Below are 215,589 nucleotides of genomic sequence, written 5' to 3'. Positions count from 1 at the left end.
TCAAGCCGTTCGACTTGGGCACTGCGCCTATCACTGTCCATAAGGACAGTTCTCAACAACACGCCTTATTCGGCAAGGCGGCCTTCACCGGACGGATACCCTGATTCCATCAATACGGCCTTTGGTAGCCGCGACGGCTAGCGATCACCACCCCGTGGTGAAAGCGTGCGCCAAGCGCGTCACTTTGGAATTCAGCCCGGCCCAGCCTTGCAAACCCGCTCAGAAAAGATGATCGGCAGTCGCCGCCGGCGCGCTCATGCGACCGACGCAATACTTGAGCCCAATCGTCTAATCGCGAACGATTGCAGGTCGCTAGCTGCGCGTTGACCATTGCTCGCGGAAGAGCCAGTCAGCCTTACCCTTTTTTGGCTTGATCGAAGACCGGGAGTTGCCCGACTGTTGTGGCAGTCAACGTCATCAGCGTGCTCTTGCCGGAAGGGAGTTTGCTCCCCAAAGCTCGAACGTGCGGTTTGCTGGACACCTCAGGATTCCAAGTGCACTCCTCAGCCTCTAATTTTAGTGGCGGAGCCGCGCAGCAGCGAACGTTAATGGTCGATATACTCCCGCACTACCTGCCGAACCTCCGCCATTCCCACCGATCGGTCCTCGCGCCGGGCCCTTGTCTCAGCTCGCGCGCCAGCGCTGTCCAGTATTGACCGGCGCAGCTCGTAGACCGCCATCGCAGCTTCGTCTGAAAGCGCCCGCGCCTGCTCTCGCGCGGCACGGGCCTCGTGGACAAGCCGTTGACGGTCAGCATCAGCGTCTTCCGTTTTCTGCTGTGTCATTTTGAGCCCCGAATCAATCGACGCCCCATCATGCAATCGACGTCGATGGCGCGTCGCTAACTTAGATTATTGCGCGCGCTCGAACACGGGTCACAAGCTGCTCTGCCCACCATGTCGCGATTGGGCCCGCTATGCTCCATGAGCGGACATGCTCTACCCAGCTGGGTCTATTCGCCACGTCCGCCAAGGGAATGCAATCGAGGCGAGGCCCTGCCGACAACGGATCATTTGCTCGCCGCCTGCGCAGACGTAGCGGAGCCCGCCTTGGCGCTGTTCGACGGGATCAAGCCCGAGTTTTTCCGAATAGAACGCCCGCGCCCGATTCAGGTCCCTGGCTGGAAGCCGGCTTGCCACTTTGGCGTTCCTCAGCATGCCCTCTCTCCTCCTAAGTCTTGGGCTCGTTCGGCTCCCAACTCATGGGCACGAGAGACAGAGAGCCCCTAAATGTTTCGCTACAGTAGAAGCATCCACGAATCCGCTCAAAGCAATTACTGGATGGCTCAACAGCTTCGGCGTGGCGCTCAGCAGTAAACGTCCGGTCCGCCCCTAGGAATCGAGATTTGGCTACACCGCCCGAAGAAAGCGATGGCCGAAATGGCGACATTCGCGCCGTGGCAGGGGCGCCATCATCAAGTACGATGAGCGCCCCTATGCATATCCTACTTGGGGGGCGGGGTCGTAGAGCGGTTTGCCCTTATCGACGATGTGCACCGTCAGCAGCTTCACCGCCTTATCACCAACGACCTTGAAAGACCCGTGCGGAGTATCCCGAATATTTACAGCAGCAATGCCGGTTGGGAAGGGCACTTGTTTGCCATCCGGAAGTTCAATGGTGCCTCCTTCTAAAACGTAAAATGACTCTTCTCCATGATGGATATGGAGCGTTGAGGTATCGCCGGGCTTGATCTCCGAGATGCTGGTGATGACCTCCATATTTGTGCCGGTCAAATCTGCTCGCTTTAATTCCTTCCGAAATGGCGAGTCTTGGGCGTTTGCTGCGAATGTGAAAAGTGACGCATAGAATTCCGAGCAAGAACTTCAACATCATCCTCCCCAATTAACGAAATCTGCAAATCGAGCAGCCACCGGATTAGGCCCGAGGAGTGGCACGCAGCTCAAGGTTTATCGTTTTTGCAATGCAGTACGGACCAGTAGTGGTTCTCCCATTCCGCTAAGGCTCAAAAGCTGCCTTGCCAGCTCAAGTCGAGCGCTTTCAGCTTGCCTGCGAAGAGCAGACCTCGCGGCACGCTGAGCTAAGGGCCAAAAGCTGCCTTGGCAGCTCGCATTGCGCGCTTCAGCTTGCCTCCCAAAACCAGACGTCGCGGCACGCTGAGCTAAGGTCAGCTAGGGGCAAGCGGAAGCGGCCGCGCTCATTCGATCACCTCGTCGGCACGAGAAATCAGCGTTGGTGGCAGTCTGAGGTCGAGCGCCTTGGCGTTTTCAGGTTGATGACCAGCGCGATTTTCGTCGGTTGCTTTGGGGTCATTTGGATTTATCCGCAGCATCATATGCGGCTTCCCAGTCCTTTGATTTGGTCGAAATCCAGTGCTTGGCCTCTTCTTCGGTCGCGAAATCGCCAACATGGGAATCCGGGCCGCGCCCCGTGAAAATCCGCACGGTCCAGCGGCCGCCTTTGGTCTTGGGATAGAATTTAGATTTATCAGGCATCCTGAGAGTATGCGCCGCACCGGCCTCAAGTTCCAGCCCGGACCCACTACCCATCCGGGCACAATGAACCTTGACACGCTTTGTGCTGACACAGTGCTATCGAGTTTTACATTTCCCGCCGGGGCTGGCTATCCGCCGCCTGCGCTTCATTTAAGCCGGAGGCGTTTTTTGCTTGTGGCGGCTGAAAGCGGCCGACGTTCGTGTGCGATTCTACGGCTCGGCGCGGGACGGCACGTCAGCGATCTGGACTTCGCTGGCGCGCCAGAAGCGATTATCCGGCGGCTCTCGAAGCGCCGGTAACGACGCCGCGTTCATCGGGGCCGACTTGCCTTGAAGCCAATAGGCCCGCCAGCGTGAACCGGCGGGCATATTATCGCTAGCCAACCCTCAAGTTTTCGGCCGACGTTTTGCCGCGGTTGCTCATTTCCTCGTAGCTCACCTTAGCACCCTCGTTGAAAGTGCTCAGTCCCGCTTTTTCGACAGCGGAAATGTGCACGAAAACATCCTTGCCGCCGTTGTCTGGCTGAATAAACCCAAAGCCTTTGGTCGAGTTGAACCACTTCACAGTACCTGTCGCCACGTCCGTCGCCTCGCTTGAGCAATAGCACCAGCCTAGACCGAGCACCCACGCTGGGCAACCATCGGTGGGAGTGTACTGAACCGCCTCCACAAGCGGACCTCAGCGACCTCGGCCATCACGTCACTTAGTCATTGACCGTTCCAACTGGCTGCAAGGACCTAGATGCAAAGCTAGCCACGACCGGTCGTGGCTTGCGGGTCGATGCCGGTTACACTACCTACACACCTCGCGAAAATGCGGCCGTGAGCAAATGTGAAGCCAAGCAAAACGCTCGTGGCGCGGCCGCTTGTCCGATACTGATGAAAAGTGAGTGCCAATGACTGTTTTCTCGGGGTCGGTGTTCGCGATGGACGTTGACGGCAAAGCTACATTCGCGTTCGAGGCGAAGAATTTCCGGGAAGCCTTCGAGTTGTGCAAAGAGGACTGGGTTCGTGATGACTTGACCACGATTACATCGAACGGCCTCCCTCTTTGCTCCTCGACCGCCAAGATGACAGTTCGCAGAGCTGACGAAGCCGAGATTGTCATCTATCGAAACGCAGCTGACAAAGCTCAAGCAGAAGACTTGGTGCTAGCATATCTTGTCGATTTAGACTGAGCGTGGCGACCTTCCCCCGCGGGCCACATCGCCAGGCCCGCCCGGCTGATCCGGTTTGGGCCAGCAGGGAAATGACGCGGTTTTCTGGTACCCCGATCGGGGCGGAGCGGCGCTTGTCGTTGCACCGACCACGCGCGCTGATCAGAGCACCCGCCGCGTACTAGGCGAGCAAAGCTAAGTAGATGGTCCTTTTCGGGAACGCCAAAATGAGATTGCCTAATGGAAATATTGGAGCGAGGATAATGAGACCGGGGCTGGCAATCCCTTTTCATTTCGTAATTTTGAAGAGACCCGGGGGGCCGCTGATGAAAGTCAGTGGCCCCGGTCCTTTTTAGGAACGCCAGATCGCGACTTAGGCTTTCTGTTCAGTCACCGCGTCCAGACAGCGCGAGGACCCGTCCCGAGGTCTTAGCCCTTCCCCTGGGGCTGGGGCCTTTTGCTGGCTGCTGACCGAATAGTTTAAGGTCCAACGCGAAAGCGCCGGCCCAGGCCGCGTCGCTTCATCCTCGCCGAGGTCCTTCCCCCAGCGCGCTTTCGCGGCCGCTTGCATATCGGTTTTTGGCGTTGCCTTTGCCGATGGCGTGCAGCTTCAGTTTGCTGAAATAGACCGCCGACCAAGGGAGCCCCGCCAGCTCGCAGGCGAGTACGGCAGCTCCGAGCATCGGGAAGAGCGCTTCGACACTGGAGAACTGTCCAGAGAATGGCTCTTCGATGGAGACGCCGAGGCAGTCCGGTCCAGCGAAGCGCCGGACCGCCCCGTGAACGCCAACCGTGCGACTTCCAATGTTGCCTTCAAACCGAAGTGCCTGGGCATCGAGACCTCCATCAAGAGACACCCTGCTGACGCCGAGTGTCGTTCCCAAGTCCAAGCCGAGCACGTAATTGCGGCTCAATCAAAGCGCTTTGATTAATTTACCCACAACGTATAGAGGAAGCTTGCGCGAGGCCTTGCGGACCATCGCTTTAACTTCACCCAGGAGTTTCGCTGGCACACGAACAGGAACGGTATGCTCACCCTACATCGGCGGGCGGCGAGGCCGGCGCCGCTTCGTGGCATGAATTGTCTGCATAGAGGAATCCTGGGCCGAATTCGCCGGCCCGTCAATGACGCTTCTTTCCGATCGGATCGGAAATAATCTGGCTTGCGTCAGGCTCTTCGATTCCCGCGTCAATATCCGGCGAGCTGTTGCAGGCGCACGGATCACCGGCACCACACTGACAGCCAAGCTCTTCGCTCCAGGCCCGGTCCGGATGGTTCTCGCAGACAAAGCCGATGCCGAAGCAGATGGGACAGTTGGGATTGGTCATGGCATGAAAAAGCGCGCGGGCCTTGCTCCAAAGATCGCAAGCATACCGCGCGCCTCGGTTACGCCGCCAATTCTTTGCGAACCGCGGCGGCCGAATTGCCTACCTTGTCGACGGCCTTCTGCAGCTCGTCCCTCGATACACCAAGCTGCTTGGTCCAATACTTGACCTCGAAATCTTCATGCATGTTGATTTTGCTACGGTCGCGCTGGTCCCGTTTGGTGAGATTGTCGCTCATCTTCCTCCTCCACCCCGTGTACAAGCCGTTCATCGTCAAGAACGGTCAGCAGGTCATTGATTGTATTCTGGCAGTCCCGCGGCCCGAGCTCGACATAGCGAGCTAAGATGGCTTGGGCTTCTTTTACGGCTTCCCTTACGCGATCCGGCATGCCGGTACTCCAATCACTGGGGCTGAAACGCAGCTAAGAACGCCCCGTTCCTTTGCTCAGCCCTTTAAACGAGCTGGCGCGCAGCAGGCCTTCGATGTTGGCGTAGCACGTCGGCTCGACCCAGGTGGCCTTCGGTTTCTTGACAGGCTTGGTGAGCTTCTGCTTCGGGCTGACGACGGTATCGAGAGCCTTGCGGATCTCCGCCGATTTCGTCCGGCTCCAGCCCGTGCCGACCTTGCCGATGTGCCGCAGCTCTTTTCCTTCCTGCTTGCCGAGGTAGAGCGCGGCGACGCCACCGGGGTCCTTGATGAAGCCGATGACGGGGAATTTCTCTCGCTGGACGGCATTGATCTTTTGCCAAGCCTCGACCCGGTCCGACCGGTACGGCGCATCGACGCGCTTGGAGACGATGCCCTCATAGTTCAGCTTTCTGGCAGCCTGGAACAGCGCCTCCCCGTCACCTTCGTGGTGTTCACTGTAGAAGATGGGAGCTTCCAGCCCGTTCTCATCTACCAGCTGCTTCAGCAATTCCTTGCGGGCAAGCTGAGCCATCTTGCGAAGGTCCTTGCCGTCCAGCCATAGGAGATCGAAGGCGAAGTAAACCAGCCGGTCCTGGTCCCCTCTACCGAGGTCCGCACTGAAGTTCGGAGAAGTTGGTGCGCTCTTCATGGATGACGACTACCTCCCCGTCGACGATCGCCTGACCCGGGATGTTGAAGGCGCCGGCAATGACCAAGAAACGGTTGACCCAGTTGTGGCCGTTCCGGGTAAAGGCGTTCCGGTCGTCGTGGTCGATGTGGAGCTGGATGCGGTAGCCGTCGTATTTCACTTCATGAATCCACTGAGCCCCTGAAGGCGCTTTCATCTTCAGGGTCGCCACTGGGGGCTGATAAAGCCCGGCATGGCAGCTTGCGGCTTCTTAGCCGGTGCCGGGGTACGCTTTGCCACTAACACAACTCACAAAAAGCCCGCCGCCGGAGTTGGGAGCCGAAGGCGGGGCAGTTTACCTACCTTACTTAGGACTCTCCAACCGCCAGACTGATGCGGCGTTCCCACGCGTTCTCTCATACAACCGCGATCGAGATTCCAGGTTCGGGCTCCGCGTCACCGTCGTTGCAGACGGCGGCCAGGTGCCGTCATTCCTGGACGGCGACCGCGCCGATCTCATCGTCCTGGACATCGTGATGCCGGGCGACGACGGTGTGTCGGGACCTCCGCGCCGAAAAGCACAAGGCCGTACCGGTCCTGATGCTGGCCGCCCGCACCGATGAGACGGATCGGATCGTCGGCCTCGAGATAGGATCCCGCGACTATCTCGGAAACCCTTGCCGCGCGCGAGCTGCTCGCCCGGATCAAGGCGGTGCTGCGCCGGACCAGGATTGGTGCCCAGCAACGCGTGCTCTCCCGTGATCAGCTTCTGAACTTGACCCAAGGGCGCGAGGCCGAGTTGTTCGATCGCTCGATCGACCTTTCGGTCAGCCGCGTACGCCAGCGCCTGAGAGACGACGCACGGAACCTGCATACATAAAGACCGTGCGGAACGAGGGATACGAGCAGACCGTTGGCGACTGCACGCGTGGCCTGCTGATCTACTCGGCGGCAGAAGCGGCATGTTGTTACCCACTCGCCCATCATCCTGAATGAAACGATGGGCAGGCTGTACGGTCCCTGATGAGTGCCGTCCGTGAGGTTCACCTGAAACTGCGAACCGATGACCGTGAAGCCTTGAAAGGACACGATGTCCACGTGGTTGGTAAAGCCCGCGTCCCGGTAGCTCATCAGAGAGCGCAAGAGCGTTGGCCGGGGGCGAGGCGTGGTGATCGCGGTGCTCGCGCCAGCGGGATGCCGCGATCGTCGTTCTCCCACCATCAGGAAAAGCCGCCAGCGAATTGGCAATACGGTTGTCCGGCGTGCCGGGGCCGCTTCCTTCGGATCGTGCTTCCCTACCTTCCTTCCGGCCGCAGATTTGGCAGTGTCGGAAAAGATCGCTGGCTCCGCAGACTGAAGAGGTCGCGGCGCAAACCGATGTGGCCGACCCTGACGGCCTTTCTCAACAGAGGAGTATCCTCGGAATGGGCAATGACGGCCCAGACGTCGCCGACGATGTATGTGGAGACGTCCCGCTACAAAGCTTTCAAAAGCGGATGGCCGACGAGCCGTTGCATGGCTATGAACTAGTCGAGCGGTGGGTCGCACCCCGCGCTCCGCTCGGCGCCCTCCTCGCCTCCAGTTGCCGGCGAGCGTGTCTGCCAAACCGCTTTGTTCGGCAACCCTGCACCGCGACAACGCAAATAGAGTTGTGGAAAAGCCGAAACGGAGCAGCTAACTCGCCTTAGCTTCCCCACCGCGTTTGAGGCGGTTCCGTGAGACCAGTACTCTTCGTCACAGAAGCTAGGTCGCCTGGACCTTGCGGGGCGGCGGACCTTACCCGCTTGCCAGCCTAGAGGAAAGAACATGCAGAAGCAAATGTTGAGGGGCTCTGACGTCGAAACGATGCTCCGGCGACTGTCCGGTGCCATCGAACGGGATCAGATCTACGTCGATGGCCTTCCCCGGGAGTGCTTTCCAAGCGTTTACGATGATACCCTCTGGCGCGACTGGCGCCAGGGCCATCGGGTTTTCATCGGTAAGCTGCTCGCGAGCGCACATGCCATGGATTCCGCTCAACTGGAGCGGCTGACCGAAGTCGCTTCCAGATTCGTCCCGGAAGTCGTCGGACGCATCATGCTGGAGACCCTCGCAGAGATCGTCAGCGGGTCGTCCGCCGCAGGCTGCGAGACGGCGGCTCACTTCTTCGACTGGGTGGCCGGCGAGGTCGTGCGGCAGGGCCGCGGCAAGGGACGCAGTCGGTCGGCCCGCAAGTCGATCGAACGGTGGTTTTCGAGCACCGACCCGTTGACGATCTCGCAAGATCCGGAATGCGGATATCCGTCGCTCATCGACGCAATCCGCGCGGGTCGGGCCGCATTGCAACAGACGCCCTGAGCGTCCGTCGGGCGCAAGGCTGGACGCGGGCCATCGCGGCGGAACGCTCCTCCGCCTCGATGCCTTGCGAGTCGATGTGTGCTGCACTTGAAGCAGTCGGCCGCTGAGAGATGCTGGCGGACCCACAGATCGTCCGCTGGAGGCTAATGTACGTCCGCGCTCGGAAGCATAGTACGTCACGGGATTCGGGGTTCCAATTGTGCAATAGGTCGTCGCACAATTGGTCGGCCTGCGTCGGCGCGTTCGAGGACCTCAATTGCGCTTGCCGGCGGCGGCGCGATCGCCCGCGCTTGACCGCCATGCTCATGGGATCCGAGAGTATGAGGCGCTGGAGGCCTGGCGGGCGGGAAAGATCAGCTTCCGCCGCTGTATGCGCATAGCTAGATTTTAGCGCAGCAGGCAAGTAACCATTCCATGGGACGCATTTTCACGACCGAGGATGCCCCGCGAAATACTCCCAGCCTTTGGGCACGATTACTCGTTCCTCACCTCGCTTGCGGAGATGAACCCCCTGCCCCTCCTCGACAGTGCCGATCGGTAAAATGCGAAGATGCAGACCGGCCGCGCGTATCTGACTCCCATTCTCCCGCGAGAGTGCCGACGAGTCCGAAATCGGCGCCGGGTCCCAGCGCGAAATCTACTGGGTCTTCACCGAGCTTCAGCGCCGACTTCGCCACGAGATCATCGAGAGGGAACTGATCGCCATCTAGGATAAACTTACATTTCGACTCGGCTGCGAGCTCCGAAAGGCTTTGGCCAAGTCCGTCGGTGTTGTCCATACAGGAAGTGCAGCTCTCGGACGTTACCAGGGCGCGCCCCAGAGCGACTTCGGGATCCAGAGCAAACTGCTTCTTCGACCGGTCTGTTTGCTCAAGCGACAGCCAATCGAATCGAGACGCGGCGGTGCAATACTTCAGCGCGGCGGTGGTCAATCCTGGATAGCGTGTGAGGAATATCGTGTCTCCACGTCGAGCCCCCGTCCTTCGGAGCATGCGCTCCCGCTCGACGTAGCCCATCACGGTGGCGGAAAGGCTCATCTCCAAGCTAGAGCTTATGTCGCCGCCGCCTATGACCACCCCGACCGAAGCAGCGAGATCTTTCATGCCGACTGCGATCTCGACCAACTTCGGAACACGAAAGTTGCTCGGCATCGCGCAGTTGAATAGCAGGGCAACTGGAACGCCGCCGCAAGCCGCAACGTCGCTGATATTCAGTGCGGCCAAGTAGCGTCCCAATCCGGTCGCATCGAGCAGACTGGCTTTGAATGCAGTCAAATCGGCCGGAAACCGATCCGTCGAGAGCAAGGTCAGGAATTTCGGCGTAAGACGCTTTGGTCTCGGATTGATTCCGTGGATCGGTGCAATCCTGCTCTGGTACGCGGTCCGATGGATTCGTCAACGTCTCGCTGATCCCCGCCCCGCACCAGGTCGCCGCCAAGTTCTTCGAGCTTCTCACGAAGGAAGGCCTCCTCGTCGACATCTTCGCCTCGACCAGACGCGTCTTCTTCGGCGTCGCGCTCGGGATTCTTGCAGCGGTGCCCGTTGGCTTCCTGCTCGGCTGGTATCGCCCGGCCCGCACCTTCGCCGACCCGATGATCAACTTTTTCCGCGCGCTGCCACCAATCGCGCTGATCCCGCTGGTGATTGTCTATTTCGGCGTGGACGAGGTCGCAAAACTGGTCATCCTGTTCTACGCCTCATTCTTCTCCGGCGTGATCGTGATGTATGAAGGCGTCTCGCAGATCACGCCCCTCTACATCCGCGTAGCGCAGACGCTCGGTGCCACTCAGGCGGAAATCTTCCGCAAGGTCATCATTCCCCTCACCGTCCCGCATACTCTCACCGCACTGCGGGTCGCATTGGGCGTGGCCTGGGCAACTCTCGTCGCGTCCGAGCTGATCGCGGCCCAGCGCGGACTTGGTGCGATGATCCAGAATGCCTCCACCTATTTCCTGCTCGATGTCATTTATGTCGGCATCATCTGTATCGGCCTGATCGCTCTGCTCATGGACATGATCCTGCGCAAGATCACGGTGCGGTTGCTGGTGTGGCAGGATCGGGTCATCGCATGAAGAAGCGTGCGCAGTTCGAAAATGTTTCGTTGTCATTCGAAACTTCGAGGGGCCGCCTCAACGTCGTCGAGGACGTAAGCTACGACATCAACGATGGGGATTTCATCGCGGTGATCGGCCCCTCCGGCTGTGGCAAGACCACGATGATGAGCATGCTCGCGGGTTTCCAGAGGCCGACGACCGGCAATGTGCTGTTCGACGGACGTCCCGTCGCGGGCCCCGGGCCCGAGCGCGGCGTCATCTTTCAGGAATATGGCGTCTTCCCGTGGCTGACCGTGAAGCAGAACATAGCTTTCGGCCTGAAGCTCAGCGCCAACCGCGTCCCGGCCGGTGAGCGCGATGCCATCTGCGATCACTATCTCGGCCTGATGGGATTGTCCGACTTCGCCAGCTCCTATCCGAAGCATTTATCCGGCGGCATGCGTCAGCGGCTCGCGATCGCGCGTGCCTATGCCGTCAAGCCGCAGTTCCTGCTGATGGATGAGCCGTTCGGCGCGCTCGATGCCCAGACCCGATCCAACATGCAGAACCTACTGCTGAAAGTGCTCGAGACCGAAGGCAAGACTGTCATGCTAATCACCCACTCCGTGGAAGAGGCTATCTACCTCGCCTCCGCATCGTGGTGGTGACCGCGCGGCCGGCAAGGATCAGGCAGATCATCGACGTGCCGTTCGCCTATCCTCGCGATGAATCAATTCGGGAGCGGGCCGAATTCGGCGAGCTGCGAAGCTACATCAGGCGACAGGTGATGGACGAGTATCGCGCCCAGCAGGCGCAAATGCGTCCGGCATCGTTCGCGGAATAACAAACAAAACGGAGGATACCATGGACCGCAGACAATTCCTGACCACGACGGCGGGCCTCGCGCTCGGCACCTTCACGGCCTCAGCACCGGCGATCGCGCAAGCGAAAACGAAAGTCCGCGTCGGCTATCTTCACACCGTCGCGGTCGACGGCCAGATCTGGACTGGCATGGATCGCGGTTCCTTTGAAAGGCAGGGCCTCGATCTCGAGCTGCGACAGTTCAACACCGGCCTCGAGATCTTCCAGGCGCTGACGGCGGCAGCCTCGACGTACTGGCCACCGGCGCCGTGCTCTCGAACTTCCCTGCCCGGGGGCAGGGCAAGGTGTTCCTGATCAACGACATTGAGGTCGCGACCGCACAGCTCTGGGTTCGCGGCGACCAGGGCATCAAGTCGTTTGAGGACCTGAAGGGCAAGCGGATCGCGACCGCGACCGGTACCACCGCGCATGCGTTCCTGGATACCGCGCTTCGCGCCAACAAGGTCGATCCGAAGGAGGTCGAACTCGTCAACCAGACCATGCCAGCGGCCGTGACCGCCTTTATCTCCGGCGCGGTACCGGCCGTCGCTCTTTGGGTACCCTTCAACGTCACGGTTCGGGACAAGGTGCCAGGGGCGGTCAAGCTCGCCGATGCGTCAGCCTACTATCCAAAGGCCGCTATCATCGGCGGGTGGGCGGCGGCCAACGATTATTACGAGCCAAACAAGGAAACGCTGGCGAAGCTGATCCGTGGCTGGGCGGATGCGAATGACTACATTGTCGCGAACAGCACCGAAGCGATGGAGAAGCTGCAGAAGGGTCACTATAGCCAAACCCCGCTGGCCCACATCAACGAATCGTTCAAGGCCCAGAAGATGTTCACGTCCAGGGAGTGGAAGCGAATGTACTCAGACGGGACGGTCACCAACTGGCTGCAGCAGTCGACAGATTTCTTCATGGCCAACGCAGGCATCAAGGACTCCACGCCAGCAACCAAATATTTCGATCCCAGTCTGTATCTAAAAACAATCGTGTAATCTGATCGCGGAAGCTGGCGGCTCCCTTGCAAGGAGCCGTAGCACCCGCGCTCTCTTCATGTTGAAGAGGCTTTCGTTTCGAAAGCTGATCAGTCGATGATATGGGTCCCGTTTAGTTGAAGCGTAACTGGCGGCGAACCGCCTCCGTTTGCATGACACTGAGCGATCCTGCGGCTTCATTGGCCCTGCTCATCACTGTAGGACCGCTGTTGCCCTGTTTCGGCTGTCTCGTTCGAGGCCAAGCAACGCTGCGCCCGCTCGATCTGGAAGTACAAGAACTAGTCATTCGACGGCTACATAGTCGCCATCTAGCTTCTGCGGCCGTTCTGCTTAACTCAGGCGAAGTTGATCCGAAACACAGCCGGGGCGCTTCTCGCCGAGCATGCGCCACCCGGATTTTATCGAATATCAACTGCCGCTGACTGATAAGGTTTGCCGACAATCTTTATCAGTCTAGAACCGTCTCCAATTCGGATCGTTACAAGCAAGCCGACTGATGCCGCGTCCTTAAATTGTCATCAGATGAGGCGCCACCTTCCGCCGCTGCGCTCGTCTTTAGGAGCGGATGGCGTCAATCGCGTGAGCTATTAGAACCGCAACGCTTGCCGCGATTATGATCACTAACAACCAACTGATCACGTCCGTCTCCATCAACATTACGGAGTGAACGCGCTCAAACGCGCACAGTCAAAAACAAGTCGCCGAAAAGCTTAATTTCAGCGATGGGCTGAGGACTCGAGGCAACTCTTGCGTCCGCAGTCGGTCCTATCGGCGAGATGGCAGTAGCCGGGTCTCACCGACCCACCATGATGGGTCTCGGTGCAGCTCCCCTTTCGCTTGGCAGCAATAGAGAGCAGGATTGTTCCGTCCTCGGAACAGAATGCCCGCTAGGTTGATTTCGGTTCCGCCGAAATTGTGTTTGCAAAAGAGACAAAGTTGGGGCAGAATTTTTGCTACCGGGGCTGGCTGCATATTTCACTTGGTATTTTCGACCCGGCTTCATTTGACGACGCGTGGGCCGCAGCGATTTAACCTCCCGCTGCGGCCTTCGCCGCACGGCAGGCCAGCGTGAACCGGCGAGCGCCCCTCAAGGTACGCCCTGTCGTTGGCGCCTCAGAGTCGGAGGACTGTGAGAACGGCTCAAGCGTCTCCAGCCGCAGCTTTCCGGTCTGCTCCGCTGATTGAGCTTCGCAGGAGCGGCTCGCCCTGGGCATTAGCCATTGGGACAGTGGCCCCGAATCGATGCCGGTTGCACGAAAGGGGCGGAATCCGCATTATGGTTTTGCTGGGCGAAGCGGATCTACCGTGGCTCTGAAGAACCCCGACGCTATTGCGGCAGTCGTGACTGCGCTGCGGCTTACTTACGGCGACGAAACGGCACGAGCCATGCTGGTCGGCGGCATGAGCCTGGCCGCGCTGATAGAGGCGATGTTCTCCGCCTCGGTTGAGCGACGCGATGCCGTTCGATACGTTGCGTCTGCCTTGGACGACTTCGCCATCTCGCCGGAACCCGGCCCCGTCTGGCACCTTCGCTACGTTTACGAAAGTCATGGCTCGTTTCGCGTCGTCGATATGGAGATTGCGACGCCAACAGGCACGCTGTCCAGTAAAGACGTCTGGCTACGTCTGCCCGTCTAGCTACCTTGCCACTTCTGCGATGTGGCCGGTGCTGTCGACGATTAGCGAGCGCGCGGTGCCTTCCTTGACGGCCTTGTAGGTCTTTATCTTTCCGGCTGGTAGTTCCTGGATGTGCGAATAGCCGGCGGCGCGAAGCTTGGCGATGATCTCCTCCGACGTCAGGCTGAGCGCGGACGAGGATCCCCAGACCAGTACGAGGGCAGCCATTACGAACGATCGCAGCACTTACCCTCCTTGCGCGCACGCCGTCATGGGGTTGACTCCTTATCTAGCCGCCGACCGGCCCCGACAACGTCTCCAGTCCCGCCTCTATTGCCGCGATGTCCTGCTCGATTTGCGCAATCGACAACCTGCAGTCAAAGCCCACCCAGGCCTTCAGGTCTCCGGCAAGTCGCCGGCGATGGATCCTCAGCTCTTCAAGCGACTGGCGGTCTTTCACTCTTGCGTAGCCATCCACAATCAACTCAATCGCACTCGACATGACGCTACTCCACAAAACATTCTGATTTTAATCGAATTTGCTTAGTGCAAGCCGCCCGTTCGGCGCAACTTCTGCGCTGGCTTATACAAAATGGCCCTCCGCCGGCTTACGCTTCAGCCAATGGAGCGGCTGGGGAACAACAAGAGCCAGAGAGCCCCTCGAATGCCCAACCAGGCCGTCGTCAAAATCGGTCAAGATCATTGACGCGTTGGCATTGCACTCAGCGTCCAACGGCAAATTCTTCGAAAACGGTTGAGCACAGGGTTTTAGTTTTTTCTAGCTTTTCCCGAACGGGGGCGTCAAACTTGCGTCCATTGAGAACGTAATTTTTTCAGGGACATTGCGATGGGAAAACCTGCCGTTTCCCGTGATGCCTTCCGGGGACTATTCGCTTTCTATGCGGCGAAGGCTCATCACGACCATAAGGCCGAGGCCGAACATTCCCTTTTGCGGATGTTCGGATCGGCGGACGATATACCCGATACGTTGCCGCAGCAGTGGTCGGACAGAGCTGAGATGCTCGGCTCCGAAACCGTTGGTCGCTTATTGGATCCACGCGTCCGTCAAATCACGAACGGCAACGCGCGATACGACCATGCCAGCGACTTTCTTCACACGCTGCTGAGAGACCTCGGGCAGAAAATGCAGTGATCAAACCGCCATGCCATTGGCGCCGCAGTCGTCAGACGCATAGACTTGGCAGCTCTTTTCCTGTGCTTTTGATCGACTTGGACTTCATAAGAAACCATCCGGCCTTCAGCCAAGCTCAATGAGCCGGCGCGCCCCACTGTGCTAGGCATCCATACCGCCATTATCGGGCTGGATGAAGCCGACCCACGCCCGCTAAACCACTCGACTGTGTCTGCGGCCACCTAGGCGACGATCGCAAGGCGGTGTGAAATAGTTCACAGATTGGGAAAGAAAAGCTCGCTACCATGGAGAGAGCGGTGGAGATGCTCCCGCCTGCTGTTGCTCGGTCGCCTGCCCATCCCGCTTGATGATGAGTTGTTTGTCGATTCACTCCCGGAAAGCCGACAACGATGATTGACGACGATTTGGTCCGGGCACATCGCAACAACATTCAACGGTATCACCTCTTATTGCAAACCACTCTGACGGAGTTCGAACGGCAGTATGTCGAAAGACGTCTAAGCGAGGAGCAATCGCAGCTGGATAAGCTAACGACTCGTGCTCAAGCAAAGCGAAACGGCCAATCGGCTACAGACCACGCAGGTTAGGACACCCGATGGGGCACACGGGTTTGCTGTTAAGGGCTGCGGCAGAAAGGCTTGTGCGAGCAGCTGCGCAGCTTCAGCATTCCGAGCGGAGACAACTAGCCGAAGCACGGCAGCACCACCTAAACACTTGCACTCGCCCTCCGGTTGCGGTTGGATCGTCTTTTTAGGATTTGATCCAATGGCAATTCAATTGCTTGTGGCGAAGGTTCTCAGAGACGAGCTATCTTTAAGGGGCATGCAATCATTAAGCGTTGAAGATTCCGAGGCGATTGCTGCTCGCATCTTCGAGCGGATCACTGAGCTCGAGCTGGAACTTGCGGCCCGGGGCTTCAACATTCCCGCGAGCGGCGATGATAGATCAACGTGACGAGCCGAGCGTCATGTCCGTTTATGATCCGCTATTGAGGGAGCTGGTGCGCACAAGGGCGCAAACTATTCGGCTCACGTTCTCGGAAATCGAGGGAATTCTTGGGAGGCCGTTACCGCCGTCAGCTTACAAGTTCAGTGCCTGGTGGGGAAATGAGAGTTCGCGCAAAGCTGGGCACACGCAGGCGATGGCGTGGCTGCAGGCAGGCTTCACGGCCAGAGTTTCTCTGAAACAGCGGGCAGTGGAATTCCATCGAGCCTAAAGGCTTGTACGTCGCGCCACCTTAGTGTTGCGAGCTTTCCCGCGCGTCCCGGCAGCGTCAGTCCACGGAGAATCAATCCGAACGCGGCGGCCTGTTCTACCCTCTCCTCGCGGTCCTCGGCTCTTCGGCCCTTCTCCTCCAAGGCTGCGTCGATGAAAAGGAGGTCCAGAATTGCATTCTTTGAGACAAAATAGCTCCCATTCGAACGCCCCAGTGCTTGGGTTATCGCTCAGGCCGAATAGCGGCCTACTGGGCGGACGACGAAGAGGTTCACCGTACTGCCGATTTCAAGTGCCAAATCGATCAGGGCAGCACTCCGAAATCAATAAGCCAATACACCTAGGTGGCACCGGACAGATCACGCAACACTCTTCAACCACCAAGGTTGTGGTTGCAATGGACGAGACCGCTGTGGCGTCGCCGCATGAGCGTGGCTCGAATTTTAGCCCGGGGAACGGCGTACGTCCGAGCTCCTCGCCTCTGCGGGGCGACGCCTCGGGCGCGTCCGCGGTGAATGGCGCTCGCCGAGGTCCTATAGTCGCACCGTCATCAGTTCAGCTTGAAAAACGTCTGCCCTAGCCGCTCCTTGAGCGTTTCCAGTAACGACAGTCTTGTATCAGGCGCCGCAGCTTGCGCTCCCGTTGCGGGTGCGGGAATGATATTCAACGGTTTCGCTGTTCGGCGCTTAGAGGCTTTTTTCCCAGATTCGCCTTTTGCCGCATGCTCCGGCTTCAAGTCCTCGCCGCCTGATTTCGGAGTGACCGGCTTCCCGGCGACGTCAAGTTCGGAGAATGCGCTCTGCAGAGGCCGAGCAGATTGCACCAACGTCGTCGATGTAGAAGGACTGATGTTCGACGGAGCCACAAGCGTCGGCAAGCTGGTATCGATTATTACCCGTTCAGGTGCCCGCTCAACTGAGCTGATCCTTATGGACGGTCGCTCTACGTCACTGTTCCCTGGGCCCAGCGCCTGCTGCGGCAGGCACCAGCCGATTCCGATCATCAACAGGACGAGAGCGCTGCCGACGAATCCGAAGTATTTCATCAAAGGCACAGGCCGCCTCCGTTTGGAGACGACCTTGCGGCCTCGTTTGTTATCAAAAAGCTAAAGGTAGATTAAAACGGAAGACATGGTTACTACGCACGTTGCGATGCAAAGTGGCTATCTCGCGGGCGTCCGTGACTTCGATGCTGCATCGTAGATCTCGATCTTCAGCATCGGATACTTAGCCAACAATTCAAGGGCCGCTTTAGTCGCGGCGTCCTGATCAAGAAATTCAGTCTTGAAGCGACCATCGACGAGCATCGCAAAGCCGGTGGCCGGCGCGAGGTCAGCACGCCGAACTTGGCTTGGTTGCGGACGTTCCAGGTGAAGGGTTGTTTTGTTCATTCCTTACTTATCCGGCTGGAGAACGCCCTTGCTGCTGAGGCTCTCGCAAATCGCCGAATTGAATGCTTGGGGCTTCCCAACCGGCGTAAGCACAGAACAAGAGAACAGAGATTCGAAATGCAATCGACATGCCGCCCGCCTTTTCTTGTTGGTGAGGACGGTACAAGCAACGTCTTACGGCCAGCTTAGGAGAAAGGGTTTGCGCAAGGTATACGCCTGATCAAAAGTGCGAGGCTGGTTTGCCGAAGCCGCCGTCACATTTCTGTCGGTGACCGCACCGATTCAGCATTCATGAATGAATTCGCTATCGTGACCAGGTGTACTGCGGCGGTGCCCAGCTGCTCCATTTCCTTGTCAGCAGTGTAGGCTGAAGCCGCTCGTAGCTGAATGGTCGTGCGCATCCTTGGCTTTCCGATCACGTGCTTGGACGACTTTTGTTGCCGCCTGAGCGGTTAATTCAGCAAGCTTCTTGTTACTTAAGCTCGGATCATCAATACCAGGCTGACATGCAGAAGCCGCGCCGGCGATGGCCTGATAGTATTGGCGCTTTTGCCACTCATTGGCCATCAGGTAACTCTGCAGCAGGCGGCGTGCCCTCACTTCAAGCTGCTTTCGATCGCTTCGGATCTTTTGATGATCTGAGCTAAGCCAGCGGAGCATCGTCTGCCTATTCACTTCGGCGCCCAAGGCAAAGATCAAGGGGATATTAAGTTCCATCAGCACACTTGAGCTCGTTCGCCCAGCGCCCTCGGGAAATGTTGAAGTCGATTACAGCCTGCAGGTCTAGCGAATGAGAACGAATTCTACGATGAATCAAGTGAGAGGAAAGAGGGAGTTGAGCGCAGGTCGAAAATAATTTGCCTCCATGTTGCTTTGTCCGCCCTGCGAAGGATGCGTGCCGTCAGGGTATAAAGCTTGGTTTGCGGCAGCGGAGTCAGGGCCCCAGGTCGGATCGGCAGCCCAATCGACAACAAAGTCGCACTTTCCTTCACTCGGAAAACGTCGCAGACCCCTATCGGCGGTGGCCCGATTAACATTGAAGAGACCTTCGTTACGAGGATTGTGAGTGCTGATTCCGAGCTGCACGATTTTGCGTGAGGATTTAATTGCATCCTGGAAAGTGGCCAAATACCCGGCAAATGCAGCAAGCCACGCTGAAGCGTCAGTCGAACGAAGATCGTTTTGTCCGGCCTGAACGAACAGGATGTTCGGGACATCTTTGAATGCGGCGATCACTGACGGTTGTCGGCCGAGCATATCTGCAAGAAGAGCACCATCCGTCGCAAAGCATTGCTGACTAGTCTCATGGACAGCGTTTGGTAGATAGAGGGTGTGGTACGATATCGTCCTAGCCCCGCCATTATCGACACTGGAGCTTGAACCTTCGACGATAAGGTGACGCATCAGAGGCATTCGGCTTCTCCCAGTTGCAGATCATCAGTGCAGCTGTACCAAGAGCATTTCGTCCCTACCTAGCTGCTCGGCGGAAGTGCATGGCGCCCTGCGCTGGTTGCAGAATCCGGTCATGCTCCCCCCAAGTAATCTGATTCAGCGCCTTGTTGTTCTGGTGCAACTTCCATTTGGAACGGGATCGAGCTGGGATGTTTGTTCCTTGCAGCATAGGAGTTCAGAATGAGATCTTCCAGATTTCACTTGGTAGCGGCGCTCGTTTTGACCAGCACCTCGGCTTTGGCGCAGGCTGGCGGAGGCGGTTCGGGTGGAGCTTCGGGAGGAGGAACAGGCTCAGGCAGCACAGCGGCCGGCTCGATGTCGAGCAGTGGCACCGTGAACGGTACAGGTGGTTCGCCCGGACCTAACACGAGCAACGCTCTCAACCATCAAACCACGGGAAATCGGCTGCGCGATCCGGCTAGGAATGAGAACAATGGCTCTTCAACCCCTGCCAGCGGCTACGTCAACGATCCTACGATGAACAAGGCTGTGCAGGATTTGGGTAATACGAATACTGGTATTGTAGCGCCTACGCGCTAGGCCTCCGCCACCGGCGGGCGCCCCACAGTGAGCGCCCTGGGTGGAATTAGAACGGCTACCGCACGCCACGACGTGAAGACTATGCAGCGCGGCCCGAACGGGTTTAGCCAGACGCTTGGACTGATAAACTTTTGCATAGAACCTTATCGGTTGGAGAACTGAGTCCCATTTGCGACCAAAGTTTATAAGTCGAGGCAAAAACGATGTAAGGCGCAGCACCTGAGCCGTAAAGCGCTGAAGGTTCGGTGGGTTCGGATCGAGGGTGGTCTTGTCAACCCGGCTGATATAGCTACCCTTCTTCGAACGGGGCGCAGGCAATCTACCGCCTTGGGCACGGTCTTTCTCGCGGCCTCATGACGGCACCGAACGCGAGGCCGTCCGCGCAAGGTTGAGGCTAATCGCTGCCCAAAGCGCAGCATTGTGCCAGAGGAGATCAGGCCTGCAATTTCACTCCGGGAACGGGCTGTTGAACGCGTTCGTTCGGCAGTGCCGACTTGCCTTTGAGGCTGCTCGGCGATCTGAAGGGCTTAGAGAGGATGACCTCGGAAACGCGTCTGATCCGCCTCTATAGTGGTCCTTACGCTTCGCATCTCTTCTGACGCTCGGTATTACGCTTCTCTGCCCAGAAATCCCGCAGCTATTGCCTAGCGGGGGTGCTGGTCAAGCCGAATGAATTCAGCTAACGTGCATGCCAGATCTTGTTCTCTGCATACATCGAGCTTCGCCCATGACCGCGCTGGACCTGTCGTTCCAGTATCTCTATGCGGCGCCCGGCCGGGACGCCCCGCTAGCCGGCGGAGCAATAAGTCTTTCCGGGGACCGGATCGCTGAGGTGAAACCCGCTGTCAGCAGCCGCGGCGGGCTCCTCGCGATGCCCGCGCTGGCGGATGCCCACGACCATGCGCGAGGGTTTCATCACATCGGCTTCGGCGCGAAGGACCAAAAGTTCGAATTGTGGCGCGCTGCGCTGTATGCCCAGCCGCCGATCGATCCTTATCTCAACGCTGCCCTTGCTTTCGGACGTCTGGCCCAGTCTGGCGTCGGATCTGTGATGCACGTCTATTCTTCCATCCGGGTCGACCGGCTGATCGATGATGCACGGGCGATCGCCCGCGCCGCACGCGACGTGGGGATTCGCCTCGGTTTCGTCGTGCCGCTGCGGGACGTTCAAACTCTCGGCTATGGCCCGGACCAGGAGCTGCTCGCGCTGCATGATCCGCGCGACCAGGCGTTCGTAAAGGAGACCTGGCTATATCCCTTTCCCTCACCCGAACGCTACATGGAGCTCGTGCGCGAGGTGGCCCGCGCCATCGAGGGGCCAACCGTAACAGTCCAGCTCGGGCCCAACAGCCCCCAGGCCTGCAGCGATGGGCTACTCGAGGCGATCGGCGACGCGTCCGCGCGCGAGAACCGTCGCGTGACCACGCATCTGCTCGAGACATCCATTCAGCGCAAATGGGCCGATGCGAGCTATCCCGGAAAGTTCATCCGACGCCTGTGCGACATGGATGTGATCAGCGAACGCTTCACCGGTGCCCACGGCGTTTGGCTCAGGCCGGATGAAGTCGCGCTGATGGCCGAGCGGCGCGCCCAGATCGCCGTCAACCTGAGCTCGAATTACCGTTTACGCTCCGGTGTTGCGCCGGTTGACAGCTATATCAAAGCCGGCATGCCTTTCAGTTTCGGCGTGGATTCCTTTGGTTTCGACGATGACGACGATGCCTTGCGCGAGCTGCGTATCGGCCACTGGGTCTTCTCACCCCTTGACACCGACGCGCCTCTAACCCAGGAGCTGTTGTTTCGCGGGTGGCATCAGAACGGCTTCCTCGCAGTGAATGGCCGCAACGATTACGGCAGGCTCACGCCCGGGGCGCCCGCCGACATTCTCGTGCTCGATTACGAGGCGCTCAGCTACGATCTGATCGAGAACATGATCGACCCGCTCGAAGTCGTTCTCACGCGAGCCAGCTCCCGCCACGTCAAATCGCTTTATGTCGCCGGGCGCGAGATCGTGCGCGATGGCAAGGTTACGGGCGTGGATCTTCCCGCTATCGAGCGGGAAGTGATCGCGCAGACTAGACGGGGTGCGGAGCGGGCCCGCGCGCTAAAACCGGTTTTGGAGCGCTCCCAGGCGACTCTCGAAGAATTCTACAGGGCCGGCGGCCACACCCGCGCCGCCAGATGACACCGATCATGCTTCCCGATACATCTCAACCTGTGGCACGATCGCTGGCACACGTCTTGCCAGACCTGGCATGCAGGTCCTGCTTCTTCCTCGCGTTCCATCGTCGACACATCTTTTGTCTTGAACGGTTTGTGTGACGACCACCTTGATCCCTTAGCTGCTGGAGGCACTCTCATGTCGAAATTCGTTCTGCGGGCGCAAGCCCTCGCCGTCACGACGACGCTGCTACTCGCGGGCGGTGCCTGCCTTGCGGACACCATCAAGGTCGGCGCGGTCTATCCGCTGACGGGTCCCGTCGCCGAAGACGGCGCCACCGTGCTCAAGGGCGCCAAGCTCGCGGTCAAGCTGTTCAACGATGCCGGCGAATTTAAAGGCGACAAGATCGAACTGCTGGTCGAGGATGGCGCTTGCATTCCGGCACAGTCCGTTGCGGCCGCCGAAAAGCTGGTATCCTCGAGCAAGGTCGTGGCCCTCGCTGGTGCCTTCTGCAGTTCCTCCACCGGAGCGACGATGGACGTTGCCCTCCGCTACAAAGTGCCGATGGTTTCGGGTGTGTCTACCGCGCCAAACCTGACCGAGCGCGGCAATCCATACCTTTTCCGCATCCAGGCTACTTCACAGATGCTCGCTGATGCCTTCGCGCCGAAGATGATGGAACTCGCCGGCGGCAAGAAAATCGCGTTCCTGGTCGTCAACGACGATTGGGGACGCTCGATTGCACAATACTACAAGACATCGCTGGAGCGCAGTGGCGCGCAGCCGGTCTCCACGCAGATCTTCGATGCTAACGAAACGGACCTGTTCTCCTACATCACCAACATCAAACGCGCCGAACCCGATGCGATTATGATGGCCGCCAATACGCAGAACGCGGTAACCGTGACCGAGCAACTGCGGCAGATGAACATAAAGTCCCGGCTGTTCGCCGAAGGCTCCTTCACCGCCAAGTCCTATTATGACGTGGTCGGCAAGAAGGGCGACGGCATCAACGGCCTGATGCCCTATGTCTCGACCTATGACAGCCCCATGAGCAAGAAGTTCGTTGAGATGTACAAGGCGGCCTATGGCGAATTGCCGAACAACAATGCGGCGGCCGGTTTTGAGGAACTCACTATAATCACGAACGCGATCAAGACCTCGGGCAAGATCGACCCTCAGTCGATCCGCAACGCAATCGCAACCAGCACAACGCCCGGGCCCGCCGGCGACATCAAGTTCAATGAAAAGGGACAGGGCTACGGGTTTACAGTGTTTTTAACACGCAACGAGAACGCCGCTCCAATGATCGAGGGCACGGCACAGATCGCAAAACCCTGAGCCGGATGACGTCGACGGGCCATGGATCTCATTCCTCAATACATCTTCAACGGCCTGGTCGTCGGATCCAGCTATGCTTTGATCGCGGTCGGTCTGACCGCAATCTTCGGGCTGATGGAGATAGCTAACTTCGCTCACGGTCAGTTCTACATGCTGGGGGCGTTCTTCGCCTACACGCTGACGCGCCTGCTTGGCCTCGATTTCTGGACCGGTCTCGTCGGCAGCGTGATGGGCGTCATGATCGTCGGTGTCGTGCTGGAGCGAACCCTGTTCCGCATCTTGCGGGGGGCCTCTCTGTCCAGCAGCGTACTAGCGACTATTGCGCTCTCGATATTTCTCGAGAACCTCGCGCTTAACGTCTGGGGTCCCCGGCCCCAGAAGATCCCGACGCCGTTCGAAACCGGCAGCATCGAATTCGCCGGGGTCTTCACCACGCCGGAGCGACTCTTAATGCTCACGGTAACGGTCGTGATCGTGATCCTCTTGCATGTTGGGCTGCGGCACACCCAGACCGGCAAGGCGATCCGCGCCACTTTCCAGCAGCGCGAGGCCGCGGCGCTGGTCGGAATCGACATCGACCGCCTCTATACGCTGACCTTCGCCATTGGCGCCGGCGTCGCGGGGCTCGCCGGTGTCCTGCTCGGCACGATCTTCGTGGTTCAGCCGGCGATGGGTGGTATAGCCACTCTGAAGGCCTTCATCGTCGTCACGCTAGGCGGCATCTCCAGCTTTGCCGGTGGTATTGCCGGGGGTCTCTTGCTGGGTCTGGCGGAGAGCTTCGGCGCGATCATCTCGCCCGCCTACAAGGACGCGGTCGGCTTCATTCTGGTAATGCTCGTCCTGCTCTACAAGCCGGACGGCCTGTTCGGGAAACGCTCATGAAGTCGCGTGTCAGCCTGCCGTCCTGGCTTGCACTCTCCGTGACTGCTCTCATCCTTCTTGTACTGCCACGGCTGATCGGCACGGACTATTACCTGCACATCGCCATCATTTCGCTAGTGTTCGTGATTCTTGCGACCAGCTTGGACATCCTCGTTGGCTACAGCGGACTCTTATCGCTCTGCCACACCGCATTCTTCGCGTTCGGCGCCTATGCGGCGGCGCTCCTGTTTCTGCACTTCCAAATGTCGCTCTGGTTGACGATGTTCGCGGGCGGCGTCTTTGCGGCGTCGATCGCCTGGCTGCTCGGCCTGCTCGTGCTCAGCGTTCGCGGCCATCGCTTTATTATCACCACCGTAATCTTCGCCGAGATCGGTCGGCTGATAGCCTACAACTGGACTGACCTCACGCAGGGCCAGATCGGCCTGTCTGGAATTCGCCCCCCTGTTTTCGATCTACCTGGGTTGCCGCGCATCGATTTCAGCTCGCGCGAGGCCTACTACTATTTAGCCCTCGTGGTCACGACGACCTGCGTGACGATCATTTGGAGAATTACCCATTCCCCCATCGGCTGGCGCATGCTGGCCCTGCGCGAGAATGAAGCCCTCGCTGAGGCGAGCGGCGTGGACACGCGGCGCATCGCAACCACGGCCTTCGTCTCCAGCGCCTTTTTCGCCGGGCTAGCCGGGGCCGTCTATGCGCACTACACTGGTTTCGTCAGTCCCGACCTCTTCTACTTCACCTACACCACCACCATGCTGATAATGGTTTTCCTGGGTGGCAAGGGCACCATCATCGGGCCTGTCATTGGCGCTGTGCTCTTTACCATCCTGCCCGAGGCCTTGCGCGTCACTGCGAACTACCGCCTCATGACCTTCAGTGCCATCCTCCTCGTTCTCGTCGTGTTCGCGCCCGAAGGACTGATCGGCCTCTTTGCACGAATTCGGCGACGTTTCGCTGGGCAAGGGAGCGTCCAGGATGCTTGAGGCGATGGATGTCAGCGTCTCGTTCGGTGGCGTCCATGCGGTGCGTGCGGTCAGCTTTCGTGCGGAGGGACGGGACATTACAAGCGTCGTTGGCCCGAACGGCGCAGGCAAGACCACCTTGTTCAACGTCCTCACGGGATTCCAGAAGCCGAACATTGGCAATGTCGTCTTCGCCGATCGGAGCATCGTTGGGCTGAAGCCGAGCGGGATCGCCGCCCTCGGTCTCGTGCGTACGTTCCAGAAGACGGAGGTATTCAAGGGCCTCACTGTGGAGCGGGCGGTCGAGATCGGCACAACTTGTGGAAGGGACTTCCCGATGTGGCAGACGGTATGGCCTGGCGCCATCGGTCGCGCGCGCGAAACGGCCCGAAACGAAGCGAGGCGCATTCTGCAGAGGTGCGTCCTCGAAGATGTCGCCGGTGAGCCATGCGCCGCGCTGTCTTATGGCGAACAGCGCATTCTCGAAATCGCACTCGCCCTTGCGGCGCGACCGCGCCTGTTGATGCTCGACGAGCCGGCCTCCGGACTCAATCCGACCGAGGCCCGCCGGCTCGGAGATCTAATCACCAGTATCCGGGCGGACGGCGTCGGCGTAATCCTGATCGAGCACAACATGCAGCTGGTAATGCGGATCTCGGACAGCATTATCGTCCTGCATCATGGTGAGAAGATCGCCGAGGGCACGCCTTCTGTCATTGCCCGTGACCAGCGCGTTGTTGATGCATATCTTGGTGGAAGTGGCTTTGCTGCAGCTTGAGAAAGTCGAAAGCGGCTATGGCCGCGCCCGCGCCCTCCATGGTGTCGATCTCACGGTCGCTGCCGGGGAGGCCGTGGCTCTGATCGGGGCCAATGGTGCCGGCAAGTCCACAATCCTGCGCGCAATTTCGGGCCTTAACAGGGTGCTCGCCGGCTCTATCCGCTTCGATGGCAAGGAAATCGGCAATGCGACGCCGCGGCAGATCGTGCGGCTCGGCGTAGCCCACTGCCCGGAGGAGCGAAAGATCTGGCCGAACCTCACGGTTCTGGAACATCTAGAGCTCGGTGCAACCATTCGCGGCGGTGCCGGCACCCAGGACATCGGCGAGATGTACAAACTGTTCCCGATTCTGAACGAGCGGCGGCATCAGCTCGCCGGCACGCTTTCTGGCGGCCAGCAGCAGATGGTCGCTATCGCGCGGGCGCTGATGTCCCGCCCACGACTGCTCATGCTCGATGAGCCCTCTCTCGGTCTTGCGCCGAAGGTGACGGAGGAAGTGCTCACCACTATCCGGCGCGTCAACGGCACCGGCACCGCCATCCTTCTAGTCGAGCAGAACGCCAGCCTCGCACTTGCAGCCACAAGTCGGGCCTACGTTATTGAGAACGGGCTGATGTCCCGCGAAGGATCGACCGCCGAACTCGCGAACGACCCGGCAATCCGCAGCGCTTATCTGGGGTTTTGATTCTCATGCGCCGCCTCATCGAGAACATCGACACACTACACACCTGCGACGATGAAGGCCGCGTGCTGCGCCGCGCGTGGATCGTCGTCGCGGGCAGCAGAATTGCAGCGCTGGGCGACGGCCCGCCCCCCGCCGGCGACTTCGATGAGCGAATCGATCTGTCCAGCTCGGTGGCAATGCCTGGACTGGTGAATGCCCACCATCATTTCTTCCAGACTCTGACGCGCGCCCTGCCGCGGGCTCAGCGCGGTCACCTGCTCGACTGGCTATCGGTACTATACCCCGTCTGGGGCCTGATGCAGCCGGAGGATCTCGCTGCAGTGGCTTCAGCCAGCGCAGCTGAGCTGCTGCTCACCGGTGCGACCACCACCGTCGATCACTTCTATCTCGTTCCGCGCTGCGAGGACGCGTATCTAGAGACCGAAGTCGAGGCGCTGGGCCGCATGGGCATCCGACTCCATCTCGTGCGCGGCAGCATGACGACGATCGAAAGCGATCTGGAGGCACGCCTCAGCATTACGCTCGGCCCACGCGCCGGCGGTATTATCGATGACCCAGCACCGGTACTCGCCTCGATGCGCCGGGCAGTGGAACGCTGGCACGACGCATCGGCGGGTTCGATGCTGACCGTCGCGCTCGGCCCAACGACACCGACCTGGGGCGATCCGGATTTCATGCGAGCAGTAGCGCAGCTGAGCGACGAGCTCGCCGTCGGGATCCATATGCACGTGCATCCGCAGAGTACCGACCGGATGCTGTGCCGGGATCAGTTTGAAAAAGGTCCGGTCGATTGGCTTGATAGCCTCGGCATGCTGGGACCGCGAACCTGGTTCGCCCATGCCACGCGGATGAACGATAGCGAGATCGCCCTGCTGGGCGAGCGCGGCGTCGGTGTCGCCCATTGCCCGCGCATGATCATGCGCCTGGGCGCCCGTATTCCTTATATTCACCGCATGCGTGCGGCCGGCATGCCGGTCGGCATCGGTGTCGATGGCGCCGCCAGCAACGATAGCGGCTCAATGCTCAATGAACTGCGATTGGCCTTGCTGTTGCACCGTCTCGCCGATGGTGGCGGCGAGGTCGCGCCGGAGTTTTGGATGACGCCACAGGACGTGCTCGGAATGGCCACGCGCACCGGGGCCGCATTGATCGGCCGCAGCGACATCGGTGCGATCGCGCCCGGCATGCAGGCCGATATCACCGCCTTTGACATGCGCGGCGTCGGTTTCGCCGGCGCGCGCGCCGACCTTCTGTCCGGACTGCTTCTTGCCGGAGACAATACCATGAGTTCGCTCACCATGGTCGGAGGGACGCCGCTGGTGGTGGACGGCAAACTGCTTCGGCAGGACGAAGAGGCACTGCGAGCTGCTGCGGATCGCGCAGCCGAGCGGGTTATCGAACGCGCGGCCCGCCTCACCGGCATCGACTATCTCGCATTCACGGACGGCCGCACCTGATTGGGCCGCCCTTTCCTGGGTCATCAACACATGCGTGCACTCGTAGTCACGGCTCATCCTCTTGAAGAGAGCTTCAATTGCGCTCTACGCAGGACGATCGTCCAGACTCTCAATGACGCTGGACACGAAGTCGATGTGTGCGATCTCTACGCGGAGAACTTCCAGCCCGTTCTCGATGCGGGCATGCGCAGCCGCTATTTCGATCCTGCGGTCAATCGTACCGGCGTCGAGCACTATGTCGAGCGCCTGTTCGCGGCCGAGGCGCTGATCCTTTGCTTTCCGGTGTGGTGCTTCGGGCCACCGGCCATCCTAAAAGGATTCATGGATCGGGTCCTGATCCCGGGCGTCTCCTTCGCGCTCGGGGATGACGGTCGCATGCATCCCAATCTACGTCACATCCGCCATCTCGTCGGCGTGACGACGTATGGCCGTTCGCGTCTCGACGCATGGTATATCGGCGATCCGCCGCGACGCATCATCACGCGCTATCTGCGCTGGTTCATGGCGAAGGATGTTCGCGTTCGTTACCTGCCGCTGTACAACCTGCATCGTAGCGACGCATTGCATGAGGCGCGGGATCACGCTTCGTTTCTACAGCGGGTGAGCTCCGAGATGCGGAAACTCGGTTGAGGACATAACGTGAGCAGATCGACCGCGATAGATCGTCTCGGCAGACGCGTAAGCGTTCGCGGTGCCCCGTGCGACCGATACTTTCTCGGTGCCGAGCCAGCCCGGCTTTCCTGCCGATCGGCACAAACTCTGTTGATCGCCGGACTCTCGCTTGCGTGCGGGTGGCGGCCGCCCCCTTCCGTTCCGCCCCCTGCAAGCCATCGGTTCTGGTTGAAGCTCGGAGATCAGGCGTGATCCGTATCGGCAACCGAAAAGGTCGAAGCCACGACTCGCCCGCCGAACAGTACGGTGCGCTCGCGTGCCCCACCGGCGACGAGGCTTTCGACGTCATCCGAGCGCGCAACGAGAAGATCAGCCCGCGCACCCACGCGCAAGCCAGCATCGAGCTCCATCAACCCGGCCGGGATGCGGCTTACCATGTCGAAAGCTTGTCCGAGATCGTTGATGCCGAGCTGACCGGCCAAAAGGGTCCAGCGCGCAATCTCGAGAAGATCGCCGGAGCCTGTCGGCACGAAAGCATCCTGGATATTGTCGGAAGCGGCTGCCACCGGCACGCCGCGCGCGATCAGTTCGCCAACACGCGTGAGCCCCCGCGGCACCAATCGATCGGCGCTGCGCCCCTGCAGGAAGAGATTGGCCGCGGGCAACGTCACGACGGCAACCCCGGCCTCGTGCAGGAGGTCGATCGTCCGCAGCGCAGCATCGCGCGGCATCGCGCCGAGAGCGGAAGAATGCCCCGCAACGACACGCCCGGCGAGGCCGCGCTCACGTGTCATGCGGGCAAGTGCGTCGAACAGCACCCTGCCAGCATCAATATGCTCGTCGATATGCATGTCGAGCGGCCGGCCGGTACGCTCTGCCGTGTCGAAAAGCAGTTCCATGAAGGCCAGCGGCTCGCGAGAATAGGCTGGCACGCCGCCGATCACGTCGGCGCCGAGCGCCAGCGCAGCGGACAGCCACTCTTCGCTTTCAGCGAGCATCGAGGGCGCCTCGCCGGTCAGATGCGCCACCACCTGGATGTGCATCCGATCGCGGCATCGCTCGCGCATGGCGACCATCGCCTCGATCCCGCGCAGTCCAGTCTGCGGATCGATATTGGTATGCGTGCGGATTGCAACCGTGCCGAGGGCGCTGCAGTTCTCGACGGTCCGCAGCGCGCGCGCGATCATGTCCCCCGCCGTGATCGTCGGCGCGATGCCCCTGTACGCCGCGATGGCGCCCTCCAGCGTTCCTGCCGGATTATTGATCAGCGCGCGGGTGCGAGACTTGTCGAGATGCTGGTGGATGTCGACGAGACCCGGCACCACGAGGCGGCCCTCAAGGGCCATCACCTCCGCGCCGTCCGCGGGCAGCGCTCGCTCTATTGCGGAGATGCGACCGTTCTTTCCGATCCGGATGTCGAGGAGCTCCGGCGCGCTTGCGCCTTCTCGGCAGATCCGTCCACCCCTGAGAAGGAGTTCGAGGCGCATCGGACGAGCTCCCAGCGCTAAGGGTTTTCAAGAAAGAGGCCAGAATGTTCCGACCGCCGCACAAAGTGCAGGAAATCGGCGATGCCGTCGCTGAGCATGGCCAAGTGATTTCGCATCAGGGTACCGGCAGTGGCGGCGTCATTGTCGATGATTGCCCGCAGCACCTGCTCGTGCTCAAGCTGGGAGGAGATCATCCGTCCGGGCTGGAAAGTAATCGTACGGCGGTACGGCGCGGTCTTGAGCGACAGCCTGCGCAGTTCATCCTGCAGCACGCGATTATGGCACGCCTCAGCGATGGCATTGTGGAAATCGATATTGGCGTCATAGAAGGCATCGGCATCGCCGCTGATCGCCGCCTTACCGCAGGCTTCGTGCGCCTTGCGCAGCACATCACGCTGCTCATGCGTGATCCGACGCGCCGCCTGCACGCAAGCCAGCGCCTCAAGTTCGGCAACCACGCTGAGCGCATCGAGCAGGTCCGCAACCGACATCTGCGCGACCTGAAGTCCCTGACGCCCACGCGCGACGGCAAGACCGCTCGCCGAGAGCCGCTGCAGTGCCTCGCGTACCGGCGTCCGGGAAACCTGGTAGCGATCGGACAGCTCGCGCTCGTCGAGCCGCGAGCCAGGACGGACACGCCCCCGCAGGATCTCCTCTTCCATCCGCTCGGCGATGTCGCTCGCCAGGGAGGAATCCTCGCCGCGCGACGGCTTCGACGATTGTTTCGCAGGCGGATTGGTCTCGGGGACTGGCCGCGCGCGACGGGGACGGCTGGATTGGGCAGTGGTGCGTGCAGTCATGAGGCGCAGCAAGCCTTGCGATGAGGGATTCGAAGTAGAGCATGTTTGTACATCGCCGCAGCCAGAAAAGCCACCTCGCACGCGATTGCATGCCAAAAACTCTTGTTGGCATGCACGTTTTAGCTTAAACAGAGCGAAAGTCGAGGACCCGTCCCATGAAGCGCTTTGAGACCCGCAACGCCCATTTCGACCGGCTGGTGAACACCCCTGGCCTGAAATGGTTGGGCCAGAACACCAACCACATTCCCGCCCATCCGGCCGTCATCGACGCCATGGTCGCCTGCGCGCGGGACGAGCAGTTTCACGTCTATGCCCCGCCTGCCGGCCTCGAGGCGCTGCGCGCTGGCATCGTGGCCGATGTGGGGCTACCCGCGCAGGCCGCCCTCGTCTCGGATGGGGCCGTCGCCTCGCTCTATCACGTCTGCCACACCCTGCTGCGCGCCGGTGACGAATTCATCACAACCGACCCGACGTGGAACTGGCCGATGGCGTTTGCTCGTTCGGTCGGCGCCACGGTGACCCAGATCCCGATTTATGGCGCGGAGTACAATTACCGGCTCGATCCGGCTCGTCTCGCCGCGGCGATCACACCGCGCACGAAGATGATCTACATTGTCGATCCGAACAATCCGCTCGGCGTAGCCTGCACGAAGGCTGAGATCGAGGAGATCGCTAAGATCGCGCGCACGGCCGGAGCATGGCTGGTGCATGACTGCACGTATCGCGACTTCGCGCACGAGCATCACCTCGCCGCTTCGATCTATCCGGAGCGTACGATCACAATCTACAGCTTTTCGAAATGGCTCGGTCTTGCCGGGCTCCGTGTCGGCGCAATCATTGCGGATCCCGAGGTCCTCGAGCAACTTGCAGCCGCCCCGCCCAACAATCTCGGCTCAAGCATCTTGTCGCAGCGGGCTGCCCTCGCCGGTCTTGCGATCAAGGCCGAGTGGTTTCCGCAGGTACTGGATATCACCCGCCGCAACCAGGCGATGATCTACGATGCCCTGCCCCGCGTGGAAGGCCTCTCGATGCCCGTATATCCCTCAAACGGCAATTTTATCGTGGTCGAATGCAGCGCAAGCGGGGTGCAGCCGGAGGCGCTGGCCGCCGCTTATGGCGAGAGCGGGATCATGATCCGCCAGGGCGCCTACCACACCCCGAATTTCGGCGACCGCTTTGTCAAGGTATCGACATCGGTGCCGCAGGTCTGGGTGGAGGAATTCCTTGAACTGCTGCCCGCGATGATGGAGCGGGCGCGCGGCATCAACCTGGACACGCCGCTGTTCTGACAACTGTAGCTGAGGGTCGGCGCGATGGATTTGCAATTAGGTGGCAAAAAGGTTGTGATCACGGGCGCCTCGCAGGGCATCGGCGAAGGTCTCGCCCATGCCTTCGCGGGCGAGGGATGCCATCTTCACCTCACGGCGCGGTCGGCCGAGAAGCTTGCCACGCTGACGCGCGAGATCCGCGAGCGTAACGACGTGACGATCACGTCGACCGCCGTCGACATGACCGAATCCGGGGCCCCCGAGCGCATCGTCGACGAAGCAGGGAACGTCGACATCCTGATCAACAATGCCGGCGTCATTCCTAGCGGCACGATCTTCGACATCGGGCCGGAGAAGTGGCGCGAAGGCTGGGCTCTCAAAGGCTTCGGGTATGCCGACATGATCCGCCTCGTCTATCCGCGCTTGAAGGAGCGCGGCGGCGGCGTCATTCTCAATAATATTGGCAATGGCGGCGAGATCTGCGATCCGCAATATATTGAGGGTGCCGCGGGTAACGCCTCAATTATGGCGATGACGCGGGCTCTCGGCGGTCGCAGCCTCGACGACAATATCCGCGTCGTCGGCGTCAATCCAGGTCCGGTCGACACGACCCGGATCTACAACATGCTGCGGAAGTTTGCGGAGAATACGCTGGGCGATCCGGCACGGTATGGCGAATTGCTGGCAAAATATCCGCTTAAGCGCCCGGCGAAGATCCACGAAATCACCGATTTATTCCTCTTTCTCGCCTCCTTCCGCTCCGGCTACACCTCCGGCACCATCGTCACAGTCGACGGCGGGATCGCCTCACGGCGCTCCGTCGTTTGATTAAACTGAACAGCAGGATCCTGCCATGGCAATTGCGACAACATCCGATGGCGTGAAGCTGCATTATGAGACGGCCGGATCCGGCACGCCAATCGTCTTCGTGCATGAGTTCGGCGGCAACCACTGGAGCTGGGAGCCGCAGATGAGCTTCTTCACGCGGCGTCACCAGTGTCTGACCTTCGCTGCGCGCGGATTTCCGCCGTCTGAAATCCCGCAAGACGTAACGTCCTACTCGCAGGCGCGCGCGGCGGATGATATTTTCGACATCATGGACTGCGCCGGCCTGGCCAGGGCTCATCTGGTCGGCTTGTCCATGGGCGGCTTCGCCGTTCTGCATGCTGGCCTGCGCCGGCCCGAGCGCGTCCTGTCGGTCTGCGCAGCGGGCGCCGGGTATGGCGCCGAAAAAGCCCATGAAGAGTACTTCAAGGGTATCTCCGAGCAGGTCGCCAGGAACTTCGAAAAGCAGGGCTCGGAGCTTTTCGCGAAGACCTATGCCGAGGGCGCCTCACGCGTGCAGTTTCAGGAGAAGGACCCGCGCGGTTGGGGGTTGTTTGCCGAACGGCTGGGTAAGCATTCATCGAAGGGCGCCGCCAACACCATGCGCGGCGTCCAGATGCAGCGACCTTCGCTTTATGACCTGGAGACCGAGTTCAGAAAAATGAAGCCGCCCTTGCTCGTGATGGTCGGCGATGAGGACGACCACTGCCTCCAACCTGGCGTTTTCCTGAAGAAGACCGTGCCGGCCTGTGGCCTTGCCGTGTTTCCGAAGAGCGGCCACACGCTGAATCTTGAGGAGCCGGCGCTGTTCAACCATTTGCTGTCGGAATTCCTAGGTCAGGTCGAAAGTGGTCGCTGGAAAGAGCGCGACCCACGCGCCAATCCGGCGCAGATCATGCGGACGGACTGAGGCGATGCGCCCGTCCGATCGCGTAGATGGCGCGCGGCTGTTGGCACGGCTGATGGATCTCGCCCGCTTTGGTGCGCGCGAGGATGGCGGCGTCGATCGCCAGGCACTCACAGCCGCTGAAATTCTCGCTCGCGCCGAGCTGGTGCGCTGGGGACGAGAACTCGGCCTTCGTCCCTACACTGACGCCGCCGCCAATCTCTTTCTGCGTCTCGACGGCGCGGAGCCGTCACTGCCGCCGATCCTCACGGGCTCCCACATCGATAGCCAGCCGACCGGTGGCAAGTTCGACGGCGCCTACGGCGTGATCGCCGCGCTGGAGACAGTGCAAGCCATTCGTGACGCCGGCTTGCAGCCCCGACGCTCCATCGAGGTGGTGGCTTGGACCAACGAGGAAGGCTCTCGTTTCTCGCCCGGCATGACCGGCTCGGATCTCTTTACCGGCACGCGTCAGCTCACCATCATCGAAAGCGACGCGGACGCCGCGGGGGTCCGGCTCGGCGACGCACTCGCCGACGTTCTTGGTGCCGATGTCGATATCCCGCACAGGCCGTTCCGATTTGAGATCGCAGCTTTCGTCGAGGCCCATATCGAACAGGGCCCCCTCCTCGAACGCGCCGGCATTCCGGTCGGCGTCGTCACCGGCATCCAAGGCACCCGGCGCTACCGCGTGCGCGTCCACGGCGAGCCGGCGCACGCAGGCACCGCCGACCGCGCCGAGCGCAAGGACGCGTTAATGGCTGCAGTGCGCATGATCGCCGCGATCGATACGGCCGCATCGAGCCCTGCCGACACCAAGCTCACTGTCGGCCTGTTCGAAATCAAGCCCAATGCCCCCTCGGTAGTACCGGCGGACGTTTTGTTTTCAATCGACCTGCGCCATCCCGACAATGCAGTGGTCGACCGGCTCGATACAGAGATTCGCAAGATCGTCGAGCGTGAGCGCGGCCCCTGTACCGTCGAGCTGAAACAAATCCAGCACTCGCCGTCGCTGACCTTCGATCCCGGGGTCCGTGCGACCATCGCGCACTGCGCGCAGGTGCTCGGGATTCCGCATCAGGATATTCATTCGGCAGCCGGTCACGACGCGCGACAGCTGCATTATGTCTGCCCGACAGGCATGATCTTTGTGCCATGCCGCGACGGCATCAGCCACAACCCGGCCGAATGGAGCGAGCCAGACGACCTCACTGCGGGCACGCGCGTCCTTGCCGATACCGTGTGGACGCTCGCGAGCGAAGCATGACCAGCCCGCCGACCGGGTCATTGATCGGTACCTCTGTGCGGCGCCGGGAGGACCTTCGCTTCGTGACTGGGAGGGGCTGCTATACTGACGATCTGTGGCCCAAAGGGATGCTGCATGGCCTGGTCGTCCGCTCTCTCCGCGCACACGGTCGCGGTCTGTCAGTCGATGCCTCTGCGGCGCGGACAATGTTCGGTGTGCATCTTGTTCTCACCGGGAGGGATCTCGAGGCCGCTGGCCTGGCACATGTTCCGGTTGACCTGCCGCCGCCGGGCGCGACTTTCGAGACGTGGCAGGCTCGCCCGCAACCGGTTCTTGCCATCGAGGAGGTACGCTACGTCGGCGACCCGCTCGCTTTCATTGTTGCCGAGAGCATGGGGGCCGCAAAAGACGCAGCCGAGGCGCTCATCATCGACATGGACGCATGCGAGCCCTTGCCGAACCTATCGGCCGGCGCCCCGGACTTTTCGTACGAGGAAGGCGATGCCACAGCGGTGAAGGCGCTTATGGCGGCTGCCCGCCGCATTGTGGAGCTCGACATTCCTGTGCACCGGGTCGACGCGCTACCGCTGGAGCCGCGCGGCTGCCTCGGCCATTTTCAGGATAACACCTTCACGCTGCACGTCTCGACACAACGCGTTCAAATCCTGCAGCGCTCATTGGCGGACCGGATCTTCCGTGTGCCCCGCGAACGCATGCGCGTGGTCGCGCCTGACACTGGCGGCGGCTTCGGCCAGAAAAACGGTGTCTACCCCGAATACGTCCTGTGCCTTGAGGCTGCACGCCGCCTCTCCCGTCCTGTGAAATGGATACCCGAGCGCAGCGAGGCGATCAGCTCCGGGTGTCACGCGCGCGACAATCACTTTCATCTTGCCGCTGCCCTCGACGATGAAGGCCGCATCCTGGCAATTGAGGCGACTCGACGAATGAATGTCGGCGCCTACGCATCGTCGCGATCGATGGTGCCGGTGCAGAACGGCCTGACGCACCTGACGGGCGTCTACCCTGTTTCTCAAGCTCACGTGCGTGTCGATGGTGTCTTCACCAGCACTGCGCCGACCTGCTCGTATCGCGGCGCTGGCCGCCCCGAGAATGTCTATGCTTGCGAGCGTCTTGTCGACGTCGTCGCAAGAACCTGCGGCAAGGATCCGATCGCATGGCGGCGTGCAAATTGCCTAAGCAGCAAGCAGCAGCCATTGACATCGCCGCTTGGTACCACTTTCGACGGTCACGACTTCCATGGCCTGCTCGAAGCGGCGCTGGCGCGGCTGGATTACGATCACTTCCGCGCACGGCGGCGAACGAGCGCTAGCTCAGGGTGGTTGCGCGGGTTCGGTGTCGCGCTGTTCGCGGAGGATCTCCACGGCTCCAACGAGCCGATCCCCGCACGCCTTGAGTGGAGCGGCGAGCGACTGGAGCTAGTCGTCGGGACGGGCTCGGCCGGTCATGGACACGAAACGACGTTTCTCCAGATGACCGCGGAGCGTCTGGGACTGCCAATGGAGCGTCTCGGCTTCGTGCAGTCCGATACGGCACGCATGAGCGAAGGCGTCGGAACGGCCGCGTCCTGGTCCACTACCCTCGCCGGTTCATCCGTGCATTTGGCAGCGGCCGCAGCTATCGAGAATGCCTGCGAGATCGCCGGCGAACTCCTCGAGGTCTCGCCTAACGACATCGAATTTGCCGAGGGTCGATTTCTTGTGGCCGGCACGGATCGCTATGTCCGCTGGGACGATATTTTTGCCCACGCGCCGGACTTCGCGGTAGGTGCGGCGTTCGCCGGGACGGGCCATAATGTCACCGCCTCGTGCCATGCTTGCGAGATCGAGATCGAGGAGGAGACCGGGACGGCTCGCCTCCTCAGCTATGCCATCGCGCAAGATTCGGGAGTTGTGATCAATCCTATGATCTTCATCGGCCAGCTTCATGGTGGCATGGCCCAAGGCGTAGGCCAGGTCCTGATGGAGCAGATCGTCTATGACGAGGACGACGGTCAACTCCTCTCCGGCTCGCTCAGCGATTATGCCTTGCCGCGGGCCACTGACCTGCCATTCATCGCAACGGACATCCAGCCCTCGCGGGCGCCTGACAATCCGCTCGGCGTCAAGGGCGTCGGCGAGGCCGCCGCGACCGGATCACCTGCCGCAGTCGCCAATGCCATCATCGATGCGCTCGCGCCGCTCGGAATCCTGCATCTCGATGCACCATTCACCAGCGAAAAAGCTTTGGCGAGCCATTCGCGACCATCGCAGACGCTAGCGTGAAAAGCTTCAGGTCTCACTTTCGGCGTATGCACGCCGCTGATGCCGCTGTGCTTTTCTGACAAGGACCAGACGCCGATCTATCGTAGGATAGCGTACCACGGACGCGCCCGCACGTTGTTCGCTTCTGGCCCTTCTGCCAAGCGCCTGACGGCGCCCCAGTACGCCCCTTCCACGCCAGCCCGGACTGATAAGCTTTCGTATGAAACCTTATCAGTCTGCGATCTGGATGTCTGCTTTGCCTTAAATAGCAGTTCGCACTGCACCCCGGCGGAAGGTCAGTTAAAGGTCAGAAGCGGACGTCATTCCGCGCAAACGGCTTGACTAAGGGGATAGCGACGCCACGTAGGCAGCGAGTGCGATCATGTCGTTCTGCGACAGCTTTTCGACAGCCTGTTTCATCAGGGAGCTTGCGCTTGCCACGCGCCCGCCGCTTTGGAACTCATGAAGCTGGCGCACGATGTAGGTCGGCGAGCGCCCGGCAATAGGCGGAATCTCACCGACGCCTTTCAACTCCGGACCGTGACAGCTACCGCAGGCAACGGTTATTCCCGATCCGCCCGTCTTCGCGAGTGTTTCCCCCCTCGCCAGGCTTCCAACCGGCACATAGGCTGTGAAGGTCGCCCGGGAGTCTCGGAGCTCGAACTGATCGACGTCGTCCGGCATCTCGACGATGCGCGGCCCCAGGGTTTCGGAGCCGCCCTCCGGGCTTTTGACGTAGAACAAGCGGGACGGCCCTGTCTTTGGAATGCTCTCGCTTTCGACGACCTTGACGATGTGCTTGGGCTTCTGCGCAGAGAAATACCCTGCCGCAGCGCGCGCCTCGGCGTCGGTCATGGCTTTGACTGACGCCATCATCAATTGTGTGGAGGGCCTCTCCGGCCCCGACATCTTTCGCGCGCCGTTTTTGAAGTCGGCTAGCTGCTGAACGAGATAGCTCGCCGGCAAGCCCGCGAGACTCGCATTTTCAGGACCGCCGGTGCCCTCGACGCGATGGCACGATCCGCAAGCGCGGACATCCGGCTTTCGTCCGTTGGCAACGATTTCCGGCATGGCCGGGTGGTCGTCCGGATGCCAATCAGGCGCAAAGAAAAGATCGCGCGCCTGCTTCCAGCTGAACGCGGCGTTGCTGCCGGCGAGTTGATTGGGCTTGTCGTCAGCGTGGGGCACCTTGACGGTCGGGTCCCACAAGAACGCCCAGGCCGGAAGCCCATCAGGTGGAGATCCAATACTGGCATTCTGTGCCAGCGCATCAGGTCCCGCGAGCATCACAGCTGCCAACAAACATACCGCAAGCGATCTCATCAAAAGCCCCTCTGCAACCCGACTAAATCACCAACAAAAGCAAAATGAGAGACGCGATAAAGACTTGGCACAACCGAGCAGCAAGTCACGGTGAGCAAACCAGCAGCTACGAAGCATACGGGCGCCGGGTCGCTTCCGAGTTGCCTCTTTGATTATCCATTTCAGTGTCTTCGGTCATCAACATTTTCTCCGCGAGCATCTTGCGCCTTCACGACGCCAAGGGCGGTGAGCAGAGCGGCGAGCTCAGCCTGGCCTCTCGTGCCTGTCTTGGCGAATACCCTCCTCAGATGAGTTTTGACGGTGTTGGCCGATAGGCCAAGGGCAGATGCTGATGCTGATGCTGACGTCGAAGGCAGGCCGCCAGAAGACATCGATGCAGCGACGCGCGCCTCGGCTCTGGTGAGACCGTAGGCATCGATGAGATGTTGCGTGCCGATCGTTCTCCTCTGAAGAGGATCAATGATGAAGAGGGCGCATGCCGCACCACGAATGTGCGCTTCTCGGAGCACGCCTGACTCACGACTTCTGAGGCCAGCCACCACTATACTGACCAGGCGCGACCTGTCATGAGACGGAACGCTCATAGTGCCGCCTGCCTTGCCGGCCAAGGCCGACCTAACCAGACTGGCCAGGCGCCTGGAATGCGGAGCGGACCAGGTAGAAATTGGCTTGAACTTTAATGTCCCTTGAGCCTCCAAAGAACAGGCCATCTCGTTAGCGTATACGACGTCACCGCCATACCCCACGAGGACAACGCCGTCCGCCATTTGCTCGACAAGCTCGAACGCTGCGTCCCGTAGTGCGCGATAGGCAGTCAGGCGAAAGCCGAGAGTGACCGATCGGCGCAGATGGGGCGCAAGGGCCTCAAAGATCTTCCGCTCGATCGCTTCAAACTCGCCCTGGCGCTCGCTTCGACAAATGTTGAACGCAACTCGGAAATCGTCTCTCGCCGCGAGCGCAATCATGGCATTGTGCCCAATGCCCTGCGGACGGAGTACATCATCGTAGAACCCTGAATTGCGCAGCTTGCCCAGCTCAAACACCTCGTCGGACAACACAAGCTGTCCAAGCGGCTTGCCTTCCATCGCCACAGACCAGGGATTCTGCATGTGGCGCTCCTGATAGGCGCGGTTGCATTCCTGGTTCAATCGGCCGTTGAAATCAAAATAGACCTGTTCGGCTGTGACTGATTGACCGAACAGTATTCCGCCTTCACTTCGGGCGAGGTCGGCGATCGCTGACAGTGCGACCGGCCACAATTGATGATCTCCGGCCGAATCGTAAATCAGGTCCAGGATCTCCTCCATAGCTGCCATTGGGTCAGCCTACTTCTGTTGCAGCTGCGGGGGAGGGTCGACACGCGCAACCACGACCCCTCGATCTGACACGGCGGCCGACAGCGCGATAATTGCCAGTAGCGATCCATAGAAACCGAACACTGCCAGCCGCCACTTGCGTACGACTCGACGCTCCGCGGCACTCAATCCATAGATTGGCTTCTGCATGTTGATGCTCCATCAGCGTTAGAACGACTTAATGAAACTGAACCCCGCAAGGATAAGAAACAGACCGACAAGACGATTGAACGTCGAGGTATCGACACGATTGAAGATCATCAATCCGAGGTAAGCGCCCAGCACGGCCGGTGCTGCATATTGGAGAGTGTCGAGTGGCATGAGGTGCGCCGGCTTCAAGACAAACAAGGCCGCGAGCGACAATATCTGGTTGACCAGAATGAACGGCTGGATGATGGACCGCGCCCGGTGCTTGTCGAACCCCTGAATGTGGCACCACATTGTGACGAAGGCCGCCGGAAATGCAGCGATCCCGCCGGTGATCCCCCCAAGAGCGCCAACAGTGACGCGCCCCCAAAGCGGGTTGCTGCCTGCTGGCAATGAGGGCTTCAGTGCAGAAAAGGCCCCGTAGAAGATCAACAGCAGTCCTAGCAGCGGAAGAAACGCGGACGCCGGCGTCCTTAAGAGTAGAAACAGGCCAACCGGCAACGTAGTGACGCTTCCGATCAGGTATGGAAAACACTCCTGAAGGTGGACGCTCTCGCGCAGGCGCCACACGCAGTAGAGCTGCTGTGAGATCGAGGCGACCAGCAAGATCTGAATCACCGACAAAGGTTCTTTCATCGCATGGAATAGAAATCCGCCTGCAATGGGCGAGAATGCAAATCCTGCAATGCTCGAGAGCAAGGCCGACAGCAACACGATCGACGGGGCAATCAGCGAGGCACCGCCGGCATGGGAATTGGCAATGTTCGTGGCGAAGAGAAACAGACAGGCCGCTGGAATAATGGCGACCGCCCCCCTGCCGCCAAAACCGATAGCTGTCCTCTCGTCAACGGGCTGCATGTAATGTCTCCCTGCAATGCAGCCGCGCGGCGCATGTCAGTCGACGCCAATTTAGGATTCCTGCCGCGATATACGTGTGAAGTAATTCACGTCGATCGATTCAATTCGCTCCGCGCCGATTTCTTCAACATAGCTGAAGTACAACAACAGGACGTCACCCGCGCGGGTGACGAAATGCGGAACCTGCGCGTTTCACCGACCCAAGCCCCGGGAGAAAAATGATTCTTGCTCACGGCGGAGGCGAGTTGCCGACGAATTAGGCGGACAGTCTGCTTAGTAGCATATCGATTCGGATGCAGCCTGGCGAATACGCGTCGCTTTTGAACCGATGTGTCTATAACGATGACGTAGAGAGGCGCATCACAAGCCAATTGGGTGCGCAATTTGCAATGATCTCTTCGTCTCCAAAGGCCCGTCATGAATCGCCCTTCTCTGTTAAGGCTCCTGATGACGGTGATAGGGTTGGCAAAAGGAATCGCGACCGTTGCCGGAAGGCCCCCACCCGACGGCCATCATCACAAGGGCGTTCGTCCCGTGAGTTTTGTTGCGAACTACTAGATTTGCGTTGGGTGCGAACGACCTCCCCACTGGATCGCGACGTATCATTCCGACTTTCCTTCCGGCCCGACACTCTCAGCGACCCAAATTGCGGTGCAGCCTGAGCCGAAAGGACAGGCTCCACAGGAGCGCCTGCCGGAAGTATAGCTTGGCTCTGCTCGCAACCTCTTGCCGCAAGCGAAGTCTGCCTGATCGCCTGCTAAGCGCTTTCCGCGATCATTGCACCTCGAGGCCATTCAACCACGGAGGGCCCCGCATAATCCGGAAAATAGAGCTCAGCAATCCGGAAGGTCCGCACGAAGGTTCTCATCACCTGCTACATGCAGCTCTGGTCGTGGTCTAAGGCAGGTCTTCCTAACTGGAGCCGACAGGACGTGAGTGCGCAAAAAAGTCCCAACAGGATTGTGATCAGATCTTGTGAAGGAGACCACAACGTGCGCGGTCGGACCCTCATATCAAAGAGCTTCGACTGCAGAGACAATTTCCGCTCTCACACCGCGCTCCACTTCGGAAGGAATGCTACTCGATTTGGCAACCTTCATTTAACCATTGGGCACAAGCGATGAAGACTTCAAATGCCGTTCAGTTTCTTACGCCGGCTGCAGGCTCCCTTTCGTTTCGGTCGTTGTCCGCCGACGAGATTGAGGGACTGCTTCGTCTCTTTTATCTCGGCTTTCCCTTTGATGAGAGGCGTGCGCGGTTCGGAGGCGCGGTGTCGGACGGATCGATAGCCCGCTACTGCCGTGAGCTACCCCGTAGGGAAGTTGTCGTGATCGGCTGCCTGGCGCCGGATGGCCTGGTCGCTGTCGCTGAGCTCCACCCACACGGCGATTGCATGGAGCTAGCACTCGCTGGTCGGGACACAATCGACGCGATCACGATCTATGGCCACGTCCTCCAGCTCGCGGCCTTTGAAGCGGGAAGGCGCGGTTGCCGCAACCTTGTCATGAACGTGGAGCTCGCTCGACCGGAGGGATTAGATCTGCTCCGTGGCATGGGGCACATGTGCGTCCAGGATGAGACTGCGACTGTCCAGCTCGGCGATTACGCACGTCTCCACGCACTCTCGCTCGCGCAGCACTAACCATGCAAGCAGAAGAGCAGGTCGTGGGCTTCCTCGGAGCTCTGCCTGGGCGTGTGTCTTGTATGGATGCTATACGAGATAGAGGAGCGGCGGGGAAGGCGCCGCCAGCAGGCTGAGTGGATCCGCAGCGCCACGAGAATTGTAGTGCCGCGCTAAGCCGGTGGACCTTGAGCCCCGCATAGATATGCGTAGAGGGACAATGCTCCACACCAGTATCAATGTTCCCTGCCAAATTATGACAGGTGCACGCATGCGCTGCCCGGCTTGGGCCTAAGCTCCGCGCCGGACGCGCGACATACTTCCTGCGGGCGCAGCGCCGTTGACGTCCATCTCGTCCAAGAGCGCCTTGGCCTCCCTGAGATCCGGGGTGTCGAGACCCTCCGTGAACTGACAATAGGTTTGCCGGAGAAGCTCGCGTCCTTCGCGGCGGCGTTCCCGTGTCTGCCACAGACGGGCATAATTAGTGGCGGCGCGGAGCTTGAATGCGAGCGCGCCTTGTCGATCGGCTGTTTCTATCGCCTGCAACAGCCGCCGCGCGGCCTCCGGTACCGCTTCGCCGCCGCGAGTTGCGAGACACGCACCCAGCAGACGATGCGCCTCCGCCTCAAAGAGGCGGTTGCGACTTGTCGTGATGACCTCGATGGCCTCCTGAACAACTTGCTCGGCACGATCCACCTCGCCAGCCTTGAGAAGGGCCTCCGCGAACACCAGGAGTTCATAATCGTAGTAAAAGCGTCGGACCGACTGCCGCGTGGCTTCGACGGCATCCTCCATGCGCTCTAGGCCTTCCGTTATCTGGCCAGATTGAAACGTCGTCCAGCCAAGCAGTAGGGGGCACACAACGAAGATGTTGCTTCCTTGCTCGCGGCCAATGCGTATTGTCAGTTCGGCGTATTCGCGGCAGGGCTCTGCGGCGCGAAGCATTTGGCGAAGTGCTGCAGACCACCAAGCCGCATGAGCTAGGCTAGGAGGATGGCCTAGCCGATTGCCGAGTTCGAGCGCGGCAGCGGACATTTGTATCGCCTGGTTCGCAAAGCCGGTGACCCAGAGGGTGATAGCGCTGTGCGCGTAGGCGCAAACGCCGGTATCGTGACCGCCATAGTCGTAAGCGTGCGCGTGATGACGCTCGGGATCGTAGAGCGCAATGCCCCGCTCGGTGTCGGCGAGCGTGATTGCATTGAGGCCCAACACGTGGGAGTTTGCCCAACGCGAGTGATATGCCTCCAGCATCAGATCCCGATCAACGAGCCGCTCGGCCACCTCGACGAGCTCGTTAGCCATCCCAAGCGCTTGCTCAGTGTGCCCTGTAATCAGACTTGTGTACCAATTTCCCCACATCGCCCGGAAAAGCTTTTTGTCGTCGCCCAGTCCCCGACCAAGCGTGACCGCTCGGGCGTAATGATCAACGATTTCGTGCCCCGCAGAACGAAAACCCCGTGCACTGACCAGTGCAGTGCCGAGCCCGAGCCGGATGTCGAGCTCTTGCTGCCAGCGCTCCGCCGAGTCAGGCATCTCCTCCAGAAGCCGCAAAGCGTTGGAAAAATGCTTCAGTGCCTCGCTGCCGGCTGAACGGCGCAAAGCCAGCTCACCGGCGCGCTGCCAATAAACCGCCGCCTCCTGACCCAAACCTGCTTCGGTTCGGTGGCGCGCGACCACCTCGGGCTGCTTCTCGACGATCTCGGGAAACATCTCCTCGATCGCCTGCGCAATTCGTGCGTGTAGGCTCCGGCGCCGGTCCCGAAGCAGAGTGCTGTAAGCTGCGTCCTGCAACAGGCCGTGCTTGAACATAAAGCTCGACTGCGGCAGCTCGCCTCGCTGAAAGATGAGGCCAGCCTCGACCAACCGGCCGAGCGTCTCCGTGATCTCCACCTCGGAGCGCTCAGCTACCTTGGCAGCGAGCTCGTAGGAAAACTCCCGGCCGATCGTCGCGCCGATCTGCGCGATCTCCTTGGCCGCGGGTCCGATCCGATCAAGCCTGGCCATTAGTGAAGCGTGTAGCGTAGATGGCACGGAAAGTGACGGCCGCGTCGTCGACGATCCCCGTCGAGGTGGACTCGCATCCACAACCGTCTTGGTCACTTCCTCCAGGAACAGCGGCACGCCGTCACCGCGTTCGACGATTTCGCCGATCAGGTCGTTCGGCAACGATTTCGTCTTCAAGGCGAGCAGTCGAACCAGAGCCTCGCTGTCAAATCGGTTCAGACGGTTGAGCGTCAGCACGGTAACGTGCGGCTGGTCTGCCCATAGTGGCGCGAAGTCTGGGCGAAAGGTTGCAATCAGCAAGACCGGCATGCGCTCGATTCGACGGATGAAGATGTCGAGCAGATCGCGTGTGGTCGGATCAATCCAATGCAGGTCTTCAAAGATCATCAACACTGGCTTTTTTCGTGCTAACGCGGTGAGCTGCCGGTTCAGCACTTCGAAAGTTTCTTCCCTTCTGCGTCGCGGATTCGGCTCGACTGCCTCATAGCGTGCGGTAGGCAGCAAGAGGAGATCAGCGACAAGCGCGACGTCCTGCTCGGGCGCGGAGGTTTCAGCCATTAATGCTTCTAGTTTGTCCAATCTGATCGCGGGCGTGTCTTCCCGTCCAAATCCAGCCGCACGCTCGAGCATATTGATGATGGGGAATAGAGCGCTGTCTTGATGATGAGGTGAGCAGAAATAATGCAGCTCGGTGTATTGTTCCGCACCAATCAGATCCCTAATTGCGACCGTCAGGCGTGACTTGCCGATGCCAGCCTCTCCTGAGAATAGGATCACGCGTCCTTCGCCAGCTCTGGTCTGCGCCCAACGTCGCAGCAATAGCTCCGTTTCCTCTTGGCGGCCGACGAGTGGAGTTTCGGCGGAGCGCAGCGCCTCGAAACGGCTTTTGAAGCGGTTTTCGCCTAGCACACGCCAAGCGCGCTGAGGCTCGGTGAACCCTTTTAGGTTCTTGAACCCTAAGTCCTCGAGCGCGAACACCGATCCAATCTGCTTCCTGGTGCTGTCCGCTATCACGCCCGTGTTGGGTTCGGCCAATGCAAGCAAGCGGGCCGCCAGATTGGGCACCTCGCCCAAAACCTCTGTCTCATTTCCTGATCCGATCAGGTCACCCACAACCACCAAGCCGGTGGCAATGCCAACCCTGATCTGAAGCGGCTCGGGGCGGCCGAGACGCCCAATGCCTTCGATCAAGGCCAAGCTTGCCCGCACGGCCTGCTCAGGATCGTCTTCATGAGCGTTCGGGTAACCAAAATAGATCAGAACACCATCGCCAACTCTGCGGGACACGAAGCCGCCGAACCCGGGTACAATTTCTGCAACGCGCTTGTGGTAAGTGCTGATGACTTCGCCAAAATCTTCAACATCGAGATTCACGGACAGAGCCGTTGAGCCGACAAGGTCGCAGAACATCACTGTGATGTGGCTGCGCTCCGCAGGGGCCGCGCGGGGGTGGATCGGCGCAAGTTCTGGACTTCGAAATACGTCGCCAACGAGTGTTGCACCGCACTTTCCACAAAAGTTCGAGCCCAGCGCTTCACTGTTGCCGCAAGAGCCGCAACTGAGCATCAACGCCGATCCACACTGGCTGCAGAACTTGGCAAGTTCTGAGACGTCTGCGCGACAGCTAGGGCACTCCATACCGCACCTTACCGGTTGGATCGATCATGGTAGCACGGTCCTCATTCGACGCCCATCCGGCTGCCGGATGGGCGCGCCGACGATCCGACGTCCAAGTTGGCAGATGAATTCGAGGCATTATTGTCATCATAAAATCATGACATAGACAATCAGGGCCGGATCGACCCGGCTGCCGACGCCACGGTTGCGAGGACGAGCGCCGGGTGTCCGTGGAAATTGCACTTGTATTTCCAGCAGTGGTGCCTGTTGAATGGGTGTCCCGAGCAACGCGATTTGGCCACCGTGGTCATGACAGTCGCTCGAACAAATTCGAAGGCGGACCGGCCATTTCGGCGGGTCTACTTGGGGATTGGAGGCGTAAGCGATGAAGTCGAGCGCGTTGTTTCCGTTTATTCTCCTGATCGCGGCTGGTTGTACGGTGCAGGCCGCAGAGGTGTCCTACCAGAATGACCCAACCCAACCGCCGGTCAGTCATTTCCGGGGCACATGCGAGATCGATTCCGATGGGACCAAGTTCGCAGCGAGAGCCTGCTACACGACGTATTATCCCGGCGATCAAGGCTTTGGGAACGAGTACAGCCCCCCGGTTTGCATGAAAAAGCCGCTCAGGAAACGCGAAAAGGAAGTCCTGGCGAAGATATACAGCCGGGCCCCGGATTACTGCAGGCAAAGCTGTGTCGGCTGACGCAGTTGTTTGTAACTCAATCCAAATGGTGGGGCCCCGTTGGGTGGGGCTTTTGGGAGGGGCCGGATCGGCCGCCGGGGACTGGCGTCTACCTCGCGATCGCCTCTCGCGAGTTGAGAAGCAAAAAATCGATTGCGGAGCTTGAGAACGAAACCGTCAACCAGCTTCTTGGAATTCGGGATGCTGGCGGGGGCCGCAGAGCGCCTGTGACGCGGTTGCAAGGTGTGGTTGCCGATCCGGTTCTAACCATCCTGTCGGAGGTTGCGCACGAAATGGGGCACGTTTTGCTAGCCGATGCCAATGCGGATGGTGAAGACGCTGCTCATCCGCGACGAAGGGTCAGCGGTCCTCCCCGGAGCGCGTGCTTCGAGGATGCGTTCCTGGGGACTTCGTGGAATGCGGACATATTCCACAAGAATATGCGACGATGGGCCGACTTTGGCTTCCAGAACAACAACGTACAAAAAAATCCGGACAGTGCATTCAACGTCGAGGGCGTCAGAGCCGCCGTTCGGACACGCAACTTCGGCGTTGCAAGCGATGCGATCAGAAATGTCTATCGGAACAATGAGTTCGTAAGCTTACAGGCGAAAGTTGCCCCTGAGGAAGACCTCGCGGAGATGTACAGGTACAAGGTGTTGGTGGATGCAAGTCCAAGGGGGCCGGTCCTTCGTTTGGACGGTAAATCCATCGATGTGCAAAGCTGGCTCAAATCCGACATTCTCGCCAAGAAGGTGCAGTGCTTGCGCGATCTCGGATTCCTGACGGCCCAGCCTTGACCGGATACGGGGGCCCCAACCAACTCAGGAGGTGGAGTCCTGAGTGCGACCGCTTGTACGCTCGATCAGACGGCGGGCTTCTTCCCAAGCGAACGTCTTGGCAAGCTGGTAGGACACCTTGAGCGGAACCACGCCGCCGTCGAGATGACCGATCATAGCGCGAAGCATCGCTTGCGCGTCCATGCGCTTCTGATCGACTTGACCGCATGGAAGCCAAGCCGCGAAGCGATCGAGCGCACAGGGCGCGAGGCCGCGGCCAGCCGCGGTCTTCAGGATGACGTCGTACGTCCTGTCCTTGTAGAACAGTGCCTTGGCGATCCCAATCAGCGCGGATGCGACGTCCAGTTGCACGATCCCCGACCTCAGCGCACTGTTCACTGTGGCGCGAACGTTCACCATGGCCTCAGTGAGCATAAGGTATTCGACCTCCGCGGGCCCGTGAAGAACCGCGATTTCTTCGTCATCGGTTAATTCCCCCGTGCGAAATTGTCGATACACGTCTCCGACTCCAATCATCCCGAACTCGGCCAGTTCGGCGGCCCGCAGCGCACCGATGCTACCGGCGCCGTAAACGTGGATTCCCTGCGACATCGCCCAGAGAATCTCCTTGTGCCAGACGGTCGGCACCGTTTCGAAATAGCCATCTACCACGCCGATCAGCTCTGGTCGCCGCAGAGCGCTCAGATACAGATCGCCGCGCAGCACTGGTGGCCGCCATTCGATTCCAGGGATGGTGGGGCGCTCACCTGGCGGCAGTGACGGACCCGCGAAGATGATGGCACTCATGCACTGCCGCCGCGGACGCGACGCGCCCGAACACCTGGAACATAGCGGGGGTGGGTGCAATCCCACTCGAGGCCAGGGATTACCAACCTGACGACGGGGATTCCAAGATCCGGACGCGTGAGATCGACGACGATCGCCCGTTCAATGCCAATTGCACGTAATCGCGTCAGTTCCCATCGCAGATCGGCCGCCACATCGTCGGAGTAGAAGTCGGGGGTGTCAGCAAAAGATCGGGCCTCCGCCGCCTGCGAGGCAGCATCGAGCAGGGCTGCGCCAAGCTTGTCCTTGGCCGATTCGGTGTAGTCTAGGAGATCGTCCCTGATTCCGGCGATATACGTCAGCCGGGTTTGCGCGGCCTCGGTCATGGCCCGAGCCAACGCGATGGCGCGATTGGGATGGCAGCCCGTTCCGCGAAATCGTCTCAATCCACCCGAGGGATCGCCGATCGTTGCCGGAATGTCGCAAATGAATGTGGCAATGCCAATGTCGGATGTGACATCCCAAAGCCGCGGCGCCATTCGCGCTTGTTCGTACAGGTCGAGCAGGCTGCGGCAGTCCTCGTCAGTGATTGAGGCGATGTCGACGCGGCAGTTGGAGCGGACGCGCATGTCCTGCGCATGCCACAGGGCAACGGCGTCTCGTTCGACCAACTCGCAAATGGCCGCGCTGATCGCTTCGGAAAGATGGTTGCCGGACGCCAATCCATTGGTGCCGGACAGAAAGTGCTCGCCGCTGTGGGAGCTCGGGAGTGTGTAGTCGGTATGCACGACCTCCCAAGGCACCCAACAGGGCTCACGGCAAAGCAAATCATATCCCTCGATCCAGGCGATCTCGGTTCGATCAGAAAGCGCAATGCCGGTTCCAGCAAGCGAGAGGGGAGACGTTACGCGATTCTCAGTTGAGAGCCGCTGAAAAGTCGAGAGCCGCGTGCGTTCCGTAAGTTCTTCGCCATGAAACAGCTCGATGGCTTCCATCATGGCAGAGGCGAATGCCTGAGCGAGTACAAGACCCTTGCCCTGCGATACCGACACTGAGCGCGAGTTCGGACGAACGGCGACCGTGACCGGAATTCCGATTCGATCCAATCCCGTCACATTGCCGAGACGAGTCACCCCGATCTGCCGCGCCATCGCCTTGGCACGCGCCAAGGTTGCTTCTGGCGCGACTGTCCGATGGGTGCCACGTATGAAAGACTTGAGAACCGGGCCATGGAGACTGTTGGCAAGGCTGGCAACGTCCGGCCGGTGCACGGGCAATGACGATCTCTAGTGAAGAGAAGCGTGAAGCGGCAACAACTGCATCATTTGCCGGTTCCCTTGTTCGCTGCTCGCGAGTCCCTGGGCTTCTCGCCTTTGGCGCCCCCACCCCCGCTCGCGACGATCATCGCGTCGACCGGGATGGACACGGAGCGCCGGTCAGCGCCCTCATCCCGCAAAAGCATCTTTAAATACGCCGCCTCGGGCGTATCGCTCAACTCCAATTGCTCAAACGGCCGGCCATCCTGTGAGATGTATAATTTTTCCCCCTGGATCACGACCCGAACTTCGCCGGGCTGTGAGGCCGATTGGCTCGAAGGCCTGGGAGCAGAGCCGGGCGGGCCAAGCTGCGGCCTGTCTGCCCGGGCGTCGCCAGCAAGCGCTCCAAAGCCCAGCAGGAGCGCTCCCCAGCCGGGTAAGTGAGACCAGAACTTTCTTAGCTTTGCGCGCGACATGTGACCTCCTCACACAGGCAGGACATGAATGTTCAATAAAACACAGCACGGCATCACGGTGTCAAGCGTCTGTGCGGACCGTCGATATGCAGAGGGTCACTAAATCGGCGCTCGCCGAAAGGATAATACCCCACTTCGAACTTCGGCCGCCTGGATCGCTCAGCGCCGCAATCTGCACCCAGCCAAAGGATCCTGGGTTGCTTCTGATGCCGCGCTGGTCTTTCCTTCAGAACTGCTTTTCGGAATTGGGAGGCAAGAAAATGAGATTAGGTCTTTGGCTTCGCAACGCGATATTCGTGGCTTGCTTTGCACTCGCGACGGTGACCCCATCGTTTGCACAAAAGTCGGCTGACACGCTGCGCATCACTTGGCGCGACGCGATTCCTGACGTCGATCCCTACTACAATTCCCAGCGCACCGGCATGGTCGTCGCATTCCAGGCATTCGACTGCCTCGTGTATCGCGATCCGATAAGCATGGAGATCAAGCCGGCGCTGGCGATTTCTTGGCAGCAGGTGGATCTGACCACCATCGACTTCTCTTTGCGCCAAGGCGTCACGTTCCAGAACGGAGATCCATTTTCTGCCGATGATGTGGTGTACACGTTTAACACAATCATTCGCGACAAACGGGTGGCGATTCCCGCCTACTACTCATCGTTCGCTGCGGCCGAGAAGCTCGATCACTTTCGAGTACGCATCAAGCTGACCGGCGTGTCGCCGGCCGTGATGGAATACCTCGCGATGGTGACGCCGATCTGGCCAAAGGCCTATCGCGAGAAGCTCGGTCCCGATGGCTTCTCTCGCGCCCCCATCGGCACTGGCCCTTATAAGATCACCAGAGTGGACGGCACCACCCAGATCGAGATGGAGCGATATGAGGGTCACTACGCTGGCAGCCCTAAAGGACGACCCGCGATCCGCTACATCAAAATTCACCAGGTGCCTGACGCCACGACCGAGATGACGGAGCTGCTAGGTGGCAAGGCCGATTGGATCTGGGGCTATAATGCCGATCAATTCGCCAACCTCGCGAAAGTGCCCAATCTTGAGGCGATGCGGTTCGGCACCATGCGGGTCCATTTCATGACTATCGACGCGGCTGGCCGAACGGGTGCAGACAATCCGCTGACCAAGCTGAAAGTGCGACAGGCGATACTCACCGCAATCGACCGCCAGACCATGGCCAAACAACTGATCCAGGGCGACTCGCAGGTGATCGATACACCATGTTATCCTAGCCAGTTTGGTTGCGACGTATCGGCAGCCGTCAAATATCCTTATGATCCGGAAAAGGCGAAGCAGCTTCTTGCTGAAGCCGGCTACCCCAATGGCTTCGAAACCGAGATCATTTCCTACAATACGCCGCAGATAAACGCCGCTCTGCAGAACTACCTCAAAGCTGTCGGCATCAACCTGCGCATCCAGCAACTACAGATCGGCGCCGTGATTAGAAAGGCGGAGGCCGGCGAGGCGCCGCTGTATTGTGGCAGTTGGGGCAGCAACTCCATCAATGACGTCTCCGCATTCATACCTTACTTCCTTGGCGGAGGCTTGGACGACTACGCGCGCGACCCCGATGTGCTGGAGCTCGTCAAAGCGGCAGGAAACACTCTGGATCCCGACGTGCGCCGTCAAGCCTATAGTCAGGCTATCCGGCTCGCTACGGAACGGGCTGAGTTCGTACCGCTGTTCAGCGCCGTCCGCTACGTCGCTTTTTCAAAGCAGTTGACCTTCCAGGGTTTCCCGGACGATCTACCACGCTTCTATCTCTCAAGCTGGAAGTAAGCCTACAGAGCGTCTCTCGATTGCGATCGACTAGCTGCTAGCCGCCAAAAGACATTCGATGAGACGACCATCCTTGCGGATGTTGTCCGGGACAACGGTGCGGCATTCCGAAAGCGCCTTCGGGCAGCGGGGGTGGAAGCGGCAGCCCAAAGGGATGTCGGTGGGATCAGGGTAGGCGTCGCCAAGACCCACGTCGAGGATGCCTAGCGCCGGCTCCGGAGTCAGTACAGAAGCAAGCAGGGCTTGCGTATATGGGTGCATAGGTCGCCGGAACAAATCCTGCGTCGGCGCGTGCTCGACAAACCGCCCGAGGTACATCACTGCCACTTCGGTCGCAATATGTTCGACCACCGCCAAATTATGACTGATAAACAGATAGGTCAGCCCGAGCTCGCGCCGCAAGTCCGAGAGCAGGTTTAGGATTTGCGCCTGCACTGACACGTCCAGCGCGCTGGTCGGCTCATCGCAAACCACGATGCGCGGATGCAGCACCAGCGCACGGGCGATAGCAACGCGCTGCCGCTGGCCACCGGAGAGTTGGCCAGGGAGTCTGTCGGCCATCTCGGTGGAGATTCCAACCCGCGCCAACATCTCCATAATCCTATCGGTTTGCTGCGGCTTCGTGAGGTCGCCTTGCGATGCCAGTGGCAGGCCGACGATATCCCGCACGCGCTGGCGCGGGTTGAGCGATGCAAATGGGTCCTGAAAAACCGGCTGGATCAAGCGGGCGCGTTCGCGTCGGTCCATGTGCGCAAGGCTGCGGCCATCCACCAGAGCCTCGCCCGAGCTAGGCGGCAACAGCCCCAAAATCAGTCGGGCGAGCGTTGACTTGCCGCAGCCGGATTCACCTACGATGCCGAGGACATTCCCTGCGGCCAGAGAGAAAGTCACTCCATCCACGGCGTGCACCGCGCTACGCACGCGCCCAGCAGCGCTACGTTGCTGGAACTCGCGGTACACATTCCGCACCTCGATGGCGTGCGTCATGGTGAAGCGTCCATCTTCCAGTCAGGCGGCAGCCGGCAGCGATAGAAGTGGTTCTCGCCTGCATCATGCAAGTGCACGGGCTCAGCGCATTCGCGCGCGGCCATCGGGCAGCGCTCCCGGAAGCCGCAACCAAGGAAACCGCGCCCGATGTGAGGGACGCCCCCCGGAATGCTGCCCAAGGGCTCCCCTGGCTTGGTCATGCCGGGCACCGGAATGCAATTCAGCAGACCCCGCGTGTAGGGATGCGTTGGCGCTTTGATGATCTGTTCCACTGGCCCGCTCTCGACCACTTCGCCTGCATACATTACGGAGACATGCTCCGCCATTCGTGCCACGATGCCGAAATCATGTGTGATCAGCAGCAGGGCTAAGCCCATTTCCTGCTGCAGCTTCCTGAGGAGGCGCAGGACTTGTGATTGGACTGTCACATCCAGAGCCGTAGTAGGCTCGTCGGCGATCAGAACTTCCGGATCGCACATCAGCGCCGTAGCGATCATCGTGCGTTGGCGCAGACCACCGGAGAGCTGGTGCGGATATTGGGCGAGGCGCATGCCCGGCGCGGTGATCCCGACGCGGGCCAGCAACTCGGCTGCTCTGTCCAGAGCCTGCCGCCGGGAGGCCCGTCGATGGCGTTCCAACACCTCTGCCATTTGCGAACCGATCGTGTAGGCCGGGTTCAGGCTTGTCATCGGCTCTTGGAAGATCATCGCGATCTTGTCCCCGCGCAGCCAAGCCATCTGTCGCTCCGACATAGCCAGCAGATCATGCTCGTGAAAGCGGATGTGGTCGGCGCTGCGGACGGCGCTCCGCGGCAACAGGTTCATCACCGACAGCGCCGAAATGGACTTGCCGCAGCCAGATTCGCCAACCAGGCAATGCGTTTCGCCCCGGCGGAGCGTGAGTGAGACGCCACGAACTGCTTCCATTCGGGGGAACGACACCCGCAGATTGGCGATGCTGAGTACGGGCGCCATCACCAGCCCCTATGCCGTAAGTCGGTGCGCAGCATGTCGCGCAGCCCGTCACCCAGTAGATTGATCCCGAGCACCAGTATGAAAAGCGCAACGCCCGGTGTTACAATCACCCACGGACTGAAGAACATGTACTCCTTCGCCTCAGCAATCATTAGTCCCCAACTCGGCAGAGGTTGCGGAACACCGAGTCCGAGGAACGACAACGCTGCTTCGAGCAGGATCGCGAGGGCCATCTCCAGCGTTGCCACCACCACCAGATGGCTGGCGATATTGGGTAGCACCTCCCGGACGAGAACATGCGCGCGCGAGGCGCCGGCCGCCTGAGCGGCGGCGATGTAGTCGAGATTTCGCACCTGCATCGTCGTGGTGCGCGCCACGACCGCGAACCGTTCCCACAGCAGCAACCCGAGTGTGAGGATCACCACAGTCAGGGAGCTGCCGACCAAAGCCACCACGGTGAGCGCCACCAGGATCAGGGGGATCGAAAGGCGGCAGGTGATCAGGAACATCACGAGGGCATCGACCCGACCGCCATAGAACCCACCGACGATACCAATCGTGACGCCAATGAGGCCCGACGTGATCACGGTCAGCACGCCGATCAGAAGGGAGATGCGCGTGCCGTAGATTAGGCGCGACAGGTAATCGCGTCCAATCTGGTCGGTGCCCAGCAGATGCGCAGCATGGCTGCCCTCCATCCACACCGGAGGAACGAGACGCAAGTTCAAATCTTGTGCGAACGGATCGTATGGGGTCAAATAGGGCGCGAATATCGCCACCACGAATGCAGTGATCACGATCGAGGCACCGAGCAGCGTCGCGAGCCGGCCGAATGCAGGCAGTCGGCGGCGCCTCCACAGGGGCTGCGTGTCGTCAGCCGTTTTCATATTCGTAGCCTTGGGTCGAGCAGCGCGTTCATCATGTCCGCCAGCAGTGCCAGCGCGATGTAGATGACGGCCAGGAACAGCACCACGGCCTGAACCACGGGAAAGTCGTTCTTGGTGATTGATTCCCAAGCAAGATAGCCAACGCCTGGGACCGCAAAGACGGATTCCGTCACAACGGAGCCTCCAAGCATGAAGCCGAGTTGCACGGCCGTAATCGAAACAACGGGCATGGCGGCGTTGCGCAAAGCATGCTTGAGAACGATCGTCGGCCTGCTCAGACCCTTGGCACGCGCGGTGCGAATGTAATCCGCGCAGAGTGCCTCGATCATACCCGATCGAGTTAGACGCATCAGCGCTGGGATGGCCGAGAAGGCCAGCACGAATCCCGGCATGATGTAGCCCTTCCAAGTGTCGATACCCGATATTGGCAGCCACTGCAGATTCAAACCGAACAGGACGATGAGGAGCAGACCGAGCCAGAAGCCCGGCACTGCCTGCCCTAGGAGCGCAATTAGCATGATACCCCGGTCGACCGCCGACCCCTCGCGCATCGCAGCGATAATGCCGAGTGGCAGGGCTATGAGCATGGCGATGATCAGGCCGGTCAAGCCAAGAGCCAGGGTCACCGGAAGCCGCTCGCGTATCAGCCCCGAGACTGGGACGTGGAATAGGTAAGAGCGGCCGAGATCGCCTTCGGCGACATGGCCGGCCCAATCGAAAAACTGCACCACGAGCGGCCGGTCGAGTCCGTAATTTTTCGTGATGATCGCAATATCCGCAGCGGTGGCGTTTGGACCTGCGATCGAGGCCGCGAGATCGCCGGAGAGATGCGTCAGCATGAAGCTGATGACCAGTACGGTCAGGCAAACCAGCGCGGACAACCACAATCTGCGGAAGATGAACGACAGCATGGTCGACAAGTAGAACACCAGATGCACAAGGGCAAGTTTGAGGTGTAGGCAGACCTCCAGTCCTTTTGAGCCAACCGGCAGCCGCGGCAGAGCAGAGACTGCGTTGAGGTACGAACTGGCTGGAGCTCTGCCGCAGCGCCCGTTCGCTCGGAGATTCGACTTTCATCGTGCGATCGAAGTCGACGTTCATACGTCCCGGGAGACATTCTTCCGCAAGCACTAACTGCATGACTTTGCTGAGAGCCGCTCGTCGTACGTCCCCGCAGCGTGGCGCTTGGCTTCGGCGGGGTCGAGGTGAAGTATCTGGTTGCTGTACCCAATATCCACTCAGCTTCGCCCGGTGAGCACATTTCAGTCGCGCGGCTGCACCAGCACTTACGATGCCGCTTTGATGGCGGCGTGCGCACTCGCCGATACGCGAAATAGTCCGTCATTATCCGCCCGGCAGCCCCGCGGAATCGTTGGCTGACGGGCACGTGATCTACAGCATCCAGTGCTTGAATGGTCCCTGACATAGCAGGGTCGGCGTGCGACTCGACGCACTCCCCCAGGATCAGCCGTGGTCGCGCGTCGGTTTGCGCCTGGTCTGCTCAAGATGCGGCGCGGCAGGATCTGTGCATATCGTCCCGAAGGGGCATGACAGTAGCGGGCAAGTCAGGCCAAGCATAGGCGCTTGAGGTTTTGATTCCAGCGATGAAGCACGTCACGGAACGCCCTTTTGCCAATCCAGAGGCTGCAGCCTGCCAGCTCGTTCAGCTGGCTTCGGGCATTGGGGCAGTACAGGACGGCAGAATCCTTATCGAGAAGATCAACTACCCCTTCCTCTACACGCTCAAGGGAAGCGGCGCGGAGTTCGGCGCCGGCATCAAGTCTGCAGTCGAGCGCGGCTGGTTCGATCTGCACGAAAGCGGCACCTATGTGCGGCTGCTGACGCCGGGCAAGGATTTGCTGGCGAAGGCATGACGTGGTCCGCTTTCGACGAGTCGATCGTGCTGCCAAACCGCGGCAAGTTAGTGACGCTGCTTGACGCCGACGAGTACATCAGTGCTTTGCCGAAGAGGAGCATCAGGCGCCGGAGTGGCAAGCCGCGATGGACCGTTGATTTTGGTCGCGGAAGGTGGAACCCGACCATGTTTGCCCGCATCGGTCTCATGCGGGCGTTGAACGGGCACTAGAACCACAGAGGCCGACGCAAGCTGAACAGGATCAATGATCACGGCTGCCCCTGAGGGTCACCAACCTATCGCATGCTGCACATCGCGAAGCACCGTAGCTGTGCTTCGTGTATAGCGGCCATCGTTCCAGCGATAATCCACTGCATATGCCGCAATCGCAGCGAAGATGATTGCAAATCCGATCTTGCCCATATCCAACTGCGCGCCCGCGCTCCAGATAAACTTCGGGATCAAATTGCTACGCAAGAATGTCGTCTGACGAAAAATTTCGATGCGCGCGGAAGTCTATTTCTCACGGAAAAGCCGCAGCGTGGTTCCAGCCCCACTGCGGCATTCCCGGGCAACTTGAAATTTGTTGGTATTTAAATCGCGCCGGTGTTCTCACAGTAGAACACCCCGTTCCGAAAATGGACTCCGGACAACTACCGGATTCCGGTTTTGTACGCATTGTCGATATAGGGGTAACGTGGCATCGCATGGCTTCCAGCCCCCAATGCTCCCGGCAGCCGATCCAATTGCGGATTAGAGCGCCGGGAGTGCTAGGCCGGCCCGCATGACCGGCAGCCCTTAACCCCGCAGTTGGAGGCCGAAGTTTTCCGCCACACGCTTCACTGATGAAATGTATCTATCCAACGCACTCGCAATCTGTACCGCGCCGGCGCCTTCGCGCGACAGCGCGAGCAGAAGTTGCACCTCTGCATCGGTCCATTCTTTGGGTTTGTCGTTTCTCTTCATCCACGCGATGCTTGATGGATCATCGGATTGGTTTCAGATAGGAAGAAAGCCCGCCAGGTGCGTTATCTAGCGGGCTTCCGGCCGAAGGTCGCAGCGAGTTCACCATTGCGACCGACGAATATGAACGCAACTAGGTTTACAGTTTGTTAGCGGCGACTGCGTAGCTTGTTGCTTGGGATGGGGCCGTGGGGGACATACGCGGCCTTGTGCTCGGGGTGAGAGCCCGCCAGCTAGCCAGCCTCGGCGGCGCTCTCCCTCCGCATGGATGGTTCAGGTTGATCACTAATGCGGTTTGTGATTTAGATCATATTTCCCTTGCCCGACGGCCCGGTATGATCGGTTCACCGGGGCTGGCTCCATATTTCACTTAGATCTTTCCACCCGGATTTTTGACCGCGCGGGGCCGCAGCAGGATCTCTCTGCTGCGGCCTTTGCCGGGGCGACCATGGAATTCCCAAAGATCGATCGCGACACGCTTCGCCTGATCAAAGCGTTCAAAGAGATCAAGAGTCGCGGCACGCGCCGCGCAATTCTCCTGCTTCTTGAGCAGCTAGCCCACAAGGACGGCGGAGCCTCAAACGCCAACCGGAAGGGCCATTAGGCCGTTAGAGGCAGCCTGTGACTCGAAGCCGTCCATCTTCAAATGTGAACTCCGTAAGACTACAGTCTACGAACTGTCATTGCTGCGGTGCACCAACTATGCTTGCTTTTTAGGCATCCTCACCTTCATAAGACACCGTGATCAATTGGATCGGAGATCTCCTCCGGGACTGATCGACCAAGGACCATTTAACATGACCGATTTTTCCAACATTCAGCAGCATCTTACCGCTATTACAACCGCCCAGACCGATTTCGCGAAATCGTCGTTCGAGGCCAGCAAGGCCTATTTCGAGAAGCTTGCAGCCGTGAAGTCCCCCGACAAGTTCACCGAATTGACAACCGAATACGCCAAGTCTGCACAAGAGACGTTCTTCGCTGAAGCGACCAAGATCGGCGAGCTTTACAGGACTTTTGCGCAGGAAGCCTTCAAGCCGATCACCTCAAGCTTTCTGCCCAAGTGACCGCATCGCTCGGCCACTCCGACGCATTGAAGAAGCAGCGATAAGCTGCATCAGGCCCCGGCGGCCAACGACGGTGCTTGGATTACTAACGCAAGTAAGGATTTCGCGCCGTAGCACTTCGATTGTGACACGCTTTGTCCGCGAAATCTGTGCGCTGCAAGATGCGCGAAGGCCGTCAGCTCGAAACCATATGGCAGGTCCCACGAAGCGATCCTGAAACAGAACGGCACTAGCCTTCATCAGGTGGATAGGGGACCTCACGTCATGTGGACGATCATCAACGCACTCTATGAAGAGTACTGCCAGGCTCGCCTCGACGAGATGCTGCGGATCGATGCTGTAAAATAGGCGCTGACTCCGCGCCGTGATGGGCTGAGCGCGAGTTTTGGCTCAGCCGCGATAGAACAAATTGGAGGGCAACATGGCGGCATTGACTACCCGTATTTTTCCCAAGGCGTCGGTCGAGACGATTGCTGACTTCGAGGCGTTCTTATCGGTATCTCTATTCTGTTTTGGCGGCTTGCTCGTGTCTGTGAGCATTATTGTTGCCGACAAGTACATGCCGGGCGAGTGGTTCTGACCGAATCGTCCTGACGAAGGCGAACCCCGATGGTGCGTACGATCGTACTTGCCGCATTCTTATTGATGTCGGCTTGCTATGTTGCCGCCGCTCAGCAGACTACGGCCGACCAGTATGCCGACCTGCAGAAGGATTTCGCCGAGGCATACAATCGCAAAGACGTCGATGCCATGGCTGCAGCTTTTACCAACGACGCTATTCGGGTGACGCCAAGCGGTATCTTCGTAGGCCGAGAAGCGATTCGCCGTAACCTGCAGGATGTCGTCAACTTGGACCTGCACGACTACTCGGTCGAGCGCAACGTGTCGCGGTCTTTCGGCAACTTCGTGTTCAATGCTGGCGAGTGGCAGGCCAAGCTCGGCGACCAACCTCTACACGGCTACTATACCGCAATCGTGGTCCGAGACGGTAGCGTGGCGAAGATCATGGAAGAGACCGTGACCATTGCTGCTCCTGGGCAGTGATGAAGCCTTATCATGAGGCGGAGATCGGCGTGCTGCGCTGGTTGGCATTGTTCTTCTAGCTGTGCAAACTTGCGGCTCAGTTCACGCCGAACGCCGGATCGCGCTCCTGATAGGCAACTCCGCCTATAAGAGCGTTCCTCCGCTCGCGAACCCGGTGAACGACGGCACTCTTGTCGGATGCCGCAGTCATCCCACCGCGGCGGCGGGGGTCTCATAATTGCGCCTGGTGGGGTTGGCATGAGCACGCAGATGATGCTCGGGCGCCAATGATCCTGGTCCCTAGCAGCGCTTTGCGTCATCGTCACGATGAACACTGGTCCCGTCTCACTGACGACGCGAAGTCTTCAACTTTCACCGGTCGTAGCCCATGCTCAACGTCACGGGCAAGCCGAAGGGCCGCTCCCAGGCAGCCTCGTCGTCTTGAGGAGTTCGCCCGTATGGTTAGTATGGGGGCGACTTCCTTCAAAGTGAAACTAGTACCTGCGCATTCCATGCAATGCCGAAAGGTTATCGGAATGTTCTGGGACCGGCTGCTAGCAGCCCAATCGTCTCTGCGCCGCTGACATGCTCTCACGCCGCCCCCTGGTCGCGGCGCCCAATACGTACGCAAGATAGTCATCGGCGGCGAGACCGCGTCCGACGGCCGGCAGGTAATCTGGGATGGCATTTCGATCGGCAACGCGATACAGACGAGTGCTTCGATATTGTCTGCGTTCATCGATGTGATATTTTTAGGAGCTCGATCCTTTTGGGGATCGTATGCTGCGTCGCGTTCGCCAGTTTTGTGGGTCCGCTATGGGCGAAATTCGCAACTTCCGATCCGGGAACAACGGTGACCCCCCTTCACACGGCGTCGGGCCTCGCCGTCTGGCAGCGATCATTGTCGGTGACATCGCTTCCTACAGCCGCCTGATGCAGGCCGACGAAGAGGGCACGCACGTCCGCGTCAAGCGGATCGAGCGGGATCTGATCCAGCCCAGCATCGTTGAGCACCATGGGAGCCTGGTGAAGACGACGGGCGATGGCTTCATCGCGATTTTCGACAGTCCGGTCGAGGCCGTGCGATGCAGCATCGTCATCCAGCAGAACCTGATCGGGCGCAACGCCTCGCTTCCGAAGGATACGCGGATCGAGTACCGGATTGGCGTCAATCTGGGCGACGTCATCGTTGAGTCGGACGATATCTACGGCGACGGCGTCAACATCGCCTCACGTATCGAGGGCATCGCCGAGCCTGGTCAGGTCTACATCTCGGGCGCGATCTACGAGCAGATCAAGCACAAGGTGGTGTGCGGCTACGAGTCACTCGGGGACCGGAAGGTCAAGAACATCACCGATCCCGTGCGCGTCTATCGCGTGCTGCCGGATGCAGATGCAGTCGGCAAGACCAAGGGCCGGCGCGAGAATATCTTGATCTTCCTCCTGAGCCTCACGCTGCTGGTCATTGCCACCGGCGTGCTGTGGTACCTGCTGACGCAGGCGCCGGGCAAGGTGAGCGAGCATGCCGCCCTGCCCGCCGCTTCTCCTAACGCTTCTCCTAACACTTCCCCTGCCGCATCGCCAAGCCCGCAGCCGCCGCCGCGCGAGGGCGTCGCGCAAAGGCCGCAGCCTTCTCCCTCCTCGGCTTCGTCGCCTCCCTCGCCCGCTCCGCTGCCAAGTCCATCGACAGTTCCCGTCCGCGAACCCGAGATGGTCGCCGTTCGCGGCGGCAGCTTTACGATGGGAAGCAACGACGACCCGACCGAGCGTCCTGTCCATCAGGTGACTGTCAAGCCGTTCTCGATCGGCAAATATCCGGTGACCGTGCAGGAATGGAACGATTGCGCCGCTGCAAAGGCGTGCGGCTTCACGGCCATCGGCAAGGACGATGCGCCGGTCAGCAATGTGAGCTGGACCGACGCGCAGCAATATGCGGCCTATCTCGCCCAGGCGACGAAGAAGACTTATCGGCTTCCGAGCGAAGCCGAATGGGAATATGCCGCGCGGGGCGGAACGCAGACCAAATATTGGTGGGGCGACAAGCTCCAGCCGGGCATGGCCGGTTGCAAGGATTGCGGTGATCTCGCGGTCGAGCAGCCGGCGAAGGTCGGCAGCTTCAGGCCGAATCCGTTCGGGCTCCACGACATGGGCGGCGGTGTCGATCAGTGGGTCGAGGACTGCTGGCACAAGACCTATCAGGGCGCGCCCGGCGACGGCTCGGCATGGAGCAGCGGGGACTGCAGCGCTCATGTCCTGCGCTCGGGCTCCTGGAAGAACGATTCGAGATATGTGCGGCCGCCCAACCGCGATGGCTACGACACCAATGTTCGTTATCCGACGCACGGATTCCGCGTGGCGCTCAGTCCTTGAGTGTAGGAGTTGGTTTGATGCAGGTCCTTCGTTGCGTCGCGCTGGCGGCGGCGCTCGCATTGCTCCCGGCGGCAGCCTTCTCGCAAGGCAAGGCAGCTCCCAAGGACGCAAAGCTGTATTTCATCACCCCGCACGACGGGCAGAAGGTCCGCGGCGGATTCTGGATCCGGTTCGGCTTGCGCAACATGGGAGTGACCCATGCCGGCGACGAGTATCAGAACGCCGGACATCATCATTTGCTGATTGACGTCAACGACCCCATCGATCCAAAGGAGCCGATCCTCCAGGACAAGTCGCATCTGCATTTCGGGGCGGGACAAACCGAAACGCTGCTCGAACTTCCGCCCGGGACGCACACGCTTCAGCTCGTGCTAGGCGATGCCAAGCATTATCCGTTCGAGCCGCCCATTGTTTCGGAGAAGATCACGATACGGGTCAGGCAGCCCGTGACGGCGAAGTAAATCGCAAGCAGGGTCAGGTGTCATTCCACCATTGCCGCCACTGGCCGCCGCTGCTGCGATGCGTATACTTTTAAGGAGATCAGCTTCGAGCGACAGGACTGGCAATGAACCGCACCCTTGGTGCTTTTCGGCCTGGCAGTCACCCCGATCATGGCGATATTGGCGTGGTTCGCTTTAAGAGCTTTGAACCTTTTTCGCGATGCCAGCGTCTTATAATTGAAGCTTCCCTAAGCTTCACCCCCACCAGAAAGCCCCGCTTCCCCCCGCGGGGTTTTCGCTTTTGCGCGCTGCATCAACGCACCAAGCTTTCCAAGCGGCACCGCGAGCAAGCTTGGTTCGTTCTACGGCTTACTAGCCGCACCAACACCACTCCTGTTCTTGAAACGTCTTACCCAAATAACGGTCTGTCGCATACGTCATTGTCATCGGCGGTGTACGCATCGTGAAAAGAGCGCTCTTGGCCAAGCGTCGCAGAAGCTGATCGACCTGGAGCTTCCACGCTTTCCAGCGGACCTATCGATTTAGATCCGAGACGCTCGCTGAAACCAGGCTTGGGCCGCCACTAATGACAATCGGCCAAGCGCCAATCTCTAGGTGCAAACCAACTCGTATATTCATTTGCCGATGTGAGCGAGTTCACACGCGCTCCGCGCGTCCGGGCGTATTCAACTTTAGGGGACAAAGGATAGATGAAACCACCACATCGACAACACCGTCGGAGGTATCATGCTTCACTATTCATCCCAGACAGCAGAGCTTCTCAGAGAACACTATCACCCGCACTCGACCACAAAACCGGAGCACGTCAGGGTCACTCCGTCACCGGTTTTGGACAAACATGCCTATGCTAGGGCGTTGGCCGAAGGCTTGCGAGCCTCTACGAAGTTTGGACGCGTGGATGTGCTTGGACCGCGAGCGCTCCGGGAGCCCGTCAGCGGCGTCTATTCGTTGGCGCAATGGCAATCGGGATTCAAGCTCCAGAATGACCGCGGTACATGCTGGGCTTTTGCGGGTGCCGCGGCTTTGGAGGCGGCATATCGACGCAAGTATGGTCTGCTCATCGATGTATCCGAAGAATACATCTTTCATATGGGCAAAGCGTTTGCTTTGAACCGAGACAGCGCGGGGGCGGCAGCGCGGCCGGTAGAGAACAACTCCAGTCTGACTGGATTCCAGGGCAGCGGCGATATCGCGGAGAAGATCTCAGAGAACGCCGCGCCTCCAGAGGATGCGGCTCCATACTTACAAAATCAGCAGACGTTGTTGAACATCTTACCCGTGTTGGGATTTGCCGGCATGGAAGCACTGGCGAGCCAAGAGGACTACGACGCCGTTGAATTCTGTGAACAACACATTCCGCTCCTGGCGCGGGTGAACGCTCGCTACAGAGCGGCGGGTTGGGGGTCTCTTGGCAACAACCCGAGCATCATCGCGCTGGAGAATACCATCCTCGCGGACCGCGAAGTAATCTGCGATGTCTTCCACAAGACCCCGAACATCGGAGGTCACGTGCTTTTGCTGATCGGCTTCGATCGCAATCGACAGGTGTTCTTCGCTAAGAACCACTGGGGCGAAGGCAAATTCATCGAGATCGCCTACAACAACGATCCGAACTGGCAGATTAATTCGGGCTGGTACATCACGGACGTCGTCGATCCAACGTTTGTGCAGAGCGAGGCTTGTTGGCTTGGCAACTGGCATGCAAACGTGGGGAACTCCTCGTTTCGGCTTATCCTGCGGAGGTCTGAGGATTTTGCCAATCCGGGGACGCCGACGAAGCTTGGGACGGCGTACTTGAGCGATGGGCCTCACGACGTGAACGGACTATTTCTAAACGGGGGCGCTCATCTGCGTATGTTTATTGCGCCGACAACCGCCCCAGTTTCCATTGGAACACTGAGCGGCTGGCAGATCGACGCCGACCTAAACTTTTCCGACATCTACAACGCGGCTGGGCAGGCCGGACAAGAGTCTGCCGCACTCTCCCGCTTCAACACACGCTTCGCAGCTCTGTTCGACAAGGGTGACGGATCGGCATGGCAAGCACGGCACGGGATCACCCCAGAGGCCTATCAATCGATTTTTGATTTGCTGGTCAGAGAAGGATACCGGCTGACCAATGTATGCGGATACAGCGAGGGGACGGGCTCCCGGCTCAATGCTGTCTGGCAACTGCGCGATGGCCCCGCATGGCAGGCGCGCCACGGCCTGACTAACGACCAGTACCAATCGACATTCGATGATCTCGTGGCAAAAGGCTACCAACTCGTTTGCGTCAGCGGTTACGCCGAGAACGGACAGGCCCGGTACGCCGCGATCTGGGAACAGCGGACATCTTCTGATTGGGAAGCGCGGCACGGGATGTCGCGGAGCCAATACCAGCAGACCTTCGACCAGATGGCCGCCGACGGCTTCGCGCCCGTGCAAGTTTGCGGTTTCCGGGTCAATGTTGATGTACGTTTCGCAGCGATCTGGGAACGGCGCCCTGGCCTGGAATGGGTTGGTCGGCACGGGTTGACGGCGAGTGAATACCAAAAGGCTTTTGATGACCAGAACGCCGCAGGTTTCCGTCTGGTTTCTGTGAGCGGGTATAGTGACACAGGGATCGCTCGCTACGCTGCAATTTGGCACAAGGACCAGCCGGGCGAATGGCAAGCACGGCACGGTCTCGATGGCGTGGCATATCAACAAGCCTTCGACGATCTGTCCCGGCGAGGATTCCGTCCCGTCCAGGTGTGTGGATACGGTGATGGATTTTATCCGGCCTAGACCCGGAGCTGCCGCCGCTCAGCAGCCGACAAGCTCTCGAACTGCGCGGCTAATTGTACCGATCACGCGGGCGAGGCGTAACGCCTCGCCCGCGTGATGATCATGTTACCTTTGCGGCCTGTAACTGCTCCGGTCTTGACGGCTTGGCAGAAGTCTCGGCTCGGGATGGGTGAAGCAAGCTTTTCCGTATCCGTCTTTGACGTCGATAATTCTGTTCTGACTGAGTAAGTGTCCTCAGCGCGCGGGTTGCAGCGAGACTCGCGGTGGTTGCAGAGTTTCAGAAATGGGTGCCGACTTACTGCAGCTTCGCCGCGCAAGGGCCACCAGACTAAAAACAAGCGGCCCGGCTCCGGAACGGTGATGAGCTCCGTGGAGCCGGAATCTCAGCCAAACTTCATCATAATTTCAGGACAGTGACGCCCGGCCATGGTCTACTGGGAGCGGTTTAGTCGCGAACGCGGTGCCATCCAAGTCCTGGCAACATCGTGTTTGAAGACACTTTTCGAAATTCTCCTTCAAGGCCGACCGGGAGAAGCTAGTGGGGTTGCGAGACCTTCGAAATGTCGTCTGCGTCGCGACGTTTCTTGCCGGGGCCACCTGGGCGACTGTATCCACCTGCCATGGAGACGACGCCTGGCCAGTGCGCAATGTGAAGATCATTGTCCCGTTTGCCGCAGGCTCCGCCAACGATGCAAGCGCGCGTCTCTATGCCGACGGTTTGACCAGGCGTTGGGGCAAGCCGGTCATCGTCGAGAACCGGCCCGGCGCCGATGCCGTAGTCGGAGGCGGCGCGTTTGCAAACGCCAGGGACGATCACACCCTTCTCTATGGGACCGCCTCGATGGTCACCGTGAGCCCGCTATTGCAGGACTCGCTTCCCTACGATCCGTCCCGGGACATGGTACCGATCGCCTCGACAGCTAGTTCGATCCTGGTCATCGCGGTTCACGACCGCCTCCCAGTGCGCTCGCTACGGGAGCTGGCGGAACTGGCCCGAGCGAAGCCCGGTGAATTGTCGTGGAGTTCGGGTCCGAGCCTGCCACACTTCGTGTTCGCGACAATGCTGGCGCGGCACGGGCTCAAGCAGATCTACATCCCCTATCGGGATGCCTCGGCCCAGCAGGCGGATTTTGGCGAGGGACGCGTGCAAATTCTTTCCCACGCCCTGCTGTCGGTGAGAGCTCCTGTCCTTGCGGGCAAGGCGCGGATACTGGCCGTCACAAGTCCCGAACGCCAACCAAGCTTGCCCGACGTACCGACCGTCGCTGAATCCGGGTTTCCTGAAATGGAAATCGAGGGTCTTGCAGGCCTGTTCGGCTGGCGCGACATGCCGCCGGCGTTGCGCGACCGGATTTCCGCGGACGTGAAGGCGGTGGCCGCCGATCCCTTGGTCCGCTCTCGAATTGAGGCAAGTGGCGCGCAAGTCCTCGGCGGCACGCCCACTGAATTTTCGGCGGCCATTGAACGGCAGCGAACGCGCATCGAGCAGATCAGCCGCATCGTCGATTTGAAAAATGTCGCAAGATAGTGCGGCGTCACGAAAAGGGAGGTTCAAATGAAGCTTCGGGCCGCCATCGTCGGCGGAGGAATAGGCGGTCTTTCCGCGGCATGCGCCCTGCGTCGAAGGGGCATCGACGTCATGGTTTTCGAGCAATCCGATGTGCTGGCCGAGATCGGTGCCGGCCTGTCGATCTTTCCCAACGCGCTGCGGCAACTCGAGCGAATGGGGCTGGGACCGGCTCTGGCCAAGGTCGGTGCCAAGATCGGCGATGCATCACAATACTGCCGCTCCGACGGTACTAGGGTTGGCTCTGTCGTCACGACTGACTCCAGCGGCTGGAATGGCATGTATGGCATGCACAGAGCCGATTTGCTGAATGTGCTCGCGGCAAGCATTCCCGGAGAAGCCATCCAAGTCGGCTATCGCTGCGTCGGCTTCGAGCAGGGCGCGACCGCAGCGCGATTGAAATTCGCGAATGGGGAAACCGTCGAAGCCGACGTCGTGATCGCTGCCGACGGCATACATTCTGCCTTACAGAAGTATGTGGTCGAGCCGACGCCACCCGAATATTCCGGGGTCCGCTCCTATCGCGGCTTGATTGCCAGCGACAAACTTCCGGGATGGCGAGAGGCAGCTCATCAGGTTTGGATGGGGGACGGGAAGCACTTCATTGTATTTCCGGTGCGCGCCGGCCGGCTGCTGAACTATGTCGGGTTCGTCCCAACCTCCGACGCCAAGGCCGAATCTTGGTCCGCCATCGGAGACCGCGACGAGCTTGCGTCGTCCTTCATCGGATGGGATGCACCTGTCGTGAGACTGCTCGCAGCGGTGGAGAGCCGCTTTTTGTGGGGCTTGTATGACCGCAAGCCCCTGCAATCGTGGACGAACGGGCGGCTCGCGCTGTTGGGTGACGCTGCCCACGCCATGCTTCCGCATCTGGGGCAGGGCGGCAACCAGGCAATCGAAGACGGCATCGCTCTCGCTGTCCTTCTCGAGGGACGAGATCCGGCCGAGGTGCCGGCCATCTTACCGCAGTACGAAACAATGCGTCGCGTCCGGACTGACGTCATTCAGGCGGAGGCACGGAAAAACGGACTGCGTTTTGATTCGAAATATGAAGACCTCGGGCAACGCGATCGCGAAGTCGCAAACTCCGCCGCATTCCGCAGATGGCTGTTCGGTTATGATGTTGAGAACGCCGCCATTGGCCAGCGCGCGCATAGTAAAGATTCGCCAGCTCATCGCTGATTGCTGCGATGCGACCAGTCGCTTGGCGACTTTGAGCGTCGTTTCCGCGCCATGCCGCTGCCCGACCAGCGCCAAACCCAAATCTGTTCCCGCAGTCACACCCGCCGCGGTGATCAGCCACCCATCGCGCACATAAATCAAATCAGCTCGACTTTTGCTCTTCAGAACCTGGCGCCAGCGCCTGCCAAGCGAATGGCAATCACGGGCGCCCGGGATATCGTCAAAGTGCGATTATTTCCTCAATTACATGTTTCAGCGGCGTTCCCTCAGCGGACAAGGTCATTCGTAGTTTGAGCTCGCCAGCTTCCACTGCCCCGCTACGCACGAGGTTCTCAATTTCACGCTGCGACGTAACTCCGACATGCTTCAGAAATTTACGGATAGCCATATTGAAGCGGTCTTCATCGAACTCGGCGGTCATGGCTGTTCTCCTGGTCTGACGGGCCAAGTCTACCACGACGCGCGCCAAGACCAAAGATTAGAGACCCAACTCGCGTCACCGCCGACTTCCCCTCGATTTGATTGCCTGAATGCGAGAAGGTTGCAAACAAGAAGCCGGTCACGACGCGGTACAGCACAACGAAGCGCGAGATCGAACGCTGGCACGACACCAAAAGGGCGTTACGCGATAGGCTTGCACGTGTTAAGTGTAAGGCGAACCACCCGGGTTTTCATAGTTGGTTAGTTTCGGACATTGGAATGTTCACAGGTTAGCCGCCCGTCACGAACTGAACTGACGATACTATCTTCACTACCGGAAAACTTCGTTGCACGGAGGAAGACGATGAAACGTCGAGAATTCTTGGAAGCAGCCGTCGCGAGCATCGCCCTTGTTGCAACGGCATCGCCGTCCATTGCGCAGACTTCTGGAACAACATTTTTAGTCTGTACAGGTGCGTGGTCTGCGGGATGGTCGTGGAAGAAGATGCATCCGCTAATGGCCGCCGGCGGCCATCGTTTGGTCACTCCGACCTACACAGGTCTTGGCGAGCGGGAGCACCTAGCAGCCCATCAAACGATCTCGAAACCCATATTCAGGACATTCTGGCGGTCATCAAATACGAAGACTTGCGCGACATTGTGCTAGTCGGCCACAGCTACGGTGGCATAGTCGCGACGGGGGTCGCGGACCGGGCGCGAGACCGTATCACCCGATTGGTTTATCTGGACGCATTTGTGCCAACGGATGGACAGTCTCTGATGGATGCCGGGCCCCCGATGGCACGGCAGCGCATGAAGGAGCTCGCAAAGGCGGGCGATGGCTGGCGGGTGCCATCGAATCCCATTCCGCCTGACACATCGGATGCCGACGTGAAACGCCGGTTGCCCCAATCCATCAAATGCTTCGAGCAGCCGCTGAAGATGCACGGTGGGGAGCTGTCCTTGCCGCGTAGCTACATCTATCTCACGCGCGTAGCTCCTTCGGACCCTTTCCGACCATTTGCCGAGCGCGCGAAAAGCGATCGTAATTGGCGTTACTACGAACTCGACGCCAGCCATTCGGCGCACATAACCGCTCCCGCAGCTCTCACACAGGTACTTCAAACGATCGCGTCGCAGCCCACGTAAGGTCCGTGTTGCACGGGTCGTCGGCAATCGCAAACCCAGCCTTAGGCAGCTGTAGAGCGGCAACTTAAAAGAACGCGAATGAGTCATAGGCCCTGACCCAACCTGAAGTCGTGCAATTCTGCTACGGTTAAAAATCCGGACATATGGCCAGTGTGGGAGGCAGCTGTGACAAACTGGGAGGTCTCCAACGATCCATCTGGCAAGCCGCCATCCGACAATAGGCAGCCGGAAGAAACAGAACCCGATGAGGAGCGACCGGGGAAGCCGCCATCTGATCGGAGCTTAAGGATCCGCTTGCGGGCACGATTGCAGTTGATCGGCGGCGCGCTCGCCTCAATTGCGGCCGTGGGTGCTATCGCGGGTGGCCTCGTCGGCTACTGGACTGTTTGGAAGACGTTACGCACAGACGTCTTTCCGGAAAGCCAGAAAACGCAGAAAGAGGCTACGGCCCGGCCCGACATTGCTCCCCGTTTGTCGCTCGTTGTCCTGCCATTCGCAAACCTCAACAACGATGCAGAGCAGGACTATTTCGCCGACGGCATTACGACCGATCTGACGACTGACCTCGCGCAAATGCCCGATACATTCGTGATCGGACGCGGGACGGCTTTCACCTATAGGAATAAGCAGGTCGATCTCAAGACGCTCGGCAAGGACCTTGGTATCCGATGGGCGGTGCAGGGCGCCGTGCAACGGGCTGGAGATCGGGTCCGGATGAACGTGTCGCTTGCAGACCTTTCGACCGGTCGTGACGTCTGGTCGGATCGTTTTGACGGCGATCGGATGAATCTTGCCGCCCTGCAGGACCAGGTGACGGCGCGGCTTGCCCGCTCTCTCAACGTTGAACTCATCCAGGCCGAAAGTCGTCGCAGTTTGATGGACCAACCCGCGAATCCAGATGCCGTGGATTTCACGATGCGCGGGTGGGCAAAAGTCTATGGACCTCAGGGCAACGTAACGATCACCGAGGCAAAGGACTTGTTTGAGGCCGCGCTGCATCTCGATCCGGACCACGTTGATGCGATGCTCGGTAAAGCGTGGTGCATAGCGAGCGGCATACTCAGCGGCTGGTCAACGTCCGTGATTGAAGACAAAAAGATCGCCACCAGCTTAATTGATAAAGTTCTTTCAAAGCGGCCGACGAGCGCGAATGCGCACATAACCAAAGGAAACATTTTACTCTATGGAGATCCCGAGGGAGCGTTATCTGAATTCGACGCCGCTTTGGAAGCCGACCCAAATTCGCCGCTTGCATACGCAACAAAAGGAATTGCACTGGTCACAGCGGGGCGCGCACACGAATCATTCGACCCCGTTCAGATTGCTTTACGCCTAAGCCCCAAAGATCCGGCGCGTAGCACCTGGCATTTCTTCCTGTGCCATGCTCATGTCCATGTTCAGCAATACAAACAAGCCATTGAGGAATGCAGCCGCTCGATCAATTTGAACAAATTATACTGGATGCCGTATGTGGATCTGATCTCAGCTTATGGAGCCACAGGCCAACTTGAAATGACCGCCCAAGTGAAGACCGAATTGGATGCAATCCTGCCGGACTTCACGATCCAATGGTTCCGTGAAATAGGCTATGCACGTTCGAGCAATGCACAGTTTCGTCGTGAGTACGACAGCATCCTTGATGGACTTAGAAAGGCTGGCGTACGCGAACAATGAGGTCGCCAGGATCTTCGTAACTTGCTACGAGCATATCTTCCGCGGCCAGCCTCTTCTGGCCCTAAGCTGAAAACCGCTTGAGCCTAGGTACGTCCGCTGTCGCTGACGGCCCAGACGCCTCAACAAGCACCTGTCCCCGAAACCGACACAGTGCCGCGCTCGACAGTATTCGCTAATTTCCGTTACCCACTCGCGCCAGGGCTATGTGCAAGCTGGCGGGGGGCTGTCCGAGTGTGCTGTTTGCTCGCCGGTAGCGTTCCCACATTGCCTTTCCGTCTAGATTTTCAACCAGCTCAAGTCCAACGCGGGAGAGATCGTCGACGATTTCATCGGGATGAAACCCGGACATCCAAGGTTCGCCGATCTGCGCTACCACGTCGGCATTCTCGTTGTGTGGTGATCGCGATGTATTCGGGGCGAACTCGGCTTCGTCGACATACGTGAATACAAGTTCGCTTCCCGGAGCACCGCAAGTTGCAACTGCACGCAAGGTTGCCAGATTGGCTTGGCGCGTCAGGTACACCGAAACGCCGAGCCACGAGAAGAATGCTTTCTTGTCTTTCCGGAAGCTCGAGCAAGCCAAAGCAGACACCAAATCCTCGTTTGCCAGGTCTGCGGCGATGAAATGCACCGACGGCGGAAGCGATATGCCGCATTCTTTGATACGCTGGACCTTCATCGTTTGCGTCGCCGGATGGTCTATTTCGAAGATCGTCAGGGCCTCGGAAAAAACGGGGCGGCGAAGCGCGAAGTTATCCAAGCCGGCGCCGACAATGACATACTGACTTATGCCCTTGATTGTCGCCTCGCGCAGCGCGTCCTCCGCATAGCGAGAGCGGATTACCACTCCTGGCAGTGCGGTATTGGTCAGCAGGAAGTCGTCCAATACTGTATTGGGTCTCTGCAGGGCACGGGCACGCGCGTCTTTATCCATGCGGACCAATACCCGCTCAGTCATCCTTTCACGTTCTGCTTCGAGAACGAGTCGATCACCCCAGGGATCGTCAAAGATGGGAGACGGGTCGAACCGCGAATGCAGCGCTCTCATCAGCGACGTCGCCGGTGCGGTGCGGCTGGGCAATGACTCCATCATCCCGATCCTTGTTGGGACGGCTTGTCTCGCTGAATACTAGGGCGATCTGTCGCGTACGGACGATAGCTTAGAATTCGCGATGATTAAAGCTGCCCATCGACTGAACAGAGCGGCAATAACTTGCGCACCAGCCGCACTGAAGGCTTCAGAAGGAAATGCGATTTAGAGCACTGCACAAGTCCGGAAATGGGCAGACCACGAGGTCGGTCACGAGTACGTCTGGTCATCGAGATTGACCGGAAGTTTTGGCCAAAGGGTCATGGCGACGCTTTTTTTGGCCCAGAGCGGACGTCACTTGGCGCATCCACGAAGCAGGTCTCCGCTCTGAGCGAGCGGGGTCACTTGTTTGGTACTCCAGCTAAGCGCATTCCCTCGCTGAAACGCTGCCGAATGGCAAGCCATGTCCGGCTGTCCGACAGAAAAACGGAACTGACATCGTACCGATGAATGGTAAAGTTGGGATCAAGGGCCAATCCAGCCGCTGCGCTCGATCGTGCCTCCTTAAGGTCTCCCTGCATCGCCAACGTACCAGCCAAATGGAATTGGGCGAGTGCAAAGTTGGGATTGGCCTTGATACTTTGGCGAAGCCATTCAAGTGCCTCAGTGTCGGCGTGAATCGTCAGCTTGGCCATTCCCGCAATCATGAACCAAAGGAAGGCACGCGTATCGCGGGGGGACAGTCGCAACGCTTCCTTGATATGCCCCTCGACTTCCGCGCCATGTCCAAGCGCATGCATTCCAAGCCCAATGAATCCGTGGGCGTCAGCCAAATTCCGATCCAGCGCCAGCGCTTGCCGACATTCAGCGATCCCCGCGGTCGCACGATTAGTACGGATCTGAACGGCGCCAAGAAGCATATGGGCCCTGGGATGGTTTGGCGCCCGCAGCAGCACGTCATTCAGGATTTGCTCCGCAGTTGCAAAATATGAGGCGTTCCTCTGCCATCGAGGATGATCCAATCGCCAGATCGACGTGAGCGGCGGCAACCGCTGCCTCGATATTCTCTGGATCAAGCGCCAAGGCGCGCATAAAGAAATCGCGCGCCCGCGCCATGACTGCAGGTGTGATCCCTTTGCTCTGGAACGCTCTTCCTTGAAAGTAGAGATCCATGGAGTCCGGCCGAAGCGACCGCGCTGCGCGGCGCGCCTCGGCCTCGATAAGCTCGGCGTTCAGTGTATTGGCGAGTCGGGATACAATTTCGTCCTGCACGTCAAGCACGTCGGCGGCGAGCTTGTCGAAGCGGTCGGACCACACCTGCGCGCCTGTTTCAGTATCGGTCAATTGAACGTTCACGCGAAGCCGATTGCCGCCGCGTTGGATCGATCCTTCCAAGGCGTAACGGACATTAAGCTCACGGCCGATTTCTCTCACATCTACCGCTCTGCCCTTGAAGGTGAAAGCGGTGCTGCGGCCGATAACGAATGCTCCGGCTATTCGCGACAGGTCGGTAGTCAAACTGTCGGTGACGCCATCAACGAAATAGTCCTGATCGAGGTCGCCCCCGATATTTGAAAATGGCAGAACGACGATAGAAAGGTGTGGAATTGCCGAGACTGCACCGATGTCGTCCAGCCTCGACGACGCCGCAACGCCGGACGGAACTTCGTTGCAGGCCGGCTCACCATTCGCCACCAGCATATAGCCGCGGCGAGGCAAGGTCCTGACGGCGGATCGCCCTGCGTCTCCCAAGGCTTGCCGGATATCTCCGATTGCCTGGACCAGCGAATCCTCAGTAACCTCGGTGTCCGACCAGACCTCGTCCAATATCTCGTTTTTGGGCACGAGAGAACCAACACGCTGTGCAAGCAGCCGCAGTACCGCCCAGGCCTGAGGGCGCAGCGGCACCATTTCTCCGCGGTCATCGAGCAGCAATCCGCGAGCCAGGTCCATGATCCTGTCGCCGATGACGATCGAAGGCTGCAGTTGCTTGTGCAAAATGCCTCGCAACACGGTTTTGGAAAATATCGGCTGACGATCGGCCTAATTTCGGGACGCGAAGGCGATTGTACAACAACATCCTGCTGCGCGGGATAGCAATCCGCCCCGACCATGATCGCAACACGTAAAGGCAGGCAGCATGATCCGCCCAGCCATTTTTGTCGGTTTAAGTATCTCAATCTTCAGCCTTTCTCCGGCTGCAGGAGTGGACAAGCGATACGGCCCCGGCGTCACCGAGACCGAGATCAAGATCGGCCAGACCTTGCCGTATAGTGGACCGCTTTCCAATTTGAGCAGTTTCGGCCGTGTGGAAGCGGCGTACCTGAAGAAGATCAATGCATCCGGCGGAATCAACGGCCGAAAAGTGACGCTGATATCGCTCGATGACGCCTACACACCGCCGAAGACTGTGGAGCAAGTACGCAGGCTGGTGGAAAGCGACGGCGTCTTAGCGATCGTCGGATCCATGGGTACGCCGACCAACCTTGCCGTCGCCAAATACCTCAACAACGGAAAGGTGCCGCAAATCCTCCTTCTCGCGAGCAGCTCAAAGCTGGACGATCCGGAAAACCTGCCATGGACGACCACGTTCATGATGCCGCAGGCCGTCGAAGCCAAAATCTACGCCGAATACATCCTGCGCGCTCGTCCCCATGCAAAAGTCGCCGTCATTTATGAAAACGACGACCTCGGAAAGGGACAGCTTGCTAGCTTCAAGGCTGCGCTCGGACCAAAGGCGTCGTCCATGATTGTCGCAGTGGCCGCCTACGACGTCACCGAGCCGACTATCGATTCACAGATCTCGACCCTCAAGGCTTCGGGAGCGGACACGTTGTTTCATGCGTCGAATGCAAGGTTTGCCGCCCAGGCGCTCCGCAAGTCCCATGAACTCGGCTGGAAGGTGCAGCACGTCCTGCTGTCAGGCGTCAGCAGCATATCCACGGTCCTGCGTCCCGCGGGGTTTGATGCTTCGACCGGTGCCGTCACGGCGCTCTGGCTGAAATCGCCGGAAGATTCGATATGGGACGGCGATGACGGCATGAATGAATATCGAGCGTTCATGAAGGAGTGGGCGCCGAATGAAGCCATCGAGAGTTCGGTCTTCGAGTACTCAACCGCCCAGATGATCGTCGAGATATTAAAGAACTGCGGCGACGACCTCTCGCGCGAAAATCTCATCAATCAGGCAACCAACGTTCGCGGCCTGCAACTGTCGATGTTCCTACCCGGCGTAACCATCAACATTTCCCCCTCGGCCCGGGTCGGATGGAAGAAAGCCAGGATGGCACGCTTCGACGGTTCGCGATGGCTGTTGCTCGACGAGATCGATGGGAACTGACAGCTCAGCGTCGCGGCTCGGTGGCAAGAGAAGAAGTCCACGTCGCGCATCGTCCGCATTCGGACAGCCAAGGGAGAACAGATGAGTAAGATCGTCATTTGCGGCGGCGGCCCCATTGGATTGTGCGCGGCAATGATGCTCGGACGCGACGGTCACCGCGTCACAGTCCTGGAGGCCGACCCGGCAGATCATCCAGAGACTCCTATCGGTGGTTGGAATTCTTGGAACCGCCCCGGCGTTGCCCAATTCAGGCAGCCCCATAGTCTCCATTCGCGTTTCCGGATGATCAGTGACGTTGAAATGCCCGGGCTCACGGATGGCTTGCTTCGCGCTGGTTGCGTCTGGGTGGACAATCTCGATTGTGAGTCTCTCCCCCCGACCATAACGGACAGGGCACCGCGTCCCGGCGATGAAGCCATGCGCTGCGTTGCAGGACGCAGGCCGGTCATTGAATGGGTGGTCGCTGCGCTGGCACAAAACGCACCAAACGTGACCATCCGCCGGGCTGCTAAGGTTCAAAGCTTGATTACCGGCGCATCGGCCATCTCCGGTGTGCCGCACGTCGCCGGGGTGAGCACAACGTCCGGGGAGCGCATTGTCGCCGATCTGGTCGTCGACGCCATGGGACGGCGGAGCCCGGCCCGGCGAATGGATCATCGACGCGGGTGGCCAGAGCCCAACCGAGGAGGCGCAGGACTGCAACTTCGTCTACTTTACGCGATATTTCTCAAGCTCCCAGCGACCTCGCAGGACGGAACGTACCCTTACGCCGATGGGGCAGTTCTCCATTTTGACGCTGCATGGTGACAACGATACGTGGTCAATCACCTTGTTCACCTCAGCGAAGAACAAGGGGATGCGAGCCCTGCGCGATGCGACCACTTTTCATCGTGTCGTGTCGGCGTGCCCGCAGCAGGCTCACTGACTTGATGGAGAGCCGATCTCACCTGTTCACGTGTTGGCAGGCGTCCTTGATCGATACCGCCGATTTGCCATCGACAGTCGCCCCGTCATCACGGGGTTTGCGACCGTTGGCGACGCATGGGCGTGTACCAATCCATCCGCAGGACGGGGTCTGAGCGTCGGTCTTCTGCACGCACAGGTGCTGCGCGATTTGGTGCGCCGAAACCTCTTCGAACCCGCGGCGCTCGCCGGAGATTATGACGCTAAGACTGAGCTTGAAGTCGCCCCGTTCTATCGGAGTCAGATCGTTGCCGACCGCGCGCGGATCGCAGAGATGAACGCACTGGAGGACGGCACAGTGGTACCGCCATCAAATCCAATCATGGCAAAACTCCTTGTTGCCGCGACGTACGACGCAGAGGTGTTCCGCGGCGTGCTTGAGATCGCAATGTGCGTCGCCCTGCCCCAAGATGTCATCGCCCGGCCTTATATAGCCGCGAAAATAGCCGAATGGGACGGTTGCTCTCTGCCGCCTGACTGCTCCGTCATCGATCGGGATCGCATGAGGAGCCTGTTGAGCGGCTGATCGTTTAGATTCTGGGCGGCCCACATGCAAGCGATCGGTAGAGCATCGGATCGCCCGCTGCGGTTGGACTAGGCGTACTGAAGAAGCGCAGCGCGGCCCGACGCACCTCCAGTACGCAGGGCTTCTACCCGTGGTTCTAGCCTCATCAACGAGGATTTGGGGCTGTAGACGGCTGCGGTATCGCATTACGTCTTGAAGGCGGTCCTGGCTGCCCGGTAGGGGTCGGCGAAGCGCAGCGCCTTGCACCGAAGAACTGCTGCGCAGGCCAGGCCCAGGCACGGTGCCTCAGCAGCGAGAAGCGTGGTCGGCCTCTGAAAGTGCGCGCCGACAGGCCATGAGTGTTCACCAACCTGGCAATGCGCCTGCTGCCAGAGGGCGGCTTGGCGTTAGCGTCTATTATCCAGACAGAGTTGAGTGAACATCGATCGAGGAAGGCCTGATCCGCGTTCTGGAGGATCGTTGCGCTCTTTCTCGGGCTATCGTCCCTACAACCCAAGTCGAGAGGAACCTACGCCGGCGTTTCGGTGGCCTCGTCGAAGCACGTCATATCGGATGAGATGACCCGCACGTACATGAGCGCGCCTGACGGGCCGTCTTTGCGGCATGGTCCGAATCCAGAGCGGGACTTTCGAGCCTCGGTTAGCAAGTTTATTTCAGGTCACCAACTGAGAGAATCCGACATTCTGGTCGACTTTTGTGGCCGCACCGAACATTGGCCGTCGAAGCCCGGTTCTCCTCATTTCTGGCCGATCACCATCGATTGCCCGGCTACAAGCGGTTCGATGCGCGTTTCACTGAATCCCGCCTCGCGCATCCAATCGGCGCACTCCGACCCACCGTAACCGAACCCAGCGTTGATCCACAGCAACATGTTCAGGCTTGATAACAATCCACCCGCGGCGGTGCGTCGCTCATCGTCAATCAGCATGTCGTAAACAACCACCGCACCGCCTTTTGGGATCACCTGATAGGCCTTTTGTAAGAGCATTTTTTTTGTAGCCAGGTCCCAATTGTGCAGGACACGGCCGAACACCAGCACATCCGCGGCTGGAAGATCGTCACGGAAGAAGCTCCCCGGGTAGAAACGCAGGCGTTCAGAAAGCTCGTTATCGCAGACATAATCTGCGAAAGCCTTCGAAAGCTCGGGTAAATCGAAGCCGCCACCTGTGATGTGGGGATGAAAATGAGCGACCTGCACTGGAAGACACCCTTGTGCTGTACCGATATCCATCAGCGTCCGGTGGTTCGACCAGGGAAACTTTTCCGCGATGACTTTCGCCGCCGTCAGACTGCCTGCTGTCATCGCGTCTACAAACGTCCGAAAGCGTGCCGGCTCACCATAAATCGTCGCGAAATGCTCCGCGGACGTGCTGCCAATCTGAGGCTCACCGGTTCGCAATGCATCACCTAGCTTCGACCACATCTGGTATTCACGGGCATTGAACTGGTTGAACATACCGCCAAGATATGAGGGCTTATTCCGATCGAGATAGAGGCTGGCTTCCATGGTATTGGCGTATCGTCCAGCGGTATCCCGCTCCAGCAACCCGAGTGCGACCAGCGCGTCGAAGAAATCGCATGCTGAGCGGCTATGGACACCGACCATCCGCGCGAGATCTGCAGCCGCTCGCGGCTGCCCACCAAGCGCTGTGAACACGTCCAGTTCAACCGCGCAAAGCAAAACTTTGGCACATCGATAGCCGGTACCCAGTGAAAACAACCGATCGGGGGTGATGTCGCTATGCAGCATGACGTTCTGCCTCCGGCCAGATCAGGGCTTTGCCTTGACATCGCCGGCACGCGCGATGGCCGCGACCTTGGCGCGTTCATTTTCAATGATCTCCCCGAATTCCGCGGCCGTGTTGGTGCGAGCGATCAGCCCGCCGCTGGCTAGGCGAGCACCAATCGCCGGATCAGCACCAACCGCGCGAATGTCAGCGCCGATCCGCTCGGCCAGATCCTTCGGCATCCCCTGTGGGCTAAAGAATCCGAGGAAACCCTCCAACGATAGATCGGGGAAGCCAGCTTCAGCCGTGGTCTGAGCTTCGGCAAGCAATGGGCTTCTCTCTCGGTTGGTGACCGCGATGACTTTGATGTTTCCGCTGCCGACCATACCAAGTTGGCTTGCCAGGGCGGAAACGTAGAAGTGAATTCTGCCCTCAGCCAAGTCCTGCAGCGCTGGTGCGATCTCCCGATAAGAGACGTGGGTTAGATCGAGATTGGTGCGTTTGAAAAAACTTGGCACGACGTAGTCGAGGGCACCGGGAGTAGCGCCCCAGTTGAGCTTACCCGGTTGCGCCCGAGCGAGCGCTATGAAGCCCGCAAGTGTATCGATCTTCAATGATGCCGGAATCGACACTGCGATCGAGACATCGGCGCCCGAGGATATCGGAATGAGATCGCGCACGGGATCATAGGGCAAATGAGCATGATTGAACGCGTTGGTCGTGACTGGACCACCATTGGTATAGAGAAGGGTGTGATTGTCACGCATCCCGATGACGGACGTGACCGCCAGGATTCCGTCCGCTCCCGGCTTGTTCTCGACAATGACCGGTTTGCCCCAACGCAGCGCCAGTCGCTCAGCGTAAAGACGCGCCGAAAGGTCGCCGCCTGTACCCGCGGGGAACGAAGTGATGATCTTCACGCCGCGCTCGGGCCAGACCTCTGCCACCGATGGTGCCGGCGCAATGTCGACGCTTCCAAAACAGACCAAAACGCTCAATGTCCTTGCCAGTGTCGAGTGCATAATCAACCCCTCCTCGGCACGTTTTGATGCGCACCCTTCTTTGAGGAAGTTGCGCGGTAACTGCTGGACTGTACCCCGCGTAGCCCTTAAGCTCCTTGGTTCAGAAACTTAATTGTCCTGAATCCGCTGGCAGAATGGCGGCCTCGATGGATCAAGATCAGGTCAGCTTCGGACCCTTCCATTTCGATCTGAGCGACAGCAAACTGAGCTTTCAGGGCGCGCCGATTGCCCTAAGTAGCCGCGCGTTGAATATTCTGCGTGTCCTCGCGTTGGCGAAGGGCAACGTTGTGTCCAAGGATCGACTCCTTGACGCGGTATGGCCTGGCCTGGCCGTGGAGGAGAACAATATCCAGGTCCACATTTCCGCATTGAGAAAAGAACTGGACAGGCGAACCGATGGCGAGAGTTTTATCATTACTATGCCGGGCCGGGGTTATCGCCTCGTCGGACTAGAGCGCCCACCAGAAACCGACCAATCCGAAATGGGCGGCCCTGCAGGGCTCGTCATACCGGGCGCGTCTATCGCGGTCTTACCGTTTCAGAACATGAGTGGCGATCCCGAACAAGAATATTTTGCGGATGGCATCGTTGAAGACATCATCACGGGCCTGTCACGCATCAAGTGGCTGTTCGTGATCGCCCGCAATTCCAGTTTTGTTCATAAGGGAAAAGCTGTTGACCTAAAGCAGATCGGGCACGATCTGGGCGTCCGTTACCTTGTTGAAGGAAGCGTGCGAAAGGCCGGGGATCGGGTACGGATTACGGTTCAACTGATAGATGCGAAGACGGGCAATGCGCGCGGCGACCGGCTGACACGTGACTGAGGCAGGAGGTCGGTTTTCGGGAACAACCTGTCGGAGGCGTCATGTCTGCTCTGCAGGGTCTACATCGCGAGATAGCGCCTTCGAATATCATCATTTCCTGAAAGGCCTGCCGTGCTTTCACGATGTACGACTTTGCCCTTATCGATGACGAGGGCCTCCTGTGCAATCCGCAGGCAGAAATGCATGTTCTGTTCAGCCAGCAAAATCGTGGCGCCACCCGCGCCCAATTCTCGCAAGACCCTGCTGATGTCGGCGACAATGATCGGCGCCAGCCCTTCGCTAGGCTCGTCAAGCAGCAGGACCAGCGGGTTTCCCATCAGCGCACGAGCGATCACCAGCAGCTGTTGCTCGCCACCGGAAAGGCGGCCTGCCTGGCGGGATCGAAGCCTTGTAAGAAGCGGGAACGTTTCCCAGATCCGCGGCAGCGTCCAGTCACGCCGGCCGCCAGGGCCGCTCTTGGCCGCGATCTGGAGGTTGTCCTCCACACTGTGCTCGGGGAATACTTGCCGGTCTTCCGGCACATAAGCCATACCCAGCTGCGCGCGCGCGTGAGGCGGTGCGTGCGTGATGTCGCGGCCAGCGAAGAAGATGCGGCCGCTGCGCACCGGGACAATGCCAGCGAGCGCCTTCATTGTCGTGCTCTTGCCCGCGCCATTTCGGCCGAGCAGCGCTAGTGTACACTTTTCCTGGAGCGCAGCATCGACACCGAATAGGATCTGGCTCGCGTCGTAGAACACGCTTACGCCCTCCGCACGCAAGAGCTCGGTCAAGTCGCGTTCTCCTCTGCCCCAAGATAGGCGTCGATGACAGCCTGGTTGTTGCGGATCTGGTCTGGGGTGCCCTCGGCCAGCACCTTGCCGTAGCAGAGCACGCGAATGCTGCTGGCAACCTTGAAGACGATATCCATGTCGTGCTCGATGAAAATAAGTGTGAGCTTTCGGCGTTCCCAAAGAGCGCGAACGCGCTCAATCATGCGCCAGCGTTCGTCCGGGCCCATGCCAGCCGTAGGTTCATCGAGCAACAGCACTTTGGGCTCCAACGCGAGCGCAATAGCGATATCAAGCAGCTTCTGATCGCCATGCGAGAGGATGTTCGCCTCGACATCGGCAACATCGGTCAACCCGACGAACTCCATCACATCGTCCGCACGCTCGCGCATGCCAGGGGACGGAAAGCGATGAGACAGGCTGGCCCAGCGGCCGGCGTGGGCCGTGACCGCAGCCATCAAGTTCGCGCGCACAGTCATGGTCGGAAAACAACTCGCGACTTGGAAGGCACGCCCAATGCCCCGCCGCATGCGTTCCGTTTTGGAGAGCTGGAGAATGTCCTCACGGTCAAGCAGCACCTCGCCAGAATCGGCGATGAACGCGCCACTGATCAGGTTGAAGAAGGTGGTCTTGCCGGCCCCGTTTGGTCCGATAATTGCTGATAAGCTGCCGGAGGGAAAGGCAAGCGACACGTCGTCGATCGCGCGTACGCCGCCGAATGACTTGGTGAGATGATTGATCTCAACGTTCATCGCGCGCGCTTGCTCCAGACGAGGTGGATGAAATCGAGTACGCCTCGGCGCAGGCCAAGCGCGAATGCGAGGATCACGACGCCCAGGACAAGTCCGTGATACTCCGTGAAACGCTGCACCAAGTCATTCAGCGCGAGCAGGATCATCGCGCCCAGCACGGGCCCGAGAAAGCTGTTGATGCCTCCCAGCATGACCGCAAAAATGGCCTGGCCCGAGTTGGGCCAATCGGCCAGCTCGGGATAGGCGCCTGACACGAACAGGGCTGCCAGCACGCCTCCCATCCCGGCGAAGCCGCCCGCGATCGTGAACGCCAGCAGCCGGGCGCGCCACAGGACGATGCCGACAAAGCTAGCGCGTTCCGCATTGTCGCGGATCATGCGCAACGTATTCCCAAACGGACTCATCGAGACATGGCGGAGCGCCAACAATCCGAGTACGGCTACGATGGCGCAGAACTGGTATAGATGAAGCTGCGAACCCAGGTCGAAACCAAAGATGTGACGGCGAGGAATACCACCGCGCAACCCCTGATCACCTCCGGTCAGGCTCTGCCATGAGACAATAACGCTGAAGAAGAGCATCTGCACCGCGAGGGTGATGAAAGCGAAATAGTCCGTGCTTAGTCGGACGCAGATTGCGCCAACCACGAGAGCGGCGATGGTCGTCAGAGCCACCGCGAATAGCGCCGCGACGGGCAGAGACAATTCCGTCAACTGCATCGTGAGGCCAAATGCATAGGCGCCGAAGCCATAGAACATCCCGTGGCCGAATGAGACCATTCCTGTGGTGCCGACCAGCAGATTGAGCGACGTCGCGAACAGCGCCATCGCGCTGAGACGGATAATGAAGTCCTCGAAGGCCGGGCTACGGTGCAAGATTGGGATCGCGAGCAGCAAGATAAGCACGATCGCGGCGAACAGGGCATCGCGCGAGGCAGGATTGCGCTTCATAGGGGGCGGCCGAACAGTCCCTGCGGGCGCAGGACCAAGATACCAATCATGACGATGTAGATAAGCCCATCTGTGAAGCCGGGGAAGCCGATCGTGCCGAAGCCTCGAACGAGCCCGATGACGAGCGCCGCTACCATCGCGCCTGCGATCGAGCCCATACCGCCGATCACAGTGACGATGAATCCCTCGATCAGGATCGAAAAGCCCATGCCGGGCGAAAGCGAGCGAACGGGACCCGCGAGCGCGCCTGCGAGGCCAGCGAGCCCGCCGCCGATCGCAAAGACGATCGCGAACAGCACCGTCGTATTGACCCCCAGCGCCGAGACCATCTGCGGATTGACCGCCGCGGCCCGAACTGTCTTGCCGAGGCGCGTTCTGGACAGCCCGAGGCTGAGCACGATGGCGATCAGCGCAGCTATTCCGATCAGCACGGCGTAAAACGGAGGCACGACGCCGCCTGCAATGAACAGCGGCGGGACCTGAAAGGCAGCCGGCATTCCCATGGCGCGGAACTCGGGCCCCCAGACAATCTTGACGATGTCGTCGAAGATCAGCACCACCGCGTAGCACACCAGAAGCTGCATAAGCACGTTGCTGCCGTAGACCCTGCTCATCAGCACGCGTTCGAAGAGCACGCCGAACAAGGCCATGGCCACCGCGCCCGCCAACACGGCGAGCGCGTAACTATCCGTCGCGGCATATGCGCTGTAAGCTACATAGCCGCCCAGCATGTAGAAGGTGCCGTGGGCGAAGTTGACGATCTTGAGAACGCCGAAGATCAGCGTCAAGCCGGCAGCCACCAGGAACAACAGCATGCCCACGATCAGGCCGCTGGTGGCCTGCGTCACCACACAGGCGGGGGTCGTAAAACATGCGCCGAGCGCGTTGAAGTCCATCGATCGTCAGCTGTAATTCTGCTGCTTCTTCCACTCCGTCTCAAGTTCGATGATCTTGCCCCAATCGGCGGGTTTGATGTCGGTGATGAACGGATCCTTCGGAATGGTCTGTCCCCACCCGATCGCATAGCCGATTGTCGTGTGATCGTCCCGCATGGTAATGGTGCCGTCCGCGCCAAAAGGCGAATTGATCTTCAGTCCCGTCAGGGCAGCCGCTATCACCTTGCCGTCCAAAGAATTGGCCTTCTTGATGGCTGCCTCATAGAAGTGCATGGCGACCGAATTCTGCCAGGACCAATTAGTCGGCCGTTCGTTCCACCTTTTGAAGTACGCCTGACCCCATTCCTTGTTCGCCGGCGTATCCGGGAATGTCTCAAGATAACGCGTGGCCGACTGGATGCCCGCGGGCAGATTCTTGATCGCGGCCAGCACTGGATAGTCGACGTTCGGAGTTGCGACGGTCATCTGCCCGAACAGAGCATAGACATTCCCCTGGTTCACGAACGCCGAGAGATCGCCGGCATAAAGCAGCGTGAACAGCGCCTGCGGCTTGGCCTGGATAAGTTTGGTAATCACTTCGGTGAAGTCCGGCTGGCCGAGCTTGGGCCAGGCCTCGGTTACGACCTCGACATCCGGTTTGAACTTCTTGAAGAACTGCAGATACTGCGCCGTCGTGTCGCGCCCATAGGCGTAGTCCGGTGAGCAAGTCGCCCATTTGTTGATTTTCTTGGCATTGGCGAAGTCGGCGAGGTAGAGGCTGCCGGCGACAGCATCGTGCACGCCCTGACGCGCCACGCGAAATGCGGTGGGCACCCGGATCTTCGGATCAGCGGTGAGCGATGACGTCTCGCTGTTGGTGTGAATGCAGGCCACATTGAGGTCCCGCATAACCTCCTGCACCGCGAATGAGGCGGACGACGCTTCCGCATCGACCAGCAGCTCGCAGCCTGCAGTGTTCACCAGTTCACGTGCGACGCGCGCGGCTTCCTGCGGCTGGCCTTTGGAATCCCGGAATACGAACTCGATTTGCCGGCCCAGGAAGCCGCCAGCGGCATTGATGCGATCTTGCTCGATGAGGAGCGAGTTGCGCGAAGAGGTGCCGAGCAGCGCGATGGGTCCCGATAGGATGCTTTGCATGCCTATGCGGAGAGTATTTGCCTGTGCCCTGGCTACCCATGGGGCGGCCACCAAAGTAGCCGTGCCACCGGCCAAAAGCGTGCGACGCGTGACGGGTCCGCTCATCGAACTGCACCTCCCTGTGATCCGGCTGTTGAATCAACCAGTCGTGTTGTGCCCGACTGTAGATCAGCGAGGCCATGCTGATCAAGCGACATAAAGATGGAGCGAGGCCGGAGCCTCGGTAATGGGCATTGTACCTTCCGGTAGAGTTGGGCGCCGCCTTGCTGCTCAATATACGTCACGGGATCTTACCGCGATGCGCTGGTGCCGCGCTATCCACCTTGCCCATTCCGCTCATCGCATGGACTTTCGCGAAGCGGATCCGCTTCGGGAATGAACACTCACAACATAGCGATCGCAAGATGAGCGCTCGGCGCCTGTCGCTCGAGGTGTTTAGCGCGAAGGAAGGACGTCTACTCGCGGTCCCTCACGTCGAGCTCATCCAGCGCCGGTCATTTCCCTTCCAACCTTAACTACGGACAGATGGCGACCCGGGAGAACTCAGACGCAAATGATATGTGACGCAGCTCCGCTCACCAGGAGCGATCTACGGCAGTACGCGGGTCATTTCGAGCCGACGAGCGAGATGTACGGACGGCTCGCTCGCACAAGACGGACGCCCCTTGCCAGCCTTCGGGAACGAGCGCATCCTGCTATGTTACTTCATAATAACAAAAGGAGGAAACATGACATACGACCTTTCGCGGCGCTCCTTGCTCGCCCTCGGCGCAGGATTAGGCGCATCGACCGTGCTGGGCAGTAACGCTTTTGCGCGAGCACCCAAGCTTGGGACGCAGCCAGCTTATTTCTATCGCTTCGGTCTCGGAGACGCCGAAGTGACGGTCGTTTCTGACGGTCCGCTGCCACTCGGTCCTCCGAAAGGGACCTTCATCGGCGTGCCTGATGAAGAAGTGAAGAAGATGCTGAGCGACAATTTCCTCTCACCGGAAAATGTGGTGCTGGAGCAGAATTCGCCGATCGTGAATATGGGTGACAGGCTAGTTCTATTCGACACTGGCATGGGAACGTCTAAGGCCTTCGGACCGACCACCGGCCGTCAGCAGAAGAGTATGGCAGAGGCTGGCATTAAACCAGCCGACATCGACGCCGTGGTCTTATCACATGCGCACATCGATCATATCGGCGGCATTGTGGACGCGGACGGTAAGCCATTATTCCCTAACGCACAGTACTACATAGCTCAGAGCGATTTCGATTTCTGGACCGATGAAGGCAAGCTTGGCAGTCCATTGAAGGACTTTGTCGTTCATGCACGCAAGAACTTACTTCCGATACGAGATCGCCTTGTGTTCTTCAAGGACGGTCAGGAATTCCTTCCCGGCGTGCAGGCCATGGCAGCTCCTGGCCACACCGTAGGTCACACAATCTTCATGGTCTCGTCGGCAGGGAAATCGTTCGCCTTCCTCGGTGATCTTACTCACCATCCGATACTGCTGCTTGAAAAACCGCGGATGCAGTTCTCGTACGACACCGATCCGCAGCAGGCAGCTGAAAGCCGGGTCAAACTGCTAGATATGATTGCTGCAAACAAGATTCCTGTGATGTCCTATCATTTTGCCTGGCCAGGTTACGGCCATATCGCCAAGACATCGGAGGGCTTCCACTATTACCCCGAAGCGATGAGCTTGAATCTCTGAACTCCGAGCGCAGACAAAAGAGACGACCTCCAAAGCAAACTCTAGCTCCGGACTTGACGGGGCATTTTTGCGCCTTGTCTCTGACGAGAACGGTGTCGGACTGCGATGTGGCCTTCGAGCCAGACTCGGACGTGTTAGTCAAACCCACGACGCACGATAATGGTCCTCGCAGATATGCTGGAGCTCAACCTGCGCAGGCTTGTGCTCCGCACATCCCGACTTAGGAGAACACCGGCTTAGGCGTCAATCTTGTAGGATTTTCCACCTGCAGCTGGCGGCTTTCTGGGGCGCGCTTCGGCCGTGAGGGGCGGTGGCCTCGGAAGGATAGGTGCTTGCAGCTCCGCTAGGCACGATTCAGGTTAACGACCGAACCATCGCCGAGGAAGACGAGCCGAACTCATTGCAAACGACTATAACAGAGCGAAACCTTCGTAGCCGCGGGTGACGACCTTCTGACAGATCTCGCGATAACGGACCAAGCCACCTGCATATGGCATGAATACCTGCGGCTTGCCTGGAATATTCGCCCCGAGGTACCAGGAATGCTTTGCCTGCGGCAGTAGTGTTCGTGCAGCCGCCTCGTTGACTTCGCTTACCCATTTCTCGACGGCGTCGGCCCGTGCCTCGATCCGCTCCAGCCCGTTAGTCCGCATATGAGCGATGCAATCGGTGATCCAATCGACATGTTGCTCTATGGCTACGGGCATGTTGCACAGAACCGATGGACTGCCGGGCCCCGTGATGGTGAAGAGGTTTGGAAAACCAGCGACCTGCAAACCTAGATAATTGCGTGGTCCTGCCTCCCAGACATGCTTGAGTGCGATCCCGCCCCGCCCGCGGATATCCATCTTGAGCAGCGGTCCCGTCAACGCATCGAACCCTGTCGCAAAAACTATGATGTCTAGGGGGTACTCGGCCTGATCCGTGCGAATTCCAATCTCGGAGATCTGCCGGATTGGCGCAGCTTTGACGTCCACCAGCGTGACATTCTGCCGATTGTAGGTCTCAAAATAGTCGGTATCGATCGGCGGGCGCTTGGCCGCATACGGATGATCAATGTCAGCGAGGACCGCCGCGGTCTTGGGATCCTTCACAATCGAGCGGATCTTCCTTTTTATGAAATCGGCAGCGGTGTCGTTTGCTTCCTTAGAAACGAGCATGTCCTCAAAGGATGCGCGGAACTGCAGCCCGCCACGCTCCCAGGCCTCGTCATAAATTCTCTCGCGCTCCTCTGGCGGCGTGTCGACCGCTTTGCGTTCCGCAACCTTGAAGCCCATGCCATTGTAGGTTTGATGCGTAGTCGCGCGTATTTCGCTGGCGCTGTTTTTGACATATTGCTTGAAGTCCGCCGTCAATGGGACGTTGCGTGCTGGTACTGAATAGTTCGCGGTACGCTGAAATACGGTCAGATGCTTGGCTTGATCGGCGATCACCGGCGCCGCCTGGATGGCGGTCGATCCGGTGCCGATCATCCCCACTCGCTTGCCCGCAAACTCGACGCCTTCGTGCGGCCACTGCCCTGTATGATACCACTCACCCTTGAAGGTCTTCAGTCCCAGAATGTCGGGCACGTTGGCAGTGGAGAGGCAGCCGACCGCGGTAATGAGAAACTTCGCGATGAAGGTCTCGCCCGTTTCTGCACGGATGTGCCAGCGATTCGTCGCTTCATCGTAATGCGCCGACGCAACCGGGTACCAAATTGAATGTCGCGTTTCAGGTCGAGCTTGTCGGCAACGAAATTCAGATAACGCAGAATTTCTGCTTGGCCCGGATAGCGTTCGGACCACTCCCATTGTCGCATCAAATCCAGGGAAAACGTATACCAATAGACATGGCTTTCAGAGTCGCACCGAGCTCCAGGGTAGCGATTCCAGAACCACGTGCCCCCAACACCCTGGGCCGCTTCTACGGCCTTGACTTTCAAGCCAAGGTTATCCCGAAGCCGAAACAGCTGGTAGAGACCCGCAAAGCCCGCACCAACAACCAGCGCGTCTAGCTCAACCGGTTCATTCGACATTTCCGCACTCGCTCATTACGCCGCCCCACAAACATAAGGGTAGGTATACGTCAGCGCCGTAAAGTGCGCTGCGTCAAAGTGAATTGGATTATTATAACCGTCCCGGTCGGTGCGCTCAACTCACCTTCTCTGCTCAATGCAGCTCACTGCCGGGCGTCGCCTTCAAATCTGGAATGCACTCCTTCAAAGACCGAGCCGGTCCAGAAGCAATCAAGGTCGATTTGCGGAGACCCCATTTCTCGGACCTGCCGTCTCGACGTACCATGAGAGGAGTTGCAGCGGCCGCTAGATTCAATTTTTCGGTCTGTATCGAATCGGAGCGACCGCGACCTTGGCCGCAGACATGCGTAATAGCCATGTCGCGCACGAGGTCCTCCATGTCGGCGAAGCCATCTGGATAGCTCACCAGAATCTTGAGGACCGCCCCTGGAAGTTCACACCCCCTCCCGGCGCTTGAGCGCAACGGGTTGAAGGAAGGGACGAAGCCGCTCAAACGACGCCGGCGCAAGACCGGCCAGCAGGCGGTTTCGAACCCGAACCGTACGCTCGCGGTTGGCACGGCTCAGCGCACTGTCCAGCGCTATTCGATGGAGCTGTTCCTCGAGACGTGTCCCGACCGATCCTTGTTCAGCCGGCATCAGGGCTTGTTCCCGGCCAATCTACTCCCTCTTCGATCGGGAGCCAGCGGCACCCGGCAATCGGGCGAAGACCGGAGAGGGCGTCTCCAACTCCTCGAACGAATGAACTCCAACAGCAGCCCCATCTGTTCGCTCGGGCGCCATGGCCTGTTGATTTCGGTCATCGAGACCAACACCGACGTTGCTTACGCGCCCTTAGCGAGCGCAGGACCGGCGACAGCCGATGTCAGCTTCTCGGCCCGAAGCTGGGCCTCAGATGGTGTCCCGCTCAAGGTCCGGTTTGGACCAAAGAGAGACGTGCCCATGCTGATAGAACGGGAAATTCCAAGTCGCGCCAAATGTGGTAATCCTCATCGCGCGGCGCCCCTCAAGGGTGCCAAACAAAATCAAATCGCCGGACCGAAAAATAAAACACAATCAACGCTCTCCAAGATTGTCGCCTCAGTTCAACCCTGTACGGCAGTTTGGCGATTTCGGTCTGCAGGGCTACCTCTGCAACCCATTCATTTTGCTGCCGCACGAGGGCCGCGTAGCTTTCGAGCGAGCACTCGACTACTTCGAATTTCGTCTTGCCGGTCTGACTGACGTGAAGTGCACGTGGCCAGGTCGAAGCTCTGCCGATTGCTAATCCCCGTCTCATGCTAACCGCTCGGGAGCAGCGAGGGCCGAACGGATTCGTCACTGCAGGAGCGCTACATGCTTGTGACCAAGTACAAGCGGCTGAAAACGGGACATTGCACCGCTCGGCGAACTCGGTGCTGCACGAAGCTGGCGCAATCCGCGAGTGCGACGATCACGGCTGGAAAGGACAGTACTGACCCTCACGCCCGCGAGCGCGCGTTCGAGATCGCTTATGAGGTACTGCCGGGTGGACTCGTGAGGCGGCTGCTGCCGCGCTTGCCGACGTGCTATGATGCGACCGGCCATAGATGTCCCGAGCGCCTGGAAGACTAACGCTCTCAGGCGGTCTTCCGGTGCGACCTGGCCGTCGGCTTCTTGGCTACCGCTTCCTTCGCCTGTCTCTTCTCAGCGATGGGCATCAGCATCTCCTTTTGCCCGGCGGCAGCGTTGCGAGCCTTCTTGGCGGCCGTTGTCGCCTTAGCCGACGTGCCCTCGTCCCGGACCTTCTGCAGCAGCGTGCCGGCCGAGCCGTGATCGATTTCGATCCGAGAGAAGGCCTGGAATGGGATGCTGTGGCCTGAACCGTGCTTGAGCTGCCCATCTATTGCGACACCGATGTCCGATCGAGGCGTCCTCCGACGCTCCCCAGCAGTTACATTCCACTTCAAACGGTAATGGCCTTTTCCAATGGAAGCGTGACGTAGAATGCTGCGCCGCGCAGGCGGTTCTCGGCCCAGATTTTCCCGCCATAGGTCTGTATGATCGTACGCGCGATCGGCAATCCCAGCCCAGTCCCCTGGGCCTTAGTCGTAAAGAACGCTTCGAAAATCGTGGTCAGTTTGTCCACCGGAATGCCCCGGCCTGAGTCTGTCACGGCCAATCTGGCGGTCCCCGAATCTGCATCCTTGAAGGTGCGGATCTTCAGCTTGCCTGGTTTTGGATCGCACCCGTCCATGGCATCAAGGGCATTCATCGCAGGGTTTCAGTATCACCTGCTGCATATGGATCGGATCAGCTCGTACTGGCAATCCATCGGTTGCACAGTCGGTGGTAAAAATGATCTCCCGCCGCACAGCCTCGGGCCCCACGATACCGGCGACATCGCGCACCGCTTCGTTGAGGTCGAACGCCTGCAGATCGGAAGCCCTTTTGTTGTCCTGTAGGTTTTTCAAGCCGAAGATGATCTCGCTGGCGCGCTGATCGTCTCGAACAATTTCGGCAAGAATTTCGCCAATCTGCCTGAGGTCGGGCGGGTCAGCCTTCAACAATGTCTGCGCCGCCTCCGTATTGCTCAGGATGGCTCCAAGGGGCTGGTTCAGCTCATGGGCAATGGATGATGATAGTGCGCCAGCAGTAGCAACCCGGTTTAGGCGAACGACCTCCCGGCGGCGACTGCCAGCCTCCAGCTCCGCAACATGTCGGCGCCGGCGCTCGAAGAGCAGCCACGAAATGATGCCCGCTTGTAGCAGCAGGAGTGACGACCCGGCGATCATATGGGGCCGATATTGCTCCAATAGGCCGGGAACACGAAAAAAACCTCGCTTCCGGCAAGCAGGTTGCTTTCACTGATGTCCCAACGCTGAAGCTCCTTCCAGTCATATCGCGGCATTCCCGGTCCGACCACTACCTTGCCGATCGCGGCGGGCGATTCGCCGTCCAAGATGCGAATGCCGGCACCAACCGCCTGCCGGCTGACGTCTGAGATGAGGGTAATCGGTCCGCCGACTATTGCTTGACCGAAGAACATGTCGATATGGCTGAACACCGGCGCGTTTGCCGCCGCGTGAAGACGGGCCATTGCCCTGCTCTCCTCATGCGCAACTCCCGCAGCGTCCACCGAAAGAATCCCGAAGAAGATGGCGCTGTGCGGAGGAAGATAGGCCGCACGTTTGAGCATCTCCTCGAACGACAGTTCGTTTGAGTTGCTTACCGGCCGGGCAGCGATAAACATCCTCATCTGGCAGATAAGCAACGTCCTGTTTGCCGAAGCGCCCCGAAGCCTTCGCACCCGATGTCATCGGCTTAGGCAACGTCACCGTGATGCCAGATTGCTCGCACGCCAGGATTTCTTCGCCCTTGAAGTAGCCGCGATCGGCGACAACATCGAGCGTGTCGGCCTCAAGGATGGCTTTGGCCTGCTGTGCTATGTTTGCAAGTTGTGACCGGTCTGAGCCACTTGTTGTCACCTCGTGCGCGACGATCAGATGGTTTTCTGTATCGACCGCCGTCTGCACGTTGTAGCCGACGATGCCGGAACCACGGCCGCTCGTGGCCATCGAACGGCTGTCAGGATCCGTGAACGATATCTGCTGATCGGGCGACGCCAGAACCTGTTTTTCAATAACTGCGAATTTCGCCATTTCAACGGTCAGATTTTCGAGCCGTTCTTTGATCCGCGTCTTTTTAATTCCAGCGTTTCCGACGACTCCTGCCGGTCGGCGGTATCGAGCTGAGCGAGATAGCGCGCAACACTCTCTTCCAATTGCGTGCGCCGCCGCTCGACTTTGCCGCGCGTGAAGTTCTTGTCGCGATTATTGACAGCTTTGAATTTGCTGCCGTCGATGGCGACGCTGGCTGCCGCGAGCAACCCCATCTTGCGGCACACCTCGACGAAGCGCGCGCAGACTTTTTTGATGCCGGGACCATTGTCCTTGCGGAAATCGGCAATCGTTTTGTGATCGGGCGCAAGCCTGGCGAGCAGCCACATCACTTCGACGTTGCGGCCAGCTTCATGCTCAAGCCGGCGGCTCGAATGGACACGGTTGAGATAACCGTAAATGTAGAGCCCTAAGAGCGCGGCCGGATGATACGACGGCCTACCTGTGCCGGCAGGCTCAACGCCACCGAACCCAAGTTCAGCCAGATCGAGGGCTGCAACGAAGGCGTCGATCACGCGAACCGGATTGTCATCTGCAACCCAGTGTCCAGGCATTCCGGCAACAAAGTAGATTGCCCGCGATCAGCTCCTTGAACGAAACGAGCCATGCCAGCCCCCGCCGATTCAGTGCGGGAATCATAACAGGCACGGCGTTTTCACACAGCCAGGGTCACAAGCGGTCCTCCACCGGCTGCGAGTGGCAGGTCATCAATGAGCCAAACACAGACATGGCCAGAGGCGGATCGCACTTGGACCGCGGCTCAAGCCTTGCGCGCAATCAGTTCGCACGGAGCAATGATGCCCTTTGAGATACATGCAGTCATACTGCGTATTTGATCTTGCCGTCTCTCACCCATCGTGTGCAGACCCAGAGATGCAGCAACGCCGGCGGCGAGCGAGCGGGCTTTTTGGTCGGCAAAATAAGCAAGCGCGAAGTCCTTTCGGCTGCGTTCCGACAGGATTGCGAAGCCCGCTCGCTCCAACGCACGCTTGTAGCGCTCGAGAGAGCCTACGGCGCTCGACTCGCTTGTGGTGGCCCATGGCACAGGAAACAGCAACTCGCCTTCGGCTTTTCGCATGACGTCATAGATTGCGAAAAGCGCCCCTGGTTGCAAAACACGCGCTATTTCAAGACAGAGATTTTCCTTGTCTTCGATGTTCATGCCGACATGAAGCATGTAGGCCTTGCTGAAGGTCGAATCGTGAAACGGCATCGCAACGCAGCGTATGTGCATTTTCGATGACGACGGCCGCAGGCCCGCCCTCGGTGATGAAAGCTTTCTCGGCAAACCAAACAGAACATAGGCAAAATAGGCGCCAGCGAACCCGCGCCAAATCGACCCGGAAGAAAATCAATCTCGAATGCCATCAGCACGAGACCACTGGCCGCGAGCACCTCAATTGCGAGATCGACAATTTGCACCGCATTGATAGTTCCGGCGTCGGCGATACCATACCACGCTAGCAAGATAGCGAAGAATGCAAAAAGCTTCCAACCACGTTGACCTCCGAGTTTTGCTGCGCGACCTAAGGTAGAGATCATCAGTAAAACTATCGCTTCTGAGCATAGTTTGGCTTAGGTTGCGACGGTGGCTCAAAGCTTAAGGATCGTCGGCGAGCTAGCTGTCCGCTTCAGCGGGCCAGTTCGCACGACCCGCGTTAACCCTGTCGTTGATCTTCTCCCGTAGCTGTTCTCCCTCGTTCACCTCTGCCGCTAAACGGCCCTATTGGACGGTTGCAATCGTTCTCCATTCTGGAGCTCACCTTCAAGAGGATTTGAGCCAAGTTTCTCGTTCGGAGAGCGTGAAATCAGATGAGAGTGGCACTCTTACTCGTTGGCCTCGGTACCCTCGCCGCGATGGAGCTCGAAGGAGCGCCACGCATGAAGGAGCCTGTGAAGGTGACGCCTGTTCAGGAAACGACCGGCATGCGCCCCTCTCGCGATACACTGATGAAGGCTGACCGGCTCGAAATTCCGCAATTCAAGGCGCGGCCGCAGCCGCTTTCCTCGAGCGAACTGGTGCATCCACCGGACCACATCGCGTTCATCGCGCAAGCACCTTCGAAGATCATCGAGCAGCAGAAGCTCAGCGCAAACACAAAATCAGCGATCATGCTCCCCAGACCTCGGCCCCGGTACGGAACTTCCAAGGCAATCATTGGCGCCAGTCGCGCAAAACCTGTCGCTGAGGCCAAGCCGTGCCCGTCAGTTGCCTTCGATGGCCTTTTCAAAGCATTGAACCTGCAGATGCGATGTCAGACCTAGCACAATGATTGCTTTGCGTCGGAGCCGACGGCAACCCGCGGCTCCCGCGCATGTGTCAGAGCAAACACGCCGGCCCGAGGCAGTCCGACCGCCGGCCTGTGAATACGCCGCGTTGGCTGCCTGTACGCATGTTCAAGTTGACCGATGTGCGGCAGATCACGCCTGACATCTGGGTGCATCCGACCAAGGAGCGCCAAATCGCTACCATGATAAGTGCGCCATTGAATTGAGGACTGCTACGCCGATGTTTTCGCGATCCGCGGCTCGCTTGAGCCGATCAGGCGGCTTGTCACTGGTGGCGCTTCTTCGCACCTGCCTCTTAGATGATATGGCTGGCATCCGGCTCTTCAATTCCCCGTTTATGTCCGGCGACTGTTGCAGGCGCACGGCTCACCGGCCCCACTCGCTCCAGGCCCGGTCCGGGTGGTTCTCGCAGACAAAATCTAAGCCGAAGCAGATGGGACAGTTGGGACCAATTATGACAAAAAAGCGCGCGGGCCTTGCTCCAAAGATCGCAAGCATACCGCGCGCCTCGGTTAGCGGCGCTCATTTCGCCGGCTTCTTGCCACCCGCCTTCATCTCGCGATAGCGGGCAGCGCCACTTTCGCGGATGGTCTGCGGGCTACTCCAACGCCATGGCGTCATCAGGCACGTCGCGGGTGATCACCGAGCCCAAGCCGATATAGGCGCCGCTGCCGATTGTTACAGGTGCGACCAGCGAGGAATTGGTGCCGAAGAAGGCGCCCTGCCCGATGATCGTCTTGTGCTTCTTGAAGGCGTCGTAGTTGCAGGTAATGGTGCCGGCGCCGATGTTGGATTCAGCGGCCGGCGCGTCCCTGAGCAGATAGGCCTCTCGAAGCTTGAAAGGGAGATGCCATCGGATCTGCAAACCGGTGCCGTCAGGGCCGAGGGCTCAAGCGAGCACTGGCACATAATCCAAGCCGGTATCGCCGCGCGTGGACCGGGTGAGAGATGGCCATCGCCGCAAGCCCGCTTCAGCAGCCAAAAGCATGACGCCCGCTGGATGACACCTCGTCATGAGACTAACGGCGCATGGGCGATCCACATCAGCTCCATCATCGAGGATCAGGAATACTCCTCGATCCGCCCGCTGATCGACTGGCTGAACTACAACGGCTACACCGTCGTCACCAAGGCGTCCAAGGCGTCCAAGGCGTCCAAGGCGTCCAAGGCGTCCATCGACGCCTCCGGCCGCCGCAAGGTCAAGGGCAACATGGACATCGAGCTTGCCGTGGATGCCATGGAACTCCCGAGCACATCGATCGGATGGTGCTGTTCTCGGGCGACGGCGACTTCCGTTCCCTGGTCGAGGCCGTCCAGCGCCGCGGCGTGCGGGTCACCGCGATCTCCACCATCGCCAGCCAGCCGTCGATGATCGCCGACGAGCTGCGCCGCCAGGCCGACGTCTTCACCGATCTCGTCGAGCTCCGGTCCAAGCTCGGCCGCGACCCTTCCGAACGCCCCACCCCGCGTGATCGCGGCGAGCGCGAGCGGGCGGTCATCTGCCAAGATTCTCACCGGAACCAAAGAGAAATGATCCTCGAGAGTAACCTGTAGCAACTGGATTGCATCCGAGATCGTCGCTGTATTTCTAAGCGCTACGCAAGGTCCGCCGCCATAGGATCAAAACGGTCGTTTACCACCTCAACCTCCCGGCATTGTACGTGATCCGTTGAGAGCCTGATCTGATTCTACCCCCGTCAGGATGCGATAGATTACGGATCTGTGCGCCTTGAGAGAGGCAACGATGGTGGGCAATTCCTCGCGGCCGCAGGACTCGCACATTGGAACGACGAAGAGCTGACTCAATCTCAGTTACCGCAACCTCAACGCGCAGTCTCCGCAACTCCTTCATTGCCGCGCTGATTTCTTCCTCCGACAAGCGCGGTGAAGTGAGGACGAACATAGCCGTACCCCAAGGTAGTCCTCTTCAAAGCTCGACGGAACGCGCTGCCTTGAGATGCGAGAGGGATAGCGCTGTTAACCTTGCCGAGTTAGGATAATCCAACGGCTATATTGCTTCCGCCGGTTCGTTCTTGCACAGTAGAGATAGGGGCCGGCACAGCCCTTCGATTGCGATCTATTTTTTTATTGCTGGGAGAATATCAATGAGCGCTTCAGCTCAGACGCCAAATGATTGCCAGTTGAACTCTATTGAGGCGATTGAAGAACGCTTGGCGATGATTGCCAATATGCAGCGACGTCTCAAAAGTGCACTCGCTCGGACTGAGCCTGGACGCGAGCAGTTGCAGTGAAGATATTCTAAAGCCGGTTTAGCTCAGTGGTAGAGCGCCGTCCCTGTATGGCGGAGGTCGGAGGTTCGATTCCTCTCAATCGGCACCACCATTTCCCCAACGCTCGCACGCGTTGATTGCGTTCGTCGTTTCTCGGCATTCTTGCTCCCATGAATCCAGGGAAGATGAGCGACGTTAGCGTTTTGCGCCTTCACCAAAACATCGGACAGCAATACTAAGAATCTACGGGACGTCGCCGCAATGCTGCGAGCTCTCGTCCGCTACCTTCGCAAATGCTTAAGCGAACGAAGTGGCTTTGCCGATTATGCACCGAGCCGTTCCACAGCTCGGTTGGATTCTGGTCAGCTTTCGTCTCCGCTGCTTCGGATGATGCGCCTTAGCGGTCTCCTAATTTCTATTGGTCTTGGAGCCGCTCCGTATCTCGCGTCTGCGCTGCATCATGTCCCTGCGAAGCTGCCCACGGTTATGTTCCGGAGGCGCTGCAGTGTTGCCGCGAGTGGTGCCGGAATTCGCGATTGCGCCGGCCAAGCTGCTTAGCGTTGGATACTGGAACACACGGACGACGGACATCTGCAGTCCCAGTTCCGCGCGGATCTTCTCCACCACGCGGACCATCATGAGCGAATTGGCGCCCAACTCGAAGAAATTATCGTCAATCCCGATCTCGTTCACGCCCAACAGCTCCTGGAAGATGGCTGCAAGCTTGCGCTCTACCTCGGTCGCTGGCGGATTAAATCGCGTCGTGGTCTCGCGACGTGCACCATCGGGTGCAGGTAACGCCTGGCGGTCCAGCTTGCCGTTGGGGGTCAGCGGCAGCGCTTCCAGCGGCACGAACGCCGTGGGAATCATGTACTCCGGCAATGCGCTGCGCAAATGCTGTCGAAGGTCGGGCAAGCGATTGCCTCCAGAAGCGCCCCGGAGCGCCGGCCGATTTGCGTACGCGGACACGTCAACGTCGGCAGGAGCTTTGTCCGTTACCGCAATGCCCGCCATCGCCCCGACTGCCTCCATCCCTTGCGAGGGCCTAAAAACGGCATCGAAACATCCCGGCCCCGCGGCGGACCATTCGATGGCCACCTCATAGCTTTTATCGAGCATGCGCACGTCCTCGGGATCGACTCCCGATGTTGGACCCACGGCGATCTCACCCAGGCGAATGGTGGGAGAGCGCAACTGCACAGCGCGCAGCGCCGCCAGGGGCGCCGCGACCCGCGCGTTGGGGATGCCGGTGATACGCAGTGAGGTCGTCCGGGACCGTACCATTGTCCTCAAGCTCTCCAGCGTGCAAGGCTCGGGAGCTTTCTCGATGTCCGCGACTATCGACCGCCGCGGGGATCCGCCGCGCTTGCTGATCACCACGTCATAGCGGAAGCGAGTCATCTCGCTCGGCTCGCGGCCGAGTTTGAGTTCGACCTGTACTTCCTCGATATCAGCAAGCCGCAGTGGAAGAGATAAGAACAGATGCGGATCCAGCACCAGTTCCGGCTCCTCTTCGAGCCGCTTCCGCAGCCGGGCCTGAAGTTCGCCTGCCGGAACGTCGGACGCGGCCTTCTGCAATTCGATCTCGCAGAGCATTACCTCCAGCAGCGCGCGATGACGCACATCGCCGACAAAGATTGCGCCGCCTGGAGCCAGCTTCTCGAGGGCGGCCGCCAGCACGTCCATGAGATACGCCACGCTCGGGAAATATTGGGCGACTGAATTGATGACGATCGTGTCGAAGGGACCGCCCTCGACGGCAGCCAGCGCGTCGGCGGCGCGTTGCTCCAAGACTACGCCGGCAAGACCTCGCCGCGTGGCCTCGGCCTTCACTCGCGCCAGGGCTGCCTCGGATAGGTCGATGCCATGATAGAGTTCGCAGTTCGGCGCGACGCGGAAGAGGATCATGCCGGTTCCACAGCCGACTTCCAGCACCCTGCGGGGCAGCAGTTGCTGGATCCGCTCTGTCGTACACGCGATCCACTCGCGCATCTGTGCTTCAGGGATGGAATCGCCGGTATAACTGCTCCTCCACCCGGCGGTCTCGGAGTCGCCGCCATGCTGATAGGTCTCGTCCCAAATTGCCCCCCAGTGATCAATCGTTGGAGCGCTGCCACGATTGGGCGAGACGATGTAAGCGACGAGCTGCTGCACACCTGTCGCGTCCGGTCTGGCCACGACCGCACTCTGCTGCACCGAGGGATGGCGGTTCAATGCAGCCTCGATCTCGCCCGGCTCGATCCGGTGACCCCGGATCTTGACCTGATGGTCGAGACGTCCGAGGTGTGCAAGCGTTCCGTCGGGCAGCCACATTCCGAGATCGCCGGTTCGGTAGAGACGAGCTCCGGAATCGCCAAAGGGATCAGGGACGAAGCGTTCTTCGGTCAGCTCCGGTTGTTCCAGATAGCCCCGCGCCAAGCCGGCGCCTCCAATCAGGATTTCACCGGGGACGCCAACTGGCAGCGGTCGCAGAGCTCGATCGACGACGTGAACCTTGGTATTCGCAATTGGGCTTCCGATCGTGATCGCGTCATCTGCGCCCCCTACGGCACTGGTGGTTGACCAGATGCATGTCTCCGTGGGGCCGTACATATTGCGGATTTCACCCTGATAGCGTCGCCGCAATCGCTCAACCAATGTCTGCGGCAGGGGCTCGCCGCCCAGAAGCAGCATGCGCAGCGAGCCTAACGCATCGAGCGAGGCATCGTCGGACACCAGCATGCCCAACAGCGACGGGGTGGCCTGGAGATGAGAAATACTGTGGCGGCGGATCTGCGAAGCGACATCCTGATCGGGCTCGGTGGAGACCGGAGCAAGGGATGGATTGGCCAAGCGGCGCAATTCGTCCAGATAGGGAAGACTGGCCAACACATCGTCGGCCGAAACGCCGAAATCGATCAGGCAGGCGATCTCGTCGACACCGGACTGCTTCAGCTTATCGATCGCCGCCAGGCACGAGCTCGGTGATCCAAACAGGCCCGCGGTCGTGAAGTATCGCTCGAACGCGTGCTCCATAATGACGTCGAGTTCCTCGGCGTCCAGATTCGTGAGGCTCATCTGCGGCGCGGCCGATGCTTGCCGTTCATCGCCCTTGGCGAATGCGGTCATCTCCCATCGCATCTTGGAGATGAGGTCGGTCGAAGTCTTGAGGTATTCCAGGAACGGTCCTCGCACCTTGCTGCGGACTTCTGCCGCGTCGGGGCCCACGAAGGTGTGCAGCATGAGGGTGACCGCCCCTGTCCCGTCGTGGCCGGCGTCGGTCCAGGCCTTGCGATAGACCGCGATATTCGCGACGAGCTCCTCGGGCTTCATCACCAGCAGGTTTGTTAGCACGTTGGCGCCTAGCCGTCCGGCCAGCGCGAAAGTGTCCGGATGCGAGCTTGCGGTCACCCACAATTTGGGCTCACGCTGCACCGGGGCTGGAAACGTCTTTATCTCTATTGGCTGGCCATCGCCGCCAATGGCCTTGATCGCCTCACCGCGCCAAAGCGCCTTCACGGTCTCGATGCCACTCGCCATCAGGTCGCGGCGGTTCTTGTAGTTCTCCGGCTGCAGTACGAAGTCGCGGGCGTGCCATCCGGAAGCGAAGCTCAGTCCGACGCGACCGTTGGAGAGGTTGTCGACGACCGACCATTCCTCCGCGACGCGTATAGGGTTGTGCAGCGGTAGCACCACGCTTCCGGCCCGGATCCCGATGCGCCGGGTAACGGCTGCGACTGCTGCGCCGGTCAGCGCCGCATTTGGATACAGGCCGCCGAAGGGATGGAAGTGCCGCTCGGGCGTCCACACGGCAGAAAAACCGTGATCATCGGCATATTTAGCGCCCTCCAGCAGCAGCCGGTATTTGCCGCCGGCCCCCTCGGCCGCATCAGCGGCGAAGTAGAACAGGCTGAAATCGATCGGCCTGTTGGTACGCGCGTCGGCGCGCGCGAGCCGTTCGGTTTCATGCTGGATGACCACCGTAAAGCCGCGCGCCAGCGTCCAGAACAGCTCCAATACCGAAATGTCGAACGAGATGCTGGTCGTCGCGAGCCACACGCCCGGCTCCGTCCCCAACGCCTGGTCCATGGCTTCGAAGAAGTTGGTGACGTTGCGGTGCTCGAGCATCACCCCCTTCGGACGTCCGGTGGAACCCGACGTGAAGATGACATAGGCGAGATTTTCGCCCGACATCGCCACGTATGGTCGACCCGCTTCGCTGGCCTCTCCGCCCGCATCAATGCACAGCGCGCGGGTTTGAGGCGGCAGCGCGCCCGCCAGGTCCGTGGTGGTTACCACCACGCCGGCTCGAGAGTCCTCGAGCATGAGCGCGATCCGCTCAGCAGGGTAAGAAGGATCCATCGGCACATAGGCTGCACCGGCCTTGAGAATGCCAAGCAAACCGATCATCATTTCGGCTGACCGCTCGACATGGATGCCGACCATCTGGTCCGGCATCGCACCGCCGGCGATCAGCGCCCGGGCGACGTGGTTGGCACGCCGATCGAGTTCGCGGTAAGTGAGCGAGCGAGACCCGTCAACCAGCGCCACCTTGTCAGGTGTGCGATCGACCTGCGCTTCGAAGGCCTCATGCACACAGTGCGGCCCCGGCAGCGGTCTGTCGGTATCGTTCCAGATCTGGAGTATCGAATCGGCGTCCTGCGATGGCAGGCTTGGTAGATCGCCGAGCTTGGCCTCCGGCTGGTCGGCAATCGCGACAAGGATCGCCTGCAACAGATCGGCGATGCGCTCGACGGAGGCCGGCGCAAAACAGCTCGTGTCGAATGACAATTTGAAGGTCAATCGAGGGCCGTCATAGGCCATCACGTTGAACGGAAAATTGGTCTGGTCGTGCAGTGTGAAGTCGCGCCGCTGCCATTCCTGACCGAATGACTTGAAGCGCGCATCGTCGGTTTGCGAATTGAAGACGATGATCGAATCAAAAAGCGATTGTCCGCGAGGCACCTCGCTGAAGCGAAGAATATTGACGAGCTGCGTGTGTTCGTAACCGCGCAACTCGAGACGCTGTTCGCGCAGTTGGCGGCATAATTCCAGCACCGGCAACTCGGAGGGTAGTTTGACCCTGACCGGAACGGTATTGATGAACAGCCCGATAACACGATTTGCGCCCTCGATCGACGACCGCCGGCCGGCCCTGGTCAGTCCATAGACGACATCATCTTGGGCCGAAAACGCCGAAAGCACGAGCGACCAGGCGACTTCGACGAGAGCAGACGTCTGCAATGAGGCCCGCGCGGAGAGATCATGCAGTTTCTCAGTGTCGGCCAGCGATAGCGCAAATTCCAGGGTGGCATGACCGGCGGCGGGGGGCGCGTCGGAAGCGGCAATCCGTAGCGTTTCGAGATTGGTCGGAGTGCGAAAGCCGGCCAGGAGGTTTCGCCAATACCCTTCAGCGGCCACTGCATTCGCTTCCAGGTGCCGCTGGAGCCAGGCGATGTGCTCGCGATAGGACGGACGTTCCTCAAACAACGGCTGCGCGCCGTGCACCAGCGCTGCGTAAACGTCGAACACCTCCTTCACGACGAAGGCGTAGCAGGAGTCCAAGATCGCGTGCGAGTAGGTGAAGACGAGTCGAAGGCGATCGGAGGCGAGATGCAGCACCGTCACACGCCAGAGCGGCTCAACTTCGAGGGCGAAGGCACGCAATCTATCCTCGGCCAGGAAAATGCGCAGCGCCTCCTCCTGCTGCTCGGCCACTATCCCCGACAAGTCGCGCGCCTCAAAAGGCACCGCAATTTCGCTTACGACTTCCTGCAGCGGAACTTCCAGGCCTTCCCACCGGAAACGAGTACGCAGGATCGGGTGTTGTTTCGCCACCATGGCCCAGGCATCGGCGAGGACATTGGTGTCGATCGGCTCGTTGAGCCATATCTCGAGCTGTTCGACATCCACGCCCGGGGTCCGTGCCTCGAGATGGTGAAACAGCATACCCTGCTGGAGTGGCGAGAGCGGATAACTGTCCTGCAGCATAGCACTCCCAAAAAGTCAGCGCTGGATCCGCGAATATGAGCGGGCTCCAATCCCAGCGAAGTATATTAATTTCAAAAATCGATTTTAAATCGGACGCAACACATCTGTTACAGTCAACACGGCCGGAAGCAATCAAAAAAAACTTGATCTGCATCTGGTTTTCACGCCGAGGCAGAATAGTTTGAGTTTACCTTATTGCCTTTACCTTATTGCCAATGTTTGCAAAAATAGCTAGGTATCTGATCGCGTCCCGTGGACGAAGAACGACAAATGCATAACAATTGCAGCCCAGCACATTAGTGGAACCCTGATCGAGCTATTTCTTATCCGGCTCGCCGGCGTCGCGGGGCACATCGCCCAATTAAACAGCATTCGTATTTCGACCTTCAAATCATTCAGCGCTCGGCCGCTGATCTAGGCCTCCTCGGAGCGAGCCCAGTGCATGACCAAGTGACGTCGATTGGCGCCACAAGCGGCAGCGAAACGCCTTCCATCGCAGTCATCGGCATGGCCGGACGTTTCCCCGGCGCATCGAGCGTGGCAAAGTTCTGGGAGAATATCCGCGAGAGCCGTGAAACCGTCCGCGTCTTCACCGAGCAAGAGTTGCTTGCTGTTGGCGAACGCCCAGAAGTGTTGCGCGACCCGTCCTATGTGAAGGCGTGTGGCTACCTAGACGGCATTGATCAATTCGATGCTGCATTTTTCGGCATCTCCCCCCGCGACGCCGCCGTGTTCGACCCGCAGCACCGCCTGTTTCTCGAATGCTCATCGGAGGCTTTCGAGGATGCAGGCTATGTCGGCGCGAAGGTCGACGGCCCGGTCGCCGTCTTTGCAGCGTCAGGCGCGAGCGAATACTTCACCTACAACCTCGCGACCAATGAAGAAGTCCTGCGCTCGATTGGCGCCTGGCTACTGCGTCATACCGGTAACGATCCGAACTTCCTCGCAACGCGCGTATCCTACGAGCTTGACCTCGTCGGCCCGAGCATGAATGTGCAGACGGCCTGCTCGTCTTCGCTCGTTGCGGTTCATCTCGCCTGCCAGAGTCTGCTCAATGGCGAGTGCGACATGGCGCTGGCCGGCGCCTCAACTATTTACCCCGAGCAGCGAGGCTATCTGTACCGGCCGGGAGAAATCCTGTCTCCCGACGGGCACTGTCGTCCATTCGATGCCCAGGCCGGCGGAACGGTGATGGCATCCGCCGTCGGTTGTGTTGTTCTCAAACGGCTCTCGGACGCCCTGCGCGACGGCGACTGCATCCGTGCAGTGATCCGCGGCTCGGCCATCAACAACGATGGCTCCGACAAGGTGGGGTACCTCGCCCCTAGTATCAGTGGGCAGGCTCGGGTCATTTCCGAGGCACTGGACCTGGCCGGCGTCGCGCCCGAAGAGGTGTCCTATATCGAAGCGCACGGCACCGGCACGCTGATCGGCGACCCCATCGAAATCGCGGCGCTAGTCGAGGCCTTCGGGCCCGACGTTCAACACCAGTCGTGCGCGATCGGTTCGGTAAAATCGAACATCGGCCACGCCGGCGAGGCCGCGGGCATGTGCAGCCTGATCAAGACCATTTGCGCGCTCGAGCACCGCGAGTTGCCGGCGACGCTGCACTATCAAACGCCAAATCCGCAGGCCGACTTTTCCGCCTCGCCATTCTTCGTCAACGCCAGCCTGCGGCCGTGGCCGGTGGCCTCTAGCAAGACGCGGATCGCGGGTGTCACGAGCCTCGGCGCCGGCGGCACCAACGCCCACCTGATCCTGGAAGAAGCCCCGCGCCGGGTTTTGCAGACGCGTCAGGAGACAGAACCGCAATTGCTTCTGCTGTCGTCACGAACCAGCGCTGCGCTAGAGGTGGCGACACGGAATCTGGCCGACCATCTACGGACGAATCCGAGACAGCCGCTCGATGAGGTTGCATTCACACTGATGGCCGGTCGCGAGGCCTTTGAGGTTCGCCGCTCCTTGGTGGCGAGCGATGCAGCATCGGCAGCGGCCCAATTGGAAACCCGCGATCCGCGGCGCATCCTCACGGGCACGGCCATGCGCGAGCGTACATCCACAGTATTCCTCTTCCCCGGCGGTGGAGCGCAATACGCCGGCATGAGCGCGGAGCTCTATGAGAAGGAGCCGGTTTTCCGCGAGGCATTGGACGCCTGCATCGCCGTCGTCCAGCCCCGAATCCCGGTCGATCTGCGCAGATTGATGTTCCCATCGCCCGATGCAGTGACCGAGGCGCACAGGCAGCTCGAGGCCCCCTCCTTGGCGCTTCCTGCACTGTTCGCAGTCGAGTACGCCTTGGCGATGCTGCTGCGATCGTGGGGGCTAGTCCCCGACGCGTTGATCGGGCACAGCGCCGGCGAGTACGCCGCCGCCTGCGTGTCGGGCGTTCTCTCGATGCCGGATGCGATGTCGCTGGTTGCGTTGCGCGGCAAGTTGTTCGAAACGCTCCCCCGCGGCGCCATGCTGTCGGTCGCGTTATCCGAGGAGCAGATGCAGCCGCGACTTGGAAGCGAGCTCTCGCTTGCCGCCGTGAACGGACCTTCGCTTTGCGTCGCATCAGGCCCTGTCGACGCAATCGAGCGGCTCGAAGCCGAGCTCGCTGCGGAGCAGATCGACCACACTCGCATTCACATCAATGTCGCCGCGCATTCGTCGATGCTTGAGCCCATCCTGCGGGAATTCGAGCGATTCTGCCGACCCATTCGGTTTCAGAAGCCAACGATCCCCTTCGTATCCAACCTGACCGGAACCTGGATCACCGACCCCGAAGCGATGGACCCGGCCTACTGGGTCCGTCATCTTCGAAATACCGTGCGGTTCGACCAAGGCGCCCGGACCGTACTGGAGAGTGGTCGCCGAGCGCTGCTGGAAGTCGGACCTGGCCGTACGCTCGCAAGCCTCTACAGGCAGCAACCCGGCAAAGCCGCCGTGGTGACCACCTCGCTGCGTCATCCCAGCGAAGCGGCGTCTGACGTCGTCTTCCTAAAGGAGGCGGTAGGCCGACTTTGGGTCGCTGGCATCGAGCTGGATCCCTCCAGCTTCTTCGCGCAGAACTCACAACGCCGCGTGCCGCTGCCAACCTATCCCTTCGAAAGGCAACGATACTGGATCGACAAGGGCGTGCAGGCCACGACCACCACCTCGCTGACACGGCAGCCTGATCTAGGTCGATGGTTCTCGGCTCCCGCGTTCGTGCGCGCGGCGCCCTCTGGACAGCTTTCTGAAGAAGAGCTTCGCAAGCCGTGGCTGGTTATCGCCGACGCTTCACCGCTGGCCGCCGCAATCGTCAAACGCCTACGCGCGACCGGCGCACGGATTGCCACGGTCACGGCTGCGCCCCAGTTTGCAGAGCGCGGTGCGCTGAACTTCACGATCGATCCGACCCGCGCCGCGGATTATTCCAGGCTAATGGAGGGGCTGCGAAGGCAGGACGCCCTGCCGGCACATATCATCCACCTCTGGGCGCTCGCTCCGAGGCCGAGGCGGTTCTTCGGCTCGTCCGATGACGCCGACCTTGCCGCCTGGGACGTCGGTGCGGTTCAGAATTTCTACAGTTTGCTGTTTCTGGCGCAGGCCTTGACATTCGAGGTCGATCAGGTTCGGCTGACCGCGATCGGCACCGCGATCGAGGCGCTTCCCGGCGAGAGCGAGCTACACCCCGAGAAGTCCGCCTTGATGGGCGTCTGCCGCGTGTTGCCGCGCGAGATGCCCGGCACGTCATGCTCGGTCCTCGACGTGGTCGTGCCGACAGCCAAATCCGCCGCGGAAGCGCTCCTGGCAGATCGCCTGCTCGGCGAGCTCTGCAGCAGCAAGCGCGATCCGCTTGTGGTCCTGCGCGAGGGCGGGCGATGGGTGCAGCGTTTCGATCCGCTGGCGCTGGATCCCGCGCCACAGATGCGCTCCTGGCTGCAGCCCGGCGGGGTTTACCTCGTCACTGGCGGACTGGGCGGCATCGGTCTCGAACTGATGCAGCATCTGGCACTGCACGCCAAGGCCCGTCTCGTGTGCGTTGGCAGGTCGGCGATGCCCCAGGAATCGACATGGGATCGCTGGCTCCAGGACCACGGCGCAGACGACAGCACGTCGCGGAAAATCGAGAAGGTTCGGGCGTTGCGGGCACTTGGTGCCGAAGTGATGCTGGCTGCTGCCGACGTCACCGACCGCGACGCCGTGGCTGATGTGGTAGCCGAGGCAACGCGACGCTTCGGCCGCATCAACGGTGTCTTCCATTGTGCCGGCGTGCTCAAAGATCAGTTGATCGCACTTCGCGCACCCGAGACTCAATCGGCGGTGCTCTCGGTCAAGGCCAAGGGTACCCTGGTTCTGCAATCGCTGTTCCGCGACGGCGAACTGGATATCCTGGTCAATTTCTCTTCGGTCAGCTCGATCCTCGGACTGGCCGGACAGGTCGACTATACTGCCGCCAATGCCGTTCTGGACGCAGTTGCCAAGGCCCGCACGGCGCGGGGCAGTCGGACCCGCACCGTCAGCATCAATTGGAATGCCTGGAAAGAGGTGGGCATGCTCGCGACCTTGGTCCGTGAGCATCAGCGCACGACCGCTGGCGAAATCCCCGGCGCGAGCTCCCTTCTTGGCGACTGCGTGCATGACGATATCAAGCAGACAGTGTTTCGTTCCGTGCTGCATCCCAGAACACATTGGCCGTTGGGCGAACATGTCGTCAGGAATGGCCAAGCGGTCATTCCTGGCACGGGCTTCCTGGAACTTGCTCGCGCAGCTCTTGCGTACCGGCCCGAAAATCGGGCGGTCGAAATTCGCGATCTCACCTTTCTCCAGCCTTTAGCCGTCGGTCACGACGAGGCGCGCGCGATCAACATCAAACTAAATCGCGAAAGTGACCATGGTCTCGCGATCTACGGTGAGTCCGACGATCAGCTCTATGCCACGGCGCGTATCGCCTATGTCGATTCGCCAGCAGTTCCAGGGCAATCCGTGTCAGCCATTCGCGGACGCTGCCGCGAACGTGGCGAGGTGGTCAACAACCGGCTGGTCCAGAACTTCATGGATTTTGGCCCGCGTTGGGCCAATCTCCGGGCGATCAATCTCGGCGAGGGCGAAGCGCTCATCGATCTCGCGTTGCCGGCTGCCCTCGCCTCCGATCTCGCGACCTATGCGCTGCATCCGGCGCTGCTCGACATGGCGACGGGTGCGGCCCAACAGCTAATCCCGGGGTTTGCAGGCCAAGACGATTTCTACGTTCCATTCTCTTATGGCCATGTGCTGGTGCGGCGACCGGTGCCAGCAACGTTCTCCAGCCATGTGCGTTTGCGCGCCGCGGACGACAAAAGCGCAATATTCGATGTCACCCTGCTCGACGAAGACGGCGACGAATTGGTCTCGATCGAACGGTTCATGATGCGCCGGGTCGACGCGTTTGCTGCCAACCCGGCTTCTCCCAGACTGCCGCGGCCGGATGGTCGCGAGACCGCCGAGGAAAGCTTTCTGCGCGAGGGCATGACCACTGCGGAAGGCCTCGAAGCGCTGGACCGTATTATGGCCTGCGATGTCTCGCCGCAAATTGTGGCTTCCACTCTCGACCTTAGCCTCTGGCTGGACCGTCTAAACCAAGGCAGCCGCGGCACACCTGCGGAGGAGGTCAATTGGTCGATTGGAACACCGGGCCTCGTGCGGCCTGGCGGCGATGCCGGCTTCAGAGCGCCCCGGGATGCAATCGAGCGCGACCTCGCGGCCATCTGGCAGGACATGCTCGGCATTCAGAAGGTCTCGATCGACGATGACTTCTTCGAACTGGGCGGGCAGTCGCTGATCGCGATGCGCCTCTTCAATCGGATTCGCAAGGAGCATGGAGTCGAACTGCCGCTCTCCGTGCTCTTCCAGGCGCCCACCATTGCTGCCACCGCGGCGCTGTTGCGAGAAGCCAAGGGCCTCACCGAGATCGATCTATCGACAGATCTCGTCGGGGAGCTCCCGCAATTGAAAGCCCAAGACTTGCCATCGTCTCAAGGCGTGTCGCGGGCTATTGATCATGTGGCTAGCGCGAAGCTTCCGGCGAAGCCTCGATCATTGGTTGAGATCGCGCGCGGCGGCGATCGGCCGCCATTGTTTTGCGTTCATGGCGCCGGGGGTAACGTCCTCAACTTTCGCGACCTCTCCTGGGGACTGCACCATGACCAGCCGTTCTTCGCACTGCAGGCCCGCGGTGTCGATGGCAAGAGCAGCCCGCATACCTCGATCGAGGAGATGGCTCGAGCCTATATTGCGGAGATCCGCGCGTTTCGTCCGCACGGTCCCTATTTGCTGGCCGGCTACTCGGGTGGCGGTGTCGTGGCTTTCGAGATGACGCAACAACTGGCTGCCTTGGGTGAAGAGGTCCCACTCCTCGTTTTGTTTGACACGTTTCACCCTCAGATGCCGATCCGCACGGTTTCTCTGGACCGGATGCTCCTCCGTTTGCGCGAGGAAGGCCTCGGCTACATCAAAGAGATTGTCGGCAAACGACGCGAGCGAGCCCATATGGCGCGCGAGCAATCGCAAATCAGGAGGCATGTCCGCGCAAACGAACCCGTGCCGCACGCGCTGCGGGATCGCCAGCTCACCGACAATTTCGGCCAGGCCGCCGCGCGCTACATGCCCCGGCCGTGGCACGGAAAGGCGATCCTCTTCCGGGCCGAGAGCGTCCCTTATATCTACGGCGGCGGAGGGCCCTACTACGGGTGGGAGAGCGTGATCACAGGCGGATTGAAGATGGTCATGATCCCCGGCAATCATGACACACTGTTGCTTGGAGCCAACGCGAAGGTCTTGCTGGGCCCCTTGAACGCGGCACTCGACGAGGCGAACTCGCGGAAACCTTATCAGGCTGTAGAGAGTGGGCACGCGGGGCTCTGATCCGCTGCCGGCCCGGGCCCAACCCTTCATTTTTTATCGGGCGAAGCGAACGGATTTTCACAATCAAGCGCATTGGCGTAGTCGCGCCGGCAGGAATGAGTTTTGACCAGGCGCTTGAGCGTGGCAAGAACCGGCGTACCTTTGCCGTGGCGAAAAGCTGCATAAGCCGGACAGACGTCCTTTTGCATCAGGGCCCGGCAAGCTGCCATATCTCGGCCCGCGACCGCACTCGCCAGCTGGCCGTAAGAGACGGCAAATTGCCATGCCAACGCTTGCAGGTGCCGCCCTGTCTCCGGCGACAATGTTGCCGGGATCACCGCGCCATCAGGACTGCCGCCGAACAGGATCGCATAGTTCACCAGGGCAATGAAGTAGCGCCCCAAATCGCTCATGTGCACATTGTCGGAGAACAGCAATTGAACACGCGCGGCCGGCGAAATGCCGCCAACACCTGGCACGTTGCCCTCCCACAGCGCGGCAACCAGCTCGGCGAGCGCGCTGCCGCCGGGCAGCACGCGAACGCGCGGCACATCGCCGCGCGGCGGCAGGTGGAGGTTCGCACGGCTGGCGATGCATTCCCACATCGGCGCGACCGCTCGCTCGTAGTCGATCCAGAGCCGCGGCGCCTCCGGATTTATGGGAAGCCAGGAATGATAAAGGAACACCTCGGCGTCGGGATGGCCTGCCAAAAGGTGTTTCGCCATGTGGGTCAAATAGAAAGCGGTGCGTTCCTTGCGCGCGATGGCCGGCAGGTCGTGACGCTCGGCGACGATGAGGACATCGTAGGTGTCGCCGGGTGCCAGGCGCCGGGGTTGGCGCAACTCCTCGGCGACATCCAAGCCGGTACCTTCGCGGTTTTGACCGGAACGATAACCCGGCCAGTCGGACGCCGAAGGCAGGTCGCCTCTTGTCCGCTGGCGCAGCAGCGAATAACCCAGGATCTGCGTTTCAAAATCCAGTTGGTGGCCCAATGAGCCCGCAATCTGCGCGACGACCTCTGGAACCCCCTCGACCAGACTGTGGCCTGAGTAGAAGGCGCGGACGTGATCCTTGCGTGGCCATGACGATACGCCGGCTAGGTCAGTTAGCTCGCACACTGCTCGTCCTCGACATTAGTCGCCCAGAAAGCGGAAAATGAGAGCCGTGGCTAAACAGGGACGGCGCCTGCTTTGCGGCGGCCGGATATCCAATCACGCATCGGCCGTTCAAATCCCCTGAACATTCCAACTGACAACACGCAGATCACCGCCAAGAGACCAACGACATAGACACCGCCAGGCGCCTCGTCGTGGCCCCGCCAGACGAAGGTGAAGAATGCCATCAACACGAACGCATGGAGCATATAGATCGAATACGACGCGTCTCCAAGCGTGCGGACAAATCTGCAATTGAGGACGTGCTCGGGTACTGCGGCCTCTCCGGAGGCCGTCAAATACACCGACGCGAAGAACGCCGCGATGATGAAATAGTCGTTGGCATGTAGCACCATCAAGACGCCCGCTGCTACTAGCGAAAGCGCGCCAAGCAAAACTCCATGCCTCAGCTTGCCGTAAACTCCCGCGATAACGATGCCGGCCGTAAACGTTGGCAGACCCCGGACTGGGCTGTAGTTCTCATCCCAGTAAGGGGCATTCATGAAGCCCCTGGCCCACAACACTTCCAGCGTCACGAACCCAGCCAAAGCAATAGCAACCAATGACAGCATTCCAAATCTGCGGCCGCACAACATCAGGAGCGGAAACAGCAGGTACATGGCAAACTCGACGCTAATTGACCATGCGGGGTAATTGAACTGAAGCGGCGCGTTCAGCGGCCAGGATTGCACGAGAAATATCTGCGCCGGAAGGAGCGACAAGCTGTATTTCTCGGGGTTCGGCGCCGTCTTGTGCGTGGCCGCGATCACCGCGACGGCTGCGAAAAAAAGCCCCAGTGTGACCAGATGCAGCGGGTAGATCCGCGCAAATCTGCGCCTCATGAAGGTAATGAGACCGGGCCACGTATTGACTGATCCGGCGTAGCCGTGAGCAATCACAAACCCGGACAGCACGAAGAAGAAGTCCACGAAGAGATTGAACTTCTCCACTACGGGGAAGAGTTCCCCGCGCTCATGGTCGTGAAGTGCGACATGATAGACCACGACCGCAACCGCGGCCACGAAACGATAGAAATCGAGTGCCACAAAATGTTGGCTCGTACGTGACAAATGAGTATTCCCTGCTCAAACAACTGATCCTAGACTGGATTTGGCGAGTAAATCAATTTGTGATAAGTCTCGTCCTTATTTCGGTATATTTAAGGTGCAATATGCAAATTCCCTGGCGACTGAAGAAGCCATTCAGAACTGCACAATCCTACTTTCCGATCCTCAAAGAAGCCAAAGACCAGTTCTATTATTCTTACCGGAAGGTAAGGAGCGTTCCCAGCGAACCGTTTTTCGCAGCTATTCGCTTGTTCAAGGACAGGCTTGATGGGTCCTACATCGACGTCGGAGGGAACCTCGGCCAGTCGATCGATAACATCCGGCTCTACGCACCAAACGCAAGGGTTGTCTCATTTGAGCCAAATCCGGCTCTCGCATCGAGACTTGCAAAGCGCTTTCGCAGCGATCCCGATGTGACTATTCGCCCGATCGGGTTGTCCGACAAGCCCGGCAATTTCCAACTGCACGTGCCATCCTATCGCGGCTTTGTCTATGACGGCCTGGGCTCTCTGGACTACCAAGAGGCCCATTCCTGGATTAATTCGGACACCGTCTATTTTTTTGATCCGGCAAAACTTGTCGTCGACTCCCACGCCTGCTCGGTCGAAACTCTCGATGCGCAGAAACTAGCCGATCCAATCTTCATCAAAATCGATGTGCAAGGCTTTGAGTTTCAAGTGGTAAAGGGCGGCGTCGAGACGCTCGGACAACACGAACCAATACTTCTTATTGAGGACTTTAGCGCCAAACCCGACCTGATCGAGTTGACGGCGTCTCTCGGCTACAAACCGTATACTTTTGAGTCCGGCCGCCTTTTGCCTGGCGCCTCGGAGACCGTCAGCTTCCTTTTCACCCCGAAGCGGATGTCCGCTGTCACGGGGGGACATGGGACCCGAACGTACAGTTGAAGCAACCCTCCGAGCATTGCGCAGTTCGACGGAAGACATTCCATCAGTATCATCGCCAATTTCGACCACCTGCGGGACGAAGGCTAGGGTGTCCTCTCTCAAGCTCCCGGAGGCGGTACAAGATGCGCCCTTCTCCGGCACGGATGGATGGACGGCGTGACACGCCGGCCGGCGCCGAGTATCACATCACGCTAGGCGGGCCTCGACGAGGTTTGCCTGCCGCCACGATTTTGGGGGCGGGCCGCGGCCCGGTACGGATCGAGTTTAACGGAGTGCGGACAATCGGCTATCTGTGAGACCAGTGGCCTGAGGAGGTTCGGCTTTGGTCACGGACACCGAGCAGCCCCGGCAGATGATCAACTTGGTCGCGAGCCGCTTGTCGCGATGGGCATCGATTTCCCTTTGAGCCGCTGACCACTCCGGAGACCTTGGCTCTAGACTAGCGAGCAACGCGTCCTCTTCCGCGGTCGGATCCTTCTTCGGCGAGGCGGCTGCAACATGAGGTCCACGCTGGCGGACCTCCGGCAGGTTCGGATCTCGACCAGTTCCGTCCCATGCGATCCGACCGGCCGGCTGTGGACCGCTCGCACACCCAGATAGCGTCATGCCCAATAACGCCAAGCAGAAGGCTCCACAGATCAGACTGTTCGCCTGCACAAAGACCACCATGAAATCCATTCCTTGGAAAAGGCTCGGTATATCGAGCAACGACATTAGATCAGGAGGTCTTGGCGCGGCTTTGAGGCACCCGCGGGGCGCCGCAGTGACAGAGATTTGTCCCGACGGTATCCAAGGGCCGCTTGATGAGGCGAATTGAAGCAATAGACTGCTTTCGCAACGTCAAAGCTGCAAACCGAACTGGGTGGCGAAACTTTTGCGGCTCAGATCAGCAATCCCAAGTGCCACCGGGCGGAGCCTAGGCCATCGTCAGTCGGAAGGGGAGCGGATACGCTCCGGCGCACCGATGTAGCAGGGCGTGCCTGCAGAGTTCCAAGACAAGGCGGAGATCTGTACGACCAAGAACGCACTTGATTAGTAGCTCGAGGATCTGCGGCGACCGATATCGAAGCACGGTGGGCCTCCTACTCTTAAATCAGCACGCCGTGAACATGGAGTCTTACATTCAGGCGTGCGAAATCCTTTTGCTGCTTGAGTCACTCCTCAACGGAGCTCAGCTTCGCCGTCTACTGCTTACAAAGGAGATTGATCTCTGCAGCGGCTGAGCAGACCGACGCATCGGATTGCTAATCGCAAGAGAGGCAAACATTGCGAGAAGAACTCGACCGAGAGAGCAACCAGTGACGACTAAACTGCAAAGCCCATGAGAAAGGCAGCAACCTTATTCTCCCGGAGCACATCGCACCTCTGCTATACCTCACCGTCTTCGGCTAGACTTTGTCCGTAAGACCCTTGCAGGAGCTCGCCACCCACGAAAACAAACCTGATCGAGCAGACGCAAAAAGGCACGCCTGGGCCGCTTTCCATCAAGAGAAGAATCGTTTTCGGATCTGCCAGTCAGCGCTCCAAGGAGGGCGAAGCCGCTCGGAGGTCCTGACCTACGGTCTATCACGGCCCAATTTGGGCTGCCCGCATTGAGCTCTGGCAGAAAGAGGCATTATTGCATCGCAGCATTTGATTTCATTTGGCGTAGCCAGGATTGCGCGATAACCTACCCGCACTAAGCAAGTTAGGATCTTCCCCTGCAGTCCATTCTTTTGGTGCTTGGCATTTGGGTCGGGATCAACATCCTCTTCCTGTTCATCATGATCCCGCCGCGAAAACCGCGAACAAAGGGCCCACAAGTTGGCGCCCAAGCGCGGCTGCGAATCCATAAGAGCGGCTACTCTTTCGAGGAAGAGGAGAAGTTGCTTCTCCGTCATGTCTTCTTGTCAGTGGCCATCGGCATTTTCTTTTCACTCGCTCCTCTGCTAATCGAACTTATTGAAGCCGTTAAGAGCGCCATCAAAAGACGACGGCCCTAAGTGCTTCGGCGTGGACGCGGCGGTGTGCCGACCGCGATGAAGACAGCATCGGCATCCACGACCGGCTCGGACAGATCGGTGGTGAACTCCAGCCCGCTTGGCCTTGACGTTGGTCGCGACCAGTTCGTCGAGCCCGGGCTCGTAGATCGGGATCTCGCCGCGATGAAGGGCCGCGATCTTCTTCTCGTCCTTATCTACGCAGATTACGTCGTGACCGAAATCCGCAAAGCAGGCTCCGGACACCAGTCCCAGATAGCCCGTTCCGATCATCGCGATTCGCATGAAAAACGGCCAGTTGAAAGCGGGATGGCCGCCGAGCGAGGCCGGCAATGTCTCCTTGCCGGTGTTCGCGATCGTGAGTGAAAGATCGAGACCGGATTCATCGAGCGCATAGGTTGCCGTCAGGCGGAACGCGAAGGAGTAGAGCGCGCGCGCGTCTCGCTGTCTTCAAGCACCAGGACACAGCGGCTTTCGCCACGTTCCGCCCACGCAAAGCGGCTGTCACGCGCGAAGCCGTGCTGGGTCATCCGGTAGGTCCTGCCCCGGTGCCGCAATTCGTCGTTGGCGAGACGCCCGACGATCGGAAACAGCAGCGGCGCATGGCGCGGCCAGGCCGGCTCCGCTCGCCAAACAAATCCGACGCCGGCATCGCTCGCCAGCGAAACATCTAGGCGCCCTGCGCCTTGATGGTCGCGGTGAGCCCGCCGGTGCGGATCGTGTGCGTGTCGTCGATCATGACGTTCTCCGGCTTGGGAAGGGCGCGTCCGGGGCCATTGCGCAGAACGAACCCAAATGTTGTACACGCGCGCTCCATGATACTGAATTTTCAGAGAAATCGCCCTCGCTATTAGGTCACTCGGCAGCTTTTGTCAGCATCGATAGAGCGCGCTGCAGATAGCGGTCCACGGCGGAAAGCCTCTCCAGCTTTTCAAGAACCAGCTGCGGAAGTTGAGCTGTCAGCAGTTCCTCAGTCGAGCTGGCCAATTTAAGGCGCTCATTCTCGATCTGAACGATCCGCGCGAAGATGTCCGCGGGTGTGGCCGAAGACCGCTGATCCCAGGTCTCGTCTGAGCCCGCCTGCTTGGCCGCTAGTCCGTGGCGAAGCGCATTCATTCGCGAACGCTCTTTGCCCTCTTGCGTTCGCGGCCCGGTGCTTTGGGCCGCATTGCGTCGGTTTGCTGCGATCTGCTTACGTGTCGCCATCCTGAGCCGCTTTCTTGGATTCCTCCAGCATGCGCTCCTGCCGCTCCAACTTCTTCTCCTCCCGCATCTCGTTGAAGAAATTACGCCTTGCAGCAAGACTGAGCGGCATACGCTGCTCGGGATCACGGGAGGAATAGGCTCGCTCGAGTTCTTTCAAGGCCTGATCGCGTTCCCGGATCGCTGCTTTCCGCATCGTCTCAATCTTCCCCAGCCCAGGAAGGGAGCGCTGGAGCGCCTCGGTGTCGACTGCGTCGGCGCCAAAGCCACCACGCTCCAGGCTCGAGCTGAACTTCTGGCGATGATCGGAACTGGCGAAGTAATCCATAGCAACTTCCTTCGCAATACGGTCATGCTCTTCCTTCTCCTTCTTCGAGGACGGCACAACCGCGTGCAGCTTGTGATACAAGGCTTCCACCGCCTCGCGGCGGTTGTTGTGGACGAGGCGATTGATGAGGTCGTCGAGCCACATCAGACGCGTGATCGCCTTGGTAGCATTGAAAACCGCGAGAAACTCCAGGTCCGACTTCGGACGGTGGGGCAGCATGCTCTCGGCGACGGAGGTATGGATGTCACGGAAGAAATCGATCGTCATGCCAGCCGGCAACGGCGGATTGTCCAGCATTCTTTTGATAAAGTCAGGTATGTAGTTGCGGGTCTCTTCGTCATCCTGAAGACCTGCGTAGATATCCTCGATGCTTTCCTCTTTCTCTTCTTCCTGGGCTTCCTCTTCCTCTTCCTCTTCCTCTTCCTCTTCCTCTTCCTCTTCCTCTTCCTCTTCCTCCGATCGTGATTCTTGCGCTGTATCCTCGGTTTCCTCGGCCTCATCACAGGAGGCTTCGGCAGCAGCGTCGTTCGCGAGGCTAGCCTCGTCGGTAACGCCCGGCCGAAGCGCCTCAGTGGTCTCTAGCGATTGCGTTGCGGTGCCGTCTCCCGTCACGTCCAAAGCGGCATCGCGTTCAGTCGCGCCGAGAGCCACGGCCTCGCGCGCGCTATTGTCCTTATCATCAAGCACTTCCGGCTCCTTTCATCTTAAGAGAAGCCGGAACGATAAGGGCTTAGTCGGAGCCCAGCGCTGAAACCTCGTGGGAACAATCGGGGGCGATCGGGTAAAGTCGAACGCGGTCGCTTGCGTGTGCCATCGCCAGACGAACAATTGAATCGACCGTCACTGGCGCGAGGCGGCGCTCTTGCAGAAAACGCTGAAACGGCGGCAGGACTAGGGTTAAAAAGTCGCAGAAAGGACCGCCCTCCATCGAGCGCAACACTTTCTCGCGACGCTCGCGGCGAACGATTTCTGATCGGCTCCGCGATATCGGCACCCCACTGGCGGTGAAGATTGGCCCAAAACGCTCTGCCAGTTCTCGGTGTGCCGGATGCGGCGGGCGCCCTGCCGAACGCCTTGCTTGGACTTGATGCAGCGCTAGCTCTGCTGCGCGACTCAGATTTTCCGCGGTTGGCGGACCAAATACATACGGCACCCCTGTTTGATCGGTGCCCCAAATATCCATGGCATATGTCCCGGGCGCTTCGTCCTTCCGTCGATTGTGGTTGGCCAGCTCCCATTGAACGGCCGCCGGCAATTCAAGCAGGTCAGAAAGGCCTGGTTCTCTTGCGACGCGTGCCAATGTGGCGGCAAGCACGTTGGTCCTCATCTGCTCGCTCTGAACGGCCGCGATCGTCAGCGCCGAGATGATCGGCGTCAGTTCCTCTTCCTCCTCCGGCGTCAATGGCATGTCTGCATTGGGGAGCTCATGGTCCTTCCGTACATAAAAATCCAACATGGCCAGGATTTGCCGCGCGACCGGCAAGATGCCCTCGCGCATGAGCGACCATACCGCGACCCATGGCATGGCCGTCTCGGTGAGTTGGGCTTTATGGTGCGTCGGCAAAGTGACCTCTCGTTCCGTCAAGCAGTCAGAATGCAACTTTTTAACGAGGATCAACAGATCTCGCGATCCATGCCTGGCATATTCACAGCTAAATTTCGCTCGGGGGCTGCGATAAGCCCAACTCGTGACAAGGAAGGTAGCCCTATCGCGCTGGCCAAGTCGCGACAGTTGAACTCGCGCATTAGTTACGTATCCGCTGATCATCCGCTTACTTCCGAAGCGTGACTATCCGTCCATCTAAAACGCCTCGGCCGTGAGGTTGTGGAGCAGCCGCTCTTTCAATCCGAGCATTTGGCGCGCAGTACAGTGGGCCGGGGGCTTCGCTCCAAAGCCGCTTGCGATCGATACCGGGATGAATAGATCGAGCCAACAAACCTAATTTGCAAAATCATTTCGCAGGCGAGGCTAGCAAATCGCTCACCGCCTCCCATTTCCTGATGGGAAAATTTAAAAAAAGCCGGCCAACCAACTTCGCGGCGAGATCGAAAATTACTTGAACATTTTGAACCGTCAGGAAACGCCAGTAATGACAGATGCGGCTCAGTCGTCAAATCTGCGTATTCTCAGCTACGCGGCTGAATATGCTTCGTTGGTCACAAAGCACCGAGCGGCGGATAACTATGCGCAGCCGACCCTCCAGAGCAAGATGGGGGACCTGCTCGAGACCTGTAGGCGGGAGCTTGAAGCGGAAAGCTTGCGGCGCTGCGAAAAAGTAGCGGCCCATATTCGCAATCCTGTGCGCGACAGAACCTCGTTCGATTGCGCGATCGATGGAGCGGAGGCAGAGATAGTGCGCCTTTGTTACGCGACGCCGCCTGTTCTTACCCTCGACAACCTGTCGGGCGAAGATTTGATCTCCTTGGCTGATCTTTACGAGGGATGGAGCCAGGATTGCAGGCTCGATCAACGGACAATGATCGAACTCCTGGGATGGTCTGACGGAATGAGGATGCTGGCGGATGCGGTTGGAGCAGACTACGCGCCTCTTCCCCTTCGGGAAGGCGCCAAGATGTCCCTCCTTAAATTCATGGCCAATAAGATGCGTTCGACTGGTAAAACGTAGCGAGCATCGGCGCTTTCAGTCACGATTTGAGTGCGCATCAATATTGATCGTGCAGTATCGAACACGTGCTGATGGAGAGGATTGCGGGAGTGGGTTTGGGCCATGCCGCGAATGGCCCCAATCGGAAACCCGGGTCGGGCCCGGGCTCACTAGGGTCTGTACTCAATAGGGATTCCATTCGAAATTGGATTGTGAATCAAGCGTCTCATCTGAAGGGAGGCTTGAATGGCAAAGCAGGTTTACTGGCTCTGCGATGCGGAACGGCGGCGGGCTGAGTTGTTGTTGCCCCCGGGGCGCAAAAGGGCGCACCGGGTCCACGATCGGCGCGTCATCAGTGGCATCATGCACATGCTGAAATCTGGTTCACGCTGGTGCGATTGCCCGGAAGTCTAAGGTCCCTACACAACGGTCTATAACCGCTTCAACCGCTGAAGCCGGCAGGGGATTTGGACGGGTATCTTTTACGCCCTGACGGGATCGACCGGTATGTACGGATCGATATCGGTGGACTCGACCTACATAGCCCATGGCTCCGCCGCCGGCGCAAAAGGGGGGCCTTCGACAATGCAATCGGCCGTTCGCAGGGCGGGCATACTACCAAAATCCACGCGCTGACTGACGATATCGGCCGTCCCTTGACCTTCCTGATTACCCCGGCAACACCCACGACTTGGTCGGTGCACGCGACCTAATCGGCAGGATCCGCAATCCGCGCCGCTTGCTGGCCGATCGAGGTTACGACGCCAAGAGCTTACGCGACGAACTGGGCGCACGCCGTATCAAGGCCGTGATCCCGCCGAATCCGACCCGCAAGCATCCGCATTGGTATGACAAAGCAGCATACAAAGGTGGAAACGTCATAGAGCGCATGTTCTGCAGGCTCAAAGACTTCCGTCCTATCGCAATTCGATACGACAAGCGCGCACATATTTTCCTGTCTGCAATCTTGCTCGCAGCCGCAATCTCATGGTGGGCTAATTGACTCCGGACCCTAGAGCAACCCGGAGATTCAGATCACCAGCTGACCACTGGCGCAGCTGGCAATGCGACAACCACCAAACCAAGCACAATCCCGCCGACGAACAGCAACGGCATCGGTGCTACGACGGCGCCGGGCACGACGACATCCGGCAACTGGACGACAACGCAAAAGTAGCAATTCTGATCAGCTTGCACTCTCTAAGCCCGGCGTTCGGGCGCTGAGCTTTTTGTTAGGGGCTTGAGACCTGGCAAAAGGACGCGCGTGGCGTGAGCCATCTCGATCTTCTGAAAGGCTAATCAGCGCCTAGCCGACAGAAGCGCTTGCCTTGGTTCCGCGGCCACGACCTTTCGCATTTTTTCAACATCTTCAGACGACCGATGTGGGCAGTCTGCCGCGACATCGCTGCGCTCAGATCGCGCTGGACGGCTCTGACCATTGCGGTTGTCGGTTATTTGAACCGATTAGGTGATGGCAGTCATCGCACAGGCCTACTTAGCCGAACGCCAGGCCCTCCGCCGTTTTCTTCGATAAATTGCACGCCAGCGGCCTCGAAAGCCAAGCGGACGACTTGGAGTGTGGAACGCCGCGGTTCATGACTCCCTCCCTCCAGTTGTCGGACAGTCACAATCCCTATCTTGGCGCGATCGGCAAGCTCCTGCTGACTCCAATCCAGGAGGCCACGCGCGGCACGACATTGCATCGGAGAAATCATTTAGACCACCTTCCGAAACAATATGTCGAAAAGCGATTGATTTGTCCAAAATGTACATTATAGTCATATCTGTCGTTTTTAGATGGAGATGATGAATGGCTACCCCGACGCGGCAACTAAAAACTCGAACGGACTACATTGGAGGATCAGATGCCCGGATCATCATGGGAGACGACCAGGACAAACTGATCAGGCTTTGGCGTGAGAAGCGTGGGGAGGCCTTGCCCCTGGACCTCAGCAACGACCTAATCGTCCAACTCGGCAGCATCACCGAGGACCTCAACCGGAGCTGGTACGAGCGCACAAGCGGCCACACCGTCAGCGACGTTCAGCGCAAGGTAAGGCATCCGGTCCACAAATGGATGGGCGCGACGCTGGACGGCCGCGTTCAGCAGACTGGTGCGGTCTATGAGGCCAAGTTCATGCTGCCCTGGAATTTCTCCGAGGAAGCAGCCGCCGACAAGCACATGGCCCAGCTTCAGCACAATATGTGGGTGATCGCAGCGCGCTCAGCGGTGCTTTCCATCATCACGGGCGGCGGCAAGTGGGTCGAGATCACAGTCCATGCCGATCCGCTGTATCAGCACCTCCTCCTGACCGCAGAGAAGAAGTTTTGGCGGTGCGTCCAAGCCGGCGAAACGCCTCACCTGTTCGGGATCGAGACGCCACGCCCACGACTTGAGGCGATCAAGATCGTGGACATGGCCTCGTCCAACTCCTGGGCTGAGCTAGCCGCAACATATGTCGGCACTCGCGAAGCTCATGCCAATCACGAGGTCGCCAAGGCTGAGCTGAAGAAGCTCGTTCCTGAAGACGCCAAAGAAGCGATTGGTCACGGCATCAAGGCCAAGCGATCAAAATCGGGCGCAATTAGCTTTGAAGCTCTAACGATGGAGGCAGCTCGTGCATCAGTCCAGTGAGCGTATTGGCGCGATTGCAGGAGCATTGGCCAAGGCCCAGGCCGAGTTGACCAATCCGGAGAAGACATTGAGGGCCACAATTCGCTCGCCCTTCCCGCGCGAGGATGACCGAACATTTCGCTATGCCTCCTTGGCATCGGGGTTGGACATCATCCGCAAGAGGCTGAGCCAGCAGGAAATTGCCACCATCCAGACCACCCGGATCGAGCAGGCCACCGGTCAGATCCATCTTACTACTCTGCTCGCTCACGCTTCCGGGGAATGGATCTCATCCGACCTGCCGGTCTGCTCCGGAAAGGATGTCGAGGCGCCACACCGGATGGGGGCGGCGCTAACCTATGCGCGCCGTTATGCCTTATTTGCCCTGGTCGGGATCGCAGGCGAGGACGATCTGGATGCGCCCGATGCGATTGCCGGACCACCGGCCTCTACCGAGCCGCGACCGTCGCCACCATCGAAAGGAAAGCCGCCCAAAGGCGCCTTGAACCGGCCGCCAATTTTGGGGGCCCAAGATTCAGCCGCGCTCCGCGAGCAGTTGCTGGCTCAGCTTGCCGGCACCGACGATCTCCTAGCCTGGGCCAAGATCAGCCTACCCATCAAAAACACCCTTCAAGAGGTCGACGCTCTATCAGTTGAGGCAGCTTACCAGGAACGGTTGGAGCTTGCCGCCCATCCCATGGCGATCGCAGGGGAGAGACAGCCGGCGCAGGATCCCGTCCATGCTTTGGCTTCCGACGTCGCCCAAAGCCCACAGGCTGGTACCGAACTAGACGAAGCTGAGCCTGTACAAGCGGCCGTCGAAAGCGACCTCGCCATCCGCAAGGAACCACCGCGCAAAAGGAGCAAGGTGCACCTCGCCTTCGTTCGCCAGCATCCCTGCCTGGTCTGCAAGCGATCCCCTTCGGACGCACATCACCTGAAGTTCGCCCAACCTAGAACGCTAGGCCGCAAAGTAAGCGATGAGTTTACTGTGCCTCTGTGTCGCTCACATCATCAGGCTTTGCATCGAAACGGCGACGAAAGAGCGTGGTGGGCGAATCTGCAAATATCCCCCCTGCCTGTCGCAAGGGAACTTTGGACGGCAAGCGAGGCAGAGGTCATTGCGGAAGCCCCATCATTAAATCGCAAGTTGTCCCGGGACAACGAAACAGAAACTCAGCAGCAATGAACGATCTTTGGAAATCGGAAGAAACCGCATCGTCTGATCGGTCGTTGTCCCATGCCAAGCAGACGTCCTGAAATTAACCCTCTGCAGCACTCACGGGTCGGATGTCAAAGGGCGCCGAGCGAGCGATTTTCGGCGAAGGCGCCGCCCCGTTTCTCGCCGCACTGATTGTCTCTGTCGAAGCACTTGGGCTCTTGCTCCTCGTCTTGCTATAAGCGGGTAATTTAAAAGGAAAGGCGCCTGGCCTGCTCTTCGGGGGGCGCCGCGCCCACAGCCTTTAGTGCAGCAAGTCGACAACGACCGATGGATACAAGATCAAGTGCATCGACTATCGGTCGCATCGCCGATGTTCCGAGCGGTCCGACCAAAAAACGGGCCGTTGACGTATTCACCCGGGAGTAGTCATCGGCTCTGCCCGCCCGAGGAATAATCGACCGAAAGTAACTTCGACCGAACGATGCGGAGCGGTCGTATCTTGCTAGCCGTCGCGCGGCCCGCTCGAACGTCCAACGCTCTCATAGACGAAGCCGGCCGCAGCCACGTCCTCGGGGCGGTAGATGTTGCGGAGGTCGACGACGACGGGCTGGGCCATGGTCGCCTTCAGCCGGTCGAGGTCGAGCGCGCGGAACTGCACCCATTCGGTGACGATGACGATCGCGTCGGCGCCTTGCGCGCAGGAATAGGCATCCTCGCAATAGGTGATGCTGGGCAGCTCGGCCTTGGCCTGCTCCATGCCGACGGGATCGAACGCCTTCACCTTCGCGCCCATGTCGATCAGGCCCGTGACCAGCGGGATCGACGGCGCGTCGCGCATGTCGTCGGTGTCGGGCTTGAAGGTGAGGCCGAGCACGGCAATGGTCTTGCCGCGCAAGGAGCCGCCCAGCGCCTGGCTCACTTTTCTCGCCATCGCGCGCTTGCGGTTCTCGTTGACCGCCAGCACGGATTCGACGATGCGCAGGGATACATCGTAATCCTGCGCGATCTTGATCAGCGCCTTGGTGTCCTTCGGGAAGCAAGAGCCGCCGAAGCCCGGGCCGGCATGCAGGAATTTGGTGCCGATGCGGTTGTCCAGGCCAATGCCGCGAGCGACTTCCTGGACGTTGGCGCCGACCTTTTCGCAGAGGTCCGCGATCTCGTTGATGAAAGTGATCTTGGTCGCGAGGAACGCGTTCGCGGCGTATTTGATCATCTCGGCGGTGCGTCGCTCCGTGAACATCAGCGGCGCCTGGTTGAGCGACAGCGGACGATAGATGTCGCCCATCACCTTGCGGCCGCGCTCGTCGGAGGTGCCGACGACGACGCGGTCGGGAAATTTGAAGTCGCGGATCGCCGCGCCCTCGCGCAGGAATTCGGGGTTCGAGGCGACGACGACGTCGGCCGTGGGGTTGGTCTCGCGCATGATGCGCTCGACCTCGTCGCCGGTGCCGACCGGAACGGTCGACTTGGTCACGACGACGGTGAAGCCGGACAGCGACTGCGCGATCTCTTTCGCGGCGGCGTAGACATAGGATAGATCGGCGTGGCCGTCGCCGCGGCGCGACGGCGTGCCGACCGCGATGAACACCGCATCGGCATCTGCGACCGGCTTGGACAAATCGGTGGTGAACGCCAGCCGCTTGGCCTTGACGTTGGTCGCAACCAGTTCCTCAAGCCCGGGCTCGTAGATCGGGATCTCGCCGCGATGAAGTGCCGCGATCTTCTTCTCGTCCTTATCGACGCAGATGACGTCGTGACCGAAATCCGCAAAGCAGGCTCCGGACACCAGTCCCACATAGCCCGTTCCGATCATCGCGATTCGCATGAAAAACTCTTTCCGTTGAAGACGGATGTTCCACCGAACATCCTAGACATTTCTCTATCCGGCCGCACGCCCAACATTAGGGCAAGATGCTTCCCGAACCGAATAAACCTTAGCCGCCACGCGTGACAGGCGTTGCGGACAACTCCTGGAACACGCGACATGCATTTGGGGAATTCTACGTATGCGACAGATACGCCGCGTATGCACGCTTCAAGCCATCGTGAAGCGATGTCGTCGCGCGCCAGCCGAGTTTTGCGAGGCGGCTGACGTCGAGCAGCTTGCGCGGCGTGCCGTCAGGCCGCGAACTGTCGAAATCGATCTCGCCGCTGTAACCGACGATTTCGGCGACCACGCGCGCGAACTCGGCGATGGTGATGTCCTCGCCGGTGCCGATGTTGACCAGCTCGGCACTCGAGTAGGTCTTCATCAGGTGCACGCAGGCATCCGCCATGTCGTCGACATAGAGGAACTCGCGCCGCGGCGTGCCGGTGCCCCAGACGACGACACTCTTCGCGCCCGCGAGCTTTGCTTCGTGGAAGCGGCGGATCAGGGCCGCGACGACGTGGCTCATTTCAGGATGATAATTGTCGCCGGGGCCGTAGAGGTTGGTCGGCATCACGCTGATGAAGTCGCGGCCATACTGGCTGCGATAGGCCTCCGCCATCTTGATCCCGGCGATTTTTGCAATTGCATAGGGCTCGTTGGTCGGCTCCAGCGGACCAGTGAGCACGGAGTCCTCGCGCAAGGGCTGCGGCGCCAGCTTCGGATAGATGCAGGAGGAGCCCAAAAACATCAGCTTCTCGGCGCTGTTCCGATGCGCGGCCTGGATCACGTTCGTCGCGATCGCGATGTTGTCGTAGATGAACTCGGCACGCAGCGTGTTATTGGCGACGATGCCGCCGACCTTGGCCGCGGCGAGGAAGATCACCTGCGGCCGCGTCTTCGCGAACCAGTCGAACACCGCGGCTTGATTGCACAGATCGACCTCGCGCCGGTCCACGGTGACGAGCTTGACGTCCTCCCGCACCAGCCGGCGCGCAATCGCGCTGCCGACCATGCCGCGATGGCCGGCGACGTAGACGCTCTTGCCTTTCAGCTCAAAAAACGGTGCGTTTGCCACTCGCCGCATCCCGCTTTGCGCCCGCCAGATCGCTCGCCATCATCTCCGCGACGAGTTGTGCAAAGCTCCGCTTCGGCGCCCAACCAAGCACCTCGCGCGCCTTGCTGGCGTCGCCGACGAGGAGATCAACCTCGGTGGGACGGAAATAGGTCGGATCGATCTTCACGACCGTCTTGCCGCTCTTCTCATCGACGCCGATTTCCTCGACGCCCTCGCCGCGCCATGCGATGTGGCGGCCGACCTGCGCGAACGACAGTTCGACCATCTCACGCACGGAATGCATCTCGCCGGTGGCAAGCACAAAATCGTCGGGTTTGTCGGCCTGCAGGATCTTGTGCATGCCCTCGACATAGTCGCGCGCATGGCCCCAGTCGCGCTTGGCCGAGAGATTGCCGAGATAGAGCGTCTCCTCCAGGCCGACCTCGATGCGGGCGACAGCGCGTGTGATCTTGCGGGTGACGAAGGTTTCGCCGCGGATCGGGCTCTCGTGGTTGAACAGGATGCCGTTGCTCGCGAACATGCCATAGGCCTCGCGGTAGTTCACCGTGATCCAGTAGCCGTAGAGCTTTGCCACGCCGTAGGGCGAGCGCGGATAGAACGGCGTGGTCTCCTTCTGGGGGATCTCCTGCACGAGGCCATAGAGCTCAGAGGTCGAAGCCTGGTAGAACCGCGTCTCCTTCTCCATGCCGAGGATGCGGACCGCTTCCAGCAGGCGCAGCACGCCGATGCCGTCGGCATTGGCGGTGTATTCGGGGCTCTCGAAGCTGACGGCGACGTGGCTCTGGGCGGCGAGATTGTAGATCTCGGTCGGCCGGATCTGCTGCACCAGGCGAATCAGATTAGTCGAATCCGTCATGTCGCCGTAGTGCATCAGGAACGGCACGTTGCCGACATGCGGGTCCTGGTAGAGATGATCGACACGGGCCGTGTTGAACGAGGACGAACGCCGCTTGATGCCATGCACGACATAGCCCAGCGACAGCAGATATTCGGCGAGATAGGCGCCGTCCTGGCCGGTCACGCCGGTGATGAGAGCGATCCGTTCAGCCATGGGCTTGGGCCTGGTTCCCGATGAAGAGGTTCAGAGAACGGGATAACCACTGTTCGCGCCCGCTGACAAGGTCGGCAGCGACCAAAAGCGCAACAACCAGCGCAAGAACCAGCGTTCCCGGGCGGCCCGCAGGTGCCGCCGGTCGCGAGATTAGACCCGGTGGTACTTCCGATACCATTCGACGAAACGGCCGAGGCCGTCCGCGATTGACGTCGAAGGCGAGAAACCGACGTCGCGCTGGAGCGCGGAAATGTCGGCGCGCGTCTCCAGGACGTCGCCGGCCTGCATCGGCAAGAGCTGGCGGATCGCCGGCTTGCCAATGATCTTCTCGAGCGTATCGACGAACTCGATCAGTTTGACGGAACGGTTGTTGCCGATGTTGTAGACGCGATAGGGCGCGTAGCTCGACGAGTTTTCCGGCTGCCCGGCGTTCCACGCGGGATTCGGCGTCGCGGGCCGATCGAGGGTGCGGATCACGCCCTCGACGATGTCGTCGACATAGGTGAAATCGCGCCACATATCGCCGTTGTTGAAAATCTTGATCGGCTCGTTCGCGAAGATCGCGCGCGTGAAGAGCCAGGCGGCCATGTCGGGCCGGCCCCACGGACCGTAGACGGTGAAGAAGCGAAGACCGGTCACCGGCAGCTTGTGAACATGCGCGAACGTGTGCGCCATCAGCTCGTTGGCCTTCTTGCTCGCGGCATAGAGGCTGACGGGATGGTTGACCGAATGCTCGGTCGAATACGGCAAGGTGCGGTTGGCGCCGTACACGGAGCTCGACGAGGCGTAGACGAGATGCGCCAGACCGTGGCGCCGGCCGGCTTCGAGCACGGTGACAAAGCCGTCACAATTGGCGCGGATGCTGGTGATGGGATCGTCGATCGACGCGCGCACGCCAGGCTGCGCCGCAAGGTGCACCACGCGATCGGGCGAGACCTCGTCGAACACACGCGTCACCGCGGCGAAGTCTGCAAGATCGATCTCGTAGAATTTGAACCCTGGACGGTGCTCGAGCGTTGCGAGGCGCGCACGCTTCAGCGCCGGATCGTAATATGGCGTGAGGGCATCGATGCCAACAACCTGTTCGCCACGTGCCAACAGCCGTTCACAAACGTGCATTCCGATAAAGCCGGCAGCACCGGTAACGATCACTGGCCGAAAAGTTGTCATCTCGTTCATTCCGCGAAGCAATGCCAGATCAGGACATGAGAGACAAGGTTGAACGATCACGACAATCATCAAACCGAGCGCATCCATGTAAGCGCATCGAAATGTGTAGGAAACATGATGGTGTCATGCATCCTCGCATGCTATCCGCCCACGAGGACGTTCGAACGATAGCGCCACATGTGCTACACGTGATAGATCGTATATTCGGCGCGAATGCTTAGTCCTGAGGCAACATTCGCGTAAGACACCCGCAGAATCCGCAAAGAAAAAGATCGGCTTTGAAACTCTCCATCAACGGCAGGTTCCTGTCACAGTCGCTAACGGGCGTGCAACGCTACGCCGCAGAAATCGTCAAGGCGATGGACGGCTTGCTCGCGAGCGGAGAGGCTCCGCGGCAACTGCTGGATGCAGAGTGGCAAATCCTGGCGCCGCCAAATGCGCAAACGCTCGCCGGCCTTCGCCGCATCGCCATCAAGCAGGTCGGATCGTTGCAGGGGCACGCGTGGGACCAGGTCGACCTGGCGCGCGCAGCTGCCGGCACACGCCTCGTCAGCCTCGCCAATTCCGGCCCCGTCCTCCACCGCGATCATCTCGTCGTGATTCATGACGCGCAGGTCTTCCGGCGGCCGGACTTCTTCAGCTGGCGTTACCTCGCTTTGCACCGGACGCTCGGTCATTTGCTGGCACACACAGCAACGATCGCAACGGTTTCCGCGTTTTCACGCAACGAACTCGCCAAAGCACTGTCGCTGGATCCGGCGTCGATCCCCGTTATCCCGAACAGCGCAGAACATTTCGCCACCGTCGCGCCCGATTTCTCGATCATCGACACGCTGCATCTTGCGCCTCACCAGTTCTTCCTCTTCGTAGGTTCGATGACGAAGAACAAGAATGTCGATACCGCCATTCGCGCCGCTGAGCGGCTTGGCCGCGCCGATTTTCCGCTGGTTGTGGTTGGCGGCGACAACAGCAAGGTGTTTGGAGGCGCAGCCGCCGCATGGAAGGCTGGCGTCATCATCGCCGGGCGGCTGAGGGACGAGGAGATCGCGGCACTGTTCTCCCGGGCCGCGGCGTTCGTGTTTCCAAGCCTCTACGAAGGCTTCGGAATACCGCCCCTTGAGGCGATGTACTTCGCCTGCCCGGTGATCGCGACGTCCGCCGATGCGGTGCGCGAGACCTGCGACGACGCCGCCGCCTATTTCGACCCGCTCAACGCAGACGAGTTGTCGTCACGGATGCGCGAAAGAATTGAACTTGGCCGGATTTCGCCCACGGAACAAGAGAAGCAGCGAAAGCGCCTTATGACATATTCCTGGGCCAAGTCCGCCGCATCGATGCTCGAATTCCTCGCCAAACCCGCATCCGGCCCGAAACAATGACGCGGCCCAATTATTGCTGCTTGGAGGCGTTAGACGTGCGTCCGCAAAATCTAGCGCCTGCAAGACAAGGAAGGAACGACCGTTGTCCAGCGGCCTGAAAGTTCTGCACATCGCCGAAACGGTCAGGGGCGGCATCGCGACCTATCTCAACGAGCTGCATCCGCACCAGAGCGAGAGCTTCGGCCGGGGAAACGTCAACTATGTCGTTCCGTCCGACCATCGCGACGATCTGGTGAACATCGAGGATGATGCCGTCACCACGTTTCCGCGCGACGGCCGTAATGCGGTCGGCCTGTTTCACATGCTTTTTGCGACGATGCGCGCGGTCCGGCAGCTTCGACCCGACATCATCCATCTTCACTCGTCGTTCGCAGGCCTCGTGGTGCGCCCGGTGCTGTGGCTGACCTATCGGCGTTCGCGCATCGTCTATTGCCCGCACGGATGGGCCTTCGGCCGCGAGACCGGCCGCCTCAGCTGCGAAGTCACGAAGTTCACCGAGCGCGTGCTGTCGAAGCTCACCCATCGCATCGTCTGCATCTCGGAAAGCGAGCGGGCGGATGCCATGCAGGTCGGAATCGCGGCGAATCGCCTGGTTCTTGTGCACAACGGGATTTCCAAACAGCGTCCCGTGCTCGACAAGGGGGCAACGCCGTGGCGATCGGACAAGATCAAGGTCCTCTTCATCGGACGCCTCGACCGTCAAAAGGGGTACGATCTCCTCATCGAGGCGGCGCGCGCGCTCGGAGACAAGCTCGACGTGCGCCTCATCGGCGCATCGGTCGTCAGCAAATTCCGCCGCAGCGACCTGCCGGCCAATGTCACGTTTCTGGGCTGGATGAACCGCAGCCAGATCGAGGCCGAGCTTGACCAGGCCGACATGATAGCGATCCCATCACGCTGGGAAGCGTTTGGCCTGGTCGCCATCGAGGCGATGCGGGCGGCCAAGCCGATCATCGCGTTCCGCGTGGGCGCTCTGCCGGAGATCGTCGAAGACAGTGCGACGGGCGTGCTGTGCGACGAGGTCTCCGCCGAAAAGCTGACGGAAGGCTTTCAGCGCGCGACCCGACTGGACCTGCCTGCGGTCGGCCGGGCCGGATACGAGCGCTTCACCCGCCTCTACGACATCGAGCAGACCCACCGCACCCTGAGCCAGGTCTATGCCGACGTCCTGCATGTGCGGACAAGCGAGTCCGGACAGCAGGCGGAGCTGCGGTCCGATTTCCCGAACAATCTGCGATCGTAGCGATCGGCCGATCAAGCCATCCGGCGGGCATCGTCCTACGTGAGGTCGCCGTCGGTCACGCGGTTGTCCGAAAATGACCACGCGACTGCAAACATGACGACCATTGCGCAGGTGAGAAAGCCCGCCGCGAACAGCAGTGATCCGGTGTGCAACATCGTCTTCGCCTTCCCTTTTTGTTGACCGACCACTAGCCGGATCGGGATTAGGAAGACCTTACGGATGCCAGCGTGACGCCAGCTTCCAAATCTAAGCGTTAACGGAGGCGGAATCCCGTCGCAGAAATATCGCTCCGATGAACCGGAGTGACTTCCGCTCGGACGTGTTCCCCGCCGCAGGGAGACCACGAAACATAACGCAGGGTAATTGAAGGTCGAATCCACTACTTGAAGTTTACGACGACGTCATCCAGCAACGATATCATCGCATGTGCAGGTCGATCGCTGCAGGCTGCTCACAAGTGCGACGGCGGCCTCAATTGTAACATCGATCTGACACGTGTATGTCGGGCTTGCGAACTGCTTATTAAAGAGGACGCGCTCAGCACAAATTTTGAACAGCGAGTTGCACGTGAATCACGGTTCACGAGTTGCAATAAGGTCACAGCCATAAGTGCTTTACCATAAAGTCGAAGACGCAGCAGTGACTCCGCAGCACGGGATTTGTACGGTGATTCCGATTTTAGGTGAGTATGAGGGATAGTGGTGGCTAAAACCGAACGTTCGAATTTAGAATTCGGGATTAGCCGAATCCTGGCTGTTGCTGCGATCAGCATGTCGCTTGCGGGTTGCGCGGGCTTTATTCCGCTGGATGCTCCGGATGCCGTTGCCACGCACACGAATGCTGCGCTCGTCACCGAACCGACCGCACCGCTTGCCTATGCGCTGATGCCGGTCAATCCGGCGATCCTCCAGGCGACCAACGCGTTCACGGATTCCTCCGGAATGGTGTTCTCCCGCCTTCCCGGCGGCAATTATCGCGACGTCACGATCGGCATCGGTGACATCGTCACCGTGACCGTCTACGAAGCGCAGGCAGGCGGTCTATTCATTCCGCGCGAAGCGGGCGTGAGGCCGGGCAACTTCGTCGATATCCCGCGGCAGCAGGTCGACCAGTCCGGCAGCATCAACATTCCCTACGCCGGGTCGGTCAAGGTCGCCGGGCTGACGCCGCGCGCCGTTTCAAACATCATCCGCGAGCGCCTCAAGGACCGCGCCATCGACCCGCAGGCCGTCGTGAGCGTGGCCGAGCAGCGCGGCAACCAGATTAGCGTGCTGGGCGAAGTCAACTCGCCGCAGCGCTTTCCGGTCGACCCGGGTGGCATTCGCCTGTTGGGCGCCATCGCGCGCGCTGGCGGCCCGAAATACCCCTCCTACGAGAGCACGATCACGATCAAGCGCGAGGGCCGCACTTACAGCGGGTCGATGTCCTCGGTCGTGCATCACCCCAACGAGGACGTGCTGCTCACTCCCGGTGACGTGGTGTTCCTGACCCGTATTCCCAGGGTGTACATGGCGTTTGGATCGACTCCGTCGCCGGGATCGATCGGAGGCACCAACAACCGTCGTTTCACATTCGAGAACGACAACATGTCGCTCGCCGAGGCGCTGGCCAAGGCCGGCGGTCTCGACAGCAACCGCGCCGATTCAAAGTCGATCTATGTCTATCGCTTCGAGCCCAAGCCGCTGCTGGAGCGCATCGGCGTGGACGTCTCCCAGTTTCCGACCAAGACTGTTCCGGCCGTCTACAAGTTCGACATGAGCAAGCCCGACGGCTGGTTCCAGGCGGATACCTTCAGAATGCGCGACCACGACGTGATCTCTGTCGCGGAATCGCCATCAACCGAATTCGTCAAGCTCATGAACCCGCTGAATGCGGCAAGCGTCAATGCGGACAATATCAGCTCGGTCATCGTGAATGTGAAGTAACCGCTATGGTGAGCTGCCGCACATGACCTGGAGCGGCAGCTTCGCCCAATTCGAACCATAAGGCGGAGGTAGTTCGTTCGGCCAGTTGAGGGCCAATGTGGAGAACGAGAGTGACCGAACCGACCAGACCTGTCTTGCGTGGTTTACGGGTGCTGTCTGCCACGCTGGTTGCGGCAATCAGCGCAGCCTTGTCTCCCGCCGGTGCTCAGAATGCGCAGCCCCTGGACGAACGAGTTCTGCTGGGAATGGGCACGCACCAGGGTCTCGGCGGCCCCATAGGCGGGCGCGGCTATGTCCCCTCCATTGCCGTAAAGCAACTGAAGGAACTCGGCGTCACCTCGTTCCGTGACGATTTTCCCTGGTCGGATTTCGAGATTCCCGGCCATGCTTTCGGCTTCAACCCGCAGCTCGGCCGCCTCGAGGCCCAGGTCAAGTCCGGCGTCGGAAGGCCCGTGCTCATTCTCGGCTTCGGCCACCACCTCGTGCCCAATTCCGATCCGCCGACGACGGACGAAGCGCGGCGGCGGTTCGTCAACTACGCAACCGCGGCTGCGCTATCGGTGGCGCCGCAGCGGCCCATCTTCGAGATGTGGAACGAATATAACCTCGGCGCGCGCAGAAACCCGGACTTCAACGTGGAGAATTACGTTGCACTCGCCAAGGCGGTGCAACCGGCGGTGAAGCGTGCGGTCCCCTTGGCCCCCTTCGTGGTTGGCGTGCTCGGTGACGATCCGGGGTTCAAATGGACGGATGCGTTGCTGAAGACCGATCTGCTCAAGATCGCCGACGGCATATCGATCCATATCTACAATCACTGCGCGGCGCCTGCCGGGCGCACTGCGGCGGAAGCGATCCAGCGCCTCGAGACGTTTCAACAACGGGTGGCTCAGGCGACAGGCAATCCCAACTATCCGGTCTACCTGACTGAGACCGGCTGGCCGACCGGCGAAGCCAAGTGCAGCGTGAACGAGCAGCTTTCCGCCGACAACATGGCGCAGATGATATTGTGGTCGTCGACGGCTGGACCATGGCTGAAGGGAATCTGGATCTATGAGCTCAAGGACAGCGGCACCAAACTGACCGAGCTCGAGCACAATTTCGGAATCCATCATTTCGACAACTCGCCGAAGCCCGCCGTATGCTCCATTCGCGAAAGCTGGGCATTCATTCGCAAGAGCCGGACGGCGGAACGAACAAAGCCCGTTCCCGGCGTGGTGCTGATCCGCAGCCAGGGTGGGTCGGAAACGAAGGCGGCGCTCTGGTCGGAAAGTCCGACCAAGCGTTTTGAAGTGCGATTGAAAGGGGCAGAACCGAATGCCGAGATCAGCCACGTCTGCCAGCAAGGGCCAGGATCCGCTCCCGGCGCCTGGACGGAGCTATCGACCACGCCGCTGCTCGTCACCGCGAAGGGGCAAGCCGCACTTGATTTCGAGATCAGGCCGGCTAACTGAGGCTGTCACGACGGCTGCGGTCGGCTAATCCGAGGCAATTCTTGAGAATTCTCATCGTCAACACGCTGTATCCGCCGGAGATCATCGGCGGTGCCGAAGTATCCGTGTCGCTGCTCGCGGAGGCGCTGGCTCAGCAGGGCCACCAGGTGTCGGTCGTCTGTCTTCAGAACGAGCAGGCGCTGTCGGTTGACGAGCGCAACGGCGTGCGCGTCTACCGCGTGCCGCTGGACAACGACTACTGGCCGTTTGGCCGCGACGCAAAGCCCTCCTCTATCCAGCGCCTGAAGTGGCACCTGCAGGATACCTGGAATCGCAAGGCCGCCGCCCGCTTCGCCGAGATTCTCGACATCGAAAAGCCCGATGTCGTCCACTCTAATAACCTGACCGGCTTTTCCGTCTCGCTGTGGTCGGAAGCCAAACGTCGCAACATAAGAATTGTGCACACATTGCGTGACTATTCGCTGATCTGCAAACGATCGACGCTGTTTCGAGCGGGCTCGACATGCATGCGCCGCTGCACCGCCTGCGCCACGATGACCACGCCATATCGCCGCGCGTCGCGCATGGTCGACGCGGTGACCTCCAACAGCCAGTTCGTGCTGGATCGCCACCTCGAGCCCGGCTATTTCACGAAGATCCCCGGCCGCGTCATCTTCAATATCGCCGACACGACCAACCTCGCCGCCACGCCCGGGCCGGCCAGCGAGGACCTCATCTTCGGCTTCATCGGACGCCTGGAGCCCGAGAAGGGTATCGATGTCGTCCTCAGGGCCACGGAGCTGCTTCCCGATACCGGCTGGCAACTCAAGATCGCCGGCAGGGGCCTGGAAGCCTATGTGCGAGACATCAAGGCTGCTTGCCGAAATGATCGCGTGCAATGGCTCGGATTCACCAAGTCCGCGGACTTCTACGCCGGCGTCGACGTCTGCCTGATCAGCTCGGTCTGGCCGGAGCCGCTGCCCCGGACGCTGATCGAGGGGATCGGCGCCGGCAAGGCCACAATTTGTTCCACAGCCGGTGGAATACCGGAGATCTCGGAGTTTTCTAATCTTGTAGGGAAATACGAGCCGCACGACCACCGGCGGCTCGCCGAACTGATGCAGGAGGCCATTCGCCACACCGCTCGATGGAAGAAGACGTCACCTGCCCGATCGCATTTTGCGGAGAAATTCACCCCGGAGACGATCACAGGACAATACCTGGAGATGTACGCCCGCAAGCCTGGGACATCTTCACAAGAATAAAGGCGAAAAGCTGCAAGCACTGCTGCCACAATGGATATTGAGACACATTATTAATGAAGGTCCTCGTCACTTCATCGCTCTATCCGACGCCCAAGGCCTCAAAGGTCGTCGGCGGCGCAGAAATATTCGTCCGGCGCTTGGTCGAGAGTCTGGTCGAGCGCGGCGATAAGATTGAAGTGGTTCGCGCCGCATCCCTTCCGGACCAGAAGGCCGAGCGACACAACGACGTCGACGTCTATTCCGCGCCTAGCCGAAACATCTATCTGCCGTTTACCGAACAGCGGAGCGCGCCCGCACGCGGCGTCTGGCACGCCATCGAAGACTGGCAGCGGACGGTGGACGTGGTCGGGGCGCGCATCGATGCCTTCAAGCCCGATCTGCTGCATTCAAACAACCTTTCGGGTCTGACGACGGCGGTCTGGAAGGCGGCGTTCGACCGGGGCGTTCCGATCGCCCACACGCTGCACGACTATTATCTCACCTGCCCCCGGTGCTCGCGCTTCTCCAACGGCCGGGCATGCAAGCACACCTGTTTCAGCTGCAAGCTGCTGACCATCAACCGTCGCAGAGCGACCGGACAGCTGAGCGCCGTCATCGGCGTGAGCCAGCGGATACTCGACATCCACACCGAGCTCGGACTGTTCGCCGACATCCAGACGCGGGCCGTCATACGGCATGCATCGGCGCTCCCGCCGGTTGCGCCCTCGACCCTTCCTCCCTCGAACATCCTGAGGCTGGGCTTCATCGGACGACTGACCGAGGAAAAAGGCATCTACAACCTCGCAAAGGCCGTGGGGATGTTGCCACCCAGCTCCGTCCGCCTCGTCATCGCCGGACACGCCGGCGACGAAATGAGGCGCGAACTCCGGGAACTGGCACCGCGCGCGACGATCGAGTTCCTCGGCTTCGTCGCACCGGAGAAATTCTACGAGCAGATCGACATCGTCGTCATCCCGCCGATCTGGGAGGAGCCGGGTCCCATCGTCGTCGCCGACGCGGGAGCCGCCGGCAAACCCTTTCTCGGGACGAGGTTTGGCGGCATTCCGGAGGCCGTCGCACGGGGCGCGATGGGGTGGCTCACGGAACCGGATCCGCAGTCGCTTGCGGACAGCATCCGACAACTCTTGTCGAAGCCGGACGAGATCGCGGCGATGGTTAAGCAAATGTCACTGCAGACGAGCCCGTATACCTTCGCAAGCGTCGTCGACGAGTACCGTCATCTGTTCGAAGGACTCGTCGCGGGCCGGCAATCGGCATGACAATGGATTGACGGTCAAGCATCGACCGTCATTTTCGTGTCCGATTGTCGTGACGCTGGTTTGCAACCTGTTAAGACAATCGCGCAATCCCCGTGGAACTCCGGGACATTGCCCACGCAACGCGCAGCTTGCACAACAAACGTTGCAGTAAACAGCGTCGCGCCTCGCTGGTGACATCCTTCACGCACACGGCTGACATCTACAGCGGTTAATCACGCGCTCAAGCGAGTCGACGAAATGCATCGCGAGCAAAGCCCGCGATGTGTCGACTTTTATCGGAATAAAAAACCTGAAACACAAACGTCGAGGGTTACTGCTCGACGCAATTAATCTCACATGCAGAGCCGCAGATGACCATGTCTTCAGTTGATCAGACCCTTCACTCGGCCAGTTCCTTCACTGGATCCATCGGCGTCAACACGCACGTCGCCTATTCGTGGGGGAGTTACAACAACCTGGCCCTCATGGAGGATGATCTTAAATATCTCGGCGTGACCAAGCTGCGCGATGCGCTCGCGACGTCGCCCGGCAGCAGTCCGGTCATGAACGGACTCGCGGCAGACGGGTACCAGTTCGATCTGATTGTCTCTTCCAACCTGCCAGTGACCGGTTCCAGCGGCCTCGCAAACTATCTCAAGCAACTGGACAGTTTCGTGAAGGCTCATCCCGGCAGCCTGATCGCCGTGGAAGGCCTGAACGAAGCCAACACCCAGCCGTTCTCCTACAACGGAAGCTCCGACGTCTCCGCGGCTGCAAAATTTCAGATAGCGCTCTACACCGCGATCAAGGGCGACGCGACGCTGTCCGGTGTTTCGGTCTATAATCTTTCGCTCGGCTACACCGACACCAACGACTACGCCAAGCTCGGGAACCTGACCGCTTACACCGACTTCGCGAACTCTCACGCCTATGCAGGCACCTACATCACTGCGGCCGCGGCTCTGGCGACCTATATCAGCGAGGCCGGCTCGGTCGCCTCGGGGAAACCGGTCGTCATCACGGAGACCGGCTACAGCACGATAAAGAGCGCTCCCTACCTCGGCGTCGATCAGACGGTTCAGGCCAAGTCGATCCTCAACACTCTGGTCGATGCTTTCAAGGATGGCGTCAGCACCACTTATATCTATGAGATGCTCGATCACGACTCGAGTGCCGCCAAGAACGATCCCGGCCAGAACATGGGGCTGTTCAATGCGGACGGCACGCCAAAATTGGCTGCAACCGCGATCCACAACCTGACCTCCATCCTCGCCGACGACGCCACCGGCGCTCAAACGCCGACGGCGCAGCTCGGCTACTCGCTATCGGGGCTCCCTGCCTCCGGTAACAGCATGGTGCTGACCAAGAGCAATGGCGCCTATGACGTCGTGGTCTGGGCCGAGCCGAAGATTTGGGACGATGCGACCGACAGCGAGATTTCGGTCGCCACCCATCCGGTCACCGTGAATCTTGGCGGCGTTCATCATTCGGTAATCGTTTACGATCCGATGAGCGGCACGGCGCCGATCGCTACCTATACCGACGTCAGCCAGATCGTTCTCCCGCTCAGCGATCATCCTCTAGTCATCGAGATCGACGCGCCGGCAAAGGCAGCAACTCCTCCCGAAAGCCTGGTGAACGTCAGCGACACGGCGGCCGACATCGTCGACCAATTATCGGACCTGGATGCGTCGACCACGCTGAAGACGATCACCTTGACGGATACGCACGTCCTGCCAGTCGCGTCCGAAGCGACGATGAGCTACATCATCTCGCACTACGGAAAGGCGCTGGCGGCGATTCAGGGCGGTTATTCGTTCTCCGTCACGACCTCGAGCAGCACCTGGAGCCTCACCAAAGTCTTCAATTCCTCCGGCACTCTGACCGCGGCGACGACGACCAATTTCAGCAACGGCGTCGCCACCAGCAAGGTCACGGTCAATGCGGACGGTTCGACCGACAGCTTCAGCTACAAGGCTGGCGTCGTCACTCAGGAAGTCGTCGTCAAGACCGACGGCTCCAAGGAGACGAAGACATTCGGCGCCGGCGGCGTGATCAACGACACGACCCAGAACAAGGACGGATCCTCGTCGACCACGCTGTATACCGCCGGGGCGAAGACGGCCTCCTACGTCAATAACAAGGACGGAAGCCGCGACAACACCTTCTACGGCATCACGGGCAAGTCCTACGTCACCGAGACGCTGCATGTCGACGCGTCCGGAAAGGTGACGTCCGACATCCGCAAGCATGCCGACGGCACGCTCGACTACAGCCAAGTGGTCAACAGCGACGGCAGCAAGGTCACGACCTTCTACGATTCCGCCGGCCGCAAGACCGCTCTGGTCAGTGTCACCTCGGCAGCTACCACGACCGACAATTTCGACACGTCTGGCAGGCTCGTGAAGGAGGTCCTGCAGAAGGCCGACGGCACCGTGACGACCACGAACTACAATGGAACCGTGCTGGCATCGGTCTATATCGCCAAAGCCGACGGCTCGAAGGAAACCAAGCTGTACGATTCCAGCGGCCGGATGATCAACGATACCGAGGTCGCGAAAGACGGATCCTCCTCGACCACGACATACGTTGCCGGCGTCAAATCGGCGCTCTACCTCAATAACAAGGATGGAAGCCACGACAACACGTTCTACAACATCAGCGGCAAGACCTATGTCACCCAGACCCTGCATGTCGACGTGGCCGGAAAAGTGACGTCCGACGTCCGCAAGCACGCTGACGGCACGCTCGACTACAGCCAGGTGATCAACAGCGACGGCAGCAAGGTCACGACCTTCTACGATTCCGTCGGCCGCAAGACCAATCTGGTCACCGTTACCTCGGCAGCCACTACGACCGACACGTTCGACACTGCGGGCAAGCTGGTGAAGGAGGTCGTCCAGAAACCCGACGGCTCAATGACGACAACGAACTACAACGGCTCCCTCATGTCAGCGGCGTACATCATCAACGCCAATGAATCGAAAGAAACCAAGCTGTACGACGCCGCCGGCAAGCTCGCCAACGACACCGTCTACAACACCGACGGATCGACTTCGACGACTGTGTATTCTGCCGGCGTGAAGACCGTCCTCTATGTCAACAATGCCGACGGAACCCACGACAACACCTACTACAACATCACCGGAAAGTCCTACGTCACCGAGACGCTGCATGTCGACGCTTCCGGCAAGGTGACGACTGACACCCGCAAGCACGCGGACGGAACGCTCGACTATGTCCAGGTGATCAACAGCGACGGCAGCAAGGTCACCACGCTGTACGACTCCGCAGGCCGCAAGACCAGCGTCACCATTTCGACGTCGACCACCACGACAGTCGACACGTTCGACACATCGGGCAAGCTCTTGAAGGACGTCGTTCATAAGACCGACGGGTCGATCACGACTACCAACTACAACGGATCGCTCCTCGCATCCGTCTACATCGTCAATGCCAACGGTTCGAAAGAGACCAAGCTCTATGACAGCAGCGGCAAGCTCGCGACCGACGCCCTGGTCAACACCGACGGCTCATTGTCGACCACGAGCTACACCGCTGGCGTCAAGATGGCCCTCTACGTCACCAACACCGACGGAAGCCACGACAACACCTTCTATAACATTACCGGAAAGTCCTACGTCACCGAAACGCAACATAGCAACGCTTCCGGCGTGGTCACGCAGATCGCCCGGATGCACGCCGATGGCTCGCTTGACTACAAGCAGGTGATCAACAGCGATGGAAGCAAAGTCACCGACGTTTACGATAGCACCGGTCACAAGCTGAGCGAGGTGCAGTCCCACGCCGACGGATCGAGTGTGACCGACATCTACAACACGTCGGGTGCCCTCACCCAGGAGATCGCCAAAGCGGTAAACGGCGACACGACGACGACGAATTATTCCGGCGGAAACCCGGCGTCGATCTATGTCGTTCACACCGACGGCTGGAAGGAAAGCAAGCTGTTCGACTCCAGCGGTAATCTGACCAACGACAGCGTCTACAACACCGACGGCTCGACCTCGACCACCGTGTATTCCGCCGGCGTCAAGACCGCTAGCTACGTCACCAAAGCCGACGGCACCCACGACAACTCGTTCTTCAACATCACCGGCAAGAGCTACGTCACAGAATACCAGCACGCCAACGCGGCCGGCACGGTGCTCACCGATACCAGGCTGCATGCCGACGGCACCTTCGACTATACGCAGGTGATCAGCAGCGACGGCACCAAGACCACCGACGTCTACGACAGCACCGGCGTGAAGACGTCGGAGGTCATCAAGCATGCCGACGGCAGCGCCGATCTGTGGAACTTCGCCATCTCGGGCAAGCCGGGCGCGATCGAGCACGACAGCCGCGATGCCAGCGGCGCGCTGCTCAAGATCGACATGCAGAATGCCAACGGAACGCACAGCGTGACGGCCGTTGCTGCCGGCCAGACCGTCCAGGGTTCGGCCAACAACGACTTGTTCATGATCTCGCCGGGATCAACCAGCATCGTCTATGATCACGGCAACGACAGCGTGGCAGGCTTCCACGCCGGCACGGCGACCAATCATGACGTCATCGAGATCTCGAAATCGCTGGTTGCGGATTTCGGCCACCTGCAGATGACGCAGAGCGGCTCCAGCACCGTGATCCAGCTCTCGGCCACCGACTCGATTGTCCTGCAGGGGATCAATCTGCAAACCCTCGACCATGGCAACTTCCTGTTTGTCTGACGCACGGGTCTCCCGTACGGAAGAGCTCAAATCGGCCAGCCGGGGCGGCAATCTGCCGCCCCGGTCCTTGTGAGCGGCGGTCTGGATCGGCCGAGATTGATTGCCGCTTCGGCTCATGTTCTAAGGGGTTGGAACGGCCCGTATGGGCGATCATCGTGCGCCGAGCAGGCCGCTGGCGGACCGGCGGCCTGGGAAACGGCCGGAAGCCGTCACATCATGGTTCGACTTCTCGCCCTCTCCAGCTATTTCTATCAAAGCTTCGCTGCGGTCCTGCTGATCTTCGCGCTCGGCTATCTGCTCGAGCCGGCGCAATACACGACATATTCCCTGATGATAGCCGTCAGCCAATTTGCTGCGGTGGTCTCGTTCGAATGGATTCAGCTCGCCGGCCAGCGCTTTCTGTCCTCGAGCAATGGCGACGAGACGATCCGGCTGCGGTCGTCCCTGTTCAGCGCGCTTGCACTGAGCGCCTTCGCGCTGGCCCTCGTCGCAAGCTGTGGCGCGATAGCCCGGACGGAAGCGGCGAGCTTGATCGGACTCGGCCTCGCCGTCACCGTCGTACAAGGGACGACGGACCTCCACTACATGACGATTCGTGTCTCCGGCCGGCTGGCGCCTGCTTCCGTCCTGATGTTCTGCCGGGCCACATTTCTGGTGCTGGGTGCAGTCGTCGGCGCGAAGATGCACGGAACTGCGGAATCCGCATTGCTCGGCCTCCTCACAGGCCATGTCTTCGGACTGGCCGCGGGTTCGATCGTCGACCGCCAGCTGCTGAATTGGTCGCCCCGGCAGACCAGGCGTTCGGACCTGTCTGGATTTGCCCGTTACGGAATGCTCGCCTCGGGAGCGTCTGTAGTCCATCTCTCGGCCCCGATTCTGATCCGCTTCCTGATCATCGGCCGTTTCGGCATCGCTTCCAGCTCCAGCGCCGGATTTTCGATGGCACTCGACCTCCTGCAGCGACCGTTCTCGGTGCTACTTTCCGCCATCCACACCATCAGCTATCCCGATGTCGTCGCGCGGTTCGACAACGATACAAGAGCGGCCGCGCAGGAGGCAGCCACAGACCTGTTCGACCTCGCGATTTGTACGACGGCTCTCATGCTCGGCGGATTGATCGCGTTCATACCGGACGCTGCCAGACTCTTCGTTCCGCCTGCACTGGCGCCGAGCTTTATCGCGGTGACGCCGAGCGTCGCGCTGTTCTATTTCCTGCATACGCATTTGCAGTCGACGCTGGCGCTGATCCCTCACCTGGAGAAGGCGGCAATGAGGCTCATTTTCGTCGCTGCCTGCCAGCTCGCGCTGATCGCGACGTTCATCCTCATCGGCGCAGCGGCCGGCCTCGGCTCGACGGCGACCCTTTTAAGCGCGGGACTTGCCACAGCGCTGGTGATCGGCTTCGCAAGCGGCCCCACTCTGCGTTTCGGCGCTTATCCAAGGCCCGGACTCGCGCTGTCGGCAATCGTCGGCGCGACATTCGTCGCGGCCCTCGTGCTGCTGCCGTCGGAGCCGTTACCGTGGCTGTTGGCGAAAGCGGCAGCAGCCGCATTTATCACTGCGGCAATCGCCTGGAGCGGCAATCTGCTGAAACTCTAAATTCTCTTCGGTTTCGATAGGAATGGAGGCTCTCGATTCTTGTTTTGACGCGTTTTCTTTACGCGAACCGTTTCCTGCTTCACTGAAAAACGCTCTAAGCCTACCGGTCAGGAGGCCGGCTCAGGCCGACGCGTGCGCGTCGACATGACGTTCCGCACGGTGCGCCACAGGGTTCGATCCACCGCAAGAATGGCCGGGGCGTAGATCGCGAATCCGACTACACTCATGATTGCCAGGATCACGATCGGATGCAGCGTTCCCAGATGGGGCCGCAATAGCAAGAGCGCTCCCGCCATAATGACGGTTGCCGCAGCCGGATACATCACCGCGGCCAGCGTTCGTCCGAAGGGGACGCCAACCCAGGCCTTCACCGCGAACAGGATTACCGGCGTAGCAAGCAGCATCCTGACAACGTTGCCGAAAGCAGCTCCTTCGACGCTGTATTGCGCGGCGATCACGCCCACGATCACGCTGGCCGCGAATTCGAACAGATTGATGAGCAGGACTTCCCACATCCGGCCAATGGCCATGAGGATGTTCGTCTTGTACCAGATCAGCGGGACGAACAGTGCAATCTGCGTCAGGATCTGCATCGGCAAGATGCTGGCCTGCCATTTCACCCCGAACATCAGCGTCAGCAGCTCCGGTGCGACGAGCGCGGCACCGACAAACAGCGGGTAGAGGAAAGCGGCCGTCATGTGAACGAGCTGGAGATAGGTATCGATCAGGGCCGGGCGATCATTCTGCAGGCGCGCAAGCGACGTCAGCGTGACGGTCGTCACGGGCCGGATCGAGAGTTCGAGCAGAAGGTCGATGCCGCGCCACGCAATCCGCAAGTAGCCGAGGCCCTCGGCGCCCACGAAATAGCCGACGATCAGGTCCAGAACCCGCTGGTTTCCCGAGCCAAGCAGCGAGGACAACGCCACCGCGATTCCGCCCTTCAATTGGGCAACGGCAATCCGGGGACGGAATCTCAGCGACGGCCACCAGCGCGTTGCTACGATCATCGCCGCGGTGAACCAGACGTAGTAGATGAGGCGCTGTGCCACGAGGCTGAACACGCCGAAGCCCGTGAACGCCATCACCATCGCAACGACACCGCTGACGATCGTGGCCGACACGTTGCGTGCCGCCAGCGCGCGGAAACCGAATTCGCGGCGGAGTTTTGCCTCATAGACCGTGCCCGCGGCGAACAGAAGCGACATCGGAGCCAGCCACTGCATCACCTGCTTCAGCTCGGCCACGCCAAAGAGGTCGGCGAGGTTCTGCGCCGTCAGGAACATGACGACCGTCAACAGCAGACCGAACCCGAAGCTGCTCCAGAATGCGGTGTCGAGTTCTTCCTCGGACGTCTCCGCGCGCTGGACCAGGACTTCGGTTAGACCGGCCCGGCCGATCAGGTTGGAGATGTCGATGAAGGCCGTGGCTATGCCGACGACGCCGAACGCTTCCGGCCCGAGCAAGCGCGCCAGGATCATGAACAGAACGAACTGGAACAGCGTCTGCCCTCCGGATCCGATGACCATCCAGAGCACGCCGACGCCGGTTCGTTTCATCAGACCGGATTTGTCCGTCATCAGGCCTTGCCGCCGAGCTTTGCGAACCAGTCTTTTCGTCGCCGCAACAGCATGTGCACGGAAAACGCCCAAGCCGGTCGGGTCTTGGCCAGCTCCAGCAGTGCGATCCCGACCTGCTTTTGGCGAACGAGGTCTCGCGCGCGCTCATGCGCGTTCAGTCCGATCGCCTGGGCGCGCCGCTCGCGCAACAACCGCCTGTGGACAGACGACAGGCGCTGCGCGTGACGCGAGAGCAGCAGATCGACCCCCGTCACGACTTGCATCCGGTCGACCCTGGTCCGCGTCAGCGCCGATTGCCGCTTCGAGACCTTGCCCATGCGCTGCGTGTAAACATAACCTGGCTCTGACGTGAGCCCTGCCCGGCCGCCCGCGAGCAGACACTCCGAATAGAAGAAGAAATCCTCGCCGTCGCGAAGGGTTTCCGGATAGGCGAGCTTGTACTCTGCGACGAACGATCGTCTGAACACGAATTTGAGCAGGGCATACTGGAACACGTCCCGCCCGCTGAAATCATGCAGCGGCGGGCGGAACATCGATGCGCGGAGGAAGCCGGCAAGGTCGATGCGGTTAAACCCAGGACTGAGCCGCTGATCGCCGAATTCGACATCGGCCTCGCTGTCGTAATAGGTGATGTCGTCAGCGATCATGTCGAGAGCTTCGGACTCGGCCAGCGTGGTCAATCGCTCGAGGCGATCCCGCTTATAGGCATCGTCCGCGTCAAGGATCGCCAGCCAGGTTCCTCGCGCCTCGGCGAACCCCCGATTGCGGGCTCGTGATGGGCCGCCGTTTTTGTCCTGGCTGACCAGCCGGATGCGGCTATCCTTCGCGGCAACGCTGGAGACCACGGCAACCGTGTCGTCCGCCGAGCAGTCGTTGACGACGATGATCTCGAAATCCTGTTCGGTCTGCGCCTGAACCGAGGCGATCGCGCGCCCGATGCAGCCGGCGGCATTGTAGGCCGGAATGATGACCGATACGCTGGGGCCTTGCGAGGCCGGTGTGGCTTGCGAAGTCATGATTCTCCTGCAACGACGTTGGCGCGCGACGGGGCTTGCTGCGCGGCTTCTTCGAGCTGATACGTCAGTTCGGCGCAGCGCTGCCAGGAAAACGTCTGCGCCCAGATCCTCGCGGCTGAACCGAACTTCGCCACGTCCTCCTGCCTGCCCAGAAGCTCCTCGAGCAAATTGGCAAGCTTCTTCGGCGAGCGGTCCGTCAGGAGAATGCCCGTCTTTCCATCGAGGACTACCTCCGGCACGCCGCCATTCGGCGCGGCGACACTCGGAAGCGACTGCGCTGCCGCTTCAAGATAGGCCAGCCCAAAGCCCTCCACCTTCTCCGGATTTGGTTCGGCAAGCATGCAGAACAGCCAAGCCGAGGCATAGAAGTTTCGAACGTCGTCGTTGGAGACCGCGCCCGCGAAAACGACCGGCACGCCGCTCACCTCCGCGAGACGCTTCAATTCGTCCTGATAGGCCGGATCCAGCCCCTTGCCGACGATGACGTAGCCAAGCTGCTCCTTGGCATGCTGAGGCAGCAGGGCGAGTGCCTGGAGCAAATGCCGGTGGCCCTTGCGAACATCGAGCCGCGCCACGGTCAGCAGCAATTTCCGGTTCTTCGGCACGCCATGCCGATCCAGGGTTTCGGACGCGCCGACAGGCGGAGCGAACCAGAAAGGATCGACGCCGAGCAGTGTCACGGCCGTTCGCCGCGGCGACGCCAGATAGGGATGATATTTCAGGAGCAGGTCTTCGGTGAACCGGCTGTTGGCCACGACATGGTCGGCTCCGCGCAAATAGGAGCGGCCGAACAGGAATCCGGCCGCACGCGACTTCGCCAGGAGGAGTACGTCGGTGCCGTGCATCATGGCGACGATGCGCCGGCGTATGAAGGGCCGCATCCAGGGGATCAGCATCACGAAGGGCCAGTCCGCGGCATGGACGATGTCGAATGTCCATGGTTTGGTGCTCAGCAGCGCGCGCAACAGCCGCGGCAACGCCCGGGTCGCGTAGACGCCGCCGGCGAAGCGGCGCACCGTGAAAGGATAGAGCCGGTCCTCCTCCGAATTGTCCTTGCCGAAGTCGGGCGCAAGGATTTCCACGGTGTGGCCCTGGGCGACGGCGGCCTTTGCCGTCTCCACACAATAGGTACCGACACCGCCACGGAACGGCGGCAACTCGTGGGTCAAGACAAGAATACGCAAATCATGCATCCTTCGACCGGATACCAACCCACTGTTGCAGTCATCTGACTGGAGTGGCCTGGATCAGGCGCGCTGTTGAACTTCCGTTTGCTCGACGTCCCATCGCTTGCCTAAGAAGCGGTCGATCGCGCCGCGAAGGCGGACCTCGAAGATCTCGTAACTCAGGGTGGACGCAATCAGGATGAGAGCGAGACCCAAAACGACGAACCCGCCCCACAGCAGCCAGAGGTTCATGCCGGCTTCCGCGAATTTCCTGCCGACGATCTGCAAGGGATAGAGCACGAAGGGATGAACGAGGTACATGCTGTAGCTGATCTTGCCAACGAACTGCAGCGCGCGTGCGCTTAGGAATTCCGCAAATCCCGACTCTGGCGTCAGGACGACCGCGAACAGCACAAATCCGGGAATGAGCGCGAGCCAAACACTGACATATTCCATGAGTCCGAACATGAGCGCAAAGCTGGCGATCGCCACGAGCAGCCCCAGCCCGCCCTTCACCGGAAACCGGAACGACAGGAGGCCAAAGACAACGCCTATGCCAAAGAAGGCACTATTCGGACGATAGCCGACGGCCGCCAGCGCGACCAATCCCAGGCCGAGCATCGACCACCTGCTCGGCGCGCGGTAAGCGACAAACATCGCGGCAAACCAGATGTAGAAGGCCCATTCGTAACTGAGCGTCCAGGCATTCTGCTGGGCAATCGGAAGACCGAGCGCGTCGGGGAGGAAGAACAGATTGACCAGGAACAGTTCGACATAGGTCCCTGCGTCGATTCCCTTGAAGAACTTGTAACCGGCGATTGGCCCGAGCGTGAACACGACGAGGTGTAGAGCGATAAAGACTGGGAGAATGCGCAGGCAGCGATCGTACATGAAGGTCAACACCCTGCCGTGTCGAACCAGGCTCGCCGGAATTAGGAAGCCGCTGATCATGAAGAACAGCTCGACGCCGTGGCCGCCGGTGTCGAACACCTTGTAAAGCCAGCCCGGCAGCGGCGGCAGAAATCCCGCAAGCATCGGCATCGCATAGAGATGCGCGAAGACCACCGTCAGCGCCGCTAGGCCGCGCAGGCCCTGAATCGACGGAAAGAAGGCTGAGCGCGGCGCGCCTAAAGCATTGGGCCTCGCAGCGTCGGTCATGCCACCCCCCGCTCCGGCACCGGCATGGCCTCAGCACCCGCGCTCCGCCGCGAGCGATACGTTCGACCAAAAGCCGCTGCGGGTTTCTCGACGGCGTAATAGCTGGCCCAGGACATCAAAACCGTCACCGAGAACACGCCGACCGCGAAGAGCGTCCATTGCGGCAGATTGCTGCCCGCACCGAAATAGTGCACCGCCACCGCCAGCGCGTAGACCTGCATCAGATACACCGAGTAGCTGATCATGCCGATGAAGGTAAGACCACGCCACGCAAGCCTGTCGCCATAGCAGGCGAAGGTGACGAACGTGATTCCGGCCGCGACGTAGGCCGATGCGATCGAATAGCTATAGAAGAAGTTTCCTTGATAGTCGGCGCCATACAGGCGCTTGAAAATCACCAAGGCGAACGCACTGTAGAGGCCTAGGCAAATCGCCACGTGCCACCATCGCAGCTTCCGCCCCATGACCGTGTCGCGGGTGATTTTCCCGATCAGCATCGCATCGAGATTGAGGACGACCTCGAGCAGACGCGAGACGGCCCGCTGTTCGAACAGCATCGGCATAATGATGCCGGCGCACGAGATCGCGATGACGATGGCAAACACGGCCGTGCTTCGGCGGAGCAGACCCGTGGCGAACAAGACGACGCAACCGATGTAAAAGATCAATTCGATCGCAAGTGTCCAATGCGCGACCACCATGTTGGGCAGGCCGATCACGTTCTGAAACATCGTCAGGTTGACCAGCACCTGCCAGACCGGAAAGACCTTGGCCTCCGTGGCCGGCAGGATCGCGAGCGCCAGAATGATCGACAGCCAGTACATGGGATAGAGCCGAAAGAAGCGACTGACGGCGAAGTCCCGAACCGGCGCGGCGCTATCGGGAAAGCTGTAGGGAACGACAAAGCCGCTGACGAAGAAGAACAGCACGACGCCGAAGCGACCGAAGTTGAAATAGTACCCGATCAGGCCGTGCAACATGCCCTCGGCTGCGCCGGTCTGCCCCGTGAGCACGATCTGCTCCAGCACGTGCTGGACCAGCACGCACAGAACGGCGATGCCACGCAGCGTGTCTATGAACGCGAGGCGCTTGTGCATGGGTTCAGTTCCAAGCCAGTTCGATGATGGGCCCGATCGCAAGATGATAGCTTCTTCCGGACTTCCCTGACCATTGCTGACCAACGACGATACGATCAGTCAAAGGATTGCTGGTATTTCGGCCGGCCGACGAAACGGAGAAACGTGACCCTGAGACCGACGATGACGAGCGCACACACCGTGACCCATGGCAGCATTGCCCGAATACGCACACCGGTCTCGAACAGTCCGCTGGTCACGAAGAGAATAACCCCGTACATCGCCAACAGAACGAACGGCACGGCGATCTGCAGGAACGTTAGATCCGTTGAAGTCGTCGGCAATTTGTACAGGTTCTTTCTCAACGACAATGCCGGCTTTTCAATGAACCACCAGGATACTGCCGCCACTGTGAAAGTCGCAGGAAGGCAAAACAGGATATTCCAATAGAACTCGCGATGCTCGGTAAAAAAGTGCGCGTAGGTCTGCTGGATCGGATAAGCATACAGATAGATCCCGTAAGAATAATCGCCGGTCGAGAACGGCTTGGGCACGAAGATCGGAACACATCCAACGTAAACAATGACGTAGGCCAAGCAGAGCAGGGAGAGATAGATCAGAACCGGCATCTTGATGAACAGGCATCCAACGATGATGCTAACAACGAATAAATCCCACCGGAACGGAATGAGCGGGCTCCAGAGATAGAGCAGATTTCCAAACGCGAATGACATCAGAAGGAAGCGCGCGAACACGACGCCGGTGTCGGCCCGATCGATGCCGACTTGCGCGTCTGCGGCGAGGCAGACGACGAGGAGAGCGACCGCCGAAATCGTGACACCGGTTCGCTTGAGGCGCAGGGCCATCAGCAATCCCAGATACACGTAGCACATCAATTCCGGAGCGATCGTCCACAGCGACAAGTTGACCCTGTCGGGATCCGGATTGTCGGCAAACACGCCCGGCAACGTGTAGTTCACGAATCCGAACAGGCTTCCGAAATATCTGAAAAATTTAGGGTCACTGTAGTAGTTCGCCAGCGGCAACGTCGTGAGCAAAGTGCCGAGTATGAAGGCGGAGATCAGGATTTCGACCGAGAGCGCCGGAACAATTCTCAGAGCGCGCAGGCCAAGGAACCCTCGAAGATTGTTCGCTCTTTCGAAACTGCCCATCACCAGGAACCCACTCAACGCAAAGAACATGGGCATCAAGGCGCTCAAAGGCGCGGAGAAGAAGCCATTCCAGATATTCGTTTCCGCCGCGTGACCATATGACGTCACCACGCTGTGCCAACAAAGGATGGAAATCGAAAGAACCAGACGCGCCGCATCAAACCCGGGACCATGGCCTCTGTAGCGGTCAAGCTGCTCGCGCAATGTCATCCGTTTGCATCCCTCGGCACTACTGCCACTTCCATCCGCGCATACAGAATGCGCCCGGCTCTTCCACTCAACCCACATCATGAACAGTCGACAGGCGCGGCTCGGGCGGAGGGACGACTTCGCGTTTGCCGCCGCCCTGGAACACCCTAGTCGCAGTTTTCGAAAAGACCTCGCTGAAGCCCAACGCAATCACCAGCAAGCCGGTCGCCGGACCGTAGCTGAGCACAGTGATCGTGAAGATGTTGGTCACGAACACAAGGGACAGTTTGTAGACATCGGTGACGACGAGGGTCGACCTGAACACCATCCACATGAAGATGACGAAGGGGAATCCGAACATCACGTAGGTGCCGATATAGAAGTTATCGACGGGGACCCAATAGTCCGTAAGGTTCGAAAACAGCTGCTGAGGATAATTGAAGCAACCTACCCCGCATCCCGTGACGATTCCGATCGGCATCAGCTGACTGAGATAGACGAACGGCAATTGCCAGCTGTTGTTGATGCGATCCTGAAGGCTGAAGAAGAAGCCCTTCGATCCCGGCGAGAGATCGACGCCGGTGAACAGGATGATGAGCACGATCGGAACCAGGATCGCCCCATAGGACCACAGGGTGAACGAACGCAGCGTATTCAGCCGCTTCTCGTATGGAAGCGACCGGACGAAGATCATCGCGATCAGATAAACAAATAGAACACCCATCGCCGTCTTGCTGGTGGTCAGGCGGATCGCATAGATCGAAATTCCACCCATGACGATGCACCACGGGATGCTCCTGCGGATCGACGTCATGACATAGGCGACCAGAATGAAATAGGCGGCCATCGTGCTGTCGGCGGCGAAGCCTGCCAATCGCTGTTCTTGGAACGACCACCACAACCGTCCCGCTTCGCGCGTCGCGCCGAAGGACTCGTATTTGAAGCCGACCCACGGCATCGACCAGTATTTCGAAAGGAAGATGCCAAACAGACTCAGGTAGAGCGTCGCCGTGACGATCTTGAGTGAATTACGATACTCGCCCAAATGCCGGTCGGCGAAACAAAAGCCCACGAACAGAGGAAAGATCATCTTGATCGAAGACATCAGCGCCGTCGCGCTGCCGAGAAACCAAAAGCCGATGAAGAGCGAGACGCAGATCTGCCCGAACACGAGCAACGCCATCATGCTCCCGTTGTCGATGACGCATCGCTTGATGAACAGCCCGATGCAGACAATCGCGACGAAGTCGGGCGAAAACCACAGAACCTCGAGGTGAAGCTTCGCAAAGTAGAATTTCATCGCGCCGGCAAACGCGTCCCGAACGACGTACAGGCAAAACGCGACCGCCTCGAGGGAGAACCCGACGGATATAGGAGTATCTCGTTCGCTCGATGCCACGCTGCCTGCCATTCATCCAGAAATCTGTGAAGGAACGGCCGCCCTTGAAAGCGGCCAATCTTGAACGGGACGCCTCGGCGTCCGATACGCGGTCGATGCTCTATTGCAACGCAACATAACTGTAAAACTCAGCAATTTCAACGTTAAAGGCTTGCGGAAGCTCCTGGACGGCATGAGCAAGAATTCCGTTCATCGATCCGTGGAATAGGCCTCGCGAGCCAGTTCCTGTGGGCTTCGATCCCTACCCCGAACCTCATCTGCGAACTGTCCGGTAGATTGGTGCACCGGCGCGCGACGGCGTCCAAGGAGCTTCAGCAGCGGCTTCTCGACAGCGAGATGAACGGCCACCCCGACGCCGACGGTTACAACTGCCATCCCAACAAAGACCACCTGAAGGGGCACAGCCTTGGACACGTTGGTCGCCACAATGAGTTTGGCCAACACCGAAAGCACGGTGAAGTGGACGAGATAGAGGCTGTACGACGCGTCTCCAATTCTCGTCAGCCATTCGGGAAATTCGACCGACCCACGGCGCTCGGCCTCAACCGCAGCCAGTATGATCAAACCCGCTCCCAGGCCGTACGACCACTGCACGACCCCGGCCGGAATTCCAAGCGCATTTACTCGCGTGATGGCTGCCGCCGCGAAGATGACAATGCCCAGCCCGAACGTCGGGCTCAGCGGCATGCGGAACTTCCCGGAACTCCACACCTGTCGGACAGCCATGCCGGTCAGGAACAGAACCGGGTATGGAGAACAGAGAATCGTCCAGTTCGCGGGAACGAGTTCTCCGAGCGAGTAGAGCGCAGCCAACAGCCAGAGCGCACCGAGCAGGACGCCCAAGACCCTGTTGAAGATCGCGACGCCGAATATCGCGTAAAACGCGATCTCGAAACAAAGCGTCCATGACACAACGACGATCTTCTGATCTGGAACCAAGCCCGACGCAGGCAGCAGGAAGAACTCCAGCGCAATACGGCGCAAATCAGCGTCCGCTTTGGTCAGCAACAGCGGAGTTAGAACGGCACAGAAGACCACCCAATAGAGCGGATAGATCCGGACCGCGCGCCGCCAGACGTAGTTCGCGAAACTCGCGGGCGAACCAATGTCGCGCAGATGCGCGTCCAGAATGATGAAGCCACTCAGGACAAAGAAAAAATCGACGCCTGAATCCAGAAACTTCGGCACGTCCCCGAAGGGAGTGGCTCCCCAATAGGTAGGCACGCGAAAGATCACCGACGTGTGATAGATGACGACCATGAGGGCAGCCAGGCCGCGTCCGCATTGGAGCGAGCGCAATGTCACCCGAGATTGCGACAATTTTCTTTCCCTCTTCGAGTCCAGGTTCGCCGGCACCAGCTACGATCCGCCTGAGGTCGCCCCGACTTCGGCCTCACGTGGAATTCGTCGCGGGCGCGGCGGCAAAGAACCGGTTGCCCTCGAACCAGCGCCGGACGAGCTTGCCGCCCGAAAGCTCCACCCAACGATACGTGAAATCCGACGCCACCAGCACCACCGCGATCAACACGAACAAGTTCAGCGTCGCCGGTAGACCGGGATAAATCGATTCGAGCCAGGCGATCGGCTGATGTCCAAATGCCCTGAGGCCGTACTCGGCGAGCAGGATGACGAATGCATGCACCATGTAGATCGAATAGGAGCGCTTGCCGACCCAGATCAGGGGCCTCGTCACCAGCACGCGAGGCACGACTGCCGCATCTGGAAACGCGAGCAAGGATCCCAGGAAGACCGCGAATGTCAGGGGCGTGAGGTAGCTGATCCAGGGCCACGCCTCGATGAAACAGACGTTCACCAGGGCGACGAGGAACGCGGCGAACTGGATAGCGCCTTTGACCGCCGGCCCCATCGTGCGCGGCACGTAGGATACCGCCTTCACCGTGAGCACGCCGAGAAAGAAGCTCGTGAAGCAGCGCAGAATACCGAAATCGTACTGCGCACCGATTTCCTCCCTCCCGATCCACACCGCGAGCGCCAGCCAGCTCGCAACGGAAAGCACGGCCGCCGACACATACAGCCATCGGAGCGAGCCGAGCCGCTGCGCCCCGAGCACGACCAATCCAAACACCAGGTACGTGTAGAACTCGACGCTGATGCTCCAGCTCGGCGCATTCCAGTTCAGATAGTCAAGGAATCCGAGCGATTGCAGCAGGAACACGTTGAGAACGAACGAATACGCATTGTTGACCTCGAACGCGGCTGGCACGGCGACGATCACGCCGAGAGTGACGAGACCGATCCGCAGCAGGCGGAAGAGAAGCAGGGCGATCAGCATGACCAAGTGAAGCGGATAGATGCGGGCAAAGCGGCGCACCATGAAATCGCGCAACGAGAAGCCCCTGAACTCCGATTGCACGTAGCTCATCGACATGACCATGCCGCTGAGAACGAAGAAGAGATCGACGAGAAAGCCTCCGGCCCGGAAATACGAGCACTCGATCCACGGCGGCGTGCTGAAAGCTGCGAGAAAGGTCGGCATCCGTATCACGTGGTGCACGACCACGGTGACCGCGGCTATTCCGCGGATGCTATCCAGCGACAGGACGTGTTCTTTTTCTTGGTGAACCTGCGTCGCCACGTCGACTCCGAGAAATTCTTGCGCTGCAGCATCGGCTTCTAAAGGGCATTGCGCGCGTTGACAACGCCGAAAAACGGGCGCGCCTGCGCGGATTTCGCGCACCTAATTAACCTTGGAGCGACGGCGATATTTGGACCGACAAACGTTTTTGTCCGGGCACGTCGACGGCGTATTTTCGACGCATTCGCGCCGAACACGTGACGCAATCGACACACGGCGTCATTTTTTTCTTGTGAGGATTGCAGCCGACGAATGATCACTTCCGAAAGGGCTGGATTGATGTTTTATCGGCGTTGTCGCGGAGCTCGTCTCCCGTTTCGGTGCGAACGGCCAATCATACCCGTGGGGAGTGCCAGCTGAACATCGTGTCCAGGACGGTCGCGCTCGCGGTTTTCGTGCTGGCGCCGCTGCCGCTCGGATCCACAGACCTGATTTGGATCTGTATCTGGTGCGCGCTGATCGCGGCGAGCCTCGTGACGGCCGACCTCAAGGGCATCGGCCGCGAGGACGTGAGGCTCCTGACGCCGCTGCTCGTCACGCTCGCCATGGTTGCAGCGATCGTCATCATCCAGGAATGGCGCGAGCCGCCATTTGCGCTTGGCAATCCGGTCTGGCAGCTTCCCTCGACCGGGCTTGGAATCCCGGCTCCCAGCCGCATTTCGACAACGGCCAGCGGTCCGTGGCTCGCGCTCGGCTATCCACTGCTGCTTGCGATGGTGTTCATCCGCGCATTCGAAATCTCAACCGACGCGAGCAGCGCACGCCGGCTGCTGCTGATTTTCGCTTGGGCCGGGTGTGCCTACGCGGTGTACGGCATTCTTGCCGAAGTCAGCGACCCCAACGGCCTGTTGTCGAGACGCAAGGAAGCCTATCTGGGCTACGCCACCGGCACTTTCGTCAATCGAAACACCGCCGCGGTCTTTTGGGGCAGCAGCGCGATATTATTTCTGGTCCCGTTGCTTCGCTTCGCCCATCGCCGCGACCATTCGGATGCGCCGGTATCCCCCCGTGTCTCGGACCGCGTCACGTTCTATTCATCTTCGCCAGTCGCTCTCGGCATCGGTTTTACGATCTGCGTGACGGCGACTGCGATGACGGGCTCTCGCGCGGGACTGCTGCTGTCGATTTGTGCACTTCTGCTCGCCTGCGGGCTTTATCTCGCGCCATTGCCGATCGGCAAGCTGCGAAGATGGGGGCTTGCTGCGGGAATCCCCTTGGTGGCGCTGCTGCTCCTCCAACTCGTTGGCGGCGCCGTTGCCGGGCGAATCGGCACTTACGGCCTGATTGATGAGCAGCGATCCAATGCCTATCAGCGCGCCATCGCCATCATCCACGACTATCCGATGCTTGGTATCGGCTGGGGCAATTTCGAGGCAGCTTTCCCGGCATACCGGACCGCGGAGCTCGGAAGTCTTGGAATATGGGACCGCGCCCATTCGACACCGCTGGAGCTTGCGGCGGAGCTCGGCCTGCCCGCCGCCGCCTTTATCGTGGCGTGCACCCTTTGGTATATTTACCTTTTGTTAAGAAGCAGCTTGCGACGAAAGCGTGACCGCTACATACCGCTCGTCGGCGCCAGCGTAGCGGCGCTCGGACTGGTTCATAGTTGCATCGACTTTTCGGTGCAAATACCCGGCTTCGGGGTCTTTTTCGCTGCCATTGTTGGTTGCGGGCTGGCCCAATCGCTCCCGTCCGGATTGCGGAAAAAACGTGGCAAATTTGGACAAAATGAATTATAAAAACAAAAAGAGTTCGGCGGTCATCATGCAATCTGGAAAAGTTCTTTCGGTTCTCCTCGGCGTTGCCGCATTATACGGCACAATCGTCCCATCGTTCGCGGCCACCGGCAACAGCGCTGCGTGCGGATCCAACGCCAACTTGATCTCGGCGGAGCGCGCAAACACGTTTCTCGCAAATCCCGCGGCATTGCTCGACCAGTTCAAGGAAGGTCAGGGCGGCCTAGCCTCTGAAATTCGCGACCTTTTGACCTCGCGGCCCGAGACCGTCGAAGGCATCGTTTCGCTCGCAAGAGCCAGCAATGAGGAACAGAGCCGTGCCATCGGCGCTGGTCTCGGAACTGCGGCTTCCGTTTGTGTTCTGTCGCAACAGGGTGTGGCACAGCTCATCCAGGAAGCGGTCTTGAAGACCGAAAACGCGGCCCTGATCGCGTCTTTCACCAGCATTACTGGCGACATCCAGACAGACGTGACCAGCGGCGCCGATCCCACCGGCGAGACGACCGCCGGCGGCGGGAGCAACGCGGGAGGCGGACAGGGTCGCGGCGGCTCGGCAACATCCGCCGATCCGGTCGTGCTCAATACAAGCGGTGGCAGCGCTCAAGCGCGAACACAGACGTTGTTCACGGCCGCGGCCACGACGACCACATCGCTGATCTCCGTGAGCCCGTCCCGCTGACAACGCTCCTGCGCCCGGCGGAAAGATTTAACCAGCGAAGGTTCCGGGAACCAGTCTCGCGGAGCCGATAAAATTGTAATTTTCGGCAAAACCCGAACCTAATGAGTTCGTTGTATCCCTAGCGCCAAGAAGAGTAGCGAAAAACGGGGATGACTATGAGCTGGATTTTCAAATCTTTCCTGGCGGCGGGGATCGCTTGCGCTGGCGCCGCTGCCAAGGCCGACACGATCATCGACAACCCGCGCGCTGCGGGCTCCTTCATCAGCGAATATGACAACGCGCTTGCACCGCTCCAGTTCGTGAAGTTTTGCATGAACTATGGCACGGAGTGCGAACATGATACGGTTGCGGACCAGCAGATCCCGCCTTCCGGCGAGCGGGCGTCGGCTATGCTGCGCGAGGTCAATCACTCGGTGAACGATGCCATCACGCCGATACAGAAACCGACCAACCCGCTACTCAGGCATTGGACGTTGTCTCCCGCCGCCGGCGATTGCAACGATTACGCCGTGACCAAGCGGCACCGCCTAATCGAGATGGGCTGGCCGAAATCGGCGCTGCGACTTGCAGTTGTCCTCATCGCTGGTGGGCAAGGGCACCTTGTGCTGGTCGTCCGGATGAGCGACGGCGACGTCGTGCTCGACAATCTCTCCTCGTCCGTTCGCCCTTGGAACGCGGCCGGTTATCAGTGGATTTCCATGCAATCCGGCAGCGATCCACGCTTCTGGGTGGCTGTCAGCGAACACGGCGAGCACCTGCGCGCCAGCCGCCTGTCTTCACTGCGGACCCCGTCCTAAGGCATAAGAACCTCAAACGAGCTGATTGATGGGTCCCATCCTGATTGGGACCCATCAACGTTTTCGGTCTCTCATCATGACCTGGGCAAGGCATCAGGCGTATCCGAGGGCGGTGCGCGACCAGAATCCTGTCATCTGCAAGCACTGCGACATGGCGCAGATTTGGACGCTCTGCTAAGAGAGTGCCGTCCGTATAGGCACCTGCCTAAGGCCTTGCAGCTAAGTGAAAAATGACTTGGCAGGACCCACTGTTTCCAGTTATTTTTGCACCGCACAAAAATTTGACATACTTTATCTACATCAAGCGGTTCTTATAAGTCCTTCCAGCGTTAGTCGGTGAACGTAAGCGAGATGGAAGATAACTTGCCTCAGTCGAAGCTGATTGACGCCGGCCGCAGATGGATCATCGGGATCGTCGCGTCGGTCACGATGCTTTGCGGAGCCGCCGGCGCCGCGCACGCGCAGTGTGTCGAGCGCTCGGAGCGAGTTGCGCAAATCGCGCTCGATGCCTTCGTATCTGAGCCAAGCTCTCTCCTGAACCAACTGCGCAACGAGAAAGAAAAACTATCGGGTCGCCTTGAGGGCTACCTTGTCACCGACATATCGGTCCTCAGGTCGGTGCAGGGCCTTACGCGAGCCGCAACTCAGGCCGACCGCGCGTCAATCGGGACGGCGCTCCACCGCGCCGAGATTCGTTGCCGCGCGACCAAGTCCGAGATCGCACGGAAGATCAGCGATTTCGTCGCGAAGATGCACGACAGCGCGGTGCTCGCCGGATATTCGTCCGAGCCCGACGACGTACCGCTTCCGCCGCCAACGACAGCCAACATGCCCAAGCCCGGGGCCAGCATGATGTCGGGCGAATACAAGACCGAACTTGCCGACCCCTTCGCAAGCATGCCGCTTCCCGAATAGCCATTCGAGCGTCCCAACAGATGTTTCAGCCTCGCGATCAATTCCAGCCTCGCGCCAAATACGCTATCGAGCTCGGCGGCACGACTCTCAGCGTCGACCGCGTCATCGACATCCTGCGCCGCCAGTGGCCATTGATCGCCTCGATCGTCGGCGCCGCGCTGGCACTCGTCGTCATCTACCTGCTGGTGGCGACGCCGATGTTCACGGCTAACGCTCGCATCCTCATGGACACCCGCCAGACGCAGGTGCTGGACAAGGATAGCGGCACGTCGAATGCCCTGATCGACACCGGGTTTGTCGACAGCCAGGTCGAGATCCTTCAATCCGACGATCTGCTCCTTTCGATCGTTCGCCGCCTGAAGCTCATCGAGGACCCCGAGTACAACGGCTCCAATCCGGGAGCGGTCGCACAGGTCATCGGGAAGCTCATGTCGCTGTCCGGATCCGACGGCCCTCCGTCGAAGGAACGAATCGAGCGCGCGGCGGTCGAGACCATCCAGAAGAACCTCAAGGTGGAACGGGTTCTGACCACCTACGTGCTCTCGGTGTCGTTCCGCTCCGCCAATCCCGACAAGGCCGCTCTGGTCGCCAATGCTGTCGCGGACGCCTATATCGTCGGGGCGCTCGAGGCAAAGTACCAATCGACCAAGCGCGCCGGCGAATGGCTCCAGCAACGCAGCGCCGAGCTGCGCGAACAGGCGACCGCAAGCGACCGCGCGGTGCAGACCTTCAAGACCCAGAACAACATCGTCGGCACCAGCCGCGGCTTGATGAGCGAGCAGCAGCTGACCGACGTCAACACGCAGCTCGTGCAGGCCCGCGCATCGACCGCAGAAGCCAAGGCTCGCCTGGACCGCATCGATGGAGTGCTCGACAAGGATCTGGTCCAACCGACCGTGACCGACGCCCTCAACAACACCGTGATCACCCGTCTGCGGGCGCAATATCTCGACCTCGCGGCCCAATATGCCGATTGGTCGACCCGCTACGGCAAGACTCACCAGGCGGCGATTAATCTGGCGAATCGCATGGACGAGTTGCGCAAGGCGATGGCCGACGAGGTGCGACGTATCGCTGACGCGTATCGCAGCGAATACGAGATCGCCAAGAGCCGCGAAAAATCGCTCGAAGACAATCTCAATAATCTCGTCTCTCAGGCCGGCAGCACCAGCCAGGCCCAGGTCAAGCTGCGCGACCTCGAGAGCGCGGCCGACACCTATCGCAATCTCTACAACAGCTTCCTCGAGAAGCTCCAGAACGCGACGCAGAACCAGAGCTTCCCGATCAGCGAAGCGCGCATCATCGGCACCGCCGTCAAGCCTGACAAGAAGAGCTCGCCGAAAACGTTGCTGGCGTTGATTGGCGGCCTGTTCGGCGGATTGTGCTTCGGCTTCGGCGCTGCCTTCGCCAGGGAATTGCTCAGCGACGTGCTGAGGTCGCCGAATGACGTCGAAGAACTGCTCGGCGTGAAGTGCCTTGGCGTTCTTCCGGACATTCGCGCCGCGGGCCAGCTTGTGAAGGCCGCGGACGGCTCGGCGGCGGATGCAGCGATCTCAAGCTATGTCGTCGACCACCCGTTCTCGCGATTTGCCGAGACGCTGCGAAATATCAAGGTTTCGATCGATGTCGCGCGGCTACAGCGTGAGGTCAAGGTGATCGGCATCCTGTCGTCTCTGCCGAAGGAAGGAAAGACGACGGTCGCGGCCAATTTCGGTCACCTGACCGCGCTGACCGGACATCGCACGCTGCTCATCGACGGCGACCTCCATACAAGGTCGCTCACGCGAGAGCTCGCCCCTCACGCCAAGAGCGGCCTGGTCGAAGCCCTGAAGGATCCTCACTCGTTCGGCTATCATATCCAGCGCAGCAAGGAGAGCGGCCTGGACTTCCTGCCCTCCTTCGTCGCCTCACGAATGGTGAACTCTGCGGACGTCATCGCATCCAAGTCGATGGCGGAGCTGCTTGCGGTGGTGCGCGAGGAGTATGAATACATCATCATCGACCTGGCGCCGGTGATGCCGGTGTCGGACGCCAAGGCCGTCAGCCACCTCGTCGACGCGATGGTCTATGTGATCGAGTGGGGTCGTACCAGTCGCAACGCGCTGCAGGAGTCGATGGCCAGCTCCGAGGCTATCCAGAAGAAGCTGCTGGGCGCCGTTCTCAACCGGGCCAATCCGAAGATGCTGAAGCGGATCGAGGCCTATAAGGGCTCGCATTACGGCAGCTATTATGTCGAAGGAGCCTAGCGCGCCGGTTGCGCGCCAGCGGTCGGAGCGGGGTTATCGCCGGCTTCTGCTCGGCACCAACGTCGCTCTCGCGGCCTGCGCAATGGCATGGGTCGCATACGTTGCACCCAATCTGACGTCTCCCGCGATTCCACAGATTGCCGGCCGGATTTCGCGCGGTGAGCAATACGATCTGGATCGGCTCAGGCAAATCGTGGTGGAGAACCTGCCGGCTGCACGGCGGCAATGCGGCGCCAAGACGATGCGGGAGCTTCTGTTGCTGCAACTTGCCATCGCCGATGAGTCGATGCGCAGCGACAGCATGAAGCAGGCTGACGCCGATACCGAAGCCGTTGCTTCCTCAAGCCGTGCGCTGCTGCTGTGCGCCCCCTCCGAAGGGCTTGGTTGGCTTGGCAGCTACTGGTCGGCAATACGTCGGGAAGGCTTTGGGCCGCGAACGGCGGCTCTTCTCGGCCTCTCCTACGGATTCGCACCTCACGAAGCCTGGCTCCAGCTCATTCGCGCACCACAAGCTCTTCGCGTCTACGGCGCGCTGTCGCCGGAGCTGAAGATCAATGCGATCCAGGACTTCACCGACATCTTTGGAGCGCGCCTGTTCCCGAGCGCGGCCGCCCTCTATCAGGCCGCGGCGACGAGTGCCCGTGCCGATCTTCTCGAGCGTACATGTAACGCGCCGGAAATCGACCGGGAGCTATTTCGGCGTTACGTCACGGACAAGGGCTTGCAACTCCGACATCGCTGCTACCCTTCGGACGACCGACCTGCATATTTGCAGGACTAGCTGGATCCTGCACCCTGTGCGGGGAAATCCGGCACGCTCCTGTCGATGAGGCAGCACGCGCCGGAGGTAATTGAAGAGGGTCTTAGTAGGCTTCCTGATGGATCAGTGCCAGCGCGGTCTTCAGGATGATCCTGATGTCGAGCCAGATGCTCCAATTGCTGACGTACCAGACGTCGTACTCGACCCGCTTTTCCATCAGATCGATGGTCGGGGTCTCGCCGCGGAAGCCGTTGACCTGGGCCCAACCGGTCAGGCCCGGCTTCATGTGATGCCGGTAGACGTAATTGCTGATGAGCTCGTCGTAGTAATTGTCATGCGCGAGCGCATGCGGGCGCGGCCCGACCAGCGACATCTCACCGCGAAGGACGTTCCACAGCTGCGGCAGCTCGTCGATGCTGGTCCGCCGCAACACGCGACCGACCCGCGTCACCCGCGCGTCACTCTTCGTCGCCTGCGTGACGACATGACCGTTCTCCGCCACCGTCATGGAGCGGAACTTCCAGATCTGGAACTGCTTGCCGTTGAAGCCGCGTCGGGACTGTCTGAAGATCACGCGGCCCTTCGAATCGAGCTTGATCATGATCGCGGCCGTCACCAGCAGCGGCGCCAGCAACAGCAGTGCGAACGAGGCAAGGCCAATGTCGAGGCAGCGCTTCTGCGCCCGCTCGAATGCATTCAGCGGTGCGCGCTGGATCTCGATCGCGACCGTGCCGCTGACGGGCTGGAACGGACGCGAGACCAGATCGGCAATCGGAAAGTCCGGCAGAAGACGGATCGGCTGCGGAACCACGCGCAGGTGCTGAGTCAGCTTCTGGAGAAGAGGCATTTCGTCCCAGTCGACGACCAGGAGATATTCTTCCACATTCGCTGTCCGCGCCTGACGGACGATATCGCGAATCTCGCGATCCCAGCCGGTGCCCTCTTCGGAAGGCTCGAGCACGAAGTGCCGCACGACGTTGAAGCCGTGCTTGCGCAGATCCTTGAAGCGGCTCGATGTGAAATCTAGGGGCTTGAGGCTGAGGAGGACCACTTTCCGGTCGACCAGCCGACCCTTGGCATAGCTTGACGTGAGCGCCAGGCGCCACAGCACGCGGAGACCGCCCAAGGCAATGCCACCGGTCGCGGCAAACAACAGGGTGGTCCCGCGCGACAGATCCGCGGACGATTTGAGCAGGAAAGCCTCGACCGCGAGAATGGTCAACGAGATCAGCCAGACCGCCAGAGCCTTGCGCAGCTGCCAGATCGTGCTCAAGAGGCGATGATGATCGTAGACACCCTGGAAGTACGCGATGGTCACGAACACCGCGCCGACGACGAGACCTGCTCCGACGGACGAATCCTGTTCGGTCACGAGAATGCGATAAAGACCGTTCGCCACGAAATAGCTGAGCAGCACCGCGATGAAGTCACCGGCGATCAAGGCTACCTGCAGGGGCCTCTGGAGGGCACCGCGTCGGTTCGATAGAGCCGAATAGTAATTTTCCGAACCGTAAGTTGCTACAGCCATTCCGAGCCTCGCTGCCTCGTCACGCGTCGCAATAAGGATGCGAGCAATCGATCGAATTCGTCGATGTGACACAAAGTATATCTTAACTAAACAAAGCGACATTGCGGCAGTGCAACGAAAAAATCAAATCGATTTTCATGCAATACTACGCGGCAATAATGGGACGCTCAAAATCCTGTCACACCTGTGACAATTATGCGGGCATCTCGCCGCGTTGGTTAACAAATCACGGCGTATTCGCGCAGAATTGCGTGCGCATTTGAACGGCTGTTCAACCATGCCGCTTAAGCCGGTATTAGGCCGCCGCCATTAACACTCGTGACCAATTCAAGGAGTTGTGTCGTGAGTACCGTTGCCGTTTTCAGCCTGTTGATCGGATCGTTGCTGGGAGGCCGATTCCGAGTCTTCATCCTGCCGCCCGCCATCGTTCTCGGTGGGGCCATCCTCGGTGCGGGCTCGGCCTGGCGGGGATATGATTCGACTCACACCGTTGTTACGATTCTCGTCTTTGCGGTGGTGCTCCAGCTTGGTTATGTCTGCGGCGCGGTTCTGCTCCGCGTGCGGGCGGCCGCCTATCGCAGCAAGGCCGCGCCATCGTTCGACAGCCAAAGCTTCGGCTAATTCGGCGGGAGAGCGCCGGGATCGACGATTCGCGAGGACCCGCGGATGATCGATCAGGCGCACGAATGAGCATTCACGAGCAGAGGTAGAAAAAAAGCGGCCCGTGGCGGCCCGATTTCGTCGATAATGTATTGACATCTCGGGCGAAGGTCTCTGAAGAGTTGGACCCCATGCCCACGACCGCGCCTCCAAATTCGCCCCGGCCGAAACTACCGAACGGCGTGCGCATCTATGCGATCAGCGACATCCACGGCTGCGCGCATCTGCTCGAACAGATGTTCGCCGTCATCGACGCGGACATGGCGAACAGCCGGCCTTATCGCGCGATCGAGGTGTTCCTCGGCGACTATATCGATCGCGGTCCGGACTCCCGCCACACCCTCGATCTCCTGATCAGGCGCAGCCGCCACCGCAACACCGTCTTTCTCAAGGGCAATCACGAGGCCTATGTCGCCTCGGTACTGGAGGACCCCTCGCGCGCCCCTGAATGGTTTCAGATCGGCGGACTCCAGACCTTGATGTCATATGGCGTGTCGGCCGCGCCAGGCCTCAGCAAGGACGAGCAGTCCGATCTCGTGCGCGAGCTCGCATCCGCGATGCCGCCGGAGCACGTCAATTTCCTGCGCCGGTTGCGACCGACATTCACATGCGGCGACTTCTTCTTCGTCCATGCAGGGGTGCGTCCGGGAATTCCGCTCTCCGAACAACGCGAGGCGGACCTGCTGTGGATCAGGGACGAATTCCTCCAGAGCAAGCGGCGCTTCGGCAAATACGTCGTGCACGGTCACACGCCGGTGCGGCAGGCCGAGCTGCTCGAGAACCGTGCCAACATCGATACCGGGGCCTATGCCACGGGAAATCTGACGCTGCTGTCCATCCAGGGCAACAGCATGCTCGCGATCTAGCCGCAACGGCTCGCCGTGGCGCTTTGCGCTGCGCCGAACCTTAGTTGGTGGAGCTTGCCGGAGTCCGGCACTCCGGAAAGCGGCTCAGCATCGCCGCCTTCAGGAACCTGAAATGAGCAATCGAGGCGCCGAGCTCCTTGAGCCGTCGCTGGCCGTTCAAAATCTCCTTGTCGAACAGATCCTGATGGTGATTGTCGAGCGCCTCACGTTCGAGATATTCGTCATCGCCATTGCCGAAGGTCACGGCGGCACGCGCCAGCACGTCTTCCACCCGGCGGTTCAGGCCCGACTGTTCCCGCTCCGCCGCGTGCAGGGCGTCCTCGATCGCGATCATGATCGCTTCGATGCGCGTGTGATCGGTCTCGGCGTCACGCTCGGGCGAGCGCGCGCGGAACGTCTGCTCCCCCCCGAAACGGTCCTTCAGGAAGTTATGGGTGCGGGCCCGCAGGAAGAGTTGAAACATGCGTGCATTTTCCGGTTCGAGGCGCCAGACCAGAAAATGGGTCCGGGATGGTTAATAAAGGTTCAATCCTCCGCGACTCTCTGCCCGGCTTTGCGCCATCCAGGCCTTCCAGGCGCCCTCGTGCTTCTCGTAGAGCTCGAGCCGCCGCCGCTCGCCGGCATCCGACCACAAATCACGGCCGTGGAAGGCGTCGTGCACGCCTCCCTGGCCGAGCACCTGCCCGCTGTCGAGCCGCTCGAACTCGAACGTCTCCTCGGGCGTCAGGCCGATCAGGACCCGCCGGCCCTTCGCATCGACGAAATATCGCCGGGGTGCATTGTTCGTTGTCGGGCCAGTCATGGTCGGGCCAGTCATGGCGTCCCCCGCGATTTCATCATGATCCACGCCCCCCGCCGCGGCGCCCGCCGCAAGTGGATCGCACGCTGATTGTAAATCCTCAGTGTGCACGCCACGCCTTTGCGACAGTCTCATCTTCGAGTTGTGTCGAGATCATGGTGAGCGCCGCTGATTTTCTCGTCATGCCAGCGATTTTTTGGGCAGCATCGTGCATGCGAAGCGAGCGGCCGCGCGCCTCAACCGAAAAACCAGAGGAACAATTTCACCAGCAATAGCGTGATGAAATACACCCAGCCCGCCATCGCGATCAGCGCAACGATGAAAAACGCGCCCTCAAATGCCCGCTCTCTGATCTTGGAGAGAGGAAGTGCCGCTCGCGCCTTCTGAAGCATCTCGGTCTTTGCTCGTGGTTGTTTACGCGCGACCGTAGCCGAACGAATTCGACGATCTCGTGACGAGCCGCCTGAGAAAAGCGCGATGCGCTCATCGGGACCGTTGTCGGATGCATGCGTCACGATTGGATCGTTTCTCGATGGAAGCCATTGCGATCACCGCCATGCGATGATTCAATTCATCGTTGATTCCGCGACGTGCCGTCATGATGACGATTCCAAGTCGCGCGCAAGTGATCACGGCGAGATGATGTCTCCCGTTGGCGCGAAGTCCGCCACCCGTGGGACCGGTTCGCATCCACCGCGCCATTCATTGTCAGTCGAGGTGACCGGCAGGGGCTTCGCGCACTTATGAACGGCGTGGTCCTGGCAGGGCGAAGGGTTCCCGGCTCGACGCCGCCACCGCCATGGTTTTCGAAACAGATTCCGTCTGTCGTTGATGAGCCGATGATCCATCGGCGCTGCTCGCGTATCGGGTATCCTCATCATCACGGCGTCGCAGGACCGGCCGCCGCTCGGCGACCGCTCTCCGATCGGTGCGCGCATCAGCAAAACTCCGTGATTATACGGAACGTCAACCGGCCAATTCATCGCGGTAAGGTTGAACGGTTAGCTTAACCGGCGTTGTTTGTTGCGAACGCCGCAGGATCGCATATCCATCTTCGCACTGGGCTTCCCAGACCCGGCCCCACCCAGGCACACCCGTCGAGCGCACGTGGGTCCGCTTGGCGGCTTTGTCTTTGTGTCGACGAGAGGATGATTTCGGTTATGGCGCGCAGGCCCTGGTCGTTCAAGGAAGACCGCCGGCTGATGGAGTTGGCCAAGTCTTCAACTTCGCTGGAAGCAGCGGCGAAACTTCTCGGGCGCCCACCCGATGCCGTCAAGCGCATGGCCCTGCGCCTCGGCCTGTCGCTGAAGTCCAAGAGCTCCAAGAAGAGCTAACTGACCCTGCGCGACGCATCATGGACGGGCGCGTCTGCCTCATCGACCGAGGAACGGAAGACGCCGATCGACCCAGCCCGAACGCCTTCAGCGCTCTCGATCTCTCCGCTTCTGGATGTTAAGCTATCCGGCGACAAAGGTTGAATGTCGTCCCTTTCCGGCGGAAGATCGTCCCGCGATTGGCTTCGATACCGCTCGTTCGTTGTTGGAGGAATGCATCATGTTGTCCCGCGCACTCGCCGTAGCTTTGCTCCTGGTTTTGCCTTCAGTGGCGTCGGCGCAAGTCCCCGTGCGGTTAGGATTTCCGAATGGCGCGCCATGGTGTGCCTTTGGTTTCGATTGCAGATTCATGAATTACCGGGAATGCACGGACTGGATCTATGATCCCGCGCGAAACTGCCTCAAGAATCCCTACTTCGCAGCTCACTACCCGACCAATGTCGACAAGGGCTGGTCCTACAATCGGCGTTGAACGTCGATTTCCGCGGACACTTCGGGGCGCCCCGTGAACCTCGGTTCATGCCATCGAAAGTTTTTGAACCTTAACGATGTTCTTGGCTTTCGAGAGCGACGATCCGGCCGAACGGCTATGCTGGCGGCATGCGCCGCAACCATCTCATCGCAGCCGCGGCAATCTGCCTCGTGCTGATCATCTATGCCACGGTCGCCAAGCTCGCGGGCAGGCCAGCGCTCGCGGGCCATGCGGAAGCCTATTGGGTCGTGGTGATCGAGCGCTTCAGCGCCTACGGCCTCTTGGGCTTCCTTCTGTCTTTCCTGCTGCCGGGACGGCTCAAACTGGCGTGCGCCTTCGTGGTCGCCGTCGCAATCGGGCCCGAGGTCTTGCAGGCGGTGACGCCGGATCGAGATCCCCATTTGATCGACGTCTTGCAAAAGGTCGCAGGCGGCACCGTCGGCGTCCTTGTGGCTCAAACCATTCTGACTTTCCTGCCGAGACCACCGTCATAAAGGGCGTTGAGACTGGAATGAACCGCCATCGCTTATGAGCTTTTTGCTTCGAAAAAACTACCGGTCACTGCCGAATGGACGCGCTTACGCCACTCCGCGCCCGAGGCTCGCCGGCTCAGCGGCGACTGCTCCTGAAATCTGCCGATGCGCGTCGCGCAACGCTGCGACCGCATCATCGAGGTCGAATTCGGCTTCGCGAATGGCCTCGAAGAACCGGGCCATCAGGGCGGGGTTCAGCTTGACGCGGGTGTTCCCGTCGCGGCTCTTGCGGCGATCGAGCGACAGATGCAGCGCCTGCATCCTGGCCTCGACGGCGCTGCATCCCCCGAGTCTTCCTAGTTCGTCGTATGTCATCCAGATTTGAGGCATGTCCCTGTCCGTCTTTTGCTATGAGGCTCAGGCTAGATTTCATATCTGAAGGCTCGGTTTCCACGTGCCGTCTCTAAGTGCTTTCGTGACAACAGCGTCAATGCAAAGCTAAAAGGCAGATAGCGGAAATCCCCGAAAAAGTGCGCACTATTTGCCGCAAGCAGTTGCTTGGATCATTGTTGATTTTGCTTTAGGCTGCCTCCAGCGAAACAGCTTAGAGGCGACATGACCAACCGACCGACTGTCCTCGTTACGGGAGGCGCGGGCTATATCGGCTCGCATGCCTGCCGCGCCCTGACCGCCGCCGGCTATCAGCCCGTCGTTTATGATAATCTGTCGACAGGTCATCGCGGCTTCGTCGCCGGTCCGCTGGTAACAGGCGATTTGCTCGACGGCGCCACGCTGGCGCGCGCCTTCGCCGAGCACAAAATCACGGCGGTCATGCATTTCGCGGCGGCGAGCCTCGTCGGCGAGTCCATGACCGACCCGCAAAAGTACTACATCAACAATGTGCAGGGTACGCTGTCGCTATTGCAGGCGATGCGCAATGCGGGTTGCCATCGTATCGTGTTCTCCTCGACCGGCGCCGTCTACGGCAACGCAGACTCCAAGGAACTGCCGGAAGATTTCCCCTGCGCGCCGATTAACCCCTATGGCGCATCGAAGTGGATGATCGAGCGCATGCTCGCCGATTACCGGTCGGCCTACGGCTTCGGCGCGTTCTGCCTGCGCTATTTCAACGCCAGTGGCGCCGATCCGGCCGGCGGCATCGGCGAATTGCGCGACAACGAAACCCATCTCATTCCGCGCGCCATGATGGCGTTACAGGGCCATGTGGATTTTGCCGTGTTCGGTGAGGACTACGACACGCCCGATGGCACCGCGATCCGCGACTACGTTCATGTCACCGATCTCGCCGCAGCGCATGTCGCGGCGCTGAAACTGCTGGAACAAGGGCATGCCGGCGGCAGCTTCAATCTGGGCACCGGCTCCGGCTTTTCGGTGCGGGAAATCCTGGCCGCCATCAGGCAGGAGACCGGGCGCGAGGTGCCCCACACCGTCAAGCCGCGCCGCGCCGGCGATCCCACCTATCTGGTTGCCGATCCCTCCGCAGCGCGAAAAGTGCTGAGCTTCGTGCCGCGACATTCGGATCTACCGACCGTGATCCGCACCGCCTGGGCCTGGCACCAGAGGGCTCATCCGATTAAGCAGTCCTGACAACATCGTCGAAGTCGATCAGGCGGGATGAGACGTTGCCTTATGGTCTACTCCGTTCTGAACCAAGCGATCCCGGCGCAAACGGATGGCGCGATCGCGAGCGGCCGTCGAGCCCCTTGGGCAGCTTGTCGGCATTGAGCTTCACGACCGCACCTCTGGTGTCGGGGGCCGGCACCTCGTCCTGGCTGTAGATTAGCGTCGCCTCGAAGGTCATATCAGGGGCCTGCTCGGCCGTTCCGGAACAGGTCGCCATCGCGCCGCTGCACACGCCCGAGAGCTTGACCTCGACCTCGTCGAGCCCGAACACGGTCGGCGGCCCCTCGGCATGTCGCCGCGTGGTCAGAACCGCCGTGAAGCGCTGCTCGTCGATTCGGTAAGAGCCGCCATAGGTGAAGAAGCTGTCGCTGCCGGAGATTCGTCCCTCCGCCAGATGCACGACGCCCGTGCCCTGACCGCGCGGGGTCCTGAACCAGGCCGCATATTTGCCGTCTCTCAGCATGAAAATATCCGCCGTAAAACTCAGAACGCATTTGCAACCAATACTAGGGCGCGACAATGATCCGCGCGGAGAGCATTCCGCCACGGTTAACACCCTGGAAAGCGAGCCAGTCAAATTGCTACCGACGCGCAGCGACGCGGGCAGCGCAGGCTCCTCCGCACAGCGAGCAAGAAGGCTGGACCTCGTTACATACCGCGCTAAAAACGATCGGCGTGCCGACCTCGTTTGGCAGCTTGCATATAACCGCTATCAACTCAGCCTTCGTGACAGCTAGCCTTCCTGTCGCGCTGGGAGGAAGTGGTCGAGATCGCCGCCGGTCAGCAGGCGACGCCGTATCAGAAGACCGAGGCCACGCTCGCGCCCATTACAGGTATAGAGAGTGCAGCGGAGGGCCACCCGGTCGAGGCCGTCCCAGCCGAATGAAATTATCCATCCGGCCAACAGCTTGCCGGCGCACTGTTTTCTCCGGTCGCCGGTTTGAACCTCTTCCTGATAGAGTGCACCAATATCTGAGAGTGATTCCGGTCACACTTGCCTGGGCGTTTCGCTGCTAAGCATCGGCCCTGGACGGGGACCGGGCAAATATCGGTCGAACTGGATGAGATTTCCCATGAAAAGCCTGATCGGCGCTGTTGTCGGCGCGTGCTGTCTTGCCCCCGCTTTGGCGGAAACGCCGGCCGCCATCGTCGAGGACGTGCAAGGCAAGGTCGACGGCGTCGCGTTCATGGATTATGTGGCGCCGGGCAAGATCATCAAGCTGGGCCCCAAGGCAACCATTACGCTCAACTATCTCAAATCGTGCCAGCGCGAGACCATCAGCGAAGGCGTCGTCATGGTCGGCACCGAGCAGAGCACCGTGCAACTCGGCGAGGTCAAGCGGGAAAAGGTGCCCTGCGATACCAACGCGGCAAAACTGTCGGAGCGGGAGGCGAACCAGAGTGCCGCGACGACCTTCCGCACTATGCGATCGGACGCCAAGGGCAGCGCTCCGGCCAAGCTGCCGACGCTCTACGGCATCGCGCCGTTGGTGCAGGCCAAGAGCGGCAGCACCCTGGTGATCGAACGCACCGATGGCAAGGAGCCCACCATCAGCGTTCCCCTCAAGAGCGAGACAATGGTCGGAGGCAAGTTCTATGACTTCGCCAAGGCCGGGAAGTCGCTGACGCCGGGCGGCAGCTATCTCGCCATCCTCGGCACCAAGCGTTACGCCTTCCAGGTCGATCCCAGCGCCACGTCGAAGCCGACGCCGATCGTCGGGCGCCTGCTGCGGCTCGAATAGGCAGCTAGCGACAGGGCGATGCGGCGGATCGGCAGACGGGACATCGTTGCAGCGATCCTGATTGCGCTTCTTGCAGGCGCCATCCTGACGTCTCCGCCGTTGCAGACGCTGCAGGGCCTGTCACTCGACATCCTCACGGCACTGCGCGGCAAGCTCGTCGGCGACCAACGAGATCTCGGGACATCACCGGTCGTCGTCGTGGCCATCGACGGCGAGACCTACGACACTCCGCCGTTCAAGGGATCGCCAACGCAGACCTGGACGCGCGAGATCGGCCGGGTTCTCGGCAGCATCGACGACGGCGGCGCCAAGGTCATCGGCTTCGATGTCATCTTCCCGAGCTCGATCGAGCAGTCGGAGATTCCCTTCGGCGACGCCTCGCTGGGCAGCCGCATGAGAGGCTTCGATCGGGACTATCTCATCGCCCTGCGGAAGCTTTCCGACAACGGCAAACTGGTGCTCGGTGAAATCCTGAGCCACGACCGTCAGGAAAGGCCCGACCGCGCCCAGCAATTGGCGGTGAGAAACAATATCCGCGCCCTCAACGTCCATACCGACACCGACGACGTGATCCGGCGGATGCCGCTGAGCTTCTCGATCGACGGCAAGCCGGTCCCCGCGATGGCGGTCGAGCTCGCCGCGCGCGCGCTCGTAGTAAAGCCCGAGATTGCACCGTCCGGAACGACCGAATTGTCCGGTTATGCAATTCCGAGCGCGGTACCGAATACACTGGCGCTCAATTTTCGAGGACTGGGCCGCGACATTCCGACTTTCTCCTTCGCCGATCTGCGAGCCTGCGTCGAAAAAGGCGACCGCGATTTCTTCCGCCGCGCCTTCGGCGGCAAAATCGTGCTGCTCGGCACCGCCCTGAATTTCGATGATCGCAAGCTCACCTCGATGCGACTGTCCGGCGGATACGACGGAACGCCGGGGCCACGATGCGCCCAACCCGCTCCGGCAAGCACCGCACAAAAGGCCCGCAGCGACATCGCCGGTGTCTTCGTGCATGCCAACGCGGTGCGAAATCTGATCGAACGCGATGCGGTGACCGAGCTCGGCTTTCCACTGCGGAGCATTCTCACCATCGCGTTCGCAGCGATCGTGGCCTGCGCGGCCTGCGTGCTTGCACCGGGTGGCGCACTGATCGCATGGCTCGGCCTCACCGCGGTATACGCCGCCGTGGCCGTCAGTGCATTCGTCTATGCCTTGGCGCTGCCGCTGACGGAGCCGGCACTCGCAAGCCTTGCCGCGCTCGCGATGGTGATCGGCTACCGTTTCGTTCTGGCCGATCGTGACGAGCGTTTCCTGCGCAAGAGCTTTGCGTTCTATCTCGCGCCCGAGGTGATCGAGACGATGGTGGCCTCCGGCAAGATGCCGGCGCTCGGCGGCGAAATGCGCAACGTCACCATGTTCTTCTCCGACCTGAGCGGCTTCTCCTCCATCGCCGAGACGATGACGCCGGGCGAGCTGGTGACGCTGATGAACGAATATCTGTCGGCGATGACCGACATCATCGAGAGCCATGGCGGCTATGTCGACAAATATATCGGCGATTCCATCGTCGCCATGTTCGGTGCGCCCGCCGACGATCCCGCGCATGCGCGCCACGCCGTCCATGCCGCGCTGAAATGTCACGCAAAGCTGGCAGAGCTCAACGCCGGCAGCGCCGCTCTCGCCGGCCGCGGCCTGTCGCACCGCATCGGGCTCAACAGCGGCGAGGCCGTGGTCGGCAATATCGGCTCCCGCCGCCGCTTCAATTACACCGTGATGAGCGACACCGTGAACGTCGCTTCGCGGCTCGAAGGCGCCAACAAATACTACGGCACCGCAATCATGGCCTCGGAATCGACGATGGCGCAGACCGGCGACGGCTTCGCCTGGCGGGAACTCGATGCGATCCGGGTGCTGGGGCGCGGCGAGGCGATCAGGGTATTCGAGCCGCTCGCGGACAAAGGCGCGGAGAGCGCCGGGCAGAAACAGGTGGCCGCGGCTTACGCGGAAGGACTGGCCTGCTGGCGGGCGCGGGAGTTCGCAAAGGCGGCTGACGCGTTCGAGGGCGTAGCCAAGTCTGATCCGCCATCGTCGAAGTTCGCGAAACGCGCGAGAGCGCTCATCGAAAATCCTCCCCTGCCAGAGTGGACGCCGGTCAATACGCTGGAAGGGAAATAACGGTCGTCACTCGGCACGACGTCATCTCTCACCCGGAGAGAAAGCATCCGCGCTCGCATCCTTAAAACGGCAACCCCACGTAATTCTCCGCCAGCAGACGCTGGGCCGTTTCGGACGAAAGGAGGTATTCCAGTTCAGTCTGCTGGAGCCGGTCCTCGTATTCGAGCCGGTCGGGGAAGCGATGCAGCAGCATCGTCATCCACCACGAGAAGCGTTGCGCCTTCCAGATCCGCGCCAGCGCCTTGGCGGAATAGCCCTGAAGCCCGGAATCGTCGCCGTTCTGATAGTGCGCGAGCATGGCGTGGTAGAGATAATAGATGTCGGAGGCGGCGCTGTTCAGCCCGCGCGCTCCGGTCGGCGGCACGATGTGGGCGGCATCGCCGGCGAGAAACAGGCGGCCGTAGCTCATCGGCTCGGCGACGAAGCTGCGCAACGGTGCGATGCTCTTCTCGATCGACGGTCCGGTAATCAGGCGGCCGCCGACCTCGTCCGGCAAACGACGCTTCAGCTCGGCCCAGAACGCATCATCGCTCCAGTCCTCCACCTTGTCGGTGAGCGGCACTTGGACGTAGTAGCGGCTCAGCACTTGCGACCGCAGGGAACACAGCGCGAAGCCGCGCTCGTGCTTCACATAGATCAGCTCCGGCGACACCGGTTTCGTGCGCGACAGCACGCCGAGCCAGCCGAACGGATAGATCTTCTCGTATTCCCGCAGCACGTCCTTCGGGATCGACTTGCGGCTGACGCCGTGAAAGCCGTCGGCGCCGACGATATAGTCGCAATCCACTCGGACGGTCTCGCCATTCGAACGATAGGTCACGTAAGGCCGGTCCGAGGTCAGGTCATGCGGCGTCACGTCCTCGGCGTTGTGCACGACGTTGCCGCCGAGGCGGTCGCGCGCCTCATAGAGGTCGCGCGTCAGCTCGGTCTGGCCGTAGACCAGCACCGAATTGCCGCCGGAGTGCTTATGGAGGTCGATCTGGGAGAGCACCCCGTCATGGGCGATCTCGAATCCCTTGTGGATCTCGCCCTCGCGGTCCATCCGCTCGCCGCACTGAGCCTCGCGCATCAACCTGGCGAAGCCGTGCTCGAGCACGCCGGCACGGATGCGGGCAAGCACGTGGTCGCGGCTGGATTTTTCCAACACGACCGTGTCGATACCCTTGAGGTGCAGGAGCTGGGACAACAGCAGCCCGGACGGCCCGCCGCCGATGATACAGACCTGGACTTTCATTTTTTCGTCCTCCTCTGCACTTTCTTGCAGATCCAGCGCCGCTGACCGATGGAGGCTTCCGTCTTTGTCTTGTACTATTCGAACATGAGAAGCGCAGCCCCCGCCCCGGCAATCCGGGTCTACAATCTGTTCGGCGAGTCCGGCGATCTGCCCGATGTCGTGCATTGCGAGACGATAGCGTCGCGTTCGGTGCTGCACGATTGGACGCTGGCCGTGCACCGCCATGCCCGGCTGCACCAGGTGCTGCTGATCGAGCGCGGCGGCGGCGAAGCCACGCTCGACGGCCGCGTGGTGCAGCTGAAGCCGATGCAGATCGTCAACGTGCCTGTCGGCCACGTTCATGGCTTCCGGTTCGTGCCTGACACCCAGGGCTGGGTGCTGACCATCGCCGCGGAAATATTGGACGAAGCGCTGCTCGCCTCCGAAGGACTGCGCGGTGCCTTGTCGCGCTCGGCCGTGATACGCGGCACCCCCCAGATCCGGACCACCATGAAGCAGATCTTTGCCGAACACGCCGCGCGCGATTTCGGCCGGGCGCATGTGCTGCGTGCACTGTCGGCGGCCATGATTGGGCTGGTGGCTCGCGCGCTCACCGGCGAGAGCGGTGGCAACGGCACGGCTGAAAGCGGACTATTCCGCCGCTTCGAGGCGCTGCTGGAACAGCATCATCTGGAACGCTGGAGCGTTGCGGGCTATGCGGGTGCGCTGTCGATTACGCCGACCCATCTCAACCGGATGACGCGGTCAGCAACCGGCGACACCGCCTCGCACCTGATCCTCAACCGGCTGATCCGCGAGGCGCGGCGCAACCTCGTCTACACCAATTTGCCGGTCTCGACGATCGCCTATGCGCTTGGCTTCGAGGACCCCGCCTATTTCAGCCGGGTCTACGCCGCCGCCACGGGCGTGTCACCGCGCGCCTTTCGCGCGCAGCTCCACGGCGAGGAGACCTAAGACGATCACACGTCGAAGAACACCGTCTCTTCCGGCCCCTGCAAATTGATCGTGAAGGAGTACACGATCTTGCCGGCGCGTTCGCTGCGCTTTGCGATCAGAGTCGAGCGCCGGACCGGCTGCTCGATCAGGTTGAGCACGGGGTCGGCGGCGTTGGCAGCCTCTTCGTCCGAGAAATAGAGGCGCGTGTTCAGACCGATGTTGATACCGCGCGCGACGATCCAGACATTGATGTGCGGAGCGCCCTTGCGGCCCGTCTTGTCGATGATCGCGCCCGGTTTGATGGTCTCGAAGGTGACGAGACCACTCTCGAAGTCGGAGCCGGCGCGGCCCCAGCCACGAAATTCCTCGTCGAGCGCGCCGGTCGACCGGTCGGCCGGATGGTTGTAGCGGCCGGCCGCGTTGGCCTGCCAGATCTCCAGCAGCACGTCGCGCAGCGGCGTGCCGCTGCCGTCGATCACCTTGCCCTCCAGCGTGATGCGTTCGCCTTGCGTGTTCGGCGTCACCAGCATGTTGGAGAAATTGTTCTCGAAAATGTCGAAGCCGGCCATGGCCGGGATCAACCCGATATGCACGTAGGGCCCGGCCGTCTGCGACGCGGTTTCCTTGAGGTAGTTGAGCGGCTGCGGCATGGACTTAGTTCCCTGCGGTGCGATTTTCAAAGTAAGTGGAGCGCTGGCCGCGCAAGACGATGTCGAAGCGGTAGGCGAGCGAGTCGAACGGTGTGGATGCGTTGAGGTCGAGCGGCGCGACGAGACGCTCCAGCGCGTCCTTGTCCGGGATCGTCGTCAGGATCGGGCAGACCGGGATCAGGGGATCGCCCTCAAAGTACATCTGGGTGATCAGACGCTGTGCAAAGCCCGAGCCGAACACCGAAAAGTGGATGTGAGCGGGACGCCAGCTGTTGACGTAGTTGCGCCAGGGATAGGGTCCCGGCTTCACGGTGCGGAAGTAATAGTAGCCGGTGTCGTCGGTCAGCGCGCGGCCGCAACCGCCGAAATGCGGATCGACCGGCGCCAGATACGTGTCCTTCTTGTGCCGGTAGCGGCCGCCGGCATTGGCTTGCCAGAACTCGACCAGCGTGTTCGGCACGCCGCGGCCGGTCTCGTCCAGCACGCGGCCGTGGACGATGATGCGCTCGCCGACGGGATCGCCGTCCTTGGCGTAGTTGCGGATCAAATCATTGTCGAGCGCGCCGAGGTCGTTGTGACCGAACACCGGCCCCGTGATCTCCGAGACCGAGTTCTCAAGCGACAGCAGCGCCTGGCGCGGCGAACGTAGCACCGACGATTTGTAGCCCGGCGCGTGTGCGGGCGGATGCATGGAACGGTCGCGTTGGAAGAAGCCGCCGTCACGGAGCGGCGGCGTGAACGGCTCGGGGTGGTTGAGGCGGGGATCCCGCAAGGCTGGCGCCTGGACATGCATCGGCGTTGTCTCTCCCTGTGGCGCCCCGTTTGGGCGCACGACTTATCGGGAGATGATGGCGCCGGCTATTCTCAAGATAAATAGATCGATTATAATGAATTCCATGAACAAAATCGATCATTTGGCGCTTGATGGCTACGCGCTGGAGCTGTTCCTGGCGGTGCTGGAAGAGGGCTCGGTGACGGCCGCCGCAACGCGGCTCGGCCTGACGCAATCCGCGGTCAGCCACGCCCTGAACAAGCTGCGGCGGATCGTCGGCGATCCGCTGTTTGCCAAATCCGGCCGCGGCATTGTGGCCACGGCGCACGCCCAGGCGCTCGCGGCAAAGGCGCGAGCGCTGATCGACGAGATGCGGAGCTTTGCCGGCGGCGTCACGTTCGAGCCGGCGAGCGCGCAGCTTTCGCTGACAATCGCCGCGAACGACTTCCAGCGCGACCTGCTGCTGCCGCGGTTCTTCGATCATGTCGCCGTGCAAGTGACGAGCTTGAACCTGCGCGTGATCCCCTCGCAGTCGCCCTCGCCCGCGATGCTGCGCGAAGACCGCTGCGATCTGCTGATCACGCCGCTGCCGCCATCCGGCGTGGACATCGTGCAGAAGCGCCTGCTGCAGGACCATTACGTTTGTTACTATGACCCCAAAGCGCGTGCCGTGCCGGCTACGCGCGGCGCCTATCTCGCGGCTCGTCACATCACGGTGGTCTACACTGACAATGAGCGGCTCGACTTCGATCGCCGGCTTGCAGCCAACGGCTTCCACCGCGACATCGCGATCTCCGTGCCGAGCTTCTCCGGCGTGCCGTCCTTCCTGCGTGGCTCGCAGATGCTGGCGAGCATGCCGAGCCTGCTGGCGCCCGGCGTGATGCACGGCTTCGCGCAGGTGCGGATTCCGCTGGCCTCGCGCACGCGAACCCTGGCCGAGCTGCCGATGTTCATGGTCTGGCACCAGCGCTATCAGAAGGACCCGGCGCATCGCTGGATCAGAAGCCAACTCGAGACCGTGGCGGCGACGGCCTCGCACCCCTGAACACGCGGGCTGCGGCGCATAAGCCACACCCAAGTCCGGAAACGACTCTTCGAATGCGGTAGCCGGTCGAGTTCAACCGAACGGTTGATGCACGTTGTGTGATTCCGCGCCACGGTCGCGCAACTGGTGCGACGAGGTGAATATAATGAAGAAGAATCTTGCGGCGCTCATGCTGGGCGCGACCGCGGCATGGACGGTCACCAGCGCCACCGCCGGAGAAATCGAAGACGTCAATGCGCGCCTCGAGGTGCTGGAAAGGCAGAACGCCGCGATCCGCAAGGAAAATGCCGCGTTGCGCGCGAACCAGCAGTTGCGCGAAGAAAATACGCGGCTGAAATCGCAAGGCGAACGCGCAACGAGCGAACCTGCCAGGACCGGGGCCCGATCACACCAGGACAATTCCGCATTCCGGGCGGTCACTGCTGTTTCGCAACAGGCCAGAAATCCGTTGCAGGCGTATGCCGCAGACCTACCGGTCAAGGCACAACTGCTTGCCGGTCCGGGACAGTTCAGGGCCTGGATCGAAGGCGGCGCCATCTTCAGCGGCGGGGATCCGATATCAGACACTTACGGTCTCACCGGACAGTTCGACCTGACGCCAAAGGTCGGATGGGAAACGGCTGCTGGCTTCGATTATCGCTTCGCCGGATCTCCCTGGCACATCAGCGGCCAGTTCCGCTACGGCGAGGGAGGCAAGAGCACCGGCCTGGACTCACTGACGCAAACAATCGTCGTTGGCGCTGCGAGCCAGACAGGCACGGAAATCTTCGCCAATACCTACAAGGAAACCCGCTGGCTCGCCGATCTCGCGGTGGGACGCGACATCGCCGGCAGCGGACCGAGCACGCTTCAGCTGAAGGCCGGCCTTCGCGTTGCCGAATTCGTCACCCGGAGCTCAAGCTCGGACGTCCAGGCCGCGACCAGCACTGGTGTTGCGTTGCCTGGCTTTCCGGCGATCACCAGCTTTTCCACAACGCTCTCGACATTGCGCGATACGCGCGCGAACTTCCTCGGCGCGGGACCACTCATCGGTGTCGAGGGCTCGGTCCCATTTGGCGGCAAATTGTCGTTCGATTATGCCGGCGACGCCGCCCTGCTACTCGGCCGGCAGCAGTCGGCGACCAGTTCGTCGACCCTGTTCTCGGTAACGCCGTCGGTCCTTTCTCCCCTCTTTCCAGTCGCGAATACGCTCTCGACGAGCAACGATCGGTTGTTTGCCGGGGTGCTCAGCGCCGACATTCAGGTTGGCGTCTCCTATTGGATGACGCAGAACCTGAAACTCGGCGTAGGCTATCGGCTCGATGCGTTCATCAATGTGTTCAACCAGGCAGGCTCCTCCAACTCCGGTCTGACGCCCGACCGCTACACGCACGGCCCCCGCGTCACGCTCACGGGAGCGTTCGACGCCATGTAAGCCACCCGGACCGTGCGCAGACCGGTTCGCGAACGGGCTCTCGGAGCGATTTCGGGCCGCCCTCGCGCAGCCGGATGCTCGGCGGTGGCCTGCCCTTCGCCAAATCCACTGGTTGCGCACGGGGAGCCACGCTAGAATTCCACCCATGACAGTGACCGACATTGCGAGCCGGACCTACAATCACAGCTGGCGGCTGGATCCCATCATCCGCAGCCTGCTTGATACGGACTTCTACAAGCTATTGATGTTGCAAATGATTCGGGAATCTTACCCGAATCAGCAGGTGACATTCTCGGTCATCAACCGATCGCGCCATGTCCGGCTCGCCGAAATCATCGACGAGGGCGAGCTGCGCGCCCAGCTCGACCACGCCCGCACCATCCGCTTCGCCAAGAAAGAGCTGATCTGGCTTGCCGGTAACACTTTCTACGGCAAGACCCACATGTTCTCGGCGGACTTCATCCGCTGGCTGGCCGAATTCCGGCTGCCCGAATACGAGCTGCGCAAGGTCGAAGGCCAGTACGAGCTGCACTTCCACGGGCCGTGGAGCCATACCACGATGTGGGAGATTCCTGCGCTCGCCATCCTCAACGAATTGCGCTCGCGGGCAGCGATGAAGGGCCGCGGCCGCTTCGAGCTCGACGTGCTCTATGCCCGCGCCAAGGCCAAGCTGTGGACCAAGGTGGAACGCCTGCGCAAGCTGGATGGCTTGCGGCTCTCCGATTTCGGCACCCGTCGCCGCCATGGCTTCCTCTGGCAGCGCTGGTGCGTGGAGGCCGTGAAGGAAGGCCTGGGCCCGTCCTTCATCGGCACTTCCAACGTGCTGCTCGCGATGGACAATGATCTCGAAGCCATCGGCACCAACGCCCATGAACTGCCGATGGTCGCGGCGGCGCTGGCCAAGGACGACGAGGAGTTGCGGTGGGCGCCCTATCGCATCCTCGACCAGTGGCGCCAGACCTATGGCGGCAACCTCCTGATCGCGCTGCCCGACGCTTTCGGCACCAAGGCTTTCCTGCGCGATGCGCCGGAATGGGTCGCCGACTGGACCGGCTTCCGTCCCGACAGCGCGCCGCCGATCCAGGCCGGTGAGGAGATCATCAAATGGTGGGAGCAGAAGGGCCGCAATCCCAGGGACAAGCTGCTGGTGTTCTCCGACGCGATGGACGTGGGCTCGATCGAGGAGACCTACCACCACTTCACCGGCCGGGTGCGGCTCTCCTTCGGCTGGGGCACCAATCTCACCAATGATTTCGTCGGCTGCACGCCGGACGGCTCGTTCAACCTCGATCCAATCTCGCTGGTCTGCAAGGTGTCGTCGGTCGACGGACATCCGGCCGTCAAGCTCTCCGACAATCCCGAGAAGGCGACCGGCCTGCCCTCGGAGATCGAGCGCTATTTGCGCGTATTCGGCGATGCCGGCCGCGTGCGCAAGCCGGTGCTGGTCTAGCGCCAGAGCAATCTCTCCATCGGGTAAACCACTTGGGGCGAATGCGCGACATCGGCTCGCCGATGCTGCGTCAGTTCCGGTTCGACGGCATTTGCAACGATCTGCCAGCATCCGCTTCACAACGCCTTCACCCTGCGACGCAGTCTCCTGGCGTTTTCAAGTCGAGTTAAGCACCTTTGGCGCGTAATCCGCGTTATGAGCGGATCGCTCCGCTGGGGTCGTTGAGCGACTTGGGGAACGCAAAGTGTTTCGCAGAACAGCGCCATCAACGAAGGGACGCAACTTCCTTCACGTCATCAAGCTCGTCTCGCCTTTCGTCACGGTCGTCCTGCTGCAGGCGGCGATCGCCGGATTCAGCCTGGAGGTGATGTCCTCCGTCCGCGCCTATGTCGCGGGCGAAGCGCTATGGTCCCGCTCGCAGAAGAACGCCGTCTATTTCCTCAATCTCTATCTGCATTCGGGCGACGCCAGCCAGTTTGCGCAATATCAGACCTCGCTGGCCGTTCCCATCGGCGACGAGTTCGCGCGCTGGGCGCTCGAGCGCGATCCGGTCGACGTCGAGGCCGCCCGCATCGGCTTTCTGCAAGGCGGCAACCATCCCGATGACGTGCCGGGACTGATCTGGCTGTTTCGCTACTTCAAACAGGTCAGCTTTCTCAAGGAAGCGATCCGCGAGTGGGCTGCCACAGACCCCATGCTGCTGGAGCTCAGCGTGTTCGGCGAGGTCATCCGGTCAGAGCTGAAGAATGGGCCCGTCCAGGACAGCAAGCGCCTGCAATTATTGTCGTCGCGGCTGTCGGAGCTCAACACCCAGTTCACGGTGCACGCCAAGCAGTTCTCCACCGTTCTCGGCGAAGGCTCGCGCGCCATCAAGATGACGCTGACTGGCGTCAATATCGTCACAGCCATGACGCTGATCCTGCTCCTGATCTGGCACACGCGGCGATTGGTGCTGCAACGACAGGCGTTCGAGGATGCCTTGCATGCCGAGAAGGAGCGCCTGGCCTGGCAGGCGTCGCACGACTGGCTGACCGGCTTGTCCAACCGCCGCGCGTTCGAGGCCCGCCTGCAAAGCGAGTTGGACGGCACCGCGGCGGGTTCGCTGGGCCTGATCCTGCTCGATCTCGATCAGTTCAAGGACGTCAACGACAGCTGCGGTCACCTCGCCGGCGACCGCCTGCTCCGCCAGATTTCGCGCCTCCTGCAACAGGAGCGGCGGCCGCATGACCTGGTGGCCCGGCTCGGCGGTGACGAATTCGCCCTAATCCTTCCGCAATGCACGCCGTACGACGCCGTCGATATCGCCGAACGGCTGCGCCGGGCGCTCGAGCTATCCGTCTTCGCCTGGGACGATCGTTGCTTTGCAGTGACGGCCAGCATCGGCGTTACCTGCATCAGCGACGGCAACACCACGCTCGAGGACGCGATGCGGCGCGCGGATGCCGCCTGCTATCGCGCCAAGGAGAACGGACGCAACCGTGTTCAGGTCGACAACGGGACGACGGACGTCATCGTCGTCACCTCTCGGCAACGCAAGTCCGCCAGCGCATAGCAGCGCTCAGCACTTTATCGTATGGGCAGAATCCCGAGCCCCGCGAGATGCGCATCCAGAAATTGTTCGACCTGCTGGCGCAGCATTTGCGGCGGTACGGCCACCATACGCTCTTCGAGGCCGAGCGAGATGATCCCGTGCACGGCGGAAAACAGGGTGCGTGACAGCAGCGCGATCTGCACGTCGTCTGCATTCGGAAGCAGCCGCACCAGGGGCGCATGCATCAGCGCGAAGGCGTCCATCACCATCTGAAGGATGTCATCGGGGTAAGGGCGGTCGTCCTCCATCCGATGCTCGAACAGCGAGCGCAGCAGATTGGCGTTCGTCGCGAAGAATTCGAGGTAGGTCGCGGCCAGCCCGTAGAGCTGGCGAACGGGATCCTCGGCCGGAACCTGGCCCAACCGCAACGTCAGCGCCTTAACGGTCTCCCGATTCACGGTCAGGATCACCCCGTCGAAGTCGCCGAACTCGTTATAGACGCTGCCAACCGAGCAGCCGGCGGCGTCCGCGACGTCCCGGACTTTCAACGATTTCAATCCCTTAGCTGCAACAACGCCGCGAGCGATCTCCACGATCTGCTGCCGCCGGCGAGATTTTTTTCGATCTCGCAACGATCCATCTTGAACATTGTTCATTTTCAGGATACTCATTTGAACAATGTTCAAGTTAACCCGGAGACCTGCAAAATGCAAACCCTCGCTGTTGATATCGCTTCCACCTTCGTCGATGACGCCACAGCTCTCGTGACCGGATTTGGCTGCGCCCTCCTGCGGTTCGCGACGGGGCCGATGGATCGTATCGCAAATGCCTGCGACATCGCCGGTGTACTGACTGAGCGCCGCGCGACCTTCCGGATGTGGCGGGCCAACCGCGGCCGTGCCCGTCATGAGGGCCGCCGCATTGGCCTGCTCGGCCGCCTCTCGCCCTTTCGCGGCCTCGCCCATCTCACCTGAGGCGAGCGCAGGCCGGCACGTTCGGGTCGCCCCGAATGCAATATCAAACCGCAAGGAAGGACTTACCATCTCCCGACATTCGAGCCGATGCCGCGGCCTACGACGATGCGGTTCAGGTTTCCCTCAGCGCCCTGAGCAATATCCTGGCAGGCGCAGCCTGTCTGGATAAGGCCGCAAACGAACCATTGCGAACCAAACCACGCCACGCGGAGACCAACAGGATCGGAAGGTGAGCGCGCAGAGCAGGCCGGGGCGACTGTCGTCAACCCAATAGCCCGTCGCATATTCTCTGGACCCAAAGTCCATCCGACAATGAAACTTCAGGCAGCCTTTCCAAAACAGGACTAGTCATGATCAGGGATTTGATGTCGTCACGCCGCTTCGCGCCGCTGTTCTGGGCGCAATTCTTCTCGGCGCTGAACGACAACGTGCTCAAGAACGCACTCGTCATCATCCTGCTTTACAGTGCCGCGACCGGCCATGGCGATGCGCTGGTGACGGTCGCAGGCGCCGTCTTCATCTTCCCCTATTTCATTCTGTCGGGACTCGGCGGCCAGCTCGCCGACAAATACGTCAAATCCGTCGTCGCAAGGCGACTCAAATTCGCCGAGATCTTTGCCGCGGGCTTTGCCGCGGCCGGCTTCTTCCTGCACTCGGTGCCGCTGCTGTTCGCAGCACTCGCACTGTTCGGCGTCATCGCTGCGCTGTTCGGTCCCGTGAAATACGCGATGCTGCCGGACCAGCTCGAGCTCGGCGAGCTCGCGACCGGCAACGCGCTGGTCGAAGGCGCGACCTTCATGGCCATCCTGCTCGGCACCGTTGCCGGCGGCCAGTTCGTGGCCGGCTCCGCGCATATGGGCTGGGTCGCATCGGCCGTGGTCGTGCTGGCCCTGCTGTCCTGGGCCTTCGCCTCCCGCATTCCCGCGACCACGCCGTCTGCACCCGATCTGCCGGTCGACGGCAATCCGTGGACCTCGACGCTCGGCCTGCTGAAGACGCTGCACGCCGATCACCGGCTGTGGGACGGCACCGTGATCGTCTCCTGGTTCTGGCTGGTGGGCGCCATCGTGCTCTCACTGCTGCCGGCACTGGTCAAGGAGGTCATCGGCGGCACCGAAGGCGTGGTGACGTTGTGTCTCGCGATCTTCGCAATCGGCATTGCCATCGGCTCGCTGTTCGCCGCGAATCTGAGCCACGTTCGCCCGAACCTCGCGCTGGTGCCCATCGGCGCCATCATGATGGGGTTTGCCGGCATCGACCTCGCTTGGGCGATCGGCGTGACCGCCAAGGGCCAGGACATCACGGCTGCCGACTTCGCGACCTCCTTCGCGGGCCTGCGCATGCTCCTCGACTTCGTCGCCTTCGCGTTCGGCGGCGGGCTGTTCGTCGTTCCGTCCTTCGCCGCCGTCCAGGCCTGGTCGGCTCCCTCGGAGCGCGCCCGCATTATCGCCGCCGGCAACGTGCTACAGGCCGCCTTCATGGTGGCCGGCTCGCTGTTCGTCGCGCTGCTGCAGGCCGGCGGATTGCACATCGGCTGGATCTTCTTCGGCCTCGGCGTCGCCAGCTTCGGCGCGGTCTGGTTCGTGCTGACGAAGTGGGGCAAGGAAGGCGTGCGCGACTTTGGCGGCCTGCTGTTCCGCGCGCTGTTCCGCATCGAGGTCCGCGGGCTGGAGAACCTGCCGCCTGCTGGCACGCGCATGCTGATCGCGCCCAATCATGTCAGCCTGATCGACGGCCCGCTGCTGCACGCCGTGCTGCCGATCGACGCGAGCTTCGCGGTTGATACCGGCATCGCCAAGGCATGGTGGGCCAAGCCGTTCCTGCGGGTAGTCAAGCACTACACCATGGACCCCAGCAAGCCGCTGGCCGCGCGCGACCTCATCAAGCTCGTCGCCGCCGGAGAGCCGGTGGTGATCTTTCCGGAGGGACGCATTACCGTCTCCGGCTCGCTCATGAAGGTCTATGACGGCACCGCGATGATTGCGGACAAGGCCGACGCAGTCGTCGTCCCGGTCCGCATCGAAGGCGCCCAGCGTTCGCATCTCAGCTATCTCAACGGCAGCCAGATCAAGCGCTCGTGGTTTCCGCGGGTGACCGTCACCATCCTGCCGCCGGTCAAGCTTCCGGTCGATCCGTCGCTCAAGGGCAAGACGCGCCGCAACGCCGCGGGCGCAGCACTTCAGGACGTGATGATCGACGCCATGGTGAAGAACGCCATGCTCGATCACACCCTGTTCGAGGCGCTCGGACACGCTTACCGCGATCGCGACACCGGCAAGGTCATCATCGAGGACGCGCTCGGCACCAAGCTGACCTATCGCAAGCTGATCCTGGGCGCGCAGGTCTTGAGCCGGAAGCTGGAGAACGGCTCCGCTATCGGTGAGAATGTCGGCGTGCTGCTGCCAAATTCCGCAGGCGTCGCCGTCGTCTTCATGGCGCTACAAAACATCGGCCGGGTCCCGGCGATGCTCAACTTCTCGGCCGGCCCGGTCAACGTCCTCGCCGCCATGAAGGCCGCACAGGTGAAGACCGTGCTGACGTCCAAGGCCTTCATCGAGAAGGGCAAGCTCGACAAGCTGATGGCGGCGATCTCCTCGGAGGTTCGCGTCGTCTATCTCGAGGATGTCCGCGCCTCGATCGGCACGGCCGACAAGATCAAGGGCCTGCTCGCCGGTACTACGCCGCGCGTCGTTCGCCAGGCGAGCGATCCGGCCGTCGTGTTGTTCACGTCGGGCTCGGAAGGCACGCCCAAGGGCGTTGTGCTGTCTCACCGCAACATCCTTGCCAACGCCGCACAGGCGCTGGCGCGGGTCGATGCCAATGCCAACGACAAGGTGTTCAACGTGCTGCCGGTGTTCCACTCGTTCGGGCTGACCGGCGGAATGATGATGCCGCTGCTCGCGGGCATTCCGATCTACATGTACCCCTCGCCGCTGCACTATCGGATCGTGCCCGAGCTGATCTACCAGACCGGCGCCACGATCCTGTTCGGCACCGACACGTTCCTCACCGGCTACGCCCGCTCGGCGCATGCCTACGACTTCCGCACCCTGCGTCTGGTGATCGCCGGCGCCGAGGCGGTCAAGGATCAGACACGCCAGGTCTTCATGGAGCGCTACGGCATCCGCATCCTCGAAGGCTATGGCGTCACCGAGACCGCGCCGGTGCTGGCGATGAACACGCCAATGGCCAATCGCCCGGGCACCGTTGGACGCCTGTCGCCGCTGATGGAAAGCCGCCTCGACCCGGTCCCCGGCATCGAGGACGGCGGACGCCTCTCGGTGCGCGGACCGAACGTGATGCTCGGATACTTGCGGGCCGAAAATCCGGGCGTGCTCGAACCGCTCGCCGAGGGCTGGCACGACACCGGCGACATCGTGGCGATAGACGCCGCCGGCTTCATCACCATCAAGGGCCGCGCCAAGCGCTTTGCCAAGATCGCCGGCGAAATGGTCTCGCTGTCCGCGGTCGAGAACATCGCGACGACCCTGTGGCCGCAGGCCGCATCGGTCGCGGTTTCGATCCCGGATCCGCGCAAGGGCGAGCGTATCGTGCTGCTGACGACGGAAAAGGGTGCCGAGCGCAGTGCAATGCAGGGCCAAGCCAAGGCGATCGGCGCATCCGAGTTGACCGTTCCCGCGGCGATCATGGTGGTCGGCAAGGTGCCGCTGCTCGGCACCGGCAAGACCGACTACGTCACCGCAACGACGATCGCTCGCGAGCAGGCGTTTGGACCAGAGCGCGAGGTGGCATAAGCGAGATGCACGAGGCGCCTCAATCAGGTGACGCGCGATGCCCGGGAGTGGTTCTGCTTCACGGCATCGCGCGAACCTCGGTGTCCCTGACCAGACTGGAACGGGCGCTCCGGGCCAACGGCTTCGCAACGCTCAACATCGACTATGCCAGCCGCCGCAAGCCGATCGCCGGGCTGGCGGACGATATCCATCCAGAGGTTGCCCGCTTTGCCGAGCGTGAGGCGCCGCTGCATTTCGTCGCGCATTCCATGGGCGGTCTGGTGACGCGCACCTATCTCGCAAAATACCATCCGGACCGGCTTGCCGGCGTGGTGATGCTGGGCACGCCGAACGGCGGCAGCGAGGTCGCCGATCTCCTCAGCCGATATCGCCTCTACAGCGCATTCTACGGCCCAGCCGGACTCGAGCTCACCGCCACGTCCACGCCCCGGCCCGACGCCCTTCCCCCCGTGGACTATCCCGTCGGCGTGATCGCGGGAAACCGCTTCATCGATCCCGTCGCAGGCCTCTTTGTTCTGCCGAAGCCGAATGACGGACGGGTCTCAGTGCAAAGCACGATGGTTGCCGGCATGGCCGACCATATCGTCGTGAAGGCGTCCCATACCGGACTTCCGCGTCACGCCGCCGCGATAGAACAGACGATCGCTTTCCTGCGCGACGGCCGCTTCCGCACCGCCTGAATCTCAGGAGCCTGCTTCACTGCGCCGCTCCTGCGCGTAACGCACCAGTGCTGCGAAGCGATAGATGCCGTGCACGAACTTGCCGTAGGGCATGGTGACGAACAGCGCGAAAACTGCGCCCAAATGCAGCGCCAGCAGCGGGCCCATGGCGGCGGTGTCCCGCAAGAGCAGAAGCAGCATGCCGGTGAACCCGGTCAGGAACAGCATGGCGATGAAGCCGACATCCATGCCGTAGCGCTGCTCGTCGAGCAGCGCCGGATCGCGCCGCATCTTGGCGACAAACAGGCCGATCGGCCCGATGATCAGGCCGATGCCACCGAGCGTGCCGAGCACCACCGGCAGATCCCACAACGGATACGGCGCGTGGCGGCCGAGCAGATACTGATACAGCGTGGCGATCGAGGTCGCGGCGAAGCAGAGCAGGAAGCCATAGAAGGTCAGGTGATGGAACAGCTTGCGCCGGTCGGTCGGCTTGTCATCCTCATTGTAGCAGCCGACACCGCCACCGTGGAGATAGCGCAGCTCACCAGCGTCGCGTATCGCCTGAAAGATCGAGCGGCCGTCCGCACGGCCGCCGATCGGCGGACCGATATCTCGCCAGAAGGCACGCACGCTCATCACCAGCGCGAAGATCGCATAAAGGAAGGCGGCGCTGAACAACGCTGCCATCGCGTTGTGCGGCATCAGCTTGTAGAACGCGCCGGGGCCGGTATGCACGCCAAACAGCACGCTGCGGTCGTTCAGGGCAGCGAAGCCGAGGATGAAGGCGGCCATGCTGAGCGCGGCGACGATGCTGATGACGAGACCGTTACGCGCGAAGGCACCGGACAGCACGTGCGGCCAGGCATAGGCCGCGTAGGATTCTGCGCGCGCGATCGCCAGCGTCTGCGGGACGTTGACGTTGAATTCGTGCGGCGGCGAGAACTGGCAGTCGACGTAGCAGGCGCCGCAGCCATGGCAGAGATTGGCGAGATAATTGAGGTCGCCATCAGAGAAGGCGCGCCGCATCTCCATCGCGGGAAACACCGCGCAAAGACCCTCGCAGTAACGGCAGGAATTGCAGACCGTCATCAAGCGGTCGGCTTCGTCCAAAATTATGGTTCCGTGCATGGCTTTACTTCGTCAGACCTTTGCCCTCGAGCCATTTCTGGATCAGGGCCGCGACCTCGAGGTTGTTCTTGTCCATCATCACCATATGCGAATTGCCTTTGATGCCGGTCTGCGGGAGATCGACGATGTCGACGCTGCCCCCGGCCGCCTTGATGGCATCCGCAAAGGCGATGCCATTGGCGCGGATCTTGGGCCAGCGCGAATCGCGCTCGATATAGTCGCCGTAGATGATGAGGGTCGGGATGTTCTTCAGCACATCCGCCTTGGCGGGATCGCCGATGCCGGCCGGCTCAATCGCAATCAGCGCCTTGACCTTGTCGGGGCGGGCTTGCGCGACCTTGAAGCCGAAGGTGCCGGCTTGGCTGTGGAACAGAAGCACCGAGGGGCCGACGCGATCGATCTCGGCGATATAGGCGGCGATGGTCGCATCGTCGGTCGTGGTCCAGCGCGGTACGTTCTGCTTGACGAAATTCTCGTAACCCTCGACGGGGAACTGGTTGCCCGGCAACAATCTTCGCTTGGCGGGATCGGGATCGTAGGAGTTCGGCCCATCGCCGATGCGGAAACGCTCGAACGGATTGGCCGTGGTCAGGAAGACCGGCTCGCCTTTGAAGATATCGGGGTATTGCGCCCAGCCCGCGCGTCCGCGCTCTACCGCGTCGGAATTATAGACCGCCCATCCCTTGCGCAGAAAATAATTCAGCCACCCTTCGCGTCCGTCCGGCGTGGTCTCGTAGGTGACGCCGGTCAATCCCCCGCCGTGCCACATCAGCAAGGGATAGGCACCCTTCTCGTTGGCCGGCAGGAAATACTGCACGTACATCTGCTCGACCTGATACGTGCCGTTGGGATCGACCTTGGCCGGCACGCCGCCGGGCGCGAACACGACCTCCCTCACCGGCTTGCCGGAGATTTCGACAAGGCGGCCGCCGACATGGAACGAACCCATGTCTCGTAGCGTGATCGGCTCAGCCGCGTGGGCGTGGCCGACGATCAGCAGCGCCGCGATCGCGGCAGTGGCAATGCGTGACATGGTTTCTCCCAAGATCTTTTCTTCGTCCTAGTTCTTCGCGTGCCGTGCCGCTTCCCGTCCTGCAATCCGTCCGAACACGCTGCCGATGGTCATGCCCATGCCGGCGGCATAGCCCTTGCCGAGCACGTTGCCGGCCATGATCTCGCCGGCAGCGAACATGTTCGCCGACGGCTTGCCGTCGGCCATCAGCATCCGCGCTTCCCTGGTCACGCGCGTGCCGAGATAGGTGAAGGTAATGCCGGGCCGCACCGGATAGGCAAGATAGGGCGGCGTCTCGATCCGCCGCGCCCAATGCGTCTTCTGCGGCGTGATGCCTTCGGTGCGGCAATCGTCCAGAATGGTGTGGTCGAAGGTGCCGGGCTGCACCGCGGCGTTGAACTCGGTGATGGTCTTTTCCAGTGTGGCCGGATCGAGCTCGAGCTTGCCGGCGAGCTCAGCCACGGTCTGCCCGGCGATCGGAGGAAACAGCGTCGGCATGAAGCTGGTGACAACGGTCGAGTCGAAGATGATGTAGGCGATCTGGTCGGGCTGCGCGGCCACCAGCCGACCCCAGATCGCGTAGCGCTTCGGCCAGATGTCCTCGCCCTCGTCGTAAAAGCGCTGCGCGTGCTTGTTGACGACGATGCCGAACACGACCGAATCGTGCCTTGTGATGATGCCACCATCGAATTTCGGCGCGCGGGCGTCGATCGCGACCGCATGGCATTGGGTGGGATCGCCGACCTCCTGCACGCCCTTGGCGAGCAGCATCTTTAGGATCGAGCCGCGGTTATAGGGCGTGCCGCGGATCAGGAAATTGTCGGCGGCGTCGCCCCAATATTGCTTCAGCCATTCGATGTTGGCCTCGAACCCGCCGGCGGCGGCGACCAGCGACGCGGCGCGGATCTCGGTGTCACCCTTGATCGGCCGCTTGAGGCGAGCGGCGAGAAACATGCCGTCCTCGATCACGAGGTCGGTGACCTCGGCATCGTATTCGACTTCGACGCCGAGCTTCTCGGCGGTCAGATAAAGTGCGTTCAGCATCGCGCGGCCACCACCGAGAAAGAAGGAGTTGGTGCGACCGAGGCTCAACGTGCCCCCGAGCGAGGGCTGCCAGCGTACGCCCTGCTCCACGATCCAGTTCAAGATGTCCTTGGACTCGCGGATCATGTGCCGGGCGAGCAGCTCGTCGGTTTGGCCGCCGGTGACGCGCAGCAGATCCTCCCAAAACTCCTCCTCAGTGTAGGGGCCGGTCAGGATTTCGGTCGCCTCGTCATGGGCGCAACGCATGTTACGGGTGTGGCGCGTGTTGCCGCCGCGATAGAATTTTGGCGCACCTTCGAGCACCAGAACCGACGCCCCACCACGTCGCGCGCTGATCGCCGCACACAGCGCCGCATTGCCGCCGCCGATCACCAGCACATCGTATTTGCTGCTCATGCCGTCTGCCCGATGCGACGAAATTGGAGACATTCTGCCCCGCCGGCGGCCCGGTCAATCCGGTTTAACATTGCGCACCTTTGTATACAAAGATATACAGAGATCCAGCAAGCGCCATCGCTGCATGGGCAGGATGCGCGAGCCCACGGGGACGCATGGCAAGACGCCCGACAAAGGCAGGCGGCTCGATCGCGCGCGGCGGCGGCGTGGCGCTCGGCGAGGCCGTGTTCCGCTCGCTCTGCGAGGCGCTGCAGGCCGGCAGCTACCGTGCTGGCGACCGCCTGCGCGAGGAGGAGGTCGCCCAGCGGCTGAAGGTCAGCCGCACCCCGGTGCGGGAAGCTCTCGGGCGGCTTGCGGCACGTGGGTTCGTCGAACCTGCCGGCGGCCGCGGCCTGATCGTACGCAACCTCGACATCTCGGAGGTGCTAGAACTCTACGCCATGCGCGAGATCATGGAGGGCGCCGCTGCCCGACTTGCGGCCGAGCACGCCTCGACGCCCGAAATCGACGCACTCCGGGATATCGAGCAGGCCTTTGTCGAAGCATCCGCAGCCGAGACGGCAGGAGAGATGGCAAGGCTCAACCGCGCCTTCCACGAAGCCATCTACCGCGCCGCGCGCAACCGCTATCTCGATAACGCATCAGGCGAATTGCAGGACTGGATCGCACTGCTCGGTCCAACCACGTTCACGGTATCGGGCCGCCCCTCGACCAGCCACGGCGAGCACCAGGCCATCATCGACGCCATCGCGGCTCGCGACGGCGGCAAAGCGGAGCAACTCGCGCGTGCACACATCCGCGAGGCGCTGCGCTGTCGGCTGAAGCTGTTGCAAAAACAGTAGCAGAGCGCGTCGCTCAGGCGACCAGTTCCGCGACGATCGCCTTCAACACGTCCCGCACATCGCCCGGACTGAGCCGCACCTGCAGTCCACGCTGACCGCCATTGACGTACACATAGTCATGCGCGAGCGCGCTCTGCTCGATCAAGGTGCGCACGGGCTTCCGCTGCACGAACGGGCTGATGCCGCCAACCTTGTAGCCGGTGAGGCGCTCAGCCTCCGGCGGCTTCATCATCTGCGCCGACTTGCCGCTGAAAGCGGCGGCGAGCTTCTTCATCGAGACTTCCTGGTCGGATGGGACGATCACGCAGACCGGCTTGCCGTCGATCAGCGCCATCAGCGTCTTCAACACGCGGGCGGGGTCTTCGCCAAGCGCAGCAGCCGCCTGGAGGCCGATGCTCTCGGCATCGGGATCGTAGTCGTAAGCGTGGACGGTGAAGGCAACGTTGGCGGCTGTGAGCGCGCGTGTGGCTGGGGTGGCTTTGGACATGGACGATGTTTACCACCGCCGCTGCGAGGAGCGAAGGGACAGGTACGGCGCAGTCCTTCCTCGAGTCGTCCTGGCGAAAGCCAGGACCCATTACCTCAGGGAGGCGTTTTGGGAAGACTCTTAGTGCGCCAGGACGACGCCGGGGTGTTGGATGATCCCCGCGCCGCCTAACGACCGCCGCTGTCCTACTCCGCCGCGTCGCGCATTTCGGCGCGCTCGGCCCTGGCCGCGCAGAACTTGAACTCCGGGATCTTGCCGAACGGATCGAGCGCCGGATTGGTCAACAAATTCGCCGCCGCCTCTGCGTAGCAGAACGGCATGAAGACCATATTCTCGGGAACGTCGCGGTCGGAGCGGACCTTGACCTCGACCGCGCCGCGGCGGGTCTCGAGCCGGATGAAATCGCCCGGCGCAAGCTTTTTCCTGTGCATGTCCTTTGGCGACATGAAGGCGACCGCCTCGGGCTCGATCTGGTCGAGCACCTGCGCGCGGCGGGTCATGGAGCCGGTGTGCCAGTGCTCCAGCACGCGGCCGGTCGAGAGCACCATCGGATATTCGGCGTCGGGAATCTCGTCCGGCGGGATGACGTGAGCCGGCACGATCTTGCCGCGGCCGCTCGCGGTCGGGAAGCCCGTGGTGAAGATGATCTCGTTGCCGGGCATGTCGGGACCATCGACGGGATAGGTGACGGCGCCCTCGCGGACCAGCCGCTCCCAGGTGATGTTCTTCAACGACGGCATCAGCTCTGACATCTCGGTGAAGACATCGCCGGGACCGGCATAATTCCACGGCAAGCCCATGCGCTTGCCGATCTCCTGGATGATCCAGAGATCCTGCCGCGCATCGCCGGGCGGCTTGATCACCTGGCGCGCGAGCTGTACGCGGCGGTCGGTGTTGGTGAAGGAGCCTTCCTTTTCGGCAAACGCCGAGGCCGGCAGGATAACGTCGGCGTGGAATGCGGTCTCGGTGACGAAGAGATCCTGCACCACGAGATGATCGAGCATGGCGAGCGCCTGGCGCGCATGCTGGAGATCGGGGTCGGACATGGCGGGGTTCTCGCCCTCGATATACATGCCCGTGATCTCGCCGGCGTGGATCGCGTTCATGATCTCGACCACAGTCAGGCCGCGCACGGGATCGAGATCCTGGCCCCACAGCTTCTCGAAGGCACCGCGCATGTCGTCGCGGCCGACCGGCTGATAGTCCGGCAGGAACATCGGGATCAGGCCGGCATCGGAAGCGCCCTGCACGTTGTTCTGGCCACGCAGCGGATGCAGGCCGGTGCCGGGGCGGCCGACCTGGCCGGTGATCAGCGCCAGCGCAATCAGGCAGCGCGCATTGTCGGTGCCGTGGACGTGCTGGCTGATGCCCATGCCCCAGAAGATGATCGACGACTTCGCCCGCGCATAGGTTCGCGCGACCTCACGCAGGGTCTGCGCCGGGACGCCGCAGATCGGCTCCATCTTCTCCGGGGTGAACTCCTTGATCTTCTCCTTGAGGTCCTCGAACCCCTCGGTGTAGCCGGCGATGTACTGATCGTCGGTCAGCCCTTCGGTGATGATCGTGTGGATCATCGCGTTCAGCATGGCGACGTCGGAGCCCGGCTTGAACTGCAGATGATTGGTCGCATGGCGCGACAGCGTCTGCCGGCGTGGGTCCATGACGAACAGCTTGGCGCCGTTCTGCTTGACCGCATTCTTGATGAAGGTCGCGGCGACCGGATGATTGACGGTCGGGTTGGCGCCGATCACGATAATGACCTCGGCGTCCATCGCAGCCGAGAACGGCGCCGACACGGCACCAGAGCTCAGGCCTTCGAACAGCGCCGCGACCGACGAGGCGTGGCACAGACGGGTGCAATGGTCGACGTTGTTGGAGCCGAAGCCGGTGCGCACCAGCTTCTGGAACAGATAGGCCTCCTCGTTCGAGCCCTTCGCCGAGCCGAAGCCGGCAAGCGCCTTCACGCCCTTCTCGTCGCGGATCTTGACGAGGCCCTTGGCCGCGATGTCGAGCGCTTCTTCCCAGCTCGCTTCGCGGAAATGCGTGAAGGGATTGGCCGGATCGACCTGGTCGTTGAAATCCTTCTTCGCGTTCGGCAGCCGCACCAGCGGCTTGGTCAGTCGATGCGGATGGTGGATGTAGTCGAAGCCGAAGCGGCCCTTGACGCAAAGGCGGTTGTGATTGGCCGGGCCATCGCGGCCCTCGGCATAGATCACCTTCTCGTCCTTGACCTCATAGGTCACCTGGCAGCCGACGCCGCAGAACGGGCAGAGCGAATCCACCTTCTTGTCGGCATAGACGACACGGGTCTGCGCCTCGTCGAGCATCACGGCCGGCATCAGCGCTCCGGTCGGACAGGCTTGCACGCATTCGCCGCAGGCGACGCAGGTGGACTCGCCCATGGGATCGTCGAAATCGAACACGATTTTCGAACCATGACTGCGATAGGCCATGCCGATGACGTCGTTGACCTGGACCTCGCGGCAGGCGCGCACGCACAGGCCGCACTGGATGCAGGCGTCGAGATTGACGCGCATCGCCGGATGGCTGGCGTCGGTCGCCCAACGCTCTGCGGCGGGGAAGCGGCTCTCGGTGACCCCTGTGGTTTCGGCCCAGTGCCAGAATTTGGACTCCGGATCGTGCGAGGTCTCGCGCGCCGGCTGATCGGCGACCAGCAGCTCCATGACCATTTTTTGCGCGGAAACAGCGCGCGCGCTCTCGGTCTTCACCTTCATGCCGACCGATGGCGTGCGCTTGCAGGACGCCGCGAGCACACGCTCGCCCTCGATCTCGACCATGCAGGCGCGGCAATTGCCGTCGGGGCGATAGTCGGGCGCGGGCGAATAGCACAGATGCGGAATCTCGCGGCCCTGACGTTTTGCAACTTGCCAGATCGTCTCGCCTGCATTGGCCTCGACCTGCTTGCCGTCGAGCTCGAACGTAATCTTCGTCATTCGGCCGCTTCCTTGAACTCGTCAGGGAAATATTTGATCACAGTGGACAGCGGATTCGATGCCGCCTGTCCAAGCCCGCAGATCGAGGCATCGCGCATCGCCTGGCTCAATTCGTCCAGGAGAGCGCGGTTCCAGACCGGTTGCTGCATCAGCAGTGCGGCCTTCTGGGTTCCGACGCGGCACGGCGTGCACTGGCCGCAGCTCTCGTCCTCGAAGAACTTCATCAGGTTCAACGCGGCCGCGCGCACGCTGTCCTTCTGCGACAGGATCACGATCGCGGCAGAGCCGATGAAGCAGCCGTATTTTTCCAGCGTGCCGAAATCGAGCGGGATGTCGTCCATCGCCGCCGGCAGGATGCCGCCGGACGCACCACCCGGCAGGTACGCATAGAACTGATGGCCGTCGGCCATGCCGCCGCAATATTCCTCGATCAGCTCGCGCACGGTGATGCCAGCAGGCGCGAGCTTCATGCCGGGATTCTTGACGCGGCCCGAGACCGAGAAGCTGCGCAGGCCGTGACGCTCATGGCGACCGTGGCCCTTCCACCAGTCGGCACCCTTCTCGACGATGTCACGCACCCACCACAAGGTCTCGATGTTGTTGATCAACGTCGGCAGCCCGAACAGGCCGACCTGGAATGGATAAGGCGGCTTGTGCCTGGGCAGGCCGCGCTTGCCCTCGATGCTTTCGAGCAGCGAGGATTCCTCGCCGCAGATATAGGCGCCCGCGCCGCGGCGCATGTGCAGCGTCGGACCGCCCGGCGGCAGCTTTGCGATCTCGCGTTCGAGGATTTCGCGCGAGGCTGGATATTCGTCGCGGAGGTAAATGTAGATATCCGAGGCCTGCACCACATGCGCGCCGATCAGCATGCCCTCGAGGAAGCGGTGCGGATCGCTCTCGAGATAGACGCGATCCTTGAACGTGCCGGGCTCGCCCTCATCGCCGTTGATCGCCATCAGCCGCGGGCCGGGTTCACCAAGCACCGCACGCCATTTGCGGCCCGTGGGGAATCCAGCGCCGCCGAGACCGCGCAACGAGGCGTCATCGAGTGCCTTCAGCAGGTCGTCCGTCGCTAGCTCGCCCGAGCGCAGGCGATTGAGCAGCTTGTAGCCGCCGCCGGCGACATAGGCGGCATAGCCGACATATTCGGGCAGATGCGCGTGGGTGTCGCCAGCCTTCGCCGCCGCCGTGACACTGGCGACCGTCGCATGCTCAACAAAGTTGTGTCCGACTTCCGCGGCCGGCGCCGTGTCGCAGCGACCGACGCAGGGCGCACGCACCACGCGGATGCCGGGACCGGACGCGTCCTGCAAATCGGCGAGCAGCTTCTCCCCGCCGAGCATCGCGCAGGTCAGCGAATCGCAGACGCGGATCGTCAGCGGCGCGATATCGGGCTCGCCTTCCTTCACCACGTCGAAATGCGCATAGAAGGTTGCGGTCTCGAACACCTCGGCGAACGCGAGCTTCATCTCGTCGGCGAGCGCGGCGAGGTGCGCGGCCGAGATCTGGCGATACTTGTCCTGGATCAGATGCAGATATTCGATCAACAGGTCGCGCCGCCGCGGCCGGTCGCCGAGCAGCTCCTCGATCTCGTGCGCTGCAGCAGGATCGACCTGCCTCCCCTTGGGCGTGGACTTGGCGCGCTTCCGTCCCTGGCCGGGATGTTCGAACTCGCGAACCTTGTGAACGTCTTCGTTGCTGCTCATGGAGACGTCGCGTTCTCTTTAAATGCGTGATCAGTCTAGGCCGGATCGCCAAAGCGATCAGCCTTCGTTTCCCGATTCGATCAGCGGAACACCGGTTCTGGGTCCCGCCGACCAAGCCAAATTCGACGCAACTCTAGTCTCTGGTATGCCAGATGCAAGACAATTTAGAGCGTCTCTAGAATGATTTAGGAGGCAGGCGGTCGCCCGCCATGCCCCTTTACGCGTGCGCCAGACGGAACCCGATCTCAGGTCTTGCTCATGCACTCTTCGATGTAGAACCAGCGGTCATCGCCGGCGAGGCCCTTGGCCTTCACGTCGGCGCGGCAGGCTTTCAGCTTCGGCTTGTTGGCAGCCCATTTCGCCTTCATGTCTTTCAGCTTTTGCATGGTGAGTTTCATCTTGCCAGGCTTGGCTTCGGTCGTTGCAGCAGGCGCCGCCGGTGTCGTTGTCGTCTGCGCGGATGCGGCATGAAGGCCAGCGACGAGCAACACGGCCGCAAGGCCAATTCGAAGGCAAGTTCGGGTGCGAATCATTTCAATCCCCCTAAGTCCCATTCTTGATGATGTCTGAAGGCCAACGAAGCGGAACGCCTGATGAGCATCCCGCTTCTGTTTCAACGGCGGATCAGAAGATTTTGACCGCGCTCTCCAACGTCTTCCAGACACCCCAAAGCAGGGGGACGCCGACGAAGGCCCAGAACAGCGCCGCCTTGGCGTCAAGCCCGCCAAATCCGATGCCGTAGGAGCCGTGCGGCCCCGCGGCGGCGGCGTTGGCGCTTGCCGCCTGCAACTTGGCGACATCAGCCTCCTTCATGTGCCATTTCGAATCGACCGGCTTGATTAGGTAGTTGCAAATCAGGCCCGCGATCAGCATGGCGCACAGGATGTACATGGTGGTGTTGTAGAGCTGGTCGCGCGGCACGCCTGCCGCGAGTTGGAACTCGCGGATGTAGTTGACGACGACGGGGCCGATAATGCCCGCGGTGGACCACGCCGTCAGCAGCCGGCCATGGATGGCGCCGACGAACTGGGTTCCGAACATGTCGGCGAGGTAGGCCGGCACGGTGGCGAAGCCGCCGCCATACATCGACAGGATGATGCCGAAGCCAAGCACGAACAGCAGCTTCGAACCCATCGCCGCAAAAGTCGGCGCCAGCGCGTAGAGCACGATGCCGAGGATGAAGAACGTATAGTAAGTATTCTTGCGCCCGATCTTGTCCGACAGCGATGCCCAGAAGAAGCGGCCGCCGATGTTGAACAGCGACAGCAATCCGGCGAAGCCCGCGGCGATCGCGGCAATCTGCGCCTTCTGTCCCGCATCAAGCGCATTGAAGCCGACGCTAGGCAGGCCGATCAATTTGCCGGCGAAGATCTCCTGGAGCATCGGTGAGGCCATGCCGATCACGCCGATGCCGGCCGACACGTTCAGGCACAGCACCCACCAGATCAGCCAGAACTGCGGCGTCTTGTGCGCATCATTGAGATGGACGTTGGCCTTCGAGATCATCGCGTTGGCCTTCGACGGCGCGGTCCAGCCCTCGGGCTGCCAGCCGGGCGGCGGCAAACGATAGCGGAACGCGCCGATCATCATGAACACGAAGTAGATGATGCCCATCGTGACGAAGGTCTCCCAGACGCCGACCGAGGTCGGGGTCTTGAAGTAGTTCATCAACAGGTTAGCCAGCGGCGCGCCGATCATGGCGCCGCCGCCAAAACCCATGATGGCCATGCCGGTCGCCATGCCGCGGCGGTCCGGGAACCACTTCACCAGCGTCGACACCGGCGAGATATAGCCAAGGCCGAGACCGATGCCGCCGATCACGCCCGAACCCAGCCACAACAACCAGAGCTGATGGGTGTAAACCCCGATCGCACCGAGGAAGAGGCCGCCGCACCAGCACAGCGCCGAGACGAAGCCGGCCTTGCGCGGGCCCACGCGCTCCAGCCAGCCGCCCCAGACCGCAGCCGCGATACCGAGCAGCACGAAAAAGAGCGTGTACATCCATCCCATGCTGGCGACCTTCCAGTCGCAGCTGGTCGTGAACAGCTCCTGAAACAGCGACATCTCTGCGCACGCCTTCGGCGCGGTCACTCCGATCGCGCGCGACAGCGGCAGCCAAAACACCGAGAAGCCGTAGGCCATGCCGATGCAGAGATGGATGCACAGGGCGGCCGGTGGCACCAGCCAGCGATTGAACCCCGCGGTCGCGATGGTCCGCTCGCGATCCAGAAAACCTGCGCCGGCACCCGAAAGTGTTCCAGCGCTCTCGATGGTAGACATGCATTCCTCCCCTGAAGCCGCCCTTCTGAACGGCCTGCCACGACGGTCCTGTTCCTCAGCCTGCAGCGCAGCCTTTGTCCCTGCTGCTCCGCACAATGATCGACGCGCGCCAGGATCGTCACGCGCATCCGAGACGTTAAACCCCTAACCTCGGGGGCTATGCCCGACGCCACGGCCGGGCTTCTTTCGATGGCCCATTTGCTCCGCACATCGCAGGCAAGACTCGACCTCCGCGTCTCGGCGGAGGAACTCAATTGGGGCAGAAGTGGTGATCGATGTCGATAGACAAAAGGTAGGTATCAACCGAGTGACCGCCGGCTAAGTGGGCGGCGCACCATTGAAATTTTCTATCGATCGATTGGCCTTCTCAATCAAGAACACGATACGCGCGTCGTTGCGCTCGGTGATCTCCACCGTGTCGCCGGTCTCTCGGATCAGGTTCGGAATGTCAATCACCGACAGGGGATCGGTGCAGTACACTTCGAGCTGATCGCCCGGCTGCAACGGCTTCAGCGCTTTGCGCGTCTTCAGGGCGGGCAGCGGGCATTTCAATCCGGTGAGATCGAGCGTCGTTCTGGTCATCGGCGCAACATGGCGCGAGGGGTCGATGGCGTCAACGCTTGGACAGCGCCAACATAGCACTCAGACTCAGAGCAAATCGGCATAGGACAAGAAACCCACGCTCTGCCCCGGCTCGACACGCGTAACCTCCTCATCGAGCTCGATGAGGCCGTCGGTGTCGACCAGAGAGGATAACAGCCCCGCGCCCTCGCGTGGAAACTTGATTGCCTCGAGTGCGCCGTCCTGCATGCGCCGCAAGGAGGCGCGAACATACTCGCGACGACCCGCCTTCTTCTTGTAGGTGAACGCCGCGCGCACCGGGATCGGCAACGGCGGCGCCTGCAGGCTGCCCGCAAGCGCCAGCACCGTCGGCCGCACCACATGCACGAAGGTGACGAAACTCGCGACGGGATTGCCCGGCAATCCGATCAGCGGCGTGCCCTCGATGATGCCCATCGCCACGGGCCGTCCCGGCTTGATCGCCATCCGCCACAACACCAGCGAGCCGATGCTCTCGACTGCCGCCTTGACGTGATCCTCTTCCCCGGTCGATACGCCGCCGGTGGTGAGAATCAGATCGTGCGTGCCGGCGACTTGCTTGAGGCCATTCGCAAGCGAGATACGTTCGTCGCGCAAAATGCCGAGATCGCTGACGTCGCAGCCGAGCCGGCGCAGCATCGCCATCAGCATGAAGCGGTTGGAGTCGAACAGCTGCGAGGCCGCGCGCGGCTCGCCGGGCGAGGCCAGTTCGTCACCGGTCGAGAACACCGCGACACGGATGCGCCTGACGACGTCGAGCCTGACCAGGCCGAACGCCGCCGCGAGCGCGACATGCTGCGGCAGCAAGCGCTGGCCTGCGCGCAGCGCAATGTGGCCCTGGGGAATGTCCTCTCCCGCAGGGCGGACATTCGCACCCGGCTTCAGCCCCGGCGGCAGCACAATTCGGCCGGCATCGTCGACGCGGACGTCTTCCTGCATGAAGACGGTTTCGGCATCCGGCGGCATCGGCGCGCCGGTGAAGATGCGCGCGGTGCGGCCGGCCTTGATCGGCGCCAGTGCCAGACCGCCGGCCTGGATGCGGCCGTCGAGCGGGAGTGCCCGCTCGGCGCTATCAGGAAGATCTGCGTTGCGCACGGCGTAGCCGTCAACAGCGGAATTGGTGAAGGGCGGCAACGGCAGCGGCGCCGCGATATCTCGAGCCAGCACGCGCCCATCGGCATCGATGAGCGCCACGGCTTCGAGATCGACAATCGCGTTGACGCGCGTCGTGATGAGACCAACGGCCTCGTCGACCGACATCATCGGTCCGCCGAAGGCAAAACAATCGTCCGACAGTTGCGCCATGGTGCCTCGTCAGCGCATCGCGGCGCTTTTCGCGACCGCTTCCTCGACCGGCATCGCCGCGCGCAGCAGCAATTCCGCGGCCGCGGCGATATCGTCGAGATGGACGGTCGGCAGTCGGGTTTCAATGGCGACATCGGCCGCGATCCCGAAAATTCCGGGATCATCGGGAAACAGCAACGGCTTGTCGTTGGCGGCGCGATGCACCTCGATCTTGCGATGCGGCTCGCGCTTGAAACCCTCGACAACGACGAGATCGACGGCCGACAATTTGCTCAACAGTTCCGGCAGACGCGGCTCCGCCGCTCCGCGCAATTCGTGCATCAGCGCCCAGCGATTTGACGAAGCAACCAGCACCTCGGCCGCGCCGGCCTCGCGATGGCGCCAGGAATCCTTGCCGGGCACGTCGACGTCGAACTGGTGATGCGCATGCTTGATGACAGAGACGCGCAAGCCAAGCGCATGGAAATGCGGGATCAGCCGCGTCAACAACGTGGTCTTGCCCGCACCGCTCCAGCCTGCAAGGCCGATGACTTTCATTCCAGCTCCGTCTCCGCGAGCGACCCGGTCCTTGATGGAACCACCCTCTCCTCCGTCATTGCGAGCGCAGCGAAGCAATCCAGGAATGCATCCACGGCGGCAGCCTTGATTGCTTCGCTTCGCTCGCAATGACGAATAGGCGGCATTTCGTTCTCTCGCTAGCATGCTTATATCGGCTTGACCCGAATGTCATGCTAACGTCGCGGCCATGATGAAAATCGACAAAGCCCCAACGCCCCTGATCGTCCCTGACACGGACGACCCGCGTCTCACCGAGAGCGTGACCGGGACCGACCAGTCCGGCGCCAGGATCGAGATCAAGGTGCCGGTGGAGCGCCCCCTGACGCTCTACCTGAATTCGCAGGAGATCGTCACCATGATGACGATCGGCGACTATCCGGAGTATCTGGCGCTGGGCTATTTGCTCAACCAGAATATGCTGAAGTATAATGACGCGGTCACCGAGGTCGAATACGACGACGACCTGCAGGTGGTGGTGGTGCGCACCGAGCACCACACCAATTTCGAAGCCAAGCTGAAGAAGCGCACGCAGACATCGGGCTGCGCGCAGGGCACCGCCTTCGGCGATCTGCTGGAGGCGGTCGAGAGCGTCGCGTTGCCGAAGGCGGAGCTGCGTACCTCCTGGCTCTACCAGATGACCCAGACCATCAACACCATGCCCTCGCTCTATCTGGAGGCCGGCGCGATCCACGGCTGCGTGCTGTGCAGAGAGGGCGAGCCGCTCTGCTACACCGAGGATGTCGGCCGTCACAACGCCGTCGACAAGATCGCAGGCTGGATGTACCGCCACGGCGTCGATGCATCCGACAAGATCCTTTATACCACCGGACGGCTCACCTCCGAGATGGTGATCAAGACTGTCCGCATGGGAATTCCGATTTTGGTGTCGCGCTCCGGCTTCACCGCCTGGGGCGTCGATCTCGCCCGGCAGGTGGGCTTGACCCTGGTCGGCCGCGCACGCGGCAAACGGTTCATCGCGTTGTCGGGGGCAGAGCGCATCGTCTACGACCAGAACCTCGCTTATGTCGAGGAGGAATCGGCCAAGCACAAGCGCAAGGGTGAAAGTGGTGACGATTAGCTTTCCGACCACGCAAGGCGTGCTGCTCGCCGGCGGCCTCGCGCGGCGCATGGGCGGCGGCGACAAGCCGATGCGCACCATCGCCGGCCGCACCATCCTGGAACGCGTAATCGCACGCCTGAAGCCGCAATGCAGCGGCCTGATCCTCAATGCCAACGGCGATCCCGACCGCTTCGCTCCGTTCGGTTTGCAGGTCGTTGCCGACGACGTGCCCGGCTTTCCCGGTCCGCTCGCCGGCATCCTTGCCGCGCTCGACTGGACCGCGGCGAACCGGCCTGAGGTGGAATGGGTGCTCAGTGCCGCCGGCGACTGTCCGTTCCTGCCGCGAAATTTGATCGCGCGCTTGCATGAAGAACGCATCGCGGCGAATGCCGAGCTCGCCGTTGCGGCGTCAGGTGGCCAGTCGCATCCGGTGATCGGCTTGTGGCGGGTTGGCTTGCGCGACGAACTGCGTCACGCGCTGGTGGTCGAGGATCTCCGCAAGATTGACCGCTGGACCGCACGCTATCCGCTCGCGACGGTGACGTGGCCGACGGAGCCGCTCGATCCGTTCTTCAATGCCAACACGGTCGAGGATATCGCGGAAGCCGAGCGGCTGGCCGCACTGGATGCGGCGTCCTAACCAAGCTCTACGCCGGCCGGAATCCGGCCCGCTCCAGCGCGGCGCGCGCTTCGTCCGAACCGAGTGCGGCGAGAAAGGCCTGTACCGCAGGACGCTGCTTGCGCGCCGTCACCAACGCGAAGTCATAATGTTCCTCCGCGAGCGGAATGAAACCGAGGCCGACCGCATGGGCGACCGGCGCAATGGTCACGCCCCAGTCGACGCGGTGCTGTGCGACCGCCGCGGCCACCGCGTTGTGCGAGCGTGGCTGGTTCCAGTAGCCTTCCGGGCGCGCGCCACCGAGCAACCGCTCGATCAGGATGCGCGTGCCGGCGCCCTGGTTGCGGTTGACCATGATGCAGGAGGAATCAGCGAGCGCCGCGACGACGGCGTCCTTCGCGCTGTGGCCTTCGAAACGCTTGTCGCCCTTGCGAAACACGATGCCCTGCATCCGCCGCCAGCCTGGCACGAGCTCGAGCCCTTCGACGAGGTAAGGCGTATTGTAAGTCTCGCTCTTGTCGTCGAACAGATGGATCGGCGCCAGATCGCATTCGCCGCGCCGTGCCGCCGCAAGTCCGCCGAGACTGCCGACCGCGATCGAGCGCACGGTCAGGCCGGCATGCGCAAGTTGCGCCGTGACGAGATCGAGGCCGGTGCAATGGCTGCCGACGATCACGAGATCGGGCACCCGCACATGCGGCGTGAAAAGCGTCACTTCGGCTTCGCTCCCGGCCGGCATCTGGTCGGCGAGCGCGTCGATGCGCAGAAAGCCGTCGGCCTGCGCGAACGACGTGATCGCACCGGACCCCTTGCCGGAGGGATAGGCGATCAAGCCGTCCTTGCCATCTACCAGCGAGACCATGACGAATTCGGTGCGGCCGAGCTCGGAAGCAATGCGCACTGGCACGGTCGCGTTGACCCTGGCATCGGAGCGCGGCGGCAGTCCGGCCATTTTGCGCAGCACCGGCACGATCATGTCGTGAAAGGTGAACATCGCCGAGGTCGGAAAACCCGGCAGGATCACGACCGGCTTGCCGTCGCACACCGCAAGGCACAGCGGCTTGCCGGGCTTGAGCGCAATGCCATGCGCGATGATGCCGGGCTGGCCGAGCCGGCCGATAATGCGATGAGAGAGATCGCCTGCGCCTTTCGACGTGCCGCCGGAGAGCACCAGCAAGTCGGCGTCCGCCAGCGCACGCCGCATGGCGGCTTCGAGCTGAGCGTCGTCGTCGGGAATGGCGCCGAGGAAAACCGCCTCACCGCCGTTCTCGTCGATCGCAGCAGTGACGATCGCGCCATTGGTATCGTAGATCGCAGCGGGCGCGAGCACCTCGCCGGGCTGAACCAGTTCGTCGCCGGTGGAGATCACGGCAACACGAGGTTTGCGCATGACGCTCACCTCGGCAATGCCGCAAGCCGCCAGCATGCCGACCTCGCGCGAGCCGATAATTGTGCCGGTGCGTAGCAGCGCCTCTCCGCGCGCGATATCGGATCCTGCGTAGGATATGAATTGCCCGGGCGAGGCCGCGCGACGGACGTCGATCGCACCCGATCCCGCCGGCTGGGTATGCTCGACCATGACCACGGCATCGGCACCGCGCGGCAGCGGACCGCCGGTGGCAATCGGCGTTGCCGTTCCCGCCGCCACTTGCAGCGCCGGGACGGTGCCGCAGTGAATAGTCTCGCCATTCAACCCGAGGCGAACCGGCGCGCCTTCGCCGGCTGTCGCAAGGTCCGCCGAGCGCAGCGCAAAGCCGTCGACATTGGAACGGTCGAACGGCGGCACGTCGATCGGCGCAGTGATGTCTTCAGCGAGCGACGCACCGAGCGCAGCACCGAGTTTGCGCGTTTCGCTTAAAAGAGCGCGCGGGAACAGCGCGGCCTCGAAGCGAGCCAGGGCCTCCTCGCGGGAAAGGATTTTGAGGAACTGTTCCTGTTCGAGCGCGCTGCGGACTTGCGATTGCGGGATCATGGTCATGCTGAACCCATATCATTCCCACATCAGATAGGCATCGACAGGCGCGCCCGCTGCAAATCCCTCGTGACTGGCGGGAACAAGCAGCCATGCATCCGCGCGGGCGATTGCCTGGAGCGGCCATTCTCCTACCGCAAGCGGCACCCACGCATGATGTTCCTCGGCCAGCAGGACCATTTCGGCGATGCCGACGCTGGATGCAATTTTTCGCGCGAGCGGCAAGGCAATCCGTCGGCGCGGCAGCCGCGCGGACAGCCGGTCGACGAGGGGCAGCACGAGCGCGAGCCAGACCGCAAGCGCATGATCCGGCGATCCGGGCAAGGCGACGACAGGAATGGCTCCGAGCCGCCCGATCGCGGCGGTGCGTCCGGGCTGGAGCGCAAGACCATGGGCGATCACATCACCACGCTGGGCCAGCGCCGTAACCGCTGCATCCTTGCGACCGACACCGCTGCCGCCGATCGTCAGCAGGAGATCGCAGGTGGGCGCCCCGAACGCCTCCGCGATCGATCCCGCGTCTCGCGCGCCGGCCTCGCTCGTTTGCACATCCAGTCCTGCGGCGCGTGCGATGTCCGCGATCAAATGCATGGTCACCGTTGCACCTGATCCATTGACAATGCGCAGTCGCGGGCGGCGCACGCTCAGCCGGTCCAGTCCGGCGGCACGCGCGAGCAACAGAGCGGCAGGACCAAGCGGATTCCCCTCTGCCGCGGCAGGCGTTCGTCCGTCGATGTCGCTTCCAGCGCGCCTGGCGCCCTGCCCCGGCACGCCCTCCGCCAACACCTGGGCGAGCAGACCAGACACCTCGACCGCGTCAGCATCGAGCACACAGTCGCATCCCGCCGGCATTGCGTCGCCGGCTTCGACCCAGGCCGGCGCTGTTGCGAGAGGCAGCGGTGAATAGGAGGACGCGCCGACCAGATCATTGGCGCATAACGCCCAGCCGTCCGCGGCGGCGAGGTCACAAGACGGCCGGGCCGCGAGCAGCGGATTGCCCGCCGCGATGCAGCCGGCCGCTTCAATCAGCTGCAACTCCATCGGCGCGAGCGGATCAAGCCCTGTCAGCAACGCGGCGAGCGCGGTGTCGAGCGGCGTCAGCGATGGCGGCAGGCGCTGGGTCATGCGCCATGATGGATCATGCATCGCCCGGTTTGGCAACCGCTCGCGATACGAACGTCAGCCGCCCGACTTGTCCGCATTGGGGAAGAACAGCTGCTGTCCGTCGACCTTGTATCCGGCGATCGCCGCCTGTCCGTCGGGCGAGATCAGCCAGTCGACGAAGTCCTGCCCCAACTCCTTCTTCACGTTCGGAAACTTCAAAGGGTTCACCAGCATCACGCCGTACTGATTGAGCAGCCGCTTGTCGCCTTCGACGACGATGTCGAGATCGCCGCGCTCCCGAAAAGCGATCCAGCTGCCGCGGTCGGACAGCACATAGGCGTTCGCCACGCGCGCTGCATCGAGGGCGGAAGCCATGTCCTGCTTGGCCTCGCGGTACCAGGCACCCTGGGTGCGGGCGATGTCGATGCCGGCGACGATCCAGAGCGCGAGCTCCGCGGCATGCGTGCCCGAGCGGTCGCCGCGCGTCATGAACGGCGCGCCCTTGGCCTCGATCGCCTTCAGCGCGGTCGCGATGTCCTTGCCCTTGACGCCGGCGGGATCGCTCTTCGGCCCGATCAGCACATAGTCGTTGTACATCACGTCGAAGCGCTTCGCGGCAAAACCGTCGGCCACGAATTTCTCCTCCTGCGGCCGCGCATGCATCAGCACGACGTCGACTTCGCCCCTTCGCGCCCCCTCGAGCACCTCGTCGGCGCGCCGCGCGATCACGGTCACGTCGATGCCGGTCTTGTCACGGAAGATCGGCAGCAGGTAATCGAGCAGGCCGGACTCCTGCGTCGCTGTGGTCGTGGCCAGCACGATCTCGCGTTCCTCCGCGAATGACGCCGCAACGCCTGCGGCAAGGCCGCAGAGAAGCGCGAGTGCAACGGAGAGGCGGCGGACGGCCATGTTCGGGTTCCCACTGGCTATGACGCGCTCATGATGATGATCGATTGCGCCGCACTCGTGACGCGTTTGCTCGTTGCAGCGTCGGATGCGGACAACAACAGATAGAGCGCGGGTCAAACCACTACCGGCGACAGACTTTACCCTTCGCGTCGGGCGCCGACGACTCGGGAAATTTCGGCAACGCGCGGAGCGGCACGCCAATTGCTGTTGCGCGCGACAGCCGCAAGATCCGTTCCGCGCGAGCGATTCAGGATCGTTCACCAAAGCAGAGATCGCGCGTGGGATGTGTTGCAAAGCAGCGAGATGATCGGGCATGGTCGTGGCGGACAAAACTGGAAATGCAGAATTCCACCTGCGTCGAACTCCAAAAAGAAGCAAGAATTTGCATAGGAATGCAGGATGGAATTCCTGACGACCAGCGAAGCCGCCGACTATCTTCGGCTCGGCGAACGCAAGCTTTACGAACTCGTCACCACCGGCGCGATCCCATGCACCAAGGTGACCGGAAAGTGGCTCTTCCCGCGGCACGAGCTCGACCTCTGGGTGCTGTCCGGACTGGCGCGCCCGGCCGGCATGCTGATTGCGGAGCCGCCGCCGGTCGTCGGCGGCAGCCAGGACGAGCTGCTGGATTGGGGTCTGCGCGAATCCGGCTCGGGCCTGGGATCGATGAGCGAGGGCAGCGCGCGCGGGCTCGAGCGCTTGCAGCGCGACGAGGTGATGGCCGTGGCGATGCACTTCCACAGCCTCGATACCGACGGCAATCTCGCCGCCGACGCCAATGCAACCGTCCTGCGCGACGCTCCGGACCTGCATGATGCATTGCTGGTCGCGTTCGTGCGTCGCGAGCAGGGTCTCGTGCTGCCGCCGGGCAATCCCAAGCGGCTGCGCGGCCTTTCCGACGTGCTCGCGCTCGGGGCCAAGGTGGCGATGCGCCAACAAGGCACGGGCGCGCAGATGCTGCTCGACGTGCTGCTCAAGCGCGCCGGCGCCTCGACGCGCGATTTGCGCCGGATCGAGACGCCCGCCCTGACCGGGCCGGATCTCGCCGAGATCGTCCGCGCGGGACAAGCCGATTGCGGAATCGCGACGCGTGCGTCGGCGCGCTCGGCCGGCCTCGATTTCGTGCCGCTGGTCTGGGAGAATTTCGATCTCGCGATGCGGCAGCGCAGCTATTTCCGCCCCGCCATGCAGGGCCTGATCCGGTTCCTCAGCGAAAAGCGGTTGCTCCAGCGCGCCGGGGAGCTGACCGGCTACGATCCCTCGCCGGCCGGACAAATCCGCTTCGCCGCCTGACGTTGACGCCCGCCCCCAAATAGTTGCAAAAGAAACCAATTCAGCCGGGCCATACCCGGAGGGCACACCGGCCAATGCGCCGGATCAGGGGAGGACAAGCATGAAGCCAACAAGATTTGGACTGCCGGTTGCTGCCGGCTTTGCAGCAACGTTCCTGGCAGCGCTGATGCCGGGCGCTGCGATGGCGCAGGTGTCCGACGACGTCGTCAAGATCGGCGTGCTCACCGACATGAACGGTCCGGCCTCGGCGCCGACCGGCCAGGGCTCGGTGACGGCGGCGCAGATGGCGATCGACGATTTCGGCGGCACCGTGCTCGGCAAGCCGATCAGCATCGTCGTCGGCGACCACCAGCTCAAGGCCGACATCGGCGGCGCGATTGCGCGGCGCTGGTATGACGTCGACCAGGTCGATCTGATCGTCGACGTGCCGGTCTCCGCGGTCGGGCTCGCGGTGCAGAACATGGCCAACGAGAAGAAGCGGCTGTTCATCACCCACTCCACCGGCACCGCGGATTTCCACGGCAAATTCTGCTCGCCCTATGCGATCCAGTGGGTGTTCGACACCCGCGCGCTCGCGGTCGGCACCGCGGACGCCGTGGTCAAGCGCGGCGGCGACAGCTGGTTCTTCATCACCGACGACTATGCCTTCGGCCATTCGCTGGAGCGCGACGCTTCGGCGGTGGTGACCGCCAATGGCGGCAAGGTGCTGGGCTCGGTGAAGCCACCCTTGGCAACGCCCGACCTCTCCTCGTTCGTGCTGCAGGCGCAGTCCTCCAAGGCCAAGATCATCGGCATCGCGGCGGGTCCGCCCAACAACATGAACGAGATCAAGACCGGCTCCGAGTTCGGCGTGTTCAAGGGCGGCCAGCAGATGGCGGCGCTGCTGGCGCTGATCACCGACATCCACGGCCTCGGCCTGCAGGCAGCGCAAGGGCTGTTGCTGACGACCTCGTTCTATTGGGACCTGGACGACAAGACCCGCGAATGGTCGAAGCGCTACTTCGCCAAGATGAACAAGATGCCGTCGATGTGGCAGGCCGGCGTCTATTCGAGCGTGATGCACTATCTCAACGCCATCAAGGAGACCGGCACCGACGATCCGCTCAAGGTCGCAGCCAAGATGCGGGAAAAGCCGATCGAGGATTTCTTCGCCCGCAACGGCAAACTGCGCGAGGACAATCTGATGGTGCACGACCTCTGGCTGGTGCAGGTGAAGACGCCGGAGGAGAGCAAATATCCGTGGGACTATTACAAGATCCTCACGACGATCTCGGGCGACAAGGCGTTCGGCCCGCCGGACCCGGCATGCGCGATGGTGAAGAAGTGATGGGCGACGCAAGCTAGCCGCCACGTCATGGCCGGGCCTGTCCCGGCCATCCACGATCTTTCATGCTGCGCCAAGAACGTGGATGCCCGGGACAAGCCCGGGCATGACGATTGTGGGTACAGCCGCGCCCTACTTCACCACCCCGATCTCGCGAAAATACTTCATCACGCCGGGGTGGATCAGCTCCGGCTTCGGCGCGGCGGCGACCGTGTTTGCGGCCGTGGTCTCGCAGGCCTGTGCGAGCTGCTTGCAGAATGGCGGCTCGACACCGTGAAGCGTCTTCGCCAGGCGATAGGCGATATCGTCGGGCAGATCTTCGCGCGTCAGGACAAAACTCCAGGACCCCAGCGAGGCGATTGGCTCGGACTGGTTCGGATAGCTGCCGGCCGGCACGGTGAGCGGCTTGAGGAACGCGCGCTTGGCGCGGATGCGGGCGATCTCCTCGGCACTGGGCGCGATGAAGCGCGCGCCTGACGCGCTCGAGGCCACCGCTGCAAAGCCGGGCCAGCCGATGCCGGCGCCCCACAGTGCTGCGACGCGGCCATCCTCGACCATCGCGGGGCCGTCGCCGGCGCGGTCGAGGTAGATCGCCTTGAAGTCCTCGTCCTGCTTCAACCCGAGACCATCGAGCACATAGCGGGCCAGGATCGGCAGGCCGGAGCCCTTGGCGCCGAACGCGACGGGCTGACCGACCAGATCGCGGATGGTCTTGTACGGACTGTCCGCGCGCACCACGAACATGCCGGGATTGGAATAGATCGCCGTGAGGATCTTCAACCTTACCGGCGCGCGGCCGATGCCGGCGAAGGCCTCATAGGCCGGCTCGCCCGCGACCAGAGCGAGATCGAGCTCGCCCTTCTCCAAGAGCGGAATGTTCTCGTTGCTGCCCTTGGTGTTGCGCGGGGCGATGATCACTTGCGGATCGGCCGCGTTCATCGCTTGGGCAAAGGCGTTGCCATAGAGCGGAAAGCCGCCGCCAGGCGTCGCGGTGCCCAAGCTGATCGTCAGGCTGGGTGTCGTGGTCGGAATGGCGTTGCCTCCGGTTTGAGCGGCGGCGGGGCTTGAAAGCAGCGCCGCGCCGAGAAGGAAAAGAAAAGCGAATCTCATGGTCGGTCCCGGCGGGGGCGCGTCAACATCGACTTGCGGCGATGTAGGCAGCGCCCCGATTTTGTGAAAGCATGCAGTCCAACGACAATAGAACAATGGGAGGCGTCATGTTGCGAATTTTGCGTAACAGTGTTTTCGGGCTGGTTTTCCTTTCAACGCTGTTGGGCGCCGCACCTCCCGCCTCCGCCGCTTATCCCGACCGCCCCGTGCACTGGATCATCGGCTTCTCCGCCGGCGGCCCGGTCGACATCGTGGCGCGGATCATGGCGCAGTGGCTGTCGGACCGCTTCGGCCAGCAATTCATCGTCGAGAACAAGGCCGGCTCCGGCGGCAACATCGCGGCGGGCGCCGCGATCGCCTCGCCGCCGGACGGCTACACGCTGCTGTTCGTCGCGCCCAACAACGCGATCTCGACCTCGCTGTACAAGAAGCTGCCGTTCGACTTCCTGCGCGACACCGTGCCGGTCGCGAGCATCATGCAGCTCACCAACATGCTGGTCGTCTCCAACGCGTTTCCGGCGAAGACGGTTCAGGAGTTCATCGATTACTGCAAGGCCAATCCAGGCAAGATCTCCTTTGCCTCGTCCGGCAACGGCACCTCGGTGCACATGTCGGCGGAGCTGTTCAAGGTGATGACCAAGTGCGACATGGTGCACGTGCCCTATCGGGGATCTGCGATCGCCTTCCCCGACATCATCTCCAACAAGGTGCAGCTGATCTTCGACAACCTTCCCTCCGCGATGGAGCAGGCCAAGGGCGGCAATGTCCGCGCGCTCGGCGTCACCTCGCCGCAGCGCTGGCCGAGCGTGCCCGACGTGCCCGCCATCGCCGAGACCTTGCCCGGATTCGAATCGGTCGGCTTCTACGGCATCTCCGCGCCGAAGGGCACGCCGCAGGACGTGATCGAAATCCTCAACAAGGCCGTCAACGAGGCGCTGAAGGACCCGAAGCTGGTCGCGCGCCTCACCGAGACCGGCGGCATCCCCAAGCCGATGACGCCGGCCGAGTTCGGCAAGCTGGTCACCGACGAGACCGAGAAGTGGCGCAAGGTGGTGGAGTTCGCCGGGGTGTCGGTGGACTAGCGCCGGGGAACTGCCGCCAGCCTGCAGCGCGCCAACGCGACATCGGAGGGGATCGGAAGACCCCTCCCAACAAAATGTGCGAAAACAACCCCATGCACAGTAGAAAGATCTAGCGATCACAAGGGGTTACAGAATCGAAAACCGAACCACCTGGCGCGATTGCCAGAGGGCGGGGGCGAAGGCTCGGCGAGGTGGCCTTGCGCCGGCGGGCAAAACAGGACTATAATGGCATCATCGCAAATTTCGGTTATTCGAAAATCCCAAGCCTTGCCGCACCGGCGTTTCCATCCGCCCGAGCCAGCATTGCACCCCCGCCTCCGTCCCTGTAAACGAACCGCGCACCGTTGCCGGCAGCAGCTTTCGCGGCCGTCTCGCGGCGGGGCCTGTAGCTCAATGGTTAGAGCCGGCCGCTCATAACGGTCTGGTTGCAGGTTCGAGTCCTGCCGGGCCCACCATAGCACTATTTCGCTTTTGATATTTCATATTAATTTGCTCCATTTGTCCCACCGGCGGGTTTCCGTCCCCTTAGTGAGACACTTTTCTGCTTTCGATGTTCGTCCAATCGAGTGAACGCGTTGTCGATCATGATGCGCTTCCTGGCTCCGCGGATGTAGATCTCAGCGGTCTCTAATTTCGACCAGCCGAATAGAGCACAGAGCTCTGGCGCGGTTGCGCCGCTCTCCGCCATGGCTAGGGCACTGGCCTTCCGTAACCCGTGTGAACTACACCTTGGCAGTCCCGCAGCGTCGCACCACTCTCTCATTTTGTTGCCAAAGCCGGCGATGGTGAACGGGCGAGCGTGGTCATTCACCAAATAACTGAGATCACCTGTCGGAGTTTGATCAAGTGCAGTTCTCAGCTCTCTGGTAAATCGGGCAACGATCAATTTGCGTGTTTTCTCCTTGTTGCGCCCCTTCCAAGACACAAACTCAAGATACTCGCCAGATTCATGTTGACGCCCAATCCGGCACGCATCGGAACGTCGAGCCCCTATGTTCAGCATAATCTCGAGCGCCAAACGCGCCTTCGTTCCCATCGTATGATGCAATCGGTAAGTGCTGATCTCAGATGACGTCCAGGTGTGAAATCCTGCCGTCTCATTTATCTTCTTGACTCCGATGGCCGGATTTGGCTTCGCAAAGCGCTTCTCTATGGCTCAACCGAAGAGCGAGCGGAGATATTTGACGAGCTTGTCAGCAGCACCCGGAGTAGATGAACGCTTATCACGACTACGTTCTACATCCTCCTTTCGAAGGGCAGCGAACGGTACCCCAGCCGACCAGCGCCGCAGCCCGGTTGATTGTTGGGCGGACTTTTTCAGTGGGCAGTCGGTGCTTGAGCCCTATCAAACCGCCTGCCAATGGCTCCCAAGCACGTGGCGTAACCGAAAACTCTCGCCAAATCGTCTCATATCGCTTGGCGGTGGCAACCCGGAATCCCAGCAGCGCAGGCCCGATCAACAGCAGCCACCATGACGCAGCTTTGTGGTTCGGCGTTGCGGTTCAAGACGGGGCCATTTGGCCCTGGTCGCATCGAGCATTGTCGAGAGCGCCGGGTGCCAGCCGGCTGCCAAACAGGCGGAGAAGGTTCGACCCCAGCTCCTCTCCCTCCGCCAACCACCCGGCAGGAGCCACACGCTGCACCTATTGGAAGGGATGATTTTGCAGCTGTACGAAGATACAGAGGAGAAGAAGACCGTGATCGCCCAGCAGTCTGCGGAAAAATCTGCTTCAGAGATACAACCAGTTGTCGCTGCGACTGCTCCAGCGGTTGCCGAGCAGCCCCCCGAGACAAAATCACAGGATCAGCCGCAATCCGGCGAGAGCTTACAGGCTGCACCCGCTGAAGGTCAGACATGAAGAAGACTAGCACCGCACCTCCAACTCCTTCGGTGGAGCATTGACCTTGCCCCCAGGTTTTATCCAGTTCTGAGTTCGTCCTTGCCCGCTGGATTTGCCGTGTTGGGCGGTGGGAGCGACGGGAGCTGGCGCGGAGCCTTCGGCATAGCGCAGCGCCAGATCCCGGCGCGGGTGACAGGTCATGGCGAACCCGGACGGGGTTCTCCATCCGGGCTGCGAGTGGGGTCGCGTATCGTTGTAGTCGGCCCGCCAGCATCCAAGCGCGACGCGGGCTTGGGCCAATGACGTGAACAGCGTCTCGTTCAAAAACTCATCCCGCAGCCGACCGTGAAGCTCTCGATGAAGGCGTTCTGCATGGGTTTGCCCGGCGCGATGTAGTGCCACGCGACACGGCTCTGGTCGGCCCATGCGAGAATGGCGTTGCTGGTGAGCTCGCTGCCGTTGTCGCTGACCACCATGCTGGGCTTGCCACGCTCGATCATCAGCCGGTCCAGTTCCCGCGCCACGCGGGTGCCGGAGAGCGAGGTGTCGGCCACCAGCGCCAGGCACTCGCGGGTACAATCATCGACGACGGTCAGGATGCGGAAGCGGCGGCCGCAGGTCAGTTGGTCCGACACAAAATCGAGCGACCACCGGTCGTTCGGCATCATCGGAACAGCATCGGCGCCCGGGTCCCGATCGCCCGCTTGCGGCCACCACGGCGACGCACCGTTAGCTTCTCTTCTCGATAGAGCCGGAAGAGCTTTTTGTGGTTGATCAAATATCCCTCCCGCCTGAGCAGAACATGCAGCCGCCGAGAGCCGAAGCGGCGCCGCTCCTGGGCCATCGCCCGCATGCGCTGGCGAAGGCCGGCATCGTCAGCCTGGGTCGTCCGATATCTCATGGTCATGCGGCAGCAGCCGATGGCTTTACACGCCCGCCGTTCGCTCATCCTATGGGCATCCACCAGATGAGCGACAGCTTTCCGCTTCCCGGCGGGCGTCACCACTTCTTTCCCGGGAGATCTTTCAGCGCCGCATTGTCCAACATGGCGTCTGCCAGAAGCCGCTTCAGCTTCGTGTTCTCGTCTTCCAGCGACCGCAGTCGCTTGGCCTCCGAGACGTCCATTCCGCCGAGCCTGGCCTTCCATTTGTAGATGCTGGCATCGCTGACACCATGCTTGCGGCAGAGATCGGCGACCGGAACCCCGGCTTCGTGCTCCTTCAAAATCCCGATGATCTGTTCTTCCGTAAATCGCTTGCGCTTCATGCTCTGGTCCTCGTCTTGGGCCAGAACGAACTTCAAACTGGATTAAGCCCGAGGGGCAAGGTCAGCATCTGCCGACTATCTTCCGACGAATTCGTAGCGGTGACTACCGCGTCCCCCCCTTCAACGTATCCGTCCGGTGAAGGCCGCCTTGCCGAATAAGGCGTGTTGTTGAGAACTGTCCTTATGGACAGTGATAGGCGCAGTGCCCAAGTCGAACGGCTTGA

General features: G+C 60.8%; 177 protein-coding genes, 2 tRNA genes and 13 pseudogenes. 89 read left to right on the top strand and 103 right to left on the bottom strand.

The features are described 5' to 3' along the window. Positions 1-1,433: 1,433 nt before the first annotated feature. The 3 genes from IVB41_RS10370 to IVB41_RS10360 form a co-directional block, all read right to left on the bottom strand. A complete protein-coding gene (locus tag IVB41_RS10370; RefSeq protein WP_247430648.1) occupies positions 1,434-1,718 on the bottom strand; it encodes a cupin domain-containing protein in 285 nt (94 codons plus the stop codon). 437 nt (positions 1,719-2,155) lie between these two features. Then, positions 2,156-2,293: a hypothetical protein gene (locus IVB41_RS10365; protein ID WP_247430645.1), complete on the bottom strand. Its 138-nt coding sequence runs from the start codon at positions 2,291-2,293 to the stop codon at positions 2,156-2,158. 536 nt (positions 2,294-2,829) lie between these two features. Next, entirely contained in the window at positions 2,830-3,033 is a 204-nt protein-coding gene (locus tag IVB41_RS10360; protein WP_247430641.1) for a cold-shock protein, read from the bottom strand. A 316-nt stretch (positions 3,034-3,349) separates the two neighbouring features. On the opposite strand from IVB41_RS10360, the gene IVB41_RS10355 reads away from it, so the two are divergent. Next, positions 3,350-3,631, top strand: a complete 282-nt coding sequence (locus IVB41_RS10355) for a hypothetical protein (RefSeq protein WP_247430638.1) — start codon at positions 3,350-3,352, stop codon at positions 3,629-3,631. 500 nt (positions 3,632-4,131) lie between these two features. On the opposite strand, the gene IVB41_RS10350 is transcribed toward IVB41_RS10355, so the two are convergent. The 5 genes from IVB41_RS10350 to IVB41_RS35575 form a co-directional block, all read right to left on the bottom strand. Then, positions 4,132-4,524: a hypothetical protein gene (locus IVB41_RS10350; protein ID WP_247430635.1), complete on the bottom strand. Its 393-nt coding sequence runs from the start codon at positions 4,522-4,524 to the stop codon at positions 4,132-4,134. Between the two features lie 208 nt (positions 4,525-4,732). Then, positions 4,733-4,939, bottom strand: coding sequence for a hypothetical protein (locus IVB41_RS10345; protein WP_247430632.1), 207 nt, complete (start codon positions 4,937-4,939; stop codon positions 4,733-4,735). Between the two features lie 58 nt (positions 4,940-4,997). After that, positions 4,998-5,174, bottom strand: coding sequence for a DUF3606 domain-containing protein (locus IVB41_RS10340; protein WP_247430627.1), 177 nt, complete (start codon positions 5,172-5,174; stop codon positions 4,998-5,000). Between the two features lie 184 nt (positions 5,175-5,358). Then, on the bottom strand, positions 5,359-5,994 hold the full coding sequence (locus IVB41_RS35580; RefSeq protein WP_253075183.1) for an ATP-dependent DNA ligase: 636 nt from the start codon (positions 5,992-5,994) through the stop codon (positions 5,359-5,361). Further along, positions 5,948-6,190 carry a hypothetical protein gene (locus IVB41_RS35575; RefSeq protein WP_253075184.1) on the bottom strand — a complete coding sequence of 81 codons (243 nt, stop codon included), beginning with the start codon at positions 6,188-6,190 and terminating at the stop codon, positions 5,948-5,950. The genes IVB41_RS35580 and IVB41_RS35575 overlap by 47 nt, the downstream gene beginning before the upstream one ends. 229 nt (positions 6,191-6,419) lie before the next feature. Between IVB41_RS35575 and IVB41_RS10325 the strand changes: the two are divergent. Next, positions 6,420-6,969 (top strand): annotated as a pseudogene (locus IVB41_RS10325) (winged helix-turn-helix domain-containing protein); the annotation flags it as partial. Between the two features lie 810 nt (positions 6,970-7,779). Beyond that, positions 7,780-8,310 carry a hypothetical protein gene (locus IVB41_RS10320; RefSeq protein ID WP_247430623.1) on the top strand — a complete coding sequence of 177 codons (531 nt, stop codon included), beginning with the start codon at positions 7,780-7,782 and terminating at the stop codon, positions 8,308-8,310. A 485-nt stretch (positions 8,311-8,795) separates the two neighbouring features. On the opposite strand, the gene IVB41_RS10315 is transcribed toward IVB41_RS10320, so the two are convergent. Further along, the gene (locus IVB41_RS10315; RefSeq protein WP_247430619.1) at positions 8,796-9,614 is read right to left on the bottom strand and encodes a thiamine-monophosphate kinase; all 819 of its coding nucleotides are present in this window, start codon (positions 9,612-9,614) and stop codon (positions 8,796-8,798) included. 53 nt (positions 9,615-9,667) lie between these two features. On the opposite strand from IVB41_RS10315, the gene IVB41_RS10310 reads away from it, so the two are divergent. The 4 genes and pseudogenes from IVB41_RS10310 to IVB41_RS10295 all read left to right on the top strand — a co-directional run bounded on the left by IVB41_RS10310 (position 9,668) and on the right by IVB41_RS10295 (position 13,839). Beyond that, positions 9,668-10,381, top strand: a complete 714-nt coding sequence (locus IVB41_RS10310) for an ABC transporter permease (protein WP_247430616.1) — start codon at positions 9,668-9,670, stop codon at positions 10,379-10,381. Continuing rightward, positions 10,378-11,186 (top strand): annotated as a pseudogene (locus tag IVB41_RS10305) (ABC transporter ATP-binding protein). Before IVB41_RS10310 ends, IVB41_RS10305 begins: the two are co-directional and overlap by 4 nt. 20 nt (positions 11,187-11,206) lie before the next feature. Next, positions 11,207-12,201: pseudogene (locus IVB41_RS10300) on the top strand (ABC transporter substrate-binding protein). A gap of 1,305 nt (positions 12,202-13,506) precedes the next feature. After that, positions 13,507-13,839, top strand: coding sequence for a hypothetical protein (locus IVB41_RS10295; RefSeq protein WP_007604755.1), 333 nt, complete (start codon positions 13,507-13,509; stop codon positions 13,837-13,839). Here the strand turns inward: IVB41_RS10295 and IVB41_RS10290 are convergent, their stop codons facing one another. Then, positions 13,840-14,046 (bottom strand): hypothetical protein, encoded by a 207-nt coding sequence (locus tag IVB41_RS10290; RefSeq protein WP_106946763.1) that lies wholly within the window; start codon positions 14,044-14,046, stop codon positions 13,840-13,842. It abuts the gene before it with no gap. A 61-nt stretch (positions 14,047-14,107) separates the two neighbouring features. Beyond that, positions 14,108-14,320 (bottom strand): hypothetical protein, encoded by a 213-nt coding sequence (locus IVB41_RS10285; protein WP_129276097.1) that lies wholly within the window; start codon positions 14,318-14,320, stop codon positions 14,108-14,110. 345 nt (positions 14,321-14,665) lie between these two features. Here IVB41_RS10285 and IVB41_RS10280 point away from each other — a divergent pair, with 345 nt between their 5' ends. Both IVB41_RS10280 and IVB41_RS10275 read left to right on the top strand, forming a co-directional pair. Next, on the top strand, positions 14,666-14,971 hold the full coding sequence (locus IVB41_RS10280; RefSeq protein ID WP_247430611.1) for a hypothetical protein: 306 nt from the start codon (positions 14,666-14,668) through the stop codon (positions 14,969-14,971). Positions 14,972-15,736: 765 nt separating this feature from the next. After that, entirely contained in the window at positions 15,737-15,925 is a 189-nt protein-coding gene (locus IVB41_RS10275; protein ID WP_247430608.1) for a hypothetical protein, read from the top strand. An 811-nt stretch (positions 15,926-16,736) separates the two neighbouring features. Here the strand turns inward: IVB41_RS10275 and IVB41_RS10270 are convergent. The 4 genes from IVB41_RS10270 to IVB41_RS10255 form a co-directional block, all read right to left on the bottom strand. Then, positions 16,737-17,240: a hypothetical protein gene (locus IVB41_RS10270; protein ID WP_247430604.1), complete on the bottom strand. Its 504-nt coding sequence runs from the start codon at positions 17,238-17,240 to the stop codon at positions 16,737-16,739. Positions 17,241-17,348: 108 nt separating this feature from the next. Then, positions 17,349-17,576 carry a hypothetical protein gene (locus IVB41_RS10265; protein WP_247430601.1) on the bottom strand — a complete coding sequence of 76 codons (228 nt, stop codon included), beginning with the start codon at positions 17,574-17,576 and terminating at the stop codon, positions 17,349-17,351. 354 nt (positions 17,577-17,930) lie between these two features. Next, complete coding sequence (locus IVB41_RS10260; RefSeq protein WP_247430598.1) at positions 17,931-18,299, bottom strand: hypothetical protein; 369 nt, start codon at positions 18,297-18,299, stop codon at positions 17,931-17,933. A gap of 90 nt (positions 18,300-18,389) precedes the next feature. Continuing rightward, positions 18,390-18,989, bottom strand: a complete 600-nt coding sequence (locus tag IVB41_RS10255; protein WP_247430595.1) for an SGNH/GDSL hydrolase family protein — start codon at positions 18,987-18,989, stop codon at positions 18,390-18,392. A 1,306-nt stretch (positions 18,990-20,295) separates the two neighbouring features. Here IVB41_RS10255 and IVB41_RS10250 point away from each other — a divergent pair. The 8 genes from IVB41_RS10250 (at position 20,296) to IVB41_RS10215 (ending at position 28,464) form a co-directional block, all read left to right on the top strand. Next, positions 20,296-21,753 carry an amidohydrolase family protein gene (locus tag IVB41_RS10250; protein WP_247430592.1) on the top strand — a complete coding sequence of 486 codons (1,458 nt, stop codon included), beginning with the start codon at positions 20,296-20,298 and terminating at the stop codon, positions 21,751-21,753. Positions 21,754-21,927: 174 nt separating this feature from the next. Then, positions 21,928-23,070 carry an ABC transporter substrate-binding protein gene (locus IVB41_RS10245; protein WP_247430589.1) on the top strand — a complete coding sequence of 381 codons (1,143 nt, stop codon included), beginning with the start codon at positions 21,928-21,930 and terminating at the stop codon, positions 23,068-23,070. Between the two features lie 21 nt (positions 23,071-23,091). Then, positions 23,092-23,952 (top strand): branched-chain amino acid ABC transporter permease, encoded by an 861-nt coding sequence (locus tag IVB41_RS10240; protein WP_247430584.1) that lies wholly within the window; start codon positions 23,092-23,094, stop codon positions 23,950-23,952. Then, positions 23,949-24,935: a branched-chain amino acid ABC transporter permease gene (locus tag IVB41_RS10235; RefSeq protein WP_247430581.1), complete on the top strand. Its 987-nt coding sequence runs from the start codon at positions 23,949-23,951 to the stop codon at positions 24,933-24,935. Before IVB41_RS10240 ends, IVB41_RS10235 begins: the two co-directional genes overlap by 4 nt. Next, on the top strand, positions 24,928-25,692 hold the full coding sequence (locus IVB41_RS10230) for an ABC transporter ATP-binding protein (protein ID WP_129276108.1): 765 nt from the start codon (positions 24,928-24,930) through the stop codon (positions 25,690-25,692). The genes IVB41_RS10235 and IVB41_RS10230 overlap by 8 nt, the downstream gene beginning before the upstream one ends. Further along, entirely contained in the window at positions 25,673-26,377 is a 705-nt protein-coding gene (locus IVB41_RS10225; RefSeq protein ID WP_346770815.1) for an ABC transporter ATP-binding protein, read from the top strand. Before IVB41_RS10230 ends, IVB41_RS10225 begins: the two co-directional genes overlap by 20 nt. A gap of 5 nt (positions 26,378-26,382) precedes the next feature. Next, entirely contained in the window at positions 26,383-27,834 is a 1,452-nt protein-coding gene (locus tag IVB41_RS10220) for an amidohydrolase family protein (RefSeq protein ID WP_247430575.1), read from the top strand. Next, positions 27,835-28,464 carry an NAD(P)H-dependent oxidoreductase gene (locus tag IVB41_RS10215; protein ID WP_247430570.1) on the top strand — a complete coding sequence of 210 codons (630 nt, stop codon included), beginning with the start codon at positions 27,835-27,837 and terminating at the stop codon, positions 28,462-28,464. Between the two features lie 224 nt (positions 28,465-28,688). Here IVB41_RS10215 and IVB41_RS10210 read toward each other — a convergent pair whose 3' ends face one another. Next, positions 28,689-29,792 carry an amidohydrolase family protein gene (locus IVB41_RS10210; protein ID WP_247430668.1) on the bottom strand — a complete coding sequence of 368 codons (1,104 nt, stop codon included), beginning with the start codon at positions 29,790-29,792 and terminating at the stop codon, positions 28,689-28,691. Between IVB41_RS10210 and IVB41_RS10205 the strand changes: the two genes are divergently transcribed. After that, a complete protein-coding gene (locus tag IVB41_RS10205) occupies positions 29,739-29,954 on the top strand; it encodes a hypothetical protein (RefSeq protein WP_247430675.1) in 216 nt (71 codons plus the stop codon). The two genes, IVB41_RS10210 and IVB41_RS10205, sit on opposite strands and share 54 nt — an antisense overlap. On the opposite strand, the gene IVB41_RS10200 is transcribed toward IVB41_RS10205, so the two are convergent. After that, the gene (locus IVB41_RS10200) at positions 29,951-30,733 is read right to left on the bottom strand and encodes a GntR family transcriptional regulator (RefSeq protein WP_247430567.1); all 783 of its coding nucleotides are present in this window, start codon (positions 30,731-30,733) and stop codon (positions 29,951-29,953) included. The two genes, IVB41_RS10205 and IVB41_RS10200, sit on opposite strands and share 4 nt — an antisense overlap. Positions 30,734-30,882: 149 nt before the next feature. Here IVB41_RS10200 and IVB41_RS10195 point away from each other — a divergent pair. The 5 genes and pseudogenes from IVB41_RS10195 to IVB41_RS10175 all read left to right on the top strand — a co-directional run. Continuing rightward, positions 30,883-32,022, top strand: a pseudogene (locus tag IVB41_RS10195) (pyridoxal phosphate-dependent aminotransferase); the annotation flags it as partial. 24 nt (positions 32,023-32,046) lie between these two features. Beyond that, positions 32,047-32,829: an SDR family oxidoreductase gene (locus tag IVB41_RS10190; RefSeq protein WP_247430561.1), complete on the top strand. Its 783-nt coding sequence runs from the start codon at positions 32,047-32,049 to the stop codon at positions 32,827-32,829. Positions 32,830-32,854: 25 nt separating this feature from the next. Beyond that, on the top strand, positions 32,855-33,736 hold the full coding sequence (locus tag IVB41_RS10185; RefSeq protein ID WP_247430558.1) for an alpha/beta fold hydrolase: 882 nt from the start codon (positions 32,855-32,857) through the stop codon (positions 33,734-33,736). Between the two features lie 4 nt (positions 33,737-33,740). Further along, complete coding sequence (locus IVB41_RS10180; RefSeq protein WP_256464227.1) at positions 33,741-34,979, top strand: M20 family metallo-hydrolase; 1,239 nt, start codon at positions 33,741-33,743, stop codon at positions 34,977-34,979. Further along, the gene (locus IVB41_RS10175) at positions 34,868-37,240 is read left to right on the top strand and encodes a xanthine dehydrogenase family protein molybdopterin-binding subunit (RefSeq protein ID WP_346770810.1); all 2,373 of its coding nucleotides are present in this window, start codon (positions 34,868-34,870) and stop codon (positions 37,238-37,240) included. Before IVB41_RS10180 ends, IVB41_RS10175 begins: the two co-directional genes overlap by 112 nt. A gap of 321 nt (positions 37,241-37,561) precedes the next feature. Here IVB41_RS10175 and IVB41_RS10170 read toward each other — a convergent pair whose 3' ends face one another. The 3 genes from IVB41_RS10170 to IVB41_RS10160 all read right to left on the bottom strand — a co-directional run bounded on the left by IVB41_RS10170 (position 37,562) and on the right by IVB41_RS10160 (position 40,902). After that, the gene (locus IVB41_RS10170) at positions 37,562-38,542 is read right to left on the bottom strand and encodes a c-type cytochrome (protein WP_247430500.1); all 981 of its coding nucleotides are present in this window, start codon (positions 38,540-38,542) and stop codon (positions 37,562-37,564) included. A gap of 161 nt (positions 38,543-38,703) precedes the next feature. Then, positions 38,704-39,858 carry a hypothetical protein gene (locus tag IVB41_RS10165; protein WP_247430496.1) on the bottom strand — a complete coding sequence of 385 codons (1,155 nt, stop codon included), beginning with the start codon at positions 39,856-39,858 and terminating at the stop codon, positions 38,704-38,706. Positions 39,859-40,065: 207 nt separating this feature from the next. Next, on the bottom strand, positions 40,066-40,902 hold the full coding sequence (locus IVB41_RS10160) for a sulfite exporter TauE/SafE family protein (RefSeq protein ID WP_247430493.1): 837 nt from the start codon (positions 40,900-40,902) through the stop codon (positions 40,066-40,068). 1,120 nt (positions 40,903-42,022) lie between these two features. Between IVB41_RS10160 and IVB41_RS10155 the strand changes: the two genes are divergently transcribed. Next, a complete protein-coding gene (locus IVB41_RS10155) occupies positions 42,023-42,544 on the top strand; it encodes a hypothetical protein (RefSeq protein ID WP_027567934.1) in 522 nt (173 codons plus the stop codon). Between the two features lie 270 nt (positions 42,545-42,814). Here IVB41_RS10155 and IVB41_RS10150 read toward each other — a convergent pair whose 3' ends face one another. After that, a complete protein-coding gene (locus IVB41_RS10150; protein ID WP_081747860.1) occupies positions 42,815-46,165 on the bottom strand; it encodes an adenylate/guanylate cyclase domain-containing protein in 3,351 nt (1,116 codons plus the stop codon). Between the two features lie 588 nt (positions 46,166-46,753). On the opposite strand from IVB41_RS10150, the gene IVB41_RS10145 reads away from it, so the two are divergent. Further along, the gene (locus tag IVB41_RS10145; protein WP_247430490.1) at positions 46,754-47,629 is read left to right on the top strand and encodes a hypothetical protein; all 876 of its coding nucleotides are present in this window, start codon (positions 46,754-46,756) and stop codon (positions 47,627-47,629) included. 24 nt (positions 47,630-47,653) lie between these two features. Here IVB41_RS10145 and IVB41_RS10140 read toward each other — a convergent pair whose 3' ends face one another. From IVB41_RS10140 to IVB41_RS10130, 3 genes are read right to left on the bottom strand one after another with little or no spacing between them, the layout of a single operon-like run. Continuing rightward, positions 47,654-48,415: a TfuA-like protein gene (locus IVB41_RS10140; RefSeq protein WP_247430487.1), complete on the bottom strand. Its 762-nt coding sequence runs from the start codon at positions 48,413-48,415 to the stop codon at positions 47,654-47,656. Next, positions 48,412-49,665, bottom strand: a complete 1,254-nt coding sequence (locus tag IVB41_RS10135) for a YcaO-like family protein (RefSeq protein WP_027567932.1) — start codon at positions 49,663-49,665, stop codon at positions 48,412-48,414. Before IVB41_RS10135 ends, IVB41_RS10140 begins: the two co-directional genes overlap by 4 nt. 50 nt (positions 49,666-49,715) lie before the next feature. Then, entirely contained in the window at positions 49,716-50,126 is a 411-nt protein-coding gene (locus tag IVB41_RS10130) for a hypothetical protein (protein ID WP_027567931.1), read from the bottom strand. A gap of 206 nt (positions 50,127-50,332) precedes the next feature. Here IVB41_RS10130 and IVB41_RS10125 point away from each other — a divergent pair, with 206 nt between their 5' ends. Then, positions 50,333-51,913, top strand: coding sequence for an ABC transporter substrate-binding protein (locus IVB41_RS10125; RefSeq protein ID WP_247430664.1), 1,581 nt, complete (start codon positions 50,333-50,335; stop codon positions 51,911-51,913). 30 nt (positions 51,914-51,943) lie between these two features. Here the strand turns inward: IVB41_RS10125 and IVB41_RS10120 are convergent, their stop codons facing one another. From IVB41_RS10120 to IVB41_RS10105, 4 genes are read right to left on the bottom strand one after another with little or no spacing between them, the layout of a single operon-like run. Continuing rightward, complete coding sequence (locus IVB41_RS10120) at positions 51,944-52,900, bottom strand: ABC transporter ATP-binding protein (RefSeq protein ID WP_027567929.1); 957 nt, start codon at positions 52,898-52,900, stop codon at positions 51,944-51,946. After that, positions 52,897-53,874 carry an ABC transporter ATP-binding protein gene (locus IVB41_RS10115; RefSeq protein ID WP_247430484.1) on the bottom strand — a complete coding sequence of 326 codons (978 nt, stop codon included), beginning with the start codon at positions 53,872-53,874 and terminating at the stop codon, positions 52,897-52,899. The genes IVB41_RS10120 and IVB41_RS10115 overlap by 4 nt, the downstream gene beginning before the upstream one ends. After that, on the bottom strand, positions 53,874-54,761 hold the full coding sequence (locus IVB41_RS10110; RefSeq protein WP_081747856.1) for an ABC transporter permease: 888 nt from the start codon (positions 54,759-54,761) through the stop codon (positions 53,874-53,876). The genes IVB41_RS10115 and IVB41_RS10110 overlap by 1 nt, the downstream gene beginning before the upstream one ends. After that, positions 54,758-55,672 carry an ABC transporter permease gene (locus IVB41_RS10105; protein WP_027567928.1) on the bottom strand — a complete coding sequence of 305 codons (915 nt, stop codon included), beginning with the start codon at positions 55,670-55,672 and terminating at the stop codon, positions 54,758-54,760. The genes IVB41_RS10110 and IVB41_RS10105 overlap by 4 nt, the downstream gene beginning before the upstream one ends. A gap of 693 nt (positions 55,673-56,365) precedes the next feature. Between IVB41_RS10105 and IVB41_RS10100 the strand changes: the two genes are divergently transcribed. Continuing rightward, a complete protein-coding gene (locus IVB41_RS10100) occupies positions 56,366-56,635 on the top strand; it encodes a hypothetical protein (RefSeq protein ID WP_247430481.1) in 270 nt (89 codons plus the stop codon). A 269-nt stretch (positions 56,636-56,904) separates the two neighbouring features. On the opposite strand, the gene IVB41_RS10095 is transcribed toward IVB41_RS10100, so the two are convergent. After that, positions 56,905-57,093, bottom strand: a complete 189-nt coding sequence (locus IVB41_RS10095) for a hypothetical protein (RefSeq protein WP_247430477.1) — start codon at positions 57,091-57,093, stop codon at positions 56,905-56,907. Positions 57,094-57,414: 321 nt separating this feature from the next. Further along, positions 57,415-57,582: a hypothetical protein gene (locus IVB41_RS10090; protein WP_155809755.1), complete on the bottom strand. Its 168-nt coding sequence runs from the start codon at positions 57,580-57,582 to the stop codon at positions 57,415-57,417. A gap of 794 nt (positions 57,583-58,376) precedes the next feature. Here IVB41_RS10090 and IVB41_RS10085 point away from each other — a divergent pair. The 8 genes from IVB41_RS10085 (at position 58,377) to IVB41_RS10050 (ending at position 68,018) form a co-directional block, all read left to right on the top strand. After that, on the top strand, positions 58,377-58,646 hold the full coding sequence (locus IVB41_RS10085) for a phasin family protein (protein ID WP_051462794.1): 270 nt from the start codon (positions 58,377-58,379) through the stop codon (positions 58,644-58,646). Positions 58,647-59,067: 421 nt separating this feature from the next. Then, positions 59,068-59,226 carry a hypothetical protein gene (locus IVB41_RS10080; protein ID WP_197031148.1) on the top strand — a complete coding sequence of 53 codons (159 nt, stop codon included), beginning with the start codon at positions 59,068-59,070 and terminating at the stop codon, positions 59,224-59,226. Positions 59,227-59,255: 29 nt separating this feature from the next. Then, complete coding sequence (locus IVB41_RS10075) at positions 59,256-59,690, top strand: nuclear transport factor 2 family protein (RefSeq protein WP_247430473.1); 435 nt, start codon at positions 59,256-59,258, stop codon at positions 59,688-59,690. A gap of 795 nt (positions 59,691-60,485) precedes the next feature. Beyond that, positions 60,486-62,039, top strand: a complete 1,554-nt coding sequence (locus tag IVB41_RS10070) for an SUMF1/EgtB/PvdO family nonheme iron enzyme (protein ID WP_247430470.1) — start codon at positions 60,486-60,488, stop codon at positions 62,037-62,039. 17 nt (positions 62,040-62,056) lie between these two features. Then, positions 62,057-62,500, top strand: a complete 444-nt coding sequence (locus IVB41_RS10065) for a DUF4399 domain-containing protein (protein ID WP_027567923.1) — start codon at positions 62,057-62,059, stop codon at positions 62,498-62,500. Positions 62,501-63,226: 726 nt separating this feature from the next. After that, the gene (locus tag IVB41_RS10060; protein ID WP_247430466.1) at positions 63,227-65,269 is read left to right on the top strand and encodes a hypothetical protein; all 2,043 of its coding nucleotides are present in this window, start codon (positions 63,227-63,229) and stop codon (positions 65,267-65,269) included. 538 nt (positions 65,270-65,807) lie between these two features. Then, entirely contained in the window at positions 65,808-66,797 is a 990-nt protein-coding gene (locus IVB41_RS10055; RefSeq protein ID WP_247430463.1) for a tripartite tricarboxylate transporter substrate binding protein, read from the top strand. A gap of 27 nt (positions 66,798-66,824) precedes the next feature. Beyond that, the gene (locus IVB41_RS10050; RefSeq protein WP_247430458.1) at positions 66,825-68,018 is read left to right on the top strand and encodes an FAD-dependent monooxygenase; all 1,194 of its coding nucleotides are present in this window, start codon (positions 66,825-66,827) and stop codon (positions 68,016-68,018) included. Here IVB41_RS10050 and IVB41_RS10045 read toward each other — a convergent pair. Both IVB41_RS10045 and IVB41_RS10040 read right to left on the bottom strand, forming a co-directional pair. After that, positions 68,019-68,174, bottom strand: a pseudogene (locus IVB41_RS10045) (AraC family transcriptional regulator); the annotation flags it as partial. It lies immediately after the preceding gene. Between the two features lie 64 nt (positions 68,175-68,238). Continuing rightward, positions 68,239-68,439 (bottom strand): DUF6494 family protein, encoded by a 201-nt coding sequence (locus IVB41_RS10040; protein ID WP_247430455.1) that lies wholly within the window; start codon positions 68,437-68,439, stop codon positions 68,239-68,241. Between the two features lie 488 nt (positions 68,440-68,927). Here IVB41_RS10040 and IVB41_RS10035 point away from each other — a divergent pair, with 488 nt between their 5' ends. Continuing rightward, the gene (locus IVB41_RS10035; RefSeq protein ID WP_346770809.1) at positions 68,928-69,587 is read left to right on the top strand and encodes an alpha/beta fold hydrolase; all 660 of its coding nucleotides are present in this window, start codon (positions 68,928-68,930) and stop codon (positions 69,585-69,587) included. Positions 69,588-69,752: 165 nt separating this feature from the next. Then, the gene (locus IVB41_RS10030; RefSeq protein ID WP_247430452.1) at positions 69,753-71,261 is read left to right on the top strand and encodes a tetratricopeptide repeat protein; all 1,509 of its coding nucleotides are present in this window, start codon (positions 69,753-69,755) and stop codon (positions 71,259-71,261) included. 172 nt (positions 71,262-71,433) lie between these two features. On the opposite strand, the gene IVB41_RS10025 is transcribed toward IVB41_RS10030, so the two are convergent. The 4 genes and pseudogenes from IVB41_RS10025 to IVB41_RS10010 all read right to left on the bottom strand — a co-directional run bounded on the left by IVB41_RS10025 (position 71,434) and on the right by IVB41_RS10010 (position 74,289). Continuing rightward, entirely contained in the window at positions 71,434-72,354 is a 921-nt protein-coding gene (locus tag IVB41_RS10025; RefSeq protein WP_247430449.1) for an SAM-dependent methyltransferase, read from the bottom strand. A gap of 338 nt (positions 72,355-72,692) precedes the next feature. Then, positions 72,693-73,124: a hypothetical protein gene (locus IVB41_RS10020; protein WP_247430661.1), complete on the bottom strand. Its 432-nt coding sequence runs from the start codon at positions 73,122-73,124 to the stop codon at positions 72,693-72,695. A 63-nt stretch (positions 73,125-73,187) separates the two neighbouring features. Next, positions 73,188-73,247: pseudogene (locus IVB41_RS10015) on the bottom strand (hypothetical protein); the annotation flags it as partial. 1 nt (position 73,248) lies between these two features. After that, a complete protein-coding gene (locus tag IVB41_RS10010; RefSeq protein WP_247430446.1) occupies positions 73,249-74,289 on the bottom strand; it encodes a winged helix-turn-helix domain-containing protein in 1,041 nt (346 codons plus the stop codon). 142 nt (positions 74,290-74,431) lie between these two features. Here IVB41_RS10010 and IVB41_RS10005 point away from each other — a divergent pair, with 142 nt between their 5' ends. The 3 genes from IVB41_RS10005 to IVB41_RS09995 all read left to right on the top strand — a co-directional run bounded on the left by IVB41_RS10005 (position 74,432) and on the right by IVB41_RS09995 (position 77,120). Then, the gene (locus IVB41_RS10005) at positions 74,432-75,631 is read left to right on the top strand and encodes an ABC transporter substrate-binding protein (RefSeq protein ID WP_247430443.1); all 1,200 of its coding nucleotides are present in this window, start codon (positions 74,432-74,434) and stop codon (positions 75,629-75,631) included. A gap of 595 nt (positions 75,632-76,226) precedes the next feature. Beyond that, complete coding sequence (locus IVB41_RS10000) at positions 76,227-76,556, top strand: hypothetical protein (RefSeq protein ID WP_027567920.1); 330 nt, start codon at positions 76,227-76,229, stop codon at positions 76,554-76,556. A 177-nt stretch (positions 76,557-76,733) separates the two neighbouring features. Then, a complete protein-coding gene (locus tag IVB41_RS09995) occupies positions 76,734-77,120 on the top strand; it encodes a hypothetical protein (protein ID WP_247430440.1) in 387 nt (128 codons plus the stop codon). A gap of 736 nt (positions 77,121-77,856) precedes the next feature. On the opposite strand, the gene IVB41_RS09990 is transcribed toward IVB41_RS09995, so the two are convergent. Together IVB41_RS09990 and IVB41_RS09985 are read right to left on the bottom strand one after the other, a co-directional pair. Next, a complete protein-coding gene (locus tag IVB41_RS09990) occupies positions 77,857-78,870 on the bottom strand; it encodes an acetylserotonin O-methyltransferase (protein ID WP_247430436.1) in 1,014 nt (337 codons plus the stop codon). Between the two features lie 21 nt (positions 78,871-78,891). Beyond that, positions 78,892-79,869, bottom strand: coding sequence for a tripartite tricarboxylate transporter substrate binding protein (locus tag IVB41_RS09985; protein WP_247430433.1), 978 nt, complete (start codon positions 79,867-79,869; stop codon positions 78,892-78,894). Positions 79,870-80,015: 146 nt separating this feature from the next. On the opposite strand from IVB41_RS09985, the gene IVB41_RS09980 reads away from it, so the two are divergent. Next, positions 80,016-80,693: a winged helix-turn-helix domain-containing protein gene (locus tag IVB41_RS09980; RefSeq protein ID WP_197031147.1), complete on the top strand. Its 678-nt coding sequence runs from the start codon at positions 80,016-80,018 to the stop codon at positions 80,691-80,693. 59 nt (positions 80,694-80,752) lie between these two features. Here IVB41_RS09980 and IVB41_RS09975 read toward each other — a convergent pair whose 3' ends face one another. Genes IVB41_RS09975 through IVB41_RS09955 form a run of 5 tightly spaced genes read right to left on the bottom strand, consistent with a single transcriptional unit; the run spans position 80,753 to position 85,300 of the window. Continuing rightward, positions 80,753-81,463, bottom strand: coding sequence for an ABC transporter ATP-binding protein (locus IVB41_RS09975; protein ID WP_027567916.1), 711 nt, complete (start codon positions 81,461-81,463; stop codon positions 80,753-80,755). Beyond that, on the bottom strand, positions 81,460-82,212 hold the full coding sequence (locus IVB41_RS09970) for an ABC transporter ATP-binding protein (protein ID WP_035961470.1): 753 nt from the start codon (positions 82,210-82,212) through the stop codon (positions 81,460-81,462). Before IVB41_RS09970 ends, IVB41_RS09975 begins: the two co-directional genes overlap by 4 nt. Beyond that, complete coding sequence (locus IVB41_RS09965) at positions 82,209-83,162, bottom strand: branched-chain amino acid ABC transporter permease (RefSeq protein ID WP_027567914.1); 954 nt, start codon at positions 83,160-83,162, stop codon at positions 82,209-82,211. The genes IVB41_RS09970 and IVB41_RS09965 overlap by 4 nt, the downstream gene beginning before the upstream one ends. Then, on the bottom strand, positions 83,159-84,058 hold the full coding sequence (locus IVB41_RS09960) for a branched-chain amino acid ABC transporter permease (RefSeq protein WP_027567913.1): 900 nt from the start codon (positions 84,056-84,058) through the stop codon (positions 83,159-83,161). Before IVB41_RS09960 ends, IVB41_RS09965 begins: the two co-directional genes overlap by 4 nt. Before the next feature lie 6 nt (positions 84,059-84,064). After that, positions 84,065-85,300 carry an ABC transporter substrate-binding protein gene (locus IVB41_RS09955; protein ID WP_027567912.1) on the bottom strand — a complete coding sequence of 412 codons (1,236 nt, stop codon included), beginning with the start codon at positions 85,298-85,300 and terminating at the stop codon, positions 84,065-84,067. Positions 85,301-85,923: 623 nt separating this feature from the next. Here IVB41_RS09955 and IVB41_RS09950 point away from each other — a divergent pair. Further along, a complete protein-coding gene (locus tag IVB41_RS09950) occupies positions 85,924-86,895 on the top strand; it encodes an MBL fold metallo-hydrolase (protein ID WP_027567910.1) in 972 nt (323 codons plus the stop codon). A 410-nt stretch (positions 86,896-87,305) separates the two neighbouring features. Here IVB41_RS09950 and IVB41_RS09945 read toward each other — a convergent pair whose 3' ends face one another. The 7 genes and pseudogenes from IVB41_RS09945 to IVB41_RS09915 form a co-directional block, all read right to left on the bottom strand. Beyond that, positions 87,306-88,688, bottom strand: coding sequence for an NAD(P)/FAD-dependent oxidoreductase (locus IVB41_RS09945; RefSeq protein ID WP_346770816.1), 1,383 nt, complete (start codon positions 88,686-88,688; stop codon positions 87,306-87,308). A gap of 86 nt (positions 88,689-88,774) precedes the next feature. Next, positions 88,775-88,912 (bottom strand): annotated as a pseudogene (locus tag IVB41_RS35780) (NAD(P)-binding protein); the annotation flags it as partial. A 1,923-nt stretch (positions 88,913-90,835) separates the two neighbouring features. Beyond that, positions 90,836-91,144: a sensor histidine kinase gene (locus IVB41_RS09935; RefSeq protein ID WP_027567907.1), complete on the bottom strand. Its 309-nt coding sequence runs from the start codon at positions 91,142-91,144 to the stop codon at positions 90,836-90,838. After that, on the bottom strand, positions 91,131-91,664 hold the full coding sequence (locus IVB41_RS09930; protein ID WP_247430430.1) for a sensor histidine kinase: 534 nt from the start codon (positions 91,662-91,664) through the stop codon (positions 91,131-91,133). The genes IVB41_RS09935 and IVB41_RS09930 overlap by 14 nt, the downstream gene beginning before the upstream one ends. Continuing rightward, positions 91,661-91,969: a hypothetical protein gene (locus tag IVB41_RS09925; protein ID WP_027567905.1), complete on the bottom strand. Its 309-nt coding sequence runs from the start codon at positions 91,967-91,969 to the stop codon at positions 91,661-91,663. Before IVB41_RS09925 ends, IVB41_RS09930 begins: the two co-directional genes overlap by 4 nt. Before the next feature lie 121 nt (positions 91,970-92,090). Beyond that, positions 92,091-93,156: pseudogene (locus IVB41_RS09920) on the bottom strand (IS1182 family transposase); the annotation flags it as partial. Between the two features lie 153 nt (positions 93,157-93,309). After that, positions 93,310-93,762, bottom strand: coding sequence for a hypothetical protein (locus IVB41_RS09915; protein WP_051462784.1), 453 nt, complete (start codon positions 93,760-93,762; stop codon positions 93,310-93,312). 668 nt (positions 93,763-94,430) lie between these two features. On the opposite strand from IVB41_RS09915, the gene IVB41_RS09910 reads away from it, so the two are divergent. Next, positions 94,431-94,814, top strand: a complete 384-nt coding sequence (locus IVB41_RS09910; protein WP_245287791.1) for a hypothetical protein — start codon at positions 94,431-94,433, stop codon at positions 94,812-94,814. Between the two features lie 546 nt (positions 94,815-95,360). Here IVB41_RS09910 and IVB41_RS09905 read toward each other — a convergent pair. Next, positions 95,361-95,637, bottom strand: a pseudogene (locus IVB41_RS09905) (DapH/DapD/GlmU-related protein); the annotation flags it as partial. Positions 95,638-95,886: 249 nt separating this feature from the next. Between IVB41_RS09905 and IVB41_RS09900 the strand changes: the two are divergent. The 3 genes and pseudogenes from IVB41_RS09900 to IVB41_RS09890 all read left to right on the top strand — a co-directional run. Beyond that, positions 95,887-96,392, top strand: a pseudogene (locus tag IVB41_RS09900) (NYN domain-containing protein); the annotation flags it as partial. Between the two features lie 551 nt (positions 96,393-96,943). Then, on the top strand, positions 96,944-97,090 hold the full coding sequence (locus IVB41_RS09895; protein ID WP_155809749.1) for a hypothetical protein: 147 nt from the start codon (positions 96,944-96,946) through the stop codon (positions 97,088-97,090). A gap of 12 nt (positions 97,091-97,102) precedes the next feature. Beyond that, positions 97,103-97,178: transfer RNA gene (locus tag IVB41_RS09890), tRNA-Thr, on the top strand. A gap of 299 nt (positions 97,179-97,477) precedes the next feature. On the opposite strand, the gene IVB41_RS09885 is transcribed toward IVB41_RS09890, so the two are convergent. After that, entirely contained in the window at positions 97,478-103,039 is a 5,562-nt protein-coding gene (locus tag IVB41_RS09885; RefSeq protein WP_247430427.1) for a MupA/Atu3671 family FMN-dependent luciferase-like monooxygenase, read from the bottom strand. Positions 103,040-103,477: 438 nt separating this feature from the next. Between IVB41_RS09885 and IVB41_RS09880 the strand changes: the two genes are divergently transcribed. Beyond that, a complete protein-coding gene (locus IVB41_RS09880) occupies positions 103,478-109,909 on the top strand; it encodes a type I polyketide synthase (RefSeq protein WP_247430424.1) in 6,432 nt (2,143 codons plus the stop codon). 26 nt (positions 109,910-109,935) lie between these two features. Here IVB41_RS09880 and IVB41_RS09875 read toward each other — a convergent pair whose 3' ends face one another. After that, positions 109,936-110,880: a hypothetical protein gene (locus IVB41_RS09875; RefSeq protein WP_051462779.1), complete on the bottom strand. Its 945-nt coding sequence runs from the start codon at positions 110,878-110,880 to the stop codon at positions 109,936-109,938. Positions 110,881-111,056: 176 nt separating this feature from the next. Then, entirely contained in the window at positions 111,057-112,088 is a 1,032-nt protein-coding gene (locus tag IVB41_RS09870; RefSeq protein WP_027567902.1) for an acyltransferase, read from the bottom strand. A gap of 125 nt (positions 112,089-112,213) precedes the next feature. On the opposite strand from IVB41_RS09870, the gene IVB41_RS09865 reads away from it, so the two are divergent. Beyond that, positions 112,214-113,017, top strand: coding sequence for an FkbM family methyltransferase (locus tag IVB41_RS09865; protein WP_247430421.1), 804 nt, complete (start codon positions 112,214-112,216; stop codon positions 113,015-113,017). A 1,996-nt stretch (positions 113,018-115,013) separates the two neighbouring features. Here IVB41_RS09865 and IVB41_RS09860 read toward each other — a convergent pair. The 5 genes and pseudogenes from IVB41_RS09860 to IVB41_RS09840 all read right to left on the bottom strand — a co-directional run. Beyond that, positions 115,014-115,281: pseudogene (locus IVB41_RS09860) on the bottom strand (3-hydroxyacyl-CoA dehydrogenase NAD-binding domain-containing protein); the annotation flags it as partial. Positions 115,282-115,287: 6 nt separating this feature from the next. Continuing rightward, positions 115,288-115,735 (bottom strand): annotated as a pseudogene (locus tag IVB41_RS09855) (aldose 1-epimerase family protein); the annotation flags it as partial. Between the two features lie 116 nt (positions 115,736-115,851). Next, positions 115,852-116,202: a hypothetical protein gene (locus IVB41_RS09850; protein WP_247430418.1), complete on the bottom strand. Its 351-nt coding sequence runs from the start codon at positions 116,200-116,202 to the stop codon at positions 115,852-115,854. Then, positions 116,189-117,214, bottom strand: a complete 1,026-nt coding sequence (locus IVB41_RS09845; RefSeq protein ID WP_247430415.1) for a hypothetical protein — start codon at positions 117,212-117,214, stop codon at positions 116,189-116,191. The genes IVB41_RS09850 and IVB41_RS09845 overlap by 14 nt, the downstream gene beginning before the upstream one ends. Positions 117,215-117,257: 43 nt before the next feature. Further along, entirely contained in the window at positions 117,258-118,145 is an 888-nt protein-coding gene (locus IVB41_RS09840; protein WP_247430411.1) for a hypothetical protein, read from the bottom strand. Between the two features lie 439 nt (positions 118,146-118,584). On the opposite strand from IVB41_RS09840, the gene IVB41_RS09835 reads away from it, so the two are divergent. Then, positions 118,585-119,154 carry a hypothetical protein gene (locus IVB41_RS09835; RefSeq protein ID WP_247430408.1) on the top strand — a complete coding sequence of 190 codons (570 nt, stop codon included), beginning with the start codon at positions 118,585-118,587 and terminating at the stop codon, positions 119,152-119,154. 225 nt (positions 119,155-119,379) lie between these two features. Beyond that, positions 119,380-120,136: pseudogene (locus IVB41_RS35885) on the top strand (IS5 family transposase). A 475-nt stretch (positions 120,137-120,611) separates the two neighbouring features. Here the strand turns inward: IVB41_RS35885 and IVB41_RS09825 are convergent. Then, complete coding sequence (locus IVB41_RS09825; protein ID WP_346770814.1) at positions 120,612-120,836, bottom strand: helix-turn-helix domain-containing protein; 225 nt, start codon at positions 120,834-120,836, stop codon at positions 120,612-120,614. A gap of 107 nt (positions 120,837-120,943) precedes the next feature. Between IVB41_RS09825 and IVB41_RS09820 the strand changes: the two genes are divergently transcribed. Together IVB41_RS09820 and IVB41_RS09815 are read left to right on the top strand one after the other, a co-directional pair. After that, complete coding sequence (locus IVB41_RS09820) at positions 120,944-121,768, top strand: YqaJ viral recombinase family protein (protein WP_247430399.1); 825 nt, start codon at positions 120,944-120,946, stop codon at positions 121,766-121,768. Further along, positions 121,752-122,936, top strand: coding sequence for an ERF family protein (locus tag IVB41_RS09815; RefSeq protein ID WP_247430397.1), 1,185 nt, complete (start codon positions 121,752-121,754; stop codon positions 122,934-122,936). Before IVB41_RS09820 ends, IVB41_RS09815 begins: the two co-directional genes overlap by 17 nt. Positions 122,937-123,411: 475 nt before the next feature. Here the strand turns inward: IVB41_RS09815 and IVB41_RS09810 are convergent, their stop codons facing one another. The 4 genes from IVB41_RS09810 to IVB41_RS09795 all read right to left on the bottom strand — a co-directional run bounded on the left by IVB41_RS09810 (position 123,412) and on the right by IVB41_RS09795 (position 128,075). Beyond that, entirely contained in the window at positions 123,412-124,734 is a 1,323-nt protein-coding gene (locus tag IVB41_RS09810) for a UDP-glucose/GDP-mannose dehydrogenase family protein (RefSeq protein WP_247430394.1), read from the bottom strand. A 175-nt stretch (positions 124,735-124,909) separates the two neighbouring features. Continuing rightward, positions 124,910-125,863, bottom strand: coding sequence for a GDP-L-fucose synthase (locus IVB41_RS09805; RefSeq protein WP_276576672.1), 954 nt, complete (start codon positions 125,861-125,863; stop codon positions 124,910-124,912). Further along, on the bottom strand, positions 125,832-126,905 hold the full coding sequence (gmd, locus tag IVB41_RS09800) for a GDP-mannose 4,6-dehydratase (RefSeq protein WP_247430391.1): 1,074 nt from the start codon (positions 126,903-126,905) through the stop codon (positions 125,832-125,834). Before gmd ends, IVB41_RS09805 begins: the two co-directional genes overlap by 32 nt. Positions 126,906-127,055: 150 nt before the next feature. Next, positions 127,056-128,075: an NAD-dependent epimerase gene (locus IVB41_RS09795; protein ID WP_247430387.1), complete on the bottom strand. Its 1,020-nt coding sequence runs from the start codon at positions 128,073-128,075 to the stop codon at positions 127,056-127,058. Positions 128,076-128,353: 278 nt separating this feature from the next. On the opposite strand from IVB41_RS09795, the gene IVB41_RS09790 reads away from it, so the two are divergent. From IVB41_RS09790 to IVB41_RS09755, 8 genes are all read left to right on the top strand, one after another. Continuing rightward, positions 128,354-129,454, top strand: coding sequence for a glycosyltransferase family 1 protein (locus IVB41_RS09790; protein ID WP_247430384.1), 1,101 nt, complete (start codon positions 128,354-128,356; stop codon positions 129,452-129,454). Between the two features lie 82 nt (positions 129,455-129,536). Next, on the top strand, positions 129,537-130,697 hold the full coding sequence (locus IVB41_RS09785; protein WP_247430381.1) for a glycosyltransferase: 1,161 nt from the start codon (positions 129,537-129,539) through the stop codon (positions 130,695-130,697). 770 nt (positions 130,698-131,467) lie between these two features. Next, the gene (locus IVB41_RS09780; protein WP_247430376.1) at positions 131,468-132,622 is read left to right on the top strand and encodes a polysaccharide biosynthesis/export family protein; all 1,155 of its coding nucleotides are present in this window, start codon (positions 131,468-131,470) and stop codon (positions 132,620-132,622) included. 245 nt (positions 132,623-132,867) lie between these two features. Next, positions 132,868-134,073: a hypothetical protein gene (locus IVB41_RS09775; RefSeq protein ID WP_247430373.1), complete on the top strand. Its 1,206-nt coding sequence runs from the start codon at positions 132,868-132,870 to the stop codon at positions 134,071-134,073. A 41-nt stretch (positions 134,074-134,114) separates the two neighbouring features. Then, the gene (locus tag IVB41_RS09770) at positions 134,115-135,317 is read left to right on the top strand and encodes a glycosyltransferase family 4 protein (protein WP_247430370.1); all 1,203 of its coding nucleotides are present in this window, start codon (positions 134,115-134,117) and stop codon (positions 135,315-135,317) included. Between the two features lie 53 nt (positions 135,318-135,370). Next, complete coding sequence (locus IVB41_RS09765; protein WP_247430367.1) at positions 135,371-136,576, top strand: glycosyltransferase family 4 protein; 1,206 nt, start codon at positions 135,371-135,373, stop codon at positions 136,574-136,576. Between the two features lie 356 nt (positions 136,577-136,932). Beyond that, positions 136,933-141,282, top strand: a complete 4,350-nt coding sequence (locus IVB41_RS09760; protein ID WP_247430364.1) for an RHS repeat protein — start codon at positions 136,933-136,935, stop codon at positions 141,280-141,282. Between the two features lie 216 nt (positions 141,283-141,498). After that, on the top strand, positions 141,499-142,881 hold the full coding sequence (locus IVB41_RS09755; RefSeq protein ID WP_247430361.1) for a hypothetical protein: 1,383 nt from the start codon (positions 141,499-141,501) through the stop codon (positions 142,879-142,881). Positions 142,882-142,988: 107 nt separating this feature from the next. On the opposite strand, the gene IVB41_RS09750 is transcribed toward IVB41_RS09755, so the two are convergent. The 9 genes from IVB41_RS09750 to IVB41_RS09710 form a co-directional block, all read right to left on the bottom strand. Continuing rightward, positions 142,989-144,458, bottom strand: coding sequence for a lipopolysaccharide biosynthesis protein (locus IVB41_RS09750; RefSeq protein WP_247430358.1), 1,470 nt, complete (start codon positions 144,456-144,458; stop codon positions 142,989-142,991). Continuing rightward, on the bottom strand, positions 144,458-145,474 hold the full coding sequence (locus IVB41_RS09745) for a glycosyltransferase family 2 protein (RefSeq protein ID WP_247430353.1): 1,017 nt from the start codon (positions 145,472-145,474) through the stop codon (positions 144,458-144,460). The genes IVB41_RS09750 and IVB41_RS09745 overlap by 1 nt, the downstream gene beginning before the upstream one ends. After that, positions 145,471-146,658, bottom strand: a complete 1,188-nt coding sequence (locus tag IVB41_RS09740; RefSeq protein WP_247430349.1) for a glycosyltransferase family 4 protein — start codon at positions 146,656-146,658, stop codon at positions 145,471-145,473. Before IVB41_RS09740 ends, IVB41_RS09745 begins: the two co-directional genes overlap by 4 nt. Before the next feature lie 63 nt (positions 146,659-146,721). Next, positions 146,722-147,798: an acyltransferase gene (locus IVB41_RS09735; protein ID WP_247430346.1), complete on the bottom strand. Its 1,077-nt coding sequence runs from the start codon at positions 147,796-147,798 to the stop codon at positions 146,722-146,724. Next, positions 147,795-148,895: an acyltransferase gene (locus IVB41_RS09730; protein ID WP_247430343.1), complete on the bottom strand. Its 1,101-nt coding sequence runs from the start codon at positions 148,893-148,895 to the stop codon at positions 147,795-147,797. The genes IVB41_RS09735 and IVB41_RS09730 overlap by 4 nt, the downstream gene beginning before the upstream one ends. Positions 148,896-148,990: 95 nt before the next feature. Next, positions 148,991-150,256 (bottom strand): acyltransferase, encoded by a 1,266-nt coding sequence (locus IVB41_RS09725; protein WP_247430340.1) that lies wholly within the window; start codon positions 150,254-150,256, stop codon positions 148,991-148,993. A 67-nt stretch (positions 150,257-150,323) separates the two neighbouring features. Then, entirely contained in the window at positions 150,324-151,535 is a 1,212-nt protein-coding gene (locus tag IVB41_RS09720) for a hypothetical protein (protein ID WP_247430337.1), read from the bottom strand. Positions 151,536-151,823: 288 nt separating this feature from the next. After that, the gene (locus tag IVB41_RS09715) at positions 151,824-152,939 is read right to left on the bottom strand and encodes an acyltransferase (protein WP_346770813.1); all 1,116 of its coding nucleotides are present in this window, start codon (positions 152,937-152,939) and stop codon (positions 151,824-151,826) included. Positions 152,940-153,027: 88 nt separating this feature from the next. Further along, positions 153,028-154,332, bottom strand: a complete 1,305-nt coding sequence (locus IVB41_RS09710; protein ID WP_247430331.1) for an acyltransferase — start codon at positions 154,330-154,332, stop codon at positions 153,028-153,030. A gap of 263 nt (positions 154,333-154,595) precedes the next feature. Here IVB41_RS09710 and IVB41_RS09705 point away from each other — a divergent pair, with 263 nt between their 5' ends. The 6 genes from IVB41_RS09705 (at position 154,596) to IVB41_RS09680 (ending at position 161,384) form a co-directional block, all read left to right on the top strand. Further along, complete coding sequence (locus IVB41_RS09705; protein WP_247430327.1) at positions 154,596-155,969, top strand: O-antigen ligase family protein; 1,374 nt, start codon at positions 154,596-154,598, stop codon at positions 155,967-155,969. After that, a complete protein-coding gene (locus IVB41_RS09700) occupies positions 155,941-156,645 on the top strand; it encodes a hypothetical protein (protein ID WP_247430324.1) in 705 nt (234 codons plus the stop codon). The genes IVB41_RS09705 and IVB41_RS09700 overlap by 29 nt, the downstream gene beginning before the upstream one ends. Before the next feature lie 155 nt (positions 156,646-156,800). Continuing rightward, positions 156,801-157,442, top strand: a complete 642-nt coding sequence (locus IVB41_RS09695) for a transglutaminase-like cysteine peptidase (RefSeq protein ID WP_247430321.1) — start codon at positions 156,801-156,803, stop codon at positions 157,440-157,442. A gap of 363 nt (positions 157,443-157,805) precedes the next feature. After that, complete coding sequence (locus IVB41_RS09690) at positions 157,806-158,357, top strand: hypothetical protein (protein ID WP_247430318.1); 552 nt, start codon at positions 157,806-157,808, stop codon at positions 158,355-158,357. Between the two features lie 20 nt (positions 158,358-158,377). Next, positions 158,378-160,603 (top strand): GNVR domain-containing protein, encoded by a 2,226-nt coding sequence (locus tag IVB41_RS09685; RefSeq protein WP_247430316.1) that lies wholly within the window; start codon positions 158,378-158,380, stop codon positions 160,601-160,603. Continuing rightward, positions 160,587-161,384, top strand: a complete 798-nt coding sequence (locus tag IVB41_RS09680) for a hypothetical protein (RefSeq protein WP_247430313.1) — start codon at positions 160,587-160,589, stop codon at positions 161,382-161,384. The genes IVB41_RS09685 and IVB41_RS09680 overlap by 17 nt, the downstream gene beginning before the upstream one ends. 82 nt (positions 161,385-161,466) lie before the next feature. Here the strand turns inward: IVB41_RS09680 and IVB41_RS09675 are convergent, their stop codons facing one another. Next, positions 161,467-162,891, bottom strand: coding sequence for an undecaprenyl-phosphate glucose phosphotransferase (locus IVB41_RS09675; protein ID WP_346770808.1), 1,425 nt, complete (start codon positions 162,889-162,891; stop codon positions 161,467-161,469). A gap of 342 nt (positions 162,892-163,233) precedes the next feature. On the opposite strand from IVB41_RS09675, the gene IVB41_RS09670 reads away from it, so the two are divergent. Beyond that, the gene (locus IVB41_RS09670) at positions 163,234-163,512 is read left to right on the top strand and encodes a hypothetical protein (protein WP_245287787.1); all 279 of its coding nucleotides are present in this window, start codon (positions 163,234-163,236) and stop codon (positions 163,510-163,512) included. A gap of 170 nt (positions 163,513-163,682) precedes the next feature. Next, the gene (locus IVB41_RS09665) at positions 163,683-164,417 is read left to right on the top strand and encodes a metallophosphoesterase family protein (RefSeq protein ID WP_247430307.1); all 735 of its coding nucleotides are present in this window, start codon (positions 163,683-163,685) and stop codon (positions 164,415-164,417) included. A gap of 40 nt (positions 164,418-164,457) precedes the next feature. Here IVB41_RS09665 and IVB41_RS09660 read toward each other — a convergent pair whose 3' ends face one another. The 3 genes from IVB41_RS09660 to IVB41_RS09650 all read right to left on the bottom strand — a co-directional run bounded on the left by IVB41_RS09660 (position 164,458) and on the right by IVB41_RS09650 (position 165,731). Then, the gene (locus IVB41_RS09660; protein ID WP_027567877.1) at positions 164,458-164,880 is read right to left on the bottom strand and encodes a hypothetical protein; all 423 of its coding nucleotides are present in this window, start codon (positions 164,878-164,880) and stop codon (positions 164,458-164,460) included. Between the two features lie 51 nt (positions 164,881-164,931). Further along, on the bottom strand, positions 164,932-165,234 hold the full coding sequence (locus IVB41_RS09655) for a hypothetical protein (protein ID WP_247430304.1): 303 nt from the start codon (positions 165,232-165,234) through the stop codon (positions 164,932-164,934). A gap of 218 nt (positions 165,235-165,452) precedes the next feature. Continuing rightward, complete coding sequence (locus IVB41_RS09650) at positions 165,453-165,731, bottom strand: hypothetical protein (protein WP_155809740.1); 279 nt, start codon at positions 165,729-165,731, stop codon at positions 165,453-165,455. A 645-nt stretch (positions 165,732-166,376) separates the two neighbouring features. Here IVB41_RS09650 and IVB41_RS09645 point away from each other — a divergent pair. From IVB41_RS09645 to IVB41_RS09640, 3 genes are all read left to right on the top strand, one after another. Further along, positions 166,377-166,550: a hypothetical protein gene (locus IVB41_RS09645; protein ID WP_247430302.1), complete on the top strand. Its 174-nt coding sequence runs from the start codon at positions 166,377-166,379 to the stop codon at positions 166,548-166,550. A 349-nt stretch (positions 166,551-166,899) separates the two neighbouring features. Then, positions 166,900-167,022 carry a hypothetical protein gene (locus tag IVB41_RS35595; RefSeq protein WP_256464224.1) on the top strand — a complete coding sequence of 41 codons (123 nt, stop codon included), beginning with the start codon at positions 166,900-166,902 and terminating at the stop codon, positions 167,020-167,022. A gap of 128 nt (positions 167,023-167,150) precedes the next feature. Continuing rightward, positions 167,151-167,516 (top strand): VanZ family protein, encoded by a 366-nt coding sequence (locus IVB41_RS09640; RefSeq protein WP_247430299.1) that lies wholly within the window; start codon positions 167,151-167,153, stop codon positions 167,514-167,516. Positions 167,517-167,600: 84 nt separating this feature from the next. Here the strand turns inward: IVB41_RS09640 and IVB41_RS09635 are convergent, their stop codons facing one another. Next, the gene (locus IVB41_RS09635) at positions 167,601-167,816 is read right to left on the bottom strand and encodes a hypothetical protein (protein ID WP_247430296.1); all 216 of its coding nucleotides are present in this window, start codon (positions 167,814-167,816) and stop codon (positions 167,601-167,603) included. 294 nt (positions 167,817-168,110) lie between these two features. Here IVB41_RS09635 and galE point away from each other — a divergent pair, with 294 nt between their 5' ends. Further along, entirely contained in the window at positions 168,111-169,103 is a 993-nt protein-coding gene (gene galE, locus IVB41_RS09630) for a UDP-glucose 4-epimerase GalE (RefSeq protein WP_247430293.1), read from the top strand. Between the two features lie 40 nt (positions 169,104-169,143). On the opposite strand, the gene IVB41_RS09625 is transcribed toward galE, so the two are convergent. Continuing rightward, complete coding sequence (locus tag IVB41_RS09625; protein ID WP_247430282.1) at positions 169,144-169,602, bottom strand: hypothetical protein; 459 nt, start codon at positions 169,600-169,602, stop codon at positions 169,144-169,146. 610 nt (positions 169,603-170,212) lie between these two features. Between IVB41_RS09625 and IVB41_RS09620 the strand changes: the two genes are divergently transcribed. Beyond that, on the top strand, positions 170,213-170,881 hold the full coding sequence (locus IVB41_RS09620) for a hypothetical protein (protein ID WP_247430279.1): 669 nt from the start codon (positions 170,213-170,215) through the stop codon (positions 170,879-170,881). 18 nt (positions 170,882-170,899) lie between these two features. Then, positions 170,900-173,050, top strand: coding sequence for an adenylate/guanylate cyclase domain-containing protein (locus IVB41_RS09615; protein WP_247430276.1), 2,151 nt, complete (start codon positions 170,900-170,902; stop codon positions 173,048-173,050). Positions 173,051-173,111: 61 nt separating this feature from the next. Here IVB41_RS09615 and pobA read toward each other — a convergent pair whose 3' ends face one another. Further along, positions 173,112-174,284 carry a 4-hydroxybenzoate 3-monooxygenase gene (pobA, locus tag IVB41_RS09610; RefSeq protein ID WP_247430273.1) on the bottom strand — a complete coding sequence of 391 codons (1,173 nt, stop codon included), beginning with the start codon at positions 174,282-174,284 and terminating at the stop codon, positions 173,112-173,114. 48 nt (positions 174,285-174,332) lie between these two features. Between pobA and IVB41_RS09605 the strand changes: the two genes are divergently transcribed. Next, positions 174,333-175,238 carry a helix-turn-helix domain-containing protein gene (locus IVB41_RS09605; protein WP_247430269.1) on the top strand — a complete coding sequence of 302 codons (906 nt, stop codon included), beginning with the start codon at positions 174,333-174,335 and terminating at the stop codon, positions 175,236-175,238. A gap of 5 nt (positions 175,239-175,243) precedes the next feature. On the opposite strand, the gene pcaG is transcribed toward IVB41_RS09605, so the two are convergent. Next, complete coding sequence (gene pcaG / locus IVB41_RS09600; protein WP_247430266.1) at positions 175,244-175,870, bottom strand: protocatechuate 3,4-dioxygenase subunit alpha; 627 nt, start codon at positions 175,868-175,870, stop codon at positions 175,244-175,246. Positions 175,871-175,874: 4 nt separating this feature from the next. Beyond that, positions 175,875-176,663 carry a protocatechuate 3,4-dioxygenase subunit beta gene (gene pcaH / locus IVB41_RS09595; protein WP_247430262.1) on the bottom strand — a complete coding sequence of 263 codons (789 nt, stop codon included), beginning with the start codon at positions 176,661-176,663 and terminating at the stop codon, positions 175,875-175,877. A gap of 94 nt (positions 176,664-176,757) precedes the next feature. Between pcaH and IVB41_RS09590 the strand changes: the two genes are divergently transcribed. The 4 genes from IVB41_RS09590 (at position 176,758) to IVB41_RS09575 (ending at position 182,103) form a co-directional block, all read left to right on the top strand. Then, entirely contained in the window at positions 176,758-177,687 is a 930-nt protein-coding gene (locus IVB41_RS09590) for a LysR family transcriptional regulator (RefSeq protein WP_247430258.1), read from the top strand. 169 nt (positions 177,688-177,856) lie between these two features. Next, positions 177,857-179,101 carry an Lpg1974 family pore-forming outer membrane protein gene (locus IVB41_RS09585; RefSeq protein ID WP_247430255.1) on the top strand — a complete coding sequence of 415 codons (1,245 nt, stop codon included), beginning with the start codon at positions 177,857-177,859 and terminating at the stop codon, positions 179,099-179,101. A gap of 145 nt (positions 179,102-179,246) precedes the next feature. After that, positions 179,247-180,551, top strand: coding sequence for a nicotinate phosphoribosyltransferase (gene pncB, locus IVB41_RS09580; protein WP_247430252.1), 1,305 nt, complete (start codon positions 179,247-179,249; stop codon positions 180,549-180,551). Between the two features lie 244 nt (positions 180,552-180,795). Continuing rightward, a complete protein-coding gene (locus IVB41_RS09575) occupies positions 180,796-182,103 on the top strand; it encodes a GGDEF domain-containing protein (protein WP_247430249.1) in 1,308 nt (435 codons plus the stop codon). A 14-nt stretch (positions 182,104-182,117) separates the two neighbouring features. Here the strand turns inward: IVB41_RS09575 and IVB41_RS09570 are convergent, their stop codons facing one another. Further along, the gene (locus IVB41_RS09570; protein WP_247430654.1) at positions 182,118-182,738 is read right to left on the bottom strand and encodes a TetR/AcrR family transcriptional regulator; all 621 of its coding nucleotides are present in this window, start codon (positions 182,736-182,738) and stop codon (positions 182,118-182,120) included. A 668-nt stretch (positions 182,739-183,406) separates the two neighbouring features. Between IVB41_RS09570 and IVB41_RS09565 the strand changes: the two genes are divergently transcribed. Together IVB41_RS09565 and IVB41_RS09560 are read left to right on the top strand one after the other, a co-directional pair. Then, on the top strand, positions 183,407-186,811 hold the full coding sequence (locus IVB41_RS09565; protein WP_247430247.1) for an acyl-[ACP]--phospholipid O-acyltransferase: 3,405 nt from the start codon (positions 183,407-183,409) through the stop codon (positions 186,809-186,811). 5 nt (positions 186,812-186,816) lie between these two features. Continuing rightward, on the top strand, positions 186,817-187,491 hold the full coding sequence (locus IVB41_RS09560; protein ID WP_247430244.1) for a triacylglycerol lipase: 675 nt from the start codon (positions 186,817-186,819) through the stop codon (positions 187,489-187,491). Positions 187,492-187,494: 3 nt separating this feature from the next. On the opposite strand, the gene tcuB is transcribed toward IVB41_RS09560, so the two are convergent. Genes tcuB through tcuA form a run of 3 tightly spaced genes read right to left on the bottom strand, consistent with a single transcriptional unit; the run spans position 187,495 to position 191,053 of the window. Further along, a complete protein-coding gene (tcuB, locus tag IVB41_RS09555; RefSeq protein ID WP_247430241.1) occupies positions 187,495-188,601 on the bottom strand; it encodes a tricarballylate utilization 4Fe-4S protein TcuB in 1,107 nt (368 codons plus the stop codon). A 4-nt stretch (positions 188,602-188,605) separates the two neighbouring features. Further along, positions 188,606-189,634, bottom strand: coding sequence for an esterase (locus tag IVB41_RS09550; RefSeq protein WP_247430237.1), 1,029 nt, complete (start codon positions 189,632-189,634; stop codon positions 188,606-188,608). A 27-nt stretch (positions 189,635-189,661) separates the two neighbouring features. Beyond that, positions 189,662-191,053, bottom strand: a complete 1,392-nt coding sequence (tcuA, locus tag IVB41_RS09545; RefSeq protein ID WP_247430233.1) for an FAD-dependent tricarballylate dehydrogenase TcuA — start codon at positions 191,051-191,053, stop codon at positions 189,662-189,664. Positions 191,054-191,208: 155 nt separating this feature from the next. Here tcuA and IVB41_RS09540 point away from each other — a divergent pair, with 155 nt between their 5' ends. Continuing rightward, positions 191,209-191,895: a GntR family transcriptional regulator gene (locus IVB41_RS09540; protein WP_247430230.1), complete on the top strand. Its 687-nt coding sequence runs from the start codon at positions 191,209-191,211 to the stop codon at positions 191,893-191,895. 13 nt (positions 191,896-191,908) lie between these two features. On the opposite strand, the gene ybaK is transcribed toward IVB41_RS09540, so the two are convergent. From ybaK to mobB, 8 genes are all read right to left on the bottom strand, one after another. Beyond that, positions 191,909-192,382 (bottom strand): Cys-tRNA(Pro) deacylase, encoded by a 474-nt coding sequence (gene ybaK / locus IVB41_RS09535; protein ID WP_247430227.1) that lies wholly within the window; start codon positions 192,380-192,382, stop codon positions 191,909-191,911. 185 nt (positions 192,383-192,567) lie between these two features. Beyond that, positions 192,568-195,336, bottom strand: a complete 2,769-nt coding sequence (fdhF, locus tag IVB41_RS09530; protein ID WP_247430225.1) for a formate dehydrogenase subunit alpha — start codon at positions 195,334-195,336, stop codon at positions 192,568-192,570. Then, positions 195,333-197,042, bottom strand: a complete 1,710-nt coding sequence (locus tag IVB41_RS09525) for an NADH-ubiquinone oxidoreductase-F iron-sulfur binding region domain-containing protein (protein ID WP_027567853.1) — start codon at positions 197,040-197,042, stop codon at positions 195,333-195,335. The genes fdhF and IVB41_RS09525 overlap by 4 nt, the downstream gene beginning before the upstream one ends. Positions 197,043-197,287: 245 nt before the next feature. Beyond that, positions 197,288-197,575: a hypothetical protein gene (locus tag IVB41_RS09520; protein WP_027567852.1), complete on the bottom strand. Its 288-nt coding sequence runs from the start codon at positions 197,573-197,575 to the stop codon at positions 197,288-197,290. 91 nt (positions 197,576-197,666) lie between these two features. Further along, a complete protein-coding gene (locus IVB41_RS09515; protein WP_027567851.1) occupies positions 197,667-199,322 on the bottom strand; it encodes an OFA family MFS transporter in 1,656 nt (551 codons plus the stop codon). Between the two features lie 318 nt (positions 199,323-199,640). Then, on the bottom strand, positions 199,641-199,904 hold the full coding sequence (locus IVB41_RS09510; protein WP_027567850.1) for a sulfurtransferase TusA family protein: 264 nt from the start codon (positions 199,902-199,904) through the stop codon (positions 199,641-199,643). A gap of 66 nt (positions 199,905-199,970) precedes the next feature. Beyond that, a complete protein-coding gene (gene glp / locus IVB41_RS09505) occupies positions 199,971-201,227 on the bottom strand; it encodes a gephyrin-like molybdotransferase Glp (RefSeq protein ID WP_247430220.1) in 1,257 nt (418 codons plus the stop codon). Between the two features lie 9 nt (positions 201,228-201,236). Next, the gene (gene mobB, locus IVB41_RS09500; protein WP_027567848.1) at positions 201,237-201,764 is read right to left on the bottom strand and encodes a molybdopterin-guanine dinucleotide biosynthesis protein B; all 528 of its coding nucleotides are present in this window, start codon (positions 201,762-201,764) and stop codon (positions 201,237-201,239) included. A 208-nt stretch (positions 201,765-201,972) separates the two neighbouring features. Here mobB and fdhD point away from each other — a divergent pair, with 208 nt between their 5' ends. Both fdhD and mobA read left to right on the top strand, forming a co-directional pair. After that, on the top strand, positions 201,973-202,863 hold the full coding sequence (fdhD, locus tag IVB41_RS09495; protein ID WP_027567847.1) for a formate dehydrogenase accessory sulfurtransferase FdhD: 891 nt from the start codon (positions 201,973-201,975) through the stop codon (positions 202,861-202,863). Beyond that, positions 202,808-203,485: a molybdenum cofactor guanylyltransferase MobA gene (gene mobA / locus IVB41_RS09490; protein ID WP_245287785.1), complete on the top strand. Its 678-nt coding sequence runs from the start codon at positions 202,808-202,810 to the stop codon at positions 203,483-203,485. Before fdhD ends, mobA begins: the two co-directional genes overlap by 56 nt. 7 nt (positions 203,486-203,492) lie before the next feature. On the opposite strand, the gene IVB41_RS09485 is transcribed toward mobA, so the two are convergent. Genes IVB41_RS09485 through IVB41_RS09475 form a run of 3 tightly spaced genes read right to left on the bottom strand, consistent with a single transcriptional unit; the run spans position 203,493 to position 207,449 of the window. Beyond that, on the bottom strand, positions 203,493-205,442 hold the full coding sequence (locus IVB41_RS09485; protein ID WP_027567845.1) for a molybdopterin biosynthesis protein: 1,950 nt from the start codon (positions 205,440-205,442) through the stop codon (positions 203,493-203,495). Positions 205,443-205,454: 12 nt separating this feature from the next. Further along, positions 205,455-206,561, bottom strand: coding sequence for a molybdopterin-binding protein (locus IVB41_RS09480; protein WP_027567844.1), 1,107 nt, complete (start codon positions 206,559-206,561; stop codon positions 205,455-205,457). Positions 206,562-206,615: 54 nt separating this feature from the next. Beyond that, on the bottom strand, positions 206,616-207,449 hold the full coding sequence (locus tag IVB41_RS09475) for a substrate-binding domain-containing protein (protein ID WP_027567843.1): 834 nt from the start codon (positions 207,447-207,449) through the stop codon (positions 206,616-206,618). A 399-nt stretch (positions 207,450-207,848) separates the two neighbouring features. Between IVB41_RS09475 and IVB41_RS09470 the strand changes: the two genes are divergently transcribed. After that, entirely contained in the window at positions 207,849-208,742 is an 894-nt protein-coding gene (locus IVB41_RS09470; protein WP_247430217.1) for a helix-turn-helix transcriptional regulator, read from the top strand. Positions 208,743-208,842: 100 nt separating this feature from the next. Next, positions 208,843-210,069, top strand: coding sequence for an ABC transporter substrate-binding protein (locus IVB41_RS09465; protein WP_027567841.1), 1,227 nt, complete (start codon positions 208,843-208,845; stop codon positions 210,067-210,069). A 129-nt stretch (positions 210,070-210,198) separates the two neighbouring features. On the opposite strand, the gene IVB41_RS09460 is transcribed toward IVB41_RS09465, so the two are convergent. After that, positions 210,199-211,176, bottom strand: coding sequence for a TAXI family TRAP transporter solute-binding subunit (locus tag IVB41_RS09460; protein WP_027567840.1), 978 nt, complete (start codon positions 211,174-211,176; stop codon positions 210,199-210,201). Between the two features lie 107 nt (positions 211,177-211,283). Between IVB41_RS09460 and IVB41_RS09455 the strand changes: the two genes are divergently transcribed. Both IVB41_RS09455 and IVB41_RS09450 read left to right on the top strand, forming a co-directional pair. Beyond that, a complete protein-coding gene (locus tag IVB41_RS09455; protein WP_035961474.1) occupies positions 211,284-212,258 on the top strand; it encodes a tripartite tricarboxylate transporter substrate binding protein in 975 nt (324 codons plus the stop codon). Positions 212,259-212,637: 379 nt separating this feature from the next. Beyond that, a tRNA-Ile gene (locus tag IVB41_RS09450) sits at positions 212,638-212,713 on the top strand. Between the two features lie 29 nt (positions 212,714-212,742). On the opposite strand, the gene IVB41_RS09445 is transcribed toward IVB41_RS09450, so the two are convergent. Next, complete coding sequence (locus IVB41_RS09445) at positions 212,743-213,294, bottom strand: tyrosine-type recombinase/integrase (RefSeq protein ID WP_407062481.1); 552 nt, start codon at positions 213,292-213,294, stop codon at positions 212,743-212,745. Between the two features lie 619 nt (positions 213,295-213,913). On the opposite strand from IVB41_RS09445, the gene IVB41_RS09440 reads away from it, so the two are divergent. Further along, positions 213,914-214,117, top strand: a complete 204-nt coding sequence (locus IVB41_RS09440) for a hypothetical protein (protein WP_155809736.1) — start codon at positions 213,914-213,916, stop codon at positions 214,115-214,117. Positions 214,118-214,123: 6 nt separating this feature from the next. Here IVB41_RS09440 and IVB41_RS35880 read toward each other — a convergent pair whose 3' ends face one another. The 4 genes from IVB41_RS35880 to IVB41_RS35865 are packed head-to-tail and all read right to left on the bottom strand — an operon-like array spanning position 214,124 to position 215,365. After that, entirely contained in the window at positions 214,124-214,525 is a 402-nt protein-coding gene (locus tag IVB41_RS35880) for a transposase (RefSeq protein WP_407062480.1), read from the bottom strand. Beyond that, positions 214,420-214,767, bottom strand: coding sequence for a DDE-type integrase/transposase/recombinase (locus tag IVB41_RS35875; RefSeq protein WP_407062479.1), 348 nt, complete (start codon positions 214,765-214,767; stop codon positions 214,420-214,422). Before IVB41_RS35875 ends, IVB41_RS35880 begins: the two co-directional genes overlap by 106 nt. After that, positions 214,764-215,048, bottom strand: a complete 285-nt coding sequence (locus IVB41_RS35870) for an IS3 family transposase (protein WP_407062478.1) — start codon at positions 215,046-215,048, stop codon at positions 214,764-214,766. Before IVB41_RS35870 ends, IVB41_RS35875 begins: the two co-directional genes overlap by 4 nt. Before the next feature lie 50 nt (positions 215,049-215,098). Further along, complete coding sequence (locus tag IVB41_RS35865) at positions 215,099-215,365, bottom strand: transposase (RefSeq protein ID WP_407062477.1); 267 nt, start codon at positions 215,363-215,365, stop codon at positions 215,099-215,101. Positions 215,366-215,589 lie beyond the last annotated feature (224 nt).

This window comes from Bradyrhizobium sp. 44, from assembly GCF_023073095.1.
Classification (GTDB): Bacteria; Pseudomonadota; Alphaproteobacteria; order Rhizobiales; family Xanthobacteraceae; genus Bradyrhizobium.
Note: the sequence above shows the minus strand (reverse complement) of the source record. Positions and strands in the feature narration are given on the sequence as shown.

Bases quoted from the DNA above. Each gene is read 5' to 3' on its own strand.
- IVB41_RS10280 (WP_247430611.1), top strand. From the start codon at position 14,666: ATGGGAAAACCTGCCGTTTCCCGTGATGCCTTCCGGGGACTATTCGCT.
- IVB41_RS09685 (WP_247430316.1), top strand. From the start codon at position 158,378: ATGTTTCAGCCTCGCGATCAATTCCAGCCTCGCGCCAAATACGCTATC.
- IVB41_RS09470 (WP_247430217.1), top strand. From the start codon at position 207,849: ATGGAATTCCTGACGACCAGCGAAGCCGCCGACTATCTTCGGCTCGGC.
- IVB41_RS09635 (WP_247430296.1), bottom strand. From the start codon at position 167,816: ATGCAGGCGCTGCATCTGTCGCTCGATCGCCGCAAGAGCCGCGACGGG.
- IVB41_RS09925 (WP_027567905.1), bottom strand. From the start codon at position 91,969: ATGGCCCGTCTTCACGCGGCGGCAAACGCGCCGGTGTTCAGCCATATC.
- IVB41_RS10035 (WP_346770809.1), top strand. From the start codon at position 68,928: ATGGTCGTGGAAGAAGATGCATCCGCTAATGGCCGCCGGCGGCCATCG.
- pobA (WP_247430273.1), bottom strand. From the start codon at position 174,284: ATGAAAGTCCAGGTCTGTATCATCGGCGGCGGGCCGTCCGGGCTGCTG.
- IVB41_RS09540 (WP_247430230.1), top strand. From the start codon at position 191,209: ATGGCAAGACGCCCGACAAAGGCAGGCGGCTCGATCGCGCGCGGCGGC.
- IVB41_RS10175 (WP_346770810.1), top strand. From the start codon at position 34,868: ATGCCGCGACGGCATCAGCCACAACCCGGCCGAATGGAGCGAGCCAGA.
- IVB41_RS09510 (WP_027567850.1), bottom strand. From the start codon at position 199,904: ATGACCAGAACGACGCTCGATCTCACCGGATTGAAATGCCCGCTGCCC.
- IVB41_RS10150 (WP_081747860.1), bottom strand. From the start codon at position 46,165: ATGGAGTGCCCTAGCTGTCGCGCAGACGTCTCAGAACTTGCCAAGTTC.
- IVB41_RS09820 (WP_247430399.1), top strand. From the start codon at position 120,944: ATGGCTACCCCGACGCGGCAACTAAAAACTCGAACGGACTACATTGGA.
- IVB41_RS10160 (WP_247430493.1), bottom strand. From the start codon at position 40,902: ATGCAGCCCGTTGACGAGAGGACAGCTATCGGTTTTGGCGGCAGGGGG.
- IVB41_RS09585 (WP_247430255.1), top strand. From the start codon at position 177,857: ATGCTGGGCGCGACCGCGGCATGGACGGTCACCAGCGCCACCGCCGGA.
- IVB41_RS10070 (WP_247430470.1), top strand. From the start codon at position 60,486: ATGGGCGAAATTCGCAACTTCCGATCCGGGAACAACGGTGACCCCCCT.
- IVB41_RS10180 (WP_256464227.1), top strand. From the start codon at position 33,741: ATGCGCCCGTCCGATCGCGTAGATGGCGCGCGGCTGTTGGCACGGCTG.
- IVB41_RS09760 (WP_247430364.1), top strand. From the start codon at position 136,933: ATGTCTTCAGTTGATCAGACCCTTCACTCGGCCAGTTCCTTCACTGGA.
- IVB41_RS10100 (WP_247430481.1), top strand. From the start codon at position 56,366: ATGAAGCACGTCACGGAACGCCCTTTTGCCAATCCAGAGGCTGCAGCC.
- IVB41_RS10290 (WP_106946763.1), bottom strand. From the start codon at position 14,046: ATGGCTGCCCTCGTACTGGTCTGGGGATCCTCGTCCGCGCTCAGCCTG.
- IVB41_RS09730 (WP_247430343.1), bottom strand. From the start codon at position 148,895: ATGCACAAGCGCCTCGCGTTCATAGACACGCTGCGTGGCATCGCCGTT.
- gmd (WP_247430391.1), bottom strand. From the start codon at position 126,905: ATGGCTGAACGGATCGCTCTCATCACCGGCGTGACCGGCCAGGACGGC.
- fdhD (WP_027567847.1), top strand. From the start codon at position 201,973: ATGATGAAAATCGACAAAGCCCCAACGCCCCTGATCGTCCCTGACACG.
- IVB41_RS09485 (WP_027567845.1), bottom strand. From the start codon at position 205,442: ATGACCATGATCCCGCAATCGCAAGTCCGCAGCGCGCTCGAACAGGAA.
- IVB41_RS10080 (WP_197031148.1), top strand. From the start codon at position 59,068: ATGGCGGCATTGACTACCCGTATTTTTCCCAAGGCGTCGGTCGAGACG.
- IVB41_RS10040 (WP_247430455.1), bottom strand. From the start codon at position 68,439: ATGACCGCCGAGTTCGATGAAGACCGCTTCAATATGGCTATCCGTAAA.
- IVB41_RS09910 (WP_245287791.1), top strand. From the start codon at position 94,431: ATGAAGGAGCCTGTGAAGGTGACGCCTGTTCAGGAAACGACCGGCATG.
- mobB (WP_027567848.1), bottom strand. From the start codon at position 201,764: ATGAAAGTCATCGGCCTTGCAGGCTGGAGCGGTGCGGGCAAGACCACG.
- IVB41_RS09780 (WP_247430376.1), top strand. From the start codon at position 131,468: ATGTCGCTTGCGGGTTGCGCGGGCTTTATTCCGCTGGATGCTCCGGAT.
- IVB41_RS35870 (WP_407062478.1), bottom strand. From the start codon at position 215,048: ATGAGCGAACGGCGGGCGTGTAAAGCCATCGGCTGCTGCCGCATGACC.
- IVB41_RS09985 (WP_247430433.1), bottom strand. From the start codon at position 79,869: ATGCACTCGACACTGGCAAGGACATTGAGCGTTTTGGTCTGTTTTGGA.
- IVB41_RS10210 (WP_247430668.1), bottom strand. From the start codon at position 29,792: ATGGCCCTTGAGGGCCGCCTCGTGGTGCCGGGTCTCGTCGACATCCAC.
- IVB41_RS10075 (WP_247430473.1), top strand. From the start codon at position 59,256: ATGGTGCGTACGATCGTACTTGCCGCATTCTTATTGATGTCGGCTTGC.
- fdhF (WP_247430225.1), bottom strand. From the start codon at position 195,336: ATGACGAAGATTACGTTCGAGCTCGACGGCAAGCAGGTCGAGGCCAAT.
- IVB41_RS35575 (WP_253075184.1), bottom strand. From the start codon at position 6,190: ATGAAAGCGCCTTCAGGGGCTCAGTGGATTCATGAAGTGAAATACGAC.
- IVB41_RS10115 (WP_247430484.1), bottom strand. From the start codon at position 53,874: ATGGCGCCCGTACTCAGCATCGCCAATCTGCGGGTGTCGTTCCCCCGA.
- IVB41_RS09980 (WP_197031147.1), top strand. From the start codon at position 80,016: ATGGATCAAGATCAGGTCAGCTTCGGACCCTTCCATTTCGATCTGAGC.
- IVB41_RS10170 (WP_247430500.1), bottom strand. From the start codon at position 38,542: ATGAGATCGCTTGCGGTATGTTTGTTGGCAGCTGTGATGCTCGCGGGA.
- IVB41_RS10285 (WP_129276097.1), bottom strand. From the start codon at position 14,320: ATGTCGAGTGCGATTGAGTTGATTGTGGATGGCTACGCAAGAGTGAAA.
- IVB41_RS35595 (WP_256464224.1), top strand. From the start codon at position 166,900: ATGAATTACCGGGAATGCACGGACTGGATCTATGATCCCGCGCGAAAC.
- IVB41_RS10155 (WP_027567934.1), top strand. From the start codon at position 42,023: ATGAAGACTTCAAATGCCGTTCAGTTTCTTACGCCGGCTGCAGGCTCC.
- IVB41_RS09960 (WP_027567913.1), bottom strand. From the start codon at position 84,058: ATGGACTTCAACGCGCTCGGCGCATGTTTTACGACCCCCGCCTGTGTG.
- IVB41_RS10165 (WP_247430496.1), bottom strand. From the start codon at position 39,858: ATGGCAGCTATGGAGGAGATCCTGGACCTGATTTACGATTCGGCCGGA.
- IVB41_RS10185 (WP_247430558.1), top strand. From the start codon at position 32,855: ATGGCAATTGCGACAACATCCGATGGCGTGAAGCTGCATTATGAGACG.
- IVB41_RS10110 (WP_081747856.1), bottom strand. From the start codon at position 54,761: ATGAAAACGGCTGACGACACGCAGCCCCTGTGGAGGCGCCGCCGACTG.
- IVB41_RS09915 (WP_051462784.1), bottom strand. From the start codon at position 93,762: ATGCCGTTTCACGATTCGACCTTCAGCAAGGCCTACATGCTTCATGTC.
- IVB41_RS10230 (WP_129276108.1), top strand. From the start codon at position 24,928: ATGCTTGAGGCGATGGATGTCAGCGTCTCGTTCGGTGGCGTCCATGCG.
- IVB41_RS09525 (WP_027567853.1), bottom strand. From the start codon at position 197,042: ATGAGCAGCAACGAAGACGTTCACAAGGTTCGCGAGTTCGAACATCCC.
- IVB41_RS10340 (WP_247430627.1), bottom strand. From the start codon at position 5,174: ATGAGCGACAATCTCACCAAACGGGACCAGCGCGACCGTAGCAAAATC.
- IVB41_RS09655 (WP_247430304.1), bottom strand. From the start codon at position 165,234: ATGACTGGCCCGACCATGACTGGCCCGACAACGAACAATGCACCCCGG.
- IVB41_RS09765 (WP_247430367.1), top strand. From the start codon at position 135,371: ATGAAGGTCCTCGTCACTTCATCGCTCTATCCGACGCCCAAGGCCTCA.
- IVB41_RS10365 (WP_247430645.1), bottom strand. From the start codon at position 2,293: ATGATGCTGCGGATAAATCCAAATGACCCCAAAGCAACCGACGAAAAT.
- IVB41_RS10200 (WP_247430567.1), bottom strand. From the start codon at position 30,733: ATGACTGCACGCACCACTGCCCAATCCAGCCGTCCCCGTCGCGCGCGG.
- pncB (WP_247430252.1), top strand. From the start codon at position 179,247: ATGACAGTGACCGACATTGCGAGCCGGACCTACAATCACAGCTGGCGG.
- IVB41_RS10025 (WP_247430449.1), bottom strand. From the start codon at position 72,354: ATGATGGAGTCATTGCCCAGCCGCACCGCACCGGCGACGTCGCTGATG.
- IVB41_RS09895 (WP_155809749.1), top strand. From the start codon at position 96,944: ATGAGCGCTTCAGCTCAGACGCCAAATGATTGCCAGTTGAACTCTATT.
- IVB41_RS09550 (WP_247430237.1), bottom strand. From the start codon at position 189,634: ATGTCACGCATTGCCACTGCCGCGATCGCGGCGCTGCTGATCGTCGGC.
- IVB41_RS10235 (WP_247430581.1), top strand. From the start codon at position 23,949: ATGAAGTCGCGTGTCAGCCTGCCGTCCTGGCTTGCACTCTCCGTGACT.
- IVB41_RS09465 (WP_027567841.1), top strand. From the start codon at position 208,843: ATGAAGCCAACAAGATTTGGACTGCCGGTTGCTGCCGGCTTTGCAGCA.
- IVB41_RS10250 (WP_247430592.1), top strand. From the start codon at position 20,296: ATGACCGCGCTGGACCTGTCGTTCCAGTATCTCTATGCGGCGCCCGGC.
- IVB41_RS10370 (WP_247430648.1), bottom strand. From the start codon at position 1,718: ATGGAGGTCATCACCAGCATCTCGGAGATCAAGCCCGGCGATACCTCA.
- IVB41_RS09865 (WP_247430421.1), top strand. From the start codon at position 112,214: ATGCAAATTCCCTGGCGACTGAAGAAGCCATTCAGAACTGCACAATCC.
- IVB41_RS10085 (WP_051462794.1), top strand. From the start codon at position 58,377: ATGACCGATTTTTCCAACATTCAGCAGCATCTTACCGCTATTACAACC.
- IVB41_RS09930 (WP_247430430.1), bottom strand. From the start codon at position 91,664: ATGATCGCCGGGTCGTCACTCCTGCTGCTACAAGCGGGCATCATTTCG.
- IVB41_RS10130 (WP_027567931.1), bottom strand. From the start codon at position 50,126: ATGTCGCGCGCAAAGCTAAGAAAGTTCTGGTCTCACTTACCCGGCTGG.
- IVB41_RS09720 (WP_247430337.1), bottom strand. From the start codon at position 151,535: ATGAAATTCTACTTTGCGAAGCTTCACCTCGAGGTTCTGTGGTTTTCG.
- IVB41_RS09590 (WP_247430258.1), top strand. From the start codon at position 176,758: ATGAATTCCATGAACAAAATCGATCATTTGGCGCTTGATGGCTACGCG.
- IVB41_RS09850 (WP_247430418.1), bottom strand. From the start codon at position 116,202: ATGGCGACACGTAAGCAGATCGCAGCAAACCGACGCAATGCGGCCCAA.
- galE (WP_247430293.1), top strand. From the start codon at position 168,111: ATGACCAACCGACCGACTGTCCTCGTTACGGGAGGCGCGGGCTATATC.
- IVB41_RS35880 (WP_407062480.1), bottom strand. From the start codon at position 214,525: ATGGGCCGACCAGAGCCGTGTCGCGTGGCACTACATCGCGCCGGGCAA.
- IVB41_RS09615 (WP_247430276.1), top strand. From the start codon at position 170,900: ATGCGGCGGATCGGCAGACGGGACATCGTTGCAGCGATCCTGATTGCG.
- IVB41_RS09825 (WP_346770814.1), bottom strand. From the start codon at position 120,836: ATGCAATGTCGTGCCGCGCGTGGCCTCCTGGATTGGAGTCAGCAGGAG.
- IVB41_RS09755 (WP_247430361.1), top strand. From the start codon at position 141,499: ATGGTTCGACTTCTCGCCCTCTCCAGCTATTTCTATCAAAGCTTCGCT.
- IVB41_RS09950 (WP_027567910.1), top strand. From the start codon at position 85,924: ATGACATACGACCTTTCGCGGCGCTCCTTGCTCGCCCTCGGCGCAGGA.
- IVB41_RS09460 (WP_027567840.1), bottom strand. From the start codon at position 211,176: ATGAGATTCGCTTTTCTTTTCCTTCTCGGCGCGGCGCTGCTTTCAAGC.
- pcaH (WP_247430262.1), bottom strand. From the start codon at position 176,663: ATGCATGTCCAGGCGCCAGCCTTGCGGGATCCCCGCCTCAACCACCCC.
- IVB41_RS10065 (WP_027567923.1), top strand. From the start codon at position 62,057: ATGCAGGTCCTTCGTTGCGTCGCGCTGGCGGCGGCGCTCGCATTGCTC.
- IVB41_RS10205 (WP_247430675.1), top strand. From the start codon at position 29,739: ATGCTGGTGGATGTCGACGAGACCCGGCACCACGAGGCGGCCCTCAAG.
- IVB41_RS09560 (WP_247430244.1), top strand. From the start codon at position 186,817: ATGCACGAGGCGCCTCAATCAGGTGACGCGCGATGCCCGGGAGTGGTT.
- IVB41_RS10220 (WP_247430575.1), top strand. From the start codon at position 26,383: ATGCGCCGCCTCATCGAGAACATCGACACACTACACACCTGCGACGAT.
- IVB41_RS10120 (WP_027567929.1), bottom strand. From the start codon at position 52,900: ATGACGCACGCCATCGAGGTGCGGAATGTGTACCGCGAGTTCCAGCAA.
- IVB41_RS10255 (WP_247430595.1), bottom strand. From the start codon at position 18,989: ATGCCTCTGATGCGTCACCTTATCGTCGAAGGTTCAAGCTCCAGTGTC.
- IVB41_RS09660 (WP_027567877.1), bottom strand. From the start codon at position 164,880: ATGTTTCAACTCTTCCTGCGGGCCCGCACCCATAACTTCCTGAAGGAC.
- IVB41_RS09640 (WP_247430299.1), top strand. From the start codon at position 167,151: ATGCGCCGCAACCATCTCATCGCAGCCGCGGCAATCTGCCTCGTGCTG.
- IVB41_RS09445 (WP_407062481.1), bottom strand. From the start codon at position 213,294: ATGGGAACGAAGGCGCGTTTGGCGCTCGAGATTATGCTGAACATAGGG.
- IVB41_RS10140 (WP_247430487.1), bottom strand. From the start codon at position 48,415: ATGAGTGCCATCATCTTCGCGGGTCCGTCACTGCCGCCAGGTGAGCGC.
- IVB41_RS10345 (WP_247430632.1), bottom strand. From the start codon at position 4,939: ATGACCAATCCCAACTGTCCCATCTGCTTCGGCATCGGCTTTGTCTGC.
- IVB41_RS10125 (WP_247430664.1), top strand. From the start codon at position 50,333: ATGCCGCGCTGGTCTTTCCTTCAGAACTGCTTTTCGGAATTGGGAGGC.
- IVB41_RS09775 (WP_247430373.1), top strand. From the start codon at position 132,868: ATGGGCACGCACCAGGGTCTCGGCGGCCCCATAGGCGGGCGCGGCTAT.
- IVB41_RS09440 (WP_155809736.1), top strand. From the start codon at position 213,914: ATGATTTTGCAGCTGTACGAAGATACAGAGGAGAAGAAGACCGTGATC.
- IVB41_RS09795 (WP_247430387.1), bottom strand. From the start codon at position 128,075: ATGACAACTTTTCGGCCAGTGATCGTTACCGGTGCTGCCGGCTTTATC.
- IVB41_RS09885 (WP_247430427.1), bottom strand. From the start codon at position 103,039: ATGCTGCAGGACAGTTATCCGCTCTCGCCACTCCAGCAGGGTATGCTG.
- tcuB (WP_247430241.1), bottom strand. From the start codon at position 188,601: ATGCACGGAACCATAATTTTGGACGAAGCCGACCGCTTGATGACGGTC.
- IVB41_RS09990 (WP_247430436.1), bottom strand. From the start codon at position 78,870: ATGCTGCATAGCGACATCACCCCCGATCGGTTGTTTTCACTGGGTACC.
- tcuA (WP_247430233.1), bottom strand. From the start codon at position 191,053: ATGAGCAGCAAATACGATGTGCTGGTGATCGGCGGCGGCAATGCGGCG.
- IVB41_RS09695 (WP_247430321.1), top strand. From the start codon at position 156,801: ATGAGCTGGATTTTCAAATCTTTCCTGGCGGCGGGGATCGCTTGCGCT.
- IVB41_RS09680 (WP_247430313.1), top strand. From the start codon at position 160,587: ATGTCGAAGGAGCCTAGCGCGCCGGTTGCGCGCCAGCGGTCGGAGCGG.
- IVB41_RS09735 (WP_247430346.1), bottom strand. From the start codon at position 147,798: ATGACCGACGCTGCGAGGCCCAATGCTTTAGGCGCGCCGCGCTCAGCC.
- IVB41_RS09750 (WP_247430358.1), bottom strand. From the start codon at position 144,458: ATGACGGACAAATCCGGTCTGATGAAACGAACCGGCGTCGGCGTGCTC.
- IVB41_RS09935 (WP_027567907.1), bottom strand. From the start codon at position 91,144: ATGAATGCCCTTGATGCCATGGACGGGTGCGATCCAAAACCAGGCAAG.
- IVB41_RS09745 (WP_247430353.1), bottom strand. From the start codon at position 145,474: ATGACTTCGCAAGCCACACCGGCCTCGCAAGGCCCCAGCGTATCGGTC.
- IVB41_RS09810 (WP_247430394.1), bottom strand. From the start codon at position 124,734: ATGCGAATCGCGATGATCGGAACGGGCTATGTGGGACTGGTGTCCGGA.
- pcaG (WP_247430266.1), bottom strand. From the start codon at position 175,870: ATGCCGCAGCCGCTCAACTACCTCAAGGAAACCGCGTCGCAGACGGCC.
- mobA (WP_245287785.1), top strand. From the start codon at position 202,808: ATGTCGAGGAGGAATCGGCCAAGCACAAGCGCAAGGGTGAAAGTGGTG.
- IVB41_RS10355 (WP_247430638.1), top strand. From the start codon at position 3,350: ATGACTGTTTTCTCGGGGTCGGTGTTCGCGATGGACGTTGACGGCAAA.
- IVB41_RS10320 (WP_247430623.1), top strand. From the start codon at position 7,780: ATGCAGAAGCAAATGTTGAGGGGCTCTGACGTCGAAACGATGCTCCGG.
- IVB41_RS09565 (WP_247430247.1), top strand. From the start codon at position 183,407: ATGATCAGGGATTTGATGTCGTCACGCCGCTTCGCGCCGCTGTTCTGG.
- IVB41_RS09945 (WP_346770816.1), bottom strand. From the start codon at position 88,688: ATGGGAGTGGTCCGAACGCTATCCGGGCCAAGCAGAAATTCTGCGTTA.
- IVB41_RS09605 (WP_247430269.1), top strand. From the start codon at position 174,333: ATGGAGGCTTCCGTCTTTGTCTTGTACTATTCGAACATGAGAAGCGCA.
- IVB41_RS09645 (WP_247430302.1), top strand. From the start codon at position 166,377: ATGGCGCGCAGGCCCTGGTCGTTCAAGGAAGACCGCCGGCTGATGGAG.
- IVB41_RS09955 (WP_027567912.1), bottom strand. From the start codon at position 85,300: ATGAGCGGACCCGTCACGCGTCGCACGCTTTTGGCCGGTGGCACGGCT.
- IVB41_RS10005 (WP_247430443.1), top strand. From the start codon at position 74,432: ATGATCCGCCCAGCCATTTTTGTCGGTTTAAGTATCTCAATCTTCAGC.
- IVB41_RS10090 (WP_155809755.1), bottom strand. From the start codon at position 57,582: ATGAAGAGAAACGACAAACCCAAAGAATGGACCGATGCAGAGGTGCAA.
- IVB41_RS09480 (WP_027567844.1), bottom strand. From the start codon at position 206,561: ATGACCCAGCGCCTGCCGCCATCGCTGACGCCGCTCGACACCGCGCTC.
- IVB41_RS09625 (WP_247430282.1), bottom strand. From the start codon at position 169,602: ATGCTGAGAGACGGCAAATATGCGGCCTGGTTCAGGACCCCGCGCGGT.
- IVB41_RS09675 (WP_346770808.1), bottom strand. From the start codon at position 162,891: ATGGCTGTAGCAACTTACGGTTCGGAAAATTACTATTCGGCTCTATCG.
- IVB41_RS10060 (WP_247430466.1), top strand. From the start codon at position 63,227: ATGCTTCACTATTCATCCCAGACAGCAGAGCTTCTCAGAGAACACTAT.
- IVB41_RS09805 (WP_276576672.1), bottom strand. From the start codon at position 125,863: ATGCGGCGAGTGGCAAACGCACCGTTTTTTGAGCTGAAAGGCAAGAGC.
- IVB41_RS10275 (WP_247430608.1), top strand. From the start codon at position 15,737: ATGGCAATTCAATTGCTTGTGGCGAAGGTTCTCAGAGACGAGCTATCT.
- IVB41_RS09965 (WP_027567914.1), bottom strand. From the start codon at position 83,162: ATGAAGCGCAATCCTGCCTCGCGCGATGCCCTGTTCGCCGCGATCGTG.
- IVB41_RS10245 (WP_247430589.1), top strand. From the start codon at position 21,928: ATGTCGAAATTCGTTCTGCGGGCGCAAGCCCTCGCCGTCACGACGACG.
- IVB41_RS09475 (WP_027567843.1), bottom strand. From the start codon at position 207,449: ATGGCCGTCCGCCGCCTCTCCGTTGCACTCGCGCTTCTCTGCGGCCTT.
- IVB41_RS09620 (WP_247430279.1), top strand. From the start codon at position 170,213: ATGAAAAGCCTGATCGGCGCTGTTGTCGGCGCGTGCTGTCTTGCCCCC.
- IVB41_RS10190 (WP_247430561.1), top strand. From the start codon at position 32,047: ATGGATTTGCAATTAGGTGGCAAAAAGGTTGTGATCACGGGCGCCTCG.
- IVB41_RS09725 (WP_247430340.1), bottom strand. From the start codon at position 150,256: ATGACATTGCGCGAGCAGCTTGACCGCTACAGAGGCCATGGTCCCGGG.
- IVB41_RS10105 (WP_027567928.1), bottom strand. From the start codon at position 55,672: ATGCTGTCGTTCATCTTCCGCAGATTGTGGTTGTCCGCGCTGGTTTGC.
- IVB41_RS09970 (WP_035961470.1), bottom strand. From the start codon at position 82,212: ATGAACGTTGAGATCAATCATCTCACCAAGTCATTCGGCGGCGTACGC.
- IVB41_RS35875 (WP_407062479.1), bottom strand. From the start codon at position 214,767: ATGATGCCGAACGACCGGTGGTCGCTCGATTTTGTGTCGGACCAACTG.
- IVB41_RS09520 (WP_027567852.1), bottom strand. From the start codon at position 197,575: ATGATTCGCACCCGAACTTGCCTTCGAATTGGCCTTGCGGCCGTGTTG.
- IVB41_RS09455 (WP_035961474.1), top strand. From the start codon at position 211,284: ATGTTGCGAATTTTGCGTAACAGTGTTTTCGGGCTGGTTTTCCTTTCA.
- IVB41_RS10240 (WP_247430584.1), top strand. From the start codon at position 23,092: ATGGATCTCATTCCTCAATACATCTTCAACGGCCTGGTCGTCGGATCC.
- IVB41_RS35580 (WP_253075183.1), bottom strand. From the start codon at position 5,994: ATGAAGAGCGCACCAACTTCTCCGAACTTCAGTGCGGACCTCGGTAGA.
- IVB41_RS35865 (WP_407062477.1), bottom strand. From the start codon at position 215,365: ATGAAGCGCAAGCGATTTACGGAAGAACAGATCATCGGGATTTTGAAG.
- glp (WP_247430220.1), bottom strand. From the start codon at position 201,227: ATGGCGCAACTGTCGGACGATTGTTTTGCCTTCGGCGGACCGATGATG.
- IVB41_RS09515 (WP_027567851.1), bottom strand. From the start codon at position 199,322: ATGTCTACCATCGAGAGCGCTGGAACACTTTCGGGTGCCGGCGCAGGT.
- IVB41_RS09570 (WP_247430654.1), bottom strand. From the start codon at position 182,738: ATGAACAATGTTCAAGATGGATCGTTGCGAGATCGAAAAAAATCTCGC.
- ybaK (WP_247430227.1), bottom strand. From the start codon at position 192,382: ATGTCCAAAGCCACCCCAGCCACACGCGCGCTCACAGCCGCCAACGTT.
- IVB41_RS09665 (WP_247430307.1), top strand. From the start codon at position 163,683: ATGCCCACGACCGCGCCTCCAAATTCGCCCCGGCCGAAACTACCGAAC.
- IVB41_RS10050 (WP_247430458.1), top strand. From the start codon at position 66,825: ATGAAGCTTCGGGCCGCCATCGTCGGCGGAGGAATAGGCGGTCTTTCC.
- IVB41_RS10265 (WP_247430601.1), bottom strand. From the start codon at position 17,576: ATGAACAAAACAACCCTTCACCTGGAACGTCCGCAACCAAGCCAAGTT.